The organism is Erwinia psychrophila (assembly GCF_039023475.1).
GTDB lineage: Bacteria > Pseudomonadota > Gammaproteobacteria > Enterobacterales > Enterobacteriaceae > Erwinia.
The window spans coordinates 1-230,686 of the sequence record NZ_JBCHVB010000003.1 but is presented as its reverse complement, the minus strand read 5'-3'; the positions used below and the strand labels follow the sequence as shown (position 1 = coordinate 230,686).

Here is a 230,686-nt window from a genome sequence, read left to right as displayed (position 1 = left end):
ACCGGCAGGTTGGCGTGGTGCTGGGCACCGCGAAATATTACCGGGCCGGCGGGATTAACCAGTATTACCTTTACCGCATACAGGGCGCGCTTAACGCCTATAACAGCGGCAAGGTGAATTATCTGCTGCTCAGCGGGGATAACGCGCTGCAAAGCTACAATGAACCGATGACCATGCGCCGCGACCTGATTGCCGCCGGGGTGCCCGCTTCGGATATCGTGCTGGACTACGCGGGCTTTCGCACCCTCGACTCCATCGTCCGTACCCGCAAGGTATTTGATACTAACGATTTCATCATTATTACCCAGCGCTTTCACTGCGAGCGTGCGCTGTTTATCGCGCTGCATATGGGCATCCAGGCCCAGTGCTATGCGGTGCCTTCGCCGAAAAACATGCTGAACATTCGCGTACGTGAAGTGGGTGCCCGCCTGGGTGCGCTGGCCGACCTGTTTCTGATGAAGCGTGAACCGCGCTTCCTGGGTCCGTTAGTGCCAATCCCGGCCCGCTACGAGATCCCGGAAGATGCCCAGAGCTATCCGGCCGTCACGCCGGAGCAGCTGCTGGAGATTGAGCAACAGCGGAAGAGTCACCCAGGCTAATCCGGCGCATTAATCTGAATTAATGTGCTCGCGACAGTAACGCTTGCGCCAGGCCGCTGGCGTGATGCCACGAAGTTTACGGAATATTCGCCTGAAGTAAGCCACATCGCTGAAGCCGCACAGCGATGCGATCTCCGCAAGGCTGGCTGCATCAGTCAGCAACATTTTCTCTGCCGCTATGATGCGCTGCTGATGTAATGCTGCCGTCAGCGTATTGCTGAACGTCTGGCGATAAACCCGGCCAAGATAATCCACGTTACAATGCAGCCGCTGCGCCAGCTCCATCGCGCCCAGCGGCAGATGATACTGCGTGGCGATTAGCTGTTTCGCCTTCCAGGCCAGCGCCGCGCCCGGGCCGGTCGCTGCTGATGTTTCGGCACTGCTGCGAGTGATTTCCTGTAATAACAGAATGAGCAGTAATTCCAGCGAAGGGCTTTGCTGGTTACGTGCTTGTTCATTTAAAAATAAACGAAACAGGGTTAATAAATTTTCTTCATCATGCACCTTACAATGCTGTGGAATATTTAATTGTAATGATGGACTTTCCTGCTGAACATGAGAAATATCGAAGTGCAGCCAGTAAAATTTCAGCTTCTTATCAAATACAGTTATCCCCTGATGTTTTCGCCCAGGAAATAAAAGTAAAACTTCCCCTTTATTCAGATGAAAGAGTCGATCTTCTTCCTGCAATGCGAGTGTACCATTGACCACATAGATCAATTCATAAGAGGCTAGCGTGCGGGTCGGATGTGTACCCAGACCTCGTGAAATAAAAAGTCCGCCATTCTGTACTTTCAGAGGAAAACTGACCGATAACGAAAGCATTTACCCTTCCCTTTCAGAGGTTACAGCCTGAAACTTAGCATATTTCCCATAAATTATGGCGCTCAGGCGCCGCGTTTTGATCTACTTCACAAATTACCCAGCAGGTCGGAATTGTCCCGCATTACTGCTTAATCCGCCTCTTGTTACCTGATGAACGAGATGCCAGATTAACTCACGAAATCTATTTATCCGTGTCGTGAATCTCGTTTACGCGATGTATATGACATATTAATAATGGCGCAGTACGTCCATTCCTTAATGCTTGTTTACAGACAGACTAAGAGAGGGAATAAATGATGCAAATGGAATCTATTCAGGGCGTAGCTGTGCAGGAAAGCGAACTGACCAGGCCCATCACCGTAAGCGAAAAAATAGGTTATGGTCTTGGCGATGCGGGCGGCACTATTATTACCTGCCTGATCGCTAACTTTCTGACCTTTTTTTACACCGATATTTTCGGGCTGACGCCCGCGCTGGTCGGCACATTATTTATTACTCTGCGGGTCATTGATGCCATCACCGATCCGCTGATGGGGATCGTCGCCGATCGGACACAAAGCCGCTGGGGGCGCTTCCGTCCCTGGCAATTATGGGTCGCGTTACCGATCGGCATCGCCGGCGTACTGACGTTTACCGTGCCGGATCTGGGCATGGAGGCAAAAATCCTCTGGGCATTTGTCACCTATTTTATGCTATCGATCGGTTATACGGCTATCAACGTGCCTTATTGCGCGCTGATCAACACCATGACCACCGATCATCGTGAGGTGATGTCATGCCAGGCGTGGCGCTTTGTGCTCTGCGGCGTGGCGGGTTTTGTGGTCTCCGTGGGGCTGCCCTGGTGTGTCGGTCTGGCGGGCAGAGGCGATCCCGTCGTCGGCTACCAGCGCGGCGTCGGATTGATGTGCGTCGTGGCCGTAGTCATGTTCCTGTGGTGCTTTTTTACCGTGCGTGAGCGCGTCCCCCTGACGATGCTCGGCAAGTTCAGCGTCCGCGAACATCTTCGTGGCATGCTCAAAAACGATCAGCTTCTGTTGATGTTGCTAATGTCCTTTCTGTTGATCAATGTGTTTAACCTGCGTGGCGGCGGCTATATGTATTTCATCACTTATGTGCTGAAAGGCAGTGCGGGCTATGCCTCGATGTTCTTCGGCATGGTGACGCTGGCCTCAATCCTTGGCGCGGTGATTGTTAACCAGCTGAACAAAAAGATCGATAGCGTACGGCTGTATATGGTAACTAACCTGGTGCTGGCAGCCTTTTCCACTCTCCTGTGGTTTGTACCGACCGGAGAGGCTTACCAGAACTTGTGGCTTGGGCTGATTTTTATCCACTGCGTGATCCTTGGCTTCACGCTACCGCTGCACTTCTCACTGATGGCCTTCGCTGACGATTACGGCCACTGGAAAAACGGCATCCGTTCTTCTGGTATGAATTTCGCTTTTAACCTGTTTTTTATCAAGCTTGCCTGGGCCTCCAGCGCCGGGATTATTAGCATAATATTCATTCTGGTGGCCTACCAGGCCGGACAGCAGCACCAGACTCCCGCCTCGCTGAATGGCATCACCTTATTTGAAACGCTGTTACCTGCTGCACTTCATATGATGCTGGCCGCATGCCTGTACTTCTGCAAGCTGAATAAACCCATGCTGGTGCGGATCTCCCGCGATCTGGCAAGTAAAGTCTGAGTGACAAAGGAGCTTCCATGCAATATTCCCCTGTGGATCAACTTGAGATCCCCCTTCAGCAGATCGCCGTTACCGATACTTTCTGGCTGACGTACCAGCGTCTGGTTAAGGACGTGGTGATCCCTTATCAGTGGCGTGCACTTAATGACGACGTTGCCGGAGCCGAACCCAGCCACGCGATCGCCAACTTCCGTATTGCGGCCGGCCAGCAGGAGGGCGAGTTTTACGGCATGGTTTTCCAGGACAGCGACGTAGCTAAATGGCTCGAAGCGGTCGCTTATCTGCTGGCAAAAACAGCGGATGCTCAACTGGAGAAAACCGCCGATGAAGTCATTGAACTGATTGGCAAGGTGCAGCAACCGGACGGCTATCTTAATACCTATTTCACCGTTAAAGCCCCCCAGGATCGCTGGTCTAATCTGGCGGAATGCCATGAGCTTTATTGTGCCGGGCATCTGATTGAGGCGGGTGTCGCTTATGCGCAGACGACGGGGAAAACACGGCTGCTGGCCATCGTTTGCAAGCTGGCCGATCATATCGCGACTGTATTTGGGCCGGGTGAAAATCAGTTAAAGGGGTATCCCGGTCATCCAGAGATAGAACTGGCGCTAATGCGCCTGTATGAAGCGACCGGTAACCGCCGCTATCTCGCGCTGACCGCTTACTTCGTTGATCAGCGTGGTGCGGAACCGCACTTCTACGATATCGAATATCAAAAGCGTGGCGAAACATCCTACTGGAATACTTACGGCCCGGCGTGGATGGTAAAAGATAAAGCTTATAGCCAGGCGCATCTGCCCGTCGCGCTACAGGAAACGGCCATCGGCCACGCCGTGCGCTTTGTCTATCTCTATGCAGGCGTTGCCCATCTCGCAAGGCTCAGTCAGGATCAGGAGAAGCGCAAAGTCTGCCAGCGGCTGTGGGATAACATGACGCAGAAGCAGATGTATGTTACCGGTGCCATTGGCTCTCAAAGCAGCGGCGAAGCGTTCAGCTGTGATTACGATTTGCCGAACGATACCGCCTATACCGAGACCTGCGCTTCGATTGGCCTGATGATGTTTGCCAACCGGATGCTCCAGATGGAGGCGGACAGCCGCTACGCTGACGTTATGGAGCGTGCGCTGTATAACACCGTACTGGCTGGAATGGCACTGGATGGAAAACACTTCTTCTACGTTAATCCACTGGAAGTGCATCCGAAAAGCATCCCGTTCAATCATATTTATGATCATGTTAAACCTGTTCGCCAGCGCTGGTTCGGTTGCGCCTGCTGCCCGCCCAATATTTCACGTCTGCTGGCTTCGCTCGGCCATTATATTTATACCCACCGGTCAGAAGGCATTGATATTAATTTGTATATTGGCAGCGAGGTGGAAACGGAGATTGGCGGTAAACGCCTGCGACTGAAACAGAGCGGCAACTATCCGTGGCATGAGAAGATAACGCTGGAAGTAGATTGTGAGGAGTCGCTCAGCGCTACGCTGCGGCTGCGGCTGCCCGACTGGTGCGCCGAACCAGAGGTAAGCCTGAACGGGGAAAAGCTGGATATCGCAGGATTACAACAAAACGGCTATCTGCGACTGAACCGCTGCTGGCAGAGCGGCGATAGCCTGGATCTGCTCCTCCCGATGCCGGTTACCAGAGTGAAAGGTAACCCACTGTTGCGTCATGTCGCGGGCAAGGTTGCCATCCAACGTGGTCCGCTGGTTTATTGTCTGGAACAGGCGGATAACGGTACTGAACTGCATAACCTGCAGTTACCCGCTGAAGCGACATTCCGTACGCTGGCGGGAACCGGATTATTAAGCGGCAAAACGCTATTGCAGACTGAAGGTCAACGCCGCGAGTCTGGCCTTGCAGCCAGTCAGCCGCTGTACAGCTTCAATGCGGGCCCGGCATCCTTTACGCCACAGACGCTGACTTTTGTGCCCTACTTCAGCTGGGCCAACCGGGGGGAAGGGGAAATGCGGGTCTGGATAGATGAAGCCTGAATTTAGCGTTATTCATTAATTACCAGGCTCCTTCTGATCCTGAAAGCAAAAAGGCCAGACGGCGAAGCCGTCTGGCCTTAAGGCATGGAAGGAAAATTATTTTTTCCGGGCGTACTTCAGGGAGTCCAGCGCCACCGCGAAAATGATGATGCCGCCCTTGATAATATACTGCCAGTAAGGGTTGACGCCGATATAGGTCAGACCGTAGTTGATGACGGTGAAGATCAGCACCCCGGTCACCACGCCCGCTACCGTACCCACGCCGCCCGCGAAGGAAACGCCACCCACCACACAGGCAGCGATCGCATCCAGCTCGTACATAAAGCCCAGGTTATTGGTTGCCGAACCGATACGGCCCGCTTCCAGCATCCCGGCAAAGGCGTAGAACACACCGGAGAGCGCATAAATCAGAATCAGGTTGTAGTTCACGTTCACGCCGGAAACGCGTGCCGCTTCCGGGTTGCCGCCGATAGCAAAGATGTTTTTGCCAAATCGCGTTTTATTCCACAGGATCCAGACGAAGAAGATCGCGATAGCGGCATAGAACGTAATATAAGAGAGTTTAAAATCGCCAAAGCGGATAAAACCCTGCGCGAAGGTCGAAAATCCTTCGTCAAAGCCCGCGATAGGCGAAGCGCCCACGTAATCGTAATAGAGCGAGTTAATGCCATACACGATAATCATGGTGCCCAGCGTGGTGATAAACGGCGTCACCTTCAGGTAGGCGATAATCAGGCCGTTAACCAGACCAATCAGGCCGCCGATAGCGCAGACGATGACGATAACCACCGCGATCGGTAAAGTGTCCAGCTGTGGAAACACCTTGTTGACGTTATCCATCGCCTGCAGCAGCGTTGCCGCGACCACGGCGGCCAGACCGACCTGGCGACCTGCCGAAAGATCGGTACCCTGCGTCACAATCAGTCCCGCCACGCCGAGCGCAATAATAATACGCACGGATGACTGAGTCAGAATATTACTTAAGTTCATCAGACTTAAAAATGTCGGGTCCTGGAAAATAATGATCGCCAGAAGCACCAGCAATACAACATATATCCCACCCTCTTTCAGCCAGGTGAGCGCACTTTTCTTATTTACTGCTTTCATGGTAACAGCCCTTACCCTATTAAAGGTGCAACGATGCTAAACGTAATATTTCGTTTTGCGTTGTCGATTTTGTTTCAACGATACCCGCGACCATGCCGTTACTCATTACCAGAATCCTGTCGGTAATCCCTAAAAGCTCCGGCATTTCAGAAGAGATAATAATGATGCCTTTATCTTTCTTCGCCAGCTCGGAGATCAGCTGATAAATTTCAAATTTAGCGCCAACGTCGATACCGCGCGTCGGTTCATCCAGCATCAGGATTTCCGGCGAGGTTAACAGCCAGCGGCCGATGATGACCTTCTGCTGATTTCCGCCAGAGAGCGAGCCGATAGCTGTCCGGTGCCCCGGCGTTTTCACCCGCATGGAGTCAATGACCCACTGCGTATCGCTTTTCATCCGGCTGTTGTCCAGCAGGCCGAAACTGTTTTTATATTTACGGATATTGGAGATCAGCGAGTTAAAGCCGATATCCAGAAAAGCGTAAATGCCCGTGGCGCGCCGCTCTTCGGTCACCAGCGCAAAGCCGTGGTTGATCGCTTCATTCGCGCTGTGGTTATTAATTTTTTTGCCGTGCAGCTTAATCGTCCCGCCAGATTTTTCGCGGATACCAAAGAGGGTTTCCACAATGTCGGTGCGTTTTGCGCCGACCAGACCAGCGATACCCAGGATCTCCCCTTTGCGAAGATCGAACGAGATATCCCGAATAGAGGGCTGGCGCAGCGAGGTCAGATTACGTACCTCAAGGATGGTTTCGCCGGGCACGTTGGATTTGTCAGGAAAGCGCTGGTTCAGCGATCGTCCCACCATCATTGAGATGATCTTGTCCATATCCAGCCCTTCAAGCGGCTGGGTGGCAATCCACTGGCCGTCGCGCAGGATGGTTATTTCATCACACAGCTGGAATATCTCTTCCATTTTATGCGAGATATAAACAATACCGCAGCCACGCTCTTTCAGTTTACGGATAATAGTAAAGAGGTGATTAACTTCTTTTTCCGTAAGCGATGAGGTTGGCTCATCCATAATCACAATTTTCGCGTTATAAGAGAACGCCTTGGCAATTTCTACCATCTGCATTTGTGAAACGGAGAGCGTCACCACTTTATCGCGCGGATCGATATCAATATCCAGCTCTTCAAAGATCGCTTTGGTATCGCGGTACATTTTATCCTGGTCGACAAAAATCCCTTTTTTGGGATAACGCCCGAGCCACATGTTATCCATGACCGTGCGCTGTAAAACCAGATTCAGCTCCTGATGCACCATCGAAACGCCATTTTCCAGCGCTTCTTTTGCGCTGTTAAAATCGATCTCTTTCCCCTGAAACAGGATGCTTCCTGAATCTTTACTGTAAATGCCAAAGAGGCATTTTAATAACGTGGATTTCCCTGCGCCATTTTCACCCATCAGGGCGTGAATAGAGTGCGGGCGAACTTTTAAATTCACATTATCCAGCGCCTTAACGCCGGGAAATGACTTGCTGACGTCAGTCATCTCCAGCAGATATTCGCGCTGTGGCTGATCTTTATCACTGCCCATAATTCTACCTGGCTGAATGTGGCGTACCATCGGGCCGACCCGACGGCACGCCCGGGAGTGGGCGCGGCGAACCGCACCCGGTTTGTTAACGATTTATTTGGTGAACTGAGACAGATTCTCTTTATCGACCGGCACGTAGGCGACGCGCACGACTTTTCCGTCCAGCTTGTAGTCCGTGCCTTCGGTCGCGGCTTTACCTTCAGAGAGATTTTTCGCCATCAAAAAGGTGGCTCTTGCCTGGTTTTCAGCATCGTTCAGCACGGTGCCCGCCAGCGCGCCCGATTTTACCATTGCCAGCGCTTCCGGCAGCGCATCCACGCCGAAGACCGGGACAGATGATTTATTGTGTGCCTTCAGCGCTTCTACCGCGCCCATCGCCATCGCATCGTTATTGGCGATAACCACTTCAATGTTGTTGCCGTTAGGGCCGGACAGCCAGGCGTCCACTTTATCTTTCGCCTGGGCGGTATCCCACATCGCGGTATCCAGATGCAGCTGCTTCGTTTTCACGCCATCTTTATTCAGCGTATCAATAACATATTTAGTACGTGCTTCTGCGTCCGGGTGGCCAGGCTCCCCTTTCAGCAGCACGAACTGAATCACGCCATCCTTATTCAGGTCCCAGGCTGGCGTCGCTTTCCAGTGTTTCGCGATCAGTTCACCCTGCTTAACGCCGGACTCTTTGGAATCGGTACCCACGTAGTAGGCTTTGTCATAGCTGGCCAGCGCTTTCGCGGTCGGCTCTTTGTTGAAGAACACAATCGGAATATCGTTCGATTTTGCTTTGCTGATAATGACCGCCGCCGCTGCCGGGTCAACCAGGTTAATCGCCAGCGCCTTCACGCCCTTGGCTACCAGTACGTCAACCTGATCGTTCTGGGTTGACTGGCTGTTCTGGGAGTCGTTCATCAGCAGCTGAATGCCGTCGGTTTTTTCCGCTTCTTTCTCAATATCTTTGCGCACGACGGACATGAAGTTGTCATCGTATTTGTAGATAGTCACGCCGATACGGGTGTCGGCAGCGTGAGCCGTTGCGCCAAACATCATGCTGGCAACCAGGGCTGTGAGCGTGAAAGCCTTCTTATTCATGGTATCTCCGGTTTTTTTGTAGGGTCGTTCTCAGCGCCCTGCTCCGGGCAGGAGCATGGCGGCGCTATATTGACGGCGGGGCGAAATGTTGGTGTAACGTGTCGCAGAGCCGATTATTTGTTAAAACCAAACCCGACTATCCCTGTACGGCAACGCTTCCAGAAAGCTGTGTTAAAAACTGTTTCATCGGGCAGGAAACCGGCGGTCCAGGGGGACTGAACCGCGTTACATAATGTTTCACATCCGTTAAGTCGCTGCCATCATAGAGAAGGCGATGTTAATTAACTGTGAATTTACTCACAATTTGAAAACGGTTACATGGCGGTATCGGTTGAGTTAGTGACGGGTGCCACATTTTGCCGGACAGCCACGGAATGACGACGTACCAGCGTCGGCATAAAACAGTGGGTGGCGTTCTCATCAAGCAGGCCAGCCGCGCCTTTCAGCGCGAGTTCGGTCGCCAGTTTCGCCATGGAAACAATAGGATAACGTACCGTTGTGAGCTGAGGATCGGTATAGCGAGAGATGGGGATATCATCAAAACCGACCACCGAAACGTGCTGTGGGATAGCGATGCCGTTATCCTTCAGCGCGGCCAGCGCGCCGGCGGCCATGCTGTCGTTATAGGCAAATATCGCCGTCAGCTGCAGGTTGCGCCCCAGCAGCTCCACCATCGCCGCTTCGCCACCCTGAAGATCGGGCTCCGCTGCGGCAATCCAGCTCTCCGGTACCACAAGATGTTGCTCAGCCAGCGCCTGGGCCCAGCCCTGACGCCGCTGATCCACATCTTCAATAGGATGGCTTGAGGCGAGATAGCCGATGCGCTGATGTCCCTGCTGCTGGAGCATCCGCGTCGCCATCAACGCGCCGCTCACGTTGTCCAGGCAGACGCAGCGATGCGCATAGCCTGGCAGGGTACGGTTAATTAACACCATCCCGGGCACCTGCTCCATCAGCGAGGCAAGTTCGGCATCCCCTAAGGCTTTCGCATGGACAATCAGCGCGTTACACCGCTGACGAATCAGCACTTCGATAGCATGGCGCTCTTTATCCGCCTGATGGTAGGAGTTGTTGATAAGAACATGTTTGTGCATGCGCTGCGCCACCGTATCCACGGCTTTCACCAGCGCGCCAAAGAAGGGATCGGAAACGTCCATTACCACCACGCCAACCGTGTCACTGACCTGGGTGACCAGCGCCTGCGCATTGGCGTTGGGCCGGTAGCCCAGCGTATCAACAATATGTAACACCATATCGCGCGTTTCCGGCGTCACCGCAGCGCTCTGATTCAGCACGCGTGAGACGGTGGCAACGGAGACGCCCGCCTCCCGCGCCACATCACGGATGGTAATCATGATCGCTCGCTCTTAATAAAATGTGCATAACTCTTCCAGACGCAGTGTGCCTGGCGGCTATTCTGGCAGGGGTAAAGGCGGGACTACGTGAATCACGTCACAGTCATGAAAACGGTTACATACAATTATTTAACCTTTGTGACGCATATCATTCTTACTGTCGGTGCTATCGAGTGGCTGACCACCGCCAAGCAGCGTCAGCTTTCGCCACAGCCATTCCACCGGGCCCTGTGGAAAATAGCGTAGCCATATTAGCGAGAAGAGCAGATTGATGAGCCAGATAAGAGGAACGAGCGCCAGCAGCTGTAGACGATCCAGTTTATTGAACCAGCCAAACTGATGGAACAGCGTGGTGCAGATCAGGGTTTGCAGCAGATAGTTACTCAGCGCCATCCGGCCCGTACAGCTGATGGCCCGTGTCACTTTCAGCCGTGAAAGCGCCGGCCAGTAACCAAAACAGAGCGCCGCATAGCCCACGGCCTGCAGCGGCGCGCCGATTTCGCGCGGTACCTGAAGAAAGAAGCCCGCCCAGCGGAAATCCCAGCCAGAAGCCCATTGCAGATAAATGCCTGGGATCTGGATAAGCCAGGCAACGGAGATCAGCACCAGGGCGCTGCGGCGGTAGTGCTGCACGCTGTAGTTACCCTTGAGCCAGCCGCTGCGCATCAGGGCGGCACCGACCATCATCAGCCCGGCAAGCTGCCAGCCGTACTGTGCGGCCAGCGTCAGCAGCCCCGATGAAAACATATTCAGCCGGTTCTGAACGGCGAGCCAGCCGCCGCCGGTTTTCCACAAGGTTTCATACTGCACCTGAGCGGGCCCCGGCAGCCAGGCGCTGTTGGGCTGGCTGCCGGAAGCCATACCCAGCACGATCAGTACGCCGCTGCCGACGACATAGAGCAATATGCCGGTATTGAAGAGCTGCCGGCTGGAAGGAACATCGCGGATCATGCGCCAGGCAACCAGACCGATCAGCCCGTAATCAAACAGGATATCGCCGGTCCAGAAAAAGACGCTGTGGCAGAAGCCCAGCAGCACCAGCCAGGTCAGGCGCGCCTGAAGCCAGCGCTTGCCCCTGGGCAGCAGCATCTGTAAGCCTGCGCCAAACAGCAGCGAAAAGAGCGTAAGAAATTTGACCTGGGCGAAGAGATCGAGCACGGCCCACGTCCAGGCATCCTCTGAGGTCGCCCTCCCCTGCCAGGCGGGATTGAGGTAAGCGGCACTGGGCAGCGCAAAAGCCACAATATTGAGCAGCAGGATCCCCAGAACGGCTAATCCACGAATAAAATCCAGCGTATGAATGCGCGGCATGACGCTTTCCCGTATCCAGTCAATCTTTCCGCTGTCGCGGCGCTCGTTGCTGCTTCACGCCGGCTGCGCGCATGGCGAACCGGCCGGATAATCAGTTATGGCGTACCGAGCGCAGGAATTCCTGACGGGTATTCTGGCTTGACTTAAACAGGCCGCCCAGCGAGGTGGTTGTGGTAGCGCTGGTCGCATCACGGATGCCACGCGCCTTCACGCAGTAGTGCACTGCATCGATAGAGACGGCCACATTATTGGTGCCGAGCAGCGTTTGCAGCGCCACCAGAATCTGCTGGGTCAGACGCTCCTGCACCTGCGGACGCGAAGAGAAAAACTGCACGATGCGGTTAATCTTCGACAGGCCAATCACTGTGTCTTTCGGGATATAGGCGACGGTCGCCTTACCGTCGATAATCACAAAGTGGTGTTCGCAGGTGCTGGTCAGCGTGATCTCGCGAACCGTTACCATTTCGTCCACCTTCATCTTATTTTCGATGACGGTGATCTTGGGGAAGTTGGCGTAATCGAGACCCGAAAACACCTCGTCAACGTACATTTTGGCAATGCGATGCGGCGTTTCCACCAGGCTGTCATCGGCCAGGTCGAGGTTCAGCAGCTGCATGATTTCGGTCATATGCTCCGCAATCAGGCGCTTACGCGTTTCGTCATCCATTTCACGCGCAGGCGAGCGTAACGGGGTTTCTAACCCACGAGCGACCAGCGCTTCGTGAACAAGTGCGGCTTCCTGACTTAACGTAGCCATGGCGATCTTTTCTCCAACAGGTGACTTACCGATCCCAGCGGGACCGGCACTAATTCTGAGGCGCTATTCTGGTACACAACGCCGCGTTAATCCAGTGAATCAATTTAAACCCAGGTGAAACGATCTCATTCAGCCGCCGGGTCGCGTCGCCATACCAGCGCGCCGGCGATCAGCAGGCCAACGCCCGCCACGTAGAGCGCCGGTTCAAGGCGGTGCGTCAGGGAGGTGGAGAGCGCGGAAAGCATCGGCCCCACCAGCTGGCCTACCGCATAGCCGGTGGTCAGCAGACCGGCCAGATAGCGGGTATGGCGCGGCGCAAGTTCGCGACCATACTGGAGGGATAGCTGCACCACGCTGAGAAAGCCGCCGCCCACCAGAATGGCGCCCAGCACCAGTCCTGTCAGGCCGGGAACGATATCCGCGCAAAAGACGCCGGCGGCCTGCGCCCAGAGCGTTATGGCAAGACGCACATTGGAGCTGCCTGTGCGGCGGGAGAGAATGCCCAGACCGATGCCGATAACCGCCGCGCCGCCAAAGACGGGCCAGACGAACTGGGCGAAGGGACTGTCAGGGAAGCGGGCCGCCGCCATCTGCGAGAGGAAGGTTGCCGGAAGAATATAGCCAAACCCGGCCAGGCTGTAGCTCCATACCAACTTTTTTAAACCGGGCGTCAGCACCAGCGGCTCCGGCGCCGTTTCGGGCCGGTGCAGTTCTCCCCGACGCGGCAGATAGCGGACAACCGGCAGGACCAGAAGAAGCGCCAGCAGGCCATAGGCGAGCCACGCCCAGCCCGCGGTAACGTTCTGGCTGTGCAGCAGCACGGCCAGCATGCCGCTGATGAAAATCCCGGTGCCGGGACCGGCGAATACCGCGGCGCTCAGCCCTGCCCGTCCCAGCCGGTGCAGCCGATCGTTGCTCCAGGCGGCGACCAGCACCATCGCCCAGCCGCTGGCCCAGCCAATAAAGAAACGCAGAACGCCATGCAGCCAGGGGCCGGTAAGGCAGGCGGAGAGCAGCGTCAGCCCTACCGCTCCCCAGAGACCCGCCTGAAGCCGCCATTCAACGTGCCGGGTGGCGCGCATGGCGTTATAAGAGCCGCAAAGATAGCCGAGGTAGTTAAAGGCGGCCACCACGCCTGCGCTGGTCAGCGTAAGCTGATGTTCAGCAATCATCAGCGGCACCTGAGGCGTGAAGGCGAAGCGCCCGATCCCCATGGCCACCACCAGCGTTAAAAATGCACTCAGCGCGACGCGAAAAGCCATACTTTGCTCACCTCTTTCTTCCTGACCGGAGATTCATTGTGATAAACGGTTGCGACTATCATGCGGGATGGTTACACTTTCGAAAAGTGAATAATCCTCACCAACTTGCTGACAAAAAGAGAACAGATGGATTTAACCCAGCTGAAAATGTTCTGCCTGGTGGCCGAAACCGGTTCGCTGGCGCGCGCCGCAGAGGTGCTGCATCGCGTGCCGTCTAACCTGACGACGCGGCTGCGGCAGCTTGAGCAGGAGCTGGGCACCGATCTCTTTATCCGCGAAAAGCAGCGCCTGCGCCTGTCGCCGATGGGCCATAATTTTCTCTGTTATGCCCAGCGTATTCTGGCGCTGAGTGATGAAGCGCTGCGCATGGCGCAGAGCGGCGAGCCCGGCGGGCATTTTGCGCTCGGCTCGATGGAAAGCAGTGCCGCGACGCACCTTCCCCTGCTGCTTGCCGCCTACCATCAGCGTTATCCGGACGTTGCGCTATCGCTGGTGACCGGCACTTCCGCCGAAATCATAAAGCAGGTCCGCGAAGGGAAGCTTGCCGCCGCGCTGGCCGACGGGCCGGCAGCCGCTGATGAGCTGAACAGCTGCGTGGCCTTTCGCGAGAAGCTGGTGCTGATCTCCAGCCGCGACCACGCCCCTGTTCTTCACCCCGCGGATGCTGCGGGCGAAACGCTGTTCACCTTCCGCTCCGGCTGCGCCTGGCGCCTTCGTCTGGAAACCTGGTTTCGCAGCGGCGGTGCGCAGCCCGGCAGCTTTATGGAGATTCAGTCCTATCACGCCATGCTGGCCTGCGTGGCCAGCGGATCGGGGCTGGCGCTGATGCCGGAATCGGTGCTCGACCAGCTGCCGGCCAGCAGCAGCATACTGCGTCACGCGCTGCCGGAAGCGGTCAGCGACGCGGCGACCTGGCTGGTCTGGCGTCGCGATGCCTTTACGCCCAATGTAGAAGCGCTGAAATATCTTATTATTGAACAGACCGATGCGGCGTCAGAGCATGACGATCTGCGTCCCACATTCACTACCAAGCAGCACGTTTCACCCTAGCCGGACGTTACTTAAATAACGTTGCCGGGCCACTTTACAATAAAAGAGAGTCGTTATGCAGATGATCAAAACTCGCGCCGCTGTCGCCTGGGCCGCCGGCGAGCCGTTAAAGATTGAAGAAGTGGATTTGATGCCGCCGCAGAAGGGCGAAGTGCTGGTGCGCATCGTGGCGACCGGCATTTGCCACACCGATGCTTATACCCTGTCGGGCAAAGATCCCGAGGGCGTTTTCCCGGCGATCCTCGGCCATGAGGGCGGCGGTATCGTTGAAGCCGTTGGCGAAGGCGTTACCAGCGTGGCGGTGGGCGATCACGTGATCCCGCTCTACACCCCGGAGTGCGGAAAATGTAAATTCTGCCTGTCCGGCAAGACCAACCTTTGCCAGGCGATCCGCACCACTCAGGGCAAAGGATTGATGCCTGATGGCACTACCCGCTTCTATAAAGACGGCAAGCCTATTTTCCACTACATGGGCACCTCAACCTTCTCCGAATACACGGTTATCCCGGAAATTTCTCTGGCGGTGATTGGTAAAGAGGCCCCGCTGGAAGAAGTCTGCCTGCTCGGCTGCGGCGTCACCACCGGTATGGGTGCGGTAATGAATACCGCAAAAGTGAAAGAAGGCGATACCGTGGCGATCTTCGGCCTGGGCGGCATCGGTCTTTCGGCCATTATCGGGGCAAAAATGGCCAAAGCAGGCCGCATCATCGGCATTGATATCAATACCAGTAAATACGATCTCGCCACCAAGCTGGGCGCGACCGATCTGATCAACCCGAAAGATTTTGATAAGCCGATTCAGGAAGTGATTGTCGATATGACCGACGGCGGCGTGGACTTCTCCTTCGAATGTATCGGTAACGTGGACGTGATGCGTTCCGCGCTGGAGTGCTGCCATAAAGGCTGGGGTGAATCAGTCATTATCGGCGTGGCGGGCGCGGGCGAAGAGATTTCCACGCGGCCTTTCCAGCTGGTGACCGGTCGCGTCTGGCGCGGCTCCGCGTTTGGCGGCGTCAAGGGACGTTCTGAACTGCCGGGCATCGTTCAGCGCTATATGGATGGTGAATTCCAGCTTAATGACTTTATTACGCACACCATGCCGCTGGAAGAGATCAACGACGCCTTTGACCTGATGCATGAAGGCAAATCGATCCGTTCCGTTGTGCATTTCAGCAAATAATCAGGAGGATGAATGGCATCGACACTGGAGCTTTTAGAGGAACATCGCCAGTTTGGCGGCTGGCAGCAGCGCTATCGTCACCGCTCGGTCGTGCTGAACTGCGAGATGACCTTCAGCATTTTCCTGCCGCCGCCCCGGCAGGAAACGCCGCCGCCGGTGGTCTGGTGCCTCGCCGGGCTGACCTGTAGCGACGAAAATTTCGCGACCAAGTCCGGCGCGCAGCGTACCGCGGCGGAGCTGGGGCTGATTCTGGTGATGCCGGATACCAGTCCGCGTGGCGACGCGGTGGCGGATGATGAAAGCTACGATCTGGGTCAGGGTGCCGGATTTTATCTGAACGCTACCGAGGCGCCGTGGAAAAGTCATTTCCGCATGTACGATTACATCAGCGATGAGCTGCCCGCGCTGATTGCTGATAACTTTAACGTCAGCGATCGTCAGGCGATCATGGGCCACTCAATGGGCGGACATGGCGCTCTTATGCTGGCGCTGCGCAATCCGGAAAAATTCACCTCGGCCTCCGCTTTCGCCCCCATCGTCAATCCGGCGGAAGTTCCCTGGGGACAGAAAGCCTTCAGCGCCTATCTTGGCGACGATCAACAGGCGTGGTGCGAGTATGACAGCTGCTGGCTGATGCGTCAGGCAACGCACCCGCTGCCGCTGCTGATCGATCAGGGCGACAGCGATCAGTTCCTGGCCGATCAGCTGCATCCGGAGAGGCTGGAAGCGATCGCCCGGGAGAAGGCGTTTCCGCTAAGCGTTCGCATTCAGCCCGGTTACGATCACAGCTACTTCTTTATCTCCAGCTTTGTGGATGACCATTTGCGCTTTCACGCCCGCTATCTGGCGTAACGGAGCCAAAGGCCCCTCCGATCCCCGCCTGAAGGTGCCGGCACAGGGGAGAGGGGCAGATCGTAAAGACACAAAAAGCGTCATCCCTGACAGTTCGGGCCACGCCGTCCATGGCGTGGCACGCTTTACTTTTCTGCCCCTCTCCCCCGTGCTTCAGCTTCATCAGCCGTCTGAAGGCTGGAATCCCAGCCTTTTTATCAGAAGGTGTAGTCCACGGCCGCAAAGTAGCGGCGGCCATCTTCGTTATAGCTGTAGCTGTCCCTGTTCAGATCTTTATCCGCCAGATTCAGCACGCCTGCCCTGATTTTCACGGCTTTGTTCACCTTCCAGCTTGCGCCCGTGTTCCAGAGCATATAGCCGCCCGGCGTGACGCCATCATCATTCAGCGTACGACGCTGGCCGGTGTAGTTGGCCTGCAGGTAGAACGACCAGTCCTGAAGCGGCGTCCAGTCGACCGTACCGTTTGCGGTATGCAGCGGCAGCTCTTGCAGCGGCTTGTTGCCGCCATCGCTTAAATCACGCCCGTCGGAATAGGTGTAATTGAGCGTCAGCTTCCAGGCTTCTGAGAACGGGATTTTCAGCTCGGTTTCCACACCCGTAATGCGCGCTTTATTCACGTTGTAATAGCGGAATACAGGATTGCCGCTCTCGTTAAAGCCAACGAAGTTAGGGTAGGTCGGCGCGAGCGCCGCATTCGGCGTACGCGCGATATTGATCATATCGTCCATATTGTTCTGGAACGCGGTGACGCTGCCGGTTACGCCATCCAGTAATCCTTCATCACCGGCGTAATAGATGCCCAGCTCGAAGCTTTCGCTGGTCTCCGGCTTCAGATCTTTACTGCCGACAACGGAACAGGCGCCGCGGCAGGAGTTAGACTGCCAGTCGGGGCTGAGTTGCAGAAGCGACGGCGCCTTAAAGGCGTTTGCCCAGCCCCCTTTCACCGTCACCGTATCGGTGGCGCTGTAAACCAGATAGGCGCGCGGGCTCCAGTGGTCGCCATAGGTCTGATGATCGTCCATGCGCACGCCGGTCGTCAGCGCCAGCGAGTCGAAAATCCGCCATTCGTCTTCCACAAACAGCGCATACTGGCTGGCTGAAGTGCTGCCGCTGCCTTGCAGGTTGAGCGGATCTTCCAGCTTATCGTGGCGTGCTTCACCGCCAAAGGTCAGCAGCTGGTTATAGTCGCCCAGCGGCAGAATCAGTTTTCCGTCCAGCGAGTTATTTTTGGCGACGATATTGTCACCGCCAGTGTAGTTATCCACGCGATCGCCGTAAAAGCGCAGCTCGGTATTGCCCCAGTCCCAGCGTCCATCATGACCAATAGCGTAATTCTGCCGCTCAACGCGATTTTTATTCAGCGAGTCTGAATCACGATCCTGGCGATCGAAGCCGTAGCCGAACGTCATATCCTGATTGTCGGTAGGCGTCAGGGCAAACTCGACGTTGCCGTCACGGGCGGTATAGCCTTCAATACGCGGCGACAGGCCGCTGTCAGAGGTGGAAGACGTTTGCTGTTCGTCTTTTTCACGCTTGCCCAGGCTGCCGTAAACCTTCACGCCGAGCAGACCGTCAATAATCGGCCCGCTGGTAAAAAAGTTGCCGTTATAGCTGTCGCCGCGATCGCGGTGCTCCTGCACCGTGGTATCCGCGCTCAAAGTACCGTGCCAGGCTTTGCCTACCTTACGCGTGATGATATTCACCACGCCGCCCAGCGCGTCTGAACCATACAGGGAAGACATCGGGCCGCGTACAACTTCGATGCGCTCAATGGCATCGGCGGGGATCCAGTTCAGGTCGAAATCGTTATGGCGGAAAACCGCGTTGCGCGAGTTGACGCGTTTGCCGTCGATCAGAATGAGCGTATAGCTGCTGTCCAGACCGCGCAGGCTCACGCCTTTGCGGTTGTCGCCCTCGTTAGTGAGCTGAACGCCGGGCACATCGCGCAGGACATCCCGCAGATTCTGCACCGGCTTGCGCTGAATATCTTCGGCGGTGATGACGCTGATGCTGGCAGGGGCATCTTTCAGATTCACTTCGACGGCAGAAGCCGTCACCACCAGCGTATCTTCATTCGTCCCGGACTCATTCGCCGCCGCCGAAAAAGTAAAGGCGAGCGCGGACGCGCAAAGTCCACAACGTACAATGGGATTCAACCTGAACATATAATTCTCCTTGAGGTATAAAAGCGCTCTTAATACATGGATAATTTAATTTGCTCACATGAAAACGGCGGAGTGATCTCCGCTCATTATTTCCGGTATTGTTTCCGGTTAATTTCTTTATTACTGGACGGTATTACGCCATCCATTAATCAACTGCTTCAGATAGCAGGTTCTGTTACCAGACCATCTATCAGTACCTGCGGCGTTCCCTGAGAGCAGCGCTCGATGCGCCCTCTCACGCCGTAGACCTGCGCCAGACTTTCGGGGGTGATCACCTCTTCCGGCAGGCCATCGGCAATTAATTCGCCTTTTTGCAGCATCAGCACGTGTTCAGCGTGGCGAAGCGCAATATTAATATCGTGGACGACAACGACGGTGACCATATTACGCAGCCTGGTTTCCCGGCGAACTAAATCCATAACGTGAAACTGATAATTTAAATCAAGGGCGCTCAGCGGTTCATCCAGTAATAGCAGATCCGGCCGTCGGATAAGCGACTGCGCCAGGCCGACCAGCTGTTTTTGTCCGCCGGAAAGCTGGTCAAGATAGCTCAGCGCGAGGTGGGCGATGCCCAGCTGTTCCAACAGTGCCATCACCTCCGCTTCGCTGGCCGCGTTGCTGCGCCCGCCGGAAGCACGCTGGGCCACGATGATCGACTCCAGCACGTGCAGGTGCACGCCCGCCGGCAGCGACTGCGGCAGATAAACCACACGCTCGGCGCGGCGGGCGAACGGCAGCGCCATCAGCTCTTCGCCGTTCAGCCAGAGCTCGCCTTCGGCACGGTTAAGCCCCGCCAGCGCACGCATCAGCGTTGATTTTCCGCAGCCGTTAGGGCCGAGCAGAACGGTGATTTTTCCCCTCGGCAGCAGCGGCACGTTGAGATTGCTGATAATTTTTCGCTTCGGATACCCGGCGTGAAAACCGCCGATCGTCATTCCCTCCATCAGACAGTCCCCCGGTGACGCAGAATAATGCTCAGGAAGAACGGCACGCCCACCAGCGAGGTGACGATGCCGACCGGAATAATGACGCCCGGGATCAGATTTTTCGACACCACCGAGGCCATCGACAGGATAAGTGCTCCCGTCAGGGCACTGGCAGGAAGATAGAAGCGGTGATCCTCACCGAAGATCATGCGGGCGATGTGCGGGGCCACCAGACCGATAAAGCCAATCGGGCCGACGAACGCCACCGCCAGCGCGGAGAGAATACTGATACGCAGCAGCGTGCCCAGGCGCAGACGCCGTACGTCAATGCCGAAGCTGACCGCGCGATCCTCACCCAGACGCAGCGCCGTCAGCTTCCAGCAGTTCAGCATGGAGAAAGGCACCAGGATCACCAGCGCCAGCGTCAGCACGCCCAGCTTTTCCCAGGAAGCGCGGGCCAGGCTGCCCATGGTCCAGAAGACCAGCCCCTGAAGGGTATCTTCGCTGGCGATAAACTGCATCATGGAGACCAGCGCGTTGAAGGTAAAGACCAGCGCAATACCGAACAGCACCACGCCCGAAGTGGCCACCTGAGTCCAGCGGGTAACGCCGTCCAGCATCAGCGCGGCGAAAAGCGCAAAAACAAAGGCGTTGGCGGAAATAAACCACTGGCCGGGGATACCCGGAATACCGATGCCCAGCACGATAGCCAGCGCGGCGCCGAACGCCGCCGCCGAAGAGACCCCCAGCGTAAAGGGGCTGGCCAGCGGGTTATTCAGGATGGTTTGCATTTCCGCACCGGCAAGGCCGAGCGCCAGCCCCACCACTATCGCCATCAGCGCATAGGGCAGCCGGATATCCCAGACGATAACCTGCGTGCCCATATCGACGTTCGCCGGTGACAGCAGCGCCTGCCACAGCACCTCAAGCGACAGTCCGGCCGGACCCAGCGTGAAGTCCAGCACCAGCGAGGCGAAGATCGCCAGCAGCAGTATGCTCATCATCATAAGACGATAACGCAGCAGCTGATGGTAGCGGCCCATAGTGCCCTCAGCACGCGGCTGAACTGCGCTATGGGTCGTGTCGTGGCTTACGCTCATGTTAATACCTGTTTAGCTGATGTACGCCAGCAGTCGCCCCTGGGCTAAGGCGGCGGCGGTGGAAAAGTGACGGCGGTAACAATAAAGCAAACGATAATCATTATCAATCAAATTTATTACCCTCCATGCCCTTCTCTGGTCGCCGGTCAGCCTCTGACGCTTAAGATAAAAAAAAGGCGCGGAATCCGCGCCTTAGGGTGTTTTGTCCGGCTTACTTTTCGAACTTTGGAAAGGTCATTTCGCTGTATTTTACGAAGCGGGATTTCTTCGTCAGCCGGTAGCCGAACCAGATAAGCAGAAACAGGGGGATGCCAATATAGGTGGCCGCCACGGCGTACCAGTCAATGCGATCCGCCAGGAAAGCCTGATAGTTCTGGCCGAGCGTGATAATCAGGCAGAGCACAAAGGCGAAAATAGGGCCAAGCGGGAAGAAACCTGAGCGGTACGGCAGGTCGCCCAGATCGTGGCCCTGCGCAACGTAGCCGCGACGGAAGCGGTAGTGGCTGATAGCGATGCCAAGCCAGGCGATAAAACCGGTCATGCCGGAGGTATTCAGCAGCCAGAGATAGACGGTCTGATTGCCAAACATGGAGGTCAGAAAGCAGAGGCCCGCCACTACCGTCGTGGCATAAAGCGCATTACGCGGCACGCCGCCTTTTGATAATTTGCCGAAAATGCGCGGTGCTTTACCTTCACGCGCCAGGGTAAACAGCATCCGCGTCGAGGCATACATGCCGGAGTTACCGGCTGACAGCACCGCCGTCAGTATAACCGCATTCATTACCGCAGCCGCAGAAAGCAGGCCCGCATGCTGGAAAACCAACGTAAACGGACTGACGCTGATATCCTGAACCTCATTACGCAGCAGGCTTGGATCGGTGTAAGGGATAATCAGGCTGATCACCAGAATCGCAAACACGTAGAACAGCAGGATACGCCAGAACACCTGACGCACCGCGCGGGGGATATTTTTAGCCGGATCTTCAGACTCTCCGGCGGCAATGCCGATCAGTTCGGTGCCCTGGAAGGAGAAGCCCACGATCATCGCCACGCCAATCATCGCCGAGAAGCCGCCGGAGAATGGCGCGTCGCCGATCTGCCAGTTCTGCCAGCCCGCCGCTTCGCCGCCGCGCAGGATCCCGGCGATCATCAGTACGCCCACGGCGATAAAGATAATGACGGTGACCACTTTGATCAGCGAGAACCAGTATTCCGCTTCGCCGAAGCCTTTTACCGAAATATAGTTAAGCAGGAAAATCAGGCCGAGGAACAGCGCGCTCCAGATCCAGCCCGGCGTGTCGGGGAACCACCAGGTCATTACCAGCTGCGAGGCGACGAGATCAACGGCGATGGTCACCGCCCAGTTGTACCAGTAGTTCCAGCCCAGCGCGAAGCCGAAGCCTTCCTCAACGTAATTGGCGCCGTAGGTGGAGAACGAGCCGGAGACCGGCATAAACGCCGCCAGCTCGCCAAGGCTGGTCATCAGGAAATAGACCATCAGCCCAATCAGCACGTAGGAGAGCAGCGCGCCGCCGGGACCTGCCTGAGAGATAGTCGCCCCTGAGGCAACGAATAAGCCGGTGCCAATCGAACCGCCAATGGCGATCATCGTCAGATGACGCGCCTTTAATTCACGCCGTAGCGCAGGTTGTTGTGTTGTTTTTGTGTCCTGAACCATCTTGAAATGCTGCGTCCTGGGAAAAATAATGCGCGATTGTAGCAAACTCTTCCCGGTGGGATAGCGATTCAGCCCTGTTATAAGATAGCTTCATGATCGCCGCACTATTATAAGCTTCAGCCCGTTTCCCCATGACAAGCGGTGACGGAAGTGCGCCTGAAACAGCTTATTCCGTGCAGTAGCTGAGAAAGCGCGTCAGCGAGCGCGAAAGGTGCTTCTGACAATGATGAATGCGGTAAAGCGTGCGGGTGAGCTTCGGCAAGGGGACCGGCACCTCTTTCAGCGAGCCCAGACTGAGCTGCTCCTCCACCACCCGGCGTGAGAGGCAGCTAATCCCCATATCATGACGCACGGCGTGCTTGATCGCTTCTGAATTGCCCAGCTCCAGCGCCAGCTTAAATTGCGGCAGATGCGACATCAGCAGATAGTCGACGATCTCACGCGTGCCGGAACCGTGTTCGCGCAGGATCCAGGGCGCGCCGGCCAGCGTTTTCAGCGTAACCGGCTGGTCAAACAGCGCAGATCCGGGCGCGGCGAACACCACCAGCTCATCCTCCAGCCAGGGCTCGCTGATCAGGTTAGTCATATGACAAGGGCCTTCAATCAGGCCAATATCCACGCGAAAATCCGCCACCGCGTTAATCACGTCCTGACTGTTACCGACGCTCAGCTCCAGCGGCAGGTCGGGATAGTCCCGCCGCCACCCCGCAATCATCCCCGGCAGCAGGTAGTTACCAATAGTGCTGCTGGCGTAGACGCGCAGCGCGCCGTTGTCCTCGCGAAAGAGCATTTCGATCTCCGTGGCCTGCTCAAGCAGCGCGACCGCCCGGGGATAGAGCAGCCGGCCATGCTCGTTGACCACCAGCCTCTTCCCTACCCGATCAAACAGCTGAACGCTGAGCTGCCCTTCCAGATCGGCCAGCGCGGCGCTGACGGCTGACTGCGAGAGCGCCAGCCCCTGCGAAGCCTGCGTGGTCGAGCCGCTTTTCAGCACCTCGCAGAAGACCGCCAGCTGCCTTAACGTAATGTGCATCGCTTTTCCTTACGACAGATAATGCTCAACAACATAAACAGTAATCCCACCCCAGAGAAGCAAAACGCAGAGGACGCCGAACCGGCCGATCAGGATTTTTCCTTTTGCCCGCTGCCGTTCCGCCTGCTGCTGGCTCGCTGACCTTACCGCCGCCGGCAGCAGCTTAAGCAGCAAGCGGATGCCCAGTGGGACGATAACCGCATCATCTGCCAGACCAACGATTGGAATGATGTCGGGGATCAGATCGAGCGGGCTGAAGGCATACACGCCCAGCCCACCTGCCAGCAGCGGCACCCATGACGGCGTACGCGGATCGCGACAGGCGTACCAGAGGGTAAGCACATCTTTTTTAAACAGGCTAACCCATTTGCGCACTCGCCAGAACATGTCAGCCTCCATATCACTTATAGTGGTTAGTTATAAATATATAATCAATTTCTCTTTTAAGCCATTTCTCCCCATACTCGCGGTATCAGATAAGGAGCTGCGCTATGGCTGAATTAACATTATCCCGTCACGTTTCAGGACCCTCAAATGCTGTACCCGGCCTGCTGCTGGCGCTGGCCATTGCCGCCGCCTCGCTGGGCCTGAGCACCCTGCCCCAGGTCACCGCGCTGGGCCTGGGCGCGCTGACGCTGGCTATCCTTTTCGGCATGATAATAGGTAACACCTTTTACGCTCAGTTATCTACCCGCTGTCATCCGGGCGTCCAGTTCGCAAAGCAATATCTGCTGCGTCTGGGGATTATCCTGTACGGCTTCCGTCTGACCTTTCAGCAAATTGCCGATGTGGGCCTTAGCGGCGTGCTGATCGATGTGCTGACTCTCAGCTCAACCTTCCTGCTTGCCTGCTGGCTGGGCCGCCGCGTCTTTGGGCTGGATCGGGATACCGTCTGGCTGATTGGCGCAGGCAGCAGCATCTGCGGCGCGGCGGCGATTCTGGCAACGGAGCCCGTGATCAAAGCGGAACCGTCAAAAGTCGCAGTCGCCATCGCCACCGTGGTGATCTTCGGCACGCTGGCCATTTTTATCTATCCCCTGCTCTACCCGCTTGTCAGCGCAGTCTGGCCCGCCGTTTCGCTGACGGATTGGGGAGTGTTTACCGGCTCCACCATGCATGAAGTGGCGCAGGTAGTGGCGGCCGGTCATGCCGTCAGCCCTGAAACGGAGAATGCGGCAGTGATCGCAAAAATGCTGCGCGTTATGATGCTGGCGCCCTTTCTGCTGCTGCTCAGCGCCAGAATCAGAAGTACAGCCAGCGCAAACGGCGCCGCCACGGGAAAAATGACCTTCCCCTGGTTTGCCCTGATCTTTATCGGCGTGGCGCTGTTTAATTCGCTGCATCTGCTGCCTTCCTCGCTGGTGAGCGGGATAAATCAGCTGGATAACCTGCTGCTCGCGATGGCGATGGCCGCGCTTGGCCTGACCACACACGCCAGCGCGTTGAAGCGCGCCGGGTTAAAACCTCTGCTGATGGGACTGCTTCTGTTTATCTGGCTGATCGTCGGCGGCGGGGCAATCAATCTGACTATCCAGCATTTGTTGTCATAATTCCTGGCAGTTTGCGGTTATCATGTCGCGCCCGCATCCCTGGATGCAGAGAATCTAACAGGAGAAACGGCATGAAATATATCGGTGCCCACGTCAGCGCAGCTGGCGGCGTGGATCAGGCGGTCCTGCGCGCGCACGAACTGGAAGCCACGGCATTTGCTTTATTTACTAAAAATCAGCGCCAGTGGCGCGCCGCGCCGCTCACTGATGCCGTGATTACAGCTTTCCGCGCGGCCTGCGAAAAATATCACTACACCTCAGCCCAGATCCTGCCGCACGACAGTTTTCTGATTAACCTCGGGCATCCCGAGGAAGAAGCGCTGGAGAAATCCCGCGCGGCGTTTCTGGACGAAATTGTCCGCTGCCAGCAGCTGGGTCTGTCGCTGCTCAATTTCCACCCCGGCAGCCACCTGAATAAGATCGACGAAACGGCGTGCCTGAAGCGCATTGCCGAATCGGTCAATATCGTGCTGGATAAAACCGAAGGCGTGACGGCGGTGATTGAAAATACGGCCGGACAGGGAAGCAACCTCGGCTTTCGCTTTGAACATCTGGCCGAGATTATCGACGGCGTGGAAGATAAGTCCCGTATTGGCGTCTGCATCGATACCTGCCACGCCTTTGCCGGCGGCTACGATCTGCGAACGGAAGAGGATTGCGTCAAAACCTTTGAGGAGTTTGAGCGCGTGGTCGGCTTCCGCTACCTGCGCGGCATGCATCTTAATGATGCCAAAAGCCAGTTTGCCAGCCGCGTCGATCGCCACCACAGCCTGGGTGAAGGCAATATTGGCAAGACCGTGTTTAGCTGGCTGATGAAGGACAGCCGTTTTGACGGTATCCCGCTGATTCTGGAAACGGTACAGCCCGACATCTGGAAAGATGAGATCGCCTGGCTGAAATCAGAGCAGCGTTAATGGCTGTCTGAAAGACATTCCGCAGCAGGTGTGCCAGATAAAAAACGCGCCTGCCGTCGCTGACTATTACGCTGGCTTTCCGGGACCGGTTCCCTTTCCGCGCTGTCTGGCGTCGGGCGGCAACGCTCCGGCCTTCTGGATAAAAAAATCCCCCGTGATAAGCGGGGGATGAGGTTTTCGGCCAGTCTTAACGTCTGTTCAGCTTCTTCAGGCTTTCGCCAGTTCCGCTTCCGGCCGTTTCAGCAGCGCATAAGAGAGCCCTGCCACCGCCGTTCCGGCGATAATGGCCACCAGATACCCAATCACCGGCGTGATTGCGCCTGGGATCAGCAGCACGAACAGGCCACCGTGCGGCGCCATCAGTTTCGCGCCAACCCACATTGAGACAGCCCCAGTCAGCGCGCCGCCAACGATACAGCAAGGCAGTACGCGCATCGGATCGCGGGCGGCGAACGGGATTGCACCCTCGGAGATAAAGCAGAGGCCCAGCACCAGCGCCGCTTTGCCGCCCTCCTGCTGTCCTTTATTGAATTTCCTGCGTGCCACCAGTGTCGCCAGACCCATCGCCAGCGGAGGCACCATCCCTGCCGCCATAATGGCCGCCATCGGCGCATAGGTTTGCGAACTCAGCAGCCCCACGCCAAAGGCATAGGCCACTTTGTTGACCGGGCCGCCCATGTCGGTACACATCATCCCGCCCAGGATCGCGCCAAGCAGAACCGCATTCGCTGTACCCATGTTAGCCAGCCAGTGGGTCAGCCCCTCCATGATTTTAGCCACCGGCGTACCGACTACGTAGATCATCAGCAGGCCGGTAATCAGGCTGGCCACCAGCGGAATAATCAGAATAGGCTTGAGCGCTTCCATACTTTGCGGCAGCTTCACCTTAGAGCTGAGAAACTTAGCCGCGTAACCGGCAATGAAACCGGCAATAATCCCGCCGAGGAAGCCGGCGTTGATACTGGTGGCGATCATGCCGCCGATAAGACCCGGCGTCAGGCCCGGACGATCGGCGATGGAGAAGGCGATAAAGCCCGCCAGCACCGGCACCATCAGCGCAAAGGCGCTGCCGCCGCCAATCTGCATCAGCGCAGCGGCCAGCGTGCCTTCCTCTTTAAAGGCGGTAATACCAAAGGCGAAAGAGAGCGCAATGCTCAGACCGCCCGCCACCACCATCGGCAGCATATAGGAAACGCCGGTCAGCAGATGCCGGTAGGCGCCCGCCCGCTCTTTCTTCCCTTCCTCACCTGCCGGCTGGCCGCCTTCAGGCTTGTAAGGTCTGGCCTCAGCAACCGCTTTATCCAGCTCCTGCGCCGTTTTCTTCAGCGCCAGGCCGGTTGAGGTACGGTACATCGGCTTACCGGCAAACTTCGCCAGATCAACTTCAATATCCGCCGCCACGATCACCAGATCGGCTTCGGCAACTTCTTCCGGCGTAATCGCGTTACCGGCACCGACGGAGCCACGGGTTTCCACCTTGACCCACCAGCCGCGCTTTTTGGCTTCGGTATCGATGGCTTCTGCCGCCATAAAGGTATGCGCCACGCCGGTTGGACAGGCCGTCACCGCCACAATGCGTTTAGGTCTTTGCTCAGTCGTTGCGGCTGTGGGGGTGCTTTGCGCCGCTTCCGCTGGCTCATGCCAGGCTTTTGCCTCGCTCTGGGCAGCCTGGAGTACGGTTTCCGGCTGACGCAGGAGCTGTTCAGTATCGGCCAGATAGACGGACTTACCGTCCAGCCCGGCGCCGACAGGCACCGTTTTGCCTGCCACAATAACCCGATCCGCATCGGCCAGGTTGTCGGTCAGGGTCAGTCCAAGTTTCCCTGCCGCAGTGGTCAGGGTATGTTTTGCCAGATAGCCCGTTGCCAGCCCCAGCGAAGGATCCATTATCAGCAGCGTTTTCATTATGCCTCTCCTGCTGTCAGTTAAAAGGTGCCAGGTCGACGCGCGCCATCATTGCGGCCAACTGGGTTCGATCGGTAACGCCAACGTTGCTCTGGCTGACGGCGAGTGCCGCAACAGCCGTGGCAAGCCGCAGGGTGTGCTCGCTGGATTCACGCATCAGCAGGCCGTAAATCAGCCCGCCGACCATAGAATCCCCGGCCCCTACCGTGCTCACTACTTCACACGCTGGCGGTTTGGCAATCCATTCGCCTGATGCATTTACCCACAGCGCGCCTTCCGCGCCGAGTGAAATGACGACATGTGCAATCCCCTGCTCACGCAGGGCGTGGGCGGCTTCAATCACATCCTGTAAAGTTGGAAGCTTGCGGCCTGCCCAGATTTCCAGCTCGCGCCGGTTAGGCTTGACCAGCCAGGGAGCCGCCTTCAGGCCGGCGACCAGCGCTTCACGGCTGCTGTCAAAGATAATGCACGGACAGTGGCTCCGCAGCGCGCTCATCCATTCGGTAAACGCATCCGGATCCACCCCGGCCGGCAGGCTGCCGCTGACGCAAACCATGTCGAACTGGCCGAGCCAGGTCAGCGAGTCCGTGGTGAAACGCTCCCAGTCCTGCCCCGTCACCTCAAAACCGGAAAAGTTAAGGTCGGTCACGTCCCCATCTTTTTCGGTCAGCTTAACGTTAATGCGGGTACGGCCTTCCACCACCTGAAAGCGATTCGCTATGCCCAGGTCGCTGAAGAGGAGTTGAAAACCATCCTGGTTCTCTTTGCCCAGAAAACCGCCTACCGTGACGTCGATGCCTAAGTCTTTCAGCACTTTGGCAACGTTAATGCCTTTACCCGCGGCGTGCAGCCCGGTGGTTTTGACCAGGTTGACTTCGCCCCGCTCGATCTCAGGCGTATAACCCACCAGATCGTAGGCAGGATTGAGGGTTATAGTGGCTACGCGTCTGCTCATGCTGCCCCCTCACCCAGACCGGAGGCGATAGCCTCACCGATGGCATCCAGCGCGGCGCGGGCGTCTTCGCCACTGGCGCTGAAGCGCAGGCGGTGACCTTTTTTGACGCCCAGCGCCACCACTTTCATCAGGCTGCGGCCATTCGCTGGCTTACCGCTGCCATCAAGATTGATTACGGTGACGTCGCAGTTAAACTGCTTGATGACGCTGACCAGCGCGGTGCCCGGACGGGCGTGCAGGCCATGTTCATTACGGATGGTGAACTCTTCAGTCAGCACTTCAGCCTGTTCTGAAACCTCGCTGGTCAGCAGCGCAAGGATACCCGCCGCATCGGCAGTCAGCAGGCGAGCCGCTTTTTGATTGTTCAGAAGATCGCTCAGGTAATTCAGTACCTGCAACGGCTGCTCATCCGTAACCGCTACGGTAATCAGCATCGCGGCCTGTTCGCCTTCCACCTTGAACGGCGCGGCGCTGCGGCTGACCGCCACCGCGCTGCTGAGGTTGCCCTCGGTGCTGTCGCTCAGCCAGATGCCCTGACCCAGATTAAGCGGACGGGCGGAGATGACGCTGCTGACAAAAGCGGCATTTACCGCACCTGCCTGCTGAAGGCGTCCGGCGTTCAGCGCCTGCAGCGTCATCAGATCGCTGGCCGCCACGTCAGTAGCGATCAGCGAGACATCGAATTTAAATTCTGCACCCTGTTTTTCACCCATCAGCAGGCTGCGCAGCGTTTCGGCGGAATCGGTCGTTTTCAGTTCTTCCGCCACGCTGTCATCGCTCAGGACGTGCGTCAGCTGGCGCAGTAGCGCAAGGTGTTCATCCGACTTTGCCGCAATGCCGATCACGACGTAAGCCGTCTGATCCTCACCCCATGCAATGCCCTGCGGATACTGATAAACCTGTACCCCGGTCTGCAAGACCAGATCGCGGGTATCCGTGGTACCGTGAGGAATAGCAATGCCGTTGCCAAGATAGGTGGACGTTTGCTGCTCACGGGCAAGCATACCGTTAACATAGCCTTCGCCCACGTTGCCCGCGCTGGTCAGCGCGGCGGCGACCTGACGGATGGCTTCCTCTTTATCCCCGGCGACGGCGCCGGGATGAATAGCGGACAAATCTAGCTGGAACATAGTTCTCCTCGCTGCTGAATTTGAATCGTTTCAGCTAATTTGAGAAAAAAAGCGTTACCGCTGGCCTTACAAGCCTCTGAGATAACGCTGAAACGTTTCAATCAGTGTCGTCTGTCAGACAATATCTATGCAAGTTTTACCGGATGGCATGTAGCAGATTTTTGACGTCACGCACACTTTACCGTCACTTGCTGGAAAAAAGCGGGACCGTTGCTGAAGGCCTGCTGACCAGAGGCGCTAACCCGTCCGCGCTTTCAGCAAACTATTAGCTGCCGCCGGCCTCCGCTTCCGGGCGCGCAAAATTGCTTCTTAAACCCAGAAGTGAGGCGTAGAATCTGCCCGTTTTCACTGACCCGGCCTCCCTGACTATGAACACGCCCGCCCTTTTCCGTTCTCTTCCTGACCGCCAGTCGCTGGCGTTCCTGGTGGTGACGTTTGTGACCGGACTGACCGCTGCGCTGCAAACGCCTGCGCTGAGCCTGTTTCTGACCACCGAAGTAAAAGTACGTCCTTTTATGGTGGGGCTGTTTTTTACCGGTAGCGCGCTGATAGGTATCCTGGTCAGTCAGCTCCTTGCACGATACTCCGACAGCCGGGGCGACCGAAAAGCGCTGATCCTGGTCTGCTGCCTGGTGGGGGCGCTCGCCTCGCTGCTTTACGCCTGGAACCGCAACTATCTGATCCTGCTGCTGCCGGGCGTGGTGCTGTCAACGTTCGGCTCCACGGCGACGCCGCAGCTTTTTGCCCTCGCCCGCGAATGGCGGGATCTCAGCGGGCGCAGCAGCGTGATGTTCACCTCCGTCATGCGCACTCAGGTGTCGCTGGCCTGGGTACTGGGCCCGCCGCTGGCCTTCGCGCTGGCGCTTGGCTACGGTTTTCGCACTATGTATCTCTGCGCCGCGCTGGCCTTTATCGTCAGCGCGGTCATTGTCTACAGATATCTTCCTGCAATGCGGAAAACCCGCATTGTGACGGGCGAAAAACTCCAGACGCCGCGCCGGAACCGCCGCGATACGCTGAAGCTTTTCACCGGCTGCACGATGATGTGGGCCTGCAACGGACTCTATCTGATTGCCATGCCGCTTTACGTGGTCAGTACGCTGCATCTGCCGGAGAGGCTGGCGGGCGTGCTGATGGGCCTGGCGGCCGGACTGGAGATCCCGGTGATGCTGCTGGCGGGTTATTACGCAAGGCGGTTTGGCAAACGGAATATGATGCGGCTGGCGGCGCTGGCGGGCCTGCTGTTTTATAGCGCCACGCTCTGCTTTACCTCGGCGCTCCCGCTGCTGCTTATTCAGCTACTCAACGCTATTTTCATCGGGATTCTGGCGGGCATTGGCATGATCTATTTTCAGGATCTGATGCCAGGCCAGGCGGGTGCAGCGACCACGCTGTTTGCTAATACCACCCGCATGGGCTGGATAATTGGCGGCTCGCTGGCGGGGACGGTGGCGGAAATGTGGGGTTACGCGACGGTCTTCTGGTGTGCCGTGGCGATGATGACGGTGGCAACGGGCTGTGTCTGGAGCCTGAAGGAGGTTATGGAGGAGAACGACGCTGCGGCTGTTTCTGCCACCGATAATATCACTCCGACGTCATCCGGGGCGGACAGCTAGTGGATTAGCCTGTAGCTATTACGGCGCGGTTTGCCGCTCCAGTTCCAGCAGCCAGATCGTCGCCTCATCGCGGCTGGTGCGGCACATCTCCAGTGAGGGTTTCAGCCCCGCGCAGACGGCAGGCCGCTGCGGCGAGAAGAATATCCTGCAGCGCATATCGTCATCAAGCTGAACGCAGCGCGTATTGGCAGGTTTGCCGTCAGGCATACCGGGTATGGGCGACGATATTGAAGGCGCAGTACAGCAGGCCCCACAGGCAGTACGGCACTCCATCACTTTTACCCTCAGGTTGAAAGCGCGACAATAGCAGGCGGCCTGCGGGAATACTATCCTTTCTTTATCGCCTGCCACCGGCTTTTTTTACCCGCCCTGCGGCAGGTCACCACTTGCCTGAAACGTCCGGCAAGAGTAAGTTGTCGCGAGAAATTTCACCGGCCCTTCTGTCGAGAGAATCCAATGCCAAGAGCAAATGAAATAAAAAAAGGTATGGCGGTCAGCTTTAACGGCAAGTTGCTGTTAGTTAAAGATATTGACGTGCAAAGCCCGAGCGCACGCGGCGCTTCCACGCTGTATAAAATGCGCTTTACCGATATCCGCACCGGAATGAAGGTGGAAGAACGCTTTAAGGGCGATGACATTATTGATGCCATCTCCCTGAGCCGCCGCCAGGTCACTTTTTCCTATATCGACGGCGATGAGTACGTCTTTATGGACGATGAAGACTACACGCCTTACGTCTTCAAAAAGGAACAGATTGAAGAGGAGCTGCTGTTTATTCCTGAAGGTGGCATCCCCGGCATTCAGGTGCTGACGATGGATGGGCAGGTTCTGGCGCTGGAACTGCCGCAAACGCTGGATATGGTGATAACGGAGACCACGCCCGGTATTAAAGGCGCTTCGGCCAGCGCCAGAACCAAGCCGGCCACCATGAGCACCGGTCTGGTGGTACAGGTGCCTGAATACCTGAGTTCCGGCGATAAAATCCGCATTCATATTGCCGAGCGTCGCTATATGAGCCGCGCCGACTAAGCGTAGACAAGCGGCAGACAATCGATGTATTGCCGCTTTTGTTATGTTATAACACCCCACTATAACTGACTATCACTTAGCCTCCGTGCGCAGCGTTCAGCCAGCGAGCCTCTGTGCTGCCGATTTCCGCTGGCAGGGACTGGCCCTGGCAGCGGGACTGCGGCGGTCTACCCGCTACGGTACAGGCAGCGCTAATCTGATTCCGCTACCGGTTTACTTCCCAGGGCGTTTCCGCCACTGCGCCCTGTAACCGGATAGCGCCTGGAACATTTTGAATAGCTGTATCCGCCGCTATTGCACTACTCATCCATGAGGTTAAAAGTCCAGCAACAAGGATTTTAGTACCACCCAGAACCATCTGATTAAGCAGCGAACTGTCCATTTTACTTCCACACAAGAAGCCCTGTTATCCAACGTTAATACTTTTATGAAGGAGGGATTATGACCCGCGTAAACCTGATCACCGGCTTTCTGGGCAGTGGGAAAACCACGACCCTGCTGCACCTGCTCGCGGCGAAACCGGAAGGTGAAAAATGGGCCGTTCTGGTGAATGAATTTGGCGAGGTCGGTATTGACGGTGCGCTACTGGCGGAAAGTGGAGCCATACTGAAAGAGATCCCCGGCGGCTGCATGTGCTGTGTCAACGGCCTGCCGATGCAGGTAGGGCTGAACATGCTGCTGAAACAGGCTAAGCCCGATCGTCTGCTGATTGAGCCGACCGGCCTTGGCCATCCTAAACAAATTCTCGACATGCTGTCGGCGGAAGTTTACCAACCCTGGCTGACGCTGGATGCCTCCCTTTGCCTGCTTGATCCCCGTCAGCTCAGCGATACGCGGGTTATGGCAAATGAAAACTTCCGCGATCAGCTGGCCGCTGCCGATATCATCGTGGCCAATAAAGAAGATCGCTGGTCAGCGTCTGACCACGAGGCTTTGCAGGAATGGCAGAAGCAGGCGGGATCGGATCGCGCCGTTGTCACCGCCCGTTTTGGCAAAATTGACCCGACGTTGCTGAGCCATCCGCGCCGTAACCTTCGTGTGCTGCCCGATGCGCACCATCATCACGGGCGCGTCGAATCCGGGCTGGCGGCACTGTCTCTGACGCCCAATGCGCGCTGGCGCCGCTCCCTGAACCAGGGACAGGGCTATTACGCCTGCGGCTGGGTTTTTGATGCGGAGACCATTTTCGATACCATCGGCCTGCTTGAGTGGGTTCGCCTGGCGCCGGTGACGCGGGTTAAAGGCGTAATGCGTATTCAGGAAGGTCTGGTGAGCGTTAACCGTCAGGGTGAGGATTTCCATCTTGAAACGCGCCAGACGGTGCCGCCCGATAGCCGTATTGAAATCATTCATGAGGCGGAAGCTGACTGGAATGCGTTGCAAAGCGCATTGTTGAAACTTCGTTTAACGTCTATAGCATAATCTGCCCCGTTACCAAACTTACTGGCCCTGAATTAAGATGACAACAAACCGTTTACTGAAAATCCTCGTGCTGAACGCTCTGGGATTTGCGCTGTTTTTTTCCTGGTATTTGCCGGCAAACCACGGCTTCTGGTTCGGGGTCGATAAAAGTATCTTTTACTGGTTCAACGACCGCCTGGTAACGAATAAAGCGCTGCTCTGGCTGATCGCGATAACTAACTTCCGCCCTTTTGACGGGGTCGCGCTGCTGGCGATGGGTGCGCTTTATCTCTCCTTCTGGCTTCGTGAAACGCCGGAGGGCCGCCGTCGCATGCTGGCTATCGGCATCGTGATGCTGCTTAGCGCCGTGATCCTGAATCAGCTCTGCCGCTTTATTCCCGTTTCACATGCCAGCCCGACCAAATTCTTTCCGCATGTTAACCGCGTCGCCGAATTAACCGGCATTCCAACGAAAGATGCTTCCGCAAACAGCTTTCCGGGCGATCACGGCATGATGCTGATGATATTTGCCAGCTTTATGCTGCGCTATTTTACCCGCCGGGCCTTTTTACTTGCGGTGGCGATTGTGCTGATATTCGCCACGCCAAGAATTATGATTGGTGCGCACTGGTTTACCGATGTGGCTGTAGGTTCTCTTTCCGTCGTGCTGGTGGGAATGAGCTGGTGGTTAATGACGCCGCTCAGTGATTATCTCGTTAACGCCCTCTACCGTTATTTGCCAGGTAAGAATAAGCCCTCCGCTAAGTAAAGATCGTGTTGCCCGGGCCTTGTCCGGGCTTATATTGATAAAGTTGATGAACGTTATTATTAGCACACTGATAAATTCTCTTTATAAAGATAATGAAAGTATCCGGCCGGTCAGACCCCTCTTCCGCCACAATTGTCCAGCCGGTTTACTCTTATTTTTCAAAAACTGCCGCTAACGGTGTCAGGAACCCGCATTTTTTTCCTCAAGTTTTCTCCACACTTGCCGATAAAACCGCCCGCTTAATGCGTTACTGTTTTACATCAAAAAAAGCATTAAAAAGTCAGTAAAACCCCTCGCCATGCGGCTTGTAATCGGGTAACCTCATTTTCGTTCAGGTCTGGGTAGTAAAATATTTCCGTGAGTTACACTTTAAACTGTGTTCCCTGACACGTTTTTACAATTCAGGAATTGTCTTACCCTGGTCAGGCTCATTATTCTCGTTTCGTTTCGCAATTATTTGACGACATTGTCGTTAAGGACTTCAAGGGATCACAAACATAATGGTCAAATCTCAACCGATACTGAGATATATCTGGCGGGTACTGCCCGCGGTCGCATTAGCGACGTTACTGTCAGCCTGTAGCTCTACAAATAACCACGACAATGCACAAACTGATACTCATGCAGTTAAAAACCATAATGGTTTTTTACTTCAAGCGTCTCAGGATGAATTCGAACAGTTGGTTCAGAATGTGGATATTAAATCCCGCCTGATGGATCAATATGCGGACTGGAAAGGCGTTCGTTATCGCTTCGGCGGTACCAGCAAACGCGGCATTGATTGTTCAGCATTTGTACAAACCACCTTTCGTGAGCAGTTTGGTCTCGATCTGCCGCGTTCGACCTATGGTCAGGAAGATGTGGGTAAAAGTATCAACCGCTCCAGGCTTCGCGCGGGGGACATCATCCTCTTCCGCACGGGATCAAGGGGCCGCCACGTGGGGATTTACCTCGGCAATGATAACTTTGTCCATGCGTCAACCAGCAGCGGCGTGATGATCTCCAGCCTGAACGACAGCTACTGGAAACCGCGTTACCGTGAAGCCCGTCGGGTGCTGGGAAGCAAGCAAAGCTGATTCAGCTTTCCTGAAGTTCGCGAAACGAAAGAAAAAACGCTGCCCCGGCAGCGTTTTTTTTGTCCGCCGGGCGGGCGATATACCTTGTTTAGCCGGATTTTACCTTTGTTTAGTCTAAAAAAAGCATTTCTTCATAAAGCAGACAGACAGAGGACCTTACCTCGTTATATTCTGCCACGCTGTTATCCTCAGTAGCAGACCCTAACGGAAGATGACCCTATGCCCCTTTCCACCACGTTCAGGCGACACCTTTCCCTGCCGCGCAAGATTGTTTACGCCAGCGTGGCGGCAGGCCTGACCGTTTCCGTTCTGTTTATTCTCATTACGCTGCTGCTGGTCCAACAGCGGCGGCACGAACAGCACGATCGGCTGGCAAGCGATGCACAAACCTATATCCTGAACGACTTTACTACGCTTACGCAAAGGCTCTCGCCGTTAGACGCGCTCACTGATGATGACTGCGCATCAGACAAAGACGATTTAACCCAGCGGGCCGCATTCGCCGGTAACATCCGCACAATTTTGCTGGTGAAGAATCATGTTGCGTTCTGTTCTTCTGCAACGGGAAGGCTGCAAAAAGATATCACCGGGTTTTCACCCCACACCGATACCCGCAAAGCCGTGGATGTTCAGCTGGTGGCTAATACGCCCAAAGTGCCTGAACGGCCTGCCCTGATTTTCTGGCGGCAAAATCCGCAAAGCCCGCAAAGTGGGGTTATCGCCCTGCTGAACATCAATCTGACCCCCTATCTGTTACTGATCGCCAGTGAGAAAGAAGTCACCGATATGGCGATTGTCGCCGGAGATCGGGCGTTTACCCTGACCGATGAGCGGTTAACAAAGGTCAGCGAGCTGTCCGCCCACCCGCTTCGCACCGTTACCGTTCCCGGTTATCCTGTCACAATCCTGCTGTATGGCACCGCCTTGCCCGCCAGCGACGTGTTGATTATCGTTCTGCTCGGCATGCTGTTGGCCTTGCTCAGCGGCAGCACCTGCTTTCTGCTTCTGACGCACAGGCGGCGTCCCGGTAAGGAAATTCTGCAGGGCATCCGGCGCGGGGATTTTCATGTTGAATATCAGCCATTGATTGACGCCACCTCGGGACAGCCCTACGGGGTGGAAGCGCTGCTGCGCTGGCGGCATCCTACGGCAGGCAATGTTTCGCCAGAGGCGTTTATCCGCTATGCCGAAGGGCAGAATTTGATTGTCCCCCTCACCCGCCACCTGTTTGAACTGGTCGCCCGTGATGCGCACCAGCTTCGCCATACGCTGCCTGAAGGTTTCCGCATCGGGCTTAATCTTTCACCCGTGCATCTTGCGGACGGGGAATTTTGCCAGGATGTACGCCGCTGGCTGGCCGCCATGCCGCAGAACCATTTCTGCTACGTGTTTGAAATCACCGAGCGCGCAATGGTGAGTGAGGGTAACGCAGGGGCTATTTTTAAATGGCTGCATGAACAGGGCATCCATATCGCTATTGATGACTTTGGCACCGGGCACAGCGCGCTGATCTATCTGGAGAAATTCAAATTCGACTACCTTAAAATCGACCGTGGTTTTGTCCAGAGCATCGGGCGGGAAACCGTGACGTCGCCGGTGCTTGACGCGGTTATCGCTCTGGCGAAAAAGCTGAAGCTGAAAACCATCGCGGAGGGCGTGGAGGATGTAAAACAGGCGCAGTGGCTGATTGCGCGCGGGGTCACCCACCTTCAGGGCTATCTGTTCAGCCATCCGCTGACGGTGCCACAGCTAATTGACTATTTCAACAGCAGCGATCGCCCCGGTTTACCCGGTCAACGTAAGGAAGCGTAACGACGTGTTCAGGTACATTGATTTCCTCTTCAGGCTGCTGGTAGGCTTGTCGCCGGACCCGATTTCATCCCCAGGGAGCGAAACCACACTATGAGATTGCGCGGGTATATTTTCCTTTTACTCAGCTTAGTGACATCGCTGGCCCAGGCGGAAACCATCACTAAAGCCTATGCGTTTGCGCAGCTGGGCGAGCCTAAATACGCTCACGGCTTCACCCACTTTGACTATGCCGATCCCGCTGCCCCCAAAGGCGGCAGCATCACGCTTTCCGCTATCGGCACCTACGATAACTTTAACCGTTTCGCTTTAAGGGGCAATCCGGGCCAGAATACCGGCACGCTTTATGATCCCCTTTTTACCTCTTCGGAGGATGAAACGGGCAGCTACTACCCGCTGATCGCCGAGTTTGCCCGCTATCCTGACAGCTATCGCTGGGTCGAAATTACCCTGAACCCCCAGGCTCGCTTTCAGGACGGCTCGCCCATAACCGCAAAAGACGTGGTCTTTAGCTTCAATAAGTTTATGACCGAAGGCGTGCCACAGTTCCGGGTGTTCTATAAAGGCGTTACCGCCAGCGTGGTTTCTCCACGAGTCATGCGCTTTGATTTGCAGGAATCTGACCGGGATAAAATGCTGTCGCTGCTTTCCACGACGGTCTTCCCGGAAAAATTCTGGCAGCATCATAAGCTGTCGGAACCGCTGGCTTACCCTCCGCTCTCCAGCGGCCCCTATCGCGTGACCGCCTATAAAGTCGGTCAGTACATTACCTATTCCCGGGTTAAAGATTACTGGGCAGCGGATCTGCCGGTTAATAAAGGACGTTTTAACTTCGACCGCATCCGTTACGACTACTATATGGACGATAACGTCGCCTTTGAGGCCTTTAAGGCGGGCGCGTTTGATTTCCGCGCGGAGGGCTCAGCCAAAAAATGGGCGACGCAGTACCGCGGCAGCAATTTTGACAAAAATTTCATTATTAAAGATGAAGCACCCAATCACGTCGCGACCGATACCACCTGGCTGGCCTTTAATGTCACCCGTCCCCAGTTCAGCGATCGCCGCGTGCGGGAAGCGCTCTCTCTCGTCTTTGACTTTAACTGGATGAATAAGGCGCTTTTTTATAACGCCTATAAGCGCAGTAACAGCTACTTCCAGAACACGGAATATGCCGCACGCCAGGCTCCGGATGATGCCGAACTGAAAATACTTAACTCGCTGAAGGGAGAGATCCCCGAAGAGGCCTTTACCCAGATTTATCAGCCGCCTGAAACGGACGGCAGCGGCTACGATCGTGAGAATCTGTTAAAAGCGCTCGGGCTGCTGAAGCAGGCGGGCTGGGAGCTGAAAAACCAGAAGCTGGTGAACGTGAAAACCGGGCAGCCCTTCCGTTTCGAGCTGCTGCTGCGCAGCGGCGGCAACGACCAGTGGGTATTTCCCTTCCAGCATGCGCTCTCCCGGCTTGGCATCCAGCTGAATATCCGCCAGGTGGACAGTTCGCAGTATCTGGCCCGCATTCGCAAAAGTGATTTCGATATGCTGCCCTCACCCTATCCGGCGATGCCTTTCCCGGACAGCGGATTACAGTTTTACTGGGCCACGGCGTTTATTGACTCCAGCTATAACCGGCCGCTCGTCAGTAATCCGGTCATCGATGAGCTTATCGCCCAAATCAATCAGCATCAGGGCAACAAAGCCGCGCTGCTGCCGCTTGGCCGGGCGCTGGATCGCATTCTGCTGTGGAATCACTACATGATCCCGATGTGGTACAGCGCCAGCGACCGCTACGCCTACTGGAATAAATTCTCAATGCCGGCCACCCGTCCTACTTACTCGCTGGGTTTTGACAGCTGGTGGTATGATGCCGGTAAAGCCGCGCAGTTGCCGGATCAACGTCGTTAAGGAGAGAAGTTTGGGCGCTTATCTGCTACGCAGACTGCTGTTGATCGTTCCCACGCTGTGGGCAATTATCACTATTAACTTTTTTATCGTACAGATTGCCCCCGGCGGGCCGGTTGATCAGGCGCTGGCCAATATTGAATTTGGCCAGACCACCGGACTCCCCGGCGCGGGCGGCGCGGAAACCCACGCGCGCGGTTCGCTTAGCGCTAACCCCGGCGACAGCCAGTACCGCGGCTCACGCGGGCTTGACCCTGAAGTGGTGGCGGAAATTACCCGCCGCTATGGCTTCGACAAGCCGCTGTATCAGCGCTATCTCGATATGTTGTGGAACTACATGCGCTTCGATTTTGGCGACAGCCTGTTTCGCAGCAGTTCTGTGACAACGTTAATCAAAGAGAGCCTGCCCGTTTCGATCACGCTCGGCCTGTGGAGCACGCTGATCATCTATCTGGTCTCCATCCCGCTCGGCATTAAAAAAGCGGTACGTAACGGCAGCGCCTTTGATATCTGGAGCAGTACGCTGATCATTGTCGGCTATGCTATCCCCTCCTTCCTGTTTGCTATTTTACTGATCGTCGTATTTGCCGGCGGCAGCTATCTGGACTGGTTCCCGCTGCGCGGGCTGGTTTCGCCCCAGTTCGATTCCCTGCCCTGGTACAGCAAAATCACCGATTATCTCTGGCATATCACGCTGCCGGTCATCGCTACGGTTATCGGCGGGTTTGCCACCCTGACGATGCTGACCAAAAACGCCTTTATGGATGAGATCCGCAAGCAGTACGTGGTGACGGCGCGGGCGAAAGGGCTGGATGAGAAAAAAATCTTGTATCGCCACGTTTTCCGCAACGCCATGCTGCTGGTCATCGCGGGTTTCCCCGCCACCTTTATCAGCATGTTCTTCACCGGTTCGCTGCTGATTGAGGTGATGTTTTCACTCAACGGGCTGGGCCTGCTCGGCTACGATGCGACTATTCAGCGTGACTACCCGGTGATGTTCGGCACGCTGTTTATTTTTACGCTGATCGGCCTGCTGCTGAATATTCTGAGCGATATCACCTATACGCTGGTCGATCCGCGTATTGATTTCGAGGGACGATAATGAGCCGTTTAAGTCCTGCCAATCAGGCGCGCTGGGCGCGTTTTCGCCACAACCGCCGTGGCTACTGGTCGCTGTGGATTTTTATCGTGCTGTTTGTGCTCTGTCTCGGTGCCGAGCTGCTGGCTAACGATAAGCCGCTGCTGGTGCGCTATCAGGGAGAGATGCGGTTTCCCGCGCTGGTGAACTACAGCGAAAGCGATTTTGGCGGCCCGCTGGCCACGGCGGCGGACTATCAGGATCCCTGGCTGAAAGCGCGTATTGCCAAAAATGGCTGGGCGATCTGGGCCCCTGTCCGCTTCGGCGATAACACCATTAATTTTGCCACCACGGTTCCCTTCCCCTCCCCGCCTTCAGCGCAAAACTGGCTTGGCACCGATGCAAACGGCGGTGATGTGCTGGCGCGTATTCTTTATGGCATGCGCATCTCGCTGCTGTTCGGCCTGATGCTGACGCTTATCTCCAGCGTGATTGGCATTGCCGCCGGGGCCATTCAGGGCTATTACGGCGGCAGGGTCGATCTCTGGGGCCAGCGCTTTATTGAAGTCTGGTCGGGGATGCCGACGCTGTTCCTGATCATCCTGCTGTCGAGCGTGATCCAGCCCGGCTTCTGGTGGCTGCTGGCGATCACCGTGCTGTTCGGCTGGATGCAGCTGGTGGGCGTGGTGCGGGCCGAATTTCTGCGGGCGCGCAATTTTGACTATATCCGGGCGGCACAGGCGATGGGCGTCAGCGATCGCCGCATTATGTCCCGCCATATTCTGCCCAACGCCATGGTCGCCACCCTCACCTGGCTGCCGTTTATTCTTTGCGGATCGATCACAACGCTGACCTCGCTGGACTTCCTTGGCTTTGGCCTGCCGCTCGGCTCGCCGTCGCTGGGCGAGCTGCTGCTGCAGGGGAAAAATAACCTTCAGGCTCCCTGGCTTGGCATCACGGCTTTCTTCTCGCTGGCGATCCTGCTTTCGTTACTGATTTTTATCGGCGAGGCAGTCCGCGACGCCTTCGATCCCAGTAAGGTGTACTGACTATGTCTCTGCTTACCGTTAAAGAGTTAAGTATCGCTTTTCGCCACGCCGGTCACGATCGCCAGGTTGTGGATAACCTCTCCTTCACCGTGGAGGCGGGCGAAACGCGGGCGCTGGTCGGCGAATCCGGCTCCGGTAAAAGCGTTACTGCCCTGTCGCTGATGCGTCTGCTGCCGACGCCGCCGGTGGTTTATCCGCAGGGAGAGATCCTCTTCGGGGGTCAGGATGTGCTGCAAGCCGATGAGCGCGTCCTGCGCACGCTGCGCGGCAACCGCATGGCGATGATTTTTCAGGAACCGATGGTGTCGCTTAACCCGCTGCACAGCATCGAAAAACAGCTTTATGAGGTGCTTTCGCTGCATCGCGGTATGCGTAAAGAGGCGGCACGGGCCGAGATGCTGACCTGCCTGGATCGCGTGGGGATACGCGAGGCGGCGCGTCGCCTGAATGATTTTCCCCACCAGCTGTCGGGCGGCGAACGCCAGCGCGTGATGATTGCAATGGCGCTGCTGACTCAGCCCGAACTGCTGATTGCGGATGAGCCGACCACCGCCCTTGATGTTACCGTGCAGGCGCAGATCCTGACGCTGCTCAAAGAGCTGAAGCAGGAGATGAATATGGGCCTGCTGTTTATTACCCATAATCTCAACATTGTCCGGCAGCTGGCGGATAACGTTACGGTAATGTGCAACGGCCAGGGCGTGGAAAGTAACCGCACCCGGCAGCTGTTCAGCCAGCCGCAGCATCCCTACACGCAAAAGCTGCTGGATGCGGAGCCGGAAGGCCGGCCCGATCCGGTCGATGAGGCCGCAAAGCCGCTGCTCCGGGTGGATAACCTTCAGGTTGCTTTCCCGATCAAGCGGGGCCTGCTGCGGCGGGTGACCGGCTATCATCACGCTCTGCGCTCGCTCAGCTTCCGGCTGCGTCCGGGGGAGACTCTGGGGCTGGTGGGTGAGTCTGGCTCCGGCAAAAGCACTACAGGGCTGGCGCTGCTGCGGCTAATCGCCTCCGGCGGGGAGATCTGGTTTGACGAGCAGCCGCTTCATCAGTGGGATCGCCGCAAAATGCTGCCGGTGCGCCGTCAGATCCAGGTGGTTTTTCAGGACCCTAACTCTGCCCTCAATCCGCGGCTAAACGTCCAGCAGATTATTGAAGAAGGGCTTCAGGTTCACCATCCCGACCTTAACGGAAAACAGCGGGAAGACCGGGTGATTGAGGCGATGCAGGAGGTCGGACTGGATGCCGCTACGCGCCACCGCTACCCGGCAGAATTTTCAGGCGGCCAGCGCCAGCGTATTGCCATTGCCCGGGCGCTGATCCTTCAGCCCCGGCTGATTATTCTGGATGAGCCGACCTCATCGCTCGACCGCTCGGTGCAGAAGCAGATCCTGGCGCTGCTGAAAAAGCTGCAACAGGAGCATCACCTGGCCTATATCTTTATCAGTCACGATTTGCAGGTGGTCAGGTCGCTGTGTCATCAGGTAGTGGTGTTGCGGCAGGGGGAAGTGGTTGAGCAGGGAGAATGTGAGGCCGTTTTTGCCGCACCTGAGCAGGCCTATACCCGTCAGCTGCTGTCGCTGGCCTGACCGGCTCAGGCGGAAGGCTGGCTGAACGCTTCTGCGATGCTCACGCCAAAGTTTTTCAGGCGGCAGGTGGTGGTGAACTCATCCTCGCGGGCAACAAACAGGCATGGCTCCCCTTCCCACTCCACGACGCTACAGTCGAGCTGGATTTCAGCCAGCGCGTCCTGGATCAGCTGCATGACGCTCCAGGCCTGTTCGCCCTGATGGCTGAGCAGGCAAAGGCCGATAAGATCGTCACCGGCATGATCCGGAACCTGTTGCAGTTCGCTACAGCCGGTTAAGGCATACTGCCGGCGATAGCTTTGCGGTAAACGATGTACTACAGAATGTTGTAACGAATCCATCCCAACTCCCCGGCCCGCATCGGGCGCTCGCCACACCGCTGTTTAACTTCTGGCATCAGAAACGGGATCGGCGGGCAACGCGTAACAATAAGGTTATTTTTGAGAGCAATATCTCATTTTGAACCTATATTTACCGCGTTGCTGCGGGGAAAACAATCATTATTGTTGCACATCGGTAACTTTATTTAAGTTTTCCATTTACATATGGCTAACATAAACGCGTCCGCAGCCCGTCGGCAGGAGGCTATGTCACTCGCCTGACGGGCTGAAAGAGCACAATGTCAGACCGTTGCGCCTTTTCGCGGGCGGGTGGCGTAGATAAACAGCAAAATGGATACCGTGGCGCAGATAAAGATTGAGCCCACCATCGGCCAGGCGCTGTTGAAAGGCATCACGGAGAGCAGCGCACCAATCAGCGCCCCCACGCCAAAGCGCAGCGTCCCGGCCAGCGATGAGGCCGTGCCGGCCATATGCGGGAATTCATCAAGGATAACCGCCATCGCGTTGGATGAAACCATCGCCACGCAGCCGATAAACATCGCCACGCCAAATACCATCGGCAGAAAGCCCAGGTTCAGCGCGCTGACGATCACCAGCCAGATGCCCATCGCGAACTGGATCAGCAGCCCCAGCCTGAACATCGCCACCGGCCCGAACCGGCGTACGCAGCGGCTGTTAAGCAGCGTAATCAGGAAGAGAAAGACCACATTCAGGGCGAAGTAATAGCCGAAATCCTGCGGACTGATGTGGTTCAGTTCGATATAGACAAAGGGGCCGGCGTTAAGGAAAGAGAACATCCCGGCAAAGGAGAAGCCGCTTGCCAGCATATAGCTGAACACGCGCTTGTGGCGAAACAGCGACAGAAAGTTTCTCAGCGTGGTGCGCAGGTTGAATTTCTGACGCTTCTCCACGGGCAGCGTTTCTTTGATTTGCGTCACCACCAGCACCGTCGTTACCACGGCGGCCAGCGAGATAGCCCAGAAGATGGCATGCCAGCTCCACAGAATCAGCATCCAGCCGCCAATAATGGGTGCCAGCAGCGGCGCGATCGTGGTGACCAGCATCACGAAGGACATCATGCGCGAAAACTCCTCCTTCGAGTAGCTGTCGCGCATCAGCGCGCTGATGACCACGCTGCCCGCAGCGGCGGAGAGGCCATGCAGCAGACGCATAAAAATCAGCTGTTCAATCGTCTGCGACAGCGCGCAGGCGGCGGCGGCCACGGCGAAGATCAGCGTGCCGATGGCGATCACCGGCTTGCGGCCAAAACTGTCCGCCAGCGGACCGTAAATCAGCTGTCCGAGAGCAAATCCGAGTATATAAAGGTTCAGCGTCATCTGCACGCTGCCCGCCGGAACGTCAAATTCGCGGGCAATTTGCGGTAGCGCAGGCAAATACATATCGATGGATAATGGCATCAGCATCGCCAGCAGACCGAGAATCACCACCAGTCCTGCCGATGAGTTCTTTTCCTTACGCACCCTTATTACTCCTCACTGTCCCGAATTGTTTGTTTTACTTTTTCTGCTGCGGTACGCCCACGCTGGCGATCTCTTCTTCCGTCAGGGGACGGTATTCGCCAGGCTCCAGATCGTCATCCAGTACGATAGCGCCAATCCGCTCGCGGTGCAGTTCCACTACGTGGTTTCCCACGGCCGCAAACATCCGCTTCACCTGATGGTAACGTCCTTCGCTGATGGTCAGGCGCACCTGACGCTCGCTGACCACCTCAAGCGTGGCCGGCCTGGTCAGATCTTTTTCATTATTAAGCTGCACCCCCGCCGTGAACTGCGCTGCGGTGTCATCCGCCACCGGCGACTCCAGGGTGACCAGATAGGTTTTTTCACAATGGTGGCGCGGAGAGGTGATGCGGTGCGACCACTGGCCGTCATCCGTCATCAGCACCAGACCTGTGGTGTCGATATCCAGACGCCCGGCGGCATGCAGTTTATAAGCCGTAGGCTCTTGCAGAAAATAGAGCACCGTTGGATGATCGGGGTCATCCGTTGAACAGACATAGCCTTGTGGCTTGTTCAACATAAAATAGCGCGGCCCGAACTGCTGCTGCAACGGGTTGCCGTCGTACTCTACCTGGTTTTCAGGCGTGAGTTTAAAAGCGCCCTCGCGGACGACTTCCCCGTCAACGGTGACTTTGCGTGCGCGCAGTTCGCGTGCCGCGATAGCCCGGCTGACTTCCAGCTGCTGAGACAAAAATTTATCAAGTCGCATTAAATCTGTACTGCCCGTTTAGTAGAAAATAAAACCGACGTTCCGGCTGCGGAACGTTTGAAGAGAATCACGAATGGAATCAGGCTGTGTTCCCTGCCCGGACGCTTTTGCCTCCGGGTGAAACGCAGCCCTTAGTATATAGAGAGTCAGCGTCGAGGCCCAGTAGCGGCTACGCGTAAACGCCGCTTTCATGGCATAATGCGGCTTTGCTTGTCGATTTTCTGAGAATTCATGTCATTTACTCTGCGCCCCTACCAGCAGGAAGCGGTTGATGCCACGCTCAGCTACTTCCGTCGCTCCCATCAGCCTGCCGTGATTGTGCTGCCGACCGGCGCGGGCAAAAGCCTGGTGATTGCCGAACTGGCAAGGCTGGCGCGCGGGCGCGTACTGGTGCTGGCCCACGTTAAGGAGCTGGTTGCGCAGAACCACAGCAAGTATCAGGCTTACGGTCTGGAAGCGGATATTTTTGCCGCCGGCCTTCAGCGTAAAGAGAGCCGCAGTAAGGTTGTTTTCGGCAGCGTGCAGTCGGTTGCCCGTAATCTTGCGCAATTTGACGGCGAATTCACCCTGCTGATTGTCGATGAATGCCACCGCATCAGCGACGCCGACGACAGCCAGTATCAGCAGATCCTCACTCACCTGCGCAAAAGTAACCCCCGCCTGCGCCTGCTTGGGCTGACCGCCACGCCTTACCGTCTGGGCAAAGGCTGGATTTATCAGTTCCATTATCACGGCATGGTGAGAGGGGATGAGCGCGCGCTCTTTCGCGACTGCATTTATGAACTGCCGCTGCGCTATATGATCAAACATGGCTTTCTGGTGCCGCCGGAAAGACTGGATATGCCGGTAGTCCAGTATGATTTCAGCCGGCTGGTCGCGGGTGAGAATGGCCTGTTCAGCGAAGCGGATCTCAACCGGGAGCTGAAGCAGCAGCAGCGTATTACGCCGCACATCATTCAGCAGATTGTGGAGTTCGCTCAGGATCGCCAGGGCGTTATGATCTTTGCCTCCACCGTTGAACATGCCAAAGAGGTACTGGGGCTGCTACCCGACAGCAAGGCGCTGATCAGCGCAGGAACGCCCGCCGCCGAGCGCGACGCGCTGATTAACGCGTTTAAAGCGCGCCAGCTGCGCTATATGGTTAACGTGGCGGTGCTGACCACCGGCTTCGATGCGCCGCATGTGGATCTGATTGCGATTCTGAGGCCAACCGAATCGGTCAGCCTTTATCAGCAAATTGTGGGCCGCGGCCTGCGGCTCTCTCCGGGTAAAACCGACTGCCTGATCCTGGATTATGCCGGGAACCCTCACGATATTTTCACCCCTGAGGTCGGTTCTCCTAAGGGGAAAAGCGATAATAAACCGGTGCAGGTATTCTGCCCTGCCTGCGGTTTTGCCAACACCTTCTGGGGAAAAACGACCGCCGACGGCACCCTGATTGAGCACTTTGGCCGCCGCTGTCAGGGCGTGCTGGAAGATGATGAGGGCGAGCGTGAGCAGTGCGATTTTCGCTTCCGTTTTAAAAGCTGCCCGCACTGCAATGCGGAGAACGACATTGCCGCGCGCCGCTGCCACCAGTGCGATGCGGTGCTGGTCGATCCTGACGACATGCTGAAAGCGGCGCTGAAATTAAAAGATGCGCTGGTGCTGCGCTGTGCGGCGATGGTGCTGGAAAATGGCCGGGACGAAAAAGGCGAGTGGCTGAAGATTCGCTATTATGACGAGGAAGCAACGGAGGTCAGCGAGCGCTTCCGGCTTTCCACGCCCGCGCAGCGCACCGCCTTTGAGCAGATTTTCCTGCGCCCGCATCAGCGCGCGCCTGGCGTGCCGCTCGGCTGGCAGAACGCCGCTGATATTGTGGCGCTCCAGCCGCTGCTGCGCCATCCTGACTTTGTGGTGGCGAGAAAACAGCGCCATTTCTGGCAGATTCGCGAAAAAGTGTTCGATTACCAGGGCCGTTTTCGTCGCGCAAATACGCTTCGTTAAGCGCCGCCGGTTTAATACGTTGCCCGCGAAAGGAAACCTGGGCTATAATGCGCCCCGCTTTTACTGTCGTAAAAGCAGAACACCTCAACCTGCTGCTGGGTCGCCTGTAGCAGGATAATCAGATAAAAGAGACTGAACAATGTTCACTATCAATGCAGAAGAACGTAAAGAGCAGGGCAAGGGTGCGAGCCGCCGCCTGCGTACAGCTAACAAATTCCCGGCCATCATTTATGGCGGTAACGAAGCAGCTGTAGCTATCGAACTGGATCACGACTCCGTGATGAACACACAGGCTAAGCCTGGGTTCTACACCGATGTTCTGACCCTGGTTGTTGATGGCAAAGAAATCAAAGTAAAAGTACAGGCTGTTCAGCGTCACCCGTTCAAGCCAAAGCTGCACCACATCGACTTCGTTCGCGCTTAATCGCTCTGACGAAATGATGTAAAAAACGCCGCTTATGCGGCGTTTTTTTTATCCGGCGAAATGTGAGCAGGCTGCCCACATTCACGTTTTATTTACCGCCGCTGTGGCGCTGAAGCTGATCGCGCAGATTTGGCGGCGTGCCTTTAATCGTCAGCGTGTCGGTCGCCGCATCCCAGAAAATGCGCTCGCCCAGCAGCATCGCATCAAAATTAAGGGTAAGCCCGCCGCCGCTGCCGGCAAATTTGGTCAGCTGCCGCAGCGTACTGCGATCGGCCGGAAAGCGCTCTTCCAGCTCATAGCCCTGCTCCTGCGTAAAAGCTTCGAAGGTTTTTTCGCCCAGCGGCGCCAGTTCCTCAGATAAACCTTTCAGCTCAATCTCTTCGCCTGCCTGAAGCTGCTCGTTGCAGTAGCTGTAAACCTGCTTGCGATAGTCCTGACGCTCATTTTTATCCAGGCTCGCTTCCTGACAATAGTCATCAACCGCCTGAAGCAGTCCGCGGTTTTGCGCCTTGGTATCCAGCCCGACGCTCGCGCCCAGAAAATCCATAAAGAAGTCAGCGACCTTCCGCCCTATCCGGCCCCGCAGGAAGGTCAGATAGCGCGTGGATTCCGGATTAGTTTCCCATTCGGTCAGATCGATTCGGGCGACAATATCCGCATGGTTGATATCCAGATAATGGGTGCTGCTGATATCCAGCTCTTCATTAACGCGCATGCTGTTCTGGCTGTTCAGCACCGCAATCAGCAGATAGTCTACCGCCAGGTAGCGGTAGTGGCCGAACAGCACGACGCCCCCTTCGGCAAAGGAATATTTTGCCAGCTCGTCGCGCAGGCGACCCGTGGCGGCACGGCTGAAGGCCAGAAAATCATCTTCGCCTTTACGGCAGTTGCGCAGCGCCTCCGCCAGTTCGCTTCCTTCGTTAAACAGGCCATATGCCTTGTTTTTAGCGCTGTAGACGCGGTGAAGCTCTTCCATCATCGCCGTTACCGGGGCGTTGGCGGGCAGCAGCGATTCACGCAGCACCAGCTCCAGCGTCTGTTCGTCACGCTTGATCATCTGATGCAGGGCAATCTGGTCAATATCCAGACTCATGGTAGACTCTCCTTTTAACGTAGGCGCGTATTCAATCACCGAGCGCCGCTGCGATCAACAGGCAGTCACATTAACGTCCGGCTTGCGATAAAAGTGCAGAAAAAACCGCACTTTTACGGTAAGCTATCGCCTTTTAATAGTGAATAAATTCGACTCTTATGCCGCAATCATCCCGCTACAGTGACGACCGCGTGGAAAAACTCCTCGCCGAAATGGTCAACGTGCTTGAAAAAGACAAGGCCCCCACCGATCTTTCCCTGATGGTGTTGGGCAATATGGTGACCAATTTGATTAATACCAGCGTGGCATCCGCACAGCGCCAGTCGCTGGCGCGCTCTTTCGCCGAGGCGCTTCAGGCGTCAGTGCGCGACGATCAAGCGCATTAATGTGATGATGCTGACTCTGTTATGGTAACAAACCGACAACGCTACCGTGAAAAAGTCTCCCAGATGATTGGCTGGGGGCACTGGTTCGCCCTCTTTAATATCATCTTCGCCTTTATTCTGGGTAGTCGTTACCTGTTTGTTTCCGACTGGCCGGCGTCGCTGGCCGGGCGTATCTACGCCTTTACCAGTTGGATCGGCCATTTCAGCTTCCTCGTTTTTGCCGCCTATCTGCTGATCATCTTCCCGCTCACCTTTGTGGTGATGTCCCAGAGGCTGCTGCGCTTCCTCTCGGCGATTGTCGCCACGGCGGGACTGACGCTGCTCCTTGTTGACAGCGCCGTGTTTAACCGCTTCCACCTGCATCTTAATCCGGTGGTCTGGGAGCTGGTGGTCAACCCCGAGCAGAGTGAGATGGCCCGCGACTGGCAGCTAATGTTCATCAGCGTGCCGGCGATATTTCTGGTGGAGATGCTGGTTGCCACCTGGAGCTGGCAGAAACTGCGCAGCCTTAACCGGCGCAGCTTCGGTAAACCGCTGGCCATCTTCTTTATTTTTGCTTTCCTGACCAGCCATATGATGTATATCTGGGCAGATGCGAACTTCTACCGGCCTGTGACCATGCAGCGCGCTAACCTGCCCCTCTCCTATCCGATGACGGCGCGGCGCTTTCTGGAGAAGTATGGCCTGCTTGACGCGCAAGCTTATCAGCGCAAGCTGACAGAACTGGGTAATCCAGAAGCTGTCTCGGTGGCCTATCCGCTGAATGACATTACCTTCCGTGACGCGGGGACGCGCAACAATCTGCTGATCGTTACGGTCGACGGTCTGAATGCCGCTTCCATGGCGCAGTCATTGCCGACGCTGCAACAATTTGCGCGTGAAAACGTCAACTTTACCCAACATTTCAGCGCGGGAAGCAGCAGTGAAGATGGCCTGTTCGGCCTGTTTTACGGTATCTCGCCGGGCTATATGGATGGCGTGCTCTCCTCACGCATTCCTTCCGCACTGATCGGCGCATTAGGCAAGCAGGGCTATCAGTTCGGGCTGTTCGCCTCCGATGGCTTCAGCTCCCCGCTCTACCGCCAGGCGCTGCTGGCCGATTTTTCCCTGCCGGCTTCGCACAATCAGCCCAACAGTCAGACTACGGCGCAGTGGCAGCGCTGGCTGGAAGGACAGAAAAGTAATCAGGCACCGTGGTTCTCCTGGCTTTCGCTGTCGGCAATGAATAACGCGGCGGACAAGCCTGACGCCATTGCGCAACGCTACGCGCGCGGCGCGAAGGATATCGATCGGCAAATTGCGCATATCCTCACGACCCTGAAAGCGCGGGGCCTGCTCGATAACACGGTTGTGATCGTGACGGCCCGTCACGGCATCGCGCTGGATAACAACGACAGCCTGGGCAATCGCGCCAATTTTCAGGTACCGCTGGTGGTTCACTGGCCCAATACACCTGCCCAGCAAGTCAGTAAGCTGACCAACCACCTGGATATCATGACGACCCTGATGCAGCGTCTGCTCCATGTCAGTACCGCACCGGCCGATTATTCTCAGGGTGAGGATCTGTTTGCCGCCCGGCGTCGCCATGACTGGGTTGCCAGCGTGGACGATCGCCAGCTGGTGATCACCACGCCAAAAGTTACGCTGGTGCTGAATAACAGCGGCAGCTATCAGGTCTGGGACAGTAAAGGGCTTGAGCTGAAAGAACATAAGCCTCAGCTCGCGCTACTGCTTGAAGTGCTGACCGAAGAGAAGCGCTTTATCGCTAACTGAGGGCTGCAATTGTATAAATTCAGAGCAGTCAACACCTTAGGCGCTTGCAATGAAAGTGAAAATGCGTAGTATAAGCTCCCAGATGTCGGCACGTAGCGCAGCCTGGTAGCGCACTGTCATGGGGTGTCAGGGGTCGGAGGTTCAAATCCTCTCGTGCCGACCAGAATTCCCCAACGTTTTGTCTGCTGAATTTCAGAGAAGGCGATAAAACAGCAGATTGCTTCAGTCTGCTGTTTTTTTATTTATACATACCAGCCTTTCAACTCCCCCTTCCAGAATTAGCCACAAGTCAGCAAAGCACAGTGTCTCCTTCGCCCGATCCGTTTAACCTGATGTGAGGCTGAATTTATCTGTTATTAACCGATCTTGTTATATCCCTGTGGAAACACGCTGCTATTAACCAGATGGTTTAAAGCAAAATGAAGAGTAAACATACATCTCCCTGTATGTTTACTGTAAACGGCAAAGGCCGGAAGATGGCTTTATGACTGAGCAGGAACATCCCGCGTGCAATATAAAACCAGCGCCCCGCATGGCAATTCCTGCCCATAGAGCTGCATTAGCTATAATGTCTGGCCTTACAGGGGATGGATCTGCTGTTTCTCCGCCATGCCCTATCTGTTAAGATTTCGTCAGGTTACTGGTTGAAATTGTAAGGGTTATAACAATGCAAAACGCTGACTTGCTCGTGCATCTGAAGGAATGCCTCAGGCGTGAGGTGATGATGTCCGGGCGGCCTTTCTCCTGGTCCAAAGTCATTCATAAAGCCATCAAGTGCCCCGGGCGGCGCTATCTTTTCTGGTGGCGACTGGCCTCTTATCTTTATCAGACCGGACGTCCCTGGCGCAGAAAATTAGCAAAACGTATTAACAGAAAAATCACCCTCAAATATGGTACGGAAATCCAGTTAGGCGCACGTATTGGCGCAGGGATGACCATCTCACACCATTACGGCATCGTCATTAATGGCAGCACCACGATTGGCGAGAATTTCAAAATACGCCAGAACACCACCATCGGTATTCCGGGTAACCCCGAAAAATCAAAAGGTGACCTGACGACTATCTTGATAGGAGACAATGTTACCGTAGGTGCCAGCTCCTGCATTATTGGTAATGACCTGACCATTGGCAATAACGTAACTATTGGCGCCATGTCATTCATTAATAAAAATATTCCCGATAACTGCACGGTGTATACTGAAAAGCGGACCACTATTGTATTCAATGAAAAAGATGAGTAACGTTCGCCAGCAAAACTGCGCATCTTCTTTGCTATACGCCTGCCATTTATATTTGTTGACCACCATCACACTCCTGTTTAATCAGGCAGCAAAACGCCCAGGACAGATCTGCACGAAATTTGATTATTCACTGGCTGTACTAAACGTGGCGAAAATCTCAAACCCGAACCCTGTAACAAAAGCGTCATATAGCTAACATACTCTGTCGCTACACTTTTGGCGCATGACCAAATATCCAGGGTTAAATTATGGCGACGATTAAGGCAAGGAATTTCAGGGATGCAGATGAGATGCTGCATTCCGGTATTACTAAGGTCGAACTGGCTTATGATATTGGCAGTGACGATTTCTTCAGGCTGGCCAGCCACTGGTGCGATCGAGGTGCAAAAATTTCCCGTGGCACCGATCACTTCATCGTCTCGTTGAAAGGGTTTGCTGTTCCCTCAAATGATTAGCTAAGACAGGCTCTTTGCTATCACCTTCCCGATCTGCTTAAGTCCCCTGTCATCAGGAAAGCGGATCGGGGCTGAGGTGGTCATAACAGAACCTATTTCTCTTTACTTCAGCATCGCCGGAACCGCTCTTCCCTCCTGTTCCGGATCGCCATTTCCTGAGCGACATATACCTTTGCGCCCTCCCCGATAATCCTGACGTTTGGCTCTATTGTGCGAGCTATAACGCCACGCACTACAGCGAAGCGCTGTTTGACGACATGGCTACTCCTCGTCCTCAGCGTCTGGTGCAGGCCTTTGCCACCGGCCAGGGCGGTCCGACATCCTGTCAGACCCTCTCAGGGTAGCTTTGCGTCCTCAGGCGAGCACGTCCGTACGCTTCACCGCGTCCAGCGTGGCCTGCTCGCGTTCTTCGCCGGTCAGTTCGCTCAGCTTGCCCTCCCGCATCTCCAGCAGGCGATCGGCATGCAGAAAATAGTGATCGTCATGGCTGATGGCCAGCACCGTTTTTCCCATTCCCTGAAGCCACGGCAGCAGTTCACGATAGAAGATGCGACGGAAATGGGGATCCTGGTCAGCCGCCCACTCATCAAGCAGCAGAATATCGCGCTGTTCCGCCGTCGCCAGCAGCAGCGCCAGGCGCTTACTCTGCCCTTTGGAGAGCTTAAGGTTAAGCACCTTGTTGCCTTCGAGCTTGATTTTATCCTGCATTTTCAGCTTTTCCAGCCACATCTGCACCGCGGCCGGATCGGCAGGTGCGCCCTGATTATCAATCAGGCGATCGAAGAGATGCACATCGGTGAAGACGGCAGAGAACAGCGCACGATACTGCTCCATATTGCCGGCATCGACCGCCTTGCCATCAAGCAGAATTTGTCCGGATACCGGCTGGTATAGCCCGGTCAGCAGCATCGCCAGCGTCGATTTCCCGCTGCCGTTGCCGCCGATCAGGAAAACCAGCTCGCCGCGCTTCAGGGTCATATTGATCGGCCCGACCTCAAAGCCGCGATCGCCGTAATGGAAAACAAGATCGCGCAGCTCCAGCGTCTGCCAGCTTCTGACGCTGGCGGGCGCGCTGAAGTCCGGTTGATAGTCGGCAAGCTTAAAGGTGTTCAGCTTATTGTAAGCGACCTGAGCGCTCAGCAGCGTTGGCAGCGCGCCCACGGCGGAAAGCAGCGGCGTACGCAGGAACAGCAGCGTCAGCGAATAGGTCGCCGCGACGGCGGTATCTGCCCAGCCCAGGCTGTTAGCCATAAAAAAGACCAGGCCAATCGCGCCCAGCATCATGATATTCGACCAGTTCACCGCGCTGAGATGGAAAGTGTCCGCCCGCACGATATGGTGACGATAGGTACGGGCATCTTCCTGATAGACGGTTTCAAAGATCTGCTGAGCGCGCTGGCGGTTAAGCGCCAGCTCTTTCCGTCCTTCAATAATGGTCTGATAGTCACTATAGAGCCGGTCTTCCGTCTCACGCAGGACGGCCATATGGCGATAGACCTTCGAAACCAGCAGCCAGCCGCCGATAATAGTTATCGCGACCCACGCGGCGGTGATCAACAGCATTTCAGGCGAGAGCCAGGCAAGATAGGCGGCCGACCCGAAGGTGAGGATGATGCCCTGAATCAACTCGGGAAGGCGGACAAAGGCGATAGTAATGCTGCGTACGTCGCTGGTCAGACCCGCCAGCAGCTGGGCGCTGCCAATCTGCTCAATGCGTTCTACCCGCGTATCCAGTATTCGCTTGATAAATTCACCGCGCAGGCGGTAGACAAAATGATGCCCCAGCTGGGTCAGCGCCAGCTGCGAGGCCAGCGTGATCGCCATCAGCAGCAGCAGCAAACCTAAAAACTGCGGCAGCACGCCCAGCGAGGCGTTGAGGGTAACGATAAGCTTCTGATTGATGAAGGCAATCAGCCCAATGCCTAACGCGGCACTCAGCAGGCTGAGAAGAATGACCATCACAAACGGCCAGCGGTACTGACGACAGACGACGCGGAGCAACTCCATGAAACCACCCTGGTTATATCAATGCAGCAAGCAGTGTAATGAGACCGCGGGCGATATCAATAATAATTCCCATTTAACCGCTAATCCGTCAGCGGAAGGCGCGCCGGAAGGTCAGATTGAAGCGAAAAGCGCCAGTGCGTGGATGAATTCCCGGCTTCAGCGGCAGGATGCCGTGATAGCGCAGCCGCGAAGGCCCGCCCCAGACCACGACATCGCCATGCTCCAGCAGCACGCGCTGGGTGGCTTCACCACGCTCAAAGCCGCCAAACTGAAACACCGCCGGCAGGCCCAGCGAGACTGAAACGATCGGCTGCTTCAGGTCTTCCTCATCTTTATCCTGATGGAGGGAAAGCTTCGCGCCTGGCTCATAGCGGTTAATCAGGCAGGCATCCGGGTTAAAGCCGGGGAAACCCGCCTCCTGCGCACAGGTGGTGGCCAGCGAACGGAAGCGCTCGGGCATCGGCGGCCAGCGCCTGCCGGTCGCGCTGTCTTCTCCGCTGTACTGATAGCCTCTGGCGTCAGTGGACCAGCCAAAATTGCCGCAGTTGGTCATCGCAACGGACATGCGGTGGCCGCCGGGCGTAATGCGGTGATAAAACGGGTTTTGCAGTGCAATACCTTCCACCAGCGTCATCAATTCATCACCCTCATCCCGCACGCGACGGCGCAGGATCACCGCCCCTTCCGCCAGCGGTTCTGACCACGGGGCTTCGTCACTAAAGAGATCCAGCATAGCGGCTCCTCAAGGTACTCTCCTGTCCTGGTCCTGCCGGATAAAGGCCTTAAACTGTGGGGACATCCAGGTTGTAAAGCCGTCATCTTTTTTCATAATAAGGTAAACGGCCAGTTTTTCACGCAGCGCCAGCGCCCTGGCTTTTTCTTCACCCAGCACCATCAGGCCCGTATCCCAGCCGTCCGCCTCCAGCGCCGTGGTGGCAATCACCGTGGCAGAGACCAGCCGGTGCTGGATCGGCCGCCCGGTTGCGGGATCGATAACGTGAGAGATGCGTTTGCCCTCAAGTTCATAATAGTTGCGATAGCTGCCGGAAGTGCTGATGCCGTGCCCCTGGAGATCGACCACCGCCTGCACCGCATTCTCTTTATCAGTAGGCTTCTGAATGGCTACCTTCCAGGGCTGACCCGCGGCGTTGTGCCCGCGCGTCAGCACGGCGCCGCCCACGGAGACCAGGTAGCTGTTAATGCCCTCTTCTTCCATCAGCCGCGCCAGATGATCGGTGGCAAAACCCTCTCCCATTGTCGAGAGATCAACATAAAGGTCCGGCAGATCTTTTTGCAGCCAGGCGCCTTCCCCCCGATTGGTCACCCAAAGATGCCGGTATCCGGTCAGCGCTTTCGCTGCATCAATCTGCGCCTGCGCAGGCGTTTTCACCGGCTGCCTGTCAGGCCCGAAGCCCCACAGATTGACCAGCGGTCCCACGGTGATATCCATCGCCCCACCGGTCTTCCTGCCGATGCGCAGTGACATGGTGACAATGTCGGCCATATTATCGCTGACCGGCTGCGGCTTAGTGCCGTGGTACTGATTAAAGCGGGAAAGCACCGAATCCGTTTTCCAGGTCGACAGCTCCTGGTCGTCGGCGTCAAGCCGTGCCTGAATCGCTTTTTGCAGCGTTTCTTTACGCTCCGGGGCCACGCCGGCGAGGCTGACGCGCCAGAATGTTCCCATTGTGCGTCCTTCCATCACCAGCGCGGCATCCGGTGAACTCTGGTTATGATTATCACAGCCAGTAAGTGTAATAAATGCTGCCAAATTAGCGCAGTACAGCAAAATCTTCTTCATTAATCGCACTTTACCTGTAATAAATATTGGCCCGGAAATGCCCATTTTCGCCCTTTTTCGCCGCATAAGGGCGCTTGATCTTACCCGCAACTCTCACCAGGATGTCACTATTCGCACCTCGCTGTGAGGCTGCCTCCCCCTAAATTTTCAGGAGAATGAGCATGACCTACTACTTACTTCTTGTCGTGTGCATCGGGTTAATTATCTTTTCCGGCTACAAGCATTACAAGCATACTCATACCAAACAGCTCTATCGTCCACATCGTCGACAGTCTTCAAGGTAAAGAGAGGGAAGTCAGATTGAGGTAAGGCGGGAAGGGAGACCGGAGAGGAAAGGCAATAAGACAATAAAGGAGCGCAGCCGCGCTGCGCTCCCAATCGTCATCAGAACTGGTAAACCAGACCCAATGCCACCACGTCATCCGTGTTGATGCCGGTAGCGTTGGTGAAGTTGTTGTCGTCCATCAGGTTGATCTGGTAGTCAACGTAGGTAGACATATTTTTGTTGAAGTAGTAAGTCGCGCCTACGTCGATATATTTTTTCAGGTTCTGAGAACCATAGCCTTCGATATCGCTGCCGCGCGAGCTGACAAACGCCAGTGACGGACGCAGGCCGAAGTCAAACTGATACTGCGCAACCAGTTCCCAGTTATCCGCCTTATTGGCATAGCCGTAAACCGCCGCATCGCTGTCGCCGAAGCGGGTTGCATTGTAAGAACGGGTATACATCGCCGCCAGGTAGATGTTATTGGCGTCATATTTCAGACCGCCAGTGTAGGCAGTTGCTTTGTCGCCGCGGCCCAGGATATCCGCAGAGCCCGGCGTACCGGCGTTCTGACGCGTAGTACGATCGGATTCAAACATAGCGGCACCGATGCCAAAACCGGAGCCCAGGTCGTAGGTTGTTGCCAGACCCCAACCGTCGCCATTCTCACCCAGCACATCGCGGCCGCTTGAAGATTCGGTAGGGTTATCATTTTTGCCCTGATACTGCACGGCAAAGTTCAGACCCTGCACCTGGCCAAAGAAGTTGTTGTTACGGTAGGTTGCCACGCCGTTAGCGCGCTGGAACATGAAGTTATCTGCGCCGTAGGTATCGCCACCAAACTCAGGCAGAACGTCGGTCCACGCACCGATGTCATAAGCCACGCCGTAGTTACGACCGTAATCAAATGAGCCTGCATCACCGAATTTAATACCGGCAAAGCCGACGCGGGTAAAGCTGTCGGCGGTGCCTTCTGCTTCAGAATTGTTCAGCGCCGCCTGATACTCCCACTGGCCGTAACCGGTCAGTTCGCTGCTGATTTGGGTTTCACCCTTGAAGCCGAAACGGACGTAGGACTGGTCGCCGTCTGAGCCATCGTTATCGGAAAAATAGTGCAGACCATCAAGCTTACCGAAGAGATCCAGTTTATTACCGTCTTTGTTATAGATTTCCGCTGCGCCCGCAGAACCTGCGATCAGCATCGCCGGAACTATCAGGGATAGAATACGAAGTTTCATGTTATTACCCTCTATTATTATCTCTTATATGCCACTGCTTTCTGAACGTCGTAAATTCAGCCAGCCACCCCATACTAATGCGCAGCGGGTAATAATCTATCACGAAAATGATACTAAATTTCCGAATATGTTTCAGGATGAAAAATAAACTTTACCAAATGTAACCAAAGCGGAACTTTTCAGCAGCACGTAAAGGTAAAAATTATCGCACTTAATGTCAAAATTATCTAAAAGTGCCTTTTTTCATAAAGTTAGGTAAATAAGGATCGCTGAGCACTGAATGATAAAAATTTTCATCCATCAGAGAATATAATCATCCCGCTATCATCATTTTATTTCATTATTACCTTCATTCATCCTGAATGATCTGTTTTATCCTATTTCCCGCCGAACCTTGTGTTCGGCTTTTTTTTGTCTTTTTTCTCCACGCGGCGCATTACCCTCACCCGCTTAGCGCGAAAATGATATATTTCCAGTCGACGAAAAGCATTTTTAAAAAAAAAGGCACTATTTGTTAATTCACTGTGCCATCCTGCTGAGTTAATTCCTGAAAGTTATTCAGTAAACAAACAGGATGGCGGTTTCATTAGCGTTCACGCAGTGATTCTTTGACTTTATTCAGCGGCTTAACCAGGTAATCCATCACCGATTTCTGACCGGTTTTGATCTCCACGTTGGCGACCATACCCGGCACGATGGGAAATTTCCTGCCCGCTTTGTTGCTCAGCTCAGCCTTATCGGTGCGCACATAAACGCGATAAAAATACTGATCGCGCTTCACTTCGTCCTGCAGCGTATCCGGGGAAACGGTCTCCACCTGACCATAAAGATTGCCATAGATTGATGAATCGTAAGCGGTGACTTTTACCGTCGCGGGCAGGCCGGGGCGGATATAAGCGATATCACGAGGATTAATACGGGTTTCAATCAGCAACTGATCCTCCAGCGGTACGATTTCCATCAGCTTGCCGCCCGGCTGCACAACGCCGCCCACCGTGTTCACCTGAACATCCTTCACAATCCCGCGCACCGGTGAATAAAGAGTAGCCCGGGTAAGCTGATCTTCTTTACCGGTCATTACCTGAAGCTGAGCATCCAGATCGGCGTTGTTTTTTACCTGCTCTTCGCGCGCCCTTACCGCATATTCGTTTTGCGCCTCGTCGATTTTTCCGCGAAGCTCGCTGACCTGACGACGCAGCCTGATAACCTCCACCTCACCCGCCGCGCCTTTGGCAACCAGCGGCTGGGTCATGCGCAGCTCGTCCTGGACCAGCTTCATTGACTGTTTAAGATTGCTGACCGTTTCGCTCAGGTTACGGCGTCGCGATTCAAAAAGCTGCGTTTCCCTTGCCACCAGCTCCGGTTCTTTCAGCGTTTCCGCGCTGAAGCGCAGCGGTGCGCCGGTCAGCTCGGCGCGCAGACGTTCCGCTGAGGCGCGTAGCGTACGCGCTCTTGCCGCCGCCTCGCCAAAGCTGGACTGGAAACGCGTTGGGTCGAGCCTGGCCAGCACCTGCCCTTTCTCAATAATGTCGCCCTCATGCACGTTCAGCTCATTCACTATCCCGCCATCAAGGCTCTCGATCACCTGAGCGTGACTTAACGGCGTCACTTTTCCCGTACCGACGGTGACTTCATCCAGAATGGCAAAATGCGCCCAGACGAAGAACAGGATCAGCGCGGCCGTACAGAGCCAGATAATCGCCGAGGTACGGCGCTCATTTTTCTGCAGGTTGCGATCGAGCAATATCAGACTCATGCTGCATCTCCCCGCGCCGCGTTCTGCTTCGCCGTCTGCGCCGTGGCGGCCTTGAGGATCTCATCCCGCGCGCCGTCAGCGATAATCCGGCCATTATCCATCACCAGGATCCTGTCGACGAGCTTAAGCAGCGCCGGACGGTGGGTTACCAGCACCAGCGTCCGGCCGGCAAGCCAGCCCTGCATCTGGCGGATAACCTGCCCCTCCAGCTGCTCATCCATTGAGGCGGTCGGCTCATCCATCAGCACCACCTGAGGCTGACGCAGGATCATCCGGCTGAGCATCACCATCTGCCGCTGCCCGCCGGAAAGGCCTCTGCCCCCTTCGTTAATAATGCGGTCCAGGCTGGCGGCATCCTGCTGAACGAGGCTGAGCGCGCCGCTGACGCGCAGCGCCTCCAGCATCTCTTTTTCACTGGCGTGCGGATTCCCCAGCATCAGGTTTTGCCGCAGCGTGCCAAAAAAGAGCCGGGAGTCCTGAGACAGCCACCCCAGCTGGCGGCGCAGGTCGATGGGATCGATGTGACGCATATCGACCCCGTCGACGATAATTTTGCCCTGCGTCGGTACTGCCTGACCGGCCAGCAGCCGTAGCAGCGTTGATTTGCCCGCGCCCACCTTGCCGAGGATGGCGATGCGCTCGCCGGGTTTGATCTGAAGCTGGTTGACGGTAATGACATTTTTGACGTTCTCTTCATCGTAGCTGTACTGCACCCCTCTCAGATCGTAATGACCCGTCAGCGTGGGACAGTGCGCCATTTCTCCCTCCTCCGGCTGGTCGAGCGGCTTTTTAAGCAGTTCATCCAGCCCGGTCATGGCGCTTTTTGCATGCTGCCAGCGGGAAAAAACCATGGTCAGCTGCATCAGCGGGGCAAGCGTCCGCGAAGAGAGCAGGCTGCTCGCCACCAGCGTACCGGTGGTAATGTCGCCGTTCAGCACGAGATAGACGCCGAAAACCAGCATGCCTGCATAGGTAAGCTGCTGGACGGTGGAGGCCCAGCCCGTCAGCCTGGCCCCCCAGAGCCGCTGCTGCATGCCGATGGTGGCGCTGACTTCATGGGTCTGCTCCCACTGCCGCTGAAAATAGGGCTCCGCCTGCAAAGATTTAATGTCCTCAATACCTTCAATCGTCTCCACCAGCACCGCGTTACGCAGCGCGCCTTCGCGCAGTCCCTCTTTGGCCAGCTTCGCCATGGGGATCTGCACCAGCAGGCCGGGGATAACGATAAGCGGGATCGCCAGCAGCGGAATAATGACCAGCGGGCCGCCGATAAACGCCATGATAAACAGAAACAGAATAACGAAAGGCATATCCGCTGCCGCGCCTACGGTCGTCGATGTCAGCAGCTCGCGAACCTGATCGATTTCACGGAGTTGGGAGATAAACGAGCCGGTAGATTTAGGCCGCGCTTCATTACGGATGTTCATGGCGCGGGCAAAGAGCATGGATGAGACATTCAGATCGATGCGTTTTCCCATCAGATCGGAGACCTGCGTACGCATCAGGCGGATAAGGTATTCGATGGCCGCAGCAATCAGCACGCCGATAAACAGCACCCAGAGCGTGGATTCCGACTGGGCGGGGATCACCCGATCGTAGACCTGCATGGAGAAAAGAATACCTGCCAGCGCCAGCACGTTACCGACCACCGAGGCGAGCGAAATCTCCATAATCCGCCGGCCCATGCCGCGAAAGTTGTGCCAGAACCAGTGCTTTTTGTAAGGCCGCACAAACTCATCAATGCGCGCATCGCGCCCGCGCGCCGCCACGCCGATAATGCCCACCAGCTCCTGGCTCTGCGCCAGCAGCTGCGAAAGATCGCCTTCACGCACCACGTCGCCGCCGTCGCTCAGCCAGTAGCGGGCGTGGTTGTCGGCATCAATGGCTTCGAGCACCACCACGCTGCCGTTTTCCATCAGCAACACCACCGGCGTGACCTCCTGCCGCCAGCGGATTTTATTCCGCGGCACCATCATCAGGTGGAGTCCCAGCAGGCCAGCCAGACGATCAAGCTGCTTATCTGCCGGCAGATGTTCAAACCAGCGCATCTGCTGACGAAGGGTACTGCCATCAGCCGGTTTACCAAAGCGCGCCGCCACACGGAGCATCGCATCGATCCAGTTTTCGGTGCTTGCCGTTTTTTTCGTCATATTACTGCCTTATGGTGTTTGCCTGCGCAGCCGCCCTCAGAGCGACGGCAGGGTTTGTCCGGAGGTGGCTTCACGGTCAATGCCCATGATGTCCAGCAGGTTGTCTACCGCGGCGGCATAGCGGACGGTGGCGTCCCAGCCGTCGTACAGCGCCATCAGCCGGCTGCTGTCAGCCTGAAACACATCCTGTTCCACGCTCAGCAAATCATTGAGGCTGCGCTTATTTAATTTGTATTCATCGGCGTAGACCGAACGGGTATGCACGGCGCTGTTAAACTGCTGTTCGCCCGCCGTCTGCCGCTGCTGCGCGCCGATCATATCGGCATAGGAAGTGGAGGCCTGCTGATTGATATCGAGCTTTGACTGCTGAATGGCGGCCACCGCCGCTTCACGATCGCCCTCGGCCGCGCGGGTTCTCGCGTTTACCAGCCCGCCCTGATAGAGCGGCGCCTCCACCCGAAGCTGGAGTTCATCATCCCAGTAGGATCGGCTGCTGTTTTCATAACGTGTCCGGCCCGCCTCTACTCTGATGGTTGGCCAGTGGTTGGATTGCGCCTGACGCACGCGCTCCAGCGCCGCTTCCTGCTTAGCCTGGGCGCTGCGCACCGCCGAGCTGTTTTCATAGGCGATTTTATCCAGCGTAATTTGCTGATTGAGCAGGGATTGTGGCAGTTCAGGCAGATCGCTGGAAATGACGCCCGTCAGCACGGTCAGCTGCGCCTGCGCAGAGCGCGCCTGTGCACGGTACTGCTCCAGCGTGGCGTTCATGCCGGCGATGCGGGTTTGCGCCTGAAGCACGTCTGAGTCTGAACTCAGCCCGGCATCGGCGCGCAGTCTGGCGATATCCCGCACCCGTTCAAGGGAGGCGAGGTTGTCACGCGAGGCCGCCACCAGCGCGCGGTAGCGTTTGACCTCCAGATAGGCACGTAATGTGTCCTGCGCCACGGTGGTCATGGTGGCGTAAAGCGAGTAGCGGTAGGCTTCCGAAAGTTTGTACTGTTCGTCAATGGCGCTGCCGGTTCGGCCAAAATCGTAGAGGAGCTGGCTGAGCGTGATCCCGCCGGAGCCGTTGTTGTCGAGGCTTCCGGAGGAGTCGGTCTGGTGAGATCGCCCGCCGGCAGCCTGAAGAGAGATCTGCGGATACCAGGCGCTTTTCGCCGCGTCAAGATCGGCCACGCCGACGCGGATCTGCGCCGCCGCTTCAGAAATTTTAGGGTTACGCGCAAACGCACGTAGTATGGCGTCGCGCAGGGTTAAAGTGGCTATCTGCTCCTCGGTGGGCGCCGCCCGCCAGTTAAACTCGGCCTTTGGTTCTTTCGCTGCCAGCGCGTTCTGTCCCATCGCGCCGCACAACGCCGTGAAGCAGAGGGAAACCCACACTTTTTTCATTCAAGCACCACTGTTTCCGTCATCTGTTTGCGTTGTAAACGCGGGGCGGCATCCACCGCCCCGGTCATCCATGTCAGGTTGTCTGTACCTGTAAATTATGTTGCGCCAGCAAATCCGCCAGGGTGTTTTCATGAGCGGCATTACCATAAGCATAGATATCTTCAGGCTGCCCTGCCGCCACTCTGAGAGAAGCGTCGTTCCAGACCCCCCCATCCACCGAACTCAACGTGATCGTTTTACCCTCTGCGGTGGTCAGAGATTCACTGCTGCTTTCAGCCCAGGAGGCGTTCGTCTTCGCTTCTCCCCTGTCGCTAAGCGCTTCCTCCGTCGTCAGCTGGTCCGCATTCAGCCCCAGCAGGGCTAAGTCCAGCGCGGTTTCGCCCTCCGCCAGCATCAGGTTGTTGAACAGAGCAGGATCGATATGCACCTCAACTCCCTGCAAACCTTCATAGGAGTTGCCGGCAATGTCCGCCACGGTGAAAATCATGGAGTTGTAGCCATCGGTAATGCTGAGATCGCTCTGCATGATAGTCACGCTCCAGGCGCCACTCTCGCAGACAGTAAAGTCATAGACAGGATAATCACCGGGGTTAACCGAGGCTGCGGTAACCGGAAAGTCAGCGCTGAGCGTGCCGGAGAGCGTGACGTAATTAATGCCGTCCTGCGTGCTGACATCCGCCTGAGTGACCTCATTAACGGTAAACTGCGGCTCGCTGCTCTGATGGGTGATCATCCAGACATCCCGCGAGGCAGTGGCGCCGTTGCCGTTCTCATCCAGCGCCGAAAAATTCAGCGTATGCTGGCCATCCACAATGGAATCCAGCGCAACATCATCAAGGAATATCTGCCAGTTCCCGGCGGCGTCCCACACCGCCCCGGTAAATGTCTTACCGTCCAGCGTTAAGGTGACCTCCGTTCCTGCTGCAAGATGGCTGGAGGTACCGAAAATTTCCAGCCCATATATCGCCTCCCGCATATTGAGCATGTCATCGCCGGAAATGGTGTTCACCGCCAGCGTCGGCTGCGCGACTGCGGCTGACGAGCCTTCTCCGCTCAGCGGTACAGTTACCGGCGGCGGGCTTTCTTCGCTCACCGGGGCAGTGATGGGAAGTACGCTTTCTTCACTCACCGGTGTGGCAATGAGCAGCGTGCTTTCTGGCGTAACCCCTTCGCCGCCAACGGCGGCAGGCACGCTGTCACTGGCCGCCTGCCCGGCCGCCGCGCCTTCATTTTCAGTCACCGCAGGATTAGCGTTTGCGGCTTTATCATCTGAGGAGCCGCCACCGCGGCTGGCAAGCGCCACGCCACCGCCCACCACTCCCAGCATTCCAAGTGCCAGCCCGACCGCAGAAGAAGCTCCGCTGCCCGCTTCGCTCACCGCAACATCTCCAGCGTCAGCGGAATTTAACGGCGCAATCGCCGTTACCGCCTGCGGATCTGTCTGCAGCGTTTCGCTGAACTGTACGCGCTCGCGCAGATTATCGTCCCCGACAAAAACCAGCTCGCTCTGTTTCCCATCCACCACGCTAAAAAAGTGCTGATAGCGTAACGTCTGCCCCTCAGCCAACTGCAGGATCAGATCTTCGCCCTGCTGCTGATAAGCCACAACCTGCGATCGACTGCCCTGAAGCTCAACGATGCCGGGCTGACTAAGAAGTACCGTCTGCTCTGTCGCTGACGGTGATTGTTCCAGCGGTTTACCGCCTGACCCTGTTACGTAACCCAGGCCTGAAATTGCCATTGTCATCCCCTTGTGCACCGGATAGAAAAGTTAGGTGACGTCGCAAAAAAGGAAAGCAATGCTTTATCTTTTACGGACGTGCATTAGCCAGCGCCGGAAAGGCAGCTGAGCCTGAAACGGTGACAATGGATTAGAAAATAATCCATAACAAAGATAATGGGTTAAGAAAAATCCAGTAAATAAACCGTAAAAGCCTGATAATGGTCAACCCATGACGGGCAGAATACACCCTCACCACTCTCTGAAACACTCGATCATTAACTCAATTAATAACCCATTATATCAATAAGTTAAGTTGACTTAACGAACTAATAGTGGGCGCTGGCGAGAGATAATCTATTCCTCGCGCCAGCAATTTACTACCAGGTTTATTCTGGAAATAGGTTTCCAGCTTGCTTATTTTATATAAGTAACACTGATGTCACTTTATGGGCCATTCAGAAAGGCGCCAGGGTCTGTTTGTTTCATCATTGCCGTTTCCTGCCTCACAAAAATATAATTTACTCTTAACTTTTCATTCCCCCCGCCAGCCTCTACTGCTGGCAAGGGGAAGACCACGGTTACGCCACATGAACCTGAAGATTATGCTGAACCAGCACATCACCGAGTGTGTTGTCAGAAGAGAGCGCAGAGTTGTGGTAAACGTCATAAACCTGCCCATCTACCGTGCGTTGACCCGCGGTCGCCCATACTCCCTCGTCGTTATTGGTCAGCGTGACCCGATCGCCATTCATCCCTTTGATTATCAGATCCTCTCCCGGGTTGTCGGTCAGGCGCAGCGCTTCGTTAAGATCAAGCTTGAGACTGTTGTTCCCGGCGCTGCCCAGATCGATAACCTCAATGTTCTCAATTTTCAGACCGAGCGAAGTCAGGTCCAGCGCCATATTCTCCCCGGTCAGCATCAGGGTATCCGTGCCGGCTCCGCCATCAATATGGTCAAAATTGAGTGTGTTCAGCATCACCAGATCCTCGCCGCTGCTGCCGGTAACCGAGGCGCCCTCCACGCTTTGGCCGTCAGCCAGCGTGATAATCAGGCCGCCGATGCTGTATTCTCCGCTATCCGCTTGCGTTGCCGTCGTGCCACTGCTGGCGAGATCTCCGGAGGTAGCGGCGCTGGTCATCGTATCGGTCGCGCGGGTATCACTGCCGGTGACCAGCGTTGAATCAACCGTGGTGGGCTGAACGGCGGCGCTGTTGCCCTCCTCACCGTTGCCGCTGGTCTGGTTGGCCGTCGCGGCCGCTGCGCCCGCATCATCGGCCGCCACCGCCAGCAGCGCCGTGGCAGCCACCGCAGAAGGAGTGGCAACCGGCAACAGCGAGCCCAGCAGCAGCGTCGTACTGGTGGTAACCGGGTTACCCGCTGCATCTACCGCAGAAACCGTGACGATACTGTTCAGGCTGAGCGCGGTCAGCAGGCCGCCGGTAAATTTCACGTTGTAGAGCCCCAGCGCGTCAACGGTGGCCTGCCTCGTGGTGCCGTTCAGCGTCACGTTCAGCCGCGTTCCCTGCGCCAGGTTTAGCGTGCCGCCGCTGATGGTCAGGCCGGTCAGCAGGACGCTGACCAGGCTGAGAACGGGATCGACACCGATAACCGGCAGATTCTGGGTAACTGCCGTAAAGGTATCGCTGGCTGTGGAGGTATTACCCACGCTGTCGGTCAGGGTCACGCGAATGGAATGGCTGCCGTCCGCGATTCCTCTCAGCGTGGTTGAGGGTACGGTGACGCCCCAGCTCCCGTTCGCCCCGACGGTGGTGGTAAAGATATTACCGGCCACGTTCACCGACACGTTGCTGCCCACGGCATTCGTGGAGGTGCCGCTGATTGTCTCCGCAACGCTGGCTTCACTGAGATTAAGGTAATGATCGCCACCAAAGACGGAGGCTGGCGTCAGCGTCACGGTGGGCAGCGTCTGGATACCTACCAGAACGCTGCCGGTGCCGGTGCCGGTATTGCCTGCCGCGTTGGTCAGCGTGGCGGTGACATCTCTGGTGCCATCCGGCAGTGCCGCCAGCGTGGTTGCAGGAACGGAGACGCTCCACGCGCCGTTGGTTCCGACGATGGTGGTGAAGTTCGCTGCGCCTACGCTGACTCTGATGGTGGAACCTTCCGCATTAGTGGTTGTGCCGCTGATGGTCTGCGCCGTCAGTGCGTCCGCCGCGTTCAGCAACCCATCACCGAAGATGCTGGTCAGTGTGATCGTTGGTGGCGTTTGCGCAATCACGCTCAGCGAACCGCTGTTGCTGGCGGTGTTGCCGTAGGCGTCGGTCACCGTTACGTTCACCGTTTGGGTCCCGTTAGCCAGCGCGGTGAGATCGGCTTTCGGTACGCTCAGGCTCCAGCCCCCGCTGCCGTTCACCGTGGTGCTGTAGGCATTTCCTCCCAGAGTGACGCTGATAGCCGATCCCGCCGCCACGTTAGTGGCTGTTCCGCTGAGGGTTTGCGTCGTGTTCAGATCGGCGGCGCTGAGGACCCCATCGCCGAACACCGTATTGAGTGTTACCGATGGCGAAACGCCAATACCAACCTTCACGCCCGCGTTAACGCTGGAGGTATTCCCCACCCTGTCCGTGACCGACACGCCGACGGTCAGGTTACCGTCCAGCAAGGTGCTGAGGATCGCCGGAGAGACCGTGGCGCTGAAGGTACCGTTTTGCGCCACTTCCGCCGTTACGGTGCTGTTACCCAGGCGGATAGTGACCGAGGAGCCGGCCGCCACATTGCCCACCGTGCCTGAGATGGTTTGCGTGACCAGCGACTCCAGCAGGTTAAGCACGCCGTCGCCAAACAGCGGATTGAGCGTAATCGTCGGCAGATTTTGTACGCCAACAATCGCGCCAGCCGTGGTGCTGGTGGTGTTACCCGCGCTGTCCGTCACGCTGACGCCAACCGACAGATCGCCATCGGCCAGCCCCTGGAGAATCGCCGGAGAAAGACCAATGTTAAAGGTGCCGTTGGCTGCCGTCGTGGTGACAAACTGCGTGCCGGCAACGCTGATGACCACACGCGACCCCGGTTCCGCCCCGGTAATGGTGCCGCCAATCGCCTGTCCCAGCAGCGCGTCCGCCACGTTCAGCAGGCCGTCGCCGAACAATGGGTTAATGCTGATGACGGGCGCGGTCAGCTTGACCACGGCGCCCAGCGAGGTGGAAGCCGTGTTCCCTGCCGGATCGGTCAGGCTCGCCCCTACCGTGAGGTTACCGCTGGTCAGAGTGCCGAGAATATCCGGCGTGACCGTGGCGCTAAATGCGCCGTTCTGACCGACGCTGGCCTCTACCGTTGTATTGCCAATGCTGAGCGTCACCAGCGTACCCGCCGCCACGTTATTCACCGTACCGCTGATAGTCTGGTTAACCAGCACGTCGGCGATATTAAGAATGCCGTCGCCAAAAAGCGGGCTGAGGGTAATAGAAGGCTGCTGGGTAAAGATGCCGACATTCACGGAGGAGGAAGCGGTATTGCCTGCCGGATCGACCACCCTGACGCCGAGCGCGAGAGTACCATTGGTCAGCGCGCCGAGATCGAGTGGCGGAATAGTCAGGCTCCAGTTGCCGCCCGCAGTCAGCGTCGTGGTATAAGATTTACTGCCCAGGGTGACAATAACGTCCGACCCGGTAACGGCATCGATGGTGCCGCCAATGGTCTGAGTCAGGCCCGATTCAACGATGTTCAGCAGGTTATCGCCGCCAAACAGGCCGGTGAGGCTGCCGATGACCGGCGTTTCCAGAATCGCCGTCACCGTTTCTCCAATGGTACGGGTATTGCCCGCCGCATCGGTCAGCACCAGATCCAGATCCAGCTCGCCACCGCTCAGCAGGCCCAGTACGCTCGGTGGCACCACCAGCGCAAACTTCCCGTCCTGCCCCACTGCGGCTTCCAGCGTGGTGCCGCCAATCGCCAGCGATACGGTTGCGCCAATGCCCGCTGAAGTGGCGACGCCGGTGATCACCTGCGCCACGGCGGTATCGGCCGCGTTCAGGAAACCGTCGCCAAACACGGAATCCACCACCAGATTCAGCGCGGTGTTAACGACTTTATTGACCGTCAGGGTGGCGTCGGTCTGATTACCGGACGCATCGCTGACGCGCAGGCCAAAGACCAGCGTCCCTTCCGCCAGATTACCCAGCACCTGCGGCGTCAGGTCAAGGCTGAAGGTGCCATCCTCATTGACAATCGCCGTTGCGATCGGGGAGTTGTCCCCCAGATAGAGTCCAATGGTTTGCCCTTCCGCCCCGGAAGCGTTCCCGGTCAGCACCTGCGTGCCGAGAATGTCCACGGCGTTAAGGATGTTGTTACCCAGTAATGCATCCACCTGTAGCAGCGGCGCGCCGGTATCGACGGTGACAGTGCTGGCAGAAGCGCCGGGATTGCCCGCCGCATCCGTCAGGCTGGCGGTAATTTCGTAGTCCCGATCGTCAAGGCCCTGGAGGACGCCTGCCGGAACGGAGGTTGACCAGGTACCATCAGGCTGCACGACCGCCGTATAGGTATTGCCGTTCAGCGTCACAGTAACCGTTCTGCCCTCTTCACTGACTGACGCCGTGCCGCTGATGGTCTGCGCAACGGTCGCTTCAGTGCCGTTCAGAATGTTGTCACCCGCAAACGGATTAATCGTCAGCGTTGGCGCAACGCGATCCACGATGAGCGGATCGCTACTGGTGAGGCTGTCGCCATCCGTCGTTTCCAGCGTGGCGACGACGTTAAGCGTACCTTCCGGCAGCGTTGCAGCATCGTTCGGCAGGGTAATTGACCAGCTGCCATCAGCGCCGGTGATGACCGCCGTGCCGACAGGGACGCCATCTACCGTCACCGTGACGGTACCGCTTTCCTCCCCCTCGCCGAACGGCAGATTGGCGAAAGATCCGCTGATGGTCAGCGTACCGGTATCGGCCGCGTTAATGATGTTGTCGTCTGAAATCGGAGCCAGCGTAAACCATGGCGCAGCCGGGATTGTCAGATCGAGGTTAACGGTCGCGTCCGCCGTCCCAGTATTCCCCGCCAAATCGACTATCGAGACGGCAATGGCCCCGGTCTCGCCGGTGCCGAGCGCCGCCAGCGCCGTCGGGGATAGCGTGACTGACCAGACGCCCCCGGCCTGAACCACGCCGGAGAGCGTGACGTCGCCGATGGTGACGGTGACAGGCTGCCCTACTCTCGCCCCGGTGACCGTTCCGCTCAGCGTCTGATTGGTCAGGCTCTCCACGTAAGTAAGGGTATTATCAGCGGTAAGCGGATTGATGGTCACAACCGGAGCGACGGTATCCACCGTAAAGCTGCCTGCCACCGAAGCGGTATTGCCTGCGCCGTCGGTTGCCAGCACGGTGATGTTTGCCGGCCCCTGTGGCAGCGCAGCAAGCTGTTCAGTCGTCAGAGCCAGCGTCCAGCTGCCATCCGCGACGACCGCTGCCGGATAGTCGATGCCGCCAAGCGTCACCGTCACGCTCTGGCCGTCACCGACCGCGCCCGTTGTGCCAGAAAGCGAGGCGCCTGCGGTAACTTCGCCACCGTTGAGGAAACCATCAGTAAACAGCACATCCAGAGCCGGTACGGGCGGCGTCAGCGCAGCGATAAAATCAACGGTTTCGGTATTAGTATTGCCCGCCGGGTCGATAACGGTGACCTCAATACTGTGCGGCCCGTCGCCCAGGCCTCTTAGCGCCCCAGCCGGCAGCGCCACGCTCCAGGCACCCTCCTCATCAACCACGCCGGTATAGATCGTGCCGCCGACGTCAATCTGTAGCTGAACGCCCTGATTAGCTCCGGTCACCCCTGTTGTTCCCGTCAGGGTAACTGCCGCGCCCGCCTCGCTGATATTCAGCGTGCCGTCGCCAAATGGCGTTGCGATGGTCGGTTCCGGCAGCGTCAGCCTCGCCTCAAAGCCCAGCGTGGTCGTATCGCTGTTGCCCGCGCTGTCCGTCGCGGTAACCAGCACGCTGTGCGGTCCGCTGCCCAGCGCCGTCAGCGCCGTCGGATCAAGGCTGAGTGACCAGTCGCCGTTAGCGTTTACCGTTGCCGCGAGCGGTGCGCCGCCGTCAATGCTGACGGTGACGGCTTGTCCCGGGGCAATTTTGCCGGTGGAACCGCTCAGCACCTGAGCGACACCCGCTTCAGCCAGGTTAAGCTGACCGTCGCCAAACGGCAGATTAATGGAGACATCCGGCAGGTCGTTGATGGCCACGAGCAGCGAGCCATCCGTCGTGCCGACGTTGCCCACGCTATCGGTCACCGTCACGGTGATCGGCCATGAGCCGTCCGGCAGCGTCGTCAGCAGGCTGGCCGGCAGCGCCAGGCTCCAGACGCCGGTTGCCTCATCCACCGCTGCCGTATAGGCGGTACCGTTCACGCTGACGGTGACGGTTTGTGCGCCAGTTATCCCGGTGACGCCCGTCAGTTCCCCGCCTGCCGCCGCCTCGGCAGCGTTCAGCACGCTGTCGGTAAACGGCGTGTCCAGCGCAGGGGCCGGCAGGCCGGTAATGATGGCGGTGAAGTCGATATTGTCAGTGCTGGTATTGCCTGCACGATCGCTTACGGTGACGTCGATAGTGTGTGAGCCGTTGCCGATGTCGGCAAGCTGGGCCGGGCTGAGCGTGACGCTCCACTGACCCTGCGCATCAACGACCGCGGTTAACGGCAGCTCCCCGTCAATATTCAGCGTAACGGTCTGCCCCGCCCCGGCGATCCCGGTGGTGCCGCTGATAATCTGATCCACGCCCGCTTCTGTCGCGTTCAGCAGCCCGTCCACAAACGGCGTATTGATAGTCGCTACCGGCAGACTGGCTACCAGCAATTCAACGCTCGTCTCCGCACTTGCCGGGTTGCCTGCCACATCTGCGGCAGTCACGGAAAGCTGGAATGCGCCATCGCCCAGCGCGGTAAGCGCACCGGCAGGCAAGATGGCACTCCAGGTATTATCCGCGCCGACCGTACCGTTAAACGTCAGGTTGCCGACGGTGACGACGACCGCCGTGCCCTCCGCCAGATTGGTTGCGGTTCCGCCGATCGTCTGTTCCGCGGCGGCTTCGGCTGCATTAAGCAGACCATCAACAAAAGGCGTCGCAAGCGTGAGCTGCGGGAGCGTATTGATCGCCACGCCCAGCTCAACCAGATCGCTGGAGGTGTTACCGTTAGCGTCCGTTACGGAGACGCCCAGATCCACCTGCCCATCCTCCAGCGCCAGCAGATCGGCGGCAGGAATAAGCAGGCTCCAGCTGCCGTCGCCGTCCGCCGTGACGCTGTAGCTGTTGCCGTTTAAGGTCACGTTTACCAGCAGGCCTGCATCGGTGGTGCCGCTGACGGTCAGGCCGGTCAGCGCTTCAGCAAGGTTAAGCACATCATCCGCACCGGCGCTCAGGGTAACCGCCAGCAGTGGCGGGACGGTATCGACATTAAAGCTGCCGGTGGTGGAGACCGGGTTGCCCGCCACATCGCTGCCGTCAGCGGTGACGTCATTACTGCCCTGGCTAAGGGCCTGGGCATCCGCAGGCGGGATGGTCGCGGTCCAGTTCCCTTCCGCATCCACCGTCGCCGGATAGGTATTGCCGTTGAGCGTAACGGTAATGGTTTCGCCGGCCGGAATGCGCTGGCTGCTCCCGGTGATCTGCACGCCGTTTTGCGCTTCCTGCGTATTCACGACGTCATCACTGGTAACGGGATCGATGGTGATGGTAGGCAGCGAAGCATCCTGTGCCACCTTGATGACATCACGCGTAGTGCTGGCCGGGTTACCGGCGGCATCGCTCACCGAGACGCTGATAGTCTGGGCGCCGTCCGCCAGCACAGCGACGTCCGCCGCAGGCAGGGTCGCGCTCCAGCTGCCGTTTGCCTGCACATCAGCCGTATAGCTAATGCCGTTAAGCGTTACCGTGACCACCTGGTCAATACCGACATTCGTGGTTGTCCCGGAAACGATCAGATCTTCTGCCGTTTCGGCACGGTTAATGTAGTCATCCTGCGAAACAAGATCGATCGCAATCGTTGGCAGGTTGGCTGGAGAGGCCTGAACCGTGACGGAAAGATCGTCCGTAACGGTATTCCCTGCGCTATCGGTCAGCGTAACCGTGACAGGATAAGTCGCGTCCGCCAGCCCCTGGGTGACGCCGGAAGGGAGATCGAGCCGCCAGCTGCCATCATCCTGAACGACCTGCTGATAACTCTGACCGTTAAACGTAATAGTGACCTGCTGTCCCACCTCACTGAGGGACGCTGTGCCGGTGATAGCGACTGGCTGGAGGATCTCCGCCGCATTGATGATGTTATCGCCTGCGATCGCATCAAGCTGGAGCGTTGGCGCAACCAGATCGACGGTAATGGTGCTGTTCGTCACGCCGGTATTGCCCTGCGCGTCCGTTGCGGTCACGGTAATTGCCTGTGCGCCATTCTCCAGCAGCTGGAGCGTGGCGGTGGCAACCGGCAGCGTCCAGCTGCCGTTCTCATCGACGGTCGCCGTATAATCCGCGCCGGCGATATTGACCACAACGGACTGACCCACGCCGCTGACGCCGGTACTGCCGCTCAGCAGCTGGTCGGTCTGAGACTCGCTGATATTGAGGAAGCCGTCACCGAAAGGCGTATCGATAGTGGGCTGTAGCGACAGGGTCGACAGCGTCACGTCGGCGGTGGTGGAGGTGGGATTGCCTGCCGCATCGCTGAGCGTAACGGTCAGCGGATAGCTGCCGTCTGGGGCATTCGCCAGCAGACCGGCCGGCAGCTGAAGGCTCCAGTTTCCATCCGCATCCGTAGTGGTGGTGTAATTCTGCCCGTAGAGCGAAACCGTGACGCTCTGGCCCGCCTCCGCGCCGGTACTGCCGCCGCTGATGGTAATATCCGCTGCCGCTTCCCCCGCATTGATCACGCCATCACCGGCAACCGGGTCCAGCGAAAGGGTTGGCGCTGTGGTATCCACACGCACCGGAACAGGCAGCTCGCTGCTATTGCCTGCGGCGTCGCCAACGGTGACCGTCAGCGTGTTATCGCCCTGCGGTAGCGCCTGAAGCGCCGTTGAAGGCACGCTGATGCTCCAGTTGCCGTCGGCATCTACCACGCCCGCGAGGGTTCCACCGTTAATGTCCAGCGACACGGTCTGACCATTTCCCGTTACGCCGGTATTACCCGTCAGCGTCTGCGTGACCGCCGCTTCACTGCCATTCAGAACGCCATCGGTAAATGGCGTATCCAGGACTGGCTGCGGCAGCTGGTTAACCCGCACCTCAAGGGCACCGCTGCTGGAGACTGGCTCTCCGATCGCATCCGTGGCCGTGACCGTCAGCGTGGCGTTACCGTCAGGAAGACCGGCCAGCGAGGAGGCGGGAATAATCGCGCTCCATGCGCCGTTAATCCCCACTTCTCCGGTAAAGGTCTGACCGTTAAAGGTAATCGTCACCGTGCTGCCCGCCGCAACGTTGGCCGTTGTGCCGGTCACGATCAGCGCATCCTGCGCCTCCGTAGCGTTGAGGAAGCCGTCGCCGCTGAGCGCGTCAATGCTGATGCCCGAGGTTGCGCTGTTGACGGTGACATCGCGGCTGACGGTAACAGGATTCCCCGCCACATCGCTGACCGCAACGCTGATTGCTGTGGTGCCGTCAGCCAGCTCTGCAAGTGCACCGGCGGGCACGCTGAGGCTCCAGGTGCCGTCGGCCTGAACCTGGGTGGTATAGATCTGGTCGCCCAGCGTAACGGTTAACGTCTGTCCCGGCTCGACATTGCTTGTGGAGCCGGACAGAAGCTGTGCAGTTTGCTGTTCTGCGCCGTCCACGATGTCATTCCCGGCGAACGGGTTGACCGTCAGCGTCGGAAGATTGGCTGCATCTGCTTTTACTGTTAGCGGATTATTGAGCGAAAGCGCGTTACCCGCCGCATCGGTCGCCGTCACGCTGACGTTGTAGTTACCGTCGGTCAGCCCGGCCAGATCCACCGCTGGAATAGTTAACGTCCACTCTCCCTCCGGATTCACGGTGGTGCTGTATTCCACTCCGTTCAGGGTGACGACGATGGTATCGCCACTCTCTCCCGTGCCGCTGACGGGCAGATCGCTCTCCTGCTCAGCGGCGTTCAGGATGCCATCACCTGCCAGATCCCCGACGGTCAGGACTGGCGGCAGGGTATCCACATTCAGCGCGACTTCACTGGTGGCGCTGTTGCCCGCCGCATCGCTGACGGTCACGGTAGCTGGCGTGCCGCCCTGCGGCAGCGCCTGGAGAATATCCGCCGGAACGCTGATGCTCCAGTTACCGCTGCCATCTACTGTACCAGGCAGCGTAGTCCCATTAATCACCACGCTGACGGTCTGCCCGTCGCCGGTAAGGCCCGTAGTGCCGGTCAGCGTCTGTCCGTTCAGCGCATCATTTCCGTTCAGCGTACCGTCGCCAAACGGCGTATCTGTGGTAATGACTGGCAGCGTGGTTGCCACATTCAGCGTGGCATCGCCGCTTACCGGATTGCCTGCCGCATCGGTCCCGCTTACCGTGACCGTTAAAGGTCCTTCGGTTAACGCCGCCAGATCGGCCGCCGGAACAACCAGATTCCATGTCCCATCGGGACCAACCAGCGCGGTGTAGTCAACGTCGTTAAGCGTGACGGTCAGCGTGGTGCCTTCCGCCACGTTGGCCGAGGTGCCGCTGAGCGCCAGATCGCTGAGCGCCTCTCCGGCGTTGAGATAGCCATCACCGCTCACCGGGTTGATCGCCAGGCCGCTGGCGAGCGTATTCACCTCAAAGCTGCCGCTTGCCGTTGCGAGGTTGCCTGCCACATCCTCCACCGCCACGGTGTAGCTCTGGCTGACGTCCTCAAGCCCGGCCAGCGCGGCGGCCGGAATGGTCACGCTCCAGGCGCCGCTGGCCTGCACCAGTCCGGTGTAGGTGGTCCCGTTCAGCGTCACCGTGACACTCTGGCCTGCCTCAACGTTGGCGACGATGCCACTGAGTTGCTGGTCGACCTGCTGTTCGGCGGCGTCGAGAATATTATTACCGGCAAAATCATTCAGGGAGAGCGTCGGCAGTGAATCAGCATCGACGACTACGGTGAGTGGACTGTCCACGCTGTTCGTATTACCTGCCGGATCGGTGGCAACTACGGTCAGCGTATACTCGCCATTTGTTAACGCCACCAGGCCGGTCGCCGGAATAGCCAGCGTCCACTGCCCATTCGGCCCCGCCGTCGCGGTGTAATCGACGTTTTCCAGCGTGACGATAATGGCCGAGCCGCTTTCAGCACTTCCGCTCACCGTCAGCGGTTGCCCCTGCTCGGCGGCATTCAGTACGCCATCGCCACTCACCGGGTTCACCGTCAGGAAAGGCGGCGTGAGGTCAACCGTCAACGTGCTGCTTTGCGTGGTGCTGTTGCCCGCCGCATCGGTCGCCGTTACATTAACCGGATAATCGCCGTCGGTAAGACCGGCAACATCCGCTACCGGAACGGTAACTGACCAGTTGTTCGCGTCGTCAACCCTTGCCGTATAGGGCACGCCGTTCAGCGTAACGCGTATGCTGTCCCCGGCTTCCCCTGTTCCGTTCAGGGACAGGGGCTGTTCCTGCTCCGCCAGGTTAAGGAATCCGTCACCGGAAGGTGCTGCCAGGGTAAATTCGGGTAGCGTGGCATCCAGCAGTACGGAACTCGGTACGGTGACGCTTCCGCCACCGGCCGCCGTCGCGGTAACCAGTACCGGATAAGTGCCATCGGCAAGATTGACGAGTACCCCAGCCGGAACGGCGGCGCTCCACAAACCATTGGCTTCCACGGTCGCGGGATAATCCACGCCGTTAACGTTCACCACCACGGTGGTGGTATTGTCCGGCACGCTGCCGCTTACGTTAAAGCCTGCGGCGGCTTCGGCGGCATTGACCTGCCCATCACCTGCGATCGTGTTCACAATCAGCGCGATATCCATGCTGGTATCCAGCGCGACGGTAGCAACCTGGCTCAGGCTGTTACCTGCCGGCGTGGTGGCCGTCACGGTGACGCTGTTGTCTCCTTCGCTGAGATTCGCCAGCACGGCGGGCGGTACGGTAACGCTCCATAAGTTGTTGGCATCTACCCTGGTGGTAAAATCCTGACCGCCCAACGTGACGGTCACGGTGTCCCCCTCGTTACCCGTGCCGGTAATGACCAGCGGCTGGTTCTGCTCAACCCGATCGATAATGTTATCGCCCGCTATCGGCGCATACGTGAAGGCTGGCGCTGCGGTGTCCACCCTCAGCAGATCGCTTTGCGTGGTGACGTTTCCAGCCGCATCGCTGGCGTTAACCACCAGCGTATAAGGGCCATCAGCCAGCGCGGCTAAATCCGCCACCGGCACCTCAAGGCGCCAGTTGCCATTTGCATCAACCGTGGTGACATACTCAATTTGATTGAGCGTCACCGCGATCGTCTCGCCCGTGGTGCCGGTGCCCGAAAGCACCAGTGGATTACCCTGCTCATCGCTATTGAGAATACCGTCGCCTCCCGCCAGAGGATCCAGCGTAAAGAGCGGCAACGTGGTATCAATTGTGACCGGCAAAGCGGTCGTGGTGGCCGTGTTGCCCGCCACATCGGTAGCGGTCACCGTGATGGCCGTCTCCCCCTGCGGCAGCGCCTGTAAGATTTCCGGCGTAAGCAGCAGCGTCCAGACGCCGGCGCTGTTAACCGCAGCAGGATAGTCTGTACCCGCAATAGTCACGGTCACCGTCTGCCCCTGGCCTTGTACGCCGCTCTGTCCGGTCAGCGTCTGCTCAATCGTCGCCTCGGCATTCGTCAGCGTACCGTCGGTAAACGGCGTTTGCAGCGTGGGGACGGGAAGGCTGTCCAGAATGACGTTTAACGGGCTGCTGCTGGTGACGTTTTGGCCATTGCCAGCGGTCACGCTGGCGGTCGCGGTCAGCCCGCCATCATCAAGCGCAAGCAGATCGGCGGAAGGCATGGTTAATGTCCAGCTACCGTCAGCGTTCACCGTTGTGGTGTAGCTCTCGCCGCCAAGCGTAAAGGTGACAACGCTTCCTTCTGCCACATTGGCCGTGACGCCGGTCACCGTCAGATCGCTGGCCGCTTCAACCGCGTTCAGATAACCATCCTCGCTCAGCGGACCGATGGCGATGCTGCTGAGGCTGTTATCTACGGAGAACGTTTTCTCTGTGGTGCCAGTGTTGCCTGCGGCATCGGTCACGCTGACCGTCAGCGTCTGCGTACCGTTGGTCAGCCCGGCCAGCGCCCCGGCGGGCAGCGTGACCTGCCAGGCGCCCCCGGCCTGAACCGTCGTGGGATAGTCCACGTTATTGAGGGTTACTGTCAGCGTCTGGCCCGCCCCGACGTTATTTGTCGTGCCGCTGATAATTTGATCGACCTGCTGTTCCGCGCCATCAAGGATATTATTCGCCGTCACGTCTGCAACGGAAATGGACGGTATGCTCTTGTCCACGTTGAGCGGCGCGGTGGCCAGGGTGGTATTGCCCGCCGCATCGCTGGCCGTTACCGTTAGCGTATAGCTGCCATCAGCCAGGGCGCCGACGGCGGTGGCAGGAATGGTCAGTGTCCAGGTACCGTCCGTAGCCGTAACCGTGGTGTAGGTAACGTTGTTCAGCTCAACGGCGACCGTGCCGCCCGCTTCGCTGGTTCCGCCGATTAACAGCGGCTGGTTGCCTTCGGCGGCGTTCAGATAGCCATCACCGGAGACGTCGGCCACCGTTAACGCTGGCGGTGTGATGTCAACGGCAACCGTGCGGACTAGCGTCGTCTGATTACCAGCCGGATCGCTGGCAACAATCGTAAAGTCATAAGATCCATTGGTCAGGTCAGTCAGCGCGGCGGCGGGTACGGCAATGCTCCAGGCGCCTGCCCCATTGACCGTACCGCTGTACGTCTCACCGTCGAACGTCAGGGTAATAAGATCGCCGTTTCTGCCGGTGCCGGTCAGGGTCAGCGTCTCGCCCAGCTCGGCCAGGCTAAGGCGGTTATCCTCCGAAATGGCATCCACCGTGACGACAGGAGCAATAGTGTCGACGACCACGCTGCCGGTCAGTGAGGACGAATTACCGACCTGATCCGTGACGGTAATATTCAGCGCATTGTTGCCCTCCGGCAACGCCTGAAGCGCCGCATTCGGCAGCAGTACGGACCAGTTACCGTTAGCATCCACCGTGCCGGTATAGGCCACGCCGCCAATAACGAGGCTAATGGTCTGCCCTTCGCCTGTTGCGCCCGTGGTGCCGGTCAGCGTCTGGTCGGTTTGGGATTCCGCCCCGTTAAGCGTACCGTCGCCGAATGGCGGATCCAGGGTAATGCCGAAGTCCGGATTGACGTCAGAGGTGAGGCTGCGGGTCGTGGTGATTTCGTTACCGTTGACGTCCGTTGCCGTCGCGGTGATGGTCAGCTCGCCTACCGGCAGGCCCGCCAGCGTGCTGGCGGGAACGGTAATATTCCAGCTGCCGTCTGCGTTAGTAGTGGTTTCATAATCCGTATTGTTGAAGCGCATCAGGAGACGTGCGCCAAAGGCGACAAAACGGGTGCTGCCGCTAATAACCAGATCGTTCTGCGCCTCAACCGAATTAAGCTGGTTATCATCGCTGATGATGCCGATGGCGATGGCGCTGAAGCTGTCGTCTACGCCGAAGTTGCCACTGGCGCTGGCGGGGTTACCCGCCACATCGCTGACGGTCACACTATAATTCTGGGTGCCATTTGGCAGCGTGGTTAAGGCGCCGGCGGGCACAAGAACGCTCCAGCTGCCGTCATCCTGCACGGTACCGGCGTATTGCTGTGCGTTCAGGGTGACGGTAACGATTTGTCCCGCCTGCACGTTGAGGGTCGTTCCGGTAATAAATTGCGACAGCTCCTTTTCCGCGCCGTCAAGTATGCCGTCGGAGGTGAAGGCCGCCACGCTGATGGCAGGCAGGCTGGCAGCGCCGGCGATAACGTTCAGCGGCTGGGTCGCTTCCGCCACGTTGCCTGCCACGTCGGTCGCCGCTGCGCTGACGCTGTAAGCGCCGTCCGCCAGACCATTTACCACGTCAGCCGCAACGGTGACGCTCCAGTTCCCTTCGGCATCAGAAAGCGCCGTGTAGTCAACGCCGTTCAGGGTGACCACTACGGCGGCGCCCGTTTCTGCGGTGCCGTTTAACGTCAGCGGCTGGCCATGCTCAACCGCGTTGAGATAGCTGTCATCGGAAACCGGCGTGAACGTCACGGCTGGCGGTGTGGTATCCAGCGTTACCTGAACCTGAGCCGGGGTGATATTACCGCTGCTGTCCGTTGCGCTGACGATAATATCGTAACGTCCGTCATCCAGCGCCTGTAGCGTTGATGGGGCAATATCAAGACTCCAGCTGCCGTCAGCATTGGCCCCGGTAACATAGCTGTCGCCGTTCAGCACCACGCTGATGGTGCTGAACGGCTCAGCGGTCCCGCTCAGCGTCAGCGGCTGGTTCTGCGTCTGACCGTTAACAGTGCCGCCATTGTCCAGCGCCGCCACCGTCAGCGCAGGCGCCGTGATATCGACAGAGAGTGGCGTGGAGGCGGTGACGCTATTCCCCAGTGAGTCCGTTACCGTTACCACGATGTCACCGCCGCCTTCCGGCAACGTTTGCAGCACTTCCGGCAGAAGCGTCAGCTGCCACTCGCCCGTTGCCGGATTCACCGTGGCAGGATAATCCACGCCATTAAGCGTTACCGTCACCGACTGATCGGCAAAAGCCACGCCGGTCGTGCCCGTCAGCACCTGTGGAGTGCCCGTTTCAATCGCGTTCAGTATGCCGTCGCCGAACGGCGCATTAATTTCAATCGTATTCGGGAAGTTGGTCCGTACAACGAGATCGCTTTCGTTGCTCACCGGATTACTGGCGGCATCCGTTCCTGTAACCGTCACGGCATAGCTGCCGTTGGCAAGGCCAGCCAGATCGGCCGCCGGGACCGTTACGCTCCAGCTGCCGTTGGCGTTAACAAGAGCGCTGTAACTATTGCCGTTAAATGTCACCGTCAGCGGCGTATTTTCCGCCAGCCCAACGCTGTTACCGCTGATGGTCAGATCCGCCTGAGCTTCTACGCTGTTAAGCGCGTTATCCCCGGCGATAATGCCCACGGAAAGCGAAGCGGCGGTATTATCAACGGCGACATTAAAGCTGCCGCTTGCTGCGGTCATGTTCCCGGCGATATCGCCGACGGTGGCGGTGTAATTCTGCGTGCCGTTTGCCAGTCCCTGCAATACGTCGGCAGGCAGCGTAATGCTCCAGTTCCCTCCCGCCAGCACCGTGCCGGTATAGGTTCCTGCACCTGCCAGCGTCAGCGTGACCTCCCTTCCCGCCTGCACGTTACTGGTCGTCCCGGTCAGTACCTGGTCCACGGCCACTTCCGCGCCGTTCAGCTCACCGTCCGGGGTAAGCGGATCGAACGTCAGCGTGGGCAGATTCGGGCCATCGGTAATAAAGGTGACGCTGGTTAAGGTTTCGCTCTGATTACCTGCCGCATCGGTAGCGATAACGGTCACGATATAAGTGCCGTCGATAATGCCCGCTCTGATGTCGTCAGTCAGCGTCGCCGTCCATGCTCCGGTTAGCGGATCGACCGTCGCAGCGACATCAACGCTGTCAAACCGCACCAACACCGTTGAACCTGGCTCGGTAGTGCCGGTAATCTCCACCGGCAGCGCCATTTCGCCTGCATTCACATAGCCGTCGCCGGAGATTGGACTCACGGTCAGCGTGGGTGCCGTGGTATCGATTTGCAGCGCGCCATCACGGGTAGCCGTATTGCCAAAAGCATCCGTTGACGTCACGGTGACCGGATAATTTTCGTCGGGGAGCTGCTGCAAATCTGAGGCGGGAACGCTGATACTCCAGGTTCCGTCAGCATTAACTTGAGTGGTATAGGTGACGCCGTTCAGGGTCAGCGTAATGCTTTCACTGCCGCTGCTGACGCCGTTGACAATGAGCGGGACATTGACGTCATTCTCATTGAGCGGGCCGGCCGGCAGCGTAACCGAAAGGGATGGCGGCGCGGTAACCACATTTACCGGGGCGGTGGACGTGCTGCTGTTTCCGGCGGGATCGGTTACCACGACCGTGATGGGATTGCTGCCCTGTGGCAGATTTTGCAGCGCCGATGGCGGCAGCGGAACGCTCCAGCTGCCGTCATTGTTGACGGTGCCGGTATACTGAGTGCCATTGAGCGTGACGGTCACGGTCTGACCCGCGCCGCTCGCCCCGGTATTACCGGTCAGCGTTTGTGTAGCCCCTGCCTCGGCGCCGCTTAACACACCATCGCCAAACGGCAAATCGACACTGATAACGGGCGCAACCGTGTCCACAATGAGCGAGGCGGCAGGGGTATTGCTGACGACAGTGCCGTCGGCAAGCGTAACGGTGGCCCTGACAAGATTCGATCCCTGCGGCAGTTGCTGTAAGTCCGCCGCAGGGATGGAGAGGCTCCAGCTGCCATCCGCGCCTGTGGTAGCGGTGTATTCACGGCCACCCAGCGTAATGTTAATGATGCTGCCTGCCGGAACGCCGGTGGTAAAGCCTGAAACGCTGAGCGGAGACTGCGCCTCGGTGGCGTTCAGATAGCCATCGCCGCTCAGATCGCCGACGCTGATGCTGCTCTGGGTGACGGGCAGAACGGTAAAGGGATGGGAAGCGGAGGCCACTACCCCTGCCGCATTGCTGACGCTGGCGGTGATAGTGCTGTCACCCGCGCTCAGCGCCTGCAGCGCGGAAGAAGGCACCGACAGGCTCCAGGCCCCGTTTGCCCCTACAGTCGCCGTATAGGTGACGCCGCCTAAGCTTACCGTGACGGTTTGTCCCTGCTGTACGTTTGTGGTGGTGCCGCCGATCGTCTGGGAAGTCTGCTTTTCAGCCCCATCAAGAATATCGTCGCCTGCGAAGAGCCCAATGGTTATCGCTGGCGCGCCCGGCTCGGTAATACCGGTCTGGACGGTGATATTTTCGCTGGTTGTGGCGGTATTGCCATCGGCATTGGTCACGCTGACGCTAATTGCATTGCTGCCTGGCGGCAATAGCGCCAGATCCGCCGCCGGGATAGAAAGACTCCAGCTGCCGTCCGCATTGACTGTGGTGCTGTAAGTGTTGCCATTAAGCGTGACGGTCACGACGCTGCCTGCGTCAGCATTGGTGGTCGTCCCGCTCAATATCTGATTGCTGGCCTTTTCAGCCTGGGACAGCACATTATCGCCGGTGAAAGGCGAAAGCGTGACGGTTGGCGTAGCAGGAGGGGTGACAGGAGGCGTCACGGGTGGCGTTACCGGCGGCGTCACAGGGGGAGTAACCGGCGGCGTTACGGTGCCGCCGTCTCCATCGTCACCGCCACCACCACCGCCGCCGCCTCCGGCAATGGCGCCAACGGCAATCCCCGCAAGACCCAGTGCGCCGATACCGGCAGCCGTTACCACGCCGCCCGATGCCCCGGTATCGGCAAGGAGAAGTGGTTCAATGGAACCTAAGGACTCATATTCCGGCGCCAGCGCCATCGCGGTTTGCGCATCGGCTATTTCGCTGGTTACGGGGAACAGGGCATGCTCAGGCGGGTTAACGCCGTCGTCAAAGACCAGTTCGCTGTGGTCGCCGTCAACGTCATCAAAGAAAAATTGCTGATAACGAACCACGCTGCCATCGCGCATGTGCAAAACGAGATCGTTACCCTGTCGCTCAAATCCGGCAACCATATCGCGTGTGCCGTGAATCCTGACCACGCTGGGTTGATCCAACAGAACGGTACGTGAGCCGCCCGCGCTGGCCTGAGAAAGGATTTGTCCATCATCGCGAGACAGAATGTCCACGCTGCCATCATTGAGCTGAGCCATGAGTAACCTCTTGTGCACCATTAAACATAAAGTATCCGTACGCAAGATTAAGAAAAACTTCTCAATTCAGGCGAGGATCAAGCGTTGCCCGACTTCAGGGAAGTCAGGTTTTCACCCGGTGCACAAGTAGCCCGCAAGGGCAGTAAAGCGTTAAGCAGATTGCAACAGAATTTGATGAAGCGTCTTTTTTATAAATTTTATTTTACAAAGCGTAAGAAAGTTCCGTTCTTGTGGAGTTGATTATTATTAATCCTATAGATAAAAAATATTAATCACATGGCGTAGTTCAGGAAGCGGTAAGTTGTCAAAAAACGTTAATAAAATTTCAGTTTATAGCGACAGTTTGTTGATTAACCTGAGGGAAATTGGAGTTAAGTGATGCTAAAAACGCGTTCTCATAATGCAAAAACGCGGTGCCAGTCCCTTTATTTCCTCATTTTTCCCAGTAAAAAATTTCCGTCAAAGTGTGAAAATTCTCTCAAAGTAGCGTTTAAAAAGCGGGTCAAAAGATCATCGGCCCGCCATCAGAAAGCGGCGGAAAAACCTTTTTTTTAATGCTATACCAATGATTTGAGTTAAGTAACGATATTGCATATCTATACCAGGAGTTATCCGGAAATCGCGCTTTAAGCGAAAATTTCTGTTATCCGAGCCGTTTTTCAAGGTTAAATAGGCCAGCAGCGTGGATTCATGCGGGTTCGCCTGTGCCTCGTACTGAAAAGCCCCCCGCAGAATTCTTCTTAAAAGATAAGAAACGTGTTAAAAAGTAGCGCCGATTGTTACAGGCTTACAGAGAGACAATGACCACACTGGATGCTCCACTTGCCAATCCCAGCTCAGTTGCCACGCAGCGGGCCACCCGTACGGTCTTTTTTATTGCCGGGATAGCTATGGCCGCGTGGGCACCTCTGGTTCCCTATGCCAAAGCGCGGGCGGTGCTGAATGAAGGTACGCTGGGGACACTGCTGCTCTTCCCCGGACTGGGCTCGCTTATCGCGATGCCGCTGACCGGTATACTGGTTGGCCGCTTTGGCTGTCGCCGGGTAATTACCTCTGGCGCGCTATTCGTTCTGATAGCACTGCCGCTTCTGGCAACCCTTTCCACGCCGGTTGGCCTTGCGCTGGCGCTGATGATGTTCGGGGCGGCAATTGGCCTGGTGGATGTCGCGATGAATATACAGGCTGTGGAGGTCGAAAAAGCCTCCGGGCGCGTGATGATGTCCGGCTTTCACGGTTTTTACAGCGTGGGCGGAATTGCCGGTGCAGGCATGGTCAGCCTCTGCCTTGTGGCCGGTTTTTCCCCGCTGGCGGCCGTGGGCATGGTGGCGGCGATGGTGCTGCTGCTCTGGATATTCTGTCAGCGTCATCTGCTGAATCAGCGACTGCATCAGCCGGACGCTCCTCTCTTTGTGGTGCCGCGCGGTTGGGTGCTTTTTCTGGGCCTGCTGTGCTTTATTCTGTTTCTGTCGGAGGGGGCAATTCTGGATTGGGGAGCGCTGTTTCTGACCGAGAGCCGGGGCCTGCCCCCTTCGCAGGCGGGACTGGGCTACGTGCTCTTTTCCGTCGCGATGACACTTGGCAGACTGAACGGCGATCGCATTGTCAGTTTCTTTGGCCGCACCGCCACGCTTTGTTGCGGCTCGCTGTGCGCTGCAGGTGGACTGATGCTGGCTGTACTGGTGCCGGGCAGCACTGCCGCGCTGGCCGGTTTTGTGCTGGTAGGGCTGGGCGGATCAAACGCCGTGCCTATCATGTTCAGCGCCGCAGGAAAGCAGACGGCGATGCCGGTGAATCTGGCGATTTCTTCCATGACAACCCTGGGTTATGCAGGTATTCTGGCAGGCCCGGCGCTGATTGGCTTTATTTCACAGTGGTCCAGTCTGGCGACGGCCTTTAGCCTTATTGCCATCCTGCTGTTAGTCGTGGCCGCCAGCGCCCGGCCAATCACACGTTAACTGGGGTATCACGCTACGCTTATGTTGCCATACAAATTTCCGCTTACGTCAGGCAATGTCACGCGCTTTTTCGCGATATTTATTCTTGTGCTGCTGCTGGCCTCCGGGTTTATGATCCATAACTCGGTGAACGCCTGGCTGAAGGGCAAGCGCTACGCCATGGAAGATATTACCCATGCGATGCAAAAGCGTATTGATACCTACCGGTTTGCCACCTGGCAGATTTATGAAAATCTGGCGGCCAGCGCGGCAGGCACGCCGCCTAACAGCCTTCAGGAAACCAGGCTGCGTCCGGACGTTTACTATCTTGAGAAAACGCGACGTAAAACCGAGGCGCTCATTTTTGGCTCCCATGACAGCAGCACGCTTGATATGACGCTGCGCATGTCCAACTATCTCGATACGCTTTGGGGCGCGGAGAACAGCACCTGGTCAATGTATTTTCTTAACGGTCAGGATAACAGCATGATCCTGGTTTCCACCCTGCCGCTGAAGGATATGGCAACCCGCTATAAAGAGAGCACCATCAGCACTATCGTTGAAGCACGGCGGGCAGAGATGCTCCAGCAGGCCAACGCACTTGATGAGCGCGAGAGCTTCTCTCCCCTGCGCCGTTTTAGCTGGCAAAACGATCACTATTTTACGGTACGTACCACCTTCAATCAGCCGGGACATCTGGCGACGGTGGTTGCTTTCGATCTGCCTATTAACGACTTGATCCCATTGAATATGCCGCTGGAAAATTTCCAGCTGAAGCAGGACGCGGTGGTGCCCGTCAGCGACGCCACAGACAGCGACACTGGGCATAACAGTAAAGTTACGCTGGGCAATAAGTACGTTGAGATTGCCGCCTCGTTGACCAGCACGCCGCTTCAGCTGACCTATCGGGTGCCGCTGATGGGCCTGATTGGCGATACGTTGCATAATCTGCTGTGGCCGCTGCTGGCGAATCTTGCGCTGCTGCTGCTCTCGCTGAGTGGGCTGTTCCTGCTGCGTCAGCAATCATTGCGCCCGAGCGAAAACCAGAGCGCCGAACTGGACTCGCTAAGAATGCTGAATGAAGAGATCGTTGGCAGCCTGCCGGTCGGCCTGCTGGTCTATGATTTTGCCAATAATCGTACGCTTATCAGCAACAAAATTGCCGAGCATCTGCTGCCGCATCTCAACCTGCAAAAAATCATCAATATGTCCGATCAGCATCAGGGCATCTTGCAGGCCACGGTTAACAATGAAGTTTATGAAATCCGCCACGCCCGCAGCGCGCTCTCTCCTAACACGCAGCTGTTTATGATGCGCGATCAGGACCGCGAACTGCTGGTGAATAAAAAGCTGCAGAAAGCGCAGCAGGTGCTGGATAAAAACCACCAGACGCGGCAGCAGCTGTTGCAGAATCTGGGGCATGCGCTGAACGCTCCGCTGACGAAGGTGATAACGCAGCTTGAAGCATTAAGCGCTGACCAGCCCGGTGAGGAAATTGCGTCCGCGCTGGAAGAGACCCATGCGCTCAGCCGGCTTGTCGATGACATCGTTCTGCTTAATCGGCTGGAAACCCACGACTGGGCGCCGGACGCCGGCGCGTTTAATTTGCAGGCGCTGCTCGACGAACTGGTGCTGGAGGCGCTCCCTTCCCTGCGGCGTAAAGGGTTGAAGCTGGTGGTCAGCAACCGGCTGAACGTAGATGAAGTTCGCTTCGGCGATCGGCGTGCGCTCTATAAAATCCTGTCAACGCTGCTGCACTACTCCATCACCAGTACCACCTGGGGGCGGATCAGCATTGAAATCGCTCATCCGGCCGATCTTCCCGATCGTCTGAGTATTGAAATTATTGATACCGGCGCTGGCCTGACCGTGGATGAGATGGGCAATAACGATTTTCCTTTCCTCGGCGAAACCAGCCAGGATCGGTTCGGCCAGGCTTCCGGCCTGGCGTTTTTCCTCTGCAAACAGCTGTGTAAACAGCTGGGAGGCCATCTTTCTATTGTGGCGCGTCCTGATATTGGTACGCGCTACAGTATTGAGGTCCACGCGCCTGAAGAGAACCAGCAGGTACAGGAAGAAAAACTGCTGGAAGGCCTGACGGCGCTGATTGAGATCACGGTGGATGACGTCCGAAAAATCGTGGTTCATCAGCTTGAAAACTGGGGCGCGAGCTGTATTACCCCGGATGAACGCTTCTCGGGTCAGGATCACGATCTCCTGATCACTGACGATCCGACGCGCCTGACGCCGTGGGCGCTTCTGCTTGTGGATGATGAAGTGGGCTTCAGTTCGCTTTCGCACAATCAGCTGAAGGTGAACTTCAATATCAGCAGCGCCATGCAGGACGCGCTGCTGCAGCTGATTGAGCTACAGCTTGCCGAGGATGAGTCCGGGACGGAGTGGGAGGAAGACCAGGGGGCGGTTCAGCTTTTCGCACCAGGATACTTCCAGCTCTTCGTCGATACAGTACCAGATGATGTAAAGAGATTGTATAATGAGGCGGCGGAAAGGGACTGGAGTTCGCTTGCTCAGACTGCACATCGCCTGAAAGGCGTGTTTGCCATGCTCAATTTGACACCGGGCAAGCAGCTTTGTGAAACGTTAGAACAGCACATTACAGAGTGTGACGATTCAAACATTAAAAATACCACCAGTGAGATTGACCACTACGTCAACGATCTGCTGCAGCAAGGTAACCAATAATATGAACAACATGAACGTAATTATTGCCGATGACCACCCGATTGTACTGTTCGGTATTCGCAAGTCACTTGAACAGATTGAATGGGTTAATGTAGTTGGTGAGTTCGAAGATTCCACAGCCTTAATCAACAGCTTGTCCAAGCTTGATGCCAACGTTTTGATCACCGACCTGTCGATGCCCGGTGAGAAATACGGTGACGGCATTACGCTGATCAAATATATCAAACGTCACTACCCGGATCTGTCGATCATTGTTCTGACCATGAACAATAACCCGGCGATCCTCAGCGCGGTGCTGGATCTCGATATCGAAGGGATCGTGCTGAAGCAGGGCGCACCAACCGACCTGCCGAAAGCGCTGGCTGCCCTGCAAAAAGGGAAGAAGTATACGCCGGACAGCGTGGCCAAACTGCTGGAGAAAATCAGCGCGGGCGGCTACGGCGACAAACGTCTTTCTCCAAAAGAGAGCGAGGTTCTTCGCCTGTTTGCCGAAGGTTTCCTGGTGACTGAAATCGCCAAGAAGCTTAACCGCAGCATCAAAACCATCAGTAGCCAGAAGAAGTCAGCGATGATGAAACTGGGCGTGGAAAACGATATTGCGCTGCTGAACTACCTCTCCTCCGTCAGCACCACACCGGTAGACAGAGAGTGACAGGTCACTAGCGATCTGAAGGGCGGATAGCGATATCCGCCCTTTTTTTTACCCTTCCCTGCTCTTTCTCACCCGCTCCGCATAGGTAGCCAGGGTTTTTCGCAACGTATCCAGCGTGACCGGTTTCGACAGGCAGTTATCCATTCCCGCTTCCATACAGCGCTGCTTCTCCTCTGCCAGCGCATTGGCCGTCACGCCGACAACCGGGAACGTCAGGCCGAGCTGCCGCAGACGCTGGGTCAGCCGGTAGCCGTCCATATTAGGCATATTCACGTCGGTCAGCACAATATCAATGTCGCTGCGGCTGAGGACGCTCAGCGCATCCACGCCATCCTGTGCGGTTTTCACCCGGTAGCCGAGCGAACCGAGCTGATCGGACAGCAGCATCCGGTTGATGGGGTGATCGTCCACCACCAGGATCAGAATATCTTCATTACTGATGCTCTGCTCATCCGCGACGGGCAGAAGAGGCGAAGCGTCGGGCATCGCCACTTCCACGCGATAGATGCGTCCGAGCAGCGCCGGAAGCTCATGCGGCGTGGTGGTGCCGTAGACCCAGCGACCGGCGGCAATCTCCTGCGGGCCGTCGTTGTGACTGCCATCGAAGCGGATGATCGCCCGCAGCGGAAGATCCGTCTGGAAATCGTAGTCGGTCACGATTATATCCTCAGCGCTGCTACCGCCCTCGCCCAGGCGCTCTACCTCAACGCCGTGCTCGCGCAGCAGCCTTTCCAGGAACGCGGCCAGCGCCTCGTTTCGTACCTCCAGCCAGCAGCGTCTGCCCTGAAGCCCGTCATGCAGCACGGGCGTCATCACCTTGCTGTTATAAAGAGGAATACGCACGATAAACTGGCTGCCCATGCCTGGCTCTGAATCCACCTCAATATCGCCGTCCATCATATTGATCAGCTTTTCGCAGATCGCCAGCCCCAGGCCGGTGCCCTGGAAATTACGCTGGACGCCGGTGCCAACCTGGAAAAAGGGATCGAACAGGCGGGTAATTTCTCTGGAGGGGATGCCGACGCCGGTATCGCGTACCCGGAAAGCCAGATAGCCGTCTTTGACAAAGGCTTGCAGAACGATCCCGCCGGTATGGGTAAATTTAATCGCGTTGTTGAGCAGATTGGAGATGACCTGCTGCAGGCGCAGCGGATCGCCATCCAGCGTGACCGGGACGTCGCTGTCGATAAACACCCAGAGGGTAAGGCGTTTTTTTACCACCATCGCAAGGTAGTTCGAGGCAATATGGGTAATCACTTCCCTTGGCGAAAATTCGCGGGGTTCGATGCGCAGCTGCTCCGACTCGATTTTCGAAAAGTCGAGGATGTCGCTGATGATTTTCAGCAGCAGGCTGGAGGAGTTGTTCATCGCCGTGACCAGCGAATCGACCCCTTTCGGCAGCACCTTGGTTTGCAGCAGGTCGAGGTTACCAATAATGCCGTACAGCGGCGTGCGCAGCTCGTGACTGACGGTCGCCAGGAACATCGACTTCGACTGGCTGGCCTGTTCGGCCGCCTGCGCCATTTCATGAAGCGACTCTTCCATCTTGACGCGCGCCGACACATCGACCAGCACGCAAATCGCCACGTTCTCATTGCGGTAGCGCGAGTGAACAAAGCTGATTTGCAGGTTGGTGTTGCTGCCGGTCAGGACATCGACGAAATTGACCTGCTGCCCGCAAATAATTTCCGTCAGCCGCTGCCGATCTTCCTGGGTCAGCATGCTGAGGTAGTTGTGGGCCAGCTCGTTGCTGAGAATATTGGTACCGTCGCTGGTGCGGAGAATACAGATCCCGACCGGCGCCGAGGCGACAATCTTGCGGTTGAACTGTTCGTGTTCCTCCAGGCGGTGCGCGTTATCCTCCGCCGGTAAGAACATCCGGCGTTCAAACTGCCAGGCGAGCGTGAAGAGCCCGAAGGCGCTGATCAGGTTGAGCAGGATGGCGTTGATGATAAGCGTTTTCAGCTTCTCAACCATCTCATTGGTCTCGACCGAGTAGATCACCGACAGGGATGATGGCGCCAGGTTCTTTTTCAGCACCAGCCGCTTATAGCCATTGGCATAGCCGAACCAGGACGCTTTATCCGGCAGATCGTCCAGGGCGATGCGCGGGCCGACGCGCGGTGAGGACATGACGCGACGGTTATTTTCATCCACCAGCGTTGCGCTGACCGGAAAACTGCCCGGCGTCAGGAAATCTTCTACCCGGATGGTTTGCTCCACGCCCAGCAGCGCGGCCATCTTGCCGGCAACGTGGACCGGCGTCACCATATAATAATATCCCACGCCCGGCTGGCTGGAAGGGGCCAGCCAGAAGAGATTATTTTTCCGCTGCTCCTCATTGCCGTTACGGTACTTCAGAATACGTTCATGCAGCGACTTCAGCGCACGCTCGCGGTCAGCCGAAGTATTGCCCACGCCAAAGTCAGCCAGGCAGAGGCTCTCACCGCCGACGAAGAAAACGCGGTTCAGCTCGTAGGCGGAAGAGAAGTTTTCTTTCCAGTAATGGAGGAAGTAGCTCAGCGATTCCAGCGAACTGCGCCAGTTATTGCTCATCACGCCACAGTCCGAGTCGGCGTAGAGCGGATAGAACTGCGGCAGCGTAATTTTGCCGGGGAAAAGGCCGTTCAGCACATCCAGGCCGTTTGCGGAGGCGTTAAGGCGATTCTCCGCAATATATTTCAGCTCGCGGGAGACGCCTGCGGAATGACGGATATACCACTGCGCCTGCTCAAAGTTGGCGTTAAACTCCTGACGAACCTGGTTTTCTTTCTCGTGTAGTACGCTGATGATATAAAACGTGGTCAGCAATGCGCCCAGCGTCCAGAGCATAAGAGCCAGCGCCCGGAAAAGGTAACGGGAGATCCTTAAGGTGGTTCTGAACGAGACGAGATATTTCAAGCGAAACCTATAGTGGCAGCGGTGTCAGGTTGACATTTTTTGATCCCGCTACACTACCGCCAGAACGGATAAAAAGCCAGTTAACACCGGTTCCGGCGCGCATAAAAAAAGCCGGTTCAGTGAACCGGCTTTCCAGAGTAAGGCGTTAAGGATTACTCCTCTTCGTCGCCTTCGGGTGCCTCATCGTCGCTCTCCACTTCCGGGGCGATATCCTCATCCCCTTCCGCGAGGCTGCCGTCAATGGCATCCAGCTCTTCTTCTTCTACGGGTTCTGCCACGCGCTGCAAGCCGACGACGTTCTCATCTTCTGCGGTGCGGATCAGAATGACCCCCTGCGTATTTCGGCCGACCACGCTCACTTCTGAGACGCGGGTACGTACCAGCGTACCGGCATCGGTGATCATCATGATCTGATCGCCGTCGACAACCTGGACGGCACCAATCACAGGCCCGTTACGCTCGGTGACTTTGATGGAGATTACGCCCTGCGTCGCACGAGACTTGGTTGGGTACTCGCTGTTCGCGGTACGTTTACCGTAGCCGTTCTGCGTTACGGTCAGGATGGCACCATCATCACGCGGCACAATCAGCGACACAACGCGATCGCCTTCCGCCAGCTTGATACCGCGTACGCCCGAAGCGGTACGTCCCATGGCGCGCACCGCGCTTTCGGCGAAGCGAACCACTTTACCGGCGGCGGAGAAGAGCATCGCCTCGTCGTTGCCGTTGGTCAGCGCCACGCCAATCAGTTCGTCATCTTCACGCAGGTTGACGGCAATAATACCGGCGCTGCGTGGACGGCTGAACTCGGTCAGGGCGGTTTTCTTCACGGTGCCGCTGGCGGTCGCCATAAAGATATTCCAGCCTTCGGCGTATTCACGCACCGGCAGGATCGCGGTGATGCGTTCGTTGGCTTCCAGCGGCAGCAGGTTGACGATAGGCCGGCCACGCGCACCGCGGCTCGCTTCCGGCAGCTGGTAGACCTTCATCCAGTAGAGACGGCCCCGGCTGGAGAAGCAGAGGATCGTATCGTGGGTGTTGGCAACCAGCAGCCGATCGATAAAGTCTTCTTCCTTGATGCGGGCGGCAGACTTACCCTTACCGCCGCGACGCTGCGCTTCATAATCCGACAGCGGCTGATACTTCACATAGCCCTGATGCGACAGGGTGACCACCACATCTTCCTGGTTGATCAGATCCTCGATGTTGATATCGGCGCTGTTGGCGGTGATTTCGGTGCGGCGCTGGTCGCCGAACTGATCGCGGATCAGCTCCAGCTCTTCGCGGATCACTTCCATCAGGCGCTCAGAGCTTTCCAGAATGCGCAGCAGTTCAGCGATCTGCCCCAGCAGCTCTTTGTACTCATCCAGCAGCTTTTCATGCTCAAGGCCGGTCAGTTTCTGCAAGCGCAGATCCAGAATCGCCTGAGCCTGCTGCTCGGTCAGGTAGTACTGACCATCGCGAATGCCGAACTCATCTTCCAGCCACTCCGGACGCGCGGCGTTGTCACCGGCACGCTCCAGCATGGCAGATACGTTACCCAGCGCCCACGGGCGCGCAACCAGCCCGGCTTTCGCTTCTGCCGGGTTTGGCGCGCGGCGGATCAGCTCGATAATCGGATCGATGTTAGCCAGTGCGATAGCCAGCGCTTCAAGGATATGCGCGCGGTCGCGCGCCTTGCGCAGCTCAAAGATGGTCCGGCGCGTCACCACTTCACGGCGGTGGCGCACGAAGGCTTCAAGAATATCCTTCAGCGGCATAATTTTCGGCTGGCCCTGATGCAGCGCCACCATATTGATGCCGAAGGAGGTTTGCAGCTGCGTCAGCGAGTAGAGGTTGTTCAGCACCACTTCGCCAACCGCATCGCGCTTAACCTCAACCACGATACGCATACCGTCTTTATCGGATTCATCACGCAGCGCGCTGATGCCTTCCAGACGTTTCTCTTTCACCAGCTCAGCCATTTTCTCAATCAGGCGCGCTTTGTTCACCTGATAGGGAATTTCGTGAATGATGATCGTTTCGCGGCCGGTTTTGGCATCCACTTCCACTTCGCCACGGGCGCGGATATAAATTTTGCCGCGGCCGGTGCGGTAGGCTTCCTCTATTCCACGGCGGCCGTTGATGATGGCGGCAGTCGGGAAGTCGGGGCCAGGGATGTGTTCCATCAGCCCTTCAATGCTGATGTTCTCATCTTCGATATAGGCCAGGCAGCCGTTAATCACTTCCGTCAGGTTATGCGGAGGAATGTTGGTGGCCATCCCGACGGCAATGCCCGAAGAACCGTTAACCAGCAGGTTCGGGATTTTGGTCGGCATGACTTCAGGGATCTGCTCCGTGCCGTCATAGTTTGGCACGTAGTCGACGGTCTCTTTTTCCAGATCCGCCAGCAGCTCATGGGCGATTTTGGACATGCGTACTTCGGTGTAACGCATCGCCGCCGCGGAGTCGCCGTCGACGGAGCCGAAGTTACCCTGCCCATCGACCAGCATATAGCGCAGCGAGAAAGGCTGCGCCATACGAACAATAGTGTCATACACGGCGGTGTCGCCATGCGGGTGATATTTACCGATTACGTCGCCGACAACACGGGCGGACTTTTTATAGGGTTTATTCCAGTCATTGCCCAATACGTTCATGGCATAGAGCACGCGACGGTGCACGGGTTTGAGGCCGTCCCGAACGTCTGGCAATGCACGGCCAACGATGACCGACATGGCATAATCCAGGTAAGAGTTCTTTAACTCTTCCTCGATATTGACCGGTGTGATTTCTCTGGCTAGGTCGCTCATGGAGCCGCTATCCCTCTACATTATACCCGGATTCAAAGGTGCGAAAGTATATCACCTTAAGGCCTGATGGTGAACGGAAAGCGTCTTTTTGCCCGGTTTAATCCGCTCCGCGTGCCGCGGCGGGCAACGCTGCCCATCTCTGCACAGAAAGATGTATACTTGCTGCAAACTTTGCAGGGAGTAAGAGAGTAATGAAGGCAGAACATAACGCCGCCACGGTCAACGTCGATCGGAGCGAAATCGCCAAATTTGAAGCCGTGGCTTCCCGCTGGTGGGATCTTGAAGGGGAGTTTAAGCCGCTTCACCGGATTAACCCGCTACGCCTCGGTTATATCGCTCAGTACAGCGAGGGGCTGTTTGGGAAAAAAGTCCTCGACGTGGGCTGCGGCGGCGGCATCCTGGCGGAGAGCATGGCCCGTGAGGGCGCGGAAGTGACCGGCCTGGATATGGGCGCGGAGCCGCTGCAAATTGCCCGCCTGCACGCGCTGGAAAGCGGCGTAAAAATCGATTATGTCCAGCAGACCGTGGAAGAGCACGCCGAACAGTTCGCCGGTCAGTATGACGTGGTGACCTGTATGGAGATGCTGGAGCACGTGCCGGACCCGCGCTCCGTTGTTCACGCCTGTGCAAAACTGGTGAAACCGGGCGGCGAAGTGTTCTTTTCCACGCTGAACCGCAACAGTAAATCCTGGCTGATGGCCGTGATCGGCGCTGAGTATGTGCTGCGCATGGTGCCGCGCGGCACCCACGATATTAAAAAGTTTATCCGCCCGGCAGAGCTGCTGAACTGGGTGGACGAGGCCGCGCTGCGTGAGCGTCATATGATTGGCCTGCACTACAATCCGTTGACCAACAAGTTCAAGCTGGCACCCGGCGTTGACGTCAACTATATGGTGCATACTCATCGCCCGGTTGAGTAACCTTTTGTCAGGCACCACGACGTTTGCCGTCGCGGTGCCTGGAGATACGCCCGGGTAAATCTGACTGTCATCACTCAGATATAGAATATTCCCCACGTCATAACGTTTTCCTGTTGGACAAAAAGCGCGCTGCGGGCCAGCATCATTCACGAAGTTATCCACCTGGCACTAACTGGCGCTAATGGGAAAGCCTGCTCCATGACTGGCGACACTTTATGCAAAATAATCCGCACTCGCTGGCGGCTGAACAAGAAAAACGCGCTTGATCATATTTCTTAAATTTTTATCAGCCTGTTGACATTGCGCCAGGGCCTTGAGAAACGTGGACTTAGGAAATATGCCAGCCACCGATCATTAAAATCCGCGCGTCGTCAAGGCTTGTTAAGATCGCAGAAATTACTAAAATAACCACCATATTGTTATCAATACTTCTCTTACCCCCTATATATAGTGTTTATCCACAGAGTTACTCACACCTGAGCAGTCTGTGCATAAACGGGGGATATTTTCGATCTCACGGACAGGATATTACGCCCCATGAATCAGAGCCTGCTTGTCACTAAACGCGATGGCCGCACCGAACGCATTAACCTCGATAAAATCCACCGCGTGCTTGACTGGGCTGCAGAAGGTCTGCATAACGTTTCTGTTTCGCAGGTTGAACTGCGTTCCCACATTCAGTTTTATGAAGGGATGCGCACCTCTGATATCCATGAAACGATCATCAAATCCGCCGCCGACCTGATCTCCCGCGACGCGCCGGACTATCAGTATCTGGCGGCCCGCCTCGCCATCTTCCATCTGCGTAAAAAAGCCTACGGCCAGTTTGAGCCGCCTAAGCTTTATGACCAGGTGAAGCGCATGGTGGATCTGGGCAAATACGATCGCCACCTGCTGGAAGACTACAGCGTGGAAGAGTTCGAGCAGATGGACGGCTTTATTGACCACTGGCGCGACATGAACTTCTCCTACGCCGCCGTGAAGCAGCTGGAAGGGAAATATCTCGCGCAGAACCGCGTGACCGGCGATATCTATGAGAGCGCGCAGTTCCTCTATATTCTGGTTGCGGCCTGCCTCTTCTCCGGCTATCCCCGCGAGACGCGTCTGGACTATGTGAAGCGCTTCTACGACGCGATTTCAACCTTTAAAATCTCCCTGCCTACGCCGATCATGTCCGGCGTGCGCACGCCGACCCGTCAGTTCAGCTCCTGCGTGCTGATCGAGTGCGGCGACAGCCTGGATTCCATCAACGCCACCTCCAGCGCGATTGTGAAGTATGTTTCCCAGCGTGCCGGCATCGGCATCAACGCTGGCCGCATTCGTGCGCTGGGCAGCCCGATTCGCGGTGGCGAAGCGTTCCATACCGGCTGTATCCCGTTCTATAAGCACTTCCAGACCGCAGTGAAGTCCTGTTCACAGGGCGGCGTTCGCGGCGGCGCGGCGACCCTTTTCTATCCGATGTGGCATCTGGAAGTGGAAAGCCTGCTGGTGCTGAAAAATAACCGTGGCGTTGAAGGTAACCGCGTACGCCATATGGATTACGGCGTACAGCTGAACAAGCTGATGTACCAGCGCCTGCTTAAAGGCCAGGATATCACGCTGTTCAGCCCTTCAGACGTGCCGGGTCTGTATGACGCTTTCTTTGCCGATCAGGATGAGTTCGAGCGCCTCTACACCAAATACGAAGCTGACGACAGCATCCGCAAGCAGCGCGTTAAGGCCGTCGACCTTTTCTCGCTGATGATGCAGGAGCGCGCCTCTACCGGCCGCATCTACATTCAGAACGTGGACCACTGCAACACCCACAGCCCGTTTGATGCCAGCATCGCGCCGGTTCGCCAGTCGAATCTCTGCCTGGAAATTGCGCTGCCAACCAAACCGCTGATGGACGTGAATGACGAGAACGGTGAAATCGCCCTCTGTACGCTTTCCGCCTTTAACCTGGGCGCCATCGACAGCCTGGACGATCTGGAAGAGCTGGCGACCCTGGCCGTGCGTGCGCTTGACGCGCTGCTCGACTACCAGGATTACCCGATTCCGGCCGCTCAACGCGGCGCGATGGGCCGTCGCACGCTGGGTATCGGCGTGATCAACTTCGCCTACTACCTGGCGAAGCACGGCGTCCGCTACTCAGACGGCAGCGCCAATAACCTGACCCATAAGACCTTCGAGGCGATTCAGTATTATCTGCTGAAGGCGTCGAACGAGCTGGCGAAAGAGCAAGGCGCCTGCCCGTGGTTCAACGAAACCACCTACGCGCAAGGCATCCTGCCGATCGACACCTATAAGAAAGACCTGGATGCGATCAGCAACGAGCCGCTGCATCTGGACTGGGACGGCCTGCGTGAGCAGATAAAAACCCACGGCCTGCGCAACTCCACGCTTTCTGCCCTGATGCCGTCTGAAACCTCTTCGCAGATTTCTAACGCCACCAACGGCATTGAGCCACCGCGCGGCCATATCAGCATTAAAGCGTCCAAGGATGGCATCCTGCGTCAGGTGGTGCCGGAGTATGAGCGCCTGAAAGAGAGCTATGAACTGCTGTGGGATATGCCAAATAACGACGGCTACCTGCAGCTGGTCGGCCTGATGCAGAAGTTTATCGACCAGGCTATCTCGTCGAATACCAACTACGATCCGTCGCGCTTTGCTAATGGCCGCGTACCGATGAAGCAGCTGCTGAAAGATCTGCTGACGGCCTACAAGTTCGGGGTGAAAACGCTCTACTACCAGAACACTCGTGACGGTGCGGAAGACGCGCAGGACGATCTGGCCCCTTCCGTTCAGGATGACGGCTGTGAAAGCGGCGCCTGCAAGATTTAATTAACAGCGGGGCAGGCTACTCTGTCCCCTTCTTCGCTCCACGGGTCGGTCTGACCGGCCCGCGTTTACTGGATTGACGCAAATGGCTTACACAACGTTCTCGCAGAATAAAAACAACCAGCTGGATGAACCGATGTTTTTCGGCCAGCCGGTTAACGTCGCGCGCTACGATCAGCAGAAGTATGACATTTTTGAAAAGCTGATCGAAAAGCAGCTCTCCTTCTTCTGGCGTCCGGAAGAAGTGGACGTCTCCCGCGATCGCATCGACTATCAGGGCCTGCCGGATCATGAAAAGCATATTTTCATCAGCAACCTGAAGTATCAGACGCTGCTCGACTCCATTCAGGGCCGCAGCCCGAATGTGGCGCTGCTGCCGCTGATCTCGATTCCCGAGCTGGAAACCTGGATTGAAACCTGGGCGTTTTCGGAAACGATCCACTCACGCTCCTATACCCATATTATCCGCAATATCGTTAACGATCCGGCCATCGTGTTTGACGATATCGTGACCAACGAGCAGATCCTTTCCCGCGCCAAAGATATCTCTGGCTACTACGACGATCTGATTGAGATGACCAACTACTGGCATCTGCTGGGTGAAGGCACGCATCAGGTTAACGGCAAGAGCCTGACCGTCAGCCTGCGCGCGCTGAAAAAACAGCTCTATATCTGCCTGATGAGCGTCAACGCGCTGGAAGCGATCCGCTTTTACGTCAGCTTCGCCTGCTCGTTCGCCTTTGCGGAACGCGAGCTGATGGAGGGCAATGCCAAAATCATCCGCCTGATCGCCCGCGACGAAGCGCTGCACCTGACCGGCACCCAGCACATGCTGAACCTGCTGCGCAGCGGCGAAGACGATCCGGAGATGGCTGAAATCGCCCGCGAATGCCGCCAGGAGTGCTATGACCTGTTCGTGCTGGCCGCTCAGCAGGAAAAAGAGTGGGCAGAATATCTGTTCCGCGACGGCTCTATGATTGGCCTGAATAAAGATATCCTGTGGCAGTACATTGAGTACATCACCAATATCCGCATGCAGGCTGTCGGCCTCGATCTGCCGTTCAAAACCCGCTCTAACCCGATCCCGTGGATCAATTCCTGGCTGGTGTCGGATAACGTGCAGGTTGCGCCGCAGGAAGTGGAGGTGAGCTCCTATCTGGTAGGCCAGATCGACTCCGAAGTAGGCGAAAACGACTTCGACGACTTCCAGCTGTAAAATGGCCGGATCGATCATTACGCTGCGTGCTTCCGGTACGCAGCTGCACTGTCAGGATGAGCATCGTTCACTGCTGGATGCGCTGGAGTTTCACCGCATTCCCGTCGAGTATCAGTGTCGCGAAGGCTACTGTGGCTCCTGCCGCACCCGGCTGCTGAAGGGCGAAGTCTGCTACGCCGCCCGGCCGCTGGCCTTTGTGCAGCAGGATGAGATTTTACCCTGCTGCTGCACGGCAAAAGGGGATATTGAAATCGAGATGTGAGGCCAGCGAAAACCTGCCGCTTCCGCTACCCATTCTGTCACCGGGGCGAAGATATCGCCCCGTTTCTCTCTCAGGCCTTCAGCGTTTCTTCCACCTCAACCCAGCCGTGCCCCGTGGTCACTTCCATTCCGTCGAGCCAGCGACGCAGCATATTCAGCGCCAGCATCGCCACCACGTCCTGACGGGTTTTCAGTCCGTGACGGCTCACGTTAAACTTGACCCGCTGCGCCCAGCACCCCGCGGGCGTAAAGAGCGCGAAAGACAGCCTCTCCTCCTCCATTCCCCCCACGACCAGCGCGATTTCCGTGCCGGAGGCGGCAGCCAGCTCTCCGCCGCGCTCTGCCAGCTGCGCCAGCGACTCAGGGCGCGTCGGCAGCACGTTTCCTTCACCCAGCCCGGCACCCGCAGACGCCAGCTGCCAGTGAACTAACCCGGCCGTAAACTGTTCGCTTACGGCAACGCTGAGACGTTGCGCCTTCAGCCGCCGCGCCAGCTGCGCAGGCAGCCCTTCAGTGCCTTCGAAGATAACGCTTTCGCCGGCGATTTCACGGACCTTCTGCCAGAAAACTTCCATCTCCGGCAGCCTTGAGGCAGGGCCGTTAAGCTTCAACTCAATAATGGGCATTGAGGCGCGATAGCCCATCACCACGCCTTCGGGCAGCGGCAGCGGTTCAATCGCCGAGGCGAGATCGCTTTCACCCCGCCCAAAGGTGGTCATCCGCAGGCAGACTGGAGGTTCGGGGAGTGAGAAACGGGCCTTCAGGCGCGGCAGGATCTGCTGTTCAACCATCACTTTATATTCGGACGGCACGCCCGGCGTGAAGAATAGCCAGCAGCGGTTCAGCTCCAGCGCAAAGCCGCAGGCCGTCCCCACCGGATTATCCAGCATCTCCGCACCGGCAGGCAGCTCCGCCTGCTTGCGGTTGCTCGCCGCCATTTCCCTGCCGCGACTGGCGAAAAAAGCGCTCATTTTGCTGAGCCACTCTTCATGCATGACCAGATCGACGCCAGCCGCTCTGGCCGCCGCCAGCGCGCTCAGATCGTCACTGGTCGGCCCCAGCCCGCCGTTCACGATCAGCACATCAGCCACCTTGCTGCGCTGAACCAGCACCTCAACCAGCTCATCGAGATTATCGCCAACCGTCTGCCTGCTGGACATCGGCAGGCCGTTCTGGAACAGAACCTCCGCCAGCCAGGCGGCGTTAGTGTCGACGATCTGACCGTGCAGCACTTCATCGCCTGTTGAGAGCATTTCCACTCTTATCATTCTTTTCTCCGGGTCTGCCTGTGTCCGTTAACTGTATGAAGCTACCCGGTTAAACACAACTCTCTTTTCTGTTTAACAACATATACCGGAGAGGAGTCACTCTGCGTCGCTGAAGCGCCCTTTCACGCCTGTTGCCGATCCGCCACCCATTCAGCCAGCCGTTTACGGGAAAGTTTTATACCGCCTTCGCCCAGCGCCGGCAGCGGATACCAGCGGACGGGACGCTGAAAGCCTGCCAGCCGGGGCTTCGCCCAGCCGGCAATGTCGCTGAGCGGTGCCGTTGTCGTCAGCAGCGCCACCGGCCGGTGGCCGTACTCCTCATCCTCCAGCGGCACAATAAACGCCTGCGATACCGCAGGATGCTGCAACAGGATCTGCTCAATCAGCTCAGGCTGAACGCCCTCACCCGCGGAGAAAAACAGGTTATCCGTACGGCCCGTTACCTGAAGCCCACCGTCGCGCCAGCGCCCCCTGTCGCGGGTAGCGAACCAGCCCTCTTCATCGGCCAGCGGCAGCAGCTCGCCGTTTCGCCAGTAGCCCAGCCCCAGCGCCGCCGATTTCAACCGGATTTCGTCCGCCGCCAGCGTAACCTGATGACCGGCCAGCGCGGTTCCTACACCGCCGCTGCCGTCGGCCCGCATCGCCGTCACGGTCGAGGCCGTTTCGGTCATGCCATAGCCGCACCAGCAGGCGATACCCCGTGCTTCCGCCAGCGTGGTTAGTGCGGCGGGTATTGCCGATCCTCCCAGCAGCACGCACTTAAGCCCCGCAGGAAGCGCAGGCTGCCGCAGCAGGCGCCAGAGCTGGGCAGGCACCAGCGAGGCGAAGGAGCAGTGCGCCAGCGCCTCGTGCAGCGGCCTGTCGCCGGAAAGGCCGAGGGTGGCGCCCGCGTAAAGCCAGCGCCAGAGAATGCCCTGCCCCGAAACGTGAAAAAGCGGCAGGGAGAGCAGCCAGGCGTCAGCAGCGGTAAAAGCGAGACGTTCACTCACCCCTTTCGCGCTGGCAAGATGCGCGCTGAAGGTGTGGGCAACCGCTTTAGGCAGCCCGCGAGACCCCGAGGTCAGGGTCAGGGTCGCAATGGATGCGCTATCCCAGCGATGCTGTAAATTGCCTGCGGAGGCTTTTACTGACGTGGGGTCGAAAGATCGGTCCATGGCGCAGGCTGCCATAGTCAACTCTGCTGGTCGATCGCCAGGCAATGGCTCCGCCGTCAGATCGAGCATGAAATCGATATTCAGTGAAGGCAGCAGTGTCCTTAGCTGCGCCTGAGGTAGCTGCGGATTGACCGGCAGCAGCCTTGCGCCACAGCGCAGCAGGGCCAGATAAGCCATCACGGCTGCCCGGCTGTTGGCTGTCCGCAGCATAACGCCGCATCCCCTCTGCAGACCCTGAGTTTTAAAGGCGGTCGCCAGCTGCTCCACCTGATATGCAAGCTGCGACCAGCTGAGTGCGGCATCGCCTTCAATAAGCGCACGCTCACCGGGCCTGCGCTGCGCCCAGTGCTGCCAGGGCCAGGTCTTTATGCCTTCCATGCAGAAGATCCCAGTAAATACAGAAGAGCATGTATCAACCGCAGGAGATTCAGCTGCGCCATACGATTTCCAGCGACTCTTCGGTACGAAGCGGCAAAGGAGAGCCCGGCCAGCGCCGTATCAGCTGCTGTTGCATTAATCCGAGCGTATCCAGGCCGGGCATGGCCGCCGGCGTCAGCCAGCGGGCGAGGCGCGCCAGCTGGGTCAGCCCGAGGCTCGACTCCAGGGACGAGCTGATGACGGCGCTCAGTCCTGCCTGATGCGCCTGGGTTATACGTTCGCGCACGGAGGAGAGGCTGCCTGTCAGCGATGGCTTGATAATGACCGCGCGAAGCTGGGGCGTGACGGCGAGGTGAAAGCCCGCTTCCCGGCTGCTCTCATCCCAGGCCAGCGCCAGGCCTGTTTCCGCCGCAAACTGGGATGAGATCGCCGGCGTACGGCAGGGCTCTTCAATAAAAGCGATGCGGGCGCGCTGTGCAGGGGCGATAAAACCGGCAAAGCGGCGCGCCTTTTCCTGGCTCCAGCTGCGGTTTGCGTCCAGTCTCAGCGTCAGCTGCGGCAGCGCTTCCAGCAGCAGATTCACCATCATCGCGTCGCGCACCGGTTCATAAAGCCCCACCTTCATCTTGGCCACGGGCGCAGGCTGTGCGCCAAGGCGGAGGAGGAGTTCATCGGGATCGCCGCTGCAAAGGGTGGCGCTGTGCCAGTCCGCCCCGCCCGGCAGTTCACCGGCAAGCTCAGCCCGCGCGCAGCTGAGGCCGAAAGCAACCGAAGGCAGCGCGCTCTCCGTATCATGCCCGCAGTTAACCCAGCGCCGCAGCCGCTCCGCTGCCTCCTGCTGTGCCGCATCAGGCGTTTCATGGCTGAAGCCCGGCAGCGGCGCAATCTCGCCCCACCCTTCTCGGCCCGCCTCACCGATCTTGACCAGCAGCCCTTCCCGGTATTTTATCCGGCTGTCCCGCAGTACCACGCCCGCCTCAAGCGGGATTCTGTAGCGGAAAAGTAAGGCGCGGCGCTTCATGGATTGCGCGTAAATTTGCGGAAGTCGGGCGGCCGTTTCTGGTTAAAGGCGTTCCGCCCTTCCTGCCCCTCTTCGGTCATATAAAAAAGCATGGTGGCGTTGCCCGCCAGCTCCTGTAGCCCGGCCTGACCGTCACAGTCAGCGTTCAGCGCCGCCTTCAGGCAGCGCAGCGCCATCGGGCTGTTTTCCAGTATCTCGCGGCACCAGCGTACCGTCTCCCTCTCCAGCTCCGCCAGCGGCACAACGGTATTCACCAGCCCCATATCGAGCGCCTGCTGAGCGCTGTACATCCGGCAGAGAAACCAGATCTCCCGCGCTTTTTTCTGCCCGACAATACGGGCCATATAGGCGGCGCCCCAGCCACCGTCAAAGGAGCCCACTTTTGGCCCCGTCTGGCCGAACTGCGCATTATCTGCGGCAATAGTCAGGTCGCACATCATATGTAAAACGTGGCCGCCGCCGACGGCATAGCCCGCCACCATGGCCACTACCGGCTTCGGGCAGGTCCGTATCTGCCGCTGAAAGTCGAGCACGTTAAGGTGATGCACGCCCGTCTCATCCCGGTAACCGCCATAGTCACCGCGAATTTTCTGATCGCCGCCAGCGCAGAACGCCTTATCACCTTCGCCGGTTAACACAATGACGCCGATTTTTTCATCGTGACGCGCATCGGCAAGCGCCAGCATCATCTCTTTGATGGTATGGGGGCGAAAAGCGTTGCGTACCTCCGGGCGGTTCAGGGTGATTTTCGCGATCCCTTCCGGCGATTTATGAAACCGGATATCGCTGAAACCCATGCCGCTCTCCCGCCATTCGACCGGAGCAGAAAGCTTTTCTTCATCGGGGTAAATCATGGGGAGTCCTTACACTGAGTTAAAATTTGCCTGAGCTGGGCAGCAAACGCCTGCGGATTAGCCCGGTGGGCATTGTGACCTGCGGAGGGAATGCTGTGGCAGGGCAGCGCTGCCCGCTGCGCCAGATGCAGGAATTTAGCGTCCCGTTCGCCGCAAATGGCGTGAACGGGCAGGCGGAGCTGCCTGAGTTCAGCAGTAAGATCTGGCTGACGGGCAAGCGACGTCGCCAGCAGCATTGCCGCCAGCGCGTCAGGGTGATTTTGCCGCCGGAGCGCGATCGTTTCCTGCCGTTCATTCTCGTTAAGATCGTTAAATACCGGCTGGCGATACCACAGATCCAGCGTCTTTAGCAGCGGCTGCTGACGGAAAAGGCGCGCCCAGCGGGCATCACTTTCGCCTCTTTCCCGCCGTTCGTTTTCACAGCTGAGTCCGGGATGCGCGCCCTCGACAATCACTCCGCTCAGCCCCTCACTGTCAGGCTGGCAGGCATGACTGAGCGCTATCCGTCCGCCCAGCGAATAGCCAATCAGCCAGTAACGCTGGATCTGATAGCCGTGCAGCGTGCGGGCGATCGTTCCGGAAAGCGCCTCAAACCCCTCAACGCGGCTGGCGCTGGAACCGCCATGTCCCGGAAGATCCAGGCTCAGCTGAGGCCACTCGCTAAAATGGGGCTGGATCGCCCGCCACTCATCACCGTTGCCCAGAAAGCCGTGCAGCCAGACCAGCACCGGCCTGCTGCTGTCCTGGCCACGCTGCCAGCGCGCGTGAAGCCTCACTGTTTACCTGCCTGAGCCAGAAAGCGGGCTCCGTCGTCGTCCGCAACGCGCAGTTCAATCAGCGTCGCTGGTCCCTGCCAGCCCCGCTCAACGGCCACGCAAAGATCGTCCCAGCTTTCCGGACAGGCGTAGCGAAGCCCGAACATACTGGCCGCGCTGGCGAAATGGATATGCTGCGGCATGGCAAAGAAGCGCTCCCGCGCCTCTTCGGGCGTGGGCAGCAGGGAGAAAATCTGGCCGCCGTTATTGTTGATAACGATCGCTATTACCGGTGCGCTGACCTGCCTCAGCAGCGCCAGGCTGTTGAGATCGTACAGTGCCGAAATATCGCCCAGAATCAGCAGCAGCGGCTGTCCACTTCCGCGCTGAACGCCCGCCGCCGTGGCGATAAGCCCGTCAATGCCGCTGGCGCCGCGGCTGGCATAGACCGGATACCCTGCCGGCAGCTGGCAGAGCGCATCCACCAGCCGCACCGTCAGGCTGTTGCCCAGGAAAAGCGCGCCGCCTGCGGGGAGAAACGCCGACAGCCGCTGCGCCAGCAGCGCCTCGCCGAAAGGGGGCGGGTTCATCATCGACTCTTCACGCGTTTCAGCCGCAAAGCGGATAATTTGCGATCGCCACGGCACGCATTCACCGGCAGGATGCGCCGCCAGCCAGCGGGAAATATCGGCCTGAATGCGACAGCTCCGGTGATGGGCAGGATCCCGCCGGCCCGGCATCGCCTCAATCAGCCACCAGGTTTCAGGATGGTGGTTCGTCAGCCAGTGGTTAAGCTGTTTACCGGTCAAATGGCTGCCAAACTGCACCACCATCTCCGCCTGCGACAGCGCCTGCCGTGCCTGCGGCTTTCTCAGCCAGATTTCCGCACAGGGGAGCGGCTGCCCGGTGTGTGACTGCACGTCTGCCAGCAGCGGCCAGCCGAGTGCGTCAGCCCACGCCGCGATCGCCCTTCCCTCTTCGGGCGTCACCTTGCCCACCACGATCACCCCGTGTTTCAGCCGCAGTCCCGTCCACGCCTCACGAACGCTTACTGCCGCACCTGCCTCGTACTGAAGCCAGGGCTGCGTCTCCTGCCACCAGCTTCCCAGTTCCTCCTGCCAGCTTTGGTAAGCGTCGGGATCGCCTCCGTAGAGCGGTTCAGCGAAGGGGCAGTTGAGATGAACCGCGCCGAAAGGATGCTGGCCCAGCAGCGCGTCAACGGCGGTAACCAGCCAGCGGGCGGAAATCGCCGGTGAGGGTCGGGGAAGGTTAAGGGCGGCCGCATGTCCGGCAAAGATGCCCGGCTGCTCAATGGCCTGGCTGGCGCCGCAGTCGATCAGTTCCGGGGGGCGATCCGCACTGAGCATAATCAGCCGCTCGCCGGTCAGCTTCGCTTCAATCACCGCAGGATAGAGATTTGCCACTGCCGTGCCGGAGGTGACGATCACCGCGACCGGCTGGCGGGTCGCTTTAGCCAGCCCGAGCGCCAGATGGCCGAGTCCGCGTTCATCAAAATGGGTGTGGCAAACCAGCCGGGGATGCGCCGCGGCCGCCAGCGTTAAGGGCGCTGAGCGCGAGCCGGGCGCAATGCAGAGATGACGGACGCCGTGTCGGGTCAAAGCTTCAAGGATGACGCCGGCCCAGCGGCGGTTAAAGGTGCTGCGTGACATAACCCATTCCAGATCGAAAGCGCGGCCTTCAAGTATATGAGCGCCGCCGCCAGGGCATTTTGATTTGAGGCAGGGTTACTGTGCGAAATGCATTCCCAGCAGCGAGCCCAGGCCAGCCGCTTTTTGATCTAATTCACGCCACTCTTCGCTCGCCTGTGAACCAGCCACAATGCCCGCTCCGGCGTAAAGACGGACGCGATCGCCGGTCACCTGCGCCGAGCGTAAAGCCACCGCAAATTCGCTCTCAGCTAAAGAGAGATACCCCACCGAACCGGCATACCAGCCGCGCTGAAAAGGCTCATGCTCCTGGAGAAATCGCCTGGCGGGCTGGCGGGGCAGCCCGGCCACTGCCGCGGTTGGCTGGAGCTGCGCGAGGCAGGCAGCATCATCCAGAACCCGCAGCGCGCAGTGAATTTTCCGCCTCAGGTGCTGCACGTTGCGTAACCGCACAACTTCAACAGGCGCTACATGGATCTGCCCGGCGATGGGCTGTAGCCGCTGACGGATGTCCGCCACCACCATAAGATTTTCCCGCTGATTTTTTTCATCCGCTAACAGCTTTTGCGCCAGATGATATGCCAGACCATCGTCAGCTGAACCGGCACAGGTTCCGGCCAGCGCCTCGCTTTGCATCTGCTGATGCTGACGAAGGTAAAGCCGTTCGGGACTCGAACCGACAAAGGCGTCCTGGGGCCCTGAGGCCAGCATAAAATGGTAGCAGTGAGGGTTAATCGCGCGGCTCGCCGCCAGCAACGCCGCAGGCGAAACCGCAGAAGAGAAATGCAGATCGGTCGCGCGCGCCAGCACCACTTTGTCGAGAGCGCCACCGGTTATCGCCGCCAGCGCCCTTGTCACCAGATGCGTCCAGTCCGCCTGCCCCGGCGTATGAATCATATGGTCCGTCGGCGGCGGCAGCATCTCCTGTGGCCGGGCAGGAACCAGTCCATCGATAAACTCAATCGCCCGCCGGGCATCTTTCGCAAGATCCCCCTGAATAAAGACCGTCACGTGTCCGCCCTGCCAGAGTAGACGCGGCATAAAGAAGAGGCTTTCCGCTCCGAAGGCGTTAGCGCCAACCAGTTTCCAGCCGGGCGGCAGCGTCTGGAGCCGCTGCGCGGCCTGCGCCGGTGAATCCGCCTTATTCAGCGCGCCACAGGCCGCCAGGCTTTCGTTCCCTTCACGGGACTGCCAGAAAAATTTCGGCCAGTGCGGCTGCGACGCCAGCCAGGCCAGACTGTCCCTCTCAGCCGAAGCGTCGGCGGTAAAGTGGGCATATCCTGACCGGCATCCGGTCACCTGAGAGAGCTGCTGGCGCAGCGTTTGAAGCGCAGTGAAAAGCGGCAAAACAGCGTGTCCATTCAGCGGAAAGGAGGGCTATTTTAGCGTGCCTTCAGGAGGCAGATATTGATCCAGACCCGCCGGGTCTTGCAGGCCCGTTCAGGTGAAAGAACAAAAAAAGGGCGCCCCTGAGGACGCCCCTTGTATCTGGTCCGATCGTGCCGTTAGCGACGCGCCAGCAGCAGCCCTACTACCAGGCCAAGCGCGGCGCCAACGCCGACGCCCTGCCAGGGCTTATCGTGTACGTACTCATCGGCGCGGTTAGCAACCTGCTTCGCGCGATAGTAGTAAGTATCAGAAGCGTTGCTGACGCGGGACTTTACCTCATTCAGCGACTGTTCCGCCTGAGCTTTCAGCTCCATATATTTCTTGTCGGCCGGATCGCCGGAAGATTTCAGAACATCTTCCAGAGTTTTAGTCAGCAGCGCCAGATCGTCATCCAGGCGTGATTCTTGTGGGTCAGTTGTCATCGTAGCCATAACATCTCCTTGTGGAATAAACTTCTTCACTAACTGTAGACCTTTTCCAGCGTCCTGCCGTTAAATCACACCAGGAATTGGCTGATAAAGTAAAAACTTAGCGATGATAAGGCAGGCAGAGCTGTAGCCCACCGCCTTTTTCTGTTCAGGCATCTCGCTCTTACCCAGGTAAATAAACCCGCTAATGGCGGTCGCCGCCAGAAGGGAGAAGGCCTGTCCACACCGATACCGATGACGCCCCATTTACCCTGCCTATACGGAAATTCTGCTAAAGCAGCCAGTAGTGAAACAATCTCATTTAGAAGAGGCCGAAAAGCGGCCCATGTGGAGGAATTCACTGCTTTTCCTGGATATTTCTGATAAGTTTCCGGAGACTGAATTTAACAAAGCAGCAACTGTCGTAATCACTGTGAGCTATCTCACAATTCGGGTAAAGCGGGGCCGCGCGCCGCAGGATCAAGCGTCGCAGCCTGGTGCACATATGCACAACAGACTCTACAAACTCCGTTCAGCAAAGGAAATGGCTTCTGGCATGAATCGAAGAATGTTTATGAAAGCGTCAATGGCGTTCGCTACCCTCAGCGGAATGTCCGGTTTATCCACCTTATTTGCTCAGGCTGCCTGGGCTGATACCGATATTGCCGACGGCACCGCGAAGCGATTTGATTTCGACGTGCTGAAGAAAATGGCGGCCGGCATGGCGAAACAGCCCTACGGCGGCGCACCGGCCCCGCTGCCTGAAACGCTGGCGACCATGACGCCGCAGGCCTACAACGAAATTCAGTATGACGCGAGCCACTCGCTGTGGAATGACATTCCTGACCGCGAGCTGGACGTTCAGTTCTTCCACGTCGGGATGGGGTTTAAGCGTCGTCTGCGCATGTTCTCCGTGGATGACGACGGCCAGGCGCGTGAAATTCATTTCCGCCCAGAGCTGTTCAATTACCACGATGCCAACGTCGATACCCGCCAGCTCGAAGGCAAGACCGACCTGGGCTTTGCCGGTTTCCGCGCTTTTAAAAAGCCGGAGCTTGCCCGCAGGGATATCGTTTCCTTCCTGGGGGCCAGCTACTTCCGCGCGGTCGATGATACCTACCAGTACGGTCTCTCGGCGCGTGGCGTGGCCGTCAATACTTTCGGCAGTGAACCGGAAGAGTTCCCGGACTTTACCGCCTTCTGGTTTGAAACGCCGGAAGCGGGCGACACCACCTTCACCGTTTACACCCTGCTTGATGGCCCAAGCTGTACCGGCGCGTTTAAGTTCATCATCCACTGCGAAGAGAAGCGCGTGGTGATGGAGGTGGAAAACCACCTTTATGCCCGTAAAGATATTAGTCAGCTCGGCATCGCACCGATGACCACTATGTTCAGCTGCGGCAATAACGAGCGCCGCATGTGTGACACTATCCACCCGCAGATTCACGACTCCGATCGCCTGGCGATGTGGGCCGGATCGGGCGAATGGATCTGTCGTCCGCTAAACAATCCCCAGCGTCTGACCTTTAACAGCTATGAGGATGAGAACCCGCGCGGTTTCGGCATGCTGCAGCTGAATCATAACTTCCAGGACTATCAGGATGTTATCGGCTGGTATGACAAACGCCCCAGCCTGTGGGTTGAGCCTGTGGGTAAATGGGGCAAAGGCACTATCGATCTGATGGAGATCCCCACCACCGGTGAAACGCTGGATAATATTGTCTGCTTCTGGCATCCCTCAGAGGCGATCAAGGCGGGCAGCGAGCACAGCTTCAGCTATAAGCTTTACTGGAGCGGCCTGCCCCCGGTGCGCAGCGACCTTGCCCGCGTCAGCGCGACCCGGACCGGTATGGGCGGCTTCCCGGAAGGCTGGGCGCCAGGCGAACACTACCCTAAAGTCTGGGCGCGTCGTTTTGCGGTGGACTTTGTTGGCGGGGATCTGAAGGCCGCGGCGGAAAAAGGCATCGAGCCGGTAATCACCACCTCGTCAGGTACGCTTAAGCAGGTTGAGATCCTCTATATCGAACCGATCAAAGGCTACCGCATTCTCTTTGACTGGTATCCGACCAGCGAGGCTGCTGACCCGGTTGAGCTGCGTCTGTTCCTGCGTACCAAAGAGGAGACGCTGAGTGAGACCTGGCTTTATCAGTATATGCCGCCGCCAGCGGATAAACGTCACTACGTCGACGACCGCCAGATGACGGCGGGTTGATTGCCAGCAAAAGGGCCGCTTAGCGGCCCTTTTTAACGCGATATTATCCTGCCAGGACCGGCGGCCAGGTAGTAATAATTTCCACCACGCCGTTAATACCGAACTGTACTCCCATACAAACCAGCAGGAACCCCATCAGCCGGGAGATAGCATCTATTCCCCCCTTCCCCAGCATCCGCATCACGCCACCCGCGCTGCGCAGGCAGATCCATAAAAGTAAACTCACTAACAGGAAGATTATGGGCGGCGCCACGGCGATCACCCAGGGCTGATAATCGATGCCATGACGTATCGTGGAGGCCGAACTGATGACCATAGCGATGGTGCCTGGCCCGGCGGTGCTCGGCATCGCCAGCGGCACAAAAGCAATACTGGTTTCCGGTTCACGCACCACCTGATCCGTTTTACTTTGCAACTCAGGCGTGGTGGCCCCTTTCGGCGGCGGAAACAGCATACGAAAGCCGATAAAGGCAACGATCAGTCCTCCCGTAATACGCAGACCGGGAATTGAAATACCGAAGGTATTCATTACTAACTGTCCGGCATACCAGGCCACCATCAGGATAATAAAGACGTAAACAGAAGCCATTGTCGCCTCCCGGTTACGCGCTTTTTTACTCAGATGGCCGCCCAGCGCCAGAAACAGCACCACGGTAGTCAGCGGATTCGCCAGCGGGAGAAGGACGGCCAGTCCCAGCCCTATCGCTTTTATCAACTCTTCCATCAAGCCATCCTCATTTTGCACATCACGGAAACAATTTCGCTGTAAGCCTTATTCATTCGCTTTTTCAGGCTGAAGATCCTGAGCCGCTTCGGCTTCGAAAATGAGTGAATTGCTCTTATTATTCAAGTTTTTTAACACCGAATGCAGTTCACGAAGCACCTGATCCAACCGCTGTAAATCTCCCAGCATACGTGTGTGCGCAGGCGATCCTGGCTGCACGCCTTTCAGGCTGCGGCTTAGTTCACGAAGTGTCTGCTGCATCTCTTTTGGCAGGGCTTTCATCGCAGGCGTGTCGGCAAGCTGATTAATATTGTGGAGTGAAAGCTGTAGTTCCTGAAGCGTGCGCCGGCTTTCTTTCAGCGTGCCGGTGGCCTCAGTCAGCAAAGGCGTCAGCGGCAATCCATTTATTTTATCCAGGGCTGACATCAGTTTTTGCTGAATTTCACTGAGCCCGCTGTTCATGGTGGGGATAATTTCATAGCCAGCCACCTGGACCGGCTCAGACAAGGCGAGCGCGTTTTCATAGAAGTTAAGATCGACATACAGCGAGCCAGAAATGAGGTTACCCGTTTTTAGCGTGGCGCGCAGACCTCGTTTAATGCCTTCCCGCAGCCGCTGCTGGATATCAAACTCCCCGCCAAATCCGTTAATAAAACGATCGGCTTCGATGCGTACCAGAACAGGTACGCGGAAATGCGTGTGGAGATCATCGGTGACTCCCGGTAAAAAGAAGGGCACCTGCGCTACCGTACCAAGCCGGATTCCCCTGAACTCAACCGGCGCGCCCGCCTGCAGGCCCCGTACAGAACTGCTAAAAAAGAGCAGGTAATCAAGGTGTCTGGAAAAGAGAGAGTCCTGAATAGTCCGTCGATCCTCAAACAGGCGGTAATGCGCTTTGTTCTCAGCTGCTTTACCCGGAGTCCGGCCGGAGGGAATGTCGAAGCTCACGCCGCCGCTAAACAGGGTGGTCAGCGAGCCTATCTGCACCCGCAGGCCCGCCGCAGACATCTCCACCGCAATCCCACTCTCCTTCCAGAAGCGCACATTGGCGGTGACCAGACGATCGTAGGGCCAGGCGATAAAGAGCTGATAGATCATCTCCTGCCTGTCGGTGTCTAACCGACTGGTTTCCACTGTCCCCACCCGGTATCCCCTGAACAGCACTGGATCGCCCGGATTCAGCTGCCCGGCCTTATCGCCGCCCAGCGTAATGCGCAGGCCTTTCGCATTCGCTGCTGCCAGCGGAGGCGACGTTAATAAAGTATATTGCTTTGGCAACGCGCCTTTGGTGCCTGGCTGCAGCTCAATATAGGCACCAGAAAGGACCGTCCCCAGGCCGCTAACGCCCGCCCGCCCCACCTGTGGCTTTACCACCCAGAATACCGTATCGCCATAGAGCAGTTTTTTCATCCCGCTGTGCAGGCGGGCTGTGATTTTTACCTGGCGCATATCGTCGGTCAGCGTGGCGCTCTCTACCTGACCGATTTCTACGCTCCTGCTCTTTATGGTCGTTTTGCCCGCCTGAATGCCCTCCGCGTTTTCGGCAATCAGGGTGACAACTGGTCCCAACCGGCTGTAATGGTAAAATAAAATCCCGCCTCCGATGAATAAAGTCGCAACCGGAATAATCCATACGGATGACCAGCGTTTAACTCCGCCGTCTGTTGCATTGCCCTGCGTCGTTTCCGTCAAGGCGTGACTCCTGAAAGCGTTGATTGAACAAGCCTTACCGCAGGCGGCCAGATTGCGTAAATTATCATTAAAAAAATAATAAGCGTGCTAATCCTGCGATGCGTCAGAACGTTATAAGTGTTGAAGGGACAGCATGAACACGCCTTTATTAACTATTGATTCTGTCACCGGACCGGACAGCTCATGCCTGATTTTTTAGTATAGTGGCTCTTTTAGAAAAAAAGTAACCTGCCCACGCCACTTTTCATTTAGCGCCAGCTATTAATCTGGTTTTATAAAGGCGTGGCATTCCCCTGAAGATCAAAGGAGAGAGTTAAAACGTCCATGCTATTATTAAATCAAAGCAAGTTTATCAACATAGCTAATTATGCTGCGAGAAAATAAAAAGAACCACATAAACTCTCACTAAAAGTTGAAGGAACCCGCCAAAATATTAAAAACCCCATTAATCACGGTGCCGCCATCATTAAAAAAAAATTAAATTGCTGCTAGCGCAAGCTACGTCTATATTTTTATAACAACTCCGTCACTTCATTCGAGGTGGGTATGTTTCTGAACTACTTTGCGCTGGGCGTTCTGGTACTCGTCTTACTGATTATTTTCTACGGCGTAATCATTATTCATGATATTCCTTACCTTATTGCAAAATCCCGTAACCATCCTCATGCAGATGCCATTCATGTGGCGGGCTGGGTCAGCCTGTTCACCCTGCATGTCATCTGGCCATTTTTATGGATTTGGGCGACGCTTTACCGCGAGGAGCAAGGCTGGGGCATGCGCGATCGGAATGACTCAATGCATGAGCTGGAACTGCGCATAGCCCGGCTGGAGAAGAAACAGCGCGATCTTAATACGCCACCTGTGGAGTAATATTATGGATCTGCTCATCATTCTCACCTACGTCGCCCTTGCATGGTCCATCTTCAAAATCTTTAAAATCCCGGTAAACAAATGGACGGTGCCGACAGCCGCATTAGGCGGCGTTGTTCTGGTCGGCATGCTGATTCTGCTGATGAATTACAACCATCCCTATACTTCCCTGGCGCAAAAAGCGGTGATCTCAATTCCAATCACGCCCCAGATTACCGGGGTGGTCAGTAAAGTTACGGATAAACAGAATGTTCGCATCCAGAAAGGAGAAATGCTCTTTGAGCTGGATAAAACCCGCTTTCAGACCCGTGTTGACCGGCTTGAGGCCGACCTGATGACGGCCGTCCACGGCTTTAAGGCTTTAGAAGGCCAGCTGGATGAAGCGATAGCCCAGACTTCGTATGTCACTGCTGAACGCGATCGCTTGTATAAAGATTATCAGCGCTATCTGACCGGTAGCAGGGCGAAGGTCAACCCTTTCTCGCAGCGAGATATAGACAACTCCCGGTATAACTTTCTCGCGCAGGATGCGCTGGTCAAAAGCTCTCTGGCTGAGCAGGCCCAAATTAAAAGTCAGTTAGAGAGCGTGGTCAATGGAGAACAGTCGAGCATTGTGAGCCTCAGAGCCCAACTGGCTGAGGCGCAGTATAATCTTGAACAGACGGTCGTACGCGCACCCAGTAATGGGTATGTGACTCAGGTGCTTATCCGCCCCGGCACTTACGCAGCGGCACTGCCGCTGAGGCCAGTGATGATTTTTATCCCGGAGCAAAAACGGCAAATTATCGCTCAGTTTCGCCAGAACTCACTGCTGCGCCTGGAAGCGGATGATGAGGCCGAGGCCGTTTTTAATGCCTTACCCGGGCAGGTCTTCAGAGGAAAACTGCTGAGAATTCTTCCTGTGGTGCCGGGAGGCAGCTATCAGGCGCAGGGCACCTTACAGTCGCTGTCGCTCGTCCCTGGCAGCGATGGCGTACTGGCGGTCATCGAGCTGGAGAGCAATGCGGATATTGACGCCCTGCCGGATGGCATTTTCGCCCAGGTCGCCGTCTATTCCGATCATTTCTCCCATGTTTCGGTTATGCGTAAAGTATTGTTGCGAATGACCAGCTGGATGCATTATCTCTATCTGGATCATTAATCTAAAACGCTCACTGGCGCACCGTCAGGCTTTACTGTTAATTTTCACTTCCGCTGAATTATTCCCGCAAGCATCAGCCTGGCGGCGGAACTGAATGTCGGTGTTTTATGGATTATTTATTTTTATTACAGCGATACCAGATTAACCTGTTCGGTTAGATGCCGGTGATGTTTTTGTTTATCACCAAAACAACACCCTGCTATTTATTACTAATAATATGATTAACCTGAAACATGTCACATACTCACCACTTAAATTTAGCTTTCCCGTTCACCCCCCTGATTTCCCACTATAAAAATTAGACAAGAATGCCGCAGCAAACTATAAATTCAGTGATGTAGACTCATTAATTTTCGCTGTTTCATACAAAGGAAATTTCGATGAAAAAGATCATTTTAGGTTTTCTCGCCTCTACCCTGACGTTCAGCGCATTTGCCGCTGAAATGATGCAGAAAAGTGAATTCGAAAAAGTTCAGGATCAGTATGAAAAGGTAGGGAATATTTCCACGTCCGGCGAAACCAGTGCGGCTGAAGCCAAAGCGGAGCTGGCAAAACTGGCAGAGGCTAAAGGCGGCGATATTTTTGTGCTGACCTCAGGTCAGACCGATAATAAAATGCATGGTACCGCCGACGTCTATAAGAAAAAGTAAGCGATACAGCTAAGGTGCCGGCGACTCTGCCGGCCCTGATTAAAATCCCCCAGATCAATACCCTGTCAGGCTGCAGGCACCGCTCGCTGTCATTATGATAACGCAGTGTCAAAAGCACAGCGTTTTATCCTTGTCAAAAACACCCTCCTCGCCTTAATCTTCATAGCTATCAGTAAGTTAGTTTTGGCATGTAAATTGCTTTTCTTATCCACATACCCGAACTCACTTCGCAGGAAAATCACTATGAGCAACGTATCTTCCAACCCTGTCGCTGAAGCCGCCTGTTCCGCGCTTCGCTGGGCGGCTTTCGGCGGCAGACATCGTGGTCTACCTTTTACCTATCGGCAGCTTACCGACGAGCGGTGGCATTTTGAAACGGAATATGACGGTAACAGAGCCTGGGTTGATCTTGAACTCCCCGTTACGCCTCTGTCACTGCTGATCGCCGGTGCCGTGCTGATTCAACAATTAAACTGCTCTATGGGGTGAAAAATGGATCATCTTGCCGAAGTCTCCGCTCGCGTCAGCGAAGAGATCGCAAACAACAGCATCCGGGATATGAATATCCTGCTGTGCGAGCTGAGTGAAGACACCCAGCTCTCACGGGAAGATCGCTATAGTCAGCAGCAGCGACTGAGGGTCGCCGTCTCCAGGCATAGCACGGAGAAGGCGCAGCTCGCAGAACAGCGCCGTCAGTGGCTGACCCAGGGCGGAATTATCACCTGAGTTTCCGGCCAGCAGCAGGAAGAGGCTCCTTTGCCGGCAGGGTTTACTTTTCCATATCGATGTGTGGAATATTATCTTCCAGGTAAACGTCACTGACCGTTTTAAAGCCAAAGCTGCCATAAAACTGCTCAAGGTGCGCCTGCGCGGAGAGCCTGACTTTATGTTGCGGCCAGTGCCCGGCACAGCAGGCGAGCGCCTGTTCCATCAGCCGGTTGCCCAGCCGCAATCCGCGGGCCTGGCTGGCAACAATCACCCGGCCAATTTTCACCGGCTTACTGGACTCTGCGGGTGCAAGCAGGCGGGCACAGGCCACCAACTGGTCGTTGTACATCCCCAGCAGATGGCGATTCTCTCCGGCCAGATCGGCCCCATCAATATCCTGATAGGGGCAGTTTTGCTCAACGATAAACACCGCGTTGCGCAGTGCCAGCAGTTGATAAAGCTGCGCGGCGCTCAGCTGACTGTGATGCCGGTCTTGCCAGTTTATTTCCATTATGTTCTTCCGGTGAAAACAATAACTTATCTTGTCAGAGTTATTATCCTTCGTCACCATTCCTGTATCATAGCCGTCACTGATTCAGTGATGAACGAGGATTTTCATGGTGCATCTGGTCAACAACACAGAATATTTTGATAAAACATTTAGCCATCTGGAGATGTCATCGTTTCGTTTAAAAGGGGCTGAATTTGAAGATTGCGAATTTAATCGCTGTAATTTTACCTCCGCTCAGCTCACCTGCTGCAAATTCATCAACTGTACTTTCAGGCACTGCAATCTGAGCGTGATGGAAATCTCCGGATCGCGTTTCCATCAGGTCAGCTTCGATGAGTGCAAACTGAGCGGCACGGACTGGACGCGAGCTTACTGGCCAGCATTCACTCCCGATCCCGAACTCTGCTTCAGTAAATGCATTCTGACTAATGCTACCTTTTTTGGTCTGACGCTACAGGGCACAACGCTGACTGAGTGCAGATTGCATGATGTTGACTTCAGGGAATGTAACCTGGCTAGTGCTGAAATAACCCAATGCGATCTGTCCGGCAGCCTGTTTAACCATACTAATCTTCAGGCAGCAGACTTAACCGATTCATGGAACTTTACCATCAACGTGCTGAACAATTCAGTGGCACGCGCAAAATTCTCCCGCCAGGAAGCGCTAAGCCTGCTGGAAGGTCTGGATATTGAACTGGTGGATTGATTAAGCGTTCGGGCATCTCTTCTGGCCTGAAAATTCTTGCCGCCCGAAAGAATAGTTTCTTCATCGGGGCGTTTTCAATGGCATCCGGCAAGTTAACATCCCGCTCCCTGAGTCTGACTTATCCCCTTCTTAAAGCAAAAAAAACGGGCTTCCAGAGGAAGCCCGTTTTATGGTCAGCGCGGCGCATTACATCAGTGGCTGCGCCATCTGCACCAGCGAGATCAGCGGCTGAGGATAGATACCCAGCAGCAGCACCAGGATAGCGGAGATCAGTACCACCACACCGCCTGCGGTGAAGGCCCAGTTAGCCTGGGTATCACGCTGTAACAGCTCGGGCGGGTTGAGGTAGAGACTGACGGTAACGCGCAGATAGTAGTAGAGGCCAATCGCACTCCCCACCACCACGGCACCGGTCAGCCACCACAGCTGCGCACCCACACCTACCGCAATCACATAGAACTTACCGATAAAGCCCAGCGTCATCGGGATACCGGCCAGCGAGAGCATCATCACCGTCATCACCGCAGAGAGGATCGGACGGTGCCAGAACAGCCCACGATAGGAGTAGAGCGAGTCTGCGTCCGGCCCACGGTATGGGCTGGACATCAGGCTCACGACGCCGAACGCGCCCAGGCTGCTGAACAGATAGCCGGCCAGATAAACGCCCACGGTCTCCAGCGACAGCTGATGGGTCTGGATGGCAATCAGCGCGACCAGCAGGTAGCCGAGATGAGCAATAGAGGAATAACCCAGCAGGCGCTTGATATTGCTCTGCGTGATCGCCATCAGGTTGCCGAACAGAATAGACGCCACTGCGATGATCGCCAGCACCAGCCTGACTGCTTCGCTGTCCGCAAGCGGTGCGTAGAGGAACAGTCGCATCACCACGCCGAAGATAGCGATCTTGCTGGCGGTGGCCAGGAAGGTCGATACCGGTGCAGGCGCGCCCTGATAAACGTCCGGCGTCCAGAGGTGGAAAGGCACCAGCGAAAGCTTGAAGCCAAGGCCGACTATCATCATACCCAGGCCTGCGAGCAGCAGCGGCTGACTCAGCAGGCTGTCATTCAGGCTTTTCCCTAACGCCAGGAAGCTCAGATTGCCAGAGTCGGCATAAATCAGCGCCATACCGAACAGCAGGAACGAGGAGGCCACCGCAGACATAATGGTGTACTTGATACTGGCTTCCAGCGAACGTTTCTGCTGGAAGGCATAGCCCACCAGCCCAAACAGCGGCAGGGAAATCAGCTCAATACCGATAAACAGCGAGGCAAGATGGTTGGCGCTCGCCAGCACGATCCCGCCCAGCGCCGCAATCAGCACCAGCAGATAGAACTCTTCGCGGTTATCGGGATAGGTTGCCAGCCACGGGTAGGCGAAGGTACAGGTTGCCAGGCTGGCCAGAATCACCAGCCCGGTGTAGAACATGGAGTACCCATCCACGCGCAGCAGCGGCGTGACGTCCATCGCGCCCGCCTGCCCTACAAACCAGAGGGAGAAGAGCGCGATGTTCAGTCCAATTACCGCCAGCGTGGCGTTGACGAAGTGATTGCGTCGCCACGCAATGGACAGCATCACAACTACCACCGTCAATCCGACGATCAGCAGCGGCAGAAGCGCGATCAATTGTTGAGGAGTTATTGTCATGGCGAATTACGGCCTTGTAGTTGAAATTGAAGCGGTATACCACTGCTGAATGTTGCTCATCGCAGCATGGGAAGTATCCAGAATCGGCTGCGGATAAATCCCCAGCAGAACCAGCAGCACAACCAGCACCATGATCATCAGGAACTCACGCGGCGACATGCCACGCAGCGGCGTTTCTGATTTCGGCGTGCCGTAATAAGCACGCTGCATCATGATCAGCGAGTAAACCGAGGCGAATACCAGACCGAAGGTAGCGATCACGATAATCACCGGCACGCTCTGGAAGCTGCCGGTCAGGATCATGAACTCACCAACGAAGTTACCCGTACCCGGCATCCCGAGGTTGGCGACGGCAAAGAAGAGCGACAGACCCGGCAGCCACTTGATGCGCGACCAGAGGCCACCCATCTGACGCATATCACGGGTATGCAGACGCTCATACAGCTGACCACAGAGAATAAACAGCGCCGCTGCTGAAAGCCCGTGGGCAATCATCTGTACTACCGCGCCCTGGAACGCCAGCTGGCTGCCGGTGTAGATAGCAATCAGCACAAAACCCATATGTGAAATAGAGGTGTAGGCGATCAGACGTTTGATGTCGTACTGCGAGAAGGCCATCCACGCGCCGTAGAAGATACCGATGATACCTAACCACATTGCGATGGGCGCAAACTCCGCCGACGCGTTGGGGAACAGCGGCAGCGCAAAGCGCAGCAGACCGTAAGCCGCCGTTTTCAGCAGGATCCCCGCGAGGTCAACAGAACCTGCGGTAGGCGCCTGACTGTGAGCGTCCGGCAGCCAGCCATGCAGAGGGACAACCGGCATTTTCACCGCAAAGGCGATAAAGAAGCCGAGCATCAGCAGGTATTCCACCGTGTGCGACATTGGCGTATTCAGCAGATCTTCATAGTTGAAGGTCCACACGCCGGTGGCGTTGTAATGCACAAACACCAGCGCCAGAATCGCAATCAGCATCACCAGGCCGCTCGCCTGGGTGTAGATAAAGAATTTGGTGGCGGCGGAAATACGCGTTTTGCCATCCGATGCCTTATGGCCCCACAGGGCGATCAGGAAGTACATCGGAACCAGCATCATCTCCCAGAAGAAGAAGAACAGGAACAGGTCAATGGCCAGGAACACGCCGATGACGCCGCCCAGGATCCAGAGCAGGTTCAGATGGAAAAAGCCCTGCCACTTCTCGATTTCATTCCACGAGCAGAGAATGGCCATCACGCCAAGCAGGCCGGTCAGCACAATCATCAGCAGCGAAAGACCGTCCAGCGCCAGGTGCACGTTGATGCCAAAGCGCGGGATCCACTCAAGCAGGAATTCCGATTGCCACTGCGGCAGGCCAGCGGCCTGAGTCAGTGAATAACCTCCCTGCAACCAGAGCTGCAGCGAGAGAGCCAGCGTCAGCCCCATTGCAATCAACGCGATCCAGCGCGGCAATTTGGCACCGAAGCGCTCTAACTGCCAACAGAGCAGGCCACCGATGAACGGGATGAGGATAAGCCAAGGTAATAACATGGCGGATTGTTTCCCTTTTTTGAACCTGTATGGGCTATCTGGCTTGCCGTTTTTGTCCCCGGCAGTGCTCGCACGCCTCACATACTCACGTATGCTGCGGGTGCTTGCGGCTCGGGACAGAACTGACTGCGCCAGTGACGCCCAACCTTCAGGTAATTTTTAACATTCTCTTGCCGTGGGGTAAGGTCTCCCTCACCCCGCTCACAAACCTTACACCACCATCAGCAGCACAAGCACCACAACGGCACCGATGCTCATGGAGGCAAGATACCAGCGCAGATAGCCGTTTTCGCTCACCACCAGCCCTTTGTTCGACAGCCGGGCGAACAGCGCCGGCGTCGCCATCAGGCTATCCAGCGGATCGCGCTGAAGCAGTCGGGCGATGAACAGATAAGGCTTCACGAAAATCTTGTCATACAGCCAGTCGAAGCCCCAGGCGGCAAACCACCAGGTCGCGAAGAAACGTCCCGGCGCGCTGCTGGCGATGCGGGTCACAAGCGTACGCTTGCCCAGCCACAGCATCGCAGCCAGCAGAATACCGACCACGGCCACAACGCCCGAGGTGATTTCCAGCGTCAGCACGGTGCCGTGCGCCATCTCGCGCGTTTCAGGCAGTACGCCCTGCAGTGGCGGAACGATCATGGCGCCAATAAAGGTTGAGAGGATCAGTAATACGATCAGCGGCAGATGGTGGGTAATGCCCTTGCCCGCATGCGCATGAATTTTCTCTTCACCATGGAAGGTGATGAAAATCATTCTGAAGGTATAGAGCGAGGTCATTAACGCCCCGACCAGGCCAGCAACCATCAGGTTGATGTGGCCGTTCGCCAGCGCGCCCGCCAGAATCGCATCCTTACTGAAGAAGCCTGCGGTCAGCAGCGGCAGCGCCGAAAGCGCGGCGCCCCCCACCAGGAAGCAGACATAGACCAGCGGGATGCTCTTACGCAATCCACCCATTTTGAAGATGTTCTGCTCGTGGTGACAGGCCAGGATCACCGAACCGGAGGAGAGGAACAGCAGCGCTTTGAAGAACGCATGGGTCATCAGATGGAAAATCGCCGCGTCCCAGGCCTGAACGCCCAGGGCGAGGAACATATAGCCAATCTGACTCATGGTTGAATAGGCCAGCACGCGCTTGATGTCGGTCTGCACCAGCGCGGCAAAGCCGGCCAGCACCAGCGTCACTGCCCCGATAATGCCGACCAGATGCAGCACTTCCGGCGTCAGCAGGAACAGGCCGTGCGTACGGGCGATCAGATAGACCCCCGCCGTCACCATGGTCGCCGCGTGGATCAGCGCAGAGACCGGCGTCGGACCCGCCATGGCATCCGCCAGCCAGGTCTGCAACGGCAGCTGTGCCGATTTACCCACCGCGCCGCCGAGCAGCATCAGCGTTGCCCACTGGAGCATGTGGTTATCCGCAGCGAAGTGCGCAGGCGCCAGCTCAACCATTTCACGGAAGTTCAGCGTACCCAGTTCGTTATAGAGAATGAAGAGCCCGAACGCGAGAAACACGTCGCCCACGCGCGTGATGATAAAGGCTTTCATCGCCGCCGCGCCGTTCTTCGGATCGGTATAGTAGAAACCGATCAGCAGATAGGAGCAGAGGCCCACGCCTTCCCAGCCCAGATACATCAGCATCAGGTTGTCGGCGAGCACCAGAACCACCATGCTGGCGATAAACAGGTTGGTATAGGCGAAGAAGCGGGAGTAGCCCTCCTCTCCCCGCATGTACCAGGAGGCGAACATATGGATAAAGAAGCCCACGCCCGTCACCACCGACAGCATGGTCAGCGACAGGCCATCCAGCGTCAGGCTGACGCTGATATTAAAATTACCCACCTGCATCCAGGTCCAGAGCGCCTGGGTGTAGACCGCCTCTCCCTGACCGAAGAAATCCATTCCGACATAAATCGTGACCAGCGCCGCCAGCCCCACGGATCCCATGCCGACTGCCGCGGACAGATTTTCTGACCAGCGGCCACGGGAAAAGGCCAACAGCAAAAAGCCGATAAGCGGAAAGAGAACTGTTAAATAGAGAAGATTCATCCGCGCATCTCGCTCACTTTATCAATGTTGAGGTTCTGGCTGCGGCGGTGTAGCTGCAGCAGCAGCGCCAGACCAATACTCGCCTCGGCCGCCGCCAGGCTGATCGCCAGGATGTACATTACCTGTCCATCCGCCTGCCCCCAGTAGCTGCCCGCTACCACGAACGCCAGCGCAGAAGCGTTGATCATGATTTCGAGGCTGATAAGCATAAACAGCAGGTTGCGGCGAATGATCACGCCGGTCAGCCCGAGTACGAACAGGATAGCGGCCAGGATCAGGCCATGTTGCAGAGGGATCATGAGTGTTCCTCCTTGCTTTTCACGGCATCGGCCGGACGGTTGCTTAATACTTCACCCGGACGCTGTTCGCGACCAATATGGTACGCCACAACCAGACCCGCCAGCAGCAGCATTGAGGCCAGTTCAACCGCCAGAACATACGGGCCAAACAGGCTGATGCCGACCGCTTTCGCATCGATCATGGTGCCGTCAATGCCCTGGTCGTTGATGGAAAGGATGGCGTAAACAATCACCACCAGCAGAACCAGCGAAGCCAGACCAGGACCTATCCAGGCCCCCGGCTGAAGCCACTGGCGCTCCCGCTCCTCCACGCTTTCGCCAAGGTTAAGCATCATCACCACGAAGACGAACAGCACCATAATGGCACCGGCGTAGACGATGATCTCCAGCGCTCCCGCGAAGTAGGCCCCCAGCGAGAAGAAAACGCCGGCAACCGCGAGCAGAGAGATGATCAGGTAAAGCAGTGCGTAAACCGGATTAGTGTGCGTAATCACGCGTAGCGTGGACAGCACTGCTATCAGGCCGCAAAGATAAAAAGCGAATTCCATGCCTGGCTCCTTAAGGTAACAAGCCCTTGACGTCGATAGGTTTAGCTTCGTTTTCAGCGGAGCCCTTGTCTTTCCCGTCGATCGCCATACCCGCCATCCGGTAAAAATTATACTCCGGATATTTACCCGGCCCGGAAATCAGCAGGTCTTCTTTTTCATAGACCAGATCCTGACGCTTAAACTCGCCCAGCTCAAAGTCCGGGGTAAGCTGAATAGCCGTGGTCGGGCAAGCCTCTTCACACATCCCACAAAATATGCAGCGCGAGAAGTTGATGCGGAAGAATTCGGGATACCAGCGGCCATCCTGCATTTCCGCTTTTTGCAGCGAAATACAGCCCACCGGGCAGGCTACCGCACAGAGGTTACAGGCGACGCAGCGCTCCTGGCCGTCAGGATCGCGGGTGAGCACGATGCGGCCACGGTAGCGAGGCGGCAGATAGACCGGCTCTTCCGGATACATCATGGTTTCCCGCTTGGCAAACGCATTCATGCCAATCAGAACGATACTGCGTACCGTGGTGCCAAAACCCACCACAAGGTCTTTTAATGTCATGGTTTACCCCTTACTGCGCGTTGTACAGAATCACTGCGGCAGTCGCCAGCAGGTTCAACAGCGTCAACGGCAGACAAACTTTCCAGCCGAACGACATCACCTGGTCATAGCGCGGACGCGGTAACGCAGCACGAATCAGAATGAACATCATCATGAAGAATGCCGTTTTGATGGCAAACCAGATCACCGGCGGCAGCCACGGACCGTTCCAGCCGCCGAAGAACAGCGTTACGATCAGTGCTGAGACGGTCACGATGCCCACGTACTCACCCACAAAGAACAGGCCGAATTTCATACCGGCATATTCAATGTGATAGCCATCAGCCAGCTCCTGCTCTGCTTCCGGCTGGTCAAAAGGATGACGGTGGCAGACCGCAACGCCCGCAATGGCAAAGGTCAGGAAGCCCAGGAACTGTGGAATGATGTTCCACATATGCTGCTGGCTGTTGACGATATCGACCATATTGAACGAGCCAGCCTGGGCCACAACGCCCATCAGCGACAGGCCGAGGAACACTTCATAGCTCAGCGTCTGCGCCGAGGCGCGCATCGCGCCCAGCAGGGAGTATTTGTTGTTACTGGACCAGCCAGCAAACAGCACGGCATAAACCGCCAGACCCGCCATCATCAGAAAGAACAGCAGACCGATATTCAGATCTGCGCCCATCCAGGTGGAGGTAACGGGCACAATCGCCATCGCCAGTAGCAGCGACGTAAAGGCGATCATCGGCGCAAGGGTAAAGATCACTCGATCGGTAAAGGGCGGGATCCAGTCCTCTTTAAAGAACATTTTGATCATGTCCGCCACCAGCTGGAGCGAGCCGCCCCAGCCTACGCGGTTTGGCCCGTAGCGGTTCTGAAACAGGCCAAGCAGGCGGCGCTCGCCGAAGCTCATAAATGCGCCACAGCCCACCACCACAAACAGGATCACTAACGCTTTACCGACGGCAATCAGTACATCAATAACTTCCGGTGTCAGCCAGTTCATTGTGCTGCCTCCTGGAGATTGTCAACCTTCGCACCCAGCAGGAACGGTGGAATGCCCGGCAGCCCGATAGGTAGCCCCACCTGCCCCGCCTGCAGCGTGTCGGAAAAACGCACCGGCAGACGCAGGGTTTCGCCCGCGCAGCTGAACTCCACGGCGGTGCCGGCATTGACGCCAAGCGTCATGGCATCAGCAGGGTTCACCATCACATAAGGTTCCGGCATACGCTGCTGAATGACGGCGGAGCGCTGGGTCATCTCTTCGCTGCCGAACAGGTGGAAGTAAGGTGCCACACGCCAGCTTCCCTGCTGCTGACCGGCGAAGGCGTCAGGCACGGCCTCGAACCAGCCCAGCTGCGCATCGCCGGCTTCAAACAGGCGTACGCCCGGATCGCCGTTGCGCAGATGGCCGCCCACTTCGTCCTGGAATTTGTTCCAGGCCTGCGGGGAGTTCCAGCCCGGCGCCCAGGCGAATGGGATCTGCGAGCGGGCTGCCGAAGGCTGGTTGTTCCCTTCCATTGAGAAGGCAAACATCGTGTCTTTATCCTGCGGCTGACGCGGCTCATGCACGCTGATGTTAGCGCGCATGGCGGTACGTCCGCTGTAACGGTGCGGTTCACGCGCCAGCTTCTGTCCACGAATGCGGAAGCTGGCGTTGGGCGCCGCCTCTTTGATCCCGGCCAGCTGCGGCAGCGCCTGAATGCAGGCGTCGATAACGTGATCGAGCTGGGTCCAGTCCACTTCACGGCTGTTGATAGTGCTCTGAAGCGAATGCAGCCAGCGCCAGCTTTCCAGAATCTGAGCGTCGCTGTCATAGTAAGCGGGATCGTAAACCTGGAAAAAGCGCTGGGCGCGGCCCTCCTGGTTCACCAGCGTGCCGTCGCTTTCCGCAAAGCTTGCGCCGGAGAGGAACAGACCGGCTTTATCGCTGGTCGCCGTTTGCTGGTGATCGAGAACGATGACGTTTGCTGCGTTTCTCAGCGCCGCATCAACCTTCGCTTTAGCAGCATGGCGATAGAGATCGTTCTCCATGATGATTACCGCGTCAGCCGCACCGCTTTCCAGCTCGTCAAGCGCCGTTTCCAGCGGGTGACCGCCAATCAGGCCCAGACCAACGCTGTTAGCCGCCCCGGCCAGCAGGGTGATCCCCACGTCCGAACCGCGACCTTTCAGCGCCTTAGCAACGTTCGCCGCCGCCTGAATCATCGCTTCGCTGCCGGAATGGACGCCGGAAATAATCAGCGGCTTTTTCGCCCCGGCCAGCGCCTGCACGATCACATCGATTTTACCGTTAAGATCGCGATCGAGACCGCTAACTGCCGGCGCGGTTTCATCCAGCGCATTAGCAATCGCAAAGCCCAGACGGGCCTGATCTTCTACCGGCGCGCGATAGCTCCATGCAGCAATATCATCCAGACGCGTCTGGTCAACGTTGGTCACAAAGAGCGGATGCTTTGCATGCTGACCAATGTTCATGATGGCGGCAATCTGCCAGTCAGCCACTTTCTGGGCCGCAGCCATCTCGCGCGCCTTGCCTTTAACGGCCTGACGGACGGAGAGCGCGACGCGGGCGCCTGTCTGGGTCAAATCTTCACCCAGCACCAGCACCGCATCATAGCTTTCTATTTCGCGAAGGGCTGGCGTATGAACGCCGCTGTCGCGCAGGACGTTCAGCATCAGCTCCAGACGTGCCTGTTCAGCGGCGGGGATACCGGTCGAGAAATTATCCGCGCCGACCAGCTCACGCAGGGCAAAGTTGCTTTCCACGCTGGCGCGAGCAGAGCCGATCCCGATGACTTTTTTCGCCTGGCGCAGCACGTCCGCGGCTCCCTGCATCGCCTGCTCAGCATTCAGCGCAATCAAATCGCTGCCGCGACGCTGAACCGGCTGACGGGGACGATCTTTTGCGTTCACGTAGCCATAGCCAAAACGGCCGCGATCGCAGAGGAAGTACTGGTTTACGGTGCCGTTATAGCGGTTTTCAATCCGGCGCAGTTCGCCATAGCGCTCGCCCGGGCTGGTGTTACAACCTACGCTGCACTGCTGGCAGATGCTTGGCGCATACTGCATATCCCACTTACGGTTATAGCGCTCGGAGTGGGTTTTATCGGTGAATACGCCAGTCGGGCAAACTTCAACCAGGTTGCCGGAGAATTCACTTTCCAGGGTGCCATCTTCATGGCGTCCGAAATAGACGTTGTCGTGGGCGCCATAAACACCCAGATCGGTGCCGTCGGCATAATCTTTGTAGTAGCGTACGCAGCGATAGCAGGCGATACAGCGGTTCATTTCGTGAGAGATGAACGGCCCGAGATCCTGATTGCGGTGCGTACGTTTGGTGAAGCGGTAACGGCGGAAGCTGTGGCCGGTCATCACGGTCATATCCTGAAGATGGCAGTTACCGCCCTCCTCACAGACCGGACAATCGTGCGGGTGGTTGGTCATCAGCCACTCGACCACGCTCTGACGGAACTCTTTCGCTTCCCCATCATCAATGGAGATAAAGGTGCCGTCGGTGGCCGGTGTCATACAGGACATCACCAGGCGACCGCGGGTATCTTCGGCATTCTGAAATTGCTTTACCGCGCACTGGCGGCAGGCACCAACGCTACCGAGCGCCGGGTGCCAGCAAAAATAAGGAATATCCAGTCCGAGGGAGAGGCAAGCCTGTAGCAGGTTGTCCGCGCCGTCGACGTCATATTCTTTACCGTCTACATGTATTGTAGCCATAGTGAACATGCTTCCGTAAGGCTCGTTACGAGCGTTAAACACAATTCTTTAAATAACCGTCTTACTTGACGTTGTAGCGGTGTTAGCGGCGTTCTCTTACCCCGGTCACTTACTGAAGTAAGCTCCCGGGGATGCGTTCTCTTGCTGCCTGGCTACAACGCCAATTAATTGGGTTATTTCGCGCATTTCTTTGTTTGCACGGTATTTTTACCAGCGCGCCTTTAGCAGGTTCGCCTGGATACCCGCGATCGCGTGCGCGTTGCTGTATACCTGCGGCGCAATGCCGGCTTCGAACTCGTCGCGGAAATATTTTATGGCGCTTTGCAGTGGCTCTACTGCTCCCGGTGCGTGGGCGCAGAAGGTCTTACCCGGACCGAGCTGGCGGCAAAGCTGCAACAGCGTCTCGATATCGCCAGGCTGGCCTTCTTTACGCTCCAGGGCACGCAGGATTTTTACGCTCCACGGCAGTCCGTCACGGCACGGCGTGCACCAGCCGCAGGATTCACGGGCGAAGAACTCTTCAAGGTTACGGACCAGCGAGACCATGTTGATCTCATGGTCAACGGCCATCGCCAGCGCGGTACCCAGTCGGCTTCCGGCTTTGCCGATGCTGGCAAACTCCATCGGCAGATCGAGATGGGCGTCGGTCAGGAAGTCAGTGCCTGCGCCGCCCGGCTGCCAGGCTTTAAACTTCAGGCCGTCGCGCATTCCACCGGCGTAATCTTCCAGGATTTCCCGCGCGGTGGTGCCAAACGGCAGCTCCCAGAGGCCCGGATTTTTCACCCGGCCTGAGAAGCCCATCATTTTGGTACCGGTATCCTCGCTTTTGGAGATGTTTTTGTACCACTCAACGCCGTTCGCCAGGATAGCCGGCACGTTGGAGAGCGTTTCTACGTTGTTCACGCAGGTCGGCTTGCCCCAGGCGCCCGCTGACGCCGGGAAAGGCGGCTTGGAGCGCGGGTTAGCGCGGCGACCTTCCAGCGAGTTAATCAGCGCGGTCTCTTCACCACAGATGTAGCGGCCGGCGCCGGTGTGCACAATCAGCTCAAAGTCGAATCCGGTGCCGAGAATATTCTTGCCCAGATAACCCGCTTCGGTCGCTTCAGCGATAGCACGGCGAAGGTTAACCGCCGCCTCAATATATTCACCGCGCAGGAAGATGTAGCCGCGGTATGCCTTCAGCGCAAAAGCGCTAATCAGCATCCCTTCTACCAGCTGATGCGGCAATTGCTCCATCAGCAGGCGATCCTTATAGGTGCCCGGCTCCATCTCATCCGCATTACAGAGCAGATAGCGGATGTTCATGGATTCATCTTTCGGCATCAGGCTCCACTTCAGCCCGGTGGAGAAGCCCGCACCGCCGCGCCCTTTCAGGCCAGACTCTTTCACGGCGGCGACGATCTCATCCTGCGACATCGTATTCAGGGCCTTCTCGGCACCCGCATAGCCGTTTTTGCTGCGGTATTCATCGAAAAATACCGGCTGCTTGTCGTCGCGCAGGCGCCAAGTAAGCGGATGCGTTTCCGCAGTTCGGACAATCTGTTTCACTGTCATTGATACTGCTCCAGCAGGTTGACGATATTTTCCGGCGTCAGGTGAACATGGGTATCCTCATCCACCATCATCGTCGGGCCCTTGTCGCAGTTGCCGAGGCAGCAGGTAGGCAGTAGCGTAAAGCGACCGTCCGCCGTCGTCTGTCCGGGCTTAATCTTCAGGTTATCTTCCAGCGCGGCCTGAATGCCCTGAAAACCGGTAATGTGGCAGACCACGCTGTCGCAGTAGCGGATCACGTGGCGGCCAACCGGCTGACGGAAAATCTGGCTGTAAAACGTCGCCACGCCTTCTACGTCGCTGGCGGGAATACCCAACACCTCAGCAATGGCGTTAATCGCGCCATCCGGCACCCAGCCGCGCTGCTTCTGAACGATTTTCAGCGCTTCAATAGAGGCCGCACGGGCATCTTCGTAATGATGCTTTTCGTGCTCAATAGCGTCATGCTCTGTCGCGCTCAGCACAAAAGCTTCGTTGTCCTCGATCGTTTCGATCGCAATTCTCTGATCGTGCATAATTAGCGGTCCACGTCTGACATAACAAAATCGATACTACCGAGGTACACGACAAGATCGGATACCAGGCTGCCGTTGATCACTGAAGGGATCTGCTGCAGATGCGGGAAGCTTGGCGTACGCACGCGGGTGCGGTAGCTCATGGTGCTGCCGTCGCTGGTCAGGTAGTAGCTGTTAATCCCTTTCGTCGCCTCAATCATCTGGAAGGACTCATTGGCCGGCATCACCGGACCCCATGAAACCTGCAGGAAGTGGGTGATCAGGGTTTCGATATGCTGTAGCGTGCGCTCCTTCGGCGGCGGCGTGGTCAGCGGATGATCCGCCTTGAACGGGCCGGCCGGCATATTTTTCAGGCACTGCTCAAGAATACGCATACTCTGGCGCATCTCTTCCATTTTCAGCATCACGCGGCTGTAGGCGCAGCTGACGCCATCGCCAAGCGGCACTTCAAAATCGAAGTTTTCATAGCCGGAATAAGGACGCCATTTACGGACGTCAAAATCCAGACCGGTGGCGCGCAGGCCGGCGCCGGTGGTGCCCCATGCCAGCGCTTCATCCAGACCATAGGCGGCGATGCCTTTGGAGCGTCCAATCAGCACGCTGTTTTTCAGCGCAGTCTGCTCGTAAGCCTTCAGACGCTTCGGCATCCAGTCGAGGAACTCACGCAGCAGACGCTCCCAGCCTTTCGGCAGGTCATGCGCCACGCCGCCGATGCGGAACCAGGCCGGGTGCATGCGGAAACCGGTGATCGCTTCCACCACATCGTAAATTTTCTGGCGGTCGGTAAAGGCAAAGAAGACCGGCGACATCGCCCCGACGTCCTGAATAAAGGTCGAGATATAGAGCAGGTGGCTGTTAATACGGAACAGCTCTGAGAGCATGACGCGGATAACTTCCACGCGTTCCGGCACCTTGATGCCCGCCAGTTTTTCCACGGCCAGCACGTACGGCATTTCATTGACGCAGCCGCCAAGATACTCAATGCGGTCCGTGTAGGGGATATAGCTGTGCCAGGACTGACGCTCACCCATTTTTTCCGCACCGCGGTGGTGATAGCCAATATCAGGTACGCAGTCGACAATCTCTTCGCCATCCAGCTGCAGAACGATGCGGAAGGCACCGTGCGCAGAGGGGTGGTTAGGCCCGAGGTTGAGGAACATAAAGTCCTCAGTGGCCGTGCCGCGCTTCATGCCCCACTCTTCCGGTTTGAAGGTCATCTGCTCCATTGCCAAATCTTCCGTCTGCCTGGTGAGCTGGAACGGATCGAATTCGGTGGCGCGGGCCGGATAGTCTTTACGCAGCGGATGGCCTTCCCAGTCCTGCGGCATCATGATGCGCGTCAGGTGCGGGTGGCCGTCGAAGGTCACGCCGAACATTTCCCAGGTTTCGCGCTCGTACCAGTTTGCATTCGCAAAAATGTTGGTGATCGTCGGCACATGCAGATCGTTTTCGGATAAGGCCACCTTGAGCATAATGTCGCGATTACGTTCAATGGATAACAGGTGGTAGAAAACGGAAAAATCCGCGGCCGGTAACCCTGCGCGGTGAGTACGAAGACGCTCGTCCATCCCGTGGAGATCGTAAAGCATTACGTAAGGCATCGGCAGCTTGCGCAGGAACGTAATGATTTCCAGTAATTGCTCACGCTTCACCCAGACGACCGGCACGCCGGTACGGGTTGGCTGAACGGTAAAGGCCTCTGGCCCAAAACGGTTACGCAGCTCGCCAATCACCGGATCGTCCAGGTGATCGCGGGTTTGCCATTCCGGCTGAGCGAGATCTTGCGTGGTTAAATCTGTCATAAGTCGTTCACCATGTGGGCCTGCGTGCAGGCACTCAGTATTGGCGTCAGGAAGGGCCGCGCGCGTTTTCTGTTTTTTATCCGCAGCAGCAGACCCGATCCATAAACTACTTTATCCCTCTGCCGGGACGTTAAGGCTTCAGCGTCGTTTAACTCTCCGCCCGCTGGTACAACACTGCACATCAGGAGGGGAACTTTTACCGGCTTACTGCAACGTCCGCGGCGGGGGATATCGCTTAAATTTCGTCTGGCGTACGCAGATTTGTGACCGCAATGCGCTCACCCTGCTTCCTTTCACGCTCGGACTGCATATTGGCGCGGTACACGCCCTGGTCGCCCACCACCCAGGAAAGCGGGCGGCGCTCTTTACCGATCGATTCCTGCAGCAGCAATAGCGCCTGCATATAAGCTTCAGGACGCGGCGGACAGCCGGGGATGTACACGTCAACCGGCAGAAATTTGTCCACGCCCTGCACCACGGAATAAATATCGTACATGCCGCCGGAGTTTGCGCAGGCACCCATCGAAATCACCCATTTTGGCTCAAGCATCTGGTCATAAAGACGCTGGATCACCGGGGCCATTTTAGTGAAAGGCGTACCGGCAACGACCATAAAGTCAGCCTGACGCGGCGAGGCGCGAATAACTTCCGAACCAAAACGCGCCACGTCATGCACCGAGGTGAATGACGTGGTCATTTCAACGTAACAACACGAAAGACCGAAGTTAAACGGCCAGAGAGAATTTTTACGTCCCCAGTTCACCATGTCGTGCAGAGCATGCTCCAGCTTGCCCATATAGACGCTTTGGTGAACATGCTTCTCCAGGGGATCGCTCACAATCTCCTGTTTCTGAAGGGGGTAACGGTCATTCTCACCGTTCGGGTCTGCGCGGGTGAGCGTATAGTCCATCTTAATGCCTCGCTATTACTGCGTATGACGTTTGGAATGCGAAATGGTGGTTGGCTTGACCACGATGCGACGTGGCGCAGGCGCCCAATCCAGCGCACGGATACGCGCCAGATAAACCAGACCAGCTAGCAGTACCAAAATGAAGATTGCGGCTTCTACAAAGCCGACCCATCCGCTTTCGCGAATGGCCGTCGACCATGCGTATAAATAGAGGGCTTCAACGTCAAATATGACGAAGAACATCGCGACCAGATAGAACTTGGCGGACATTCGCAGTTTAGCGGTACCGACCGGCGCAGCGCCGGATTCGAAAGGGGTATTGGTATAGCGGCCGCGGGCTTTACCGCCCAGGAACCAGGCGCCGGCCAGCATTGCACAGCACAAACCAATGGAGACGATCAGAAATACAGCAAATGCCCAGTTATGAGCGATAACATCAGTGGTCGTTGACATACTCTCTGCTTAACTTAAAAAGGTGGCGCCTGGCGTCCTGCTCTGTACCGGCAGTTTACGCACCACATTGTTTCAAGGGAAAGATGAAAAACCTTATAAACTTTGCCGTCTTTAATGATTAAGCAGCAATTTTATGGGGTTTTTTACTCCTTTCTATAACCTTTTGTCAACTTGGACAAAAGTATCCACACGCTAATTTACACCAATAGCATTTATTTAACATCTTTCGCCTGTTAAATAAGCTAAATCGTGTCAGTTTATCGTTCGTTTCCCCGCTTAGCGGGACGCGCGCTGCATGGATTCTGGAGTTAACACTTCTATTCTCGCAGGAAATCCCCGCTTTTCCTGCCCCTTAGCAGGGTTATTTTTTTGATCCAGAGCACACTTTTGGCTTTTGTGAAGCAAAAACCAGCACGGCAATCTGTGCAAAATCAATTCATCTTAAGATTAGCATCTGCGTAAATAGCGCTCTTAAGAGTGATAATAGCCGTGGAGGAAATATCAGCACTGTGATAGCTAAGTAACAAAAAGGAGGGCAAAAAAAGAAAGGTAAGTAGCAGAAAAAAGCCTTCCAGTCGCCAAGGCAATCAGAAGGCTTATTTTTTCAAGCTCCGCACGTTAATCGTTCATTCCAGGCAAGGTTTGCTAACGATTGCGCGCCGTCGCTTATTCCTCTTCGTCTGGGAATGAGGCGCTATTCTGCCCCGCCGTAGTGAGGTTATAAGGGTCGTTGCTTGACTCCATGGCATTAAAAATCGCCAGCGCCAGTTCGTTATCGCTTTCAGGATTGCGGCAGAGCAGATACTCGGTATCAGGCAGTACGGGCAGACCTTCCGCCGCGCCCATTACCCGCAGCTCCGGGCTCATCATCTCGACCGGCCGTGCGGTAACACCCAGCCCTGCCTTCACCGCTGCGCGAACGGCGGCAAGCGTAGAGGCGACATAGGAGATACGCCATGGGATGCCGGCTTCGTTGAGATGGTCTATAGCCATATCACGGTACGGGCTTGGTTCATCCAGCAGTACCAGAGGAATGGCTTCTCCGCGCTGGAAGATGTAATCCGCGGCGCAGTACCACAGCGTCGGAGAAGTGCGCAGAACCTGCCACGTAAAGTTCATCGGGCTTGAGGTGGTGACAACCAGATCAACTTCTCCCTGATTAAGCATCTCCATCATAAAAGGATTACGCTTAACCCGGACATCAATCGCCAGCTTGGGATAAACCGAGGTCACCCGGTTTAACAGGAAAGGCAGAATGGTATCTGACGTATCGTCAGAAGCGCCGATAGTCAGCACGCCCTGGATATTGCTGTACATCAGAGAAGTACAGGCTTCGTCATTAAAACGCAGAATTTTACGGGCGTACCCCAACAGTTGAATGCCATGTTCCGTCAATAATTTATTGCGTCCATGTCTGGCAAACAGCTCTTTGCCCACCAATTGCTCCAGACGCTGCATCTGCTGGCTTACCGCCGACTGCGTTCTGCATACCGCAGCCGCCGCAGCCGCAAAGGTATTCAGATCTGCAACAGCGACAAATGTTCTTAGCAGATCGAGGTCAAGATTCAGGATCGGACGATTTGCACTAGTCATTTTTTCTTCACTTTATAAGATTTTTAAAAACTACTACCCTGGTGTTATTACCTGCCATATCAAAGGGATATAGCGATAATCAATGCGTAATGTCCGGGCATAAGGCCACCCGTTGCACTACTCAGACAGATGCTGAAACCCTGCACGCTAACAGGCCTGCAGCTGAAAATCGGAAGCGACTGGCAGGATAATGCATCTGATACATTACTATTGCGTGCTGTGCTGACTAATAAGTCAGAAGCCGGCACCCTGTACTGGCCGATCAATATCACGTACGGCGAGAAAATGTCGGATGACGAGGCCATAAACGTGAAACTACTTTTTAAGAATTGAACAACCAGAACGCTATAGTCACAGCGGAACAATGTTAAACTTCGCTAACCAATATGGATGGTTAAAACGCCGATCATATCATCATTTACTGGTGATTATCGGCAACAGATCTGTCTGAACATTATCCTGACATACTGTCGTTTATTTTTTAAGCCTAAAACCGATTATTCTTATCGGTAAAATAGGTAATTATGGGCTAACCCGCGTCACGACAGGCTTGTTAAGAAAAAATTTAGCATTGCGTGCGCTCTGAAAGGTAAGGGGCAGATTCTGCTTACCGGGATGCTCCGCCTGGCCCCCCATTCGCACCAAAAACCACATGGTTAAATAATAAACAGTCAGTGAAGAATTTATTGATAGTTGCAAAACGCATCCATCCATCAGTTTTAACTAAATGTAAACGATTACTGTGAATGTACGGAAAAACAACTTTTCAGTTCCTCCCGCTTTTTATAGTAAATTACTCTGACTAAACGATCATATGCAGTTTTTTATGCCAGACTGCGACGGTTACTCCGCATGCCCTTCGCTTCCCCTTGTAAAACCTTAGCTAACGCTCCAAACCCGGTGAGTGCGCTTCAAAAGCGTCGATGAGAGGAGTACATTGTGCAGGTTTAGTTTTCCACGGCAGGAACGCAGTTCTGCCAGTTAAGGCGAGAAAAATGACCCCAATTGATAAATCCGGCAAGCTGGATAACGTCTGCTACGATATCCGTGGTCCGGTATTAAAAGAAGCCCGGCGGCTGGAAGAGGAAGGCAATAAAGTCCTCAAGCTGAATATCGGCAATCCTGCGCCTTTTGGCTTCGAGGCCCCCGATGAAATCCTTGTCGATGTGATCCGTAACTTACCCAGCTCACAGGGCTATTGCGATTCCAAAGGACTCTATTCTGCCCGCAAGGCCATCGTGCAGCACTATCAGGCACGGGGAATGCGTGAGATGACGGTTGAGGATGTCTATATAGGCAACGGTGTTTCTGAGCTGATTGTGCAGTCGATGCAGGCGCTGCTTAATAGCGGCGACGAAATGCTCGTCCCTGCTCCGGATTACCCGCTCTGGACGGCAGCGGTCTCTCTCTCCAGCGGTAAAGCAGTGCATTATCTCTGTGATGAGTCAGCGGGCTGGTTCCCGGATTTAGATGACATCCGCAGTAAAATCACCCCCCGCACGCGCGGCATCGTCATTATCAACCCGAACAATCCAACGGGAGCGGTTTACAGCAAAGCGCTGCTGATGGAGGTGGTCGAGCTGGCGCGCCAGCATAATTTGATCATTTTCGCCGATGAGATTTACGACAAGATTCTGTATGACGCCGCGCAGCATCATTCGATTGGCGCGCTGGCACCTGACCTGCTCACCATCACCTTTAACGGACTGTCAAAAACCTACCGCGTAGCGGGTTTTCGTCAGGGGTGGATGGTTCTTAACGGTCCGAAAAAACATGCGAAGGGCTATATTGAGGGGCTGGAGATGCTGGCCTCCATGCGGCTGTGCGCCAATGTTCCGGCCCAGCATGCGATCCAGACCGCGCTGGGCGGCTATCAGAGCATCAGTGAATTTATCGTGCCTGGCGGCAGGCTTTACGAACAACGTCAGCGTGCGTGGGAGCTGATTAATGATATTCCCGGCGTCAGCTGCGTGAAGCCCGACGGCGCGCTCTACATGTTTCCTAAGATCGACGCGAAGAAATTCAATCTTCATGACGACCAGAAAATGGTGCTCGATTTCCTTTTACAGGAGAAAGTCCTGCTGGTGCAGGGATCGGCATTTAACTGGCCATGGCCGGACCATGTGCGCATTGTTACCCTGCCCCACGTTAACGATCTGGAAATGGCGATCGGAAAGTTTGACCGCTTCTTAAGCGGCTACCGCCAGTAAACCTTTTTATCCTGAAAGTCTCTGCCGGTGTCCGCCATGGGCGATACTGAAGGGATAAGGTCTTACGGGAGCCGGGCTGTTGCCGGCTCCCGCTGCCAACGTACAGGAAAACGCACCCGATGAAACAGAGCCATTTTTTCGCCCATCTTTCCCGCCTTAAGCTCATCAACCGCTGGCCGCTGATGCGCAACGTGCGTACTGAAAACGTTTCCGAACACAGTTTGCAGGTCGCAATGGTTGCTCACGCCCTGGCGGTGATTAAGAATCAGAAATTCAACGGCAATCTCAACGCCGAGCGCATTGCGATGATGGCGATGTATCACGATGCGAGCGAAGTGCTGACCGGGGACCTGCCTACACCGGTGAAGTACTACAACGCTGAAATTGCGCGCGAATATAAGAAAATTGAAAAAATAGCGCAGCTGAAGCTGATTGAGATGCTGCCAGAAGAGCTACGCGCCGCTTACCGTCCTCTGCTGGATGAGCATCAGCATAGCGAAGCAGAAACCGCCATCGTCAAGCAGGCCGATGCGATCTGTGCTTATCTGAAGTGCCTTGAAGAGCTCTCCGCCGGCAATCATGAATTTCTGCTGGCGAAAGCACGCCTTGAAAAGACGCTGACCCAGCGTCACAGTCCCGAAATGGATTACTTCGTCGAGATCTTTGTGCCGAGTTTTAGTCTGTCACTGGATGAAATCAGCCAGGAATCGCTATAAAACCGTTCATCAGAACGCTCTCTCCTCGCTCTGCATAGTTAGCTCCTCGCACCGGCGCTTTCCGGCGCTGCTGCTGTCAGGCGCATAACGCTTAAAAGGGAAACAGCACCGGCACCAGAAGTACGCTGACCAGCATGATCAGCAGGGTAAAAGGCACGCCGATTTTTACGTAGTCACTGAACCTGTAGCCGCCAGGACCCAGTACCAGGGTGTTGACCGGTGAAGATACCGGCGTCATAAAAGCGGCAGAGGCGGCCACGGCGATAATCAATACGAACGGATAGGGCGAAACGCCCATCTGCTGGGCCGCCTCAACGCCGACAGGGGCCATCAGCACGGCCGTCGCGGTATTGGAAATAAAGAGCCCGATAAGGGCGCACAATCCAAATAAACAGAACAGCATTACGTGAGGACTCCGCTCCCCCGCCAGCGCCATCAGGCCGTCGACAATCAGCGCGATGCCGCCGGTTTTTTGCAGCGCCAGCGCGAAGGGCATCATGCCAACAATAAGAATGATGCTCGGCCAGTGTATCGCCTTCCAGGCGCTCTCCATATCAATGCAGCGGAATTTACCCATCAGCAGGCAGGCAATTAGCGCGGCTACCGGATTGGGGATTTCGTTGGTCAGCATCATCGCCACCATCAGGGCAAGACAGAACAGCGCATGGGGCGCCTGGCTTTGCGCAGGCGCGACCTCATCCACTTCAGCCGGAAGGTTGAGGATAATCAGATCGCGCTTTTGTTGCTGAAGCTGGCGGATTTTCTTCCAGTCACCGATCACCAGCAGGCTGTCGCCCAGCTCCAGCTCCAGGTCGGTTAAGGCTCCCTCCACGACCTCGCCGCGCCGCCTCAGGCCGACCACGCTGAGGCCATAGCGGGAACGAAAGGCCACCTCGCGCACGGTTTTCCCGGTCAACTCTGAATCCGGCACGATCAGGGCTTCCGCCATACCGACATCCTGGGCCCGTTCGGAAAAATATTCGCCGCGAAGGATCATCGGCTCAAGCATCTGCTCACTGCAAAAATCCCGTATATCAATTTCCGCTGCCGACATATCTGTCAGCAGGACATCGCGCGCACGGAACTCCGTCGTTCCCGTTACCGGCACCATAACACGGCGAAATTTACGCCAGCGTTCAAGCCCCACCACATTAACGCTGTAACGTTCACGAAGCTGCAAATCATCCAGCCGCTGACCCACCATCGGCGATCCCGGTCGTATTGCCAGACGACGGGCGCGACCGCTCAGTCGGTAGTCGCGGATTAAATCGCGATAAGTCCGGCGACTGTGCTTCACGGTCCCGGTATCGCTGGAGGGTGTCACCAGCCAGAAGCGGGCCAGCAGCATATATCCAATGCCCAGCAGCAGCGCAACCAGTCCGATGGGGGTGACATCAAAGAAGCCAAATCCTTTCAGTCCTTCCCGCACCAGTTCGCTGTTGACCACCAGGTTAGGCGGCGTGGCGACCAGGGTCAGCATGCCGCTGATCAGGCCTGCAAAGCTCAGTGGCATCATCAGCCGCCCCGGAGAGCTTCTCATTTTGGCCGAGACGCTGAGCACGACCGGAATGAAAATCGCCACCACGCCGGTCGAGCTCATAAAAGCGCCCAGGCCGGCCACGGTAAGCATCAGCAGGATCAGCATCTTGCTTTCGCTGTCGCCCGCCATTTTGATGAGCCACTCCCCCAGCTTCAGCGCCACGCCGGTACGCACCAGCCCCTCGCCGATAACGAACAGCGCGGCGATGAGAATCACGTTAGGATCGCTGAAGCCCCGCGTGGCTTCCTCAAGGCTGAGCGTTCCGCTCAGGACAAAAACGATAATGACCAGCAGCGCCACGACGTCCATACGCAGCTTGCCGCTGATAAACAGCAGAATGGTTATCAGTAACAGGGTCAGAACCCAAATAAGCTCGTTATTCACGATGATTCTCTGTACGGAGGGGAAAGCAGTCCAGAGCATGCCATAAAATAAACCCCGCAATAGCGGGGTTAAATCATGGCTTAGTGTTTCCGGTGTACATCAATGGTGCCATCCGGGTTTTTATGGATGATTAACTCCTCCAGCGAGTTGAGTACCATATCCACATCTTCCAGACGGGGCGAGTCGCCAGGCGGATTGACGGCCACGACGTGGGCGCCCGCGGCCAGACCGGAAAGAATACCCGCTGCGGCATCTTCCACCACGACGCACTCTTCCGGCTCCAGCTCCAGCAGCTGGGCACCCAGCAGGTAGGCGTCCGGCTCCGGCTTGCCATTCTGTACGCGCTCCGCCGTCACCATCTCTTCCGGCTCCGGCAGACCGGCCGCTTTGCGGCGCGCGGAGGCAACCGGCAGCGATCCTGAAGTGACGATCAGCCAGGGAATGCCCAGCTCATCAAGGGTCGCCAGCAGCTGAAGCGCACCGGGCAGCGCGGTAATGCCATCCGTGTCTTCCGCTTCGGTTTGTTCAAGCGCAACAAACTCCTGCTGTATCGCCTCTTCTGAGGCACCCGCCATAAAGTGACGCAGTGAGGTAATGGCCTGCTTGCCGTGAATAAAGTTCAGCACCTCGCTGGTGGCGATGCCGTGCCGCGATGCCCAGTCACTCCAGGCGCGTTCGACCACCGGTAATGAATCCACCAGCGTGCCGTCCAGATCGAACAGAAAACCTTTACACTTCACTACGTTTTTCCTTCTCAGGCGTTGATGACTTGTGCGATCTCATTCGCACTCAGATGATACTGCCTTGGACAAGTGTGCCACACAGTCAGCATCCGTTGATACTTTTCCCACATCGGCGTCTGCGCATTAAAGCCGTGAACGCCGGAATCAAACTGAGTATAGCGTCCTTCCACATGCACCATAAACCGCACATAGCCCAGATAACGAGCTTCCGTTGCCGCATCAAAGCCCAGAAACGTCAGGCGGCGCGCCTCCACGGGGGCGGGATCTTTGAGATTTGTCCAGGAAACGTGAAGCGCGTGATGCATCTCCATAATATCGATAATGGTACGGCAAACCGCTTCAGGCAGTTCACCGAATTCGTGGTCAAGCTCGCGCATTTGCAGGCCATAGCCGCGCTCAACGATGGTCTGCTGACGGCGATAGCGCTCGGCGTTATCAGGGTCAAGCATACTCATCATGCGGTACTGATTAGAGAGGATTAAACGTTGCGCATGGGTCATTTCCATCATTAACTCCTGGTCACGGTGGACAAAATGAAATCTGAAGGGATGACGCAAGAATTGCATAACCCGCGAAAGCGCGGAACGGCAAGCTGATGCTTCTTTGATTCAAACCGGGTTTTCTGTAGGGGAAAATGAAAACCCGGCGGGGCGTTGAGGATTAAAGCTCGTCGAGAAAGGATTTATCCAGCTGCTGGAAGGCGCGTTTCAGCACCTCAGCCAGCGACTGGTAGGTAGGCGTGCCTTCAACCGGCGCAATAGCCTGTCCGGCGGCCTGAAGTTTTTCACGCACCTCATGAAACCAGCTTAGCAGCGTCGGCGGGAGAGGCGTCACGGAACGTTTGCCAAGCCACCATAATCCCTGCATGGGCAGGCTACAGGCAAACAGCGCCGTAGCGATGGCCGGGCCGAGCTGGCCGCCGAGCGCGATCTGCCAGGTGAGCGTAAAAACGGCAAGCGGCGGCATAAAGCGGATGGCAAAGCGCGTAGCGCGGCTTACCCGGTTTTCAGGAAACATCGGCGCCAGACGCTTATCGACGGGCCATGTCTTCATATAGTGCTGTCCGCGCTGGAACAATTTAAACCAACCGACGGAGCCGGATTCATTTGACATGGCTGACCTCAACTTCAGAGATAATTTTTAAACTAAAAAGATAATCGAACAACTTTACCTGACAAAATTCAAAATATTTTGTCTTTATGCGGCGCTCTGGTTATCCTGTGCGCGTTTGTTGTCTGGCTGTTAAGAGGTTGCTATTGAGCCTGTGCTTATGAGGCCTCTCTCAGCAAAAAATTCAAAATTTAATGCAAAATTTATAAATTTTTTTTGCTTTCGGACAAAATTCTCCGTTGGCATGACATTCATCATTAATGTACCAGCTTTCATGCGCTACGCTGATAGTCTGATTGAGTTTTTTTTCGCCACTTTTTAATCAATAGGACCTTCCATGTCGAGTAAGTTAGTACTGGTTCTGAACTGCGGCAGTTCTTCCCTTAAGTTCGCCATCATCGATCCGGCAAACGGTGAAGAATTTCTCTCCGGTTTAGCCGAATGTTTTCACCTGCCCGAAGCCCGCATTAAGTGGAAAATGGAAGGCGGTAAACAGGAAGCGGCGCTGGGTGCTGGCGCAGCGCATAGCGAAGCCCTTAACTTTATCGTTAAAACTATTCTGGCACAAAAACCCGAGCTGTCTGCACAAATTACAGCCATCGGCCACCGCATCGTTCACGGCGGCGAAAAACTGACGAAGTCCGCCATCATCGATAGCGACGTTCTCCAGGGCATCAAAGATTCTTCCTCTTTTGCGCCGCTGCACAACCCTGCTCATCTGATCGGCATTGAGGAAGCGATGAAAAACTTCCCGCACCTTTCCGATAAAAATGTGGCCGTTTTTGATACCGCATTTCATCAGACCATGCCGGAAGAGTCTTATCTCTACGCACTGCCCTACTCGCTCTATAAAGAGCATGGCGTTCGCCGCTACGGCGCGCACGGCACCAGCCACTACTATGTGACGCACGAAGCGGCCAAAATGCTGAACAAGCCGCTTGCTGAACTGAATATTATCACCTGCCACCTGGGCAACGGCGGTTCCGTCTCGGCCATCCGCAACGGCGAGTGCGTGGATACCTCAATGGGCCTGACGCCGCTGGAAGGCCTGGTGATGGGCACCCGCTCCGGCGATATCGATCCGGCTATCATCTTCTTCCTGCACGACACCCTGGGCATGAGCGTTGACGCGATCAACAAAATGCTGACCAAAGAGTCGGGCCTGCTGGGACTGACCGGCGTCACCAGCGACTGCCGCTACGTGGAAGACAACTACGCGACCAAAGAAGACGCGAAGCGTGCAATGGACGTGTTCTGTCACCGTCTGGCGAAGTACATCGGTTCTTACACTGCGCTGATGGAAGGCCGCCTGGACGCGGTAATTTTCACCGGCGGCATCGGTGAGAATGCGGCGATGGTGCGTGAACTGACGCTGGCAAAACTGGGCCTGCTCGGTTTTGACGTGGATCATGAGCGCAATCTGGCCGCCCGCTTCGGCAAATCCGGCTTTATCAATAAGGAAGGCACCCGTCCGGCGGTGGTTATCCCGACCAATGAAGAGTTGGTTATCGCCAGGGACGCAAGTCGTCTGACCGCATAAGTAAGTCTTCTCCGTCAGCTCAGGCTGGCGGAGTTGTTTCTGACACCACGCAATTCTATTTATCGAGGTTAACCGTGTCTCGTACCATTATGTTAATCCCGACCGGCACCAGCGTCGGTCTCACCAGTATCAGCCTCGGCGTCATTCGCGCCATGGAACGCAAAGGCGTGCGCCTCAGCGTTTTCAAGCCTATCGCCCAGCCGCGCGCAGGCGGTGATGCTCCCGATCAAACCACCAATATCATCCGTAAGAACTCCTCGATCCCGGCGGCCGAACCGCTGCCGATGAGTCGCGTAGAGTCGCTGCTGGGGTCAAACCAGCAGGATGTGCTGATGGAAGAGATCATCAAGCGCTATCACGAAAATACCAAAGACGCGGAGGTGGTGCTGGTTGAAGGCCTGGTGCCTACCCGTAAACATCAGTTCGCCTCGTCGCTGAACTATGAAATTGCCAAAACGCTAAATGCTGAAATCGTGTTTGTCACGGCGCTCGGCAACGACTCGCCTGCACAGCTGAAAGAGCGTATTGAAGTTACCCAGAGCAGCTTTGGCGGCAGCAAGAATAAAAATATTACCGGCGTCATCATTAACAAGCTGAACGCGCCGGTTGATGAACAGGGACGTACCCGTCCCGATCTCTCCGAAATCTTCGATGACTCCAACAAGGCGAGCGTCGCTAACATCGATCCGAAGCAGCTGTTTGCCAACAGCCCGCTGCCGGTGCTTGGCTGCGTTCCCTGGAGCTTTGAGCTGATCGCCACGCGCGCCATTGATATGTGCCGCCATCTTAACGCGGAAGTGATCAACGAAGGCGACATCGCCACGCGCCGCGTGAAATCGGTCACCTTCTGCGCACGCAGTCTGCCGCATATGCTGGAGCACTTCCGTCCAGGCTCGCTGCTCGTCACCTCCGCGGACCGTCCTGATGTGCTGGTTGCCGCCTGCCTTGCCGCCATGAACGGCGTGGAAATCGGTGCCATCCTGCTGACCGGCGGCTATCAGATTGATGCGCCGATCCGCAAGCTGTGCGAACGCGCATTCGCCACCGGCCTGCCGGTATTTATGGTGAAAACCAACACCTGGCAGACCTCGCTCAGCCTGCAAAGCTTCAACCTGGAAGTGCCCAGCGACGATACGCAGCGCGTTGAGCGCGTGCAGGAGTATGTGGCCAGCCATATCGACTCCGACTGGGTGGAATCGCTTACCGCCGCGTCAGAACGCAGCCGTCGTCTCTCTCCACCTGCCTTCCGCTACCAGCTGACCGAGCTGGCCCGCCAGGCCGGCAAACGTATTGTGCTGCCTGAAGGCGACGAACCGCGTACGGTGAAAGCCGCCGCGATCTGTGCCGAACGCGGCATCGCTACCTGTATTTTACTGGGCAACCCTGAAGAAATTCAGCGCGTCGCGGCAGTACAGGGCGTGGAGCTGGGTGCCGGTATTGAGATTGTGGATCCGGAAGTGGTGCGCGAAAACTACGTCGCCCGCCTGGTGGAGCTGCGTAAGAGCAAGGGAATGACCGAAGTGGTTGCCCGCGAGCAGCTGGAAGACAATGTGATGCTCGGCACCATGATGCTGGAGCGCAGTGAAGTGGACGGGCTGGTTTCCGGTGCCGTGCATACCACGGCGAACACTATTCGTCCTCCGCTACAGCTGATCAAGACCGCACCAAACAGTTCGCTGGTCTCTTCCATCTTCTTTATGCTGCTGCCTGAGCAGGTACTGGTCTACGGCGACTGCGCAATCAATCCGGATCCAAACCCGGAACAGCTGGCCGAAATCGCTATTCAATCCGCCGATTCCGCAACGGCCTTCGGTATTGAGCCGCGCGTAGCGATGATCTCCTACTCGACCGGCAACTCCGGCGCCGGCAGCGACGTGGAAAAAGTGCGTGAAGCGACGCGCATCGCCAAGGAAAAACGACCCGACCTGGTTATCGACGGCCCGCTGCAGTACGATGCCGCCATCATGGCCGACGTCGCCAAATCCAAGGCACCGGACTCACCGGTTGCCGGTCGTGCCACCGTGTTCATTTTCCCCGACCTGAACACCGGTAACACCACCTATAAAGCGGTACAGCGCTCTGCCGATCTGATCTCTATCGGACCGATGCTACAGGGTATGCGTAAGCCGGTTAACGATCTGTCACGCGGCGCACTGGTTGACGATATCGTCTACACCATCGCCCTGACCGCTATTCAGTCCAAACAGGCTGATGCGTAAGCGTCATCGTTAAGCGCAAAAAAGCGGACCCCAGGGTCCGCTTTTTATTTTAAATATATCCTTCCATTCGCTAGCACAATAAAACCCCTGCCTTTGTTTATTTTCAAAACATCGCTCCCCGCTAAATTACGCCTTCTGTATATCAATTAACTTCATGTTTTTTAAGTACAAGTAAAGGATGGTGTTTATTTCCTGGTAGAATTAACAGTCCATGTCTAGTCTTATTATCAGCAGGGCGTAGTAATCAAAGATTTAATAATGATGTAAATAACTATCTGATCAAGGGAGTCATGGCGATGAGCGACAATCAAATTCATCCGGTTTACAGTGATATTAATGGCGGCACGCCGCTTAAGCGTATTTCATGGAGCGCCGTCTTTGCCGGCGTCATCATTTCTACCGTTATTTATCTTCTGTTATCGATTCTCGGCACCGCGATAGGCGCGACGGCTATCGATCCGCTGAAAGAGCAAAATCCGCTGGATGGCATGGGCACCGGCGCCACCATCTGGACCGGCTTAAGTATGTTAGTTTCTGTCGCAGTCGGTGCTTTTGTTACCGGTCGGCTGGCTCAGCGTGAAGGTGCGCTGCACGGCCTGCTGATGTGGGCAGTCAATACGCTGATTTGCGTCTGGCTTGCCTTCAGCATGCTTAGCGCTGCGGTCAGCGGTACGGCGAATGTGATCGGTTCCGGCTTTAACTTGCTGGGTAACGGTATTTCCGCGATGGCTCCTTCCGTGACTCAGGCTGCAAAAGAGAAACTTCAGGAAAATAATATCGACCTCGGCAATCTTCAGCAGGAGCTGGAGACAACGCTGCGCCAGACGGGTAAACCGGAACTCCAGCCGGAGAACCTGCAACAGGATATAAATCAGGAAAGCAATGTTGCTGAGAACCAGGCAGAAAATACCGCCATGGATCAGCAATCGGCTGACACTGATTTAGCCAACTGGTTTAAAGGGGTTATTCAGCGTAATGAATCCACCCTTCAGGCCGCTGACCTTGAAGCGCTGAAGAATATTATCAAAGCACGAACCGGTAAAAGCGATCAGGAAGTCGATCAGATTGTTGCCCAGACGCAGCAAAGCTACCAGCAGGCTTATCAGAAGTATCAGGAAGTGAAGGAGCAGGCTGAGCAGAAAGCACGTGAAGCTGCTGATGCCGCTGCCGCTGCAACGGCTAAAGCCAGCTGGTATGCCCTGATTGTCCTGTTAGTTGAGGCAGTCATTGCAGGCTTTATGGGTAAAATGGGCCGTAAAACGCAGCCTGCTCAGGTTAACGTTCGTCATGAGACGCGCTAATTAACTGCGCAAACCCACGCTTGAATCACAAACGCCCCCACCTGATGGTGGGGGCGTTTTTTTATGTGGAGCGTCTGCGTCTGAGTGTGGCAGGCGGGCGCAACGGTGGCCCCAGTTAGCTATGTCAGCCGCTGCTAACGCCCATACTCCAGACCGCTATTGAAGCCGGACGCGCCCTGCTGGCCCGCCTGCTTAAAGCGTAAACGCAGCGCTAGGCTTGTGCGGCAACGGCTGAACGTCCCTGTTCGCTGTTACGGCTCAGCCAGAGCGACAGTGCCTTCAGCGAGTCGTCGGTGAACTCATCACAGCGTGCGGTGATCTCTTCCGGCGTAAGCCAGAATATTTCGTCTACTTCCTCTTCCTGCATGGCGAAGGGTCCGTGCGACACGCAGCTGAACAGGCCGCCCCAGACCCGGCAGTGACGATCCTCAAAGTAGAACAGCCCATGTTCGGCAAAAGGAACGGCGGCAATGCCAAGTTCCTCTTCCGCTTCACGCCGCGCTGACTCCAGCATCTCCTCTCCGCTCTGCACGACGCCACCGGCGGTCGCATCCAGCATACCCGGCATAAAGTCTTTCGTGCCGGTGCGGCGCTGAACCAGAATTTTTCCCATACCGTCATGTACCACGATATAAGTTGCGCGATGACGCAAACACTCTGCCCGCATTTGCGCGCGACTGGACTGTGCGATGACCTCGTTATCTTCATTAACGATATCCACCCACTCCGTGCCGCGATCTTGCTCCACCATCCGTAACCCTTATTAGTATTGGCGCGTAAGCGCTTGTCTGTTGATGCCCGCACAGTGTGCCACGGGCCGGCCGATAATAATAATCTCTCAGTGTGATCCGTTCAGGGCATGTGACGATTCTGACAGCCATAGCTGAACCGACGCGCGCTGCCACTGAAAATGGGCATAGCCAGCCGCCCGTTCAGGAACGGGATCGCCATGCAGCACCAGCCGGTTAAGCATCACCGCCAGATCCGTATCAGCAACGGACCATTCGCCGAAGAGGTTCTGTTGTCCTGCCGGCAAAAGCCGTTCCACGCCCGCAATCAGCTTGTCTGCGGCACGCTGCGCGGCTTCGCTCAGCGGCGGAAAGGTTGCGCCAGCAAACAGCACTTCCGTTGGCCGCTCCTGGCGCAGCGCCATCAAATCACTCCGCAGCCAGGCCTGAATTTCCCGGGATCTGGCCCGTTTCTCCACTTTCAGCGGGTAAAGGCGCTCAAACGCCGGCGCGGGAAAGCGCTCTTCAAGATATTCTGTAATCGCTGAAGATTCGGAAAGGAAAAAATCATCAATTTGCAGGGTCGGAACCCGCTGGGTCAGGGAGATTTCGCCATAGCCGGCGCCAAGCTGTTCATGACGGGCCAGATCGACAGGCTGTAGCAAGAAGGGAACGCCTTTCTCACTGAGCGCGACAAATACTGACATCACATACGGACTGTAAAAACAGGCATCTGACCAAAGCGTGATATTCGGGTAATTCATCCTCAGCTCCTCGCGATACAGCATCTGCATCTTATTTACCCATTTTCAGGCCGGAAGGCAATGGCGGTAATCGGGAAAGTCATGCGTTGTCAGATTAAGGGGGATGAAGAGAGAGAATGGCATCACAGCGTGACCCTTTTTTATCACCTAAGCTGAACAGAGGCTGTTGGTTTTTTACTTCTCAAGGATATTCGCTATGCACATTTTACTGACAGGCGGCACCGGCCTGATTGGCAGCCATCTTATCCCACGACTGTTACAGCGCGGCGACAGCGTTAGCGTTGTCACCCGCGATGTGGCCGAAGCCCGCAGCAAGCTGGATGAAAGCGTGTCGCTCTGGTCAGGGCTGGATCAGCAGCGCGATCTGAACGGGATTGATGCCGTGATCAACCTGGCGGGAGAGCCTATTGCTGACAAGCGCTGGAACGAGCAGCAGAAGCGCCTGCTTTGCGAAAGCCGCTGGCAGATCACTGAACGCATCACCACGCTTATCCACGCCAGCAGTACGCCACCTTCGGTATTTATTTCCGGTTCAGCGACGGGCTACTATGGCGACACGGGGGAGCTGGTTCTGACGGAAGAAGATCCGGGGCACGATGAGTTCACGCATCATCTCTGCGCGCACTGGGAAGCGCTGGCGGCGGCCGCTGAAAGCGAACGCACCCGTGTTTGCCTGCTGCGGACCGGCGTGGTGCTGGCAAAATCGGGCGGCGCGCTGAGCAAAATGAAGCTGCCCTTTAAGCTCGGCATCGGCGGCCCTATCGGCAGCGGCAAACAGTACATGCCCTGGATCCATCTCGATGACATGGTGAATGCGATCCTCTGGCTGCTGGACAATAATACCCTGCGCGGCCCGTTTAATATGGTGGCACCCTATGCCGTACGCAACGAACAGTTCGCCGCCCTTCTCGGCCACGTCATGCACCGTCCGGCCTTTATGCGTACGCCTGCCAGCGCCATCAAGCTGATAATGGGCGAATCTGCGGTGCTGGTGCTGGGCGGGCAGCATGTGCTGCCGAAGCGGCTGGAGGCTTCTGGGTTCGGCTTCCGCTGGTACGATCTCCAGGAAGCGCTTCAGGATGTGGTCAAACCTTAGCAAAGCAGCGGGGAGCGTTAAGCTCCCCATGCTTTTTAGTGCGTGGTTACCGCCGGCTCCGCGCGGGCTGATCCGCGCAGCGCGCCGTGATTCGGCTGAGGTACGCGAATAATGAAAGTCAGTACGCCAGCGAACACATACAGACCGGTATAGGCCCACACAACCCCCACAATATCGAAGAACGGCAGCAGTACTGACGCGATGGCGGGCGCGACAAAGTTACTCATTCCCGCCGAGAGGTTATAAATCGAGATCGCCGCCCCTTTGTGCTGCGGTTCCAGAGTGGGGAATACCGCCGTCATCGGCACAAACGCCGCGACAAAAATGCCCAGCATTACCGCCGGGATCAGCGCCACCCAGAAATTGTGCCCGGCATACAGCGGCAGATAGTAGAAGGCCAGGCTGGAGATCGCCATACCGAGACAGCCGAACCAGCGCACCTGACGGATCCAGCCGATACGCTCACCCATAATGCCCCAGAAGATATTGGTGAAAATGGTGACGAAAAAGAACACTGCCCATATCTGTAGCCATTCAGAAATGGTGAAGCCCAGCCGATCCACAAACAGCAGCGGCATGATGATAGCAAAGCCGAACAGCGACAGCGTGTTAATGATGCGGATCAGGCAGGCGTAAAACACGTGCTGATTGGTGAACAGGATGGTCACTGCCCGCGACATTTCGCTCATTTTGTCACGCAGCGGCAAATTGACGCGCGACCGGTCGACCGGCACTTTGCGCAGGCTGAAAAAGGCCAGGACGCCGCCGCAGGCTACCCAGGCAATCGCCAGCCATAAGGTGCCGGTTTCGCCGATGGAGGGAATAATCAGGCTCGGCAAATAGCTGCCCACCACGCCGATCCCGACCGAATACATCGCCCAGAACCAGCCTGTCGCTGCCGCCAGCCGTTCACGCGGCAGCACCTGTACCAGCAGCAGCATGAAAGAGTAAATAAACAGCGGATAGGCCAGGCCGCGTATGCCGTAAAACAGCACCATCAGCGGATAGTTGCGCATGCCAAGGCCCATACTCATAAACAGCGCATGCATGATTATCCACAGTACAAAGCCGATCGTCATCGCGCGCTGTGGCGTAATCAGCTCCGCCACCACGCCCGAAGCCCAGGCCGCCAGCGCGGCGGCCAGACCGTAGCAGGTAAATACCACTGCTGACTGGGAAGGAGTGAAGCCCATATCGGTGATATGGCGTGACAGAAAGGCCATTTCGAAGCCGTCACCCGCCATAAAAATAGCGATAGCGACAAATCCCCAGATCAGGTGTTTGGGCAAGCCAAACCAGTACGCGTTCGATTGCATCACAATCTTCCTCTAGTCAGTAGCAGCATGATTTCAGGGCAGCAGCGAGCGTGCCTGCTGTTGTTGCAGATAGAGTTCACGAAAAAGCGCTAAACGCTGTTGCAGGAGCGCATGGCGGGAGGCATCAGGCTGATAGCACGCCTGCACTGCCGGCTTGCGGCATACCTGCTCTTCCTCTCCCCCCGCAGCCAGCCAGGCGAGCCGGGCTGCACCCAGCGCGCCAGAAGCGCTGGCGGGATGCGTCACAATCGGTAAGGCCAGCACATCGGCGATCAGCTGCGCCCACAGGCTGCTGCGCGCGCCGCCGCCGGTCAGGCTGCACGCCTTAATCTGCTGACGGGCATCGCCCAGTACCGCAAAGCCGTCCGCCAGTCCAAACGCGACGCCCTCAATCACCGCGTAGCCAAGCAGCGCACGCTGCGTTTCATGACGCAGATGGAAGAAAGCGCCCGTTGCATGCGGATCGTTATGTGGTGTGCGTTCACCGGAGAGGTAAGGCAGGAACAGTGGCGCGTGGCGTTTTTGCTCCTCGCTGAGCTGCGCCATCTCGGCCATAAGCTCGCTTTCCGTTACCGAGAGCAGCTGACATAACCAGCGCAGGCAGCTGGCGGCGCTGAGCATCACGCTCATCTGGTGCCAGCGTCCCGGCAGGGCGTGACAAAAGGCATGCACGCCGGATTGCGGGTCGGCCTGCAGGCGATCGTTAACGACAAAAATCACGCCGGAAGTGCCGAGAGAAATAAAAGCATCGCCGGGATTTACCGCGCCGACACCCACTGCGGAGGTGGCGTTATCGCCGCCGCCGCCGGCGATAATGACCGACGGCGAGAGGCCCCAGGCCTGAGCAAGTTCAGGCAACAGCGTGCCGCTGATGGCGCTCCCTTCGACCAGTTCCGGCATCTGTTCGCGCGTGAGCTGGCCGGTAGCGAGCAGCGCATCAGACCAGTCACGCTTTGCCACGTCCAGCCACAGGGTACCTGCCGCATCGGACGGATCGCTGACGTAGCGACCGCTTAGCCGCCAGCGCAGGTAATCTTTCGGCAGCAGGACTTTAGCGATGCGCCGGAAGATGTCAGGTTCATGCTGCGCCACCCAGCGCAGCTTAGGCGCGGTGAAGCCAGGCATCACCATATTGCCGCTAATCGCCATAATTTCCGGATGATGATGGCTTAACCATTCGCACTCTGCGGCGCTGCGCGTGTCGTTCCAGAGGATGCAGGGACGCAACACCTCGCCCTGCCCATCCAGCAGCACCGCGCCATGCATCTGGCCTGAAAGTCCCAGGGCGCGAACGTCGGCCCAGGCGTCGGGTGCCTGCTGTCGCAGGCTGGCGACCACCTGATGGCAGGCCTGCCACCAGGCGTCAGGATGCTGCTCGGCCCAGTGAGGATGAGGACGCTGCACCTGCAAAGTGGCATGCTCAGACGCCACGATCTCGCCCTGCGCGTTAAGAATCAGTGCCTTCAGTTCAGAAGTGCCGATATCGATACCGAGATACATCACGCCTCTCCTTATGCCGTAGCCAGCTGACGTTCAGGCTGCTGTAGCCAGGTTTCCAGACGGGCAACGGTGCCGGACACCAGCGCGTGGAATTCACGGCTGTTCGCCAGTTCGCCAAACAGCGCCTCGTCATGCAGGAAGGCGCTGAGCGGATCGTCACCGGCAAACAGCTGGCGCAGGACGTCTGGCTGCATCACGCCATCCTGATAGCGGTAAGGCAGCTCGCCCTGCGCCCAGCGCTGCAGAAACAGGAAGAACAGCGCCGGTAGCACCGCGCTGGCGGCAGGCGTGACACCGCGCTGGTAACATTCACGCAGGGTTGGCGTCACCATGCCGGGGATTTTTGACAGGCCATCGGCAGCCACGCGCTGGTTGGTATCTTTGATATAGGGATTGCTAAAGCGGTCCAGCACCACATCGCGATACGCCTCAAGGTCGAGCGGGCTGGGCGACAGTGAAGGGATCACATCCTGTGATATATAGTCCCATGCCAGCTGATAAATGGCTTTGTGCCGCGTACTCTCGTCGATGTGCTGCAGGCCAATGAGCGTGCCGGCCCAGGCGATGCCGCTATGGGTGGCATTGAGGATGCGGATTTTTGCCTCTTCCCACGGCAGCACCGACGCCACCAGTTCAACACCCACTTTCTCCAGCGCCGGTCGTCCGGCGATAAAATCATCCTCGATCACCCACTGGATAAAGGATTCCGCCATCACCGGCACCGCATCCTCTTTCCCGGTCGCCGCCCTGACGCGATCAGCGACGTCAGGGGTGGGTCGCGGCGTAATGCGGTCCACCATGGTATTGGGCGAGGTGGTGTTGTCCCTTACCCAGGCGGCCAGCGCCTGTTCACCTTTCGCCGTCAGAAACGCCAGGAAACCCTGACGGAAGCGCTCGCCGTTATGGCGCAGATTATCGCAGTTCAGCAGGGTAACGGGCGCTCCGCCACTGGCGACGCGCTGGGTCAGGATTCGGCTCAGGGCGCCATAGATAGTCCGTATCTCACCGTTAAGATCGGCTTTGATGTCGGCCTGTTGCAGATCCAGCTCAAACGCCGGCGTCAGGTAATATCCCGCTTCGGTAACGGTAAAGGCGATAACGCGGGTTTCCGCTGCTGCGCCCTGTCCGACCAGGGCGCTAATCTGGCTATCCCAGGGCAGGACCTGACGAATCGAGGTAATAGTTTCATAGTCACGCTCGCCTTCTGGCGTCACCGTTTCGAGGACGTATTCACCATTCTGTGCCGCCAGCTGTGACAGCAGCGGCGTGGCGTCATCACGCACGTTGCCCAGCGCGATACTCCAGCTCTCATCGCCCTGCTGCAGCAGCCTGTGCAGATACCACGCCTGATGTGCGCGATGAAACGAACCTGCTCCGATATGCATCCATACTGATTTGCTCATAATGCGCCCCTATAAACATTTGTCAGAGTTCAGGGCATTTGCCCGATGCAGGCTATCTTAGTCGCCAGTCTCCCCTGGGATCTGCGAGTCTTATCACAAATTAATCTTTTGCTCTTTTAATGGGCATTTGCCCGGCTAGGGTTTTCCGGCGATCTCGGGATAAAATGGGGCTTCACTGACTGCGGGATGCTGCGATGAACAAAGAAGAGAAAAAACAGGAACTGGCAGCGCGGGCGGCCTGGATGTATTACGTGGCAGGTCTGACGCAGCAGGAGATTGCCCGCGCATTAGGTTTGTCACGCCAGGTCGCGCAGCGGCTGGTCTCCAGCGCACGCGAAATGGGCATGGTCAGCGTCAAGATCGATCATCCCGTGACCCACTGTCTGCGGCTGGCGCGCGATGTGCAGGAGAAGTTCGCGCTGAAACTCTGCCGGGTGGTGCCTTCCGCTAATCTCGATGATGAAGCGATCCAGCAGATGCTGGCGGTAGAGGGCGCGGAGGTGATGGCGCAGTTTATCAGTGAGGAAGCGCCGCAGGTCTTCGGCATCGGGTCCGGTAAAACGTTGCGCGCGATGATCGATGCGCTGCCGTGGACGGAGCGGCCGCAGCATCAGTGCGTTTCGATGATTGGCGCCATTGCCCGCGACGATTCCGGCACGCGCTATGACGTACCGCTGAAGATGTCGGAAAAAATGCAGGGCAAATATTACTTTATTCCGGCGCCGCTCTATGCCGACAGCCCGGAAGATAAAGTGATGTGGTGCCAGCATCAGGTTTATCAGCGCGTGGCCAACCGCGCGCTGCAGGCAGACGTGGCGTTTCTCGGCATCGGCGAAGTCACGCCCGGCTGTCCGCTCAATGCGGAAGGCTTTATTACCGACACTCAGGTTGATGCGCTTAACCAACGTGGCGTGGTGGGCGAGATGCTCGGACACTTTTTCAATCAGCAGGGCGAGCGAGTCTATGGCGAGACCGATACGCTGCTCACCAGCGTCACGCTGGAGAGCCAGACGGCGCGTCATATTATCGGCTTTGCTGGCGGCGAACGAAAATATCCGGCGATCCATGCCGCACTGCGTGGCGGATGGGTATCGGGACTGGTAACCGATGAAGCCAGCGCAATGCGGCTACTGAACGAATCCTGATCCGCCCGCGTCATCGCGACGCGGGCGCTGATTTACTTCAGAGAACCTTTGAGAAACTGCTGCAGACGGGGGCTTTTGGGAGTGTCGAACAGCTCGGCGGGCGTTCCTTCCTCTTCAATTTTTCCCTGATGCAGGAAAATGACGTGGCTGGAGACGTGACGAGCGAACTCCATCTCGTGGGTCACTACCACCATGGTTTTCCCCTCTTCGGCCAGCTTCTGCATAATGCGCAGCACCTCACCCACCAGCTCAGGATCGAGCGCGGAGGTGGGCTCATCGAACAGCAGCACCTCCGGCTCCATCGCCAGCGCACGGGCGATAGAGACGCGCTGCTGCTGGCCGCCGGACAGGTTCACCGGATATTTTGCGCGGGCGCGCTCATCAATACCCACCTTATCCAGATAGCGGATTGCGCGTTCGCGCGCCTCGCTCTTGCTCAGGCCCAGCACCTGCATCGGCGCTTCCATCACGTTCTGCAGCACCGTCATATGGCTCCAGAGATTGAAGTGCTGAAACACCATCGTCAGGCTGGTGCGCAGCTCGCGCAGCTGCTCCTTATCCGATACCTTCAGCTGTCCGTCGGTGTCACGGACCAGGCTGATATTGTGATTATTGACGGAAATTGCGCCTTCACTGGGCTTTTCCAGGAAATTAATACAGCGCAAAAAGGTACTTTTCCCCGAACCGGACGATCCGATAATGCTGATCACGTCGCCAGCCACTGCCCGTAGCGAAACGCCCTTAAGAACTTCATGTTCACCGTAACGCTTATGCAGGTCGGTGACGCTTAATTTAATTTCGTCCATATTTCTACTCAGTGAGCCCTGGGTTTAACGTGCGCCAGCCAGCGTTTTTCCGCCAGACGGAACAGACTAATCAACACATAAGAGATAATCAGATACAGCACTGCTGCAAGACTGAAGGCGATAAAGGGTTGATAGGTGGCGGAGTTGATATCACGCGCCACCTTCAGCAAATCCGGCACCGTGGCGGTAAACGCCAGCGCCGTGGAGTGCAGCATCAGAATCACTTCGTTACTGTAGGCGGGCAGCGCAGTGCGCAGCGCCGACGGCATAATAATGCAGCGGTAAAGCTTAAAGGTGGAGAAACCATAGGCCCGCGCCGCCTCAATCTCACCGTGCGGCACGGCACGAATAGCGCCCGCAAAGATTTCAGTGGTGTAGGCGCAGGTATTGAGCGTCAGCGCCAGCAGCGTACAGTTCAGGCCGCTGCGGAAGAACGCGTTAAGCAGGTCGTTGCCCTTAACGATTTCCAGCGTGTACATGCCGGAATAAAAGACCAGCAGCTGCACATAGAGCGGCGTACCGCGGAAGATGTAGGTAAAAAGCCAGACCGGGAAGCGCACCGCTTTAACGGGGGAGACGCGGGCGATTGAGAGCAGCACCGCCAGACAGCCGCCCAGCACCACGGAGAGGATCAGCAGCCAGAGCGTAATGGCAACGCCGGTAAAGCGGTAGCCGTCACTCCAGAGCAGCGCCTTCCAGTATTCCTGAATAATATCGATCATAAATCTGCCCTTCTCACGCCCACGCTGTAACGGCGTTCAAGCCACCACAGTACGCCGTTGGAGATCGTGGTGAAAATGAGGTAAATAACGCCCGCGACCAGCGCAAAATAGAACGGCTGCCAGGTAGTTTTTCCCGCCAGCTGCGTCGCCTTCACCACATCTTCCAGACCCAGCAGCGAGACCAGCGCCGTGGATTTGAGAATGACCTGCCAGTTATTGCCGATGCCCGGCAGCGCGTAGCGCATCATGCCAGGAAAAAGAATGCGCCTGAAGGTTTGCGATGAGGTAAAGCCAAACGCCGTGGCCGCCTCAATCTGCCCACCCGGCACCGCCATATAGGCGCCCCGGAAGGTTTCGGTAAAGTAGGCGCCGTAGATAAACCCCAGCGTGATGATACCGGCGGCCATCGGGTCGATATTAAACTGCCCGACGCCAAGCATTTCGGTCACCTGGTTAAGCGCGATTTGCAGTCCGTAGAAAATCAGCAGCATCAGCACCAGGTCAGGCACGCCGCGGATCAGGGTGGTATAGCCATTGAAGATGACCCTGAGCAAACGACTGCTGGAAAGTTTGGCCCCGGCCCCGATTAAGCCAAGCACAACGGCGAGCAGTACCGAGCTGAGCGCCAGCTCAAGCGTGACCACCGCGCCTTTAAAGATAACTTCTGAATACCCATACAGCATAAAAATGTCCTGTCTTCAGACGGCTGATAACCCCAGGCCGTACGTGCCGAAGCGTAATCTCCCGCACCATACCGGCTCGTCCCCGCCGTCAGGATGCGGCTTCCGGCACCCGGACGTGCAGCCTGCCCGTCCGGCGCAGCCGCTTTATCAGCAAATTATTCCCGGGATTTCGCGTCTTATCCGCAAACGGTGGGATAAAACGGGCGCCGCCGGCCGCAGCCGGACAGCGCCCATGACAGGTTTTCTTAACCGCCGTAGACGTCAAAGTCGAAATACTTTTTCGCTAACTTATCGTAGGTGCCGTCTTCGCGCATCGATGCAAAGGCTTTATCGATAGCGGCTTTCAGCTCAGAATCATCTTTACGCATACCCATGCCTGTGCCCACGCCAAAGATTTTTTCATCTTTTACCGCCGGGCCCGCAAAAGCGTAATCTTTGCCGACAGGCTGCTTGAGGAAACCTTCGCTGGCGGCCACTTCATCCTGGAACGCCGCGTCGATACGTCCGGCGGTCAGATCCTGATAAACCAGATCCTGGTTAGCGTAAGGCGTGATGGTAACGCCTTCCGGACGCCAGTGCTGGTTAGCATAAGTTTCCTGCGTGGTGCCCTGAAGCAGACCGATGGTTTTTCCCTTCAGCGATGCCAGAGACGGCTCGATTTTTGATCCCTTCGGCGCAATCAGGCGGGCATTGGCCGCATAGAGTTTTTCAGAGAAGGCGATCTCCTGCTGGCGCTTTTCGGTGATCGAGAGCGAAGAGATGATGGCATCAATTTTCTTAGCTTTGAGCGATGGGATCAGCGCATCGAAATCGCTTTCAACATAGGTACATTTAGTCTCAATGCGCTTACAGATCTCATTAGCCAGATCGATATCGAAGCCGACCAGCTCACCCTGGACATTTTTCGATTCAAAAGGCGCGTAGGTAGGATCGGTGCCGATACGGAGCGTTTTTGGCACGGCAGCATAGGCGCTGCTGGTGCCCGCGACAGCCAGCAGTAAAGAGAGTGCCAGGACCTGCTTTTTCATAATTTACCCTCGGAGATAGTTTTTATTATTGACGTCGTGATGTGTTGAGCGCAGTACGAACAGTTCTGGGTTGCAGGTTTCATGCCACTTTTACAAATGACCGCCCCGCGGCTGTGCAATCCGGAAAGCGGGTGTGGCGGTGGGACAGGCTTCCGGAAAGGTAGGAAATTTATAGCAGCTTTGTATCACCGAAGCGGTAACAATGTTGCATTTTGGTGCACTGGATGCACGAAAAGCGATCCAGCACCCGTTAATGCACTATATTGGTGCCTTAACTTCGCGGGTCTGCACCTTCCCAGCGCGTAAAAAGATCGTCCTCCAGGGTGATATCAAACTGATCGAGCACGCGGTTCACGGTCTGATCGACAATAGCCACAATGTTGTCCGGGCGATGATAAAAAGCGGGTACCGGCGGCATAATGATCGCACCCAGCTCGGCGGCGGTGGTCATCATGCGCAGATGTCCTAAATGCAGCGGGGTTTCACGCACGCACAGCACCAGACGGCGGCGCTCCTTCAACACCACGTCGGCGGCGCGGGTCAGCAGTCCATCCGTATAGCTGTGCACGATGCCCGACAGGGTTTTCATCGAACAGGGTAAAATCATCATCCCTTCGGTTTTAAACGACCCGGAGGAGATGCTGGCGGCAATATCGCGCACGTCATGTACCACATCGGCCATCGCCTGCACGTCACGCACGGAGTAATCACTCTCCAGCGCCAGCGTCTGACGCGCCGCCTGACTCATTACCAGATGGGTTTCCACCCCGCTGACCTGCTGCAGGATCTGCAACGCACGTACGCCGTAAATCACGCCGCTGGCGCCTGAGATGCCGATAATGAGTTTTTTCATAATAAACCTGCGCTGTTAAAGACGAAAAGGGCCCGCAAAACCGGCGGGCCAAAAAAAAGAAATGGGCCGGAATCGCTTCCAGCCCATCATACCTGCTGACACACCGTTAAGGGTATTAACCTTCGTTGTGCATTTCCAGATTTTCCACTTCGTTCTGACGAGCCATCGCTTTGGCATCGTCATTCCGCAGCGACTGCAGATATTCAAGATACTGCTGATCGACATCTTTAGTGACGTAAACCCCGTTGAAGACCGAACACTCAAACTGAGCGATATCCGGATTCTCTTCACGAACGGCGTCGATAAGATCGCTGAGATCCTGGAAAATCAGCGCATCCGCACCAATCAGCTGGCGGATCTCTTCCACTTCACGACCGTGGGCAATCAGTTCCGTTGCGCTTGGCATATCGATGCCATAAACGTTCGGGAAACGGATTTCCGGCGCGGCGGAGGCGAGATAGACTTTTTTCGCGCCGGCTTCGCGGGCCATCTCAATGATCTGCTCAGACGTGGTGCCGCGAACGATGGAATCATCCACCAGCAGCACGTTCTTATCACGAAACTCCGCGCGGTTGGCGTTCAGCTTACGCCTGACGGCGCTGCGGCGCTGATGCTGGCCCGGCATGATAAAGGTACGGCCCACGTAGCGGTTTTTAACGAACCCCTGACGGTAAGGCTTATCCAGAATGCGGGCCATCTCCAGCGCGATATCGCAGGAGGTTTCCGGGATCGGAATGACCACATCGATATCCAGATCTTCCCACTCGCGGGCAATTTTCTCGCCCAGCTTGGTGCCCATACGGACGCGTGCGCTGTAGACGGAGATTTTGTCCAGGAACGAATCCGGGCGGGAAAAATAGACGTACTCAAACAGGCAGGGATTGCATTTCGGGTTTTCCGCGCACTGACGCGTAAACAGCTGCCCTTTCTCGGTGACGTAGACCGCTTCGCCTGGCGCAACGTCGCGCAGGAATTCAAAGCCGAGCGTATCCAGCGCCACGCTTTCAGAGGCCACCATATATTCGCTGCGGCCATCCTGCATGCCGCGCTTGCCAATGACCAGCGGGCGAATGCCGTTAGGATCGCGGAAAGCCACCAGGCCGTGGCCGATGATCATCGCCACGCAGGCGTAAGCGCCGCGAACCTGCTGGTGCACCGCCGCAACGGCCGCAAAAATGTTTTCGGCTTCCAGCGGGTAGTGCTGAAAGCGATCCAGCTCAACCGCAAAGATATTCAGCAGGATCTCAGAATCTGAGGTGGTGTTGACATGACGGCGACCGCTTTCAAACAGCTGCTTACGCAGTTCGTGGGCGTTGGTCAGGTTGCCGTTGTGCGCAAGCGTAATGCCGTAAGGCGAGTTGACGTAGAAAGGCTGCGCTTCGGAAGCGCTGGAGCTTCCCGCTGTAGGATAGCGCACGTGGCCAATCCCCATATTGCCCTGCAAACGCTGCATATGGCGGGCTTCAAAAATATCGCTGACCAGTCCGTTTGCTTTACGCAGGCGGAAACAGTTTAAGGCATCAATAGTAACGATGCCCGCCGCATCCTGCCCACGGTGCTGAAGCACCGTTAACGCGTCATAAATCGACTGGTTGACCGGCATAAAACCGGCGATCCCGACAATACCGCACATGTTGTCATATCCTCATAAGCCGCAACCCCGGCTCGATTACCGGGGTAAAAAACTCGACGTGCTTTGCAGGTAGTCAAAAAACCACCTGATAACATAACTGAACTGGGGAACAAGCTGGGACTGCTGCCAGTCCGGGCTTTTGGAAAAACCGGTGAATGTGTCGAGGAAAAACAGAATGGCTGATACGATCAGCACGCCGCGTAATGCCCCGAAACAGACTCCCAGTACCCTGTCGGTACCCGACAGGCCGGTTTTTTCAACCAGCGACCCAATCACGTAGTTGACGATTGCCCCGACTAACAGCGTGGCAATGAACAACACCGCAATGGCGATGCCATTTCGAACCAGTTCGTCTTCAAAACCTGTAAACCAGACGGCAAGGAAGCTGTAGTAATGGCTGGCGACAAAAAATGCGCAACCCCAGGTGACGAGAGAAAGTGCTTCCCGGACGAACCCACGGATCAGGCTCACGAGAGCCGAAAAACCAATAACCGCAATAATGACGTAATCTATCCAGACCATGAACTCTTCTGCATCCAGTTCGGGGCGAATTCTAACAGAAAAAGAAAACGTTTGCGTACCGTTTTCCTTTGCCCGTTTAATTAAAACGCCTTGCTTAAAAAAACGGCGTTTGCTCCCCGGCCGGACAGGCGGAGGGCACCTGACGTGTGGAGAAAACAACCGCCTGATTTACAGTAAATTAACGCCCGCCAGCACCGCTATTTTACGCAGGCCGGGGGTGCGCTTAATGGGGAATGAAAGGCTGTATCTTTCACAGTAACAGGCACAGCCTTTCAATAAAGCATCGCGCCCCTGTCAGGGCGCGAAAATCGTGCCGGAACCGTTAGCGAACGCTATAGGGCTTAATTACGCCGCTCAGTCCGGAAAGACCTTTCAGCTCACCGATGGACCCCTGCAATTTGGCCTTTGAGGCATCAGGCCCGACGTAAATACGGGTGATTTGCCCCTGCACGGGAGAAGCCGGCACGGTAAAGGCACGGTAGCCTGAGAGGCGTAGCTTCGCCACAATCTCATCGACTTTGGCGGCGTTTTTCAGCGCGCCAAGCTGCACGACCCAGGCCTGGCCCGTCGGTGCACTTTCACGCTCTGCCGGCGCCGTTTCCGGCTTAGGCTTAGGCTGAGGCTTCGGCTTCTCTACAGGAGCCGGTTTTTCTACCGGCTTCGGCTGCGGTTTAGGCTGTGCCGCGGGTACCGGTTTCCTGACTGGTTCAGGCTCAGGCCGGGACTGCTGTACCGGCGGCGGCGTGATCACCGTCGGCTGGTTAGAGGACTGCGGCGCATTTGAGCCGCTCTCCGCCCGCGACGGATTGTCGTTGCCGCTTCCCTCTGGCGCCAGGCTGGCTGGAGGGTGGGCCGGGAGCGACTGGGTGACCGGCGGTACCATGTCAGTCTCCTGCTGATCGCCAGGCTTCGGCACCAGCGGAATGGCCGCGAACTCCTCTTTATAATGCTTTTTCTTACCATCCAGCAGGCCGGGCAGAATAATCACGCCCAGCGCCACGATAATGATGGTGCCGACTAAACGGTTTTGAAACTTACTTGCCACTGCCCTTCTCCGTTTCCATCGTTTCCATTACCTGCGCTACCGTGTGGAATGAACCACACACTATTACCACGTCCCGCTCTTCAACCTGCAAAAGCGCATGCTGGTAAGCGGCGACGACGCTGGTGAAAGCCTGCGCCTGCGGCAGATGCGTTAACAGTTCCTCTGCGGTCGCGCCACGCGGGCCCGCCAGCGGCGCACAGTACCACTGGTCAACTTCCGGTAGCAGGCAGGCCAGCGTACCGGCGATGTCTTTATCATGCAGCATTCCTACCACCGCGTGCACCTTGCCGGTTTTTGGCAGGGCGCTAAGGCGGCCAGCCAGGTATGCCGCCGCGTGCGGGTTATGCGCCACATCAAGGATAACGCGCGGTGACTGCAAGACGGTCTGAAAACGCCCTGGCAGAATCGCTTTATCCAGCCACTGCCGGATGAGGGTGTCATCCACCTTCAGCCCCGATGCCCGCAATGCCGCCAGCGCGGTGGCGGCGTTGGGCAGCGGCACCTGCGGCAGCGGCAGTCCGCTGAGCGTACCGTGTGAATCGCTGAACGCCCAGCTGTCGTCGCCAACGCGGAATGACCAGTCACGGCCACGCTTCAGCAGCTGTGCGCCTACCGAGTCGGCGACATCGGCGATCGTTGAGGGCATATCAGGCTCCCCTACCACGGCAGGTTTTCCGCCGCGGAAGATACCCGCCTTTTCACGGCCAATGCTGTCGCGATCCGGCCCCAGCCAGTCGGTATGGTCGAGGGCAATACTGGTCACCACAGCGACATCAGCGTCCACAATGTTGGTCGCATCCAGCCGCCCGCCCAGTCCCACTTCAAGAATGACCACATCCAGTTTCGCCCGCTTAAACAGCCAGAGCGCGGAAAGCATGCCATATTCAAAATAGGTGAGTGACGTCTCTCCCCGTCCGGCTTCAATCTCCGCAAATGAGGCGGTGTGATCGGCTTCGGGCAGCTCTTCGTCCTGAATGCGTACGCGTTCGGTATAGCGCAGAAGATGGGGAGAGCTGAACACGCCGACGCGATACCCCGCCGCCATCAGCAGCGTCTCCAGCGTACGACAGGTGGTGCCTTTGCCGTTGGTGCCGGCGACGGTGAAAACGAAGGGAGCAGGCGTCAGCAGATCCAGCGCGTCAGCCACGCGTTGAACGCGGGCCAGCCCGAGTTCGATAGCCTGAGAATGCAGATTCTCAAGATAATGAAGCCACGTGACCAGAGGCGACGTGGCTTGAGGAAGATTATCCATGTGTCCCGTTCACTGCGTTACGGTGCATTGGTGAAAGGGCTTTCGCCCTTTCGATCGTCGGTCAGGCCTCGTGGCTCTGTGAAGGGTCGTCGTCAACGGCTTCGCTCAGGACTTCTTCCTGTGGCGCAGGCAGATTCATCATCTTCGCCAGAACGCTGGCCAGCTTGAAGCGCATGACCGGACGGCGCACGATCATATCGATGGCGCCCTTCTCAATCAGGAACTCGCTGCGCTGGAAGCCCGGTGGCAGCTTCTCGCGAACGGTCTGCTCAATCACGCGCGGGCCGGCAAAGCCGATCAGCGCTTTCGGTTCAGCAATATTCAGATCGCCCAGCATCGCAAAGCTCGCCGACACGCCGCCCATGGTCGGGTCAGTCAGCACGGAGATATAAGGCAGACCGCGCTCCTGCATCTTAGCCAGCGCCGCGCTGGTCTTCGCCATCTGCATCAGCGACTGAAGCGCTTCCTGCATACGGGCGCCGCCGGAGGCGGAGAAGCAGATCATCGGGCAGTTATCTTCCAGCGCCTGCTCGACGGCGCGAACGAAACGCGCGCCCACGACGGAGCCCATGGAACCGCCCATAAAGGCGAATTCAAACGCCGCCGCCACGACAGGCATGCCGTGCAGCGTGCCTTTCATAACGATCAGCGCGTCTTTCTCGCCGGTGTCTTTTTGCGCGGCGACCAGACGGTCTTTATACTTTTTGGAATCCCGGAATTTGAGCAGATCTTTTGGCTCCAGCTCGCTGCCCAGTTCAACCATCGACCCTTCATCCAGCACGCTGTGCAGGCGATCGCGTCCGTGCATGCGCATGTGGTGATCGCATTTCGGGCAGACTTCCAGATTACGCTCCAGCTCGGCGCGGTAAAGTACCTGACCACAGCTGTCACACTTGGTCCAGACGCCTTCCGGAATGCTGGCCTTGCGCGATGGGGTAATAGTGCTCTTATTGAGAATTCGTTCAATCCAGCTCATTGATGACCTTTCTGTTTGAACCTGGTGAAACCAGTTTTTCTTTTTCCGCGCCGCATGCTGCGGCACGGACCATAAATGTCGCTCATTAAACCATAACCGTCCGGGACTTTGGATAAAAATCTGCTGGCCGGAGGGCAGTTTAGCGATGTTTTACTGCGTTTTCTGCTGCTTCGCCGCCCGCCGGTGGCGCAGCACTTCTACCACGCCGGGCAGTACCGACACCAGGATTATCGCCACGATCAGGTAGTGAAGGTTTTCCTGGATCGCCGGCAAATTACCAAAGAAATAACCGGCATAGGAAAACAGCAGAACCCAAATCAGCGCGCCCGTCACGTTATAGAAGGCGAAATGGCGATAGGACATTTTGCCCATCCCGGCGACAAACGGCGCAAAGGTGCGGACGATTGGCACGAAGCGCGCAAGAATAATCGTTTTCCCACCGTGACGCTCGTAAAATTCGTGCGTTTTATTAAGGTAGCTGCGGCGGAAGATTTTCGAGTCCGGGTTACTGAACAGCTTATCGCCAAACAGCCTGCCGATGGTGTAGTTCACCGCGTCGCCAAGGATGGCCGCGATGCACAACAGGACCACCATCACATGGACGTTCAGCGCGCTGTCAGGGATAGCCGCGAGCGCACCGGCGACAAACAGCAGAGAGTCACCCGGCAGGAAAGGCGTGACCACTAACCCCGTTTCGCAGAACAAGATAAGGAACAGAATGGCATAAATCCAGACGCCGTACTGCGCAACCATTGCCTGTAAATGGACATCAATGTGCAGAATAAAATCGATCACGGTGTGAATCATTTCCATGCTTCTTTCCTTAGTACTTCAGCCAGGATTAATCCCCGAGGAACAGCGGCCCCATCGGTGGACGTGGTAAGTCATAGTGTTCAGGATAATCAACCGCCACCAGGTAAAGCCCTTCGGCTCTCGCGGTTGCGGCAGCCAGCGTGCGATCTTTTGCCGCCAGCAGTTCAGCCATCCAGTTCTCTGGCTTATTCCCACAGCCTATTTCCATCAGGCTGCCCACAATATTTCGCACCATATGGTGCACAAAGGCATTCGCCTTAATATCCACGACCACGTAGGCGCCCAGGCGGTTTACGTTAAGATGGATCACGTTGCGCCACGGCGTTCGCGACTGGCACTGCACCGCCCGAAACGAGGTAAAATCGTTTTCTCCCAACAGGCACTGGCCGGCGCGCTGCATTTTTTCCGCATCCAGAGGATGGTAAAAATGCGTCACCCCGCCGTGCAGAATGGCGGGACGCAGGCGGCGATTGTAAATCACATAACGGTAGCGCCGCGCCGTCGCGCTGAAGCGGGCGTGGAACTCCTGGACTACTGGCTTGACCCAGCGCACCGCAATATCATCCGGCAGGTTCGCGTTGACGCCCAGCGTCCAGGCCGCGTCCTTGCGCGGCGAGGTGGTTTCAAAGTGCACCACCTGCCCCGTGCCGTGGACGCCGGCATCCGTCCGGCCCGCGCAGAAAACGCTGACCGGATGATTGGCGACCTTCGACAGCGCTTTTTCCAGCTTTTCCTGGACGCTGCGCACTTCCTGCTGTCGCTGCCAGCCATAATAGCGGCTGCCATCATATTCAATGCCGAGTGCCAGTTTCATCACCGGCGGCTCAGGCAAATCTGCGGCTGACATCAGTAAAAATACTCCTGCACCAGCTTCTCCGCCGTTTTGACCGCCATCAGCGCGCCGCCGTAGCGGACGTTGTCGGCCACCGACCAGAACTGAAGCAGTTCGGGGATACCGTAATCGTTACGCAGACAGCCCAGGCTGAGGTGCGCGCTACCGGAAGCATCGCCCACCTGAGTCGGGTAATCATCGTCTTCTGACAGCGCGATATCTTCCGCCTGCAAAAGCGCTTCGCGCGCCTCTTCGGCTGACATCGGACGCAGGTTCTCAATGTGGACAATTTGCGCGTTACCGTAAAACACCGGCGACTGTACCGTGGAGACGGCGATCGGCAGGCCTTCATCCTGCAAGACTTTGCGGACCTGATCCACCAGACGGCGTTCCTGCGCCACGCTGCCTTCGGCGTCCGGCAGCAGCGGCAGCATGTTAAAGGCCAGCTGACGTCCAAAGAAAGTCTCTTCCGCCGGCAGGCCATTCAGCAGACGGGCGCTTTCTCCCGCCAGCGAATCTACAGCGGCTTTGCCGTGTGAAGAGGCGGCGATCAGGCTGGTCACCTGCAGGCGTCCCAGACCCGCGTGCTCGATCAGCGGTTTGATGGCGCTGAGAAGCTGGCTGGTAACGCTGTCCGCCACGCTGATGATATTGCGGTTACGGTAGTCGCCCAGCACCTGCGGGTTAACGTCCGGCACCACCAGCGGCACGTCCGGCTCCAGCGCGAACAGGTCGCTGGAGTCAATCACCAGGCAGCCCGCATTGGCGGCCTCTTCGGCGTAGCGCGCCGAGGCTTCACGGCCAGCGACAAAAAAGGCCAGCTGAACCTGCGTCCAGTCAAAGTCGCTGGCGTCGTTGACCAGATATGAGTGGTGATTAAAACGCAGGGTTTCGCCCGCGCTGCGTTCGCTCGCCAGCAAATGCAGCTCACCAACCGGGAACTGGCGTTCAGCCAGCAATTCCAGTACAGCTCCCCCTACTGCGCCTGTCGCGCCCAGTAGCGCAATATTCCAGCCGTCAGACATGTTGGTTTACTCCAGAAAGAAAAAAGATAGCGACCAGTCCTTACGGCAAAGCGTTAAGGCGCTGGATGAAAAGTTGCGTTGAAGCCCAGCTTCAACAGCAGCGCGGCGGCCTGCTCATCATCACACTGCACCAGCAGGGAAGACCATTCGCGACGCTCAAGATAATTTTTACGCAGGCGGTCAAACTCGCCCGGTATCGCTGCTGCTTTGCGCAGCAGCGCATCGTCGCGGCGCACATCATACACCAGATGCACCAGTCTTTTTAGCGTTGGCTGATCCAGCTCACCGTGCAGCGTAATACGGCCAAATTCCGGCGCGGGCAGCAGCGTGTCGAGCGCCACCTGCTGCGGCTGACCCAGGAAACGGGTCCAGGCTTCAAAAACCTGGGTTGTCCCACGCGCCTTGCCTTCCAGCGTATAGCCTGCGATGTGGGCGGTGGCGATATCCACCTTCTCAAGCAGCGGCAGAGAAAGCTCCGGCTCCGGCTCCCATACATCCAGCACCACGCTCAGATCGCGCCGCTCCGCCAGCACCTTCAGCAGCGCGGTATTATCAACCACGGCACCGCGACAGGCGTTAATCAGGATTGTGTCTGGCTTCAGCGCCCGCAGCAGCGCCTCATCCGCCAGATGCAGCGTTTTATGGTCGCCATCGTTAAACAGCGGCGTGTGGAAAGTCAGAATATCCGCCTCAGCCACCAGGCTGCGCAGCGGCAGGAACGCCCCGTCATCACCGCGATCTGCGCGTGGCGGATCGCACAAAAGCGTACGGATGCCCAGCGCCTCCAGACGAGCCTGTAGCCTGCTGCCGACGTTGCCCACGCCAACGATACCGACCGTGCGGTCTTGCAGCGCAAAGCCATCCCGCTCCGCCAGCAGCAGCAGCGAGGAGAAAACATACTCCACTACCGCAATAGCATTACAGCCAGGGGCTGCAGAAAAACCGATCCCCTGCGCTTTCAGAAAATCCTCATCAATATGATCGGTTCCGGCGGTGGCGGTACCGACAAATTTCACCGGTTTGCCCTCAAGGAGTGCCGCATTGACTTTGGTGACCGAACGCACCATCAGCCCGTCCGCATTCTCCAGCTCAGCGTCGGGAATAGGCCGTCCCGGCACTGCCACCACGGTGCCGGTGCGGCTGAACAGCTCCCGGGCATAAGGCATATTTTCATCAACGAGGATTTTCACAATCAGATTCCTGTCTGGTCACAGTGAGGGCCCGTATTCTGCCACAAACCCGCAGGCGGGATAAGCCTCGTGATGCGGCCGCTACGTCAGGGCGCGCTGACGGTAACGCTCCGGCGTGGTGCCCGACTGCTGCTGAAACATGACGATCATCGCCGAGGCCGAACTGTAGCCGAGCGCCAGCGCCACTTCCTGTACCGACTTTCCCTGTTCCAGCAGGGAGATGGCATGCAAAAAACGCAGACGCTGACGCCACTCGCTAAAGGCCATACCCAGTTCGCTGCGGCAGCGCCGTGACAAGGTGCGTTCGGTGGTGTAAACGCGCTGCGCCCACTTGGCAAGCGATCGGTTGTCGGCAGGATCCTGTTCCAGAGCGTCCAGCACCGGCGCCAGGTATTTATCCCGGGAGGTCGGCAGATAACTTTGCTGCACCTCAGCCAGGCGCAGCTGATCCAGCAGGACTTCACACAGCCGCCAGTCGGGGGATGAAACGGGATGCAACAGCTTACGGGCCGCACAATCTTCAATGATGCTCTGAACAACGGGGCTGACCGTCAGCAAACAGGCTCGCTCCGGCAGACCGTCGCACAGTGAGGCAGCGATGTTCAGCGTGTGGAAATGCGCCTGCCGGTGGTTATAGCTGGCGTGTTCGACATGCGGTGGGATCCAGATAGGGATGGCGGTCGGCGTCAGCAGCCGCTCTCCGGCAACCTGCATTTGCAGAACATTACAGCGCACGAAGATCGCCTGGCCCCAGGGATGTGAATGCGGCAGATATTCCGTGCGGGCATTGGCCTGTTCATAGCGGAAAAAAAACCGCAGGTCATTGGCATCCAGCGGAGAGAAGTAGGTTTTTTGCTCAATCATAGCCTGTCCGGTCTGCCCCAGAAGTTGTCGGTTTATCGTTATCTGTTTGCAAGCCGACAAGCGTACACTGCCCGCTTCGTTAATCAAAGCTGAGTCACCGCATGAACTCCCTGTTTCCCCTGCTGGCCGTATTGATCTGGTCAGTGAACGCCATCGTCAGCAAAATCTCGGCGGGCGCCATCGATCCGGCAGCGATCTCTTTTTACCGCTGGCTGCTGGCGCTGCTTACGCTGACGCCCTTTGTCCTGCCGGGCGCCTGGCGCAACCGCCAGCAAATCCGCCAGGCCTGGTGGCAGCTGCTGATCCTTGGCCTGCTGGGTATGGTGCTTTATCAGAGCCTCGCCTACTACGCGGCGCACAGCGTCACCGCACTGTTTATGGGAATTCTCAACGCGCTGATCCCGCTGTTGACGGTGCTGCTTGGGATTGTGGTGCTGCGCATGGCGCCGACGGTCGGCGTGGTGGCGGGAAGTCTGCTCTCATTCTGCGGCCTGGCGTGGCTGGTCAGCCAGGGCAATCCCCAGCAGCTGCTGACGCACGGGCTGGGAAAAGGTGAGCTGATGATGCTCGCCGCCTCCACCTCCTATGCGCTTTACGGGGTGCTGACCAAACGCTGGGCGCTGCCCCTGCCCAACTGGCAGAGTCTCTACGTCCAGGTGATTTTTGGCGTCGTGATGCTGACGCCAAACTTCTTAATGGCGAAGGACGTTTCGCTTAACCTTAGCAATATCCCTCTGGTCCTGTTTGCCGGTATCCCCGCCTCCATCATTGCCCCTTATCTCTGGATCCAGGGCGTGATGCGCCTGGGCGCCAATACGGCTTCCATCTTTATGAACCTGGCGCCGATTTTTACCGCCATTATCGCAGTACTGTTTCTTCACGAAACGTTGCACAGCTATCACTATATCGGCGGCGGGGTAACGCTGACTGGGGTGATTCTGGCGCAGCGGCTGCGTACGCCACTACGCTTCAGACGTGCGTCGCCGCCGCTGGAAAACGATCCTGGGACGTAAAGGCGACGAGCACCATCAGCCCGTGCAGTGTCGGGCTCTCATGCAGTTCAGCACTGGTGCCGTGCCACTGCGCAATATCCCGGACCAGCGCCAGCCCGAGACCGGCGCCGGCCGTACCTGAGCCATCCAGCCGGTTGAAAGGCTGCATCGCCTGCTGCCGATCGGCGGTGGCGATGCCCGGCCCGCTGTCCTCCACTCTTAATACGCCCTCGCGCACGCTGACGGTTACCGTGCCGCCAGTGGGGGTGTATTTGATGGCATTATCGATCAGATTGGCGCACAGCTCGCTGAGCAACTTGCCGTCCCCTTTCACCTGAGAACGCTCTTCGCCTTCATAGCCCAGGTCGATCTGCTTTGCGCGGGCCTGTGCATAGAGTGAGAGGCAGGATTCTTTCGCCAGTACCGCCAGATCGATAAGCTGCGGGACTTCATGCGGCAGCGTGGCACGCAGCCGAGAAAGATGCAGCAACCGGTCCGTCAGCAGGATCATGTCATCAACGGTGGTGCGCATCGCCACCAGGCTTTCCCGCCAGTTTTCAGGCCGCTCGCTTTTCAGCGCCACCGCCACCTGCGTTTTCAGCACGGTCAGCGGGGTGCGCAGCTGGTGAGAGGCATCCGCGCTGAAGCGCTGCTGCCGGGCAATCATGGCGTTCAGCCGCTCGATGTAGCGATTGACCGCCAGCATCAGCGGCTGCATTTCATACCAGGGCAGCACCATGGGCAGCGGCGTTAAATCCGCCGGATCGCGCTGTAGCATCAGCCGGGAGAGCTGCCGCAGAGGCCGCAGGATCTTCCGCAACATGCCGCTGGCCAGCAGCAGCGTGATCAGTACCAGACCGCCCTGACTCAGCAGCGCGGTATCGAGCAGCTGGTGGGCAAACGCCTCCCGTGACGTCAGCGTTTCGGCCACCAGGATCAGCGCCATGCCCTCCACGCCTTCTTCATTAACCGGCTGCCAGAGCGCGGCGACGCGGATAGGCAGACCGTTATAGGCGGCATCATAAAAGTGCACCAGCGCCGGATAAAGTTTTGACAAAGGCGCCTTGTCCGGAATGGGAGGGAGGTCGTCATAGCCTGACAGCGTTTTGCCCTGAGGGGAGATGACCTGATAAAAAAGCCGGTCATTCATATTGCGCTCAAAGCTGTCCAGCACCACCCAGGGAACGTCCACCTCAAGCTGTCCCTCGTTGACCCGCAGCCGCTCGGCCACGATCCTGGCCGAGGCGAGTAGCGAGCGATCGTACGCCTGCGTCGCGGCATGGAGCGCGCTGGCGTAGTGCGTATAGACCGACAGCCCCCACAGCAGCGCCAGCGGCAGCCCCAGCCACAGCAGCAGCTGGCGCCGCAGCAGGACGCGTTTCAAGAGAGACACTCCAGGCTGTAGCCCAGGCCACGCAGCGTGACGATGGAAACGTTGCTGCCCAGCAGTTTTTTGCGCACGCGATGGATGTAGAGTTCAATACTTTCCGGACTGGCCTCGTCCGCCAGGGTAAACGTCTGCTCATAAAGCTGCTGCCGGGAAACCGGACGGCCCCGGCGCTGCATCAGTGTGGAAAGCACGCTGGCTTCACGCGGCGTCAGCGGCAGCGGCTTGTGCTGAAGCTCAAAATAGCCCTCGTCATGAAAAATCAGCTCGCCAAAGACCTGAATCCCCTGCGACTGCCCCTGGCTGCGACGCAGCAGCGCCCGGATCCTCGCCTCAAGCTCCTCCAGCTCAAAGGGCTTGGTCAGGTAATCATCCGCCCCGAGATTAAGCCCGCGTACCCGATCGGCAACGTCCGTCCGGGCCGTCAGCAGCAGGACAGGCACGCCCTGCCCGCGCTTACGAATCCTTGCCAGCAGCGCCAGCCCGTCCAGCCGGGGCAAGGAGATATCCAGCAGTACCAGACCGTACTGCTCCGTCTGCAAAACCTGGTCCGCCGCCAGGCCATCTGCAATCCAGTCAACCGCAAAGCCAGCCTGCGTCAGCGCTTTTTGTAACCAGCAGGCCAGCTCGGCCGTATCTTCTACCAGTAAGAGACGCATATCACATCCTGTCACTTTATCCGAAGGCTGAAAGGTAAATGAAAGCTTTATGTTTTAACAATTTCATAACCCCCATATTACGGGGAGGTTCACACTCTGGAAGAAAATAACGGAGCAAATGATGAAAACGATAACCCGTACCGCGCTGGCGAGCCTGCTGCTGGCCCTGATTGCTCAACCGGCGATGGCCGTTGAAGCGCCCTCCCGCACGGAGTGCATCGCGCCGGCCAAACCCGGCGGCGGCTTCGATTTAACCTGTAAACTTCTTCAGGTTTCTCTCCAGGAAACGAAGCAGATTGAATCCCCGATGCGTGTGACCTACATGCCAGGCGGCGTGGGCGCGGTTGCGTATAACGCCATTGTGGCGCAGCGCCCGGCAGAAGCGGGGACCGTTGTGGCTTTCTCCGGCGGCTCCCTGCTGAATCTTTCTCAGGGCAAATTTGGCCGCTATGACGTGGATGATGTGAGGTGGCTGGCGGCGGTGGGAACCGACTACGGCATGATCGCCGTGCGCGCCGATTCGCCTTATAAAAATCTGCAAGAGCTGATGGCGGCGATGAAGGCCGATCCTAATAAAGTCGTGGTCGGCGCAGGCGCTTCTATCGGCAGCCAGGACTGGATGAAAACGGCTCTGCTGGCACGTGAAGCGAAAATCGATCCGCGCAAAATGCGCTATGTCGCCTTTGAGGGCGGCGGCGAACCCGTTACCGCACTGCTGGGCAACCATATTCAGGTGGTCTCAGGGGATATGAGCGAAATGGTCCCTCATCTGGCAGGCGGCAAAATTCGCGTTCTGGCCGTGATGGCCCCCAAACGTCTCGAAGGTAAGCTGAGCGAGGTGCCAACCGCTAAAGAGCAGGGCTTTGATGTTGAATGGCCGGTTATTCGCGGCTTCTACCTCGGACCGAAAGTCAGCGATGCTGAGTATCAGTGGTGGGAAGACGCCTTTAAAAAGCTGGTCGCCACCGATGACTTTAAACGTCAGCGCGATCTCCGCGGCCTGTTTGAATTCAATATGTTCGGCAAAGAGCTGGATACTTATGTGAAAAAACAGGTGGTCGATTACCGCGAAAAAGCAAAATCTTTCGGCCTGGCAAAATAAGAGGAGCGCGCCATGAGCGATCGTATTTTTGCTGCTGTCTGGCTGGCACTTTGCGTGGCCGGATTGATTATCGGCTGGGATATCCATAGCGACTACAGCTATGAGCCGGTCGGCCCGAGGCCGTTCCCGATGATCATTCTCGGCCTGATGGCGTTCTGTGCAATCTGCCTGCTGCTGCGCAAACCGGACAGCATTCACTGGCCGTCACGCAATACGCTCTGGCGCCTGCTGGCTCTGATCGTCATTCTTTTCGCCTACGGCATCCTGTTTGAAAGCCTTGGTTTTCCGGTTGCCACTATTTTACTGACCTTCGGCGTGGGTATGCTGTTCGGCGCACGCTGGTGGGCGGCGGCAATCTCCGGCGTAATTATGGGCGTGGCGCTGTTTTATGCCTTTGACCGCCTGCTGGAAGTGACTTTACCGCTCGGCCGCTGGCTGAGCTAACGGAGAACATCATGGAAACCTGGTCGTTTCTGATGCAGGGGTTCGCGGTCGCTCTGACGCCGACTAACCTGATGATTGCCCTGATCGGCTGCTTTATCGGCACCATTGTCGGCCTGCTGCCGGGTCTGGGCCCGATTAACGGCGTGGCGATTCTGATGCCGCTCGCCTTTGCGTTACACCTGCCCGCCGAATCCGCGCTGATTTTGCTGGCGACCGTTTACATCGGTTGCGAATATGGCGGACGTATTTCCTCCATTCTGCTTAACGTTCCGGGGGATGCCGGGGCGATTATGACCGCGCTCGACGGTTATCCGCTGGCGAAAAAAGGCCAGGCGGGCGTGGCGCTCTCTATCTCAGCCGTCAGTTCGTTTATCGGCTCAACCATCGCCATTCTCGGCATCATCCTGTTCGCGCCGATCCTGGCGAACTGGTCACTGGCCTTTGGCCCGGCAGAGTATTTCGCGCTGATGGTCTTCGCGATTGCCTGTCTGGGCAGCATGATGAGCCAGAACCCGCTGAAATCCTTTCTCGCGGCGCTGATTGGGCTCGGCATGGCGACGGTCGGCGTGGATGCTAATACCGGCGTCTATCGCTTTACTTTTAACAGCGTCCATCTGTCGGACGGCATTCAGTTTGTGGTGGTGGTGATTGGGCTTTTCTCGGTCAGTGAAATTTTGCTGATGCTGGAGTCCACCCGCAGCGGACAGAAAGCGGTGCGGGCCAGCGGGCGAATGATGTTTAACCTGAAAGAGGCGGCGCACTGTGCCGGTGCCACTTTCCGCAGCGCCTTTGTCGGCTTTTTCGTCGGTATTCTGCCGGGCGCAGGGGCCACCATTGCCAGCGCCATCGCCTATATGGGCGAGAAGAAAATCAGCGGGGGTGACACCTTCGGCAAAGGCGATATCCGCGGCGTGGCGGCGCCGGAAGCGGCCAACAATGCCTCTGCCTGCGGGTCGTTTATTCCGATGCTGACGCTGGGGATCCCCGGTTCGGGTACGACGGCGGTGATGGTGGGAGCGCTGACGCTCTATAACATCACGCCGGGCCCGGCAATGTTTACCGAACAGCCCGATATTGTCTGGGGACTGATTGCCGCACTGCTGATTGGCAACGTCATGCTGCTGATCATGAATATCCCGATGATCAATATCTTCGCCAGAATGCTGTCCATCCCGCTGTGGTTCCTGGTGCCGACCATCGCGGCCATCTCCGCCGTCGGCGTCTATGCGGTACACAGCACGACGTTCGATCTGCTGCTGATGGTGGGGCTTGGGGTCTTTGGGTATATCCTGCGTAAAATGGAGTTCCCCATGTCGCCGCTGATTCTGGGCTTCGTGCTGGGGGAAATGCTGGAGCAGAACCTTCGTCGCGCCCTCTCGATCAGTAACGGTAATCTGCCGATTCTGTGGGAAAGTTCAATCAGTAAGGTATTACTGGTGCTGGCGGTCGCGATTCTGGTGGTGCCCTTTATCTGGAAACGCTGTCAGCGCAGGCGCAAGCCGATCCCGACCGTTGCGGATTAAAACGCTTACCGGCCTGCGCGCGTGAAGACGCTGCCCGGGCCGGCTGATCCTTTCGTCATTACGTCGTTTCTGGCCCTGCCTTCAGCGCTTTTTCAGGTGCGGAAGGTATTCCTTCCCCACCGTTTTTCCTGCGCTTTACCCAAATTTCCTGCCTGGGGTCGGTTTTACCGGCCTTTTTCTTTTTCCCCGTCTAAAATAATTGCCCCCACCAGCCCCGCCGCCACTACCTATCGCAGGGCGGGATTGTTATCATAGTGAATCATCTTTTTCCGGCGGCCCCGGATTTGCCCTTTTGTTAAGGATCTTTGCCATGCAACCTCTCAGTGGCCCCGGCACGCCTGTCCCCGGCGATCGTCCTGCGGTGGATGCCCAGACGGGCCTCACCCGCGCCGCGCCGGGCGATCAGCCGCTGACGCCAGCACAGCGCACCACGCTTGAAAGGCTGATTGTCAAAATCATGTCATTGAGCAACCTGAAGTCACCGGAGCTGTGGGCTGGCCTGCGTCACGAAGTGGGCGTTAAAAATGATGCCGGCCTGCTTTCCCGCCACTTTCCGGCCGCCGAGCAGTTCCTGAACGGCCGCCTTGCGCAGGTACAGAACACCCACGCCACCCGTCAGCTGTTCCAGCAGCTCAGCGATCTGCTGCCTGCCGGAAATAATCGCCAGGCGGTCAGCGATTTTATCCGTCAGCAATTTGGTCATACCGTCCTCAGCTCGCTGAATCCCGATCAGATGCGTCAGGTGCTGACCATGCTGAAAAACGGACAGATGGCGATTCCTCAGCCTCAGCAGAATCGCATTACCGATCGCACGCTGCTGCCGGCGGAACACCATACGCTTAACCAGCAGATCTCGCGGCTCGCGGCCACTACCGGTGAGCAGCCGGTCAAACTCTGGAGCACGGTGCTGAAAGTGGTTAATCTGCACAGCGGCGATCCGATCCCCTCACGCTTCTTCCCGCTGCTGACCCAGTATCTGCACGTCAGCCAGACGCTTAACCAGCACACCGCACCGACGCTGCCTCTGCTACTTTCCTCGCTGAAAGTTCCGCCAGACCCCAGCGAACAGCAGATGCTGGAAGATGCCAGCCAGCAGCGCTTTCAGCTGCCGCCTCAGGCCCTGCTGACCTCCGCCCAGGCGCAGGATCTGCTTAATCTCTTGTTTGCCCGCCGTGCCGAAAGGCTGCGTGAACAGCCGCTGGCAGAGAGCGACATCAACCCTCACCCGATTGCGGCACCGCTGTTTGGCTATGTGCCGCAGGTGCTGCAACCGATAGTCAACCGTCCAGTCTTCACCGTGTTCGCGGTGCTGGTGCTGGTGATCTTCCTGATGTGGATTTTCCTCTGATCGCGCTTTAGCAACCGCAGCCGGTTAACGCAGACGTTAAGGGCCATTCTCCCTGCGCTTCCCCCTGCGTGACCGGATGAGCGTCGCGCCGCCAGAAGTCCAGCCCGCCAATCAGCTCCTTGACGCGGAAACCCGCAGCGGCCAGCTTCCAGGCGCCTTTGGTTGAACCGTTGCAGCCGATGCCGTCACAGTAGGTGATATAAACCTTCTCGCGGTCGAGCGACCGCAGCGTTTCTGCGTCCATTGTCCGGTGCGGAAAACTCACCGCACCGCAGATATGCCCGGCCCGGTACTGCTCCACCGAACGCGTATCAATCACTACAATCGCGGTAATGCCATTTGCCAGATCCTGCGCCACGTCCCAGGCATCCGCATAGCAGGCCAGCTTATTGCGCAGCCAGGCTTCACTTTGCGGCGCGCTGAGTGGGGGAAATTGTAAAACGGCTGAAGAGAGAGTCATTAAAAATGCCTTTAAGTTACTGGTGGCTCAATGATAGGGTCAACTGGCCTTAGTGATAAGACCTGTTCAGGAGCATTGATAAGACCACTATGTCCCCTGCCGCCCCGATTATTGAACTGTTCACCTCCCTTCAGGCCCAGACGCTGCGGGAAAAGCTCTGCGTCACGCTGCGCCGCCTTATCGGCAGCGGCGCGCTTCGCATGGGGGAACGCCTGCCCTCTTCCCGGCTGATGGCGACCGATCTTGCCCTGTCACGGGTAACGGTTGAGGCCGCCTATGCCCAGCTGGAAAGCGAAGGCTATCTGCTGAGAAAAAGCGGCAAAGGCACCTTTGTGGCCGTTTCGCTGCCGCCACCACGACGGGCAAAGCGCACGCCGCCTTCAGTGGAGGTTCCGCTTTCCGCCCGGGGAAGGCAGATTGTCGCCACGGGGGGCTGCCGCGATCCGCTGTTTCCGCAGGCTTTTGCGTCCGGTTCACCCGATCTGCGGGCGTTTCCCCATGACATCTGGCGGCGGCTGATGAATCAGCGGCTGCGCCATCACTCTGAAGCCCTGATGCGTTATGGCGATCCCCAGGGGCTGCCGGCACTACGTGATGCGGTCGCCGGCTACCTTGCGCAGTCCCGCGGCGTCCAGTGCAACGCGGAGCAGGTTGTGATCCTGACCAGCTCCCAGCAGGCGTTACAGATGATTGCGCTACTTCTGTGCGATGACGGGGATGAAGTCTGGCTTGAGGAGCCAGGTTATGCCGGAGCGCGCAATGCGTTTATCAGCGCCGGCGCAGCGGTACGCGGTATCGCTATCGACAGCGAGGGCGCGGTCCTGCCCGATGCTTCGCCGCCCAGGCTGGTTTACCTGACGCCTTCGCATCAGTATCCCACCGGCACCACGATGAGCCTGCAGCGCCGGTTAGCCTGGCTGGACTATGCCCGCCGCCGGCGCTGCTGGCTGATTGAAGACGATTACGACAGTGAGTTTTACTATGATGCGCAGCCGATGCCTGCCCTTCAGGGTCTGGATAAAGGCGGACGAACGATCTATCTAGGCACCTTTTCCAAAGCCCTCTTTCCTTCCCTCAGGCTGGCCTATCTGGTTGTGCCCCCGGCGCTGGTTGAACCGCTCTGCCGGTTACGCAGCGTGATGGATGGTCACAGCGCACAGATCGTGCAGGCCGTTACGGCAGATTTTATCCATAACGGCTACTTCCAGGCCCATCTGCGGCTGATGCGCAAATTGTACGCCAGCCGCCGCGAACTTTTACTGACTGAACTGGAAACTAAGCTGGCGGGAAATCTTCTCCCCCTCAGCCAGGGGTGCGGTTTACAGGTGACCGTGACGCTGCCAAAAGGGGGCGAGCAGAGGCTGACGGAAGAAGCGCGGGCAGCCGGGCTGGTTTTACCCCGCCTCTCCCCGCTTTATGCCGGAACGCCGCAGCAGGAAGGCTGGCTTTTAGGGTTCTCCGCCCTTCAGCGGACGGAGATCGTCCAGGCCGTAAATAAGCTGTCGCGCCTCAGCTACTGACGGCGGATGAAAATCAGGGTGACCACCATGCCCAACAAGGCGCAGGCAGCGCCGGTGAGATAAACAGCGCTATAGCCGAACGAGGTCGCCAGTATGCCGGTCAGCGGCCCGCTGGCGCCGTAAGCGATATCCTGAAAGGCCGCGAATCCGCCCAGCGCCGTGCCCCTGACCTGGGGCGCAACGCGCTTAACCACTTCGACACCGAGCGCCGGAAATACCAGCGAACAGCCGCAGCCGGTCAGCGCAGCGCCCGCCAGCGCCATCTCTCCGCTTTCCGCAACGCCAAGTACCAGCAGGCCCGTCGCCTCAATGGCGAGCGAGATGAGGGCGACCCGTACGCCACCGAGACGATCCGGCATCCAGCCAAACAGGATGCGCATCAGCACGAAGGCGAAGCCAAACGCCGTCAGGGCAAAACCGGCATTCCCCCACTGCTGGCTGGCAAACCAGAGCGAGGTGAACGTCCCGATCACCGCAAAGCCAACCCCCTGTAAAGCAAGCGCACAGCCCGGCGAAAGGATCTGCCCGATGACCGTTTTGAGTGAAGGACGGACGCCGGGATGCGCCGGTACCGGCTTTACCCAGCCGTTAAATAACAGGGCTATCAGCGGCAGCACCATAATGGCGCCGCCCATCGCCATAAAGCCCCAGCGATCGTGCAGAAGCAGGCCGAGCGGTGCGCCTGCCGCCAGCGCGCCGTAAATCGCCATGCCGTTCCAGGACATCACGCGCCCGGAGCGTTTCGGCCCCACCAGCCCTAATCCCCAGGCGAGGTTGCCGGTCAGCAGCTGGCTTTCACCAAAGCCCAGCAGCAGCCTGCCCGCCAGCAGCAGCGCAAACTTTCCCATCACCGGTAAAGGCAGCGTCGCCGCCAGCAGATAGGTCAGGCCCACCACGGCACAGGCGAGCATGCCCTGTAACGTGGAGCGTTTTGCGCCGCGCTGATCGGCCAGCCTGCCAGCATAGCCCCGCGTCAGCAGCGTGGCGAAGAACTGAACGCCTACGGCCAGCCCCACCATCACATTGCTCAGGCCCAGTTCCTGATGCACAAAAAGCGGGATCACCGGCAAGGCGAGCCCGGCGGTGAGGTAGGTCAGAAATACGGCAAATGAAATAGTGGCCAGCGAGGCCGTGGCCTTCGCCGAAGCGCCATCAGTGACCGGGGCCATAAGTCACGTTTCTCCTTGATGATAAGTACTACGCCAGCGTGAGGCATCCGGCATCGCTACCGTACAGGCAGCAGGCGAAATGCACGTCTCAGGATTTATCCGCGTAGATCATTAATGTTGAGGGAATACCGAACCGCAGATTGTGGTGGAAAGCCCTTAAGCCGTCAATTCATCATCCGGAATGTCAGGGTGCACGCCATCATACGTCTGCCTGATGAGCCAGTATCTGATGAAAACAGTCTCTGTAACTGAATTACGGAAAAGGCTTTCATATCTTCAGGCTAAACGGGCGGCTGTCAGTGATAAGAGAGGGATACCCTTCACGCTTTTCACTTTTGAACAGCCGTTTATTAAGCCTGCACATGCGGAAAATAGTCAACGCGAGCTGCCGAAGAGAATAATGTTAATTACTTGTTATTAATTAACAAAATTAAAACTTAAATCCAACTATGCATGATGTAATTTTCCCAACAACCCGCCGAAAAACACAATTAATTAACAAAATAACCCACAAATATTTACCTAAATAATTACATGTCACATTTTATTAACTTTAATGCTCGCGTGGTGACAGGCGCTTGCTATCGTGCCCCTGTGGCTCAGGCCATACCTTAACCAACCAGACTCAGCCAGCACCAGCGGGCAACACAGCGGACTTGCCGCTCAATAATAAAGGTACTGCTATGAAATTTAACCTCGCATTACTCAATGCATGTGTGGTTTCTGCATGCATGCTATTTACCGCACCCTCCTTCGCAGCAGAAAAGCATGAGATCGCCGTTGTCGCAAAAGTTACCGGTATTCCGTGGTTCACCCGCATGGCGGTCGGCGTGGAAGAAGCGGCGACCAGGCTCGACGTCAATGCTTATCAGGTCGGCGGCTCAACGCCCGATCCGGCACAACAGGTAAAAGTGATTGAGGATCTGATAGCTAAAAAAGTCGATGCCATCATCGTGGTTCCTAATGATGCAAAAGTGCTGGAGCCGGTGCTGAAAAAAGCGCGCGACCAGGGCATCGTGGTGCTGACGCATGAATCTCCCGAACGGTCTGTCGGTCAGTGGGATGTGGAAACCATCGACAGCCAGAAGTATGCCGAAAAGAACATGGATGAGCTGGCCGCCGCGATGGGTGGCAAAGGCGGCTACGCCATTTACGTCGGCTCCCTGACCGTCCCTCTGCATAACGCCTGGGCAGACGCCGCTATCGCCTGGCAGAAAAAGAAGTACCCCGATATGCATGAAGTTACCTCCCGTCTGCCGGTCGCCGAAAGCATCGATAAATCTTACGCCACCACGCTAGATCTGATGCGGACCTGGCCCGATCTCAAGGGAATTATTGGCTTTGGTTCGCTGGGGCCGATTGGCGCCGGACAGGCGGTAAAAAGTAAAAGGGCGAAAAACAAAATCACCGTGGTCGGCATCGCCATGCCCGCCCAGGCTGCCCCTTATCTCGCCAGCGGCGATATCAAGAAAGTGCTGCTCTGGGATCCGAAAGATGCGGGCTTTGCCCTGGTGAGCCTGGCTGACCAGATTCTCGACGGCAAAGAAGTGGATGACAGCCTGACCATTGAAGGACTGGGTAAGGCTGATGTGGATATGCAAAACCACGTGATTCGCTTTAACCGGATACTGGAAGTCACCAAAGATAACGCCAAAACGCTCGGCTTCTGAGTGCATACAAAAGATTTGCCGCAGGCTTAACCCTCGGCCCGGCCTGCGGCAATGCCACATCTGAGGAGCATCTGTATGTCACAACCTTTTATCTCGCTTGAACATATCAGCAAATCGTTTCCCGGCGTTCTGGCGCTGGATAACGTCACGCTGACCCTGAATAAAGGGGAAGTTCATTGCCTGGCCGGACAGAATGGCTGCGGGAAAAGCACGCTGATTAAAGTGATTTCCGGCGTCTACCATCCCGATAAAGGGGCGCATATTGGTATTCAGGGTAAGCTTTTCCCCCATCTTTCGCCCTCGCTCTCGGCGTTTTACGGCGTACAGGTGATTTATCAGGATCTCTCGCTATTTCCTAACCTGACCGTCGCGGAGAACATCGCGGTGCATCGTTATCTTCCCGGCGGCGGCTTCTGGGTCCGTCGGAGGGCGATGCGCGACCTGGCTGTCCGGACCATGCAGCGTATCGGCGTGACCCTCGATCCCGATCGTAAGGTCGAAAAACTTTCCATCGCTGACAGACAGCTGGTGGCAATCTGCCGCGCGCTGGCTGCCGATGCCAGCCTGGTAATTATGGATGAGCCTACTGCCTCGCTGACACGCCATGAAGTCAATGGACTGCTGCGGGTGGTCAACGAGCTGAAAGCGGCGGGACTCTGCGTGGTCTTTGTCAGTCATAAGCTGGACGAAGTGATGGAAGTGGCCGATCGCATCAGCGTCATGCGCGACGGCAAGCTGGTCGGCACCTGGCCCGCCAGCGAGCTGGACAGCGACGAGCTCGCTTTCCTGATGACCGGGCAGCGTTTTGCCTTCAGCCATCTCCCTCATCGCGCCGACAGCAGCGAAACGCCACTGCTGGAAGTCAGGAATCTGACGCGCAAAGGCGAGTATCAGTCAGTGAATCTCAGCCTGCGGGGCGGAGAAATTCTTTCCATTGTGGGACTGCTTGGCGCCGGCCGCACCGAGCTGTGTCTGTCGCTGTTTGGCATGACCCGCCCTGACAGCGGCGAAATTTGTATTGAAGGCCTGCCGGTAAAACTGCGCAGTAATCGCGATGCCATACGCCATGGTATTGCCTACGTTTCCGAGGATCGGCAGACCCACGGACTGATTATGCAGCAGTCAATTTTCGATAACCTGCTGGTGCCGATCTTTCCTCGCCTGCATAACCGCATCGGGCTACTCGACCGCCATAAGGCTCGCGATCGGGTCGCCACGCTGATCCGGCAGCTGAATATCAAAGTGTCAGACAGCCAGCTGCCGGTACAGACGCTCTCCGGCGGCAATGCCCAGCGCGTGGCCATCGGCAAATGGGTCGCCACACGGCCAAGGGTGCTGATTCTTGACTCGCCCACCGTCGGGGTGGATATCGCTAACAAAGAAGGGATTTACCGCATCGCCCGCGATCTGGCCGATTCCGGCATGGCGGTGCTGATGATCTGCGATGAGATCCCGGAAGCCTGGTACAACAGCCATCGGGTGCTGGTAATGCGCAAAGGTGAGCTTGTGGCCAGCTTTGCTCCACATCAGTGCCGGGAAGAGGAGATTGCCGGGGTGGTCAATGAATAAAAAACTGCGTCATCTGGTAAGCCATCATGAATTCTGGCTCGGCATGCTGATCCTGCTGCTCGCGCTGGGTCTGAGCCTGCGCACCGGTGAGTTTCTGACGCTGGGAAATCTCACCGATGTCGCCACCAGCTATGCCATCCTGGGCATCCTCGCCTGCGGCCTGTTTGTGGTCCTGATTGCGGGCGGCATTGATATCTCCTTTCCGGCGATGACGGCGATTGCCCAGTACGTGATGGCCAGCGTCATGCTGGCGCACGGCGGCAGTTTCCCGATGGTTTTCGCCATCGCCATGGGCTGCGGCCTGGCGCTTGGGCTGATTAACGGCGCGCTGGTCTACTTTCTGCGTGTCCCCGCCATCATTATCACTATCGCCACGCTAAACCTGTTTTATGGCCTGCTGGTCTGGTTTACCAACGGCACCTGGCTTTACGGCTTTCCGGACTGGTTTATGAACGGCATCAACTGGTTCTCGTTCACCGCCGCTGACGGTTATGAATATGGCCTGACGCTGCCCCTTCTCACCCTGCTGGCGGTGTTTATCTTCACCGGGGTGCTGATGCGCTATACCCGACTGGGCAGGCAGATTTACGCCATGGGCGGCAACCGCGAATCGGCCTCCCGGCTGGGTATGAACCTGCTGAGGCTGCACTTTTATGTCTATGGCTATATGGGGCTGCTGGCTGGCGTTGCCGCCGTCGTTCAGGCGCAGACCACCCAGTCGGTTGCACCCAACTCGCTCGTTGGCTATGAGCTGACCGTGCTCGCCGCCGTGGTGCTGGGCGGCACCAGTATGACCGGCGGGCGCGGCTCGCTGCTGGGCACGCTGCTTGGTGTCCTGCTGCTGGCGTTTCTGCAAAACGGCCTGACGCTGATGGCCATCTCATCTTACTGGCATACGGTGTTAAGCGGACTGATCATTCTGGTCGGTATCAGCGCCACCGCGTGGAATGAAAAACGCAAACTGGTGAAGGGGATATAGCATGTTCGCGCTCACTAAAATCGTGCCCGGCGACCGCATTATCCGGCTACAGCTACTGATGATTGTGGTCGTGCTGGGACTCTTTTCCCTGATCCTGGGAGGCCGTTTTTTCAGCTCAGGCAACTTTCAGTCGATCGCCACGCAGCTGCCGGTGCTGGGCCTGCTGGCGCTCGGCATGGGGCTGACTATGCTGACCGGCGGCATCAATCTGTCAATCATTGCCAGCGCTAACGCCTGCTCGCTGCTGATGGCGGCCATTATCGTTCACTTTCCGGGGCCGCAGTTTATGCTGCTGGCCCTGCTGGCTGGCGCGCTGCTGGCGATACTGATCGGTACGGTAAACGGCTTGCTGATTGCGGTTGTTGGGGTCTCGCCCATTCTCGCCACGCTGGGCACCATGACGCTGATTACCGGACTGAATATTCTGCTGACTAACGGTGCGGTGATTTCCGGCTTCCCACCGCTGATCCAGTTTCTTGGCAATGGCGATCTGTTCGGTATTCCCTTTGCGCTGCTGCTGTTTCTGCTGGTCGCTTTTGGCCTGTGGGTCATTCTGGAGCAGACCACGCTGGGCCGCAGCATCTATCTGCTCGGTTCGAATGAACAGGCGACCCGTTTCAGCGGCGTGTCGACTACAAGAGTGATTGTCACCGTTTATGTGCTCTCAGCCCTGCTGAGCTGGGGGGCGGCCCTGTTAATGATGTCGATGTTTAACTCGGCGAAAGCAGGCTATGGCGAATCCTGGCTGCTGATCACGATCCTTGCCTCAGTGCTGGGCGGCGTCAACCCCGACGGCGGCTTTGGCCGGGTCACCGGCATGGTGCTGGCCCTGATTGTGTTACAGATGCTGGAAAGCGGACTGAATCTGCTGGGCGTGAGCAGCTACCTGACGATGGCCCTCTGGGGCGGCGTGCTTATCCTGTTTATCGCATTACAAAATCGCAGAACCTGACGGACGAGGCTTAACTATGACGAGTTATTATCTGGGTGTGGATGTGGGAACCGGCAGCGCACGCGCTGGCATCTTTGACAGCAAAGGCCGCATGATGGGCCAGGCCAGCCGTGAAATTGCGCTGTTTCGTCCGCAGGCCGATTTTGTGGAGCAGTCATCAGACGATATCTGGCAGGCGGTTTGCCAGTCGGTGCGGGATGCCGTTAACCAGAGCAACATCAATCCGGTACAGATCAAGGGTATCGGTTTCGATGCAACCTGCTCGCTCGTGGTGCTGGATAAAGAAGGAAAGCCGTTGACGGTCAGCCCCTCCGGCCGCAGCGAGCAGAATATTATCGTCTGGATGGATCACCGGGCGATCGGTCAGGCTGAGCGCATCAATGCGACCCGGCATCCCGTGCTGGATTACGTGGGTGGCGTGATTTCCCCGGAGATGCAAACGCCAAAGCTGCTGTGGCTGAAGCAGCACATGCCCAATAGCTGGCAGAATATTGGCCACCTCTTCGACCTCCCGGACTTTCTGACCTGGCGCGCAACGCAGGATGCCACCCGCTCACTCTGCTCGCTGGTGTGCAAATGGACCTATATGGGCCATGAAAACCGCTGGGATGAGAGCTATTTCCGGCTGATCGGCCTGGAGGATTTGCTGGAGCACGATGCGGCGAAAATTGGCAGCGAGGTGAAAACGATGGGGGAACCCCTGGGTCACGGCCTGACGCAGCGCGCCGCCGCTGAAATGGGCCTGATGCCGGGCACGGCGGTCAGCGTGTCGGTGATTGACGCCCATGCAGGCAGCCTCGGTACGCTGGGCGCTTCAGGAGCCTCAGGCGAACACGCCGACTTTGACCGCCGTATCGCGCTGATCGGCGGCACCTCAACCGGTCATATGGCGATTTCCCGCGCGCCCCGCTTTATCAAGGGCGTCTGGGGCCCCTACTTTTCCGCGGTGCTGCCCGATTTCTGGCTTAATGAGGGCGGGCAGTCTGCGACCGGCGCGCTGATTGATCATATGATCCAGTCGCATCCCTGCTATGCGCAGCTGCGGGAACAGGGTAAATCGCTGGGAAAAACGATCTATGAAGTGCTGAACGATCTGCTGCGCAAAATGGCGGGAGAGCCGGAAAAGATCGCTTTCCTGACCCAGGATATCCATATGCTGCCCTACTTTCACGGCAACCGTTCACCGCGCGCCAATCCTAATCTGACAGGGATACTGACCGGCCTGAAACTTTCCCGCACGCCGGAGGATATGGCCCTGCACTATCTCGCCACGGTTCAGGCCATCGCGCTCGGTACCCGGCATATCATCGAAACCATGAACCAGAGCGGCTACAGCATCGACACGATTATGGCCAGCGGCGGCGGGACGAAAAATCCGGTGTTCGTTCAGGAGCATGCCAACGCCACCGGCTGCGCCATGCTGCTGCCGGAGGAGAGTGAGGCGATGCTGCTGGGAAGCGCGATGATGGGCACCGTAGCCGCAGGGCTGTATGGAACCCTTCCTGAAGCGATGAATGCCATGAGCCGGGCAGGCAAAACGGTTACGCCGCAGACCAATGAAATTAAACGCTATTACGATCGCAAGTATCGGGTGTTCCGCGAGATGTATCATGACCACATGAAATACCGGCAGATGATGCAGGAGGCGTAATGAAGGAAGATCAAGCCTGGCAACAGGCCTGCGCAGGCTGGCAGGTTTACAGCCGTACGCTGGCCAGCCTGGAAAAGACTGTTGATCGCCAGCAGTGGCTCGCCGTCAGCGATCTGCTGGCCCGCTGTCCGGGAAAAATCGCCGTTACCGGCGTCGGCACTTCCGGTATTGCGGCGCGTAAAATTGCCCATATGCTGGCCTGTATTGAGCAGCCCGCGATCTGGCTGAATCCGGCGGATGCGGCCCATGGCGATATCGGTTTTTTACGTGAAGATGACGTGCTGATCATGATCTCAAGAGGCGGTAACTCAGACGAACTGGGGCGCCTCCTGCCGGCGATTAAGGCCAAAGGAACGCCTCTGGTCTGCGTCACGGAGAACCCAGACGCCGGGCTGGCGCGGGCCGCTGACTATCTGCTGATGACCCCGCCCGTGGAGGAGATAGACCCGCTTAATATGCTGGCTACCACCTCAATTCTGGTGGTGCTGGCGCTGTTTGACGGCATGCTCCCCGGCCTGATGACACAGAGCGGCTTCGGCAAAGATCGGCTACTGAACGTACACCCCGGCGGCAACGTGGGCAAGCTGTTACGTGAAGAGTAACCTGCCGGTGGGGCTGCCCATCTAAAATGGGCAATAAAAAAGGGATGACCCAGTGGGCCATCCCTTTTCTTACCTTCGCAGTGATTACAGCTTGCGCATCACCAGCGTGGCGTTGGTGCCGCCGAAGCCAAAGCTGTTGGACATCACGGTCTTCAGCGCCTGTTCGGTCGGTTTGGTGACGATGTTCAGGCCTTCAGCAGCCGGGTCCAGTTCGTCAATATTGATGCTTGGCGCGATGAAACCGTGCTCCAGCATCAGCAGCGAGTAGATCGCCTCCTGCACACCGGCGGCGCCCAGCGAGTGGCCGGTCATCGCTTTGGTGGCGGACATGGCTGGCGTGCTGTCGCTGAACACTTCGCGGATCGCGCCCAGCTCTTTCACGTCGCCAACCGGCGTGGAGGTGCCGTGCGTATTCAGGTAGTCGATTGGCGTATCAACACCCTGCATCGCCAGACGCATACAGCGCATCGCGCCTTCACCGGAAGGGGCAACCATATCTGCGCCATCGGACGTTGCGCCGTAGCCCACCACTTCAGCATAGATATGCGCGCCGCGCGCCAGCGCGTGCTCCAGCTCTTCCACCACGACCATACCGCCGCCGCCTGCAATCACAAAGCCGTCACGGCTGGTGTCGTAGGTACGGGACGCTTTTTCCGGAGATTCGTTGTACTTGGTGGAGAGCGCGCCCATGGCATCGAACTCACAGGACATTTCCCAGCATAGTTCTTCACCGCCGCCGGCAAATACCACATCCTGTTTGCCCAGCTGGATCTGCTCTACCGCGTTACCGATACAGTGAGCCGAGGTGGCGCAGGCGGAGCTGATAGAGTAGTTCACGCCGTGAATTTTAAACGGCGTCGCCAGACAGGCGGAGACGCCAGACGCCATCGCTTTGGTCACCATGTATGGACCAACGCCACGCAGGCCTTTCGCCCGCATACCGTCAACGCTGGCTGCCTGATAGTAAGGTGAACCGCCGCCGGAACCTGCCACCAGACCCACGCGCGGGTTGTTCTGGTACTGTTCGTCGGTCAGGCCGGAATCTTTAACCGCTTCCAGCATAGAGATATAAGCATAAATGGACGCATCACTCATAAAGCGCAGGACTTTGCGGTCGATGAGGCTGGAGATTTCGTCTTTGGACAGCTTAACGTTACCCCAGACGTGACTACGCATGCCCGAATCTTTCAGTTCCTGAGAGAAGGTAATACCGGAGCGGCCTTCACGTAGAGACGCAAGGACTTCCTCCTGATTATTACCAATGCTGGAAACGATACCCAGGCCAGTAATCACTGCACGTTTCATTCAATACCTCATCACTTCTTATATTAGGATTCGAGGAGCACTTTAGCTTACAGTTGTACGCCGAACAAGTCCGATCAGCGGGATACTTTTGTAAATTTGCGTGCTCTGGCTCACACCGTTACAATCCCTGCACCGCCTGATAACCGAGCATTTGCTGTGAAAACCTCCCCGATTACGCATGCTGAACTGAGCTGGAATGAACAGGCTACACCTGTATCCCGAGCCTTTGGCGACGTCTATTTCTCTGATGAAAGCGGCCTGGAGGAGACGCGGCATGTTTTCCTGGGCGGCAATCAAATCCCCGCGCGCTTTGCCGACCATGGGCGCGATCTTTTTATCGTCGCTGAGACCGGTTTTGGGACAGGTCTTAATTTTCTGGCGCTCTGGCAGGCATTCGATCGCTTCCGCCAGCAGCAGCCCGGGGCAACGTTACAACGTTTACATTTTATCAGCTGTGAGAAATATCCGCTTAATCTGGAGGATTTGATCGGCGCGCATGCCCGGTGGCCGGAACTCGCCAGCTATGCGGCAGCGCTTCAGGCGCAGTGGCCGGTGGCCCTTCCCGGCTGCCACCGTCTGCTGCTGGCGGACGGGCGCATTACGCTTGACCTCTGGTTTGGGGATATTAACCAGCTAATTAATGATTTTGATGACAGCCTGAATCAGCAAATCGACGCCTGGTTCCTGGACGGTTTCGCCCCGTCGAAAAATCCCGATATGTGGACGCCTGAACTTTTTGCCTGTATGGCGAAAATGGCGCGGCAGGGCTGTACGCTGGCGACCTTTACCGCCGCCGGTTTTGTCCGTCGTGGGCTGAATGAGGCTGGCTTTACCGTCGGGAAATGCAGCGGATTTGGCCCCAAGCGGCATATGCTCAGCGGCGTGATGAACGCGCCAGTGTATGCAAAACCGCAGGCGCCCTGGTATGCGCGTCCGGCCGCAGAAGGCGATGAGGTGGCGATTATCGGCGGCGGTATCGCCAGCGCCCTGCTCTCGCTGGCGCTGCTGCGGCGCGGCAAACGGGTGACGCTCTACTGTGCCGATGCCCAGCCTGCGGCCAACGCCTCCGGCAACCGTCAGGGAGCGCTCTATCCGCTGCTCAACCAGCACGATCCGGCGCTGACCACCTTCTTTCCGACGGCGTTCACCTTCGCCCGCCGCCTGTTAGACCAGCTGGATGTGGAATTTGATCATGCGTGGTGCGGGGTTACGCAGCTGGGCTGGGACGAAAAAAGCGCGGCGAAAATCGCTAAAATGGTGGCGATGGGCCTGCCGGCGAGCATCGCCCGTGAAGTCGGCCAGGCGGAAGCAGAGGCGCTCTGCGGCGTAACGACGGGCTGCGGGGGCATTACCTATCCGCTTGGCGGCTGGCTTTCCCCGGCTGAGCTTACCACCGCCCTCTTCCGGCTGGCAGAAGCTCAGGGGCTAAGAACGCACTGGCTGCATCGCCTGACCTCGCTGACGCGCAAGGATAAGCGCTGGACGTTCGCCTTCTCCGACCGGCCCGGGGCCGTCCATGATAATGTGGTGCTGGCGACCGGCCACGAACTCGCCACCCTGGCACAAAGCGAAAAGCTTCCCGCCTATCCCGTCAGCGGACAGGTCAGCCACGTTCCGACCACGCCTGCGCTAAGTCAGTTAAAACAGGTTCTCTGCTATGAAGGCTATATGACGCCTGCAAGCCCCGTTAATCAGGCTCACTGTCTGGGTGCCAGCTATCATCGCGGTGAGCGCTCCGCCCTCTTCCGGGAAGAAGATCAGCAGGAAAACCGCGACAGGCTGCGTCGCTGCCTGCCCGACGCGGAGTGGGCAAACGAGGTGGACGTCAGCGGAGGAGAAGCCCGCAGCGGCGTACGCTGCGCCACCCGCGACCATATGCCCACGCTTGGCCCGTTACCCGATTATGAGCGCACGCTGTCACAGTACACCAGCCTGAGGGATAATCAGGCGCAGGCGGAAGAGGCGCCCGTGCATCCGGGGCTGTTTGTGCTGGGAACGCTGGGCTCCAGAGGTTTATGCAGCGGGCCGCTGGCGGCGGAGGTGCTGGCAGCCGGGCTGTGCGGTGAGCCGGTGCCGCTGGATCGTGAAACGCTGGCGGCCACGCATCCTAGCCGCTACTGGGTAAGACGATTACTGAAAGGGAAAGCGGTCAACTAGCGTACCGCCTGACTGACCAGGGGCGAAAAGCGTAACAGCGGCGGAGCACGCCCCGCCGCGTTTTCAGGCTGACTGCCGCGCCTGAAGGAAGAGATTGTCCCACATACCGATTACCAGCGCCTGATCCCGGGGAGAGAGCTCTCCAGCCTGAATGGCGTTTTGCAGGCTGCGCTGTACCTGAATCTGCAACGCTTCAGGCGTGTGTTCACCCGACTGCTCTATCTCCGCCACCGCCAGCGTGAGATGTCCACGCAGGTAGCCGCTGGCAAAGAGTTCGTCGTCGCTGGCATGCTCCACCATATCGTCAATCAGTGCCAGGATTCGCGCTTCAAATTCATCGATCATATTGTTGCTCCGTTTTTCCCCCGTTCATCACAGATCTTCCGGCCAGGGAAACTGTGCTGGCGTCAGCGGGGGCGTTGAGTAAAAAGTGCAGAGTTCTGCAATAAAGCGCGCAGGCCGGGCGGGTATCCCCTGTTCCAGGTGGGCTATTACCTGAGCATGGACCTTTCGCTGAAAGGCGATGCGGTCAGGCTCACAATCCCCGCTGAGATTGTCACAACTTACGTTGAAGGGAAAGCCTGCGGCAACACAAAAGAGCCACTCCAGCGCCTGCGGCTTCACCTCCACCGACTCGAACTGGCTCTGCGTGATGGCGTCACGGCCATCAGGACAGTACCAGTAGCCAAAATCAACCTGCTTGCGGCGTTCCGCACCGGCAATACACCAGTGGGAAATTTCATGCAGCGCGCTGGCGTAGTAGCCGTGAGCGAAGATGACGCGGTGGTAATCCACCTCTTCATCAGCGGGAAGATAGATCGGTTCATCGTCGCCTTTAATAAGGCGGGTCTGAAAATCTTGAAAAAAGCAGCGATCGAAAATATCAATCAGCTGAGAATAATGGTGAGAAGAGTTCATCGTTCTTATTCTGCCAAATAAAATCCGCGCAATTGTGACACTAAGCGCCCGGCGTATCCACTTTTGCTGACCATCGTATGACAGGTCACGTCCAAAAAATCAGGCGAAAACGTGCCGGAACCAGAGCGCAATCTCCACCCCGTGACTGTCCCATAGCAGTTTGGCGCTCATAATGGCCGAGACGATGACCACCATCGGCCTGACCAGCGTCTGTCCCCGGCTCAGCACCATACGCGCGCCCAGCCTCGCCCCGCAAAAGGCCCCGACCAGCATGATCAGCCCGGTGCCCCAGACCACCTTTCCCCCCAGCATAAAGAAGAGCAGCCCGCCGAGATTAGAGGTGAAGTTCAGTACCTTCGCATGGGCCGTCGATTTCGCCAGGTTGTAGCCACAGAGCGTAACAAACGCCAGCGCGTAGAAGGAGCCGGCACCGGGGCCGAAAAAGCCGTCGTAAAAACCGACGCAGCCGCCCGCCACCAGCGCAAAGGGAAGCCCGTGCAGGCGGCGATGGCGATCTTCTTCGCCCACTTTCGGCATCAGCAGAAAATAGAGCCCGATGGCGATCAGCAGTACCGGCAGCACCTGCCTGAGCAGATCCGCCTGGATATGCTGGATCAGAATGGCTCCCGCCACCGACCCCATAAAGGTCATCGCGATATTGAGCTTCTGCTCCCGCAGATCCACCGCCTTTCGCCGGACAAAATAGAGGCTGGCTGAGAACGAACCGCCAACGGATTGCACCTTGTTGGTCGCCAGCGCCTGGGCCGGCGAAAGCCCGGCAGACATCAGCGCCGGGACGGTGAGCAGGCCACCGCCACCGGCGATGGAATCAATAAAGCCCGCCAGCATAGCGACCAAAAACAGCAGCCCGACCAGCAGCGGGCTGACGGCAAACCAGTCCATTTTGTTTTCCTAAAGAAGGTGTTTATCCAGTAATGCCTGACAGGATGGTGGAAGCGGCGGCGGCTCGCGCTTCACCGGCGCGCCGCTGCCCGGTTTCGGCGGTGCAAACCAGCTTTGCAGCTCGGCACCACAACCATCTCCTGGCGGCGGCGGAGCCTGATCTTCACACTCAGTGCTGCCTGCCGGACAGCGCAGACGCACGTGCATATGCGCCCGATGCCCAAACCATGGTCGTACCTTACGCAGCCAGTCACGATCCGCACCGGCATCGGCGCAAAGCTGCTTTTTGATCGCCGGATTCACAAAGATCCGCGTCACGGCGTCATCCTTCGCCGCCAGCTTAATCAGGCTGTCGATCTCGGGCTGCCAGTGACGCGCCACCACGTTTTTTCCACTGGCGGCAACCAGATAGAGCGGCTGAGGCTTCAGCAGCATCTGAGACGTCCAGCGGGTTTTCGGCAGCTGGAGCCAGATATCGACATCCAGTCCCGACTGATGGCTGGCGTGACCGCTGCTGAAGCGCCCACCCGCAGGCATGCCCATATCGCCAATCATCACCTCGCCCAGCTGCAGGTTATGCACCTGGGTGCTGAGACGCTGAATAAACAGAATCAGATCGGGATGGCCAAAGTAGCGGCGCTGATCCTGGCGCATTACCTGATAGCCGGGCGCTTCCAGCGGCAGCGCCTGCGCGCCGATAATACAGCCGTTAGAAAAGGCGCCAATCGACTGCGGATCGCCACTGACGGGTCGTTGAATCGACTGCCAGGGCGTGGCAGCCAGCGAAGCCGCGCTGACCAGCAGCGCGCAGAGGAGCGTACAGACTTTTTTCATTAGGTTACCAGCGAGGAATAGCCGTGTTTACGTCAGCGTTCTGAGCGCGGTGACGCAGCAGGTGATCCATCAGCACGATAGCCATCATCGCTTCCGCGATCGGCACCGCGCGAATGCCCACGCAGGGATCGTGCCGCCCTTTGGTGATCATCTCCACCTCTTCGCCAAAGCGGTTGAGGGTTTTGCCCGGCACGGTAATGCTTGAGGTCGGCTTCATCGCGATGGTGGCCAGAATCGGCTGACCGCTGCTGATGCCGCCAAGGATGCCGCCCGCGTGATTGCTCTGGAAGCCGTCAGCCCGGATCTCATCACGGTGCTCGCTGCCGCGCTGGTTAACCACCGCAAAACCGTCACCGATTTCCACCCCTTTGACCGCATTAATGCTCATCAGCGCATGGGCCAGGTCAGCATCAAGCCGGTCAAATACCGGCTCGCCGAGGCCAACCGGCACGTTTTCCGCCATTACCGCCACTTTTGCGCCGATGGAGTCGCCCTCTTTTTTCAGCGCGCGCATCAGCTCATCCAGCGCCGGGATTTTATCGGGATCGGGGCAAAAGAACGGATTTTGCTCGACCTGATCCCACGCTTTCAGCTCGCAGGCAACGTCGCCAATCTGCGCCAGGTAGCCGCGGACTTTTATGCCGTGTTTCATTTCCAGATATTTTTTGGCGATCGCACCGGCAGCGACGCGCATGGCGGTTTCCCGGGCGGAGGAACGCCCGCCGCCGCGGTAATCACGCACGCCATATTTCTGCTCATAGGTATAGTCAGCGTGGCCGGGGCGGAACACATCTTTGATCTCGCCGTAATCCTGGGAGCGCTGATCGGTATTTTCAATCAGCAGGCCGATGCTGGTTCCCGTGGTGACGCCCTCAAACACGCCGGAGAGAATTTTCACCCGATCGGGCTCACGACGCTGGGTGGTATAGCGTGAGGTGCCGGGACGGCGGCGATCCAGATCGCGCTGAAGATCGGCCTCGGTCAGCGGAATACCGGGCGGCACGCCGTCAACAATACAGCCAAGCGCCACGCCGTGGGATTCCCCAAATGTCGTGACGCGAAAGACCTGCCCAATCGTATTACCAGCCATCTGAACTCCTGAGTGATTCTGTAAAAGGCGCTCTCCCTGCCGCACCGGCGAGCGGGCCGGCGGCAGGCATTGCGCCCTGAAAAGGTTCTTAATCTTTATAAATGCTGAAATGGTGCTGTGCGTCAACAATCTGCTGACGGGTCAGCATAAATACGCCGTCGCCGCCGTTGGCGAACTCCAGCCAGGTAAAGGGCACGTCAGGGTACTGATCGATCATATGCACCATGCTGTTACCCACTTCACAAATCAGCACGCCCTCTTCGCTCAGATAGTCCGGCGCGTTAGCCAGGATCCGGCGCGCCAGCTTCAGCCCGTCGCTGCCCGCCGCCAGGCCCAGCTCCGGCTCGTGGCGATATTCGTCAGGCAGGTCGTCCATATCGTCGCCGTCAACGTAAGGGGGATTGGTGACAATCAAATCGTAAGGCGTTTTCGGCAGTTCGCGGAACAGATCGGCGCGGATTGGCGTGACGTTATGCTGAAGTCCGTGAGCCTCAATGTTCTGTTCGGTTACCGCCAGCGCGTCGGTGGAGATATCGACGGCATCCACCTCGGCTTCCGGGAACGCATAGGCACAGGCGATGGCGATGCAGCCGCTGCCGGTACACATATCAAGAATGTAGCTGGGTTCATGGGGCAGCAGACCGGCAAAACGTTCGTTAATAAGCTCCCCAATCGGTGAGCGAGGCACCAGCACACGCTCATCAACGTAGAACTCATGGCCGCAGAACCAGGCTTTATGGGTCAGGTAGGCAACCGGAATACGTTCGTTGATACGGCGGATTACGCGCTCGACAATGCGGTGGCGTTCGCTGGAGGTCAGGCGGGCATTGCGCATATCTTCCGGAATATCCAGCGGCAGATAGAGCGAGGGAAGCACCAGCTGTACGGCCTCATCCCAGGGGTTATCGGTGCCGTGGCCGTACCAGAGTCCGGCGGCGGAAAAGCGGCTGACCGACCAGCGCAGCATATCCTGAATGGTATGCAGCTCACTGACTGCCTCATCAACGAAAATTTTGTCCAATGTGCCCTCCACAGGCCTTGCTGAAACTCGGCAGCTAGTTTGCCATGAAGCGCCGCTAAATTCAGCGCAGCGGCGTGAAAAAGCTGACATTTGTTTTTCATCAGCGAAAGTCAGGGTAAACTGGAAAAAATTTAAGCGGCACCGAGCCGTTGCGCGCCGGAAAGAGCGGAATAAAGATAATCAGATGAGTAAAAAACAGAATCTCAGCCCGGAAGACCAGGCGCTGTTTCGCGGGCTGATGAGCGGCACCCGTAAGCTGGCTCAGGACACCATTGTCCACAAGCCGCAGCGCAAAAAAACGTCAGAAGTGCCTCAAAAACGTCTGCTTTCCGAGCAGATGGATAACAGCCACTATTTTTCAGATGAGTTCCAGCCGCTGCTGGCGGAAGAGGGGCCGGTGCGTTATGTCCGCAGCGACGTCAGCCACTACGAGCTGAAAAAACTGCGCCGGGGAGATTATACGCCGGAGATATTTCTGGATCTTCACGGCCTGACGCAAAAGCAGGCCAAGGAGGAGCTGGGCGCGCTGATTGCCGCCTGCCGCCGCGAACATATTTTTTGCGCCAGCGTGATGCACGGCCACGGCAAGCATGTGCTGAAACAGCAGACGCCGCTCTGGCTGGCCCAGCACCCGATGGTGATGGCCTTTCATCAGGCGCCGAAGCTGTTTGGCGGAGACGCTGCCCTGCTGGTGCTGATCGAGATAGAGGAGTGGCTTCCGCCCGAACTGCCTTAAAAAGGAGGGGCAAAGCCTGAAAGAAGTGCGGGCCGGCAAAAGCCGGCCCGGGAGGCTTTAAATGGCCCTGGCAAGTTTGGCGGGACTGACCTGCCATTCCAGCTTGCCGCTGCTGCTTCCGGCATCATAAGCGATGCAGGCGATGGCGGAGGTGGCAAACATCGGCGGCGCTTCCTGCGGGCAGAGTTCAGAAACCAGATAGCCCACCAGCGGCAGATGGGAGATGACCAGTACGGCCTTCACGCCCTCTTTTGCCAGCACCTGGAGATAGGCGGCAACCAGTGCCGGATCGCCACCCGGCGTCAGCTCCGGCAGCACCTCCTGCTGTTCAGGCAGGTTAAGCCCTTCACGCACTGTGAGCAACGTCTGTTCAGCGCGTAAATAGGGGCTGACCAGCACACGTTCAATATCCACCGTCTGTCCGTTGAGCCAGTCCGCCATCTGGCGGGACTCATCGCAGCCACAATGAGTCAGGGGTCGTACCGAATCACTAGCCGCATCCAATGCCGCATCGCCGTGACGCATAATGAAAACTTGCATAATGCACCGCTGTTGTTAAACATTAACGCCGGAAAACCGCGTTCACCGACTCTTCATTCTGCGAATGAACGCTGTGTTTTACCCTAATGCCGGAAGACAAGTCAACCGATTGTTTACTAAATGAGCGCTTTACGGAATGCGGCCAGCCGCCCTTTCCGCTGACGTAAAATCTAACCCCCTGAATCGGCATGGCTATTCACCAAAACGCCTGTTAATAAAAGTGTTCTCCCGCCTGCGCCATCTGCCTGAGGCGCTCGCAGGGCGCAAAACGCTCTCCGTGAGTATGCATTAACCGCTCTGACAGCGCGACGACCTGCGCCAGTCCGAGATGATCCATATAGCGGAACGGGCCGCCCAGGAACGGCGGAAAGCCGATGCCGAACACCGCGCCGATATCACCATCGCGGGCGCAGCGGATCACCCCTTCATCAAGCGTTCTGACCGCCTCGTTCAGCATCAGCATTACGCATCGTTGCGCAATATTTTCCCGGCTCAGGTGCGACTTTGGCGTCACATTCAGCAGCGTGTAGATTGCCTGGTCGACCCGTTTTTTCCGCCCCGGACGCCTGTCACCATACAGATAGAAGCCCCGGCCATTTTTGCGCCCTTTACGGTTATCGTTTAATACGGCGCTTAACGCCTCCGGCGCCCGGAAGCGCTCGCCCCACGCCTGCTCCAGCACGGGTAAAATATGCGTACCGACGTCAATGCCCACTTCGTCCAGTAGCTGAACCGGGCCTACCGGAAAACCAAACTGCACCAGGGCTTCATCGATCTCATCGATTGGCTCTCCGTCCAGCAGGCAGCGCATCGCTTCATTAATATAAGGTGCCAGGATGCGGTTTACGTAAAAGCCGGCCCGATCGGCGACTACTATCGGCGTTTTACCCTGTTTTTTCGCCAGCGCAACCGTTGTGGCGATGGTTTCAGCATCAGTGCCCGCGTGCGGGATCACCTCGACCAGCGGCATCTTATCGACCGGGCTGAAGAAATGCAGACCGATAACTTTCTCAGGACGCTGCGCATTTGCCGCAATATCGCTGATAGGTAGCGACGAAGTGTTGGAGGCAAAAATGGTCTGCGGCGAGGTGCTGGCTTCCACCTCCGCCACCATCTGCTGCTTAAGAGAAAGCTTTTCGAACACGGCCTCAATCACCACATCGCGATGCTGAAATCCCTGATAGTCGGTGGTGCCGGTAATCAGCGCCATCTGCTGCTGTCGTTCAGCAGGCGACAGGCGCCGCCGCTTCACCTGCTTGCTCAGCAGATCCCAACTGTATTTCATCGCATGGTTAATCCCTTCGGTGGTCACATCCTTTATTCGCACCGGCAGCTTGCCGCGCGTTGCGGTGACACAGGCGATGCCTCCGCCCATTAACCCACCACCCAGCACGCCAATTTTGCTCAGTTCACGCGGTTCCGCCGCCGCGCCCGTCTCTTTTTTCATTTCCGTGGTGGCAAAAAAGAGGCTTCTCAACGCGGCCGATTCCGGCGTCATCACCAGCTGACCAAAGGCTTTCGCCTCGGCGGCATAGCCGCTGCTTCTGCCCTGTTGCAGTCCCGTACGCACCACGCTCAGGATTTTTCCGACGGCAGGATAGTTACCGCGCGTTTTGGCCTGCGCCTGCCTCTCCGCCAGCTTAAACAGCAGCGCCCTGCCCGCCGGCCCGTTCAGCAGACGATCGCGCAGCGACAGCGTTTTTTTAAGTTTGCGTCCCTTCAGCACCATTTTTACCGCCGTCTCCAGCAGAATCGATTGCGGCACGGCGTCATCCACCAGCCCCAATTTCAGCGCCTGCCTGGGCCGCAGCGTTTTGCCGGTCAGCATCATATCCAGCGCGCCCGACGCGCCGACAAGCTCAGGCAGCCGCTGGGTGCCGCCCGATCCCGGCAGCAAACCCAGCTGCACCTCCGGCAGCCCAAGCCGGGTTTTATCATCCAGCGAGCAGACCCGCTGATTGCAGGCCAGTGCCAGTTCCAGCCCGCCGCCCAGGCAGGGGCCGTGGATCGCCGCCACCACGGGCAGCGGCAGCGCGGCGATTTCCGCCATCACTTTCTGCCCTTCCAGCGCCAGCGCTTCCGCATCTTTTGCGGTTTCACAGCCTGCGATCATCGAAATATCCGCCCCGGCGATAAAGGAGTCGGGTTTGCCGGAGATCAGCACCAGTCCGGCCAGGCCAGTGTTTTGCCTTGCCTGGGCGATGACCTCGCGAATTTGTCCGGCAAAAGCCGCCTTAAGCGTGTTCATCTTTTCCCCTGGGACATCCAGCGTAATCACGCCCACGTTATCGGTGCGCATCGCCAGGGTAAATGCAGATTGCGTCTCCATTATTCAGCCTCCAGAACCATCGCAGCACCCAGTCCGCCTGCCGCACAGGCTGTCACCAGCCCCAGACCACCACCGCGACGCCGTAGTTCGTTCAGGGTCTGCGTAATCATCCTCGCGCCGGTAGCGGCAAAGGGATGGCCATAGGCGATGGAGCCACCCAGTACGTTAAATTTTTCTTCATCCACCTCACCCAGCGCGTGGGGCCGGTGCAGTACCTCACGGGCAAACCGCTCATCGGCAAACATTTTCAGGTTCGCCAGCGTCTGGGCGGCAAAGGCTTCATGCATATCAATCAGCGTCAGATCCTGAAGCGTGATCCCGGCCCGATCGAGAGCCAGCGGCGAAGCCCATGAGGGCCCCAGCAGCATATCGTGGCGAACATCGATGGCGGTGAAGGCATAGCTGCGTAAATAGCCGAGCGGCGTAATGCCGAGCGAACGGGCGCGGGATTCGGTCATCAGGATCACCGCGGCTGCACCGTCGGTCAGCGGAGTGCTGTTCGCTGCGGTTACGCTGCCGTGTCGCCGGTCAAAAGCGGGACGGAGTTTGGTGTAGTCGGCGAGAGAGGAGTTAGCCCGGACATTGTTGTCCCGTTCAAAAGGCGCACGCCACGGCGGCACAAACGCCGTCATCACCTCGCCCGCCAGCTTGCCCTCCTCCCAAGCTTTAGCCGCCTTCTGATGAGAACGGTGGGCCAGCGCATCCTGTCGTTCACGGCTGATATCGTGGCTTTTTGCCATCTGTTCAGCCGTATCGCCCATGCGCAGCCCGGTAGAGTATTCCGCCACGGCGGGCGGCACGGGCAGTAAATCCCGTGGACGAAGCTGACTGAACAGCTTCATTTTCTGTGAAAAGCTTCTGGCTTTGCTGAGATCCACCAGCACGCGGCCCAGCTTTTTGCTGACGCCTATCGGCAGCACCGACGAGGAGTCTGCCCCGCCCGCGATGCCCGCCTGAATATGCCCGACCATCAGGCTTTCTGCCACGTTAGCCACCGCCTGAAAGCTGGTGGCGCAGGCGCGACTGACGCTCCAGGCGTCGGTATGGACGCTCAGGCCGCTGCCGAGAACGATTTCGCGGGCAATGTTGGGCGCTTCAGGCATCTGAACCACCTGACCAAATACCAGCTGCTCAATGAGATCGGGCGGAATATCGCTGCGGGCCAGCAGCTCGCTGACCACCATCCGGCCAAGTTCAACCGCGGGAATACCGTGCAGCGCGGTCGCCTGGCGGGCAAAAGGGGTCCGCAGCCCGTGGGTTATTGCAATACGTTCGCCCTGACGCGTCAGCAAGGGTGAGGCTTTGCTCATGCTTGTCACCTGTAAAAGAGGAAACCGGCTTCATTGCCAAAGAGGTCTGACCTCTAAGATTAACAACTATTTTACAATGTGCATCAGGATCGGAAGGAAAATGCGAGAGAAGACACGCTTTTACCGGAAGCGGGCGGCCCCGCTCCCTCTCAGACAGGACTCAGCGCAGGCCGAGCTGAAAAATCATCGTTTCAGCCTGGCAGCTGAAGGTGAAGCTGGCTTCAAGACGAACGCCATCCGGCTGTTCAGTCAGCTCACTCTGAATCACGCAGGGCTCGGATTCTACCTGGCGGGCCTTACCGGTCAGCGTCGCCAGCATCGCTTCCGCTTCGTCGCGGGTGGCATAAAGCTGGCTCCAGCTTGCCGTACAGTCGCTATTATCCATAATAGTGCCGACATCCACACAGCAGCAGGCAGCGGTCTCATTGGCACTGCATTTATTAATGGCGTGAGTCATAAGGATCTCCAGTTAGCCGCACCCGGGCGACAAAGAAAAAGCGTACAGAGAGTTTACCCCTACCTCGCTTTCTTGTCCGGTCATCTTGAGACGGCGATGCATTAAGTGACGAGAATCACGCTTAATATTGATCTGTAACAACCCGGCTTATTCCGCCGCTTTGGCATATGTCATCTTTTTGTTAAGCAGATCGCTTTTTATGGATCAAAATGAAAATATTCCTAAAACAATATTGCAACACACGCAGTGGTCGGACCTATACTGGGGCCACTGGTCTGATTTGTTAGCCGTATTTCAGCCCCTACAATTCGCGACCCCTCGTTACTTTATGTAACAGAGTTTAATAAAAATCAGATTAATGAGGTTGTGGTCATGAACCATAAATCCCTGTTTGCAAAGTCTGCGATCGCAGCAGCAGTGGCACTTATCTCTTCCAACGTTTACGCAGCCGGTTTTCAACTGAATGAGTTTTCCTCCATCGGTCTGGGCCGCGCCTATTCCGGTGAGGGAGCCATGGGGGATACGGCAGCCTCCGCCAGCCGCAACCCGGCCACCATGGCGCTGATGGATCGCCCAATGTTTTCCATCGGGGCCGTATTTATTAATCCCGATGTCCATATTGACGGTGACAGCCCGAGCGGTCAGAGCCTGCACGCAAGCAATATCGCGCCAACCGCCTGGGTGCCTAATATTCATTATGTGCAGCCGCTGAACGATCAGTGGTGGGTAGGCGCCTCCGTAACCTCCAACTATGGACTGGCCACCGAGTTTAATAATGACTACACCGCAGGCTTATATGCCGGTAAAACGGATCTGGAAACCGCTAACCTGAATTTAAGCACCGCTTACCGCCTTAACGAGCATTTCACCTTCGGCGTGGGTTTTGACGCCGTTTATGCAAGAGCGAAAATCGAACGTTATGCGGGTGAATCTGGCCCGGCACTGGGGCTGGCAAGAGATACGCAGGTTGCGCACCTGAAAGGGGACGAATGGGGCTACGGCTGGAACGCTGGGATCCTTTATGAGGTGGATGAAAACAACCGCTTTGGCTTTACCTACCGCTCTGAAGTGAAAATCGACTTTGACGGCGATTATAAGAGCAATATCCCGGGCGCCTTCAATCCGGTTAACCAGGCGCTGAATCTTGGCCTGCCTTACGGCACCAGCGGCAGCACCATCCCGGGCTCGCTGACGCTGAACCTTCCTGAGATGTGGGAAGTCTCCGGCTACCATAAGGTGGCGCCACAGTGGGCGGTCCACTACAGCATGGCCTATACCAGCTGGAGCCAGTTCCAGGAGCTGAAAGCGACAGGCACCGGCGGCCAGACGCTTTTTGAGAAAGAAGAAGGCTTTAAGGATGCCTATCGTATCGCGCTGGGAACTTCTTACTTCTACGATCAGAACTGGACCTTCCGCACCGGCATCGCCTTTGATGACAGCCCGGTGCCTGCCGACAAACGGTCTATCTCCATTCCCGATCAGGATCGCTTCTGGCTGAGCGCCGGCACATCCTATGCCTTTAACGAGGATGCTTCCGTTGACGTCGGTATTGCCTGGATGCATGGCCAGAGCGTCACGGTGAAAGAAGGCGATTACACCTTCAACTCTTCCGGCAAAGCCTGGCTTTACGGCGCTAACTTTAACTACAAGTTCTGAGTACAAAAAAAGCCTGTCTGACGACAGGCTTTTTTTCCGGGCAACACTCTCTGCACTTTAACCTTCTGAGCCCGCTGGAGCCTGTCTGACGACAGGCTTTTCTACGCTATCCCATCAGGCCTTTCTCAATCTCAGTTGGCGTCAATCTCATCAAGATCGCCCTGAATCGCTGACGCATTCGGATTCTCCTGCGGAACCAGCTTGCCATCGCTGGCAAGGAAATCGTGACGCTGGAAGTAGGCTGCGCGTGCGAACGCGTAAGGATCGCGGGTATTACGCAAAATGGCGTCGGAATCCAGCAGCTGTGCACGGGTTTCCACCCCTTCCACCGCCCATTTGCCGGCGGACATCCACCAGGTCAGCCAGCTAAGCGGGATATAAAGGTTGTCTACCAGCCCCCCGATATCCTCTCGTGGCGTAAAACCGCCATAACCCGGCACCTCAACGTAAGGACCGTAGCCCACGCCATAGTGGCCCAGCGTGCTGCCGAACTCGCGCGGCTCTTCCTTCGCCAGCTTGGGGTTCGCCATGGTGGCGACATCAATAAAACCGCCCATGCCAAGCAGGGTATTCAGGAAAAAGCGGTTGAAGTGAATCATCGCTTTATAGGGTTTGCCTTCGATAAAGTAGTTCACCATGGTCGAAGGCTCATCGAGGTTGCTGAGGAAGTTCCCCAGACCGGTACGCGCCGGCGCCGGGACATAATCACGCCACGCAACGGCTACCGGCCGGACGACGTAAGGATCCAGCACGTTATAGTTGAAATTAAACATGGTCCGGTTGAATCCTTCGAACGGATCCGACCGTTCCTGCGGTCGATCCGCCGTATTCGAACTGGCACAACCCACTAATAATACGCTTGCCAGCGCGATGCCGGTGACACGGTAGCTCATAGCTGTCTCCCTGTAGTCAAAATAGAGTGCCGCCGCTAAGGCTGCTGACGATCGATCTCAACGGCCAGCTGCTGTTGTCCGTCAAAAGGCGTGACCGCGCTGGTGCCAAACCAGTCTCCGGACTGCGGAGTGGCGCTGCCATCACGTGAGATACGTACCCGAACCTGTACCTGATGCTGGGCGGAGAGTAAACGCCCGGGCATCATGGCATTGCTGTCATCCAGCGTCAGCGACAGTGGAAAATGGCTCAACGGCATCTTTTTCACCGCCATCGGGACGGGAGAAACACCATCGGAAACGGAAATATACAACACTCCGCCGTTTTGTAACATTTTTTCGGCCGTCGGGACGAGCGTAATCGTTAACGCCAGCTGACCGTTTACCTTACCGGTTTTGGCCTCAGCCTGAGCGATACTGCGTTGAATCATTTCGCGGCGGCGATCGTCTGCGGGTAGCAGCAGTAACATTTGTTGCCACACCCCGGCGGCCTGAGCGTAATGCTGCTGCGCATAAGCATTAAAAGCCAGCAGGCTAAGTATGCGCAAGTTGCCGCTCTCCCGCTGCTTCATTTCATTCAGCATCACGCCAGCTTCACGCACATCTTCAGGATCCTGAGAGCGGGACATGACGTCCGCATAGCTCAGCTGCACCTCATCGTTGTCGGGCGCAAGCTGTAAGGCGTGCCGGAAGGCCTGAGTGGCGGTCTCGCCGTTGTTGAGCACCATACCGACCCGCCCCAACATCAGCCAGTCGTTAAGGTTATCCGGATCCTGTTGCAGTGAAGTGCGCAGGCCCAGTCCCAGACGCGCTAACTGTTCCATCGACAGCGGCTTTGCACCGGGATCCATCACCTGCGCGCGCAGAGCCGGAAGCTCGCTGGCCGTCTGTTGCCAGCTCACGACCTCATCATAGCCGCCGGTCTTGAAATAGAACCCGAGACTGACGACAAACAGTATTATCACGCCGGGGATCAGCACCCAGCGCCCCACGCTGCGCTCCTCAGTTTTCGCCTCAGGGGGGATATCCATCAGCAGCGTCTGCTGGAGTTCGCGGATCATCTCAGGCCGTTCGCCGACTACGCCCTGCGCTTCATCGTCCTCAAGCTCCCGCAGGCGCTGATGATAAAAAGCGGTGTTGAGCGCATCCCGATCTTCCGCCACCGGACGCTGCCCGCGTCCGCCAGCGATCAGCAGCAGTCCACTGACTGCAATAAGCAGCGCCAGCAGGATTAACCAGAAACCGCTCATGATTGTTTCCCGTCATTTTTAAGCAGCACCGCTAAACGCTGTTGCTCGTCATCGTCCAGTGTGGCAACGGTAAGCTGACGGCGGCGGCTTCTGAGGATAATAACCAGCGCGCCAACAATGACAAACAGCGCAGGACCGGCCCACAGGATCAGCGTCGAGGCCATGACCGGCGGTTCATAGGTCACGAAGTTGCCATAGCGCGCCACCATGTAGTGCTTTACCTGATCCGGAGTCTGGCCGGCCTGCAGCAGTTCATACACCTTCAGGCGCATATCGGCGGCAATCATTGAGTTGGAGTCCGCAATGCTGTTGTTCTGACACTTCGGGCAGCGCAGCGACTGCGTTAAATGGCGATACTGCTGCTCACGTTCGGCGGAAGTAAAGTGCCAGGTATCAATGTTATCCGCCAGTACGCTGAAGCTCATCAGCGCAATCAGCATGATAATAAGGCGAGTCATACCCCAGCCTCCCTGCTGTATTTTTCCCATAGCGGCTTCACTTCCCGGTTCCAGACCTCATTATTCATGTCACCCGCGTGGCGATAGCGAATGATCCCATGGCCATCAATCAGGAAGGTTTCCGGTGCGCCATAAACGCCCAGATCCAGCCCCAGCATGCCGTTACCATCATAAAGACTCAGGGCATAAGGATTACCCAGCGTGTTCAGCCAGCCGATCGCCTTACTGCGATCGTCCTTATAGTTCAGCCCCACCACACGTATTCCTTCCGTCGCCAGCGTATTCAGATACTGATGCTCCGCCCGGCAGGTCGGGCACCAGGTCGCCCAGACGTTAAGCAAAATCGGTTTACCGCTCACCAGCACGCTGCGATCGTAGATTTTCCCTGGCTGCTCAAGCGACTCCAGCCTGAAAACGGGCACCGGCTTGCCGATTAACGCGGACTCCAGCAGCGTTGGATCCTCGCCGTGCGCGTTACGCGTCAGCTGCCACATCAGCGCGGCCGCCAGCAGCAGGAAAAGCACCAGCGGGATATAGAGTATTTTCTTGTTCATGCCAGCTCCCTGTGCGCTTTTTTGCGTGAACGGTAACGTGGATCGAGCAGGCAGAAGATGCCGCCAAGCGCCATAAACAGGCCGCCAAACCAGATCCAGCGAACGAAAGGCTTATAGTAAATCCGCACGGCCCAGGCGTTATTGTCCAGCTCTTCGCCCAGCGCAGCGTAAAGATCGCGGCTGATGCCGCCGTCAATGGCCGCCTCGGTCATCATGGTGTGCGCCACGCTGTAATAGCGCTTTTCGGCGTGCAGCGTCGCTTCATGTTTGCCGTTACGGGTAACGTCAATGATACCGATGGCCCCGGCAAAGTTCGGGCCCTGAAGATTCTGCACGTCCCGGAAGGTGAAGTGATAATTATGAATATCGAGCGTATCGCCAGCCCGCATGCGTACGTCACGCTCAACGCTGTAATTCTGGCTGAAAGCGATACCGATAACGGTGACCGCCACGCCGAGATGGCCCAGCACCATACCCCAGTGGCTGCGGGAGAGGTGCTTCAGCCCGGTAAAAAAGCCGTGGCGATGCGTCGCGCGCTCGTGCAGCTCCATCAGGGTGAGGAAGATCACCCAGATTGCCATCAGCAGGCCCACAACGGCCATCGCTTCAATGCGATCCTGCATCAGCCACGGCAGGCTCACCGACAGGATCAGGGTGCCAGCCAGCGCCAGCGCCAGGCGCTTCCATAGCTTCTGCGGCTCGTCGCGCCGCCAGCGTACCAGCGGCCCCACGCCTAACATCAGCGCCAGCGGCGCCATCAGCCAGGTGAAGAGCGTATTAAAGAAAGGCTCGCCGATGGAGATACTGCCCAGGCCCAGCTGCTTATGCACCAGCGGCAGCAGCGTTCCCAGCAGCACCACCAGCATGGCGGCAATCAGCAGAACGTTATTACCGAGCAGAAAAGATTCGCGCGACCAGACTTCATTCTGTACCCGGCTGCGAATTTTGCCGCCTTTGATAGCGTAGAGCAGTAACGAACTGCCGATAACGATCACCAAAAAGGCGAGAATAAACATGCCGCGAGCAGGATCGGAAGCAAACGCATGCACGGAAACCAGCACCCCGGAACGGACCAGAAAGGTGCCTAACAGACTGAGCGAAAAGGCAGCGATCGCCAGCAGGACGGTCCACGCCTTAAAGCTGCCGCGTTTTTCGGTCACCGCCAGCGAGTGGATCAGCGCGGTTCCGGCCAGCCAGGGCATAAGGGAAGCATTCTCAACCGGGTCCCAGAACCACCAGCCGCCCCAGCCCAGCTCGTAGTAGGCCCAGGCGGAGCCGAGAACGATGCCGATAGTCAGGAAAACCCAGGCGGCGGTCGTCCAGGGGCGCGACCAGCGCGCCCAGGCCGTATCCAGCCGTCCGGCCATCAGGGAAGCGATCGCGAATGCAAAGGCGACCGAAAAGCCCACGTAGCCCATATAGAGCAGCGGCGGGTGGAAGATCAGTCCGATATCCTGCAGCATCGGGTTGAGATCGCTGCCCTCGATCGGGAAACCGGGCAGCGTGCGGGTAAAGGGATTAGACGTCAGCGTAATAAACAGCAGGAAGCCGAGGTTAATCATCCCCATCACCGCCAGCACGCGGGCAATGGCATCTGCCGGCATCCTGCGGCTGAACAGCGCGACGGCCAGCGTCCAGGTGCTCAGCAGCAGCAGCCAGAGCAGCAGTGAACCTTCATGCGCCCCCCACGTGGCGGCGACGCGATAATAAACCGGCAGCAGCGTATTGGAGTTCGCGGCCACATAGGCCACGCTGAAATCATTGACGATAAAAGCATGAACCAGCAGAGCGAATGCGCCAGCAATTGAGCCAAACAGGGCATAGCTGAGCGGACGAGCCAGCCCCATTAACCGCGCATCCTGACGCCTGGCACCCCACAGCGGATAAACGCTTAACAGCAGCGAAATCGCCAGGCCCAGGCAGAGCAGAAAGCTGCCAATCTCCGGCATCATGACCGATCTCTCCGCGAGGCGTCCGGCCATGCCGTCCCCTCTTCCTTATGATTTGTTTTCATCGCATCCTCAATCTCGGGCGGCGTATATTTTTCGTCATGTTTGGCCAGCACTTCCTTCGCATGGATCAGGTTACGTGTTTCCAGCACGCCCTGAGCCACGACGCCCTGCCCTTCACGGAACAGGTCGGGAAGAATGCCCTGATAGGTGACGCTCACCACGCCGTTAAGATCGTAAAGCTTAAAGGAAACCTGAAGCGTATTCGGGTCGCGCCTGACGCTGCCCGGCATTACCATGCCCCCCACGCGCAGACGCTGGCCCGGCTCCGGTTTTGCATGGTTTTCCCCTTTGCCATTGATGATTTCACCCGGCGTATAGAAAAGGTCGATGTTGGCACGCAGTGCGTACATCACCAGCGAGGTGGCCAGACCGAGGCCAGCCACTATCGCAATCGCCACGATGAGACGTTTTTTACGACGGCTATTCACTGCTGTTCTCCTGTTACTTCACCGACGGCTTTTTTACTTTTTGCCGCACGTATGCGGCGCTCCCTCGCCCGACGCTGGCGGATCTCTGTCATTAGCCGGCCTCGCTGTATCAGCGTGTGTGTCACCAGCCCGCCCAGCGAAATCAGGGTGCAGGCCACCGCCAGCCAGACGTAAAAGGCGTAGCCTCCCATTGCGAAGAATGCCGGCCATGAAGCGAATGCGGATGTCATGAGTCACGTCCTCCCCTGGCAACAACTTCAGCTACCCAGGGACGATTACGCTCGGTAAAGAGCAGCAGATTGCGTAGCCGCATCAGCGTCAGGGAGATAAAGACCAGAAGATAGCCGAGGATCGACCAGCGCAGCGGGGTGCGCATGCTGGGGGCGATAGCCTGCTGAAGCATACCGGAGGAGCCCTGATGCAGCGTATTCCACCACTGTACCGAATAGTGAATGATCGGCAGATTGACCACGCCGACAAGGATCAGTATGCCCGCCGCCCTGCCCGCCATCCGCCGGTCGTCAAAGGCGTTATAGAGGGCGATAGTGCCCATATAGAGAAACAGCAGAACCAGTTCAGAGGTGAGCCGGGCGTCCCAAATCCACCAGGTTCCCCACATCGGCTTACCCCAGGCTGCGCCGGTCACCAGCGCGATAAAGGTAAAGACCGCGCCGACGGGCGCCATCGCGGCGGCGGCTAAATCTGCCATTTTCCACTGCCAGACCAGACCGATAAAGGCCGCAATCGCCATTGAGGCGTAAATGCCCATCGACCACATTGCCGCAGGAACATGTATATAGATGATGCGGTAACTGTCGCCCTGCTGATAGTCGGCGGGTGCAAACCCAAAGCCCCAAATCCAGCCAAGAGAAAGCGTCGCAACGCCGGATATTGCAAACCAGGGCAGCAGGCGGCCACATAACCGGTAAAGCCGGTCAGGCCTGGCCATCTGGTGTAACCATTTCCACATTGTTATTTTGCTCACAGTAAAAGAGAAAACGTCCGTTGTCCGTTAAAGATTATTTTATTAGTGCACGCTGATCCGCAGTGCCGCCGCCGTGGCGAAAGGTGCCAGCGTCGCGCTGCCTGCCAGCATCGCCCCGAGGATGGCAAGATAGCCATCAATCGGCAGGCCCTGTCCCGCCGCCTCAATCGCCGCGCTGGCAAAGATCAGTACCGGCACGGCCAGCGGCAGCACCAGCAGGCTCAGCAGCACGCCGCCGCGGCGCAGCCCCACGGTTAATCCAACGCCAATCGCCCCGAGGAAACTGAGCGTCGGCGTACCGAGCAGCAGCGTCAGCGCGACGGCGCGCCAGCCATTCATATCCAGCGACAGCAGCAGCGCCGCCAGAGGAGAGAGTAAAAGCAGCGGCAGGCCGGTAATCACCCAGTGAGCGGCCACTTTCCCCAGAACCGTCAGCGGTAAAGGCGTGGGCAATAGCAGCAGCTGCTCCAGCGACCCATCGAGAAAGTCGTCACGGAACAGCCGCTCAAGCGCCAGTAGCGAAGAGAGCAGCGCCGCAACCCAGACGACGCCAGGCGCAATCCGGGCCAGCAGCAGAGGTTCCGGGCCGATGCCCAGCGGGAAAAGCGTTATGACGATCAGAAAAAACCACAGCGGATTAATAATTTCCGAGCGACTTCTGAAGGCGATGCGCAGTTCGCGTTTAAGGACCCGCCAGAACATCAGCCTCCCTCCGACGCGGTAAGACGAAGCTTTCGAATCCGGCTCGGTGAGGCTGGCAGCGGCTGATGCGTTGTCAGTATGACTGACCCACCCTGCTGCGCATGGCGGGAGAATAGTTTCATCAGCTTTTCCACGCCTGAAAGATCAATAGCGGTAAGGGGTTCATCAAGGATCCAGAGTGGAGATTGACTCAGCCACAGCCGGGCCAGCGCCACGCGACGCTGCTGGCCCGCCGAAAGCTGCGCTACCGCCACGTCCTCATATCCCATCAGGTCCACCTCTTCCAGCGCCTGGAAAAGCGCGTCGGTGGCATGCGTCGGGTGATAGAAATGCAGGTTTTCAAGGGCACTCAGCACAGCCTTCACCCCCGGCTGATGCCCGAGATAGAGCAGGTCTGACTGATAACGCTCCCGCTGCTGGCGAATGGGTTGAGCATGCCAGCTTACCTCCCCCTGCTCTGCGCGACTCAGCCCGGAGAGAATACGTAACAGCGATGTTTTACCCGCTCCGTTAGCCCCTTCGATCTGCACAATATCACCGGGTGAAACGGTAAAACTGAGATCGCTGAAGAGAATGCGCTCGTCACGGACGCAGCTCAGATTGTTAACTACCAGCATCTGCTTAAGGTCGCGCTTGTTAATGATGGGTGAAATAGTACCACAGGGAATCATCTCTTCGCAGCCCGATGGCGTCGGGTAACGCGTTTGCCGGCCAGCATTATGCCCGTTAAGATCAATGATTCGGTGAAAAAAACCGTCTCGTTAAAGCTTTGTTACTTTTATTCTGAAAGCAGCGGACACTCCGTAAAAGCGGAAACCCGCTACGCTTTAAGGGTGATATTACCAACTGGGAAAAGGACGAAATCGTGAGCGAAATTAATAATAAAGAAGAAAAGGAAGAAGTAGAAAGTGAAGAGAGCGAACAGGGAGAGGAGATTGAAGTTGATGAGGAGGTTCTTCCTTCGCGTGCCGCGGCCATCCATGAGCATATCCGCCAGGATGGCGAGAAGGAATTAGAACGTGATGCTATGGCGCTGCTTTTTTCCGCGATAGCTGCCGGACTTTCTATGGGCGCCTCACTGATGGCCAAGGGCATATTACTTGCGCACCTTGACGGCGTACCCGGCGCTTTTTTACTGGAAAACCTGGGTTATACCTTTGGCTTTATTATTGTCATCATGGCAAGGCAGCAGCTGTTTACCGAAAATACCGTGACCGCCGTGCTGCCGATCATGCACAAGCCTACCGGTAGCAATTTTTTGCTGCTGTTTCGTCTTTGGGGGCTGGTACTGCTGGGTAACCTTATTGGCACAGCTATGGCTTCTCTTGCCTTTACGCATATGCCAATCTTTGATGCTGCCACGCAGGAAGCCTTCGTGACCATCAGCGAAAAGGTGATGGAAAAGCCTCCGGCAGCGATGTTTGCGAACGCCATCATATCCGGCTGGATTATCGCCACTATGGTCTGGATGTTTCCTTCTTCTGGCGCGGCAAAAATCTGGGTGATTGTTCTGATGACCTGGCTGGTAGCGGTCGGTGATTTGACGCATATCGTGGTCGGCTCGGTCGAGATCCTCTACCTGGTCTTTAGGGGCATCATCAGCTGGCACGAATTTTTCTGGCCGTTCGCCCTACCCACCCTCGCGGGCAATATCATTGGCGGGACATTTATCTTCGCCTTAATCAGTCACGCCCAGATCCGTAATGATATGAGCACGAAAGCCAAAGCGGAAGCGAAGGCAAAAGCGAAGGAAAAGGAGAAAGAGCGGCTGAAAAAAGAGAAGTCGGTGGAAGGCTGAGCGACTTGATAGTGCGGTATGTAAAAAAGGCTGCCCATAGAGGCTATTGCGGGCAGCCTTTTCGTCGCCTTGTGTAACCGGGAGGGTACTCAGCTGAACAGCGCGTAGGTATGCACGTAAAATGAGCCGGCAAAGCCTACCCAGCCTAGCCAGACCAGTAAAATAAAGCCGATAAAGAGTTTCGGTGACATAGTCCTGCTCCTGTCTGAAAATATGCACTTTGATTTACGTGGCTTTACAGTAGTGGCAGGCAAAACCGCAGATCTTGATTCAGCGCAATTAACGCAGGAGTAACCCGTTCAGGGCACCCACCGGCGCACATTATGTGCTTTGTCAGCATATAAAAAATGAAGGTTCTTCACCGCCTCGCTTTGCATTTCTCAGCGCTAAGGCAAAACGATTTTTTCAGTCGAAAGGAAACAGATTTTTTAGTAGAGCACCACAATCTGTAGGCGCCTTCTTACCCTGTGGCTAATCTGCAGAAGTAGGGTCACCTGTGACTATCAGGATGACGGGCGTTTTCTCTGTCTGATGTCTTTACAAATCACCTTAAAGACGTCAGTTTTAACGCTTAAAACCTCACATTTATCGTGCCTCTCGATGTTAATCGACCTCCGGTCAATATCGCACACTTACGAATATCATACTTAAATGTGCGAAAACGCGTATCGCTTTGGTAAAAAGTGCCCTCTTGTTTGCATTCCCCCCCTCATCAAAGTAAAGATAAGTACCCGACTGTAAATTTAATCTTATCTGACAATTGCCTTTACGTTAATTATAAGGAAACTGTTAATAGAATAAAGATTATCATTGTCGACACCCTCTATTTCTTAACCCATCAGGTCATTTGAATATATCTATATTCAGCCTGGCATATATTCATTATGCGCACTTTTTGTTAAATTAATCCTCAACGGGAGCCTGAATTTTATTACCACCCTGGAAGTCTCGCTTTATTATTTATATTCAGGCATTCATGACTTTAAAGAAGTTAAACGCTTTGAAAAAAATGAAGAAAGAATACCTCAACCTCACTAAGGCTCTCTGTTATTGCCTCACGTAACAGATACGAATAAGGAAATTAATTCCTGCCATCATAATAAGCAACACTTAAGGTCAGAAAAACAATTCTCATTTAACGTGTTAGCAAATAAAGGATTATAAGAGACATGAATAAAACAGCTTTAAATGGTATTACCGCAGGTATTTTTCTGTTAACGGCCTGCAATGCAGCTTTCGCCGCAACCACCACTGCAGATGTTGGCGGCGGGACCATCACTTTTTACGGTTCAGTAACAGACGCGACCTGTAACGTCACCACCAACAGCGGTAGCGATTTTGCGGTGGATTTGAACCCGGTTACCCGTAGCGACATGGGCAACAGCGTAGGCGTAATCAGCACCAACGCCAAACAATTTACGCTGAATGTTGATGGCTGCGCCGGTTTCAACAGCAGCAGTAATGCGGCGCAAACCCTGAAAGTGACGTTCTCAGGCGGCAACGTTTCTGATGATAACACTTACCTGAAAAACAGTACCGGCACCGCCAGCGGCGTCGGCATCGGCCTCACCAGCGATGGCAGTCAGTTGATCGCGCTGAACCAGGCGCTTGATACTGGTCTGAAAACGTCATCCTCCGACGGTACCGCTTATGACACTTCACCCGCCGGTGCCCTTAACTACTACGCCAATTATTACAACTACGGCGGCGCGACAGTCACGCCAGGCTCAGTAGTGACCACCGCCACTTATACCTTTACCTACGAGTAAGCATTCATTCAGGAATATTAACAGACAAGGATGTCATTAAATGAGAACTGAAAATGAAATTCGTTTTTACCACAACATTGCTATGTATTCTTTCATTCGGCACAAATGCCAGCGTCGTAATGAATAATACGCGCGTCGTTTATCTCAGTGATAAAAAAACCGTTAATGTCCAGCTCGTCAACAAATCAGCTGAAGCGCATCTGATTCAGTCATGGATAGATAACGGAAACCCCAGTGAAAAACCTGAAAATCTCAGATTGCCTCTGGCTGTTGTACCCTCGGTAGTTCGCATTGGTGCCAACGATGGCCAGATCCTTAACGTGATGAAAAATAATCTGGCTGCCACGCTGCCGGAAGACCGCGAATCGCTGTTCTGGCTGAATTTCATCGATATTCCGCCTAACCCTAAAGACAAAAGCGGCAGTTACATTCAGTTCGCCGTGCGCAACCGCGTCAAGGTATTTTACCGGCCTGCGAATTTAAAAGCCGATCTCAATAACCTGCAAACCTACCTTGAGCTGACCAGTGAGCATGATGGTTTATGCATAAAAAACAGCTCGCCTTACTACGCTACGGTTGCCGGACTGAGCAAAATAAAAAATGGCAGTAAAAAAGATAATCTGCTGGCAGAAACGCTAATGATCCCCCCCTTTAGCTGCGCCGCAGTAAATAACCGTCATCTGAAACCCTCCGATCGGGTTTATCTGACCTATATAGATGACTTTGGCACGCTCAGAACGGTTGACATTCGTCGCTAATGAAAACGTCATTTCCACTTTTCAGAGTAATAGTAATTTTTTTCGGCACGGTTAGCTGCCTGCGCAGTTATGCCGGTGAAGAATTCAATCAGGGCTTTATGATGGGCAGCCTGTCAAAAGAGAACTGGTCTGAGGAAAAAAATACTATTTCTCCCGGCACTTACAGCGTTGATATTTATGTCAATAAAGAGTGGAAGGGGAAATATCAGTTAAAGATTGAAGGAAAAGAGCGTTTTCTTCTTCAAAGAGATGATGTCCCCTCGCTGGATTTGAAAAGCGACTCAGATCACGCCCAGAACATTTCCGGACAGTGGATTAATTTGCCCGATATCGTTCAGGGTAATGAGATCCGTTTCCGTCAGGATATCTTTCAGCTCGATATTACCGTGCCTCAGGCTCAGATTATCACGCACGATCGTAACTGGATGCCGCCAGCGCTATGGGATAAAGGCATCTCAGGTTTATTCACCAACTATAACGTTATCTATTCCGGCGGGAACGATAGAAATAATCAAAAAACATCGAATCTCTACCTGACGTTAAACAGCGGATTTAATCTGGCTGAGTGGCATCTGCGTGATAATTCTTACTATTATCGCAATACGTTTCATTCAGGATGGATTAACCGGTCCCGTTATTTTGAAAAATCTTTTCCAGCTATGAATGCGACTTTCAGGGCAGGTGATGATAATACGAGTTCGGTCTGGTTTGACAGCGTCAGATACCGGGGCGTCAGCCTGAGTAAGGATCTGGCGATGCTGCCTGACAGCTACCGGACCTATATGCCCGTTGTCAGCGGCATCGCAGAAACGAATGCGATAGTAAAAGTGCTTCAGGACGATAAAATCGTTTTTCAGCAAAGCGTGCCTGCCGGCCCGTTTGAATTTTCCGATCTGATGCCGACAGGCTCAAGGTCGGATCTCTATCTTGTCATTGAAAACACCGACGGCAGTAAGAGCACCACAGTAATACCCTATTCCTCTTCGGGGAATCTGCTCAGAAGCGGTTCCTCCGACTGGATGCTTTACGCGGGTCAATTCAAAAGTGATTCTCTCCTCAGAAATAATGCTTTCTTCCAGGCGGAGTACTCAAGAGGGATAAATAATTACCTGACGCTGGTTTCCGGCACTATTGTGGGTGAGGATTATCAGTCTGCCCTGATGGGCGCAGGACTATTAATCCCTCACCTCGGAACGCTGTCAGCAAGTCATCAGTATACCCGCGCCAGCCTGACAGATGACAATCTTCAGGGAGGCAAGACACGACTCTCGCTGAACAGGCATTTTACAACCCGGACCTCCGTCACGCTTGCCGCATCACACAGTGAAAGAGATTATCTCACGCTGAGCCAGTCTGATACTGCCGCTGACTATATCAGCGACCAGATAGGGTATCGCGCCCAGGAGAAAAATACCCTGAGCCTGGCGATTGACCAGCGGCTGCCAGCGGGTTATGGCAATCTGAATGCCGGGCTTTTCGCCACGGAATACTGGAATACGTCGAAAGTCTCCCGCCAGCTTAGCCTGGGATGGAGCAATACTTACCATCAGATTTCCTGGTCAGTTAACGGCGGTAAAAGGATTTACACTAGCGTTGATAACGTTCAACGCTACCACCGCACGGCGGTTTATCGCGACGAAAAATATGCCAGTCTTAACCTGAGCATTCCCCTCAGCCTGTTTGGCCGTAACGGCACGATAAGCGCCGCTTCCAGCATGCAGGGAGATCAATACACCGCCTCAATGGGCTGGAATGAAAAGGTTTCCGACACCTTCAGATACTCCCTTTCAGCCAACAGAAGAAGTCAGGAAGGTGCATCATCCAGCGCCTGGTTTTCCTCTATTTCTCCCTGGACGTCTCTTAATGGAAACCTGACGCAGGGGGAAAGTTATACCCAGTACGATCTCGGCGCCTCAGGCTCGCTGCTTTTATCCCGGCACGGTTTGCTCTCATCACCGCTGATGGGCAACCATTTTGTCATCATCGATGCGCCAGGCGTTGCCAATGCAAAAGTGAACGGCAACCCGACGATTTTTACCAACAGCGAAGGTAAAGCGCTCATTCCTTACGCCACGCCCTGGCGCAAAAATACGTTTTATCTCACTTCAGAATCCGCTGGCGATATTCAGGGAAATATTAAAAAGGTCGCCCCGTGGAAAGGCAGTATTTCTTACGTGAAATATGTCACTGATACGCGAAAAACGTTCCACCTGCGCGCCAGTCACGCGGATGGACAGCCTCTGACTTTTGGCGCCTCGCTTTTTGATCAAAAAGGCGACGAACTGGGCTATGTCGCACAGGGTGGATTTATCTACGTTAAGGCCGATTTGCTGCCCGACTATATCCTTGTCCGCACTGATAAAGCGAAATCCTGCGTCATCAGACATGCTGTACTCACCGGAGAAAACATATGCAAAGATTTATAAGAAGATTTCTCTCTACTCTCACATTCTTGGCGGGTATGAATATCGTTCTTTTAAATCAGGCTTTTGCCTACTGTGATGCGTCCAATATCGCGACAGGCAAGAGTGCTGTTGCAACTTCGGCTATCAGCAATATCGAGCTTGCCAGCCTGCTTTCACTCACTAACAGCTATTCGGTTACCAGTAGTTCGAACTTCTCAGGATTTAAACTCACCTGTGTCACCGGCGGGGAAACGTTGAATTACCGTAACGGTATTGAAGGTGGCTACACAGTGAAATTTAGTACTGGCGATCGGGACACATTTATCAAATTTACAGCATCGCTGCCTGTTACCAGTAAGAATTTTGGCGCGTTTATTACTCAGGATTATGCGTCATCGGAATTCGATAGCGAAATTACGTTCACCGCTGAGGTGGTTGATGGCTCGCATTATGATGTGGCCACCACAACAGGGAGTATTGAAATACCGGTTTTATATTTTATTTCAAATAACGGCAATACCGCCTACCCGACTGCCGCTGCGTTGCGCGGGCTGGCGCCCTCAAAATCAGCCGCAGCGTCAAGCTCCTATAGCGATCTAAAAGGCTTTGCCTCATTTAACGTTAACTTTTCGCCGGTTAATACCACTTGCGTTATTCAGAATCAGCAGTTCTCATTACCGTCAACCACGCTCTACATGCTTAAATCCGGTGACTTCTCCGATACGCGCTTTTCTGTCCCCGTTTCCTGTAGCGGCAGTATCAACAGTAAAGCGACAAAGACCTTTAATCTACGGGTATACAGCAACGATATCGTCGATAACGCCAACTATATCATCAGGAACGCCGCGTCTACTTCTTCTGGGGTTGGTTTCCAGTTATTTAACGTAGCCGCCGATCCGCTGAGATTCAGCGCAGAATACGACGCCTCCTCCACGTCGCTTGGTTCCTTAACTCAGGATAAAGATCTGGTTGGCTCGCTCACAGCGTTAGATATCGGCGCAAGGTATAAAATTTACGATCCTGCCCACGCTTCAGCGGGAACGGTAGTGGGCACGATAATCATTTATATGGAATATGAATAGCTTGCTGAGATGAGAGCCAATCGCCAGAAGAGTAGGCCGGGAGATGCCCCTTTTGCTGCCGCTACTCTGCTTTTATTGGCAAAGTAGCCGCCCTGATAAGTGCCGGGCTGGATGAAGGGTGACCAGAAAAGATGAATTGCTGGCAGAATGAGCAAACGCACGGCAACGTAGTGAATCCCTGCCTCTGACTGTGCTATAGTGCGTGCCGCTGTCCCCTTAGTTAAATGGATATAACGAGCCCCTCCTAAGGGCTAGTTGTAGGTTCGATTCCTGCAGGGGACACCATTCACACCTCTCCCGAAGTCTGCCGAAATCAATAAAACCCCTTATAATCAGTGAAAACCCTCTACTTTGGCTACGCGACGTCAACCGATGCCTCCTCATTTCAACGTGAATCAATAAGCGTTTGGGGGCCTTAGTGGGGGCTTATCCTGTTCAATGAAAAATGAGGCCCCCAAAATGCCCTTAAATGCACGTCAGGTCGAGACTGCAAAGCCTGTAGACTCGCTGACGGTAGAGGGCTCTATCTCTTGGTCAAGACTAACGGTTCAAAGTACTGGCGCATGAAATCTCGATTCGCCGGGAAAGAGAAAAAGCTGTCATTTGGGATCTATCCATACATATCTCTTGCGGAAGCTCGCACTAAAAGAGATGAGGCCAGAAAGGTATTGGCGAACGACAAGATCCAAGTGAAGTCAAAAAATCCGAGCAGCTAGCTAAAAAACTCGTCGTTACTAATACCTTTGAAGCACTAGCTCTCGAGTGGAATGACGCGAAAGTATCTGGCTGGTCGAAAAATTACGCTGATTACGTCGTGCGAGCTTTTAATAAGAACGTATTCCCCTATCCAGGCTCCCAGCCGGTAAATGAAATAAAACCGCTGGAACTTTTATCTGTATTACAACGAATGGAAAACGGGGAGCTCCTGAGCTTGCAAGCAAAGTGCGCCAGCGTTGTAGTGAGGATTTCGCTACGCGATTGTGACAGGTCGTGCCGAATACCACCCAGTAGCTGATCTTGGTAATGCTTTGCAAAGTCATGAGAAACAGCATTATCCCTTTCTTAACGCTACAGAACTTCCTGAGTTTTTGCACAAGCTTTCAAATTACTCTGGAAACCATATAACACTTCTCGCTACCTGGTTACTCATGCTGACAGGTTTAAGAACAGTGGAGTTACGTCTGGCTAAATGGAAAGAAATCGACTTCGATAATCGAATCTGGGAAATTTCCAAAACCAGGATGAAAATGAAGCGCCCTCATGTTGTCCCATTATCGGCTCAATCCTTGAGTGCTCTACGTCAATTGGGAGAGCTAACAGGAAACTGCCAGCTCATTTTTGCGGGGCGAAATGATGTGAACAGACTGATGAGTGAGGCTAGCCAATATGGTTATAAAGAGGGTTGGCTACGATAAGAGAGCGACTGGCCATGGTTTTCGTCACACCATGAGTACCAATCCCCATAATGGTCGTACGGATGAGTGGTGGCCTGTTGTCATCATCCTCATCATATCCGACAGCCTTCAGTTCACTGGCAGGGAAACCTATCCCCGGATGCGGCGCAAACCGCACCGGGTCATCAGCAGGATGGCTGGTCGAGCCCATCAGCGGCCTACCCGGATTACGCTTCTCCAGCAGCTGGCATAAACGGTAAAAGTTGATGCGGTGAAGATCGGCTTCCAGTTGCGGGGTCAGCCGGGAATGCGGCGGTTGTGCTTCTCTTCCCATTCCTGGCGCTTTCCGGTCGGTTGAAGGATGATAATCAGGCGGTTAAACAGTTAGATATCGGTGTAAAGCGCGAAGAAGCGACTCAGCATCTCGCCAAACAGGCAGATGTCGCCACGCCCGGCAAAGCCGTGGCTGTCCAGCGTCACCTCAATCTGCACACCGCGTACCAGATAGCCCTGCTCGAAACGCTCGGTTTCGCTGTGCTTCACGTCAATGATGGCTTCCAGGCGACGGCGGTTCATTTCACTGTCGGTCCATTCATACCGCGCCAGGGTGCCGCGCAATACATCAGCATTATCCATCATCGACAGGAATCCGCTGCCGAGGTGGCTCAGCACACGCCAGTGGAAACGGTCCTGCACCGGTGGAAACTGTGCTGCATTATTGAGTTCCCCCAGCAAATGCAGCGCCAGTTCATTCCTGCACTTCTGCTCCGCCACACGGGCCATCAGCAGACGAGCAACCATTTGTCTTTTGTAAAGTCGGTGCCCGGGCGTGTCTGCAGCCAGTGAAGTGTGGCATCCAGGCCGTCAGTGTCCGCTTTCTCCAGCGCTTCCGGCTCAAGGGCCAGAATATCGTTGTCCGTCCATGTCACTGTTTCCGGTGTTGGCCATCAGCGCCTGCGCGGTGGCCTCGCTGTCGACACTGAATATCTGCTCCGGCAGCGTGAAACCACGCAGATCCAGCAGCGCCAGCGGACCTTTTCCGAGTTGTGAACGCAGCACCCACTGCAGGGTTCGACCGTCCGGAGCAGTGAAGCTCATCATCCACTGGCTGCGGTCAAGCTGCTGACGCTTTCCCTGGTCCAGCCAGCGAATAAAGCCCCAGGTCCCGCTGTAATCCCCGAACAGGCGCGCGCCTGCGTTGACGGTGGTCCAGGTCAGCATGGTTCCCGGCTTAAACGTATCTCCCGGCCAGCGGAAACTCTGCCAGTCGGCCATCTGATTGAAGTAGTGCAGCTGCTGGCCATCAATGGTGAGCTGGGTTTCCACCACCTGCGGCACAGGACGGGCCTGCAGCTCAAAGTTGATGCCCTGGCTGCCATCGGTGAACAGAATGTCTGACAGCTGGCTCAGCTGGTTAATGGCCCGCATGAAGGTCGGGTTAAAGCTCAGCCCCTGGCTGTTGACCTTATCCGGCACCCACTGGCTGCCCTCTTTGTGCAGCACCCCGCTGAGCTCTGTCATCAGGAAGCGTTCAATGCGTCCGCTGTCCTTACGCAAAAACTCAGCCAGCATCGGCAGGGAGGCATCACTTTTACTCGCCGCAAACGGGAAACGTCCGTCAAAGGCGGTGTGCCAGTTCGCCACCACGGAGCGGCTCCATTTATCATTCAGACTGGCTGCCGAGGGCTGGAGCACGGTCTCCCAGGCCTGGGTCAGAGGCTGTACAAACATCGTGCTGCCAAAACCGCTCCACTCTTCGCCAAGGCTTGCCGAAATAAGGCTGCCGTATTGCCGGGTGTCGGTCAGGTCCACGCTTTTGCCCTGGAATACGGTCTGCGCCAGGGTCTGCATCATCTCCTGCGGATCAGAGGCGCTGGCCACCTGTTGCAGGCGCAGACGCACGCGGGTGATGCGGGTCAGATACGTTTGCAGGCTCAGTGAAGTGTCAGCCGACATGACGTTGCTGCCTTTGTTTTTACCCATCAGCGTCAGCAGCGGGCCAAAGGTTTCATCGAGCGGCCCCTGCGGCCCTGACGCAGACTGGTCAATCGCAGGTTTGTCTTTTCCGCCTACGAGGTCTTTAGCCGATTTGATGATGGACTCAGAAAGGCCTTCGCTTTGCTGGCCGGTCTGCCCCTGCCAGGCAATGGTGTTCATCAGGGCAATCAGCGGCGACTGGCGGACATCACTCATCAGCGTCAGCTGGTCGGTGACGTCAGCAATGTTGTTTGCCGGGTTAAGTCGCAGACTGTTGAGGAAGCTCAGCCAGCTGCCGGCAAAGTCGGCGAAGTAACGTTGCGTCAGACGCGCTTTCAGGGCTTCCGGCGACAGGTCGGCCGTTACTGCCTTGTGGGAATCGCTCAGCACCCAGTCAATCTCTTCCCGGCGGGAGTTTGCCGCTTTCTCAATCGTCTGCCGGATGCCGCCCTCCCACGCCTCACGGGTGAACATCCCCGGCACCACTTCTTCGGTGGTGAACAGACGCCGCGCATCGGTGCCGCTGGTCATCTCTTCCAGAGACACATCGGCGAAGTTACGGCGCACGGATTTGAGCATGTTCTGATACAGCGTGCTTTCAGCGTTGCGTCGACCAATCTGCTGCAACAATACCTGGCGGCTCTGGCTGACCAGCTGCACATCTGGGGTGATTTTCCACTGCGGTTGCCTGGGAAGTTCGGAGATATAGAACGCCCACAAATCCGGCGACAGGCTCTGCCACAGGCCAGTGGAGATCCCCATCCGTGTCGGCTGTACGGTTTTCATGGTGCGCGCGTAGAACGCGCCGTCGGCTTTATCCGGGCGGGCCATCATCAGCCAGGCCTTCAGCTGGTCATAGCCGGGCTTCGCAAGCTGAGCGCGCCGATCGCTGTTCGGTTCGGAATTAGCCAGCGCATTGAGTTTTTGAGTCAGCGCAGCATTCGCCGGATCGCGTATCAGGCGGTTGTTCGCCACGCCGTACCAGGGCAGCATCGCGTCGAGCAGCTGTTGATTATGGTCCAGGCCGAAGCGCTGATACCAGGGTGCACCATTCTCAATACGGTGCTGCAGGCGACCGGCATCATTACGCAGGCTGTGTAATGCAGTGAGCTGTTCGTCTGATACCGCCGGATACGCCACCAGGGCAAGAGCTTTATCCGCCACCGCGATAATCTGATGGCGGTTCAGCGCGAAGGAGAGCAGCGTTCCCGCCCCCCAGACACTGATGATGGTCATCAGTGTCCAGGCCAGCGCCTGTTCCCACGCCATACCGACACGGCGGCCACGTACGCGGGTACAGTCGTCCACAATGCCCTGCCATGTCACCGGCAGGGTCAGGGCATGACGCTGAGATTCCGGAACATATTTCTCAGCGTTGGCTGTTCCCCCTGATGTATCAGCAGGTTTATTCTCGGGCAGGCTGAACATCAGGCCACGCAGCGGCACACGCTGCTGGGAGGCAGCCAGCCATGGCACCAGTTGCTGAGCCCAGCGGGCGATACCGCCGTCTTTGAGGTACTGGCCCAGGCGCAGCAGGAAGTCGTGGCCGTTGTTCTCAGTGACCTGACTCACCCCCTGCGCCCGCAGGGCCGGCAGCATCAGTTCAAGCTGACGGGTAATATCGTCAGGCTTAGCACGCAGCGGGAAAGTAGCCCCTACCGTCTGTTCAGGGCGTGTCGTTTGCGACCAGTCGCTGCTGCACAATTGCCACAGCCAGACCGGAGCAGAATAGCGCAACAGTTCACTGATTTTTTCCAGACCGCGTAAATCGTTGTCACTGATTTGCGGGGTGAGGTTAAGCGACTGCGGCATGACACGGACAATCCCGTCCAGCGGACGCCCGCGGCGCAGTTTACGCAGCGCGGTGTATTTTTCCTTATCGGGCTCAGCAGTCAGACTGCCGCCGTAAATCAGAACGGTACGGTTACCTTCAAACCACTGGTTTTCCTGCAGGCCCGGTACCAGCTGTTCGATTGCCGCCTCATCGCCTGTGATTAACAGCAGACGGGTTTTACGACGCCAGTAAAGTCCAATACGGGAGCGGGGATGCCCCCGAATCCTGTCACACATGGCCGCCGCAGGGTGAACAGGCGCTTTATCATTTTCCCGTTTCTTTTTCTCATCATCACCGTTGGTACTGTCGACAAGCGCATTAAACTCCTGCTTACCGGCACTGCGTACCGCCGCCAGGAGCACCACTGATACGATAAGGGCACAGCCTGAAATACATCCGCCAGCGATAAGCCAGTAAATTTGCTGCTGACTACCGTCTTCAATCCCGGCTATATCCGGGTGCTTCCAGATCATGAACGTCATACCTGCTAACAGCAAAAAGAAAATCAATGCGACAGCAAGATAGCGGCCTTCCGTAGTCTTCGGTGCTAAAGGTAGCTTCACGGATCCATCTCCTGTCGGGAAGCAATCGGGGTAACGAGCGTGCTCCACAGCACATTCTGTGTGGTATCACCGCAGATAATCATCTGTGGTGACTGAGTTTGTCTGGCGATTTCAGTGGCGGCAGCGATGGCCAGCCAGGGGGCTGCGGCTCCGGCATGTCCCATGGATGTATCGAGCGAAATGACGGCTTCGTCCTCTACAGACTGCGCAGGGTGTGCATTCTGGCACGCGATCACTTCTGCGCGCTGCTCACCAGTCAGCCCGGCAAGCCATAAATTTTTCACGATATTATCTTTGAGCGGGACGTTATAGGCAGCCATGTTCATCCCCTCGCTCAGTTCACCTGATGGAGCAGCATCTGGCCGGTGCAGCAACGCGAGGGGTTCAAGCGCCTCCTGGGTCAGGCGGTTGCCAAGAAGCAGAGCAACGGCTGTTTCAGCAGTATTGTTTGAAACAACCGGATCAATCTGGAGGCCAACAATCAATAACATCGCTTCATCTTTAATGCGGTGATCCAGCCAGTGGCCGACTACCCCCGGCCCATTGCTGTCTGTGTACTCAAGAGGGCAGGTTATGCCACTCTCCTGCCAGGCTTCCTGCCAGATATTTCTGACAGCAGGGAATGGCAGAGATGACGAGACATCGAGGATGACAACAAACGAAGCGTTCTCAGGAAACTGGCGAACTGGAAGATCGGCAATCAGCTCTGAAAATAGACGTGAGATAACCAATCCAGGAGTATCTTCTGGTTCTGCCATAATACGGCTCAGTCGCTTGCTTTCTTCGCCTTTCCAGTCCGACTGCGAAATGATAATGCTGTGATTATTGAGCATATCATCAGCAACAGAACGCTGTTCGTCTTCCTGATGGGCTGTAATAAATGTCGTATTCAAAACCTGAAGTGCACGACGAGCCCTACGGGTCTCACTCAGGATCCATTGCTCCCGACGCCGGTCAAAACCATTCGCTTTACTGTCCTGTAATGACCAGACCCACATGCGAAAACCGAAAGTTACAATCCAAACAACAGCGGGCGTACCAATAGCGACCAACCAGAAGTGATTGTTATCGATGTATCGCCCGAATATACGCATGAAGATCACGCTGATGACCAACATCGCCACCAAGGCAGCAATCCAACGTGTTTTTTTTGGTGTGACCGGTCGTGGATAACATTCAGGGAGATGCTTTAGGGAATAAAACATATTTTCTCAGTAAAATAACTACGATAAAACTTCGAACGCTATATTTAACAAACTTCAAATCAGATGCCCCAGCAAATTCATTGCAAGAGAACATCTAAGAATCAAACTTATGAAGTTATAATGTTTTGGTTTTTTTACCAGACTTTGACAGCTGATATATTTCTTCAATTAAATATTTATTTTTATCCAAAACCAGGTGATATTCAAAATAATCCATATCAGCGTCTGTATCCCCAAATCTGGACGACACCCCTGTTTTAATTATAACCTCTTGACCATTTCTTGTAGTGCTGAGTATTTTTTCTCCACCAGCAATATGCAACGAGTATTGACCATAGACATCATAACCAATCCTGCTTGTAGATTGAGTGCAATACTTATTAAGTAATTTAATGTACTCATCTTTTGCCTGAAAACCAGTGTCTTCACTTAGATTTTGCGTAGCTTCTTCATTCCACTGCTCATAGTCACTTATAAAATTAATAACTGTCTGTTGAGGAGTCAATTTTGGATTTGAACTCATAGCAAATGCAGAAAAGGTCATCGACACAAATAACACGATTAGCAATTTTAAATATTTCATATTTATTCCTTAATGGCAAAATAATCGGCTTCTTGTTCTGTAGAATCGTTAAGCACATACCACGCGTGCTTAAACGCAGGCCACCTGACGTCCTCAAACGCCATTCTCCCTGGATTTATTCTCCTTGTAACCTCTTCTGCATCGTTATGAGTCGCACCTTGATCAGCCCAAAAGTTTATACCTAATTTTCCTGAGGCTACAAGTCGCCCATTGCGACTTATATATTTTTGCTTACTGGACCAGTAATAACCTCCGGCATCAAATGCAAAAAATGCATCCTCTACAATCAGATCATTATGGGGTTCAGTAGTGAAATAATTAGAACCTGAACCTTGCCGATATTCACTGTAATGGCCATAATTAGCCCTTCCAGTTAGGTGAATAGATCCTCGGCCTTTAAATCTAGCACCATCACCAGTCAATGTATTCCCTAACTTATGACCCTGATCAGTGCCCGGGTCGTAGTGTACAGAAAAGTAGTTCGCAGAGCCTAGTTCGACTAAACTATCGAACCGCCCAGTTTCAGCAGCCATCTGACCGAAGAAGTGTGAAATTCTGATTGGTGTATTAATTCCATATTTATTTAGTATTTTGGGGAGAGCCTCATTTATCGCCGCTGGACGTTTAACATCCCCTGCACTGTTCGTGCCCTCTTCGGTTAATCGCTTTGTTAGTTCATCAATGGTTAATGGATGTCGACGATCATAAACAGCCACAGGTGATTTTTGATACTTTCTCACCAATTTAATAATATCGTTCAGACTGAGCCAACTGCAAAGTCTCATGTGAGCAATAAAATCTACAGGGTTGAAATGCCACAATCTTCCGATACCGAGAGCTCCTGAATCAAAACACAGCGCTTCTGCGTGTTGCTTAAATTTGCCATAGTCTTCCTCACTCATTAGCGTACGTTCATTTGATTCCTGCGCCCCGGGAACCTGCCATATGGCCGTTTTTTCCGGCGTACACTGCTCCCAGGGCAGACCGGTCATCAACCATTTATATCTGGCATCTATTGTGCTTTTTTGCCACTCGAACGGTAAACAGCAGATAAGCCTGTTGCTTTGAGCTTCGTACCTGCCCTCTTCCCGTAACTTGCTGATGATCGCCGAATTACACTGGCTGTGGGTATCCTTGTCATCATCTACCAGCAACCATCCCGCCCAGTGGGGAAAATCTGCATCGCTAAACTTTTTAATGCCGGGAGCGGCAAGATTTACCACCCCCGTTCCGCCCGGATAACTCACTGTCATCCATAATGGCGCATCTGCCGGCACCAGCGTTTCATTTTCCGTATTGATAACCCGGCCAAAACGAAGCAACTCAAATCCGGCGCTGGGGCTCTCCTTATAATTCCGCATAGCGATTTTATAAAGATTGTATTCATAATCTTCACCATCGGCATTAACCAGCGGCTCGCCCAGCAGATCATACTTCCCGTCAACTTGCGTATTTTTTTGCCGGGTCATCATCGTACAGTTGCCTTGCGCCAGGGTCATGCTGACATACAGAGGCACATTACTTGTATAGCGTTCAGAAATACCGGTTGTGGAAGTGCTGTTGTTCGCTGGAGCTTTGTCGTAAAACGTTGTCCCTGCTGGCAGATAAAAATGGATATCACCGTAAACCGCATCAGTGCGACCATCTTTCGAAGTATCCAGTTCCTTCGTTTTTCGTCCCGTCAGTTTGCTGATGTTGTCATCATCGCAGAAAATCTGGAAGTGAAACTCATTCTGCCCGTCAGTCATTCCGCAAGAGCCTATCGGGTCTTTCCGGTAAATTTTGGCGTCAGCTTTTATCTCTACTTCCAGAAACTTCAGATGCATATACAAAGAGTAAAAAACGACCTTACAGCTCTCTCCGGAACCTATTTCTGTCTCATGTTTCAATAAAACATAACCATCGTCCGTCCCCCTTATAGGGGCATACTTTAATGGGAACTGGTCTCTTTTTTCTGGCGGAGACGGCTTGCGGAACGACACCACGGTCCCGTCAGCAATTGCCCTCACTTTCTCCGGTGTTGTGCCTGCATCCGTATGCGATATATGAATGCCCCCATGCCAGGACTCTGATGCATTGAGAGGATATCCCCGGCGAGCATTGACAGGCATCATCGCTTCAATCCAGTCTGCGTCAGACTGAGTGGCATCTTTATCTCTCAGAAACGGAGGACTGATAATCATGTGTCGACTCCTTGTCAGGAAAAGCTGAAGTTACTGGAAGGTTCGGTCGTTTCAGGTGCCACATTCGGGAAGTCTTTTGGTTCATTGGCCTTATTTTTTCGCCCGTAATGCCCGGCTTTGGTCCGGTACTCCCCCTGAGTGGCAGACTCAATACCATTGGCATCAAGCGTGATATAACTTCCTCCCCCGTTAATCGTGACTTTTTTCTTCGCAGTAATATGGATTTCATCTTCGGTGCTGGTGAGACTTAGTTCGCCGCGGGCGATCAGATCCATCAAATCATTCTGTGCCTGGATCCGAACCGGCCCCTGGTTCGCAATGAGCTTGATCCCCAGCTTACGAACAAACACGCTCAGGGCATTACCCACCCCGATGAACATGTTTTTCACCACGCTGACGTCTGCATTTTTACCGGCAGTGGCTATCAGGTTATGCCCAGCAGATACCTGCAGATGCTGTCCGCTGGTCAGCGCCATTCCATCCGGCGCACTGAGCAGCAGTACTGATTTTTTGAGGTCTGTCAGCTGCTGTTCCAGCAGTTTAATTTGCGCCTGGAGATCGGCCGGGTTCGCGGTCGCCTTCTGCGCGTCATCGGAGATGGATGTCATCTGCTCCCGGGCATCACCCAGATTGCTGACTGCTGGCTGCATCTCCAGCATCTGGCCCTGTGCTTTCGTCTGGCCATCAGCGCTGATGAACATCCCTTTCTGTGCCCGGATGGCTCCCCAGCTGTCGGTTCTGAGCTCAAAACCTTCACCGCGCTTCTGCTTCTCAGCATCCACTAAATGTCCGAGATTCAGCTGACTCTTGCCGCCGTACTCTGTGGAGACCTTGATATGCTCCTGGCTACGCGTGTCATCGAGGCGAATTTTGTTGTTCGCCGGCGTGCGCAGGACGTTACGTTTGTAGTTTCGGATGGTGACATGGTCGCCGTGGGCCGAGTCGTGAAGTACGCCGGAGATGTACGGTCGGTCCGGGTTACCGTCCTCAAAGCCAATCGCCACTTCGGTGCCCGCCAGCAGCGGCAGGTGCAGGCCGTAAGTGTCTCCCGCATACGGGCGGGACTGGCGCACCCACAGGCTCTCAAACCCGGTATCCCAGTTATCACGGTCAAACAGCATGCTGACGCGATAGCGGCCGTCTTTATCGATGTGGCCGTAGGTGTCGTTCTCGGTGGTGCTCGTTACGCGTGCCGGCAATGTGCCGGCCATCACCGGGCGCGAGCCAGGTTCAGGACGGAAACTAAAATCAGGGCTGTCCGGAATGCCGTCAAAACTGACACCAAAATCTTCATCACGCCGCGCATGGCTGTGCATCGCCGTGATGACTACGCCATGAGCAAACACGTCGGCCACTTCGTACCCGCCGGTGACTTTGAGTACCTGCCCCGGAGAGAGGGTCGGGCAGCTGGTGATGGCATGGGTCTGCGTCTGGCCATTCAGGTAGCGCTCATGACGAATGCGGGCATAAAACGCCCCGGACTCCGGGGCCGGATTGCGGTCATAAGGACTGCCCGGTGTCAGATAGTTATCCGCATAGTGATAGGCATCACCGTAGGTGGTCGCATCCCCGCGGGTCACGTCAACCTGCGTGTTCATGTCATCCGTGGCCTGGCGGTAGTTGTAATCACGGGTACTGACCTGCTTCTGCACCACGTTATGATGGCTTTCCATGCCCCAGACCGAGTCCACACCTTCAGAATGCTGTCCTGATGGCGGAACCGATGGCAGCGTCAGGCCTTTTTCATACCCCTGCTGACCGTCATAAAACTCCACCACGTCGATGTTCAGGCGCGTATCAGTGGTAAAGCGGAACCAGATACCCACCTCACCCAACAGACGGGTAATAAAGTGCAGGTCGTCCTCGCCGTACTGCATCACCTGCTCACGGCGCGGGTATTCTTTTGACAACGAGAACAGAAAATCCTGACCGCGCATGTTGTGGCGCTCGCGCAGGATTTTTTCCACGATTTGCGGGACCGACATGTCCTGATAAATGGCGTTCTGGTGCGAACGGTCGAGCAGCGCCAGGCGTGGCTGCAACGTCAGGGCGTAGTGGGTTTCATCTTTTGATGTGCCGAGGCGTTCAAAACCCGTCACCACGCCCTGAATCACCCGCACCAGTTGCTGTATTTTGATGCCGTAACCCTGGTCAACCGGGGCCTGCAGCGTCAGGGAGGCGGCTTTCATCAGCATCATTTCTTTGCTGATGACATGGTCACCGCTGGTGAACTCAATACGGTAGCTGAACGGCGTGCTCAGGGCTTCATCGCCTTCAAACGCCAGCACGTCAGGTTCTGACTCACACCCTTTCACCGCCAGCAAATGGTGGTTATGGCTGAATCTAATCGGAAGATTATTACTCATGCGTTCACTCCTTGTGTTCGATCAAACTCCAGCCCGATCCCCTCTTCTTCGCTCCAGCTAAGGCGTAACGTCTGAGGTTTCTGTTTTGCGGTCAGTTTTTGGACACGCTACCGCCCATCGCTGTTTCCCGTAAAGGGGACCAGAGCGCATACGGTCGGGCTGGCAGTTAGTGGTTTTCTTTGCTGAAAGCCCGTTTCAGACAGGCACTCAGCAAAAAACTGCGGACAGGAAACCCTGTCCGCATCGGGCTTACGCGGTGGCGCGTTCGTTCCAGGAATCGGAATGAATAATGTTGCCGTCTTTGTAGGTCCAGGTGATTTTTTCGTAACGCAGCTCGATCTGCTCCAGATGGTTATGCTTCTCGAAAGCCGGATCCTTGACGTCGTGCATCACCGGATTCACCTTCACCACCTTCACGTTTTCCAGCCTGGTGTTGAAGTACTCCACCTCCTGGCCGGCA

178 protein-coding genes, 2 tRNA genes and 3 pseudogenes (1 of these 183 cut by a window edge) are annotated in these 230,686 nt (G+C 56.6%); 68 read left to right on the top strand and 115 right to left on the bottom strand.

Annotated features, from left to right (window positions below; genetic code table 11):
* A protein-coding gene (gene sanA, locus AAH446_RS09920; RefSeq protein ID WP_342906551.1) for an outer membrane permeability protein SanA crosses the window boundary here: on the top strand, positions 1–599 show its 3' portion. Its footprint begins 130 nt before the window's first position; the window shows 599 of its 729 coding nt (coding positions 131–729); the start codon falls outside the window, past its left edge; the stop codon is at positions 597–599.
* A gap of 9 nt (positions 600–608) precedes the next feature.
* Here the strand turns inward: sanA and AAH446_RS09915 are convergent, their stop codons facing one another.
* Positions 609–1,424, bottom strand: coding sequence for an AraC family transcriptional regulator (locus AAH446_RS09915; protein ID WP_342906550.1), 816 nt, complete (start codon positions 1,422–1,424; stop codon positions 609–611).
* 302 nt (positions 1,425–1,726) lie between these two features.
* Here AAH446_RS09915 and AAH446_RS09910 point away from each other — a divergent pair, with 302 nt between their 5' ends.
* Both AAH446_RS09910 and AAH446_RS09905 read left to right on the top strand, forming a co-directional pair.
* A complete protein-coding gene (locus tag AAH446_RS09910; protein ID WP_463322802.1) occupies positions 1,727–3,112 on the top strand; it encodes an MFS transporter in 1,386 nt (461 codons plus the stop codon).
* 32 nt (positions 3,113–3,144) lie between these two features.
* A complete protein-coding gene (locus AAH446_RS09905) occupies positions 3,145–5,106 on the top strand; it encodes a glycoside hydrolase family 127 protein (RefSeq protein WP_342906755.1) in 1,962 nt (653 codons plus the stop codon).
* Between the two features lie 96 nt (positions 5,107–5,202).
* On the opposite strand, the gene mglC is transcribed toward AAH446_RS09905, so the two are convergent.
* From mglC to AAH446_RS09870, 7 genes are all read right to left on the bottom strand, one after another.
* Positions 5,203–6,213, bottom strand: a complete 1,011-nt coding sequence (gene mglC / locus AAH446_RS09900) for a galactose/methyl galactoside ABC transporter permease MglC (RefSeq protein WP_342906549.1) — start codon at positions 6,211–6,213, stop codon at positions 5,203–5,205.
* A gap of 19 nt (positions 6,214–6,232) precedes the next feature.
* The gene (mglA, locus tag AAH446_RS09895; RefSeq protein ID WP_342906548.1) at positions 6,233–7,753 is read right to left on the bottom strand and encodes a galactose/methyl galactoside ABC transporter ATP-binding protein MglA; all 1,521 of its coding nucleotides are present in this window, start codon (positions 7,751–7,753) and stop codon (positions 6,233–6,235) included.
* Between the two features lie 93 nt (positions 7,754–7,846).
* Positions 7,847–8,842 (bottom strand): galactose/glucose ABC transporter substrate-binding protein MglB, encoded by a 996-nt coding sequence (mglB, locus tag AAH446_RS09890; RefSeq protein ID WP_342906547.1) that lies wholly within the window; start codon positions 8,840–8,842, stop codon positions 7,847–7,849.
* Between the two features lie 314 nt (positions 8,843–9,156).
* A complete protein-coding gene (galS, locus tag AAH446_RS09885) occupies positions 9,157–10,197 on the bottom strand; it encodes an HTH-type transcriptional regulator GalS (protein ID WP_342906546.1) in 1,041 nt (346 codons plus the stop codon).
* Between the two features lie 129 nt (positions 10,198–10,326).
* A complete protein-coding gene (yeiB, locus tag AAH446_RS09880; protein ID WP_342906545.1) occupies positions 10,327–11,508 on the bottom strand; it encodes a DUF418 domain-containing protein YeiB in 1,182 nt (393 codons plus the stop codon).
* Between the two features lie 91 nt (positions 11,509–11,599).
* On the bottom strand, positions 11,600–12,265 hold the full coding sequence (gene folE / locus AAH446_RS09875) for a GTP cyclohydrolase I FolE (RefSeq protein ID WP_342906544.1): 666 nt from the start codon (positions 12,263–12,265) through the stop codon (positions 11,600–11,602).
* A gap of 125 nt (positions 12,266–12,390) precedes the next feature.
* Positions 12,391–13,527 carry a YbfB/YjiJ family MFS transporter gene (locus tag AAH446_RS09870; protein WP_342906543.1) on the bottom strand — a complete coding sequence of 379 codons (1,137 nt, stop codon included), beginning with the start codon at positions 13,525–13,527 and terminating at the stop codon, positions 12,391–12,393.
* 126 nt (positions 13,528–13,653) lie between these two features.
* Between AAH446_RS09870 and ptrR the strand changes: the two genes are divergently transcribed.
* Genes ptrR through fghA form a run of 3 tightly spaced genes read left to right on the top strand, consistent with a single transcriptional unit; the run spans position 13,654 to position 16,609 of the window.
* Positions 13,654–14,577 carry a putrescine utilization regulator PtrR gene (gene ptrR / locus AAH446_RS09865; protein WP_342906542.1) on the top strand — a complete coding sequence of 308 codons (924 nt, stop codon included), beginning with the start codon at positions 13,654–13,656 and terminating at the stop codon, positions 14,575–14,577.
* Between the two features lie 55 nt (positions 14,578–14,632).
* Positions 14,633–15,757, top strand: a complete 1,125-nt coding sequence (locus AAH446_RS09860; RefSeq protein WP_342906541.1) for an S-(hydroxymethyl)glutathione dehydrogenase/class III alcohol dehydrogenase — start codon at positions 14,633–14,635, stop codon at positions 15,755–15,757.
* Between the two features lie 12 nt (positions 15,758–15,769).
* Complete coding sequence (gene fghA, locus AAH446_RS09855; protein WP_342906540.1) at positions 15,770–16,609, top strand: S-formylglutathione hydrolase; 840 nt, start codon at positions 15,770–15,772, stop codon at positions 16,607–16,609.
* A gap of 197 nt (positions 16,610–16,806) precedes the next feature.
* Here fghA and cirA read toward each other — a convergent pair whose 3' ends face one another.
* The 6 genes from cirA to AAH446_RS09825 form a co-directional block, all read right to left on the bottom strand.
* Complete coding sequence (gene cirA, locus AAH446_RS09850; protein WP_342906539.1) at positions 16,807–18,774, bottom strand: catecholate siderophore receptor CirA; 1,968 nt, start codon at positions 18,772–18,774, stop codon at positions 16,807–16,809.
* A 158-nt stretch (positions 18,775–18,932) separates the two neighbouring features.
* Entirely contained in the window at positions 18,933–19,718 is a 786-nt protein-coding gene (locus AAH446_RS09845) for an ABC transporter ATP-binding protein (protein WP_342906538.1), read from the bottom strand.
* The gene (locus AAH446_RS09840) at positions 19,718–20,800 is read right to left on the bottom strand and encodes a FecCD family ABC transporter permease (protein WP_342906537.1); all 1,083 of its coding nucleotides are present in this window, start codon (positions 20,798–20,800) and stop codon (positions 19,718–19,720) included. Before AAH446_RS09840 ends, AAH446_RS09845 begins: the two co-directional genes overlap by 1 nt.
* A 211-nt stretch (positions 20,801–21,011) precedes the next feature.
* Positions 21,012–22,478: an amino acid permease gene (locus tag AAH446_RS09835; protein WP_342906536.1), complete on the bottom strand. Its 1,467-nt coding sequence runs from the start codon at positions 22,476–22,478 to the stop codon at positions 21,012–21,014.
* A gap of 166 nt (positions 22,479–22,644) precedes the next feature.
* Positions 22,645–23,511 carry a DNA-binding transcriptional regulator YeiE gene (gene yieE, locus AAH446_RS09830; RefSeq protein WP_342906535.1) on the bottom strand — a complete coding sequence of 289 codons (867 nt, stop codon included), beginning with the start codon at positions 23,509–23,511 and terminating at the stop codon, positions 22,645–22,647.
* A 9-nt stretch (positions 23,512–23,520) separates the two neighbouring features.
* Positions 23,521–23,898: a YkvA family protein gene (locus AAH446_RS09825; RefSeq protein WP_342906534.1), complete on the bottom strand. Its 378-nt coding sequence runs from the start codon at positions 23,896–23,898 to the stop codon at positions 23,521–23,523.
* Between the two features lie 104 nt (positions 23,899–24,002).
* Here AAH446_RS09825 and AAH446_RS09820 point away from each other — a divergent pair, with 104 nt between their 5' ends.
* Together AAH446_RS09820 and nfo are read left to right on the top strand one after the other, a co-directional pair.
* A complete protein-coding gene (locus tag AAH446_RS09820) occupies positions 24,003–25,061 on the top strand; it encodes a YeiH family putative sulfate export transporter (protein ID WP_342906533.1) in 1,059 nt (352 codons plus the stop codon).
* A gap of 71 nt (positions 25,062–25,132) precedes the next feature.
* Entirely contained in the window at positions 25,133–25,975 is an 843-nt protein-coding gene (nfo, locus tag AAH446_RS09815; RefSeq protein WP_342906532.1) for a deoxyribonuclease IV, read from the top strand.
* A gap of 207 nt (positions 25,976–26,182) precedes the next feature.
* Here nfo and fruA read toward each other — a convergent pair whose 3' ends face one another.
* Genes fruA through fruB form a run of 3 tightly spaced genes read right to left on the bottom strand, consistent with a single transcriptional unit; the run spans position 26,183 to position 29,965 of the window.
* Complete coding sequence (gene fruA / locus AAH446_RS09810) at positions 26,183–27,880, bottom strand: PTS fructose transporter subunit IIBC (RefSeq protein ID WP_342906531.1); 1,698 nt, start codon at positions 27,878–27,880, stop codon at positions 26,183–26,185.
* Positions 27,881–27,896: 16 nt separating this feature from the next.
* Positions 27,897–28,835 (bottom strand): 1-phosphofructokinase, encoded by a 939-nt coding sequence (fruK, locus tag AAH446_RS09805; protein ID WP_342906530.1) that lies wholly within the window; start codon positions 28,833–28,835, stop codon positions 27,897–27,899.
* On the bottom strand, positions 28,832–29,965 hold the full coding sequence (gene fruB / locus AAH446_RS09800; protein WP_342906529.1) for a fused PTS fructose transporter subunit IIA/HPr protein: 1,134 nt from the start codon (positions 29,963–29,965) through the stop codon (positions 28,832–28,834). The genes fruK and fruB overlap by 4 nt, the downstream gene beginning before the upstream one ends.
* A 368-nt stretch (positions 29,966–30,333) precedes the next feature.
* Between fruB and AAH446_RS09795 the strand changes: the two genes are divergently transcribed.
* Entirely contained in the window at positions 30,334–31,581 is a 1,248-nt protein-coding gene (locus AAH446_RS09795) for an MFS transporter (protein ID WP_342906528.1), read from the top strand.
* A gap of 18 nt (positions 31,582–31,599) precedes the next feature.
* On the opposite strand, the gene AAH446_RS09790 is transcribed toward AAH446_RS09795, so the two are convergent.
* Positions 31,600–31,854, bottom strand: a complete 255-nt coding sequence (locus tag AAH446_RS09790) for a YkgJ family cysteine cluster protein (RefSeq protein ID WP_342906527.1) — start codon at positions 31,852–31,854, stop codon at positions 31,600–31,602.
* A gap of 183 nt (positions 31,855–32,037) precedes the next feature.
* Here AAH446_RS09790 and yeiP point away from each other — a divergent pair, with 183 nt between their 5' ends.
* The 9 genes from yeiP to yejF all read left to right on the top strand — a co-directional run bounded on the left by yeiP (position 32,038) and on the right by yejF (position 43,277).
* Complete coding sequence (gene yeiP, locus AAH446_RS09785) at positions 32,038–32,610, top strand: elongation factor P-like protein YeiP (RefSeq protein WP_342906526.1); 573 nt, start codon at positions 32,038–32,040, stop codon at positions 32,608–32,610.
* A 441-nt stretch (positions 32,611–33,051) separates the two neighbouring features.
* Complete coding sequence (locus AAH446_RS09780; protein WP_342906525.1) at positions 33,052–34,032, top strand: CobW family GTP-binding protein; 981 nt, start codon at positions 33,052–33,054, stop codon at positions 34,030–34,032.
* Between the two features lie 37 nt (positions 34,033–34,069).
* Positions 34,070–34,780, top strand: coding sequence for a phosphatase PAP2 family protein (locus AAH446_RS09775; protein ID WP_342906524.1), 711 nt, complete (start codon positions 34,070–34,072; stop codon positions 34,778–34,780).
* Positions 34,781–35,280: 500 nt separating this feature from the next.
* A complete protein-coding gene (gene mepS, locus AAH446_RS09770) occupies positions 35,281–35,856 on the top strand; it encodes a bifunctional murein DD-endopeptidase/murein LD-carboxypeptidase (RefSeq protein ID WP_342906523.1) in 576 nt (191 codons plus the stop codon).
* Between the two features lie 219 nt (positions 35,857–36,075).
* Positions 36,076–37,668, top strand: coding sequence for a cyclic di-GMP phosphodiesterase (locus AAH446_RS09765; RefSeq protein WP_342906522.1), 1,593 nt, complete (start codon positions 36,076–36,078; stop codon positions 37,666–37,668).
* A 90-nt stretch (positions 37,669–37,758) separates the two neighbouring features.
* On the top strand, positions 37,759–39,567 hold the full coding sequence (locus AAH446_RS09760) for an extracellular solute-binding protein (RefSeq protein WP_342906521.1): 1,809 nt from the start codon (positions 37,759–37,761) through the stop codon (positions 39,565–39,567).
* A 10-nt stretch (positions 39,568–39,577) separates the two neighbouring features.
* Positions 39,578–40,666: a microcin C ABC transporter permease YejB gene (locus tag AAH446_RS09755; protein WP_342906520.1), complete on the top strand. Its 1,089-nt coding sequence runs from the start codon at positions 39,578–39,580 to the stop codon at positions 40,664–40,666.
* Complete coding sequence (locus tag AAH446_RS09750; protein WP_342906519.1) at positions 40,666–41,691, top strand: microcin C ABC transporter permease; 1,026 nt, start codon at positions 40,666–40,668, stop codon at positions 41,689–41,691. Before AAH446_RS09755 ends, AAH446_RS09750 begins: the two co-directional genes overlap by 1 nt.
* A 2-nt stretch (positions 41,692–41,693) precedes the next feature.
* A complete protein-coding gene (gene yejF, locus AAH446_RS09745; RefSeq protein WP_342906518.1) occupies positions 41,694–43,277 on the top strand; it encodes a microcin C ABC transporter ATP-binding protein YejF in 1,584 nt (527 codons plus the stop codon).
* A gap of 5 nt (positions 43,278–43,282) precedes the next feature.
* On the opposite strand, the gene AAH446_RS09740 is transcribed toward yejF, so the two are convergent.
* From AAH446_RS09740 to rsuA, 3 genes are all read right to left on the bottom strand, one after another.
* Complete coding sequence (locus AAH446_RS09740) at positions 43,283–43,618, bottom strand: YejG family protein (protein ID WP_342906517.1); 336 nt, start codon at positions 43,616–43,618, stop codon at positions 43,283–43,285.
* A gap of 281 nt (positions 43,619–43,899) precedes the next feature.
* Positions 43,900–45,099 carry a Bcr/CflA family multidrug efflux MFS transporter gene (locus AAH446_RS09735; protein ID WP_342906516.1) on the bottom strand — a complete coding sequence of 400 codons (1,200 nt, stop codon included), beginning with the start codon at positions 45,097–45,099 and terminating at the stop codon, positions 43,900–43,902.
* Positions 45,100–45,133: 34 nt separating this feature from the next.
* Entirely contained in the window at positions 45,134–45,847 is a 714-nt protein-coding gene (rsuA, locus tag AAH446_RS09730) for a 16S rRNA pseudouridine(516) synthase RsuA (RefSeq protein WP_342906515.1), read from the bottom strand.
* 231 nt (positions 45,848–46,078) lie between these two features.
* Between rsuA and AAH446_RS09725 the strand changes: the two genes are divergently transcribed.
* Positions 46,079–47,833, top strand: coding sequence for a DEAD/DEAH box helicase (locus AAH446_RS09725; RefSeq protein ID WP_342906514.1), 1,755 nt, complete (start codon positions 46,079–46,081; stop codon positions 47,831–47,833).
* Between the two features lie 139 nt (positions 47,834–47,972).
* A complete protein-coding gene (rplY, locus tag AAH446_RS09720) occupies positions 47,973–48,257 on the top strand; it encodes a 50S ribosomal protein L25 (RefSeq protein ID WP_246757906.1) in 285 nt (94 codons plus the stop codon).
* 88 nt (positions 48,258–48,345) lie between these two features.
* On the opposite strand, the gene yejK is transcribed toward rplY, so the two are convergent.
* Positions 48,346–49,350 carry a nucleoid-associated protein YejK gene (yejK, locus tag AAH446_RS09715; RefSeq protein ID WP_342906513.1) on the bottom strand — a complete coding sequence of 335 codons (1,005 nt, stop codon included), beginning with the start codon at positions 49,348–49,350 and terminating at the stop codon, positions 48,346–48,348.
* A 158-nt stretch (positions 49,351–49,508) separates the two neighbouring features.
* Between yejK and AAH446_RS09710 the strand changes: the two genes are divergently transcribed.
* From AAH446_RS09710 to AAH446_RS09690, 5 genes are all read left to right on the top strand, one after another.
* Positions 49,509–49,736, top strand: a complete 228-nt coding sequence (locus tag AAH446_RS09710) for a YejL family protein (protein WP_342906512.1) — start codon at positions 49,509–49,511, stop codon at positions 49,734–49,736.
* Between the two features lie 21 nt (positions 49,737–49,757).
* Positions 49,758–51,509 carry an LPS biosynthesis-modulating metalloenzyme YejM gene (yejM, locus tag AAH446_RS09705; RefSeq protein WP_342906511.1) on the top strand — a complete coding sequence of 584 codons (1,752 nt, stop codon included), beginning with the start codon at positions 49,758–49,760 and terminating at the stop codon, positions 51,507–51,509.
* 86 nt (positions 51,510–51,595) lie between these two features.
* Positions 51,596–51,672 (top strand) — tRNA-Pro (locus AAH446_RS09700).
* A 504-nt stretch (positions 51,673–52,176) separates the two neighbouring features.
* A complete protein-coding gene (locus AAH446_RS09695; protein ID WP_342906510.1) occupies positions 52,177–52,752 on the top strand; it encodes a serine O-acetyltransferase in 576 nt (191 codons plus the stop codon).
* A gap of 248 nt (positions 52,753–53,000) precedes the next feature.
* Positions 53,001–53,207 (top strand): hypothetical protein, encoded by a 207-nt coding sequence (locus AAH446_RS09690; RefSeq protein WP_342906509.1) that lies wholly within the window; start codon positions 53,001–53,003, stop codon positions 53,205–53,207.
* A 354-nt stretch (positions 53,208–53,561) separates the two neighbouring features.
* On the opposite strand, the gene AAH446_RS09685 is transcribed toward AAH446_RS09690, so the two are convergent.
* From AAH446_RS09685 to AAH446_RS09645, 9 genes are all read right to left on the bottom strand, one after another.
* Positions 53,562–55,214 carry a multidrug ABC transporter permease/ATP-binding protein gene (locus AAH446_RS09685; RefSeq protein WP_342906508.1) on the bottom strand — a complete coding sequence of 551 codons (1,653 nt, stop codon included), beginning with the start codon at positions 55,212–55,214 and terminating at the stop codon, positions 53,562–53,564.
* Positions 55,215–55,302: 88 nt separating this feature from the next.
* Positions 55,303–55,947 (bottom strand): DNA oxidative demethylase AlkB, encoded by a 645-nt coding sequence (gene alkB, locus AAH446_RS09680; RefSeq protein WP_342906507.1) that lies wholly within the window; start codon positions 55,945–55,947, stop codon positions 55,303–55,305.
* Between the two features lie 9 nt (positions 55,948–55,956).
* Positions 55,957–57,015, bottom strand: a complete 1,059-nt coding sequence (gene apbE / locus AAH446_RS09675; protein WP_342906506.1) for an FAD:protein FMN transferase ApbE — start codon at positions 57,013–57,015, stop codon at positions 55,957–55,959.
* 384 nt (positions 57,016–57,399) lie between these two features.
* On the bottom strand, positions 57,400–58,518 hold the full coding sequence (ompC, locus tag AAH446_RS09670) for a porin OmpC (RefSeq protein WP_342906505.1): 1,119 nt from the start codon (positions 58,516–58,518) through the stop codon (positions 57,400–57,402).
* A 586-nt stretch (positions 58,519–59,104) separates the two neighbouring features.
* Positions 59,105–60,274 carry an HlyD family efflux transporter periplasmic adaptor subunit gene (locus AAH446_RS09665; protein WP_342906504.1) on the bottom strand — a complete coding sequence of 390 codons (1,170 nt, stop codon included), beginning with the start codon at positions 60,272–60,274 and terminating at the stop codon, positions 59,105–59,107.
* On the bottom strand, positions 60,271–62,424 hold the full coding sequence (locus tag AAH446_RS09660; RefSeq protein ID WP_342906503.1) for a type I secretion system permease/ATPase: 2,154 nt from the start codon (positions 62,422–62,424) through the stop codon (positions 60,271–60,273). Before AAH446_RS09660 ends, AAH446_RS09665 begins: the two co-directional genes overlap by 4 nt.
* 36 nt (positions 62,425–62,460) lie before the next feature.
* Entirely contained in the window at positions 62,461–63,813 is a 1,353-nt protein-coding gene (locus AAH446_RS09655) for a TolC family outer membrane protein (RefSeq protein ID WP_342906502.1), read from the bottom strand.
* A 73-nt stretch (positions 63,814–63,886) separates the two neighbouring features.
* Positions 63,887–65,554, bottom strand: a complete 1,668-nt coding sequence (locus tag AAH446_RS09650) for a BapA/Bap/LapF family prefix-like domain-containing protein (RefSeq protein ID WP_342906501.1) — start codon at positions 65,552–65,554, stop codon at positions 63,887–63,889.
* Positions 65,555–66,114: 560 nt separating this feature from the next.
* Positions 66,115–84,324: an Ig-like domain-containing protein gene (locus tag AAH446_RS09645; protein WP_342906500.1), complete on the bottom strand. Its 18,210-nt coding sequence runs from the start codon at positions 84,322–84,324 to the stop codon at positions 66,115–66,117.
* A gap of 800 nt (positions 84,325–85,124) precedes the next feature.
* Here AAH446_RS09645 and AAH446_RS09640 point away from each other — a divergent pair.
* The 3 genes from AAH446_RS09640 to rcsB are packed head-to-tail and all read left to right on the top strand — an operon-like array spanning position 85,125 to position 89,613.
* Positions 85,125–86,279: an MFS transporter gene (locus tag AAH446_RS09640; RefSeq protein ID WP_342906499.1), complete on the top strand. Its 1,155-nt coding sequence runs from the start codon at positions 85,125–85,127 to the stop codon at positions 86,277–86,279.
* Between the two features lie 21 nt (positions 86,280–86,300).
* On the top strand, positions 86,301–88,961 hold the full coding sequence (rcsD, locus tag AAH446_RS09635; RefSeq protein WP_342906498.1) for a phosphotransferase RcsD: 2,661 nt from the start codon (positions 86,301–86,303) through the stop codon (positions 88,959–88,961).
* A gap of 1 nt (position 88,962) precedes the next feature.
* Entirely contained in the window at positions 88,963–89,613 is a 651-nt protein-coding gene (rcsB, locus tag AAH446_RS09630) for a response regulator transcription factor RcsB (RefSeq protein ID WP_342906497.1), read from the top strand.
* A 48-nt stretch (positions 89,614–89,661) separates the two neighbouring features.
* On the opposite strand, the gene rcsC is transcribed toward rcsB, so the two are convergent.
* Both rcsC and gyrA read right to left on the bottom strand, forming a co-directional pair.
* A complete protein-coding gene (gene rcsC, locus AAH446_RS09625; RefSeq protein WP_342906496.1) occupies positions 89,662–92,514 on the bottom strand; it encodes a two-component system sensor histidine kinase RcsC in 2,853 nt (950 codons plus the stop codon).
* 152 nt (positions 92,515–92,666) lie between these two features.
* On the bottom strand, positions 92,667–95,306 hold the full coding sequence (gene gyrA / locus AAH446_RS09620; protein ID WP_342906495.1) for a DNA topoisomerase (ATP-hydrolyzing) subunit A: 2,640 nt from the start codon (positions 95,304–95,306) through the stop codon (positions 92,667–92,669).
* Positions 95,307–95,497: 191 nt separating this feature from the next.
* Between gyrA and ubiG the strand changes: the two genes are divergently transcribed.
* From ubiG to yfaE, 4 genes are all read left to right on the top strand, one after another.
* Complete coding sequence (gene ubiG, locus AAH446_RS09615; protein WP_342906494.1) at positions 95,498–96,226, top strand: bifunctional 2-polyprenyl-6-hydroxyphenol methylase/3-demethylubiquinol 3-O-methyltransferase UbiG; 729 nt, start codon at positions 95,498–95,500, stop codon at positions 96,224–96,226.
* Between the two features lie 537 nt (positions 96,227–96,763).
* Positions 96,764–99,049: a class 1a ribonucleoside-diphosphate reductase subunit alpha gene (gene nrdA, locus AAH446_RS09610; protein ID WP_342906493.1), complete on the top strand. Its 2,286-nt coding sequence runs from the start codon at positions 96,764–96,766 to the stop codon at positions 99,047–99,049.
* Between the two features lie 82 nt (positions 99,050–99,131).
* Positions 99,132–100,262 carry a class Ia ribonucleoside-diphosphate reductase subunit beta gene (gene nrdB, locus AAH446_RS09605; protein ID WP_342906492.1) on the top strand — a complete coding sequence of 377 codons (1,131 nt, stop codon included), beginning with the start codon at positions 99,132–99,134 and terminating at the stop codon, positions 100,260–100,262.
* A gap of 1 nt (position 100,263) precedes the next feature.
* Positions 100,264–100,524: a class I ribonucleotide reductase maintenance protein YfaE gene (gene yfaE / locus AAH446_RS09600; protein ID WP_342906491.1), complete on the top strand. Its 261-nt coding sequence runs from the start codon at positions 100,264–100,266 to the stop codon at positions 100,522–100,524.
* 70 nt (positions 100,525–100,594) lie between these two features.
* On the opposite strand, the gene AAH446_RS09595 is transcribed toward yfaE, so the two are convergent.
* The 8 genes from AAH446_RS09595 to elaB all read right to left on the bottom strand — a co-directional run bounded on the left by AAH446_RS09595 (position 100,595) and on the right by elaB (position 109,440).
* Entirely contained in the window at positions 100,595–101,791 is a 1,197-nt protein-coding gene (locus AAH446_RS09595) for a nicotinamide mononucleotide deamidase-related protein YfaY (RefSeq protein WP_342906490.1), read from the bottom strand.
* A 122-nt stretch (positions 101,792–101,913) separates the two neighbouring features.
* The gene (gene menE, locus AAH446_RS09590) at positions 101,914–103,323 is read right to left on the bottom strand and encodes an o-succinylbenzoate--CoA ligase (RefSeq protein ID WP_342906489.1); all 1,410 of its coding nucleotides are present in this window, start codon (positions 103,321–103,323) and stop codon (positions 101,914–101,916) included.
* 49 nt (positions 103,324–103,372) lie between these two features.
* Positions 103,373–104,344, bottom strand: a complete 972-nt coding sequence (menC, locus tag AAH446_RS09585; protein WP_342906488.1) for an o-succinylbenzoate synthase — start codon at positions 104,342–104,344, stop codon at positions 103,373–103,375.
* Positions 104,341–105,198, bottom strand: a complete 858-nt coding sequence (gene menB, locus AAH446_RS09580) for a 1,4-dihydroxy-2-naphthoyl-CoA synthase (RefSeq protein WP_342906487.1) — start codon at positions 105,196–105,198, stop codon at positions 104,341–104,343. The genes menC and menB overlap by 4 nt, the downstream gene beginning before the upstream one ends.
* Positions 105,195–105,974, bottom strand: coding sequence for a 2-succinyl-6-hydroxy-2,4-cyclohexadiene-1-carboxylate synthase (gene menH / locus AAH446_RS09575; RefSeq protein WP_342906486.1), 780 nt, complete (start codon positions 105,972–105,974; stop codon positions 105,195–105,197). Before menH ends, menB begins: the two co-directional genes overlap by 4 nt.
* The gene (gene menD, locus AAH446_RS09570) at positions 105,971–107,623 is read right to left on the bottom strand and encodes a 2-succinyl-5-enolpyruvyl-6-hydroxy-3-cyclohexene-1-carboxylic-acid synthase (RefSeq protein ID WP_342906485.1); all 1,653 of its coding nucleotides are present in this window, start codon (positions 107,621–107,623) and stop codon (positions 105,971–105,973) included. The genes menH and menD overlap by 4 nt, the downstream gene beginning before the upstream one ends.
* Positions 107,624–107,698: 75 nt before the next feature.
* Positions 107,699–108,967: an isochorismate synthase gene (locus tag AAH446_RS09565; RefSeq protein ID WP_342906484.1), complete on the bottom strand. Its 1,269-nt coding sequence runs from the start codon at positions 108,965–108,967 to the stop codon at positions 107,699–107,701.
* Positions 108,968–109,125: 158 nt separating this feature from the next.
* Positions 109,126–109,440: a stress response protein ElaB gene (gene elaB, locus AAH446_RS09560; RefSeq protein WP_463322797.1), complete on the bottom strand. Its 315-nt coding sequence runs from the start codon at positions 109,438–109,440 to the stop codon at positions 109,126–109,128.
* Between the two features lie 532 nt (positions 109,441–109,972).
* Here elaB and AAH446_RS09555 point away from each other — a divergent pair.
* Positions 109,973–111,628 carry a glucan biosynthesis protein D gene (locus tag AAH446_RS09555; RefSeq protein WP_342906483.1) on the top strand — a complete coding sequence of 552 codons (1,656 nt, stop codon included), beginning with the start codon at positions 109,973–109,975 and terminating at the stop codon, positions 111,626–111,628.
* 43 nt (positions 111,629–111,671) lie between these two features.
* Here AAH446_RS09555 and AAH446_RS09550 read toward each other — a convergent pair whose 3' ends face one another.
* On the bottom strand, positions 111,672–112,352 hold the full coding sequence (locus AAH446_RS09550; protein WP_342906482.1) for a MarC family NAAT transporter: 681 nt from the start codon (positions 112,350–112,352) through the stop codon (positions 111,672–111,674).
* Between the two features lie 48 nt (positions 112,353–112,400).
* Positions 112,401–114,044 carry an intermembrane transport protein PqiB gene (gene pqiB, locus AAH446_RS09545; RefSeq protein WP_342906481.1) on the bottom strand — a complete coding sequence of 548 codons (1,644 nt, stop codon included), beginning with the start codon at positions 114,042–114,044 and terminating at the stop codon, positions 112,401–112,403.
* Between the two features lie 546 nt (positions 114,045–114,590).
* Here pqiB and AAH446_RS09540 point away from each other — a divergent pair.
* From AAH446_RS09540 to AAH446_RS09520, 5 genes are all read left to right on the top strand, one after another.
* A complete protein-coding gene (locus AAH446_RS09540; protein ID WP_342906480.1) occupies positions 114,591–114,914 on the top strand; it encodes a DUF3302 domain-containing protein in 324 nt (107 codons plus the stop codon).
* A gap of 4 nt (positions 114,915–114,918) precedes the next feature.
* Entirely contained in the window at positions 114,919–116,055 is a 1,137-nt protein-coding gene (locus AAH446_RS09535; RefSeq protein ID WP_342906479.1) for an HlyD family secretion protein, read from the top strand.
* Between the two features lie 380 nt (positions 116,056–116,435).
* Positions 116,436–116,705, top strand: a complete 270-nt coding sequence (yahO, locus tag AAH446_RS09530) for a DUF1471 family periplasmic protein YahO (protein WP_342906478.1) — start codon at positions 116,436–116,438, stop codon at positions 116,703–116,705.
* Positions 116,706–116,948: 243 nt separating this feature from the next.
* Complete coding sequence (locus AAH446_RS09525) at positions 116,949–117,194, top strand: hypothetical protein (protein ID WP_342906477.1); 246 nt, start codon at positions 116,949–116,951, stop codon at positions 117,192–117,194.
* A gap of 3 nt (positions 117,195–117,197) precedes the next feature.
* Positions 117,198–117,431, top strand: a complete 234-nt coding sequence (locus tag AAH446_RS09520; RefSeq protein ID WP_342906476.1) for a DUF2526 family protein — start codon at positions 117,198–117,200, stop codon at positions 117,429–117,431.
* 43 nt (positions 117,432–117,474) lie between these two features.
* Here the strand turns inward: AAH446_RS09520 and AAH446_RS09515 are convergent, their stop codons facing one another.
* On the bottom strand, positions 117,475–117,924 hold the full coding sequence (locus AAH446_RS09515) for a GNAT family N-acetyltransferase (protein WP_342906475.1): 450 nt from the start codon (positions 117,922–117,924) through the stop codon (positions 117,475–117,477).
* Positions 117,925–118,030: 106 nt separating this feature from the next.
* Here AAH446_RS09515 and AAH446_RS09510 point away from each other — a divergent pair, with 106 nt between their 5' ends.
* Positions 118,031–118,630 carry a pentapeptide repeat-containing protein gene (locus AAH446_RS09510; protein ID WP_342906474.1) on the top strand — a complete coding sequence of 200 codons (600 nt, stop codon included), beginning with the start codon at positions 118,031–118,033 and terminating at the stop codon, positions 118,628–118,630.
* Between the two features lie 186 nt (positions 118,631–118,816).
* Here the strand turns inward: AAH446_RS09510 and nuoN are convergent, their stop codons facing one another.
* From nuoN to lrhA, 14 genes are all read right to left on the bottom strand, one after another.
* Positions 118,817–120,274, bottom strand: coding sequence for an NADH-quinone oxidoreductase subunit NuoN (gene nuoN, locus AAH446_RS09505; RefSeq protein WP_342906473.1), 1,458 nt, complete (start codon positions 120,272–120,274; stop codon positions 118,817–118,819).
* 6 nt (positions 120,275–120,280) lie between these two features.
* Positions 120,281–121,801, bottom strand: coding sequence for an NADH-quinone oxidoreductase subunit M (gene nuoM / locus AAH446_RS09500; protein WP_342906472.1), 1,521 nt, complete (start codon positions 121,799–121,801; stop codon positions 120,281–120,283).
* 210 nt (positions 121,802–122,011) lie between these two features.
* Entirely contained in the window at positions 122,012–123,850 is a 1,839-nt protein-coding gene (gene nuoL, locus AAH446_RS09495; RefSeq protein WP_342906471.1) for an NADH-quinone oxidoreductase subunit L, read from the bottom strand.
* Complete coding sequence (gene nuoK, locus AAH446_RS09490; protein WP_342906470.1) at positions 123,847–124,149, bottom strand: NADH-quinone oxidoreductase subunit NuoK; 303 nt, start codon at positions 124,147–124,149, stop codon at positions 123,847–123,849. The genes nuoL and nuoK overlap by 4 nt, the downstream gene beginning before the upstream one ends.
* Positions 124,146–124,697: an NADH-quinone oxidoreductase subunit J gene (nuoJ, locus tag AAH446_RS09485; protein ID WP_342906469.1), complete on the bottom strand. Its 552-nt coding sequence runs from the start codon at positions 124,695–124,697 to the stop codon at positions 124,146–124,148. Before nuoJ ends, nuoK begins: the two co-directional genes overlap by 4 nt.
* 10 nt (positions 124,698–124,707) lie before the next feature.
* Positions 124,708–125,250, bottom strand: a complete 543-nt coding sequence (nuoI, locus tag AAH446_RS09480) for an NADH-quinone oxidoreductase subunit NuoI (protein ID WP_342906468.1) — start codon at positions 125,248–125,250, stop codon at positions 124,708–124,710.
* A gap of 10 nt (positions 125,251–125,260) precedes the next feature.
* Positions 125,261–126,238, bottom strand: a complete 978-nt coding sequence (gene nuoH, locus AAH446_RS09475) for an NADH-quinone oxidoreductase subunit NuoH (protein WP_342906467.1) — start codon at positions 126,236–126,238, stop codon at positions 125,261–125,263.
* Positions 126,235–128,964 carry an NADH-quinone oxidoreductase subunit NuoG gene (gene nuoG / locus AAH446_RS09470; RefSeq protein WP_342906466.1) on the bottom strand — a complete coding sequence of 910 codons (2,730 nt, stop codon included), beginning with the start codon at positions 128,962–128,964 and terminating at the stop codon, positions 126,235–126,237. Before nuoG ends, nuoH begins: the two co-directional genes overlap by 4 nt.
* A gap of 207 nt (positions 128,965–129,171) precedes the next feature.
* On the bottom strand, positions 129,172–130,512 hold the full coding sequence (nuoF, locus tag AAH446_RS09465; RefSeq protein ID WP_342906753.1) for an NADH-quinone oxidoreductase subunit NuoF: 1,341 nt from the start codon (positions 130,510–130,512) through the stop codon (positions 129,172–129,174).
* Positions 130,513–130,514: 2 nt separating this feature from the next.
* The gene (gene nuoE, locus AAH446_RS09460; protein ID WP_342906465.1) at positions 130,515–131,030 is read right to left on the bottom strand and encodes an NADH-quinone oxidoreductase subunit NuoE; all 516 of its coding nucleotides are present in this window, start codon (positions 131,028–131,030) and stop codon (positions 130,515–130,517) included.
* A 2-nt stretch (positions 131,031–131,032) separates the two neighbouring features.
* The gene (nuoC, locus tag AAH446_RS09455) at positions 131,033–132,832 is read right to left on the bottom strand and encodes an NADH-quinone oxidoreductase subunit C/D (RefSeq protein ID WP_342906464.1); all 1,800 of its coding nucleotides are present in this window, start codon (positions 132,830–132,832) and stop codon (positions 131,033–131,035) included.
* A gap of 235 nt (positions 132,833–133,067) precedes the next feature.
* Positions 133,068–133,742: a NuoB/complex I 20 kDa subunit family protein gene (locus AAH446_RS09450; RefSeq protein ID WP_342906463.1), complete on the bottom strand. Its 675-nt coding sequence runs from the start codon at positions 133,740–133,742 to the stop codon at positions 133,068–133,070.
* 15 nt (positions 133,743–133,757) lie between these two features.
* Positions 133,758–134,195, bottom strand: a complete 438-nt coding sequence (locus tag AAH446_RS09445; protein WP_342906462.1) for an NADH-quinone oxidoreductase subunit A — start codon at positions 134,193–134,195, stop codon at positions 133,758–133,760.
* A gap of 666 nt (positions 134,196–134,861) precedes the next feature.
* The gene (lrhA, locus tag AAH446_RS09440; protein WP_342906461.1) at positions 134,862–135,788 is read right to left on the bottom strand and encodes a transcriptional regulator LrhA; all 927 of its coding nucleotides are present in this window, start codon (positions 135,786–135,788) and stop codon (positions 134,862–134,864) included.
* A gap of 995 nt (positions 135,789–136,783) precedes the next feature.
* Between lrhA and AAH446_RS09435 the strand changes: the two genes are divergently transcribed.
* Together AAH446_RS09435 and yfbR are read left to right on the top strand one after the other, a co-directional pair.
* Positions 136,784–137,998, top strand: a complete 1,215-nt coding sequence (locus AAH446_RS09435; RefSeq protein WP_342906460.1) for a pyridoxal phosphate-dependent aminotransferase — start codon at positions 136,784–136,786, stop codon at positions 137,996–137,998.
* 119 nt (positions 137,999–138,117) lie between these two features.
* Positions 138,118–138,714, top strand: coding sequence for a 5'-deoxynucleotidase (gene yfbR, locus AAH446_RS09430; protein WP_342906459.1), 597 nt, complete (start codon positions 138,118–138,120; stop codon positions 138,712–138,714).
* Between the two features lie 91 nt (positions 138,715–138,805).
* On the opposite strand, the gene AAH446_RS09425 is transcribed toward yfbR, so the two are convergent.
* The 4 genes from AAH446_RS09425 to yfbV all read right to left on the bottom strand — a co-directional run bounded on the left by AAH446_RS09425 (position 138,806) and on the right by yfbV (position 142,494).
* Positions 138,806–140,677 (bottom strand): SLC13 family permease, encoded by a 1,872-nt coding sequence (locus tag AAH446_RS09425; RefSeq protein ID WP_342906458.1) that lies wholly within the window; start codon positions 140,675–140,677, stop codon positions 138,806–138,808.
* Between the two features lie 41 nt (positions 140,678–140,718).
* Entirely contained in the window at positions 140,719–141,378 is a 660-nt protein-coding gene (locus AAH446_RS09420; RefSeq protein ID WP_342906457.1) for a sugar phosphatase, read from the bottom strand.
* A gap of 14 nt (positions 141,379–141,392) precedes the next feature.
* Entirely contained in the window at positions 141,393–141,887 is a 495-nt protein-coding gene (locus AAH446_RS09415; protein ID WP_342906752.1) for a YfbU family protein, read from the bottom strand.
* Positions 141,888–142,041: 154 nt separating this feature from the next.
* Entirely contained in the window at positions 142,042–142,494 is a 453-nt protein-coding gene (gene yfbV, locus AAH446_RS09410; RefSeq protein ID WP_342906456.1) for a terminus macrodomain insulation protein YfbV, read from the bottom strand.
* A 334-nt stretch (positions 142,495–142,828) separates the two neighbouring features.
* Here yfbV and ackA point away from each other — a divergent pair, with 334 nt between their 5' ends.
* The 3 genes from ackA to AAH446_RS09395 all read left to right on the top strand — a co-directional run bounded on the left by ackA (position 142,829) and on the right by AAH446_RS09395 (position 147,551).
* Positions 142,829–144,031, top strand: a complete 1,203-nt coding sequence (gene ackA / locus AAH446_RS09405) for an acetate kinase (protein ID WP_342906455.1) — start codon at positions 142,829–142,831, stop codon at positions 144,029–144,031.
* Positions 144,032–144,105: 74 nt separating this feature from the next.
* A complete protein-coding gene (pta, locus tag AAH446_RS09400) occupies positions 144,106–146,250 on the top strand; it encodes a phosphate acetyltransferase (RefSeq protein ID WP_342906454.1) in 2,145 nt (714 codons plus the stop codon).
* Between the two features lie 296 nt (positions 146,251–146,546).
* Positions 146,547–147,551, top strand: coding sequence for a TIGR04086 family membrane protein (locus tag AAH446_RS09395; protein WP_342906453.1), 1,005 nt, complete (start codon positions 146,547–146,549; stop codon positions 147,549–147,551).
* A gap of 211 nt (positions 147,552–147,762) precedes the next feature.
* Here the strand turns inward: AAH446_RS09395 and yfcD are convergent, their stop codons facing one another.
* Both yfcD and yfcF read right to left on the bottom strand, forming a co-directional pair.
* Positions 147,763–148,302: an NUDIX hydrolase YfcD gene (yfcD, locus tag AAH446_RS09390; protein ID WP_342906452.1), complete on the bottom strand. Its 540-nt coding sequence runs from the start codon at positions 148,300–148,302 to the stop codon at positions 147,763–147,765.
* An 87-nt stretch (positions 148,303–148,389) separates the two neighbouring features.
* Complete coding sequence (gene yfcF / locus AAH446_RS09385; RefSeq protein ID WP_342906451.1) at positions 148,390–149,043, bottom strand: glutathione transferase; 654 nt, start codon at positions 149,041–149,043, stop codon at positions 148,390–148,392.
* 196 nt (positions 149,044–149,239) lie between these two features.
* On the opposite strand from yfcF, the gene AAH446_RS09380 reads away from it, so the two are divergent.
* Complete coding sequence (locus AAH446_RS09380; protein ID WP_342906450.1) at positions 149,240–150,139, top strand: TIGR01777 family oxidoreductase; 900 nt, start codon at positions 149,240–149,242, stop codon at positions 150,137–150,139.
* Positions 150,140–150,174: 35 nt separating this feature from the next.
* Here the strand turns inward: AAH446_RS09380 and AAH446_RS09375 are convergent, their stop codons facing one another.
* From AAH446_RS09375 to dalD, 3 genes are read right to left on the bottom strand one after another with little or no spacing between them, the layout of a single operon-like run.
* Positions 150,175–151,455 carry an MFS transporter gene (locus tag AAH446_RS09375; protein ID WP_342906449.1) on the bottom strand — a complete coding sequence of 427 codons (1,281 nt, stop codon included), beginning with the start codon at positions 151,453–151,455 and terminating at the stop codon, positions 150,175–150,177.
* A gap of 33 nt (positions 151,456–151,488) precedes the next feature.
* Positions 151,489–152,955: a xylulokinase gene (gene xylB, locus AAH446_RS09370; RefSeq protein ID WP_342906751.1), complete on the bottom strand. Its 1,467-nt coding sequence runs from the start codon at positions 152,953–152,955 to the stop codon at positions 151,489–151,491.
* An 11-nt stretch (positions 152,956–152,966) separates the two neighbouring features.
* The gene (gene dalD, locus AAH446_RS09365) at positions 152,967–154,358 is read right to left on the bottom strand and encodes a D-arabinitol 4-dehydrogenase (protein ID WP_342906448.1); all 1,392 of its coding nucleotides are present in this window, start codon (positions 154,356–154,358) and stop codon (positions 152,967–152,969) included.
* Positions 154,359–154,552: 194 nt separating this feature from the next.
* Between dalD and AAH446_RS09360 the strand changes: the two genes are divergently transcribed.
* Positions 154,553–155,503, top strand: a complete 951-nt coding sequence (locus tag AAH446_RS09360) for a sugar-binding transcriptional regulator (protein WP_342906447.1) — start codon at positions 154,553–154,555, stop codon at positions 155,501–155,503.
* Positions 155,504–155,535: 32 nt separating this feature from the next.
* Here AAH446_RS09360 and hisP read toward each other — a convergent pair whose 3' ends face one another.
* The 15 genes from hisP to AAH446_RS09285 all read right to left on the bottom strand — a co-directional run bounded on the left by hisP (position 155,536) and on the right by AAH446_RS09285 (position 169,747).
* Positions 155,536–156,309, bottom strand: a complete 774-nt coding sequence (gene hisP / locus AAH446_RS09355; protein ID WP_342906446.1) for a histidine ABC transporter ATP-binding protein HisP — start codon at positions 156,307–156,309, stop codon at positions 155,536–155,538.
* Between the two features lie 8 nt (positions 156,310–156,317).
* The gene (locus AAH446_RS09350; RefSeq protein ID WP_342906445.1) at positions 156,318–157,031 is read right to left on the bottom strand and encodes an ABC transporter permease; all 714 of its coding nucleotides are present in this window, start codon (positions 157,029–157,031) and stop codon (positions 156,318–156,320) included.
* Positions 157,028–157,714, bottom strand: a complete 687-nt coding sequence (locus tag AAH446_RS09345) for a histidine ABC transporter permease HisQ (protein ID WP_342906444.1) — start codon at positions 157,712–157,714, stop codon at positions 157,028–157,030. The genes AAH446_RS09350 and AAH446_RS09345 overlap by 4 nt, the downstream gene beginning before the upstream one ends.
* 245 nt (positions 157,715–157,959) lie before the next feature.
* A complete protein-coding gene (gene hisJ / locus AAH446_RS09340; RefSeq protein ID WP_342906443.1) occupies positions 157,960–158,742 on the bottom strand; it encodes a histidine ABC transporter substrate-binding protein HisJ in 783 nt (260 codons plus the stop codon).
* 271 nt (positions 158,743–159,013) lie between these two features.
* On the bottom strand, positions 159,014–159,595 hold the full coding sequence (locus AAH446_RS09335) for a UbiX family flavin prenyltransferase (protein ID WP_342906442.1): 582 nt from the start codon (positions 159,593–159,595) through the stop codon (positions 159,014–159,016).
* Positions 159,596–159,710: 115 nt separating this feature from the next.
* The gene (gene purF, locus AAH446_RS09330; protein ID WP_342906441.1) at positions 159,711–161,228 is read right to left on the bottom strand and encodes an amidophosphoribosyltransferase; all 1,518 of its coding nucleotides are present in this window, start codon (positions 161,226–161,228) and stop codon (positions 159,711–159,713) included.
* Positions 161,229–161,264: 36 nt separating this feature from the next.
* Entirely contained in the window at positions 161,265–161,750 is a 486-nt protein-coding gene (gene cvpA / locus AAH446_RS09325; RefSeq protein WP_342906440.1) for a colicin V production protein, read from the bottom strand.
* A gap of 322 nt (positions 161,751–162,072) precedes the next feature.
* Positions 162,073–162,795, bottom strand: a complete 723-nt coding sequence (gene dedD, locus AAH446_RS09320; protein WP_342906439.1) for a cell division protein DedD — start codon at positions 162,793–162,795, stop codon at positions 162,073–162,075.
* Positions 162,785–164,047, bottom strand: a complete 1,263-nt coding sequence (gene folC, locus AAH446_RS09315) for a bifunctional tetrahydrofolate synthase/dihydrofolate synthase (protein ID WP_342906438.1) — start codon at positions 164,045–164,047, stop codon at positions 162,785–162,787. The genes dedD and folC overlap by 11 nt, the downstream gene beginning before the upstream one ends.
* A gap of 61 nt (positions 164,048–164,108) precedes the next feature.
* A complete protein-coding gene (gene accD, locus AAH446_RS09310) occupies positions 164,109–165,023 on the bottom strand; it encodes an acetyl-CoA carboxylase, carboxyltransferase subunit beta (protein ID WP_342906437.1) in 915 nt (304 codons plus the stop codon).
* A 150-nt stretch (positions 165,024–165,173) separates the two neighbouring features.
* Positions 165,174–165,836: a DedA family protein gene (locus tag AAH446_RS09305; RefSeq protein ID WP_342906436.1), complete on the bottom strand. Its 663-nt coding sequence runs from the start codon at positions 165,834–165,836 to the stop codon at positions 165,174–165,176.
* Positions 165,837–165,864: 28 nt separating this feature from the next.
* Positions 165,865–166,683: a tRNA pseudouridine(38-40) synthase TruA gene (gene truA / locus AAH446_RS09300; protein ID WP_342906435.1), complete on the bottom strand. Its 819-nt coding sequence runs from the start codon at positions 166,681–166,683 to the stop codon at positions 165,865–165,867.
* Entirely contained in the window at positions 166,683–167,693 is a 1,011-nt protein-coding gene (locus tag AAH446_RS09295) for an aspartate-semialdehyde dehydrogenase (protein ID WP_342906434.1), read from the bottom strand. The genes truA and AAH446_RS09295 overlap by 1 nt, the downstream gene beginning before the upstream one ends.
* 53 nt (positions 167,694–167,746) lie before the next feature.
* On the bottom strand, positions 167,747–168,883 hold the full coding sequence (gene pdxB / locus AAH446_RS09290) for a 4-phosphoerythronate dehydrogenase PdxB (protein WP_342906433.1): 1,137 nt from the start codon (positions 168,881–168,883) through the stop codon (positions 167,747–167,749).
* A gap of 81 nt (positions 168,884–168,964) precedes the next feature.
* Positions 168,965–169,747, bottom strand: coding sequence for an AraC family transcriptional regulator (locus AAH446_RS09285; protein WP_342906432.1), 783 nt, complete (start codon positions 169,745–169,747; stop codon positions 168,965–168,967).
* Positions 169,748–169,848: 101 nt separating this feature from the next.
* On the opposite strand from AAH446_RS09285, the gene AAH446_RS09280 reads away from it, so the two are divergent.
* Positions 169,849–170,760 (top strand): DMT family transporter, encoded by a 912-nt coding sequence (locus tag AAH446_RS09280; RefSeq protein WP_342906431.1) that lies wholly within the window; start codon positions 169,849–169,851, stop codon positions 170,758–170,760.
* On the opposite strand, the gene AAH446_RS09275 is transcribed toward AAH446_RS09280, so the two are convergent.
* Positions 170,717–172,123 (bottom strand): sensor histidine kinase, encoded by a 1,407-nt coding sequence (locus AAH446_RS09275; RefSeq protein WP_342906430.1) that lies wholly within the window; start codon positions 172,121–172,123, stop codon positions 170,717–170,719. The genes AAH446_RS09280 and AAH446_RS09275 overlap by 44 nt on opposite strands.
* Complete coding sequence (gene tctD, locus AAH446_RS09270; protein ID WP_342906429.1) at positions 172,120–172,785, bottom strand: transcriptional regulator TctD; 666 nt, start codon at positions 172,783–172,785, stop codon at positions 172,120–172,122. The genes AAH446_RS09275 and tctD overlap by 4 nt, the downstream gene beginning before the upstream one ends.
* 118 nt (positions 172,786–172,903) lie before the next feature.
* Here tctD and AAH446_RS09265 point away from each other — a divergent pair, with 118 nt between their 5' ends.
* The 4 genes from AAH446_RS09265 (at position 172,904) to flk (ending at position 177,202) form a co-directional block, all read left to right on the top strand.
* Positions 172,904–173,887: a Bug family tripartite tricarboxylate transporter substrate binding protein gene (locus tag AAH446_RS09265; RefSeq protein ID WP_342906428.1), complete on the top strand. Its 984-nt coding sequence runs from the start codon at positions 172,904–172,906 to the stop codon at positions 173,885–173,887.
* A 12-nt stretch (positions 173,888–173,899) separates the two neighbouring features.
* Positions 173,900–174,331: a tripartite tricarboxylate transporter TctB family protein gene (locus AAH446_RS09260; RefSeq protein WP_342906427.1), complete on the top strand. Its 432-nt coding sequence runs from the start codon at positions 173,900–173,902 to the stop codon at positions 174,329–174,331.
* An 11-nt stretch (positions 174,332–174,342) separates the two neighbouring features.
* Positions 174,343–175,854 (top strand): tripartite tricarboxylate transporter permease, encoded by a 1,512-nt coding sequence (locus tag AAH446_RS09255; RefSeq protein WP_342906426.1) that lies wholly within the window; start codon positions 174,343–174,345, stop codon positions 175,852–175,854.
* 310 nt (positions 175,855–176,164) lie between these two features.
* The gene (gene flk, locus AAH446_RS09250; protein WP_342906425.1) at positions 176,165–177,202 is read left to right on the top strand and encodes a flagella biosynthesis regulator Flk; all 1,038 of its coding nucleotides are present in this window, start codon (positions 176,165–176,167) and stop codon (positions 177,200–177,202) included.
* A gap of 7 nt (positions 177,203–177,209) precedes the next feature.
* Here the strand turns inward: flk and AAH446_RS09245 are convergent, their stop codons facing one another.
* Positions 177,210–177,662: a rhodanese-like domain-containing protein gene (locus tag AAH446_RS09245; RefSeq protein WP_342906424.1), complete on the bottom strand. Its 453-nt coding sequence runs from the start codon at positions 177,660–177,662 to the stop codon at positions 177,210–177,212.
* Between the two features lie 89 nt (positions 177,663–177,751).
* On the opposite strand from AAH446_RS09245, the gene pdxR reads away from it, so the two are divergent.
* A complete protein-coding gene (pdxR, locus tag AAH446_RS09240) occupies positions 177,752–179,182 on the top strand; it encodes a MocR-like pyridoxine biosynthesis transcription factor PdxR (RefSeq protein WP_342906423.1) in 1,431 nt (476 codons plus the stop codon).
* On the opposite strand, the gene AAH446_RS09235 is transcribed toward pdxR, so the two are convergent.
* Positions 179,176–180,351 (bottom strand): MFS transporter, encoded by a 1,176-nt coding sequence (locus AAH446_RS09235; RefSeq protein WP_342906422.1) that lies wholly within the window; start codon positions 180,349–180,351, stop codon positions 179,176–179,178. The two genes, pdxR and AAH446_RS09235, sit on opposite strands and share 7 nt — an antisense overlap.
* Positions 180,352–181,034: 683 nt before the next feature.
* On the opposite strand from AAH446_RS09235, the gene AAH446_RS09230 reads away from it, so the two are divergent.
* The 6 genes from AAH446_RS09230 (at position 181,035) to AAH446_RS09205 (ending at position 187,774) form a co-directional block, all read left to right on the top strand.
* On the top strand, positions 181,035–182,021 hold the full coding sequence (locus AAH446_RS09230) for an autoinducer 2 ABC transporter substrate-binding protein (RefSeq protein WP_342906421.1): 987 nt from the start codon (positions 181,035–181,037) through the stop codon (positions 182,019–182,021).
* A gap of 75 nt (positions 182,022–182,096) precedes the next feature.
* Complete coding sequence (locus tag AAH446_RS09225; RefSeq protein WP_342906420.1) at positions 182,097–183,590, top strand: sugar ABC transporter ATP-binding protein; 1,494 nt, start codon at positions 182,097–182,099, stop codon at positions 183,588–183,590.
* Entirely contained in the window at positions 183,583–184,569 is a 987-nt protein-coding gene (locus tag AAH446_RS09220) for an ABC transporter permease (RefSeq protein WP_342906419.1), read from the top strand. Before AAH446_RS09225 ends, AAH446_RS09220 begins: the two co-directional genes overlap by 8 nt.
* Position 184,570: 1 nt before the next feature.
* Positions 184,571–185,521 (top strand): ABC transporter permease, encoded by a 951-nt coding sequence (locus AAH446_RS09215; protein ID WP_342906418.1) that lies wholly within the window; start codon positions 184,571–184,573, stop codon positions 185,519–185,521.
* A gap of 16 nt (positions 185,522–185,537) precedes the next feature.
* Positions 185,538–187,172, top strand: coding sequence for an FGGY-family carbohydrate kinase (locus AAH446_RS09210; protein ID WP_342906417.1), 1,635 nt, complete (start codon positions 185,538–185,540; stop codon positions 187,170–187,172).
* Complete coding sequence (locus AAH446_RS09205) at positions 187,172–187,774, top strand: SIS domain-containing protein (RefSeq protein ID WP_342906416.1); 603 nt, start codon at positions 187,172–187,174, stop codon at positions 187,772–187,774. Before AAH446_RS09210 ends, AAH446_RS09205 begins: the two co-directional genes overlap by 1 nt.
* Positions 187,775–187,858: 84 nt before the next feature.
* Here the strand turns inward: AAH446_RS09205 and fabB are convergent, their stop codons facing one another.
* A complete protein-coding gene (fabB, locus tag AAH446_RS09200; RefSeq protein WP_342906415.1) occupies positions 187,859–189,079 on the bottom strand; it encodes a beta-ketoacyl-ACP synthase I in 1,221 nt (406 codons plus the stop codon).
* A 156-nt stretch (positions 189,080–189,235) separates the two neighbouring features.
* Here fabB and mnmC point away from each other — a divergent pair, with 156 nt between their 5' ends.
* A complete protein-coding gene (mnmC, locus tag AAH446_RS09195; RefSeq protein ID WP_342906414.1) occupies positions 189,236–191,236 on the top strand; it encodes a bifunctional tRNA (5-methylaminomethyl-2-thiouridine)(34)-methyltransferase MnmC2/FAD-dependent 5-carboxymethylaminomethyl-2-thiouridine(34) oxidoreductase MnmC1 in 2,001 nt (666 codons plus the stop codon).
* A gap of 63 nt (positions 191,237–191,299) precedes the next feature.
* Here mnmC and AAH446_RS09190 read toward each other — a convergent pair whose 3' ends face one another.
* The 6 genes from AAH446_RS09190 to prmB all read right to left on the bottom strand — a co-directional run bounded on the left by AAH446_RS09190 (position 191,300) and on the right by prmB (position 196,002).
* Entirely contained in the window at positions 191,300–191,581 is a 282-nt protein-coding gene (locus tag AAH446_RS09190; protein WP_024965217.1) for a YfcL family protein, read from the bottom strand.
* 27 nt (positions 191,582–191,608) lie between these two features.
* Complete coding sequence (locus tag AAH446_RS09185; protein WP_342906413.1) at positions 191,609–192,154, bottom strand: elongation factor P hydroxylase; 546 nt, start codon at positions 192,152–192,154, stop codon at positions 191,609–191,611.
* A gap of 99 nt (positions 192,155–192,253) precedes the next feature.
* The gene (locus AAH446_RS09180) at positions 192,254–193,057 is read right to left on the bottom strand and encodes a sulfite exporter TauE/SafE family protein (RefSeq protein ID WP_342906412.1); all 804 of its coding nucleotides are present in this window, start codon (positions 193,055–193,057) and stop codon (positions 192,254–192,256) included.
* Between the two features lie 9 nt (positions 193,058–193,066).
* Positions 193,067–193,891, bottom strand: a complete 825-nt coding sequence (mepA, locus tag AAH446_RS09175) for a penicillin-insensitive murein endopeptidase (protein WP_342906411.1) — start codon at positions 193,889–193,891, stop codon at positions 193,067–193,069.
* Positions 193,892–193,895: 4 nt separating this feature from the next.
* Positions 193,896–194,981: a chorismate synthase gene (gene aroC, locus AAH446_RS09170; protein WP_342906410.1), complete on the bottom strand. Its 1,086-nt coding sequence runs from the start codon at positions 194,979–194,981 to the stop codon at positions 193,896–193,898.
* An 88-nt stretch (positions 194,982–195,069) separates the two neighbouring features.
* On the bottom strand, positions 195,070–196,002 hold the full coding sequence (prmB, locus tag AAH446_RS09165) for a 50S ribosomal protein L3 N(5)-glutamine methyltransferase (RefSeq protein ID WP_342906409.1): 933 nt from the start codon (positions 196,000–196,002) through the stop codon (positions 195,070–195,072).
* A 184-nt stretch (positions 196,003–196,186) separates the two neighbouring features.
* Between prmB and smrB the strand changes: the two genes are divergently transcribed.
* Positions 196,187–196,738, top strand: a complete 552-nt coding sequence (smrB, locus tag AAH446_RS09160) for an endonuclease SmrB (RefSeq protein WP_342906408.1) — start codon at positions 196,187–196,189, stop codon at positions 196,736–196,738.
* 57 nt (positions 196,739–196,795) lie between these two features.
* On the opposite strand, the gene sixA is transcribed toward smrB, so the two are convergent.
* The 4 genes from sixA to AAH446_RS09140 all read right to left on the bottom strand — a co-directional run bounded on the left by sixA (position 196,796) and on the right by AAH446_RS09140 (position 201,374).
* Positions 196,796–197,278 carry a phosphohistidine phosphatase SixA gene (gene sixA / locus AAH446_RS09155; protein ID WP_342906407.1) on the bottom strand — a complete coding sequence of 161 codons (483 nt, stop codon included), beginning with the start codon at positions 197,276–197,278 and terminating at the stop codon, positions 196,796–196,798.
* 211 nt (positions 197,279–197,489) lie between these two features.
* Entirely contained in the window at positions 197,490–199,607 is a 2,118-nt protein-coding gene (fadJ, locus tag AAH446_RS09150) for a fatty acid oxidation complex subunit alpha FadJ (protein ID WP_342906406.1), read from the bottom strand.
* Positions 199,607–200,917 (bottom strand): acetyl-CoA C-acyltransferase FadI, encoded by a 1,311-nt coding sequence (gene fadI / locus AAH446_RS09145; protein ID WP_342906405.1) that lies wholly within the window; start codon positions 200,915–200,917, stop codon positions 199,607–199,609. The genes fadJ and fadI overlap by 1 nt, the downstream gene beginning before the upstream one ends.
* A gap of 160 nt (positions 200,918–201,077) precedes the next feature.
* Entirely contained in the window at positions 201,078–201,374 is a 297-nt protein-coding gene (locus AAH446_RS09140; RefSeq protein ID WP_342906404.1) for a YfcZ/YiiS family protein, read from the bottom strand.
* 372 nt (positions 201,375–201,746) lie between these two features.
* Between AAH446_RS09140 and fadL the strand changes: the two genes are divergently transcribed.
* On the top strand, positions 201,747–203,030 hold the full coding sequence (fadL, locus tag AAH446_RS09135) for a long-chain fatty acid transporter FadL (RefSeq protein WP_342906403.1): 1,284 nt from the start codon (positions 201,747–201,749) through the stop codon (positions 203,028–203,030).
* Positions 203,031–203,161: 131 nt separating this feature from the next.
* Here fadL and mlaA read toward each other — a convergent pair whose 3' ends face one another.
* The 10 genes from mlaA to ccmA are packed head-to-tail and all read right to left on the bottom strand — an operon-like array spanning position 203,162 to position 210,926.
* Positions 203,162–203,923 carry a phospholipid-binding lipoprotein MlaA gene (mlaA, locus tag AAH446_RS09130; protein ID WP_342906402.1) on the bottom strand — a complete coding sequence of 254 codons (762 nt, stop codon included), beginning with the start codon at positions 203,921–203,923 and terminating at the stop codon, positions 203,162–203,164.
* Between the two features lie 35 nt (positions 203,924–203,958).
* The gene (gene ccmI, locus AAH446_RS09125; protein WP_342906401.1) at positions 203,959–205,170 is read right to left on the bottom strand and encodes a c-type cytochrome biogenesis protein CcmI; all 1,212 of its coding nucleotides are present in this window, start codon (positions 205,168–205,170) and stop codon (positions 203,959–203,961) included.
* Positions 205,167–205,628 carry a cytochrome c-type biogenesis protein gene (locus tag AAH446_RS09120; protein ID WP_342906400.1) on the bottom strand — a complete coding sequence of 154 codons (462 nt, stop codon included), beginning with the start codon at positions 205,626–205,628 and terminating at the stop codon, positions 205,167–205,169. The genes ccmI and AAH446_RS09120 overlap by 4 nt, the downstream gene beginning before the upstream one ends.
* On the bottom strand, positions 205,625–206,182 hold the full coding sequence (locus AAH446_RS09115) for a DsbE family thiol:disulfide interchange protein (RefSeq protein ID WP_342906399.1): 558 nt from the start codon (positions 206,180–206,182) through the stop codon (positions 205,625–205,627). The genes AAH446_RS09120 and AAH446_RS09115 overlap by 4 nt, the downstream gene beginning before the upstream one ends.
* Positions 206,179–208,134, bottom strand: coding sequence for a heme lyase CcmF/NrfE family subunit (locus tag AAH446_RS09110; RefSeq protein ID WP_342906750.1), 1,956 nt, complete (start codon positions 208,132–208,134; stop codon positions 206,179–206,181). Before AAH446_RS09110 ends, AAH446_RS09115 begins: the two co-directional genes overlap by 4 nt.
* Positions 208,131–208,622 (bottom strand): cytochrome c maturation protein CcmE, encoded by a 492-nt coding sequence (ccmE, locus tag AAH446_RS09105; protein ID WP_342906398.1) that lies wholly within the window; start codon positions 208,620–208,622, stop codon positions 208,131–208,133. Before ccmE ends, AAH446_RS09110 begins: the two co-directional genes overlap by 4 nt.
* Positions 208,619–208,852, bottom strand: a complete 234-nt coding sequence (gene ccmD / locus AAH446_RS09100; protein ID WP_342906397.1) for a heme exporter protein CcmD — start codon at positions 208,850–208,852, stop codon at positions 208,619–208,621. Before ccmD ends, ccmE begins: the two co-directional genes overlap by 4 nt.
* Entirely contained in the window at positions 208,849–209,592 is a 744-nt protein-coding gene (locus AAH446_RS09095) for a heme ABC transporter permease (protein WP_342906396.1), read from the bottom strand. The genes ccmD and AAH446_RS09095 overlap by 4 nt, the downstream gene beginning before the upstream one ends.
* A 57-nt stretch (positions 209,593–209,649) precedes the next feature.
* Complete coding sequence (ccmB, locus tag AAH446_RS09090; RefSeq protein WP_342906395.1) at positions 209,650–210,309, bottom strand: heme exporter protein CcmB; 660 nt, start codon at positions 210,307–210,309, stop codon at positions 209,650–209,652.
* Positions 210,309–210,926: a cytochrome c biogenesis heme-transporting ATPase CcmA gene (gene ccmA / locus AAH446_RS09085; RefSeq protein ID WP_342906749.1), complete on the bottom strand. Its 618-nt coding sequence runs from the start codon at positions 210,924–210,926 to the stop codon at positions 210,309–210,311. Before ccmA ends, ccmB begins: the two co-directional genes overlap by 1 nt.
* A gap of 248 nt (positions 210,927–211,174) precedes the next feature.
* Here ccmA and AAH446_RS09080 point away from each other — a divergent pair, with 248 nt between their 5' ends.
* From AAH446_RS09080 to AAH446_RS09050, 7 genes and pseudogenes are all read left to right on the top strand, one after another.
* Positions 211,175–212,107 (top strand): formate/nitrite transporter family protein, encoded by a 933-nt coding sequence (locus AAH446_RS09080; protein WP_463322796.1) that lies wholly within the window; start codon positions 211,175–211,177, stop codon positions 212,105–212,107.
* A 1,169-nt stretch (positions 212,108–213,276) separates the two neighbouring features.
* Positions 213,277–213,876, top strand: a complete 600-nt coding sequence (locus tag AAH446_RS09075; RefSeq protein WP_342906394.1) for a fimbrial protein — start codon at positions 213,277–213,279, stop codon at positions 213,874–213,876.
* A gap of 53 nt (positions 213,877–213,929) precedes the next feature.
* The gene (locus tag AAH446_RS09070) at positions 213,930–214,634 is read left to right on the top strand and encodes a fimbrial biogenesis chaperone (RefSeq protein WP_342906393.1); all 705 of its coding nucleotides are present in this window, start codon (positions 213,930–213,932) and stop codon (positions 214,632–214,634) included.
* Entirely contained in the window at positions 214,634–217,060 is a 2,427-nt protein-coding gene (locus AAH446_RS09065) for a fimbria/pilus outer membrane usher protein (RefSeq protein WP_342906392.1), read from the top strand. The genes AAH446_RS09070 and AAH446_RS09065 overlap by 1 nt, the downstream gene beginning before the upstream one ends.
* A 35-nt stretch (positions 217,061–217,095) precedes the next feature.
* A complete protein-coding gene (locus AAH446_RS09060) occupies positions 217,096–218,121 on the top strand; it encodes a fimbrial protein (RefSeq protein ID WP_342906391.1) in 1,026 nt (341 codons plus the stop codon).
* A 210-nt stretch (positions 218,122–218,331) separates the two neighbouring features.
* Positions 218,332–218,406 (top strand) — tRNA-Arg (locus AAH446_RS09055).
* Positions 218,407–218,580: 174 nt separating this feature from the next.
* A pseudogene (locus AAH446_RS09050) lies at positions 218,581–219,609 on the top strand (tyrosine-type recombinase/integrase); the annotation flags it as partial.
* Here AAH446_RS09050 and AAH446_RS09045 read toward each other — a convergent pair.
* The 8 genes and pseudogenes from AAH446_RS09045 to tssD all read right to left on the bottom strand — a co-directional run.
* Positions 219,577–219,849: pseudogene (locus AAH446_RS09045) on the bottom strand (type VI secretion system baseplate subunit TssG); the annotation flags it as partial. The pseudogenes AAH446_RS09050 and AAH446_RS09045 sit on opposite strands and share 33 nt — an antisense overlap.
* Positions 219,813–220,283 (bottom strand): annotated as a pseudogene (locus AAH446_RS09040) (type VI secretion system baseplate subunit TssF); the annotation flags it as partial. The pseudogenes AAH446_RS09040 and AAH446_RS09045, both read right to left, overlap by 37 nt.
* 126 nt (positions 220,284–220,409) lie before the next feature.
* Entirely contained in the window at positions 220,410–223,889 is a 3,480-nt protein-coding gene (locus AAH446_RS09030) for an ImcF-related family protein (protein WP_342906390.1), read from the bottom strand.
* Entirely contained in the window at positions 223,886–225,094 is a 1,209-nt protein-coding gene (locus AAH446_RS09025; RefSeq protein WP_342906389.1) for a hypothetical protein, read from the bottom strand. The genes AAH446_RS09030 and AAH446_RS09025 overlap by 4 nt, the downstream gene beginning before the upstream one ends.
* A gap of 115 nt (positions 225,095–225,209) precedes the next feature.
* The gene (locus AAH446_RS09020) at positions 225,210–225,677 is read right to left on the bottom strand and encodes a hypothetical protein (RefSeq protein ID WP_342906388.1); all 468 of its coding nucleotides are present in this window, start codon (positions 225,675–225,677) and stop codon (positions 225,210–225,212) included.
* 2 nt (positions 225,678–225,679) lie between these two features.
* The gene (locus tag AAH446_RS09015) at positions 225,680–227,860 is read right to left on the bottom strand and encodes a hydroxyethylthiazole kinase (protein ID WP_342906387.1); all 2,181 of its coding nucleotides are present in this window, start codon (positions 227,858–227,860) and stop codon (positions 225,680–225,682) included.
* Between the two features lie 14 nt (positions 227,861–227,874).
* On the bottom strand, positions 227,875–230,226 hold the full coding sequence (locus AAH446_RS09010) for a type VI secretion system Vgr family protein (RefSeq protein ID WP_342906386.1): 2,352 nt from the start codon (positions 230,224–230,226) through the stop codon (positions 227,875–227,877).
* A 249-nt stretch (positions 230,227–230,475) separates the two neighbouring features.
* Positions 230,476–230,686: type VI secretion system tube protein TssD (tssD, locus tag AAH446_RS09005; RefSeq protein ID WP_342906385.1), on the bottom strand; the 211-nt coding region annotated here is incomplete at its 5' end.

Coding starts and splice junctions, on each gene's coding strand:
- AAH446_RS09915 (WP_342906550.1), bottom strand. CDS start 1,424: ATGCTTTCGTTATCGGTCAGTTTTCCTCTGAAAGTACAGAATGGCGGA.
- AAH446_RS09910 (WP_463322802.1), top strand. CDS start 1,727: ATGGAATCTATTCAGGGCGTAGCTGTGCAGGAAAGCGAACTGACCAGG.
- mglC (WP_342906549.1), bottom strand. CDS start 6,213: ATGAAAGCAGTAAATAAGAAAAGTGCGCTCACCTGGCTGAAAGAGGGT.
- mglA (WP_342906548.1), bottom strand. CDS start 7,753: ATGGGCAGTGATAAAGATCAGCCACAGCGCGAATATCTGCTGGAGATG.
- mglB (WP_342906547.1), bottom strand. CDS start 8,842: ATGAATAAGAAGGCTTTCACGCTCACAGCCCTGGTTGCCAGCATGATG.
- galS (WP_342906546.1), bottom strand. CDS start 10,197: ATGATTACCATCCGTGATGTGGCGCGGGAGGCGGGCGTCTCCGTTGCC.
- yeiB (WP_342906545.1), bottom strand. CDS start 11,508: ATGCCGCGCATTCATACGCTGGATTTTATTCGTGGATTAGCCGTTCTG.
- folE (WP_342906544.1), bottom strand. CDS start 12,265: ATGGCTACGTTAAGTCAGGAAGCCGCACTTGTTCACGAAGCGCTGGTC.
- AAH446_RS09870 (WP_342906543.1), bottom strand. CDS start 13,527: ATGGCTTTTCGCGTCGCGCTGAGTGCATTTTTAACGCTGGTGGTGGCC.
- ptrR (WP_342906542.1), top strand. CDS start 13,654: ATGGATTTAACCCAGCTGAAAATGTTCTGCCTGGTGGCCGAAACCGGT.
- AAH446_RS09860 (WP_342906541.1), top strand. CDS start 14,633: ATGCAGATGATCAAAACTCGCGCCGCTGTCGCCTGGGCCGCCGGCGAG.
- fghA (WP_342906540.1), top strand. CDS start 15,770: ATGGCATCGACACTGGAGCTTTTAGAGGAACATCGCCAGTTTGGCGGC.
- cirA (WP_342906539.1), bottom strand. CDS start 18,774: ATGTTCAGGTTGAATCCCATTGTACGTTGTGGACTTTGCGCGTCCGCG.
- AAH446_RS09845 (WP_342906538.1), bottom strand. CDS start 19,718: ATGGAGGGAATGACGATCGGCGGTTTTCACGCCGGGTATCCGAAGCGA.
- AAH446_RS09840 (WP_342906537.1), bottom strand. CDS start 20,800: ATGAGCGTAAGCCACGACACGACCCATAGCGCAGTTCAGCCGCGTGCT.
- AAH446_RS09835 (WP_342906536.1), bottom strand. CDS start 22,478: ATGGTTCAGGACACAAAAACAACACAACAACCTGCGCTACGGCGTGAA.
- yieE (WP_342906535.1), bottom strand. CDS start 23,511: ATGCACATTACGTTAAGGCAGCTGGCGGTCTTCTGCGAGGTGCTGAAA.
- AAH446_RS09825 (WP_342906534.1), bottom strand. CDS start 23,898: ATGTTCTGGCGAGTGCGCAAATGGGTTAGCCTGTTTAAAAAAGATGTG.
- AAH446_RS09820 (WP_342906533.1), top strand. CDS start 24,003: ATGGCTGAATTAACATTATCCCGTCACGTTTCAGGACCCTCAAATGCT.
- nfo (WP_342906532.1), top strand. CDS start 25,133: ATGAAATATATCGGTGCCCACGTCAGCGCAGCTGGCGGCGTGGATCAG.
- fruA (WP_342906531.1), bottom strand. CDS start 27,880: ATGAAAACGCTGCTGATAATGGATCCTTCGCTGGGGCTGGCAACGGGC.
- fruK (WP_342906530.1), bottom strand. CDS start 28,835: ATGAGCAGACGCGTAGCCACTATAACCCTCAATCCTGCCTACGATCTG.
- fruB (WP_342906529.1), bottom strand. CDS start 29,965: ATGTTCCAGCTAGATTTGTCCGCTATTCATCCCGGCGCCGTCGCCGGG.
- AAH446_RS09795 (WP_342906528.1), top strand. CDS start 30,334: ATGAACACGCCCGCCCTTTTCCGTTCTCTTCCTGACCGCCAGTCGCTG.
- AAH446_RS09790 (WP_342906527.1), bottom strand. CDS start 31,854: ATGGAGTGCCGTACTGCCTGTGGGGCCTGCTGTACTGCGCCTTCAATA.
- yeiP (WP_342906526.1), top strand. CDS start 32,038: ATGCCAAGAGCAAATGAAATAAAAAAAGGTATGGCGGTCAGCTTTAAC.
- AAH446_RS09780 (WP_342906525.1), top strand. CDS start 33,052: ATGACCCGCGTAAACCTGATCACCGGCTTTCTGGGCAGTGGGAAAACC.
- AAH446_RS09775 (WP_342906524.1), top strand. CDS start 34,070: ATGACAACAAACCGTTTACTGAAAATCCTCGTGCTGAACGCTCTGGGA.
- mepS (WP_342906523.1), top strand. CDS start 35,281: ATGGTCAAATCTCAACCGATACTGAGATATATCTGGCGGGTACTGCCC.
- AAH446_RS09765 (WP_342906522.1), top strand. CDS start 36,076: ATGCCCCTTTCCACCACGTTCAGGCGACACCTTTCCCTGCCGCGCAAG.
- AAH446_RS09760 (WP_342906521.1), top strand. CDS start 37,759: ATGAGATTGCGCGGGTATATTTTCCTTTTACTCAGCTTAGTGACATCG.
- AAH446_RS09750 (WP_342906519.1), top strand. CDS start 40,666: ATGAGCCGTTTAAGTCCTGCCAATCAGGCGCGCTGGGCGCGTTTTCGC.
- yejF (WP_342906518.1), top strand. CDS start 41,694: ATGTCTCTGCTTACCGTTAAAGAGTTAAGTATCGCTTTTCGCCACGCC.
- AAH446_RS09740 (WP_342906517.1), bottom strand. CDS start 43,618: ATGGATTCGTTACAACATTCTGTAGTACATCGTTTACCGCAAAGCTAT.
- rsuA (WP_342906515.1), bottom strand. CDS start 45,847: ATGCGACTTGATAAATTTTTGTCTCAGCAGCTGGAAGTCAGCCGGGCT.
- AAH446_RS09725 (WP_342906514.1), top strand. CDS start 46,079: ATGTCATTTACTCTGCGCCCCTACCAGCAGGAAGCGGTTGATGCCACG.
- rplY (WP_246757906.1), top strand. CDS start 47,973: ATGTTCACTATCAATGCAGAAGAACGTAAAGAGCAGGGCAAGGGTGCG.
- yejK (WP_342906513.1), bottom strand. CDS start 49,350: ATGAGTCTGGATATTGACCAGATTGCCCTGCATCAGATGATCAAGCGT.
- AAH446_RS09710 (WP_342906512.1), top strand. CDS start 49,509: ATGCCGCAATCATCCCGCTACAGTGACGACCGCGTGGAAAAACTCCTC.
- yejM (WP_342906511.1), top strand. CDS start 49,758: ATGGTAACAAACCGACAACGCTACCGTGAAAAAGTCTCCCAGATGATT.
- AAH446_RS09695 (WP_342906510.1), top strand. CDS start 52,177: ATGCAAAACGCTGACTTGCTCGTGCATCTGAAGGAATGCCTCAGGCGT.
- AAH446_RS09690 (WP_342906509.1), top strand. CDS start 53,001: ATGGCGACGATTAAGGCAAGGAATTTCAGGGATGCAGATGAGATGCTG.
- AAH446_RS09685 (WP_342906508.1), bottom strand. CDS start 55,214: ATGGAGTTGCTCCGCGTCGTCTGTCGTCAGTACCGCTGGCCGTTTGTG.
- alkB (WP_342906507.1), bottom strand. CDS start 55,947: ATGCTGGATCTCTTTAGTGACGAAGCCCCGTGGTCAGAACCGCTGGCG.
- apbE (WP_342906506.1), bottom strand. CDS start 57,015: ATGAAGAAGATTTTGCTGTACTGCGCTAATTTGGCAGCATTTATTACA.
- ompC (WP_342906505.1), bottom strand. CDS start 58,518: ATGAAACTTCGTATTCTATCCCTGATAGTTCCGGCGATGCTGATCGCA.
- AAH446_RS09665 (WP_342906504.1), bottom strand. CDS start 60,274: ATGAGTCTGATATTGCTCGATCGCAACCTGCAGAAAAATGAGCGCCGT.
- AAH446_RS09660 (WP_342906503.1), bottom strand. CDS start 62,424: ATGACGAAAAAAACGGCAAGCACCGAAAACTGGATCGATGCGATGCTC.
- AAH446_RS09655 (WP_342906502.1), bottom strand. CDS start 63,813: ATGAAAAAAGTGTGGGTTTCCCTCTGCTTCACGGCGTTGTGCGGCGCG.
- AAH446_RS09650 (WP_342906501.1), bottom strand. CDS start 65,554: ATGGCAATTTCAGGCCTGGGTTACGTAACAGGGTCAGGCGGTAAACCG.
- AAH446_RS09645 (WP_342906500.1), bottom strand. CDS start 84,324: ATGGCTCAGCTCAATGATGGCAGCGTGGACATTCTGTCTCGCGATGAT.
- AAH446_RS09640 (WP_342906499.1), top strand. CDS start 85,125: ATGACCACACTGGATGCTCCACTTGCCAATCCCAGCTCAGTTGCCACG.
- rcsD (WP_342906498.1), top strand. CDS start 86,301: ATGTTGCCATACAAATTTCCGCTTACGTCAGGCAATGTCACGCGCTTT.
- rcsB (WP_342906497.1), top strand. CDS start 88,963: ATGAACAACATGAACGTAATTATTGCCGATGACCACCCGATTGTACTG.
- gyrA (WP_342906495.1), bottom strand. CDS start 95,306: ATGAGCGACCTAGCCAGAGAAATCACACCGGTCAATATCGAGGAAGAG.
- ubiG (WP_342906494.1), top strand. CDS start 95,498: ATGAAGGCAGAACATAACGCCGCCACGGTCAACGTCGATCGGAGCGAA.
- nrdA (WP_342906493.1), top strand. CDS start 96,764: ATGAATCAGAGCCTGCTTGTCACTAAACGCGATGGCCGCACCGAACGC.
- nrdB (WP_342906492.1), top strand. CDS start 99,132: ATGGCTTACACAACGTTCTCGCAGAATAAAAACAACCAGCTGGATGAA.
- yfaE (WP_342906491.1), top strand. CDS start 100,264: ATGGCCGGATCGATCATTACGCTGCGTGCTTCCGGTACGCAGCTGCAC.
- AAH446_RS09595 (WP_342906490.1), bottom strand. CDS start 101,791: ATGATAAGAGTGGAAATGCTCTCAACAGGCGATGAAGTGCTGCACGGT.
- menE (WP_342906489.1), bottom strand. CDS start 103,323: ATGGAAGGCATAAAGACCTGGCCCTGGCAGCACTGGGCGCAGCGCAGG.
- menC (WP_342906488.1), bottom strand. CDS start 104,344: ATGAAGCGCCGCGCCTTACTTTTCCGCTACAGAATCCCGCTTGAGGCG.
- menB (WP_342906487.1), bottom strand. CDS start 105,198: ATGATTTACCCCGATGAAGAAAAGCTTTCTGCTCCGGTCGAATGGCGG.
- menD (WP_342906485.1), bottom strand. CDS start 107,623: ATGTCACGCAGCACCTTTAACCGCCGCTGGGCCGGCGTCATCCTTGAA.
- elaB (WP_463322797.1), bottom strand. CDS start 109,440: ATGGCTACGATGACAACTGACCCACAAGAATCACGCCTGGATGACGAT.
- AAH446_RS09555 (WP_342906483.1), top strand. CDS start 109,973: ATGAATCGAAGAATGTTTATGAAAGCGTCAATGGCGTTCGCTACCCTC.
- AAH446_RS09550 (WP_342906482.1), bottom strand. CDS start 112,352: ATGGAAGAGTTGATAAAAGCGATAGGGCTGGGACTGGCCGTCCTTCTC.
- AAH446_RS09540 (WP_342906480.1), top strand. CDS start 114,591: ATGTTTCTGAACTACTTTGCGCTGGGCGTTCTGGTACTCGTCTTACTG.
- AAH446_RS09535 (WP_342906479.1), top strand. CDS start 114,919: ATGGATCTGCTCATCATTCTCACCTACGTCGCCCTTGCATGGTCCATC.
- yahO (WP_342906478.1), top strand. CDS start 116,436: ATGAAAAAGATCATTTTAGGTTTTCTCGCCTCTACCCTGACGTTCAGC.
- AAH446_RS09525 (WP_342906477.1), top strand. CDS start 116,949: ATGAGCAACGTATCTTCCAACCCTGTCGCTGAAGCCGCCTGTTCCGCG.
- AAH446_RS09520 (WP_342906476.1), top strand. CDS start 117,198: ATGGATCATCTTGCCGAAGTCTCCGCTCGCGTCAGCGAAGAGATCGCA.
- AAH446_RS09515 (WP_342906475.1), bottom strand. CDS start 117,924: ATGGAAATAAACTGGCAAGACCGGCATCACAGTCAGCTGAGCGCCGCG.
- AAH446_RS09510 (WP_342906474.1), top strand. CDS start 118,031: ATGGTGCATCTGGTCAACAACACAGAATATTTTGATAAAACATTTAGC.
- nuoN (WP_342906473.1), bottom strand. CDS start 120,274: ATGACAATAACTCCTCAACAATTGATCGCGCTTCTGCCGCTGCTGATC.
- nuoM (WP_342906472.1), bottom strand. CDS start 121,801: ATGTTATTACCTTGGCTTATCCTCATCCCGTTCATCGGTGGCCTGCTC.
- nuoL (WP_342906471.1), bottom strand. CDS start 123,850: ATGAATCTTCTCTATTTAACAGTTCTCTTTCCGCTTATCGGCTTTTTG.
- nuoK (WP_342906470.1), bottom strand. CDS start 124,149: ATGATCCCTCTGCAACATGGCCTGATCCTGGCCGCTATCCTGTTCGTA.
- nuoJ (WP_342906469.1), bottom strand. CDS start 124,697: ATGGAATTCGCTTTTTATCTTTGCGGCCTGATAGCAGTGCTGTCCACG.
- nuoI (WP_342906468.1), bottom strand. CDS start 125,250: ATGACATTAAAAGACCTTGTGGTGGGTTTTGGCACCACGGTACGCAGT.
- nuoH (WP_342906467.1), bottom strand. CDS start 126,238: ATGAACTGGCTGACACCGGAAGTTATTGATGTACTGATTGCCGTCGGT.
- nuoG (WP_342906466.1), bottom strand. CDS start 128,964: ATGGCTACAATACATGTAGACGGTAAAGAATATGACGTCGACGGCGCG.
- nuoE (WP_342906465.1), bottom strand. CDS start 131,030: ATGCACGATCAGAGAATTGCGATCGAAACGATCGAGGACAACGAAGCT.
- nuoC (WP_342906464.1), bottom strand. CDS start 132,832: ATGACAGATTTAACCACGCAAGATCTCGCTCAGCCGGAATGGCAAACC.
- AAH446_RS09450 (WP_342906463.1), bottom strand. CDS start 133,742: ATGGACTATACGCTCACCCGCGCAGACCCGAACGGTGAGAATGACCGT.
- AAH446_RS09445 (WP_342906462.1), bottom strand. CDS start 134,195: ATGTCAACGACCACTGATGTTATCGCTCATAACTGGGCATTTGCTGTA.
- lrhA (WP_342906461.1), bottom strand. CDS start 135,788: ATGACTAGTGCAAATCGTCCGATCCTGAATCTTGACCTCGATCTGCTA.
- AAH446_RS09435 (WP_342906460.1), top strand. CDS start 136,784: ATGACCCCAATTGATAAATCCGGCAAGCTGGATAACGTCTGCTACGAT.
- yfbR (WP_342906459.1), top strand. CDS start 138,118: ATGAAACAGAGCCATTTTTTCGCCCATCTTTCCCGCCTTAAGCTCATC.
- AAH446_RS09425 (WP_342906458.1), bottom strand. CDS start 140,677: ATGCTCTGGACTGCTTTCCCCTCCGTACAGAGAATCATCGTGAATAAC.
- AAH446_RS09415 (WP_342906752.1), bottom strand. CDS start 141,887: ATGGAAATGACCCATGCGCAACGTTTAATCCTCTCTAATCAGTACCGC.
- yfbV (WP_342906456.1), bottom strand. CDS start 142,494: ATGTCAAATGAATCCGGCTCCGTCGGTTGGTTTAAATTGTTCCAGCGC.
- ackA (WP_342906455.1), top strand. CDS start 142,829: ATGTCGAGTAAGTTAGTACTGGTTCTGAACTGCGGCAGTTCTTCCCTT.
- AAH446_RS09395 (WP_342906453.1), top strand. CDS start 146,547: ATGAGCGACAATCAAATTCATCCGGTTTACAGTGATATTAATGGCGGC.
- yfcD (WP_342906452.1), bottom strand. CDS start 148,302: ATGGTGGAGCAAGATCGCGGCACGGAGTGGGTGGATATCGTTAATGAA.
- yfcF (WP_342906451.1), bottom strand. CDS start 149,043: ATGAATTACCCGAATATCACGCTTTGGTCAGATGCCTGTTTTTACAGT.
- AAH446_RS09380 (WP_342906450.1), top strand. CDS start 149,240: ATGCACATTTTACTGACAGGCGGCACCGGCCTGATTGGCAGCCATCTT.
- AAH446_RS09375 (WP_342906449.1), bottom strand. CDS start 151,455: ATGCAATCGAACGCGTACTGGTTTGGCTTGCCCAAACACCTGATCTGG.
- xylB (WP_342906751.1), bottom strand. CDS start 152,955: ATGTATCTCGGTATCGATATCGGCACTTCTGAACTGAAGGCACTGATT.
- dalD (WP_342906448.1), bottom strand. CDS start 154,358: ATGAGCAAATCAGTATGGATGCATATCGGAGCAGGTTCGTTTCATCGC.
- AAH446_RS09360 (WP_342906447.1), top strand. CDS start 154,553: ATGAACAAAGAAGAGAAAAAACAGGAACTGGCAGCGCGGGCGGCCTGG.
- hisP (WP_342906446.1), bottom strand. CDS start 156,309: ATGGACGAAATTAAATTAAGCGTCACCGACCTGCATAAGCGTTACGGT.
- AAH446_RS09350 (WP_342906445.1), bottom strand. CDS start 157,031: ATGATCGATATTATTCAGGAATACTGGAAGGCGCTGCTCTGGAGTGAC.
- AAH446_RS09345 (WP_342906444.1), bottom strand. CDS start 157,714: ATGCTGTATGGGTATTCAGAAGTTATCTTTAAAGGCGCGGTGGTCACG.
- hisJ (WP_342906443.1), bottom strand. CDS start 158,742: ATGAAAAAGCAGGTCCTGGCACTCTCTTTACTGCTGGCTGTCGCGGGC.
- AAH446_RS09335 (WP_342906442.1), bottom strand. CDS start 159,595: ATGAAAAAACTCATTATCGGCATCTCAGGCGCCAGCGGCGTGATTTAC.
- purF (WP_342906441.1), bottom strand. CDS start 161,228: ATGTGCGGTATTGTCGGGATCGCCGGTTTTATGCCGGTCAACCAGTCG.
- cvpA (WP_342906440.1), bottom strand. CDS start 161,750: ATGGTCTGGATAGATTACGTCATTATTGCGGTTATTGGTTTTTCGGCT.
- folC (WP_342906438.1), bottom strand. CDS start 164,047: ATGGATAATCTTCCTCAAGCCACGTCGCCTCTGGTCACGTGGCTTCAT.
- accD (WP_342906437.1), bottom strand. CDS start 165,023: ATGAGCTGGATTGAACGAATTCTCAATAAGAGCACTATTACCCCATCG.
- AAH446_RS09305 (WP_342906436.1), bottom strand. CDS start 165,836: ATGGAAATGATTCACACCGTGATCGATTTTATTCTGCACATTGATGTC.
- truA (WP_342906435.1), bottom strand. CDS start 166,683: ATGTCAGCCGCAGATTTGCCTGAGCCGCCGGTGATGAAACTGGCACTC.
- AAH446_RS09295 (WP_342906434.1), bottom strand. CDS start 167,693: ATGTCTGACGGCTGGAATATTGCGCTACTGGGCGCGACAGGCGCAGTA.
- AAH446_RS09285 (WP_342906432.1), bottom strand. CDS start 169,747: ATGATTGAGCAAAAAACCTACTTCTCTCCGCTGGATGCCAATGACCTG.
- AAH446_RS09280 (WP_342906431.1), top strand. CDS start 169,849: ATGAACTCCCTGTTTCCCCTGCTGGCCGTATTGATCTGGTCAGTGAAC.
- tctD (WP_342906429.1), bottom strand. CDS start 172,785: ATGCGTCTCTTACTGGTAGAAGATACGGCCGAGCTGGCCTGCTGGTTA.
- AAH446_RS09265 (WP_342906428.1), top strand. CDS start 172,904: ATGATGAAAACGATAACCCGTACCGCGCTGGCGAGCCTGCTGCTGGCC.
- AAH446_RS09260 (WP_342906427.1), top strand. CDS start 173,900: ATGAGCGATCGTATTTTTGCTGCTGTCTGGCTGGCACTTTGCGTGGCC.
- AAH446_RS09255 (WP_342906426.1), top strand. CDS start 174,343: ATGGAAACCTGGTCGTTTCTGATGCAGGGGTTCGCGGTCGCTCTGACG.
- flk (WP_342906425.1), top strand. CDS start 176,165: ATGCAACCTCTCAGTGGCCCCGGCACGCCTGTCCCCGGCGATCGTCCT.
- AAH446_RS09245 (WP_342906424.1), bottom strand. CDS start 177,662: ATGACTCTCTCTTCAGCCGTTTTACAATTTCCCCCACTCAGCGCGCCG.
- pdxR (WP_342906423.1), top strand. CDS start 177,752: ATGTCCCCTGCCGCCCCGATTATTGAACTGTTCACCTCCCTTCAGGCC.
- AAH446_RS09235 (WP_342906422.1), bottom strand. CDS start 180,351: ATGGCCCCGGTCACTGATGGCGCTTCGGCGAAGGCCACGGCCTCGCTG.
- AAH446_RS09230 (WP_342906421.1), top strand. CDS start 181,035: ATGAAATTTAACCTCGCATTACTCAATGCATGTGTGGTTTCTGCATGC.
- AAH446_RS09225 (WP_342906420.1), top strand. CDS start 182,097: ATGTCACAACCTTTTATCTCGCTTGAACATATCAGCAAATCGTTTCCC.
- AAH446_RS09220 (WP_342906419.1), top strand. CDS start 183,583: ATGAATAAAAAACTGCGTCATCTGGTAAGCCATCATGAATTCTGGCTC.
- AAH446_RS09215 (WP_342906418.1), top strand. CDS start 184,571: ATGTTCGCGCTCACTAAAATCGTGCCCGGCGACCGCATTATCCGGCTA.
- AAH446_RS09210 (WP_342906417.1), top strand. CDS start 185,538: ATGACGAGTTATTATCTGGGTGTGGATGTGGGAACCGGCAGCGCACGC.
- AAH446_RS09205 (WP_342906416.1), top strand. CDS start 187,172: ATGAAGGAAGATCAAGCCTGGCAACAGGCCTGCGCAGGCTGGCAGGTT.
- fabB (WP_342906415.1), bottom strand. CDS start 189,079: ATGAAACGTGCAGTGATTACTGGCCTGGGTATCGTTTCCAGCATTGGT.
- AAH446_RS09190 (WP_024965217.1), bottom strand. CDS start 191,581: ATGATCGATGAATTTGAAGCGCGAATCCTGGCACTGATTGACGATATG.
- AAH446_RS09185 (WP_342906413.1), bottom strand. CDS start 192,154: ATGAACTCTTCTCACCATTATTCTCAGCTGATTGATATTTTCGATCGC.
- AAH446_RS09180 (WP_342906412.1), bottom strand. CDS start 193,057: ATGGACTGGTTTGCCGTCAGCCCGCTGCTGGTCGGGCTGCTGTTTTTG.
- mepA (WP_342906411.1), bottom strand. CDS start 193,891: ATGAAAAAAGTCTGTACGCTCCTCTGCGCGCTGCTGGTCAGCGCGGCT.
- aroC (WP_342906410.1), bottom strand. CDS start 194,981: ATGGCTGGTAATACGATTGGGCAGGTCTTTCGCGTCACGACATTTGGG.
- smrB (WP_342906408.1), top strand. CDS start 196,187: ATGAGTAAAAAACAGAATCTCAGCCCGGAAGACCAGGCGCTGTTTCGC.
- sixA (WP_342906407.1), bottom strand. CDS start 197,278: ATGCAAGTTTTCATTATGCGTCACGGCGATGCGGCATTGGATGCGGCT.
- fadJ (WP_342906406.1), bottom strand. CDS start 199,607: ATGGAGACGCAATCTGCATTTACCCTGGCGATGCGCACCGATAACGTG.
- fadI (WP_342906405.1), bottom strand. CDS start 200,917: ATGAGCAAAGCCTCACCCTTGCTGACGCGTCAGGGCGAACGTATTGCA.
- AAH446_RS09140 (WP_342906404.1), bottom strand. CDS start 201,374: ATGACTCACGCCATTAATAAATGCAGTGCCAATGAGACCGCTGCCTGC.
- fadL (WP_342906403.1), top strand. CDS start 201,747: ATGAACCATAAATCCCTGTTTGCAAAGTCTGCGATCGCAGCAGCAGTG.
- mlaA (WP_342906402.1), bottom strand. CDS start 203,923: ATGAGCTACCGTGTCACCGGCATCGCGCTGGCAAGCGTATTATTAGTG.
- ccmI (WP_342906401.1), bottom strand. CDS start 205,170: ATGAGCGGTTTCTGGTTAATCCTGCTGGCGCTGCTTATTGCAGTCAGT.
- AAH446_RS09120 (WP_342906400.1), bottom strand. CDS start 205,628: ATGACTCGCCTTATTATCATGCTGATTGCGCTGATGAGCTTCAGCGTA.
- AAH446_RS09115 (WP_342906399.1), bottom strand. CDS start 206,182: ATGAACAAGAAAATACTCTATATCCCGCTGGTGCTTTTCCTGCTGCTG.
- AAH446_RS09110 (WP_342906750.1), bottom strand. CDS start 208,134: ATGATGCCGGAGATTGGCAGCTTTCTGCTCTGCCTGGGCCTGGCGATT.
- ccmD (WP_342906397.1), bottom strand. CDS start 208,852: ATGACATCCGCATTCGCTTCATGGCCGGCATTCTTCGCAATGGGAGGC.
- AAH446_RS09095 (WP_342906396.1), bottom strand. CDS start 209,592: ATGTGGAAATGGTTACACCAGATGGCCAGGCCTGACCGGCTTTACCGG.
- ccmB (WP_342906395.1), bottom strand. CDS start 210,309: ATGTTCTGGCGGGTCCTTAAACGCGAACTGCGCATCGCCTTCAGAAGT.
- ccmA (WP_342906749.1), bottom strand. CDS start 210,926: ATGCTGGTAGTTAACAATCTGAGCTGCGTCCGTGACGAGCGCATTCTC.
- AAH446_RS09075 (WP_342906394.1), top strand. CDS start 213,277: ATGAATAAAACAGCTTTAAATGGTATTACCGCAGGTATTTTTCTGTTA.
- AAH446_RS09070 (WP_342906393.1), top strand. CDS start 213,930: ATGAAATTCGTTTTTACCACAACATTGCTATGTATTCTTTCATTCGGC.
- AAH446_RS09065 (WP_342906392.1), top strand. CDS start 214,634: ATGAAAACGTCATTTCCACTTTTCAGAGTAATAGTAATTTTTTTCGGC.
- AAH446_RS09060 (WP_342906391.1), top strand. CDS start 217,096: ATGAATATCGTTCTTTTAAATCAGGCTTTTGCCTACTGTGATGCGTCC.
- AAH446_RS09025 (WP_342906389.1), bottom strand. CDS start 225,094: ATGTTTTATTCCCTAAAGCATCTCCCTGAATGTTATCCACGACCGGTC.
- AAH446_RS09020 (WP_342906388.1), bottom strand. CDS start 225,677: ATGAAATATTTAAAATTGCTAATCGTGTTATTTGTGTCGATGACCTTT.
- AAH446_RS09015 (WP_342906387.1), bottom strand. CDS start 227,860: ATGATTATCAGTCCTCCGTTTCTGAGAGATAAAGATGCCACTCAGTCT.
- AAH446_RS09010 (WP_342906386.1), bottom strand. CDS start 230,226: ATGAGTAATAATCTTCCGATTAGATTCAGCCATAACCACCATTTGCTG.